A 219,964-nucleotide genomic window follows, 5' to 3' on the forward strand; every position below is an offset into this window, starting at 1 on the left:
GAATTTATGGACTATGAATATGAACGGGACAAGGAAGGTAATGTCATTAGCGGCTATCCAGATAAGAATAACCATGCGATTGATGCCGTCCGCTATGCTATGAATTCGGTTTGGAAAAAGAAAGGCCAGTAAGGCAGGTGATAGATTGTTTGGCAAATTACTAAATGCAATAAGAGGGGTGATAAGAAAGATGTTCCCAGCAAAGACGTTGAAACAGGTGATTGGTCAGGAGGTAGGGATTAGTCAACAGATGATAGAAAAAATAGAACTATGGGGCTCCATGTACCGTGGTCAGGCTCCCTGGGTAGATGACCAGATAGATTCTCTCCAGATTGAACAGGGAATATGTCGTGAGTTTTCCAATGTCTGTCTAAATGAAATGAAATCAAATGTCTCCAATGCGAAGTTAGATAAAATATACCAGACTGCCATCAGTGATCTGAATGAAAACTTGCAGGCAGGAATCGGCATGGGGTCCTTCTGTATAAAGCCCCTGGGAGGAAAAACTGTGGAATATGTGACGGCTGATCGGTTCGTGCCAATCTCCTTTGACCCCCGTGGCCGCCTAACTAGTGTGGTGTTCATTCAAGTGAAACGCGTCGGAGAAGATAATTTTTACCTACGTTTTGAATTTCACGAATGGGATCAGAGCCTGACCTTGCGTATCCAGAACAAGGCATATCATACATCAAATGTAAGCAGCATCGGCAATCCAGTAAAACTGTCAGTGGTAGCGGAATGGGCTGCACTTCCGGAAGATGTCACATACAAAGGGGTGGAGCGGCCAGATTTTGGATATTACCGAAACCCGATTAAGAATGAGATTGACGGTTCCGCCTGCGGAGTGTCTATTTATGATTCGTCTATTGCCCTAATTAGAAAGACAGATACACAATTTGGACGATTGGATTGGGAGTTTGAAAGCGGAGAGCGTGTGGTACATGTTGATATGACAGCCTTACAGGCAGCTCCAATCGTGGACGGAAAAGGTAAGACCAAATATGTGATGCCTAAGCTTAACAAAAGGCTATACAGGGGCCTGAACCTGACGAAATCAGGAGGAGAAGAGCTTTACCAGGAATATAGTCCGGAATTCCGGGATCAGAGCATGATCAATGGCTTGAATGCGTACTTACGCCGTATAGAGTTTAATACGAATCTGTCATATGGTGATTTATCCGACGTAAGTGACGTGGATAAAACCGCTACAGAAGCGAAGATAGCCAAGAAGCGTAAATACAACATGGTAAAAGCTATTCAGTCAAACCTAAAAGACTGTCTGGAAGATTTGGTCTATGCTCTGGCTTTCTATAATGCACTTACTCAATCAGGTTATGAGTTTATCTGTAACTTTAAGGATTCTATCCTGGTAGATGAGGAGACTGAACGGCAACAGGATAGATTAGATCTGGCTGCTGGAATTATGAGACCGGAAGAATATAGAGCAAAGTGGTACAATGAGACCGAAGAACAGGCGGCTAAACGACTTCCCGATCCTGTTATGACAGAGGAATAATGAATGGAGGTGAGAGAGATGAAAGAGTATTTAAAGTCATTGCAAGGCATTTCTTACCTGGAATGGGTAAAGGTAAAAATGGTTATTGATGAAACCTTTAGAAATCAGAAGAACGAACTTGAAAAAGAGCTCAAACTTGCAGATTCCGAAAAGGTTGATAAAACCACTCAGTCGCTATTTGGTTAGAAGTTAGGAGGTGAGTGCAATTGACACCAGATCAACTTGAACAGCTCCCTAAACCTACAGAGCGCATCATGACAGCTATGGAACTAGCCGTTATGTCAGAGGTTGTAGAACGCATAAAGAACGCCAGTGAAGTTACTCCACTCATTGATTGGACCCTGGGCTGTCTGGCCGCTATCGGAAAAAGCAAAGCTGAGATCAGGAAAATAATCAGCAATGCCCTGATAGACACTGATCTTCGGATAGATAAAATCTATGAGCAGGCGATCCGGTCTGATTATGTAGCAAACAAGGAACTTTATCAGGCAGTGGGAAAAGATTACCTTTCCTACTCAGAAAATAAGTGGTTGCAACAAGCGGTTGAAGCCGTGAAGGAGCAGACGAAAGACAGCCTGCGACCGATGGAAAACATCACGCAGACCACGGGATTTAATATAAAGATTGGTAAGGATAAAGTATTCACTCCCCTTTCTGAATATCTGGAACGGAGCCTGGATAAAGCCATGTTTGAGATCACAACGGGTATTAAGACTTATAGCCAGGCAATTGACGAGGTAATTGATGAAATGACCTCCAGTGGATTAAGAACCATTGATTATGCTTCCGGACGTTCTGACCGGGTAGAGGTGGCCGTTAGGCGTGCCGTCATGACTGGAGTGGCCCAGTTAACCGATAAGGTGAACGAGAAGAATGCGGCGGAGCTTAACACAGATTATTGGGAAGTGGAGTGGCACATGGGTGCCAGGAATACCGGTACCGGCTTCCTGAACCATCAGAGTTGGCAGGGGAAAGTATATAGCTCTGCTGAGATGAAAACGATCTGCGGCCTGGGTGAGATGCTTGGATTTGCTGGGATCAATTGCTATCATATCCGTTTTCCTTTCCTCGTGGGGATTTCAAGGAGAAAATATACGGATGAATGGCTGGCAGAGCAGAACCGCAAGGAAAATACAAAGAGGACTTTTAACGGAAAAGAGTATGATACTTACGGTGCTATTCAATATCAAAGGAAATTGGAGCGCACCATAAGGAAGTTAAAAGAAGATATAAAATTACTGGAAAAGGCGAAAGCTGATCCAGATGACATATCAGCCGCAAAAATCAGGCTAAGGGTTGCTTCCAAGACATACACGGATATTTCCAAAGAAATGAAAATTCCTCAACAGCTGGAAAGAATCCGTTCCCCTAAGACTGCTTCCAAGCAGTAGAAAGCTGGTGATCCAAATATCTCCCATTAAGGCGCAGGGTTAAGCGTCTCATTTTTATATCAATTTGCCCGGCATGGCATAAAACTACCACAGTATAAGAGTGCAGTGGGAAAGGAGTATCATGAAACGTAAATTTTTAGAAGACATGGGCCTGACAAAAGAACAGGTGGACAGTATCATGACAGAGAATGACTCTGATGTTGAAGCGGCCAAGGGAGATCTTGAACAGGCCAAGACTGAGTTGGAGCAGACTAAAACGCAGCTCCAGGAGGCAAATACCACGATTGATGGGTTCAAAGATTACGATCAGGTAAAGGGCCAGGTTGATGAATACAAAACCAAATATGAGCAGTCCAAGGCAGAATATGAGACAAAGATTGCTGATATGCAGTTTGGTTCTTCCCTTGAAACTGCTATCACGGCGGCAGGTGGGAGAAGCGCAAAAGCAATTAAGGCTCTGCTTGATGTAGAAGCATTGAAGACAAGTAAGGATCAGACGGCAGATATCAAGGCCGCGATTGAGGTTTGCCAGAAAGACAATGGTTATCTTTTTGGTGCGGCAGAACCTATTAACAATCCGGTAGGACCTACTGGTGGAGCCGGGGCCGGTGGAATTGATTCCAATACGGTGGCACTCCGGGCAGCTATGGGACTTCCAGCGGAAACAAAATAAGAAAGAGAGGTATTAGAATATGCCAAACAGTATCGCATTAGCAAAAAATTATACAGGCCTCCTGGACGAAGTGTACAGGGGAGCATCGGTAACAGCAGACTTGACCAGTGATTCTTCCATGATGAGGGCCGGAGCTAACGCAAACGAGATTTTGTATCCTCAGATTGAAGTGACCGGCCTTGGCGATTACAGCAGAAACAGCGGATATACAGACGGTACCGTAAGCGTTGTATGGAAGACTACAACTTTTAACTATGATCGCGGAACAAAGATCATGATTGACACCATGGACAATCAGGAAACATTCAATATTGCATTTGGAATGGCGGGTGCCACTTTACAGCGTGACAAGGTAGCACCTGAGGCAGACGCTTTTACATTTGCCACCCTTGCAGGGGTCAGTGGCATTTCTAAGGCTACTGCCGTGGCTTATGCAGGGGCTTCCGAGTTTTTAGCGGCCCTGCTTGAAGCTAAGAGCATCATGGATGAAGATGAGGTTCCGGAAGAAAATCGGCTCCTGTATGCGACTCCAACCCTGCTTAATGGTGTAATGGCCTTGGATACCACAAAATCCCGGGAAATCTTGTCCACCTTTGCGGTAAGAAAAGCCGTCCCTCAGTCCAGATTCTACACCTCTATTAATTTGCTTGATGGAAAGACCACAGGAGAGGAACTGGGACATTACAAAAAGGCCGCTGACGGCAAGGACATTAACTTTATGATTATCCATAAACCGGCAATCATTAAGTTTGATAAGCATACAGCATCAAGCATTATCTCACCGGATAACAACCCAAATGCAGATGGCTACATCTCCAAATACCGCAAGTACGGCTTGGTTGATGTTTACAAGAATAAGGTTGCAGGTATTTACCTGAGCCATAAAGAGTAGGAGGCAGCGGAATGAGAAAAGTAGGAATGGGCGTAGAACCCAAGGTGACGGAGCTTGAGGGCCTGAAGAAAGAAAACGAAGCCCTGAGGGCAGAAAATGAGTCCTTAAAAGCAGAAAACGAAGCCCTGAGGGCAGAAAAAGTTAAGAAATAGGCAAAGGAGGCCGGAGCTGATGAAAATTTATGCAGACGCAGAGTTTTACACGGGCCAGTATTGGCTTGGAAGAAAGCCGGTTATCAGCACCGGCTTTGAATATTATGCCAGGAGTGCAAGCCGGACCATGAACAATCTGACGTTTGGGCGGATTGATAAGCTGGAAGAGTTGACGGACGATATCCAAATGTGTTGCTGTGAAATGGCGGAACAATGTTTTACCAATGAAAAGGAGCGTAAGGCTGCAGGAGGGAAGACCTCTGAGAAGAATGGCACTTACTCTGTGACCTATTCCGATAAAGCCCAATCTCAGGAAGATATAAGCTTGTCCGATGCAAGCCGGATCATGAATAAGTGGCTCAGCCAAACAGGGCTTTTGTACAGGGGGATTTGATATGTTTACCAACGCAGATGCAACACTGTATTTATACAGCAAGGAAAACGGAGCCGAGAAGTACACCAGGCTCCCGATAGAGGGAGTGTATTGGGAAGAAATTTCCCAGTCAACTCTGCTACGGACGGGAGAGAAGAATTCTGCTTCCGTTCTTATGGTGATCCCCCTGGAAAGCCTGGATTCCCCTGTAGAATTCACGCCGGGGAAAGACCTGGCCGTAAAGGGAATCGTGATGGAAGAAATAGACAGCAGCTCTCAGACGGCCTTGTCAAAGTCACTGACCACTTTCAGAGCGGTTCATAAGTTTGTCACGGTAACATCGGCTGATGCAAAACTGCATGGAAGCGAAGCGGTCCAGCACTATGAGCTGGCCTGTAAATAGGAGGCGATTATATTGAAAGTTGAATTAGAAATGCTTCCGAAAGAAGCTTTGCTGAAACGCCATGGGCTACAGGAAGGCGGACCAGTACAGAAATTCATAGACAATGAAGCCATGCGGTATATGAGTGATTACATGCCCAGGAGACAGGCAGGAGAGCTGGAACACATGATGGTTGAGGGAACTGTTATAGGAACAGGAGTGATTGCAATTCCCGGTCCCTTTGCCCACTACCTTCATGACGGCATCTTATTCGTATCTCCCACAACCGGAAGTGCCTGGGCCAAGCAAGACGAAGTTAAGGTGCCTACGGATAAGGAATTGCAATACACCGGCGCTCCTATGCGTGGAAAGAAGTTCTTTAATCGCATGAAGGCGGACCATAAGGACGATATCCTGGAGGGAGCCCAGGCAGTTGCGGACAGGGGGATTCAACTATGACCATTATTGATTTTATGAGAAAGAAACTATCAGAGTATCCAAAGATGCAGGAGTTTCTTGCAGGAGAAGAATTACATATTGATTTTACTGATCCAGATGCAACTAGCTATGGCCTTTCAAGTGCCGGAGATACCCTGATAAGGGAAGATGTGCTAGGAAATCAGCAGCGCAGGCACACGTTTATGTTATATGCAGTGTGTCCGTCTTTTACTGATTATTGTCGAGTGGCAAACAGTAACTTCCTCCTGGAGCTGGCTTACTGGCTTGAACGGCTCCCGGAAGAGGACAGGATTCAGGTTGATATCGGAGATGAAATATTAACCGGAAGATTTTTAAAGGCAACTACGGCCAACGCCATGGCCATGCAACCGATGGGGGCAACTGTAAATGATGGCGTACTGTACCAGATACAGATTTATGCCTACTATGAAATAGAAATGGAGGAATTTTAAATATGGCAGTTACAGGTAAAATTAAGCGTCAGTTTATGGCACACTACATTAATGCCGCTAAGCCAGGAGATCCCGCAGAGTATCAGAGACTCGGAAAGGATCTGGAAGAGTATAAGGTGGAAATGAATGCAAACGTTGAAACCAAGAATAATATTCTTGGAGAAACATCGGTAATTCTTGACAGCTATCAGCCTCAGGCAAGTGTTGAACCTTATTACGCGGAAGTCGGGAGTGCATTGTTTGAAAGGCTTCAGGATATCATTGACGAGCGCCAAACCCTTGATGAATTAGTGACTGATGTTGTGGAAGTTCATACATGGGAAAGCCCAACAGCCGGAAATTATACAGCCTATAAAGAAGAAGCCATCATTGAGGTGAGTAGTTATGGTGGTGATACAACAGGGTACCAGATTCCTTTCAACCTTCACTATACAGGCGCAAGGACAAAAGGAACCTTTGACCCTAAAACTAAAACATTTACTGCAGATTCCGGATCCGGAGAACAGGAGTGATATAGATGAAGAGTCTTAAATTTAACGAAGGTCTTGAAAGCTTTATGGTAAATGACGATCCGGGCAGGGTGATTTATTTTAACCCTGCTGATCCAGAGATCATAAACCGTCTGTTAAAAATGCAGAGTGATTTTAAAGACTACAAGCCAGAGGAAGATATAGAGCTTAAGCCAGATGGAAGTCCGAAAAATAAGCTTGAAAAAGAAGCTGCCTATGTAGCGGAATTTACCAAGGCCATGAGGAGGGCCATAAATGATGTGTTCAATGCAGATATGTTTGATACCATCTTTAACGGGCAATCACCGCTTTGTATTGTAGGTACCAGAGGGAAAGAAAAGTACTTGTTTGAGGAAGTCATAGATGCTCTAATGGGGCTTATGGGACCTGCCATTGAGGCATATAACAGGAAGTCAGAAAAGAAGATGAATAAGTATCTGGGAGATATTTAAAAATGATCGGGGCATTACCAGCCAGCTTGAATATAGGCGGAGTGGATCATCCCGTTGAGACCGATTATAGAAATATCCTGATTGGATTAACCGCCTGCGCTGATCCGGAGTATAACGATAGAGAAAGGTTGTACATATTGATGAAGCGGCTCTTCCGGGATCATTTAAAGGAAATCCCGGAAGATTGTATTACAGAGGCGGCAGAAAAGGCCAAATGGTTTATTGACTGTGGGCAGGTGACAGAAGATAAAAAGCCTCCTTTAAAAGTTATTGACTGGGAACAGGATGAGCCTATAATTTTTCCAGCAATAAACAAATTAGCTCATAGGGAAGTCCGGTCAGTGGCATATATCCATTGGTGGACCTTTATGGGTTACTTTATGGAAATTGAAGAAGGGACCTTTTCCATGGTTCTGGGAATCCGGCAGAAGGTTGCAAAGGGAAAGAAGCTAGAAAAATGGGAAGAAGAATTTTATCATAACAACAAAGCTCTTTGCGATATTAAGACCCGGTATACGCAGGAAGAACAGGCAGAAATTAATTATTTAAACAATGTTTTTGGGTAGGCGCCGTATGGCGTCTTATTTTATGCCCGGGGAAGAGGTGACAACATGGCTTTTGATGGAAGTCTTAAATTTGATACTAAGGTGGATACGAGCGGTTTCGATGAAGGAAGTTCAACGCTTAAAAATGCGCTGGAAAAGCTTACGTCCACCATTGAAAGATTATCGGATAACATCACAAGGTCTTTCCACGGAGCGGGTAAAGCGGCGGAGGAAGTTGGTAGCAGCGCAGAAAATACCGCATCACAGGTAGAAGAGATAGCGAAAGCTGCCAAGAAGGCAAACGATGAAACTACGGCGCTTAAGGAACAAATGGCAGAAGTCTCTGTGAGTGATGGTGGGAAAAATGCAGAATCTATAGCAGAATCACGGACTTCGCACGCACCGGGAGAGTATCAGACATACGGAAATGAAGTTCGGGAATTTGTGGATAATTACGTAAAAGATATGGGGAAAGCGTCGGAATCCACCAATGAATTTAAGTCAGAAATCGTGTCTCTCTCTGGGCAATTAAAACAGATGGAATCCCAAGGATTATATTTTGGAGATGAAGATTATGATGAAGTGTACTTTAAACTTGCGAAAATAAAGCAGGCATTAGCTGACTACAAACGGGAGATTACCAGCCCTACCCCAGATGCAGTTATTCCGGTCAAACTCGACTCATCTTCCTTTGCTGGGCAGATTCAGGAACTAAAACAAGAACTTGCGGTTTTGAGCGCTAAGGGTATTACATTAGGTATGCCGGAGTACGACGAGGTGTATCTTAAGCTTCAGAAGGTGATGGCAGCCCAAAAACAATATGAGGCTTATATAAAAAATCTGGCCCAATTGTCCAATCAGACAGGGGAGGCAATCGCGGGTGAAGGTGCTGCCGCCGGCACGACAGCTTCGCACATGACCGAACTTGCCAGAGAGAAGGCCCGGGCGTCAACGGAAAATAAGAAGCTTGGAAACAAGGCAGAACAGACATCGAGCAAACTTAGAAAGGAAGGCACGGGAGCAAAATGGCTCTCATCTATGCTCGGCATGGCGGCAAAGACATTGTCTAAGGTAGGAAATAGCTTTACAAAGACAGGAAGGCAGGCCAATTCCGGCGCCAGGGGACTGGGAAACATTTTGAGTAAGATGATTCTTTTTTCCGCAATACGTAAGATCATCAGTGGGATTACATCAGCCTTTAAAGAAGGGATACAGAATTACGCCCAGTACTCCAGCAACTTCAATTCGATTATGAGTTCATTTGTCTCCACTACGGCTCAATTAAAAAACAGTGTTGCTGCAGCCTTTTCACCAATCACGTCAATAGTAGTACCTGCCTTAGATGTACTGGCTCAGAAATTGATCTATGTAATAAACCTGATCGGCCAATTTTTGGCGGCTCTGTCTGGAAAGGGAATGTTTACAAAAGCGGTAAAAGTCAATAAGGATTATGCTGATGGCCTGAAAAAGACAGGAGGAGCAGCAAAAAAGGCTGGAAATGATGTCAAGAAAGCCCTTGCTCCTTTTGACGAACTAAATCAGATCCAACAGCAGGCAAACGATTCTGGAGCCAACGGGGCCGGAGGTGTGGATCCGTCTCAGATGTTTACCGAGTCTAAGATTGACAGTGAGATCAGTGATTTTGCAGGTCGTATTGTGAAGGCTTTCAGGGCTGGAGATTTTTCGGCAATAGGTCAGATCATTGGAGAAAAGATAAACGATGAAGTTCAAAGGTTCACCGACTTTATCAGCTGGGATAATGCTGGGGCAAAGATTACGGCTTTTGTCACCGATTTTACGGATTTATTTAACAGCCTTGTTAAGACAATAGACTGGTATTCTATCGGAGTTATGATGGGTACAGGAACCAACACCCTGGTTAATACTCTATATTTGCTTATAACTCAGCTTGACTGGGGTCTTATTGGTGAAGCGTTCGCCCTGGGATTAAACGGAACAATCGATACCATTGACTGGGCAAGGATAGGACTTTTGTTTGCAGCGGGCTTGGGTAGTTTATTTACTATGGCTTCACACTTTGCCGAAACTTTTGACTGGACTGGATTCGGCAGTTCTATTGCATTAAGCCTCAGTACGTTTTTCCAAAACTTTGACTGGGCAGGAGCCGGGACAGCGGTCAGTGATATCGTAATAGGTTTATTAGATGCACTTATCACTTTTGTTATAGAAACGGACTGGTGGGCTTTTGGAGAAGGCGTTGCAACATCTCTGGAGAATATAGACTGGGCCACGGTAGCAAACAGGCTATTTTTGGCAATCGGTGCAGTCCTTGGCGGTATTGCTGCCTTTTTAGGTGGTTTAATTTCAGATGGAGTAGAAGCCGCTCAGATATACTTCCAAGAAAAGATTGAAGAGTGCGGCGGGAATGTAGCTCAGGGAATTCTAAAAGGGATTGGAGATGCACTGGTTGGAATCGGTGCCTGGGTGAAAAAGAATGTATTTGAGCCTTTCATTAATGGATTTAAAGATGCATTCGGCATTCACAGTCCATCTACCGTTATGGCTGAAATGGGTAAATATCTCTGGGACGGGTTCTGCAATGGAATAAAGAACTTCTTCTCAAATCCAGGGGCATTCATAAAATCCAATATTACAGATCCTTTTGTAAATGGGATCAAGGGGCTTCTTGGTATCCATAGCCCTTCTACAGTACTCAAGGAAATTGGTGGGTATACAGTTGATGGGTTCAATCAGGGAGTGGAGAACGGTCAAAGTAACTCACAGAGTATAGTTCAAAAATGGGCTTCCGGTATTTCAAACTGGTTTACCAGCAAGCTAGGCCTTTCAGGAAACAATTCTGATGAATCAAAGAAATGGGCTACCGGTATCATATCTGGTTACAACGGTGCTATAAGTCAGGATTATACAAAATCACAGAGTATAATGGAGACCTGGGCGGACAGCATTCGGAAATGGTTCACTGGAGACGGAGAAGGGAAAGGCGTAAACGAAGCGGCATGGAAGAAATTTGCAGATCAGATAGTCAATGCTTTTAAGGAGAAAATACAGTCAGGATTTTCCGATTCACGTGTACCTATGGAATTATGGTCAAATAATCTAAAAACATGGTTCTGGGGGGATTCCAACTACACAGGAACCGGTGGACTGTACAATGTGTTTTACATGATGGCTAAGCGTATCAATGAAGGATTCGCAAACGGTATTTCCGACTTTTCAAACCTAACAAAAGCAGCAATGACAAAGTGGGCGCAGAGTGCCATACAAGAAGCAAAAGAAGGACTTGATATCCATTCACCGTCAAGAGAATCATACTCCATTGCTGAGTATTTTATTCAAGGCTTTAACAATGGAATCTCTGACATGGCAAAGTCTTCCACAGGTGCTGTCAAGAGCTGGCTCGATGGTGTTAAAAATGTACTTGATGGAGCCGATCTGCAGCTTTCCACAGGGATTAATATTTCAAACGCTGCCTCCTATCTGCCGAAGATGGCACAGGGCGTTGTTGTGCCGCCCAGAGCGGGAGAATACCAGACGCTTAAGAATTCTGCGGAAGGCAACTCGTTTTTAGAGGGGCTTTCGGAGTTGGTTAAAGAATTAAAATCTATCAGCGGTCAGGCCAGTGGTGGGAATGATGGTGATACAAATCTAACTCTCCAGTTTGGCGTAGACATGATTTACCGAGCGGTGGTAAACAAAAATAAAGAAGTAATTGAAACTATGGGTACAAATCCATTATTGGGATAAAGGAGGGAGAATATGGCATTTCAAGGCTGGTTGGTAAGGTTCGGGAATACAGTTCTCCCGAATAGCTACCTAGAAAAATATGATGAAACACCAAACCAAAGGCTGGAACTTGATGCTTACAGAGAATCAGCCACGGCAGGGCTTAGGAGGACCACTTCTCCCTACTTTAAATCAAAGATAGAAATACCAATCCGCAAATTGTATTATGGTGAAAAGATAGTCTTAAAGGCTATTGTGGATTCTGGGATCACCAATGCAGTAGAACGGAAGGTAAATATTATATATTGGAATAGCGAGATCATGGACTATGCGAGCGGAGAATTCTATATGCCAGATATTAAGTACACGATCAGTCATATAGACAGGAACCGGTTAAACATGGTCTATGAACCGTTTACTATAACTTTGATAGAATATTAAGGAGGTGTGTAGGTGTTAAATATACCAGAAGAAATAAAATCCTTATATAGGCAGCCGAATAGCTCACTTGATACATGGCGAACATTTAAAATGAGATTTTACGATAAGGATATCGATTTTCTATATCCTGGTGAAGATGTCTGGCCATCAGATAATTTGTTCCCGGTAGACGATACCCCGATCTACACGATAGATGGCACTCAGGTACCAAATGACAATTTGACTTTAACCCAGGTACTATGTCCAACAGACACTCTAACCTTTGGCCACTGTGGTTCTGCTACACTGGAAGTAATGGTATCTGATGTACTCATGGACCTGACCGGGAAATGGTTTACCCTTTCCATGGAAGTGGGCGGCTATGAAATGATGCTGGGTATCTATAAAGTGCAAAGTTTTGAGCGTCAGGCAGACAGAAATAAGAAAAGGATCCTTGCTTATGATAGAATGCTTAATTTCGCCGTAGACGTGGCCGAATGGTATCAGGGGCTTACATTCCCTATGAGCCTGAAACAGTTCCGTACAGCCTTGTGTGAACACGCAGGGGTGCCGCAAAAAGAAGTCACCTTGCCTCTTGACGATATGCAGATAACAAAGACGATTGACCCGACCCAGATATCCGGCCGTGATGTGATGAAAGCCATCTGTGAGATAAACGGGTGTTTTGGCCAAATTGATGCAACTGGAAAGTTTAAGTATGTATTCCTGGGAGCCTCCGGGCTTTATCCGTCAGAGGAACTTTACCCGGCAGAAGATTTATTCCCTTCTGAACAGGAAGGAGAAACACTGTCACACCATAAAGAAGCCAGGTATGAAGATTTCCTTGTATACGGAATTGACCAGGTACAGATCAGGCAAGAAGAAGGGGACGTAGGAACCGTATATGGTGGTGGAAAGAATTCTTATATCGTACAAGGGAATTTCCTTGTTTATGGCAAAAGTGCGGCTGATTTATTTAATATAGCGGCTACTTTACACCACAATATAAGCGGTAAGTCCTACCGACCGTGTAAGATTGTAACAGCAGCCCTCCCATGGGTGGAACCAGGGGACGGGATTATCTGCTATACCTCTGATGATGTGATTGAGACTTATTGTCTGAAACGAACACTCAAAGGCATTCAGGCCACGATGGACACCTATGAGGCAGCCGGTACCAGGGAAAGAAAACAGAACTTTGGCATTCAGACACAGATTATTCAACTTGAAGGAAAGTCTGCTGTTATAAAGAAATCTGTGGAAGAAGTATCTGTAAGGGTAACTGACTTGAAGGCAGAAACCGAAGCACAGTTTGCAATTACCGCCAATCAGATCCTTGCGGAAGTTACCAGGGCAAAACAAGCGGAAGCATCATTGAGTATAAAGGCCGATCAGATCGCTTTGTCAGTAACGGATTTAACTAACAATACTAATTCTCGATTTGAGCAAACCGCCGCCCAGATCAGCCTTAAGGTAAGCGTCGGAGATGTAACGAATAATTTGAATTCAGAGTTGAAGATCACCGGAAATAAAATTGCACTGACTACCGGGCATTTTACGGTAGACGCAAAGAATTTAACTATTGACGAATCAGGAAACGCTAATTTCAGTGGAAGAGTGACAGCGGCTCACATTTCGGGCAGTACGTTTGAATCTGATGTATTCTATGCCAGTGATAACGCCGTGGGATTTGGGGATTATTATGTAAGTGCTGATGGTAGCAATGTTTTGCGCTCTACCGATGGAACCGTAGTTATTCAAACGGCAAGAGGAGGTCCTTTTGGTAAGTATGCAGCGATAAATTTAAGTTCCCAAGCGGGGACTACTATACTGTCTGACCATCATTTGGAAACGCCGTTTGTTAATGCGAGGCAGATCAATGGGGACTGCGAATTATTTGGCGCTAACTGGTGGAAAGGATATTCACTGTTTGAAGCACTTGATTTCCTGAATGATAAAATAAATAATCTAGGGTAGGCCGATTTGCCCAAAAGTTGCATATCGTGAATTGATGTGCTATCATAGAAAGAAAATCGGAGGTAAGAACATGAAAATAAAACGCTTGATTTTTATTATTGCAATGTTAGTCTTCTCTTTGAATATGCTTGCTTTCGCGGAGGAACGAAGACCGTTGAGAGAAGGAGAGATAAGACCTAGGTGGGTAGTGATGAATGAGGATTCTCTCCCGATGAAAAATGCTTGGCACCATGAATATGACGGGGCCTGGGTGTATCTTGATGAAACTGGATATACACTACAAAACACCTGGTTTCATGACCCTGCTGATGGAAAGTGGTATTATTTTGATGAATATTGCTATATGCTTCACGACACCACAACCCCAGATGGATATTACGTTGGAACGGACGGAGCATGGGTGCAAAATTAATAACATGGTTATGAAGAGCGGAGATTGATTGCTTAATTGATTCTTCGCTCTTTTGTTGAATAATTCTCCTTTTTGTGGTATGTTTTATTAAAATCACATATGGGAGGAAGGGGTATGGTAGCTTTGAGTGGATTTTTGATTGTCTTAAGTATTTTAGGAATAATTTTTTCTCTTTTATGGCTTGGTGTTGCGTTCTTCAAGGGAAAACGGTTAAAATTCCCTTTACTATTATCGTTAGGCTGCTTTGTTTCTTTTTTTGTATTTACGTTTATTGGAAATGCTCTTACCACAGATGAGGACAGGGCAGCCATGGCGGCGAGAGAATTTTCAATGGCAATAGAAAGGGAAGAGTCAAACAAAGCAAAGGAGCAATCTGAAAGTCAAAAAAAAGAGGAAGAATCTAAAAAGAGGAAAGATTTAGAAGAATCCATTAGAGAATCTGTAGTTGAAAGTATGAGTACAGGAAGACAAGAATATACTATCGTACAGGAAAGTGCAATCACGGAATCTGCAAGTGAAGAATTAAAAGAGAACATTGTTGATAACAATAGTTTGTCAGAAGAAGATTATAAATTGGCTTGTAAAGAAATGTGGTATGATGATATTTTCTTTTCCAAGGAAGATTTAGAAGGAAAATTTGTGAAATTGGATATCTACTTTGAAGAAGGACGTTTTTTTACAATGGATTCCGTATATGATTCAAGGGTACAGAAACTAAAAGACGAGTGGAACACATATATGAATTTCTATTTGTGCGGAGTATCTCGAGGTGAACCCAATAGTTATGTTGGCGGTCAAATTAATGTGTTCTTTTCACAGGATTATGGAATATCTCCAGACAATTATGATACAGGGCAACAGGCCATTGCTTATGGACAAATAATAGATTACTCAAGTAACACATGGTCAGGATATAATGAATGTAGCTTCATTCCTAAATACATAGAATTGAAATAAGGAGGTTCACTGATTTTATCGATTTAAAAAAAGGTGTGCACCAGACGCACACGTTGGAGATTCTTCATAATTTAGGATATTCAAAGCAGTCTATTACACAGGCAGAACATATCTACATTCTATCTGAACGAGGGTATGCCAGATTGATAAAAATCATGGATACTGACTTGGCTTGGGAAATTCACGATAAGTTAATAGATGAATATTTTGAGTTGAGAGATGGTAGCTCTGCTAAAACCCAGGCTGAAATTATTTTGGAACAGGCGCAGGCATTAGTAGCGCAAGAAAGACGAATGATGAAATTGGAAGATTCTAATAAAAAGCATGAAAAACGAATAGATGAAATTGAAGCCAAGTTGATTACTCACTCCAATGAATACTATACGATTGCTGGATATGCAAGTTTAACGAATAGGCGTATAGATATTACACAAGCAAATCTTCTCGGAAGAAAAGCTGTGAAACTCTCTAAAGAGTATGGATATGATATTGATAAAATTAATGACCCTCGTTTTGGAACTGTAAATGCCTATCATATTGATATATTGGAAATGGTATTTAGAAATAAGTAGTCTTAAATCAGCATATACGCTCGAGCGAAAATTCGCTCAAGTGATACCAACTAAAATAAAATGAGTTAAAAGAGCGTCCATAAATGGGTGTTCTTTTTCTATGCCCGAAAGGAGGGAGGATTGTATGAAAAAGGTAATTACCTATACAGAAGAACAGGTGTTGCAAATTCAGTATATGCTGAATGGTGTCACTATAACCGGGATCCAGAATGCCAAGCAGGTGGCAGCCATTGCGCAATTGCTGGAGATGGGAACGCCCGGAGAGATCAACGAAGCTGAAAAGGAAGAAGGTGAAGGATAATGCCATATCAATCATATTACAGCATAACTGACTGGAAAAACTTACCGTCACAACAAACCGCATTAAACAGGACTAATTTGATTCACGCTGAGAATGGTATCAAAGAAGCAGATAACCGAATCGTACAGTTAGATTCAAAAAAGGCAGAGCAGGCCCTTGTTAATACCATGGTAAAAGATGTGTCTGTAGATACAAATACCGGAGTACTAACAATCACCCTCCTAAACGGCACAACAAAGACTTATGATTTGGATATCGAAAAGGTGGTTGTTAATTTTGATATCACAGATGATGATAAATTAGTCCTTACCCTGGCAGATGGTACGCAGAAAATAATTGACTTGACCCGATTTGTCTATTCCGTAGATAGCACTGCTACCATATCAATGCAGATTCAGGACCGTACTATAACGGCCCGGATAGTAGACGGATCCGTTACCATGGAGAAACTTGATGCTGCCATTCAGACAGAGTTTAGACAGTATATGCTTGATGCTCAGGCCGCCCGGGACGCCGCCCTACAGTATCAGTTATGGGCCAAACGGTACACGCTGGGGGATGTATCTTTTCCTGGAAGCGAAACGGATAGCTCCAAATACTACTATGAGCAGACCAAAACTGCAGAAGAAACCACCGTCCAGAATGCTCAATCTGCCGCAGAGGACGCAGAAACCGCCACTCAGCAGGCGGGAATAGCCAAGCAGAAAGCAATTAATGCATCAGCTTCGGAAACGAATGCGGCTGCCAGCGCTCAGATAGCCACTCAAAAGGCTACAGCGGCAGCGGTCAGTGAGCAGACAGCAAAAGAAAAGGCTGATGAAACCGTGGCAGCAACAACTACGGCCACACAGAAAGCGGCGGCAGCGTCAACCAGCGAAGCAAACGCTAAAACGTACATGGATGAATCCAAAAGTAATGCAGATCATGCAAAGTCTGAGGCAGACAGGGCAGAATCTTACGCAGGACAAGCAAATCCAGGAGCATTGACGGGTACTGAGGCAACTGATACGCGAGGAATCTTAGGTGCACCAGGGGCTACAGTATGGGCGCAGGCATTAATTGATAGAATGATAGATAATAATATTTCTGATATAGAAATCGATGACCTTGATGAGCTGGTCTACATCCCGAAATTCAAAAGCAGTGATGTGCTTGTGGGAGGAGATAATAATACTCACCCTGCATTCATCGTACACGGAAAAGAAATTCCGGGGTTTTACTATTCGAAATATCAGAATGTCGTTAAGACAGTAAACGGTGTAAGCACAGCATACAGCCTATACGGTAAAGATCCAGCAGTCAATATTAATTTTGACAATGCACGGGCCATATGCGAAGCCAAGGGGAACGGGTACCATCTTAGTACTATGGCCGAATGGGCAGCTATCGCATTATGGTGTAAAAAAAATGGGTGTATGCCTTACGGAAATAATGACTATGGAAAAGACACCCATGAGAGTGGCTACATGGCCGTGCCTGTTTCGCAAGAAGATGATGGCAGAACGGCGAAAGTAGCCACCGGCACAGGACCCCTTACATGGAGCCATGATGAAACACCAAGCGGGATATGGGATCTTAACGGTAATATATGGGAATGGCAAGGAGGAGTTCGCGCTGTCTGGGGAGAGATACAGGTCCTTGAAAATAACAATGCGGCAGACCCGGCTAATTCTCAGGCGGCAACAAGCGAACATTGGAAAGCGATCAACGCTGTTGATGGTACTCTTGTGGAGCCGGAAAGCAAGACAACAGACACTGCTGCACATCTGTCAGGGAATACCCTTAAATTGGACTACGTAACTAATACATGGAGATACACAACTAACGTTACAAGCAACGTCGACCAGAACCGATCTTTTTTGTTTCACAATTTAACCACCACCTCCGAAATCAGTGAAGCGGCCCGAGTACGGCTTCGCGCTCTGGCCCTGTTGCCTGATCTTGACGCAGTTGCAGCGGATTATGAAGGAGACCGTTTCTATTTCAACAACGGGAGAAGCGAGAGTATGTTCCAATACGGAGGACGCTGGAACAATGCCACGACTGGGGGTATATTCTGCGTTCTTGGCGAGAGTTCGCGCGCAAGCGGTAGCGTACAAAGGGGGTTGCGCTGCGCTTATATTCCTGAGCTTGGCAAATTATTATAGTAGGAGGTAATAACATGGATTTTAAATACTTAAATCGTGAAGGACTAAAACACTTTTACACAAAAATATTGGCACAAGTCAGCTTTAAAGTCGATAAAACCAATGGAGATATTTCAGGAACAAAAATTCGGAGCGTAGATACTATTTCTGATAATTTTCCTGATCCTGTAGCTGGAGAAAACACAAAAACATTTCTCGGGAAAGTTAAGAAATCTTTGGCTGACTGGAAAGCGATAAAATCCACGCTGCTGACCATAAATATGCTAACGAATCAACATGACAACAGCACGAGTAAGATTCCTACGGCGGCATTGGTGTACGCTCTGAAACAGTCTCTTGATACGACAAATAGTAATTTAGCTTTGAAAGCTGACAAATCATCATACTATGTCGTAAATGGTGACTTGACCGGAGTTGTAACGCAAGTATGGAATTTACCTACTCAAAATGGAGGTAAGCCACCTTATTTATTATCAGCCCAAATCCAGCTAGATGCTGGAATATGGTCTGATCTACGTACACTACCAAAGATAGTACTAATTGCTGCTAACAGTGCTCAGCTATCATTGGTCAAAGACGCTGCAGAATCTTATGTGGGATATCAGGTACGCTTTTTATTTATGGTAGGGTAACTGATCATTTAAGCATCAATTAAATCAAACATAAGTGTGACGCGAAATGCTGACGGTATTGGAACATTAAACCGGACTTGTAGCGTGGTGTCATCGTATTTAGCGCAATATACAACCCAAAAGCCATTTCCAGTATTCCACGATATACATGCCATTGAAGCGCAGATATCTGATAACTTTTTACCAGTTATGCCCATTTGTAACAAGCTAACATTTACCCAGTCATTGCCATTAGTATTCGAAAAGCCAACTTGCTTAGCTGCAAAATACTTCGAATTAAGCAAAAACTTATTATTCAGGGTATTGCTCACCACCGTCAAATTGCTATTTAGTGGAGAAAAGAAACTTGTAAATCAGTCCCTTATGGGGCTATTTTTATTGCCTGAAATCAGGCAGAAAGGAATCTATGAATAATTTCAAAATTGAAAAAATCAAATTTGGGGATCGGGAGTTTGACCTAGTTCCTGCAGGCGTAAACCTCGGAGAGAACGGAGGGACCATCAAATTTCAGAAAGGAGCCGCCTCTTTCGATAGCATTGAAACTATCTTAAAAGCAAACGGTGTCATTACACAGATCGGATTATCTGTGGAACCAGACTGGAACCGCTCTGATTTAGTATATGCCGGGAGGCTGACAAAGCAGTCTGATTATCTAATCTACGAAGACACCACAGCAGACGTAATGATTGCAGTATTCCGCACGCCAGATCTGACTGAGCGCGTGGCAGCCCTGGAAGCTGAGAATGAATCGTTAAAAGCAACCGTTGACACGTTAGTATTATCAAGTCTGGAGGGATAATTATGTACGAAACATTGATGAGATTATATGATGGCGGAAAAGGTACACTAACTATCGCTATGCTTGCAAACGCAGTAATCAAGGGTTGGATTACCGAAGTCGAGAAACAGGAGATTCTTGCATCTAAATAAATGAAACGGAGGTGCTGCCATGACTGAAACGGAGGTTGCCGTAAAGTTGGAAGCCCATGAGCATGAAATTAAATCCCTGAAACACCGCATGGAGGATCAGGAAGAACAAAGCAAGACAATCCAGGAATTAGTCTTGGCAGTGAAAGAACTGGCTCTGAATATGCAAGCAATGATTAAGGAACAGGGGATACAGGGAAATAAAATCGCTAAATTAGAAGCAGCACCAGGAGAAGCATGGAGCAGCACAAAACGAACAGCGATTAATTCATTTGTTGGTGTCTTGGCCGGTTCGTTTGCAACCGGCTTGATTTTTATATTAGCACAGTATGTTAAATAGGAAAGAGAGGATAATAACATGGAACAGATTATGAATTATGTGAAACCAGAACTTATTGTAGTGGCAGTGGTATTGTACTTTTTGGGGCATGGAATTAAGCAGAGCCAGACAATCAAAGATAAGTACATTCCTCTGGTAAATGGAGCTGTAGGAATCGTTCTGTGCGGCGTATATGTCTTAGCTACCAGTGCCTGCCAGACAGGCCAGGAAATTGCTATGGCGGCATTTACGGCCATTACACAGGGTGTTCTGGTTGCAGGCCTAAGTACATACGTAAACCAGATTATCAAGCAGACTTTAAAAACTGAATAATCCGATGTGGGAATTCCCATATTGGTTGTAACATCACAACTTTTCGGGCCTGGGAGATCCTGGGCCTTTTTCAATTGGAGGAATGAAATATGAGAGACATTACTTTGTGTCATCCGCGGCTGCAGACGCTGGCCGGGAAACTTGTGGAAGAGTGTTCTAAGCAGGGCTTAATAATCAAGATAGGCGAGACATACCGAACCGTTGCGGAGCAGGACGCATTATATGCCCAGGGCAGAACAACTCCAGGTAATATTGTGACCAACGCTCCAGGGAGTACATACAGTTCTTATCACCAGTGGGGAACCGCTTTCGATATTTTCAGGAATGACGGGCAGGGTGCATACAATGAATCCGGGAACTTTTTTGGCAGGGTTGGTGCCATCGGAGTATGCCTTGGACTAGAATGGGGAGGCAATTGGAAATCACCGGTTGATAAACCACACTTTCAGCTCCCGGACTGGGGCAGTTCTACTTCTGGGATCAAAAAGGTATACGCAAACCCAGAAGAATTTAAGAAGACATGGTCAGCATTTCCTGCAGAATATACCCCCGGCTGGAATCATGACAAGAATGGCTGGTGGTATGCTGATTCCAAGACCACTTACTATAAGTCCTGCTGGCAGATCATCAACGGCCATAAGTACTATTTCAACCCTGACGGATACGCCGTTACCGGTTGGCAGGTGATTGGCGGCCAGGACTTTTACTTTGAACCAAGGGCCGGGCACCCGCTGGAATGTGCATTGTATGTATCAGATCATGATGGTGCACAGGGCCCGGGAGAATTTTAAGCCAGTAACGCTTACCCCGGATCAGAATGGGGCCTTGAAGTGGCCGGGACTGGCGGAGTAAATTTAATAGGCGGGTATCCGATATTCTGGACCTGCCTAATATAAAAATTATACAATATGCTTTTTTAATGTTTGAAGGATAGATTCAAAGTTTTCATTTTCTATGTGTTCTGCTAAATTAGAATCTTTAAGGCAATTGTCTTTGGTTCGTCCAAGTGTCTGGTTTCTATTTTTGAAAAAGTGATCAAAATTGTAAACACTGTCATAAACTTTGTATAAGTGTTCGACCTGTGAATCTTTTAAAAATGAACAATTGCTTATAAGGTCTTGCCATTGTGGGGAATATCGTATATCAACAGATGATCTCTCATTTTTAACGAAATACTTAATACTTTTCAAATCGTAGTATAAAACTGATGCAAAATGAGATTCCTCTTCCTTCTTATTAATACTTCTAAAATGATATTCTGTTAAAAATGTTACAAGTCCACCTACTAGGGCACCAATTAAGGCACTTACTAATTCCTTCATTATCTTAATCCTCCTTAGTATTTTCCTTAAAGTAATATTTTAAAATCCAGTCCGTTTTTTGTCCGTTGATTTTTATATACAAAAATCCAGTAGGTATTATTTCGATAACGAAAAAGCCAGAATACCTTGTATCTATAAGGAATTCCGGCTTTTAACTTTTAGCAGGGGAAGAGGGGCTCGAACCCCCATTTACGGTTTTGGAGACCGTTGCTCTACCATTGAACTATTCCCCTTTGGACCGGCGTCATGTTCCCGCCTGAGCACTTAGAGAGTATAGCATAGAAGCTTTTAAATTGCAACAGTTTTCCGGGAAAAATAAAAAAATTATTCTGCTGTTATTGCCCCCCTGTTTGTGGTAGAATAGTATGAAAAAGGAAGTCTCTGGGCAGAAGTCATGTTCCGGCGGCTTGATTTGGCGTTTTATATGAAAATTGCAAAGCAAAACTGTGAAATTGAATTAGAATGAAAAGTATAATAGATAATAATTCCCAAAATAAAACTTGTCTCATCAAAAATATGCTTATCTACAAAGCGTTCCCTCAAAAATAATTACAGGTTATGCACAAAAAAAGGCCATATAATCGGATATGAAACATAATTTGACAAATCATGTCAAACATGATATATATAATCTATAACTTTTTCTTCATTATAAAAAGGAGTTGTGATTATGAAACAGTTTAAGATTATGTTGCCGACTGTTGCTGAGGCAAAAGAGTTCGTTGCTGCTGCTGCAAAATGTGATTTTGACATAGACGTGTATTACAATAGAGTAACCATTGACGCAAAGTCTATATTAGGAGTATTGAGTTTGGATTTGACACAGGTTTTGACCGTTGAGTTCAACGGGGAAAATGCAGAGTTTGAAGCATTTCTGGCGGCGAAAGCTCCAGGAAATTGTTCAGCAGCATAAACAGATGCAACGTAGAAAGGGAATTGTATGCCGCACGGCCTGCAGTTCCCTTTTTTTATTCATAGAAAATCATGTTCTATGAACCCCAAAACGCTTCCCCATGGAATGAACTCCAGAGGAGAGTCAGGGGAGAAGGAAGAGAGAGGTTGCCCAAGTGGAAGAGGCAGAGAAAAAAGTCCTGAAAATATCCGTCAGGAATCTGGTGGAGCTTGTTCTTCGCTCCGGCGACCTGGATAACCGGCGGACTTCAGGGGCTGAAAAGACCGCCATGCAGGAAGGAAGCCGGATACACAGGAAGATCCAGCGCCGCATGGGGGCGGACTACAGGGCGGAAGTGGTACTGAAGCATGAGGTGGAAGCGGATCAGTTTCAAATATTGGTGGAGGGGCGGGCCGACGGCATCATTGAGAAGCCGGAAGGAGTGACCGTTGATGAAATCAAGGGCATTTATATGGATCTGTCCTATTTGACAGAGCCTTTTCCCGTGCATTTGGCTCAGGCCATGTGCTATGGGTATTTTTACTGCTTTGACCATCAGCAAAACCGGGCCGTCATTCAGATGACCTACTGCAACCTTGAAACAGAGGAGATCCGCCGTTTTCAGGTGGAAAAATCCTTTGAGGAGCTGGAAACCTGGTTTCAGAGCCTGATTCATGAGTACATTAAATGGGCAAGATATTTATACAACCATGGAATAAGAAGAGATGAATCCATAAGGGAGCTTTCCTTTCCCTATCCCTACCGGAAGGGGCAGAAGGAACTGGTGGTGGCCGTTTACCGGAGCATTGCCAGAAAGAGGAACCTTTTTATCCAGGCTCCCACAGGGATCGGAAAGACCCTTTCCACTGTTTATCCTGCCGTAAAGGCCATTGGGGAAGGGCTTGGAGACAAATTGTTTTATCTGACTGCAAAAACCATAACCAGGGCGGTGGCGGAAGAAGCCTTTGAAATTTTAAGGGAGCAGGGGCTGTATTTGAACTCCGTAACCATAACAGCAAAGGAAAAACTGTGCTTTCTTGAGACTCCGGAGTGCAATCCCGATGCCTGCCCCTATGCAAAGGGACATTTTGACCGGGTGGGAGATGCGGTCTATGAGATCATCCATAAGGAAACCGGGATCACCAGGGAAGTGGTGCTCCTCTACGCTAAGGAGCACCGGGTATGCCCCTTTGAATTCTGCCTGGATATCAGCAACTGGGTGGATTCCATCATCTGTGATTATAATTACGTATTTGATCCAAATATCCGCCTGAAACGGTATTTTTCCGAAGGCATTTCCGGGGAGTACCTGTTTTTGACAGACGAGGCCCATAACCTTGTGCCAAGAGCCAGGGAAATGTACAGCGCGGCTGTTTATAAGGAGGACTTTCTTCTTATTAAAAAGGTGATAAAGCCTATGAACCAGAAGCTTGTCCGGATGCTGGAGCGGTGCAACAAAGAGCTTTTAGAAATGAAACGGGAATGCGAGAGTTTTCAGATACTGGAAGATATCCGGTTTTTCATGACAGGCATCATGACTCTTTTCGGGGAATTGGAAAAGCTTTTGGAAGCCAATGAGGAATTTGAGGACAAGGATCTGGTTCTGGATTTCTACTTTAACCTTCGTGACTTTTTGAATATCTACGACCGTTTGGATGACAATTACCGGATCTATACAGAGCTTTTGCCTGATGGGCGATTTGTACTCAGGCTGTTTTGCGTAAATCCCGCAAAAAACTTAAAGGAGTGTCTGGACAAGGGAAACAGCACTGTATTTTTTTCTGCCACACTGCTTCCGATCCGGTATTACAAGGAGCTGCTAAGCGGCGACCAGGAGGAATATGCGGTATATGCCCAATCTCCCTTTGATCAGGAGAAAAGGCTTCTCATGGTAGCTTCTGATGTCAGCAGCCGTTATACAAGAAGAAACCGGCGGGAATACCAGAAGGTAGTGGATTATATGCAAAAGATCGTGTCAGCCCGCAAAGGGAACTACATGGTATTTCTGCCGTCTTACCAGTATTTGAAAGAAATAGAGGGGATTCTGGAAGAAGGGTCAGGGCTGAAACAGGAGTTTACTTACATGTCCCAGGCCGCCCACATGAGCGAGCAGGAGAGAGAGGAGTTTCTTAAGGAATTTTCAGAGGAGCGGGAGGATTCCTTTGTGGCTCTTTGTGTCATGGGCGGCGTATTTTCGGAAGGCATCGATTTAAAAGAAGACCGTCTGATCGGAGCCATCATCGTCGGCACCGGCCTTCCCATGGTCTGCACAGAACAGGAGATTTTAAAGGGGTATTTTGAAGCCAGGGAGCAGAATGGCTTTGATTACGCCTACCAGTATCCGGGGATGAACAAGGTCATGCAGGCGGCAGGAAGAGTGATCCGTACGGTCCGGGATGAAGGCGTCATTGCCCTGCTGGATGAGCGTTTTTTAAAACCGGACTACCAGGCCCTGTTTCCAAGGGAATGGGAGGGGTATTATGAAGTACAGTTAAAAAATGTGGAAGAAGTGGCCCGGAACTTTTGGACCAGGGATGCAGACCTTCCTGGGACCGGTCCCCTGGCAGCAGAAAAAAGCTGCCATCCATAAAAGGACGGCAGCGGAATATCTGTCATAGGGAGGCAAGCATGTCCATGAACTGCTTGGAAGCCTGGGAAACAGGGATGTTTTCATTATAAGCCACCACCATCTGGCGGGTAGGCAGCTTTTCTGAAAGCTTTACCTGGAATAAGTCCTTATCATTTTCGGGAATGCAGTAATCCGGGACAAATGCAATTCCCAGGCCGATGCGGGCCAGGTCGATCAGGAGGTCGTTGCTGCTTAACTCAATTTCAGGGACCAGGTCCAGTTGTTCCTTCTGGAACATGTGATGAAGGAATTCGCTGGTGGTGCTCTTTCGCTCCAGCATCAGAATGGGATAGGTTTGAAGGGTCTGGAGGCTTACGGTCTGCCCCTTTAAAGGAAAATATTCCTGGTTAGCCACGAATACATCAGAAAATTCGTTGATGACCCGGGTGTTCTGGGAGCTTAAAAGTCCTGAGTTAGGATAATTGGTAATGATAAAATCCACCTGCCCGGTTTCCAGAAGATGAGCGCATTCAATGGAGGTCTGGTTGGTGACTTTAATGTGCACATTGGGGTAGGTCTTATGAAATCTATTTAAATATGGGACCAGATAATAGCGGCAGATGGTGTCGCTGGCGCCGATGCGCAACTGGCCGCCGTTTAGGGTATTGGCTTCCAGTAACTGGTTTTCCCCCTTTTGAATCAGGTTGATGGCTGGCTCTATGTGCTTTAGGAGGATGTCTCCTTCCGGAGTGAGCTGGACCTTTTTCGTGCTTCGGACAAAAAGAGTCTGATTCAATTTTTTCTCCAGCACCTTAATGGACTGGCTCACTGCCGACTGAGAGATGAAAAGTTGTTTGGACGCTTCCGAAAAGCTTAGGGTGGCGGCAACGTGGTAAAAGACTTTATAAAGTTCATAATTTATATCCATTATTAGTCCTCCTTATAAACATATGGATATTCTATCACGGATCTGATTGGTTTGTAAAGGCGTTTGACAAATTTCCTGGGGTGCGGTATATTAACGGGCAAAGGAACAGGCTATGAAAAAGAAGGAGCAGAATAAGAGTATGCATGATGATTTTTACCAGATGTATCTGGAAGAGATGGGAAATATCCTTCCCTGTACCAGGGAAGAAGAGGAAAGGCTTTTAAAGGAAGCGGCAGAGGGCAGGAAGGATGCGAAGAAAAGGCTTGTGGAAGGAAATCTGCGGACAGCCCTGGAATATGCCGGGAAATATGACGGCAGAGGCGTGCTTATGACGGATCTGGTCCAGGAAGCCAATATGGCCCTTATGATGGCTGTGGAGGAGTACTCCGCCATGAAGGGGGAAGAGGCGTTTGAGAGCTTTACCGGCAAAAGGATCAGGCAAGCCCTTGAAGCGGCCGTGAAGGAGCAGCAGTCAGCCCATCAGACAGAGGAAGAGCTGTCTGCCCGGGTAAACGTGCTTCAGCAGGTTTCACAGGTCCTTTCCGGGGAGTTGGGACGGGAGGCCACGGTGGAAGAACTGGCGGATAAGATGAAGATGACCGTGGAGGAAATAAAAGGGATCATGAAAATGGCAATGGACGCCATGAGCATGAATGCCGAAACCATGGACTTAGAAGCTCTGGCAGGAGTGGAAGGCATTGAAATCACTGAGGATGAAGAGGCTGAAGATTACGATTACGAAGAATAAGAGACTGGGAGAGATGAGATGAAAATATATCTGATACGCCATGGACAGACCGACTGGAACATCCAGGGCAGGATCCAGGGGAGCCATGACATTCCCCTTAATGAAGCGGGACGCAGGCAGGCGGAGCTGTTGGCAAAGGGTATGGATTCCCATCCGGTTTCCAGGATCTTTTCCAGCACTTTGACCCGTGCCATGGAAACAGCCCAAAGGATCGGCAGCAGGCAGAAGGTAAAGATCTGCCCCATGCCCCAGCTTATTGAGGTGGAATTCGGAAAATGGGAAGGCATGACATGGGAAGAGATCATGGAAGCCTATCCAAAGGAGTACAGGCTATGGTCTTTAAACCCTGATGAGGTGGCTCCTCCGGGCGGGGAGACCCAGGATCAGGTCATAAGCCGCTGCGTGGAGGCCATAAAGGAGATTTTAAAGATCACCGGCGGAAGAGAGGATGTGGCAATGGTTTCCCACGGGGCCACCATTGCTTACCTGGTTTCCTATATGGTGCGTAATGATCCTGAAGTAGAAAGCATTATTGTGGAAAATGCCAGCATTACAACGGTCAATTACAGTCCCCTGACAGAAGATTTCATGCTGTTGGAAATGAATGATACATCCCATATGGTAGAAGAATGAAGAGAGTTCCTTCTTTCATAAGAGGGGGAGAACAGGAGAAGCAAGGAAGCCTTTTAAGCTGCCTTGCTTCTCTTGAACCGGTACTTAATCAAACAATGTCTCAATGAGGATTTTCACCATGGAAGGGGTGGTGCGGATATACAGCCTGTCTCTTCCGGCACAGCGCAGGGAAGTCTGCATAAGGACCTCCTTTGAAAGGGAAGCGTCAAAGATGATGACCATATTGGCGCAGGATTCCACAATAGAGTTGATCTGGCCGGCCTTTTCAATGAACTTTTCAATGTGTTCTTCGTTAAGCTGCAGGCTTATTTCCAGATGGGGACTTTGTTCCTCTGTTTTTAAGCGAGGGTTTTCAAATGAATATTTCCGGGATAAGTCCCTTAGTTGTTGATTAAGATCCATAAAATCTAGCGCTCCTTTGTAAAAAAATCTTTTATTACTATATTGCATATTTTTCAATTTTTCAAGTATTTTTATAAAATAATGACGAATTTTGTCGAAAAATGTCGAAGATGAAAGGAACCGGATGATATATGGGGCTGTTGCCGGTTTCCTTCTGGCGGTGAAATGAAATATTAACCACACTGATTAATAACATAAGATATATTAATTTTTCTAATTTATATAATCTGTGGTATGATGAATGCATGAAATTAACAGGGAGTTCCTGCCCTGATGAACTATGGGGAGCTTTTGCAAGGAGGAAATCATGAGTGTAAGAAGAGTGTATGTTGAGAAAAAACCGGCCTATGCCGTAAAGGCAAATGAATTAAGAGAGGAAATCACAGGCTATCTTGGTATCAATACGGTGACCGGCGTGAGGGTGCTGATCCGCTACGATATGGAAGCCCTGTCCGATGAAGTCTATGGGCTGGCTCTTACCTCTGTTTTCTCAGAGCCGGCCGTAGATGAGATGTATGAAGAGGATTTCCCGAAAAAGGAAGGGGATGTGGTTTTTACCGTAGAATACCTTCCGGGCCAGTTTGACCAGCGGGCCGATTCTGCAGAGCAGTGTGTGAAGCTGTTAAAGGAAGATGAGGAGCCTGTGATCAGGTCTGCCACCACTTATGTGATTTCCGGCGCTCTTACGTCAGATCAGGTGGCAGATATTAAAGCCTTCTGCATTAACCCGGTAGATTCCAGAGAGGCAGAAGAAAGAAAGCCGGAAACTCTTGCTGCAGTGTTTGAAACTCCGGCGGATGTGATCATTTTTGACGGTTTTAAGGAGCTTCCAGAAGAGTCATTAAAGGAATTATATGAAGCATTAAATCTGGCTATGACCTTTAAGGATTTCCTTCATATCCAGAATTATTATAAAAATGAGGAACAGAGGGATCCGTCCATGACGGAGATACGGGTTTTGGATACCTATTGGTCGGATCACTGCCGCCACACCACGTTCCAGACGGAATTAAAGGATGTGACATTTACAGAAGGAGACTACCGCAAGCCCATAGAGGATACCTACAGGCAGTACCTTGCGGACAGGGAAGCAGTCTTAAAGGGAAAGAGCGGCAGGTATGTATGCCTGATGGATCTGGCTCTTCTGGCAATGAAGAAGCTTCGCATGGAGGGAAAGGTGGAAGACTTAGAGGTGTCCGACGAGATCAATGCCTGCAGCATTGTGGTTCCGGTCCTGATCGATGGGGTGGAAGAGGAATGGCTGGTGAATTTCAAAAATGAGACTCACAATCATCCCACGGAAATCGAACCCTTCGGTGGTGCGGCCACCTGCCTTGGAGGAGCCATCCGGGATCCCCTTTCCGGCCGTACCTACGTATACCAGGCCATGCGGGTGACCGGAGCGGCTGATCCTGCAAGGCCTTTGAATGAGACATTAAAAGGAAAACTGCCTCAGAGAAAGATCGTGACCGGCGCAGCAAGCGGCTACAGTTCCTACGGAAACCAGATCGGTCTGGCCACCGGATATGTAAAAGAGATCTACCATCCGGATTACGTGGCAAAGAGAATGGAAATAGGGGCTGTCCTGGGTGCTGCCCCAAGAAAGAACGTCATCCGGGAGACCTCGGATCCGGGGGATATGATCATTCTCCTTGGAGGCCGTACCGGACGGGACGGCTGCGGCGGGGCCACAGGCTCCTCTAAGGTCCATACGGAAGCCTCCATTGAGACATGCGGGGCAGAGGTCCAGAAGGGAAATGCGCCCACAGAACGCAAGATACAGCGTTTGTTCCGCAGGGAAGAAGTGAGCAGGCTCATTAAGAAATGCAATGACTTTGGTGCCGGCGGCGTGGCGGTTGCCATAGGAGAGCTGGCAGACGGCCTGCGGATCGATCTGGATAAGGTACCCAAAAAGTACGCAGGACTTGACGGCACGGAAATTGCCATCTCCGAGTCCCAGGAACGTATGGCAGTTGTGGTGGATCCAAAGGATGCAGACCGGTTCCTGGCCTATGCGGCAGAGGAAAACTTAGAAGCAGTGGCAGTGGCAGTGGTAAGGTCAGAACCAAGGCTTGTAATGAGTTGGAGAGGAAAGACCATTGTGGACATCAGCCGCCCGTTCTTAGACACCAACGGGGCCCATCAGGAGGCTTCCGTAGTTGTGGAGGTTCCCGGCAGGGAAGGGGGCGCTTTTGTGGGGCAGGAGATCCCTGATGTCAGGGAAGCCTGGTTAAAGCTGCTTTCCGACTTAAATGTATGCTCCCAGAAAGGGCTTGTGGAAATGTTCGACAGTTCCATAGGGGCGGGAAGCGTGTTCATGCCCTATGGAGGCAGATACCAATTGACAGAAACTCAGGCCATGGTTGCAAAGCTTCCGGTGCTTCATGGAAGAACGGATACGGTCACCATGATGAGCTGCGGTTTTGATCCCTATTTATCAAGCTGGAGCCCGTATCACGGCGCAGTTTATGCAGTATTGTCCTCTGTTGCCAGGATTGTGGCGTCAGGCGGGGATTACAGAAAGATCCGTTTCACCTTCCAGGAGTATTTCCGCAGGATGACAGAGGACCCGGCCCGCTGGAGCCAGCCCTTTTCCGCCCTCCTTGGAGCTTACAGCGCCCAGATTGGATTCGGCCTTCCTTCCATTGGAGGAAAGGACAGCATGTCAGGTACCTTCCGCCACATTGATGTACCGCCTACCCTTGTTTCCTTTGCCGTGAATGTTGCGGACCAAAGGCATATTATTTCGCCGGAGTTTAAGAAGGCGGGCAGCAGGATCGCGGTATTCCGGGTTGCAAAGGACTCCTATGATCTTCCTGTATACAGCCAGGTCATGAAGGGATATGAAGCGCTGTTTGAGGATATCTGCGCAGGACGGATCATATCCGCCTATGCCGTAGAGGGCCATGGAATCTGCGAGGCGGTGAGCAAAATGGCCTTTGGAAACCGGAAGGGCGTAAAGATTGAACACAACGTGGACCCAAGAGATTTCTTCCAGGCCGGATGGGGAAATATCTTATGTGAGGTTCCCGAAGGAAGGCTTGGGGAACTGGCGGTTTCCTATACCGTCATCGGTGAAGTGACTGATACGGGGGTATTTGAATATGGCAGCACCTCCATAGGGATTGATGAGGCGCTTAAAGCATGGACAAAGCCTTTGGAAGACGTGTTTCCTACAGAATCAGGAACAGAAAAGGCTCCTGTGGCAGAGATGCTTTATGACACAAAGGATATATACGTCTGCAGGAACAAGGTGGCAAAACCCAATGTGTTCATTCCCGTGTTCCCTGGTACAAACTGTGAGTATGACAGTGCAAAGGCCTTTGAACGGGCAGGAGCCAATGTGGTGACTAAAGTTTTCCGGAATTTGACGGCCCAGGACATCCGGGAATCTGTGGAAGCTTACGGAAGGGAAATATCCAGAGCCCAGATCGTCATGTTTCCCGGAGGATTTTCTGCAGGGGACGAACCTGACGGCTCTGCCAAGTTCTTTGCCAACTTATTCAGGAGCCAGGTGATCAAGGAAGAGATCGGAAAGCTGTTACAGGAAAGAGATGGCCTAATGCTGGGAATCTGCAATGGCTTTCAGGCCCTGATCAAGCTGGGACTTGTGCCGGAAGGAATGATCAGGTCACAGAGGGAGGATTCTCCCACACTGGCCATGAACACCATTGGCCGCCATATTTCCAAGATGGTTTATACAAAAGTGGTCACAAATAAGTCTCCCTGGCTTTCAGGAGCGGAATTAGGCGGTGTATACTGCAATCCGGCCTCTCACGGGGAAGGGCGGTTTGTGGCAAATGAGGAATGGATCAGGAAACTGTTTGACAACGGCCAGGTGGCGACCCAATATGTGGATGACAAGGGATGCCCTACCATGGATGAATGCTGGAACCCTAACGGCTCTTACATGGCGATTGAGGGAATTACAAGCCCGGACGGGCGGATCCTTGGCAAGATGGCTCATTCCGAACGCCGGGGTGAGGCGGTTGCCATGAACATTTATGGAGAGCAGGATATGAAGATTTTTGAATCCGGCGTGAAATATTTCCAGTAAACAGGTTCAGGCTTGTAAATGAGGAAAGCCTGCATTCCTGAGTCTTACTTATTCCTCGAAGAAATACTTCAAAAAACGGAACATGACAGAACAAAAAAGCGTCTTCTCTGCAGGCAGAAATCTGCAGAGGGGGCACTTTTTCTTTTATGGCACCCAAAATTGTAACGGTTTTTAACGGCCGGAAAAGGGGATATCCACTTGACAATCCATAAATTTGAGCCTATGATGCATCAGGAATATTTTTATTGATGTTGAAACAATTGGCTATACTATAATTATGGAAAGACAGTTTATCAAGAGAGGATATTAGAAATGGGTTCAAAGAGAAAGATAAAAAATATATTGTTGGGAAATACCTTAAAGAGCAATGATCTGGAAGGAGAAAAGCTGGGACCGTTTTGGGGTGTACCCATTATGGCAAGCGATGCGGTTTCCTCAGTGGCCTATGCGATTGAAGAGATGCTGCTGGTTCTGGTTCCCGTCCTGGGACTGTCGGCGGTCAATTACCTTGGGTATGTCACCTCACCCATTATACTGCTGTTTTTAGTTCTGGCCGTTTCCTACTCCCAGATCATTGCAAACTACCCCAACGGTGGAGGTGCATATATCGTATCTGCCGAAAACATCGGAAGGGGCGCATCAATGGTAGCCGCATCTTCCCTGATCATCGGTTACGTGATGACGGTGGCAGTCAGCCTGTCGGCGGCAACGGCGGCGCTTATTTCCGCTTTTCCGGAATTTGCAGATTACCGCCTTCTGTTTGCCCTGCTTTTCCTGTGCATCGTTACGCTCCTTAATCTCAGGGGCATGAGAGAGTCCTCCAAGCTGTTCGGAGTCCCTACTTATGCATTTATCATCATCATGCTGGTTCTCATTATAACCGGCTTTGCAAAGCTGATAACCGGGAATTTGGCGCCGGTCCATTATTCGGAAAAGCTGCAGTCTGTTTCAGGAGGGGCCGGGACTGTTTCCTTGTTCCTTCTTCTCAGAGCGTTTTCTTCCGGCTGCTCGGCTCTGACAGGAGTAGAGGTAGTGAGCAATGCGGTCCCAAGCTTTCGTGAACCGTCACAGAAAAACGCAAAGCACGTGCTTTTTATTCTGGTAGGAATCATAGTGGCCATCTTCGGCGGTGCAGTGCTGCTGGTCACTTCCTTAAGGATCATTCCCTTAGAGGGGAAAACGGTGATCTCCCAGCTTGGCATGGCAATATTCGGGCAGGGCCCCATGTTTTACATTCTGCAGTTTGCCACCTCCCTTATTTTGTTATTGGCAGCAAATACGGCATATAATGGCCTGCCGACGCTTTTGGCCATTCTGGCTGCCGATGGATTTGTGCCCCGTCAGTTCATGCACAGGGGGACAAGGCTCAGCTTTTCCAATGGGATCTTATTCATCTCTTTTGTGGCGGCATTGCTGCTGATTGTTTTTAACGCGGAAACCCATTATCTGATTCCTCTTTATGCCATTGGAGTCTTTCTGTCCTTTACCTTGTCCCAGAGCGGAATGGTGGCCAGATGGATCCGGGTGAAGGGAAAAGGTTATTTGCATAAAATGTTTATAAACGGCCTGGGTGCCCTTATGACGGGTACCGGAACGGTAATCGTATTTGTAACCAGATTCGCCCAGGGCTCCTGGGCCCTGGCCATTGTCATACCGATTATTGTATATATCATGCACCGCATTGATACCCATTATCAGTTTGTGGGCCAGCAGTTGGTGGTCAACGATTTCATGTCCCATTATCACAAAAGCACCAGTCATGACACCAATCTTTGCATTGTTCTGACCGGAGGAATTAACCGTTCCGTGCTGAAAGCACTGAATTACGCAAATTTAATCACTTCCAATGTGGTTGCCCTTCACGTAGCAACGGATGAGAAGCAATGCCAGCAGCTTCAGAAAAAATGGAAGGAAACTGGCATTGATGTACCTCTTGAGGTCATCATGTCGCCTTACCGGGAGCTTATTGAGCCGGTGGAAGAGTACATCAGCAAAAAAGAGGCTGATCTGCCTCCGGGAGAAATGATCACGGTGGTTATGTCCCGTTTTATGGAAGAGAGCTGGTTTGCCAATGTTCTCCATAACCAGACCACCTACTTCATTATGCAGAGGCTCAGAAAGCACAGAAATGTTTCTACGGTTTTGGTTCCGTACCTTTACAGCACGGCGTTTAAGCCAGCTTTAAAGGAGAAAAGCGAAGATGATCATAAGGACGGCGCATAAAGGAAGGCAGTGAAGCTTTCTTTATGCATGAAGCGGCAGATACACTTCTATGTAATTGATGGGTGTATCTGCTTTTATTTCCTGGTGTTCCTTTGCAATATCCTTGAAGGCACAGCTTAATAAGTGGCCGCTGTAGGCAATGCCCATAGGAGAGTATCCTTTTTGCCTTGCCCAGTCTGCTGTGTCTAAAACGGCTTGTGACTTTAAAACAAGGCTGTCTGAGGCCACCACGGTATATACGCAGCGTTCCTGCTTTAGTAAGGGGTAGCCGTTTAATGCCTGATTCATTTTCATGATGGAGGCAGTGTCTTCTTCGATCATGAAGAATTCGTTTACCTGGTCCGCACAATGGTCCTGGATCCGGTATTCCTGGAAGGTATAACATAAATCCGAGATGCCTGTCTGATTAATGAAACGGTTGTCCGGCATCTGGTAATAGGGGGGCATGGGACGTAAGTCATAGCGGTTTAAATATTTTTCCACGTTTTTATAGTGCTTCTGTAAATGGGTCAGATGGATGAGGGACTGCCTGTGCTTTTCTACCTGATGTTTTTCCTCTGCAATTTTTTCCTGAATCATGGAACAGTAGGAAGGAAAGGAGCTTTTATACAGGATCCGGCCAATATCCTCGATGCTGAAGTTAAGTCTTCGGTAAAACATGATGCTTGAAAGCTTTTTAATATCCTCATATGTATAGGTTCGGTAGCCGTTTTTTTGCTTTTCCGGTTGTATGATTCCCTTTTTTTCATAAAAGCGAAGGGTATCCCGGCTTAAGCCTAAGCGGTTGGAAACTTCTCCAATGGTGTATTTTTTCATTATGATTCCTCTTTCAGTCCGCAGTGCAGGGAGTAAAACCGTAGGTTTTACTCCCTCACGGGCATTCGCCATGTGAAACAGAGTGTGGCAGAATTTTCTTACGTGCGGGCACGACGAAAATTCTGTCACACTCTGTTTCGCACTGCTCATTGCTTTCGTGGATATTTTACCATAAAAACACCGGTCTTCTGCTTTAAGGTTTTCTTTCTAAGCTTACGAATTATTAACGGAAAGGAGCTTGAAATCGTAAAAAACTATGTTATGATAGTATCAGAAATGAAGCTTGTACTTACAGAAAAGACGTGAGAAGGGGGTATTTTTACATGGAAAAAGGCAAGAAAAGAATGGTCAAATGCCTGGTGTGCGGCGCTGTATTTGAGGAAGGAAATGAAGTCTGTCCGGTATGCGGAGTGGGTTCGGAAAATTTTGTTCCTTATGAGGAGGAAGAAAGAAACTACCATAAAGATACAGAAGAACTATACCTTATACTGGGCAACGGTGCGGCAGGAGTCAGTGCAGCGGAGACCATCCGGGAGAGAAATTCCACCTGTTCCATTGTCATGGTGACAAAAGAAGATTGTCTGCCTTATTCAAGGCCCATGCTGACCAAATCCGTAATGGGCAAGGAGGACAGGGAAGAGCTGCTTCTTCATGATCCCGCATGGTATGAAGAAAGGCGCATCCTGAATCTTACGGGAAAACGGGCGGAAAAGATCGATACCAGGGAAAAGGAGGTCACCTTTGACGACGGGATCCGGCTGAAGTATGACAAATGCATCTATGCTCTGGGATCGGAATGCTTCATACCTCCCATACCGGGAAATGAAAAACAGGAGGTAGTTGGCATACGGCGCCTTTCCGATATTGAGAAGATCAATTCCCTTCTTTCCACATCAAAACAGGCCGTGGTCATCGGCGGCGGAGTGCTGGGGCTTGAGGCAGCCTGGGAGCTTAAAAGAGCAGGCCTTTCTGTGATGGTATTGGAGCAGGGGAACCAGCTTATGAAGCGTCAGCTTGATGAAGAAGCCGGTGAGTTTTTAAAAACCATTATTCTGGAAAAGGGGGTTGATGTGAAATTTCAGGCAGCAACCCAGGAGATAGAAGGCAGAGACAAGGTAACAGGCGTCCGCCTGGAGGATGGCACGGTCCTGCCGGCAGATCTGGTGGTCATATCCGCTGGAGTAAGGGCCAATGTATCCCTGGCAGAAGATGCCGGGGCAAAATCCGGACGGGCAGTCATGGTAAATGAACACATGGAGACAACCGTACCCAGCATTTATGCATGCGGAGATTGTGCGGAATATGAAGGAATCAATTACGCCATCTGGCCTCAGGCCGTGGAGATGGGAAAGGCAGCAGGAGCCAATGCTGCCGGAGAGAGGATTTCCTATAAAACCGTCACAGCCGCCCTCACCTTCAATGGTATGGATACCTCCCTGTTTGCAGTGGGAGACCCAGGAAAAGATCCTGGAAAAACCTATGAGATACGCAGGGAAAAGGATGAGAATAAGAAGATTTATAAGACTTATTATTATGAAGCCGGCAGGCTGGTGGGCGCCATACTCATCGGCGACACATCGGATATGGGAAGAATCCTGGAAGAGATTGAATAAAAGGTCAGGAAAGAGGTGCAAAGGTCATTTGTGGGACTTTTGCACCTCTTTGACTTTATTCTACGGAGATATGGTATTTTTCCAGCCAATAGTTGATCTGAAGGATATAAGCAAGCATCTGGGGGCCTGCCATAAGCTGGCCGTACCAGGGCTTTCCGTAATCCGAAGGGCTGGTTAAAAGTCTTTCCAGCTTCTTCCTATCCAGAAATTCCATGGCAGGAGCAAAATTGCCGTCCATCATTTCCCTTACCCGTTGGATTAAAAGCGCCTCGTAATTGGTATCATAGGTTTTGGGATAGGGGGATTTCCTGCGAAACAGGATCTCATCAGGCAGAAGTCCCCTTCCGGACTGACGGAGAAGATTTTTAACCACCCCGTCCCTTGTTTTCATATCCCAGGGAACATTCCATACGTATTCAATGATCCGGTGGTCTGCAAAGGGGACCCTGGCTTCAAGGCCGGAATACATGCTGGCACGGTCCATGCGGTTTAACAGGGTCTGCATAAACCAGCGGAGGTTCAGATAGGAAATCTCTCTTCTTCTTGCCTCTGTGGGATTATCCTGAGGAAAGACAGGCGTTTCCGCCACAGATCTTTCATAGGTTTCCATCACATATTCATCCATTTTCAGATAGTCCAGGAAGTCATCCTTTAAGACTGCCTTGCGGGTCCCCAAATCCATGGTCCAGGGGAAGGTCTGTGCCTTAAAGCATTCTTCCTTATGAAACCAGGGATATCCTCCGAATATTTCATCGGCGCACTCTCCGGTCAGAGCCACCTTATTATACCCTTTGACCATGGAACAGAAGTGGAGCAGGGAAGAGTCAATGTCCCCCATGGCCGGTAAGTCGTGGGCGAGAACGGAGTCATAAAGCCGGTCAGCCTGGGTCACGTTGTCGCACACCAGGTAATGATGGTCGGAATCCAGAAATTTCACCATCTGATCCACAAAGGGGCGGTCAAGGGAGGGCTGAAAGGTGCTGGCCTTAAAAAATTTGTCGTTGTTAACAAAATCAAAGGAAAAGGTGGTAAGCCTTTTGCCCTGCTTCTTAAGCTCTGATGCACAAACCGCCGAAACCAGGCTGGAATCCAATCCCCCTGACAAAAAGGTGCAGATGGGAACGTCGGAAACCATCTGGCGGCGGATGGAATCCTGGACCAGAAAGGAAGTCTTTTCAACGGTTTCTTCATAGCTGTCCTCGTGGGGTCTGCTTTCCAGCTTCCAGTAGCATTTCAGGCGGAAGCCGTCCCTGGAACAGAGAAGCATGTGCCCCGGGAGTATTTCCTTAATATCCTTAAAAACCCCACATCCGCAGGTGTGGGCCGGTCCCAGGGAGAAAATCTCGTTTAAGCCTTTCCGGTCTAACACAGGCTGGATGCCTTGATACGCAAAAATTCCTTTCAGTTCCGAAGAAAAGATGATCTCTCCGTCACGGATGGTGTAAAAGAGAGGCTTTACGCCGGAACGGTCCCGGCAGAGGCATAAGCGTTCCCGGAATGGATCCATGATGGCAAAGGCAAAAATGCCGTTTAGCTGCTTCGCAAAATCAGGTCCGTATTCCATATATCCGGTTAAAATCACTTCTGTGTCAGAGGTGGTGGAAAAGGAATGGCCCCGCTTCTCCAAGTCCTGGCGAAGCTCTTTTGTATTGTAAATTTCTCCGTTGTATACAATTCCAAAGGTTTTGCCTGCCTCCGTTTTTTTTATGGGCTGGCGGCCGGTGGTTAAGTCAATAATGGATAAACGGGCATGAGACATGCCCCCCTGCTTAAAGAGCCAGATTCCTGAGTCGTCAGGTCCCCGGTGTCTCTGAGTTTTTGACATTTCTTCCAGGATATTCTCGTAATAGGACTTATCTTTCAGGTAATCGCGATCCGGATTGTAAAAACCAGCAATTCCGCACATGGAAATCCCTCCTTAAAGCTGGATCATCTATAACAGAAAACAGGCGGCAATAAAAGTAGCGAGAAAACCGATCATGACCGGAGGAAGATTTTTTCTGGCAAGTTCCAGAGGATTTACGCTGCAAATGGCTGCAACGGGTATGAGTCCCCAGGGAACGATGGTTCCTCCGCCGACGAAAACCGCGGCAATCTGTCCAAGGGTAGCCAGAACAGGGACCGAGGCCCCCACTGCCGTGCCAAAGGTGTGTGCCAGAGCTCCGGTGAGAGGAAGACCGGAAAAGCCCGAGCCGTCAAGGCCCGTTAAGCCTCCGATCACCAGTTGGAAAAATGCGGCCATATATTTGTTAAGAGGCACGTTATGAGCCAGCCAGATGGCCCAGTCATTCATAATTCCTCTCTGGAACTGTTCTCCCATAATGGATGAGATCCCCTCTCCTCCTAAAAAGAAAAATGCCCCGATGATGATAACGGGAGCAAAGATCCGTATGGCAAAGAGAAAGCCTTCGGTAACGTAGGAAGTCACTTTTTCCAGAGAATGCTTTCCAAAGCCTAAAAATGCCCCAATGCACATGACCAAGACGGCTGTGCCGGAAACCATGCTGGTGGCGTCTCCTCCCTTTAAGTCAAAAGCCAGCATAAGAAGGATGTCGGCCAGGAAAAACAGAGGGGTCAAAATAGCCATTGTGATGGCGGCTGCTCCGGTATCATGGCGTTCTTCCGTATTCTGGATATGGACTTCCTGGCAGCAGGCAGCGATCTCGTTCCTGTTTAACAGATATGCGGAAACAACGGTAACAATACCCATTACCAGAAACAAAGGCCGTCCTTTAGTCAGAATGTCAGAGGCCGAGATGGAGGCCGCTGTTGCGGAAATGGCCGGAGCGCCCTGGATGACAAAGTCGTAGCTTAAAGCGATCCCATGGCCGAATAAGTTCATGGCCATGGCGGCTGCCAGAGGATCCAGACCGGTCCTGACAGCAAAGGGCAGCATAATGGCCCCAACCAAAGCCACGGATGGGGAGGGCCAGAGAAAGAGGGAAAATACCAGCATGGTGCCCCCCAGGATCCACCAGGTAAGAGAGGGGGATTTCATGACCTTTGACATGGGGATCATCATCAGATAATCGCTTCCTAAGTCTTTTAAGCATTTGGACAGGGCAGTGACAAGGGCGATGGTGGCAATGATTTCCATAAACTCCCTGGAAGCATACAGGATGGCGTTGAATACGGTCATGATGCCTCCGGTCAGGGATCCAAGGCCCACAAGGCCAAGGATGAAGAGAAAAAGGATACATACCAGGGGCGTATCCTTTCGGAGAACCATAACGGCCAGGATCACAATGACGCCGATGAGATAAATATAGTGCAGAGGTGTAAGCACCAGATAAGGATCAAACATAGGAACCACTCCTGTGAAAATAATATAATCTATACTATGACACAAAGGAAGGGACAGTGTGATTTTTTTTCAGGCAGAACTTGAAATTTTCCTGTCCGCCTTTTATACTGGGTTTTATAAAGGAGAGGCTTATGCAGATAACATCGGTACATATTAAGAATTTTAAATCCATACGGGAGATGGAAATCCAAGGTGTGGAAAATGCCCTGATACTGGTAGGGAAAAACAATACGGGAAAAACAGGGATCTTAGATGCCATCCGGGCAGCAGCGGGAGCCTATGAGGTTACGGAAGAGGATTTTAATGAGAAAAAGCAGAATATAGAGATAGCCATGACCCTGGCCATCACGCCGGAGGACTTAGCCTCCTTTCACAGGGGCGGGGTGGTGAGCCAGTACAAGCGGTTTGATGCATGGCTCCATGATTTTGAAACAAAGCTGCCTTCTTACCGTAATGGGAGCCTGACCTTCACCTATCAGATAAACTGGAACGGGGTGGTCCGGTTTAAAGATGGATACCGGAAGAACAACCGGTATATCAGGGATATTTTCCCCAGGCTTTATTACATTGATTCGGAACGGGATTTAGACCAGTTTCAGAATGATCTGCTGCTTTTCCAGGAGGATGAACAGTTGGTAAAGCTAAGGACCCATGTCTGCATGTTTGACGGTGCCAGGGAATGCAACCAGTGCTTTAAATGCATCGGGCTGATCAACCAGAAGAAGCCGGAAGAGCTGCAGATCTATGAGACCGCAAAGCTTCTGGAATATAAGATGTATCAGTTGAACTTAAATGATTTTGCCAAAAAGGTCAATGAAAACTACAGAAAAAATGGAGGATACGAGGAGATCCGGTTTTCCTTAAACTGCAATCCCTGTGAGATGTTCAAAGTTACGGCAGAGACCTATCATGTGGAACGGGGGAAGCTTAATCCCATAAACAACTTAAGCAATGGCATGAAAAGCCTTTACATGCTGTCACTTTTGGAGACATACACGGATGATGAAAAACGGATCCCCAGCGTTGTTATCGTAGAGGATCCTGAGATTTTCCTCCACCCCCAGCTTCAGAAAATATCCAGTGAGATCCTTTACCGGTTATCCAAGAAGAATCAGGTGGTATTTACCACCCATTCCCCTGGCATGCTCTTTAACTTCACCAGCCGCCAGATCCGTCAGGTGGTTCTGGACCGGGGCGGTTATTCCGTTGTCAGGGACAGAACCGATATTGATGCCATTTTGGATGATTTAGGCTATGGCGCCAACGATTTTTTAGGAGTCAGCTTTGTGTTCATTGTAGAGGGCAAACAGGATAAGAGCCGTCTGCCCCTTTTGCTGGAAAAATATTATTCGGAGATCTATGATAAAGAAGGAAACTTATCCCGGATCTCCATCATCACCACCAATAGCTGTACCAATATAAAGACCTATGCCAATTTAAAGTACATGAATCAGGTCTACTTAAGGGACCAGTTCCTGATGATCCGGGATGGGGATGGAAAAAATCCGGAGGAACTGGCAGGCCAGCTCTGCCGGTACTATGACGATCGCGGCACAGAGGACATTGATAAGCTTCCAAAGGTTACCAGAAGAAATGTGCTTATTTTAAAATACTATTCCTTTGAGAATTACTTCCTCAATCCCAAAGTCATGGCAGACCTTGGCGTGGTGGAAAATGAAGAATCATTCTACCAAACCCTGTTTGATAAATGGCAGGAATATCTTAACCGCCTAAAGAGCGGAAAGCAGTTGGTGGAGGTGATAGGCAAGGATTTGGAGTCAGCGGAAGAATTAAAGGCCCATATGGAGGAATTCAAGATTTATATGAGGGGCCATAACCTGTACGATATTTTTTACGGGCCATATAAAAAGCAGGAAGGGGAGCTGTTAAAGCAATACATTGATCTGGCTCCCCGGGAAGATTTTATAGATATTTTAGATGCCATTGACCGGTTTGTTTACTTTGAAAGCAGAAAAGCAGAGACGTGAGACTATTGGTCTAAATCGATTTCCCAGTCCTTAAAATAGTACTTCATATCCCGTTCACCGATCTCTCTTATGACCCTGCAGGGGCTTCCATAGGCTACCACATTGGCGGGGATATCCTTTGTTACCACGCTTCCGGCTCCGATTACGCTGTTTTCCCCGATGCGGACCCCTGGAAGGATGATGGCTCCGGCTCCGACCCACACGTTGTCTTCGATGGTAACGGGTACGTTAAACTGGATCTGTTTTTTGCGGATATCGGGGCGGATGGGATGGGCGGCCGTGTCCACCACAACGTTAGGGCCGAACATGACGTTGTTTCCGATGCAGATATCGGCGTCATCCACAAGGGTTAAGTTAAAGTTTGCATAAACGTCATTTCCCATGTGAACGTGCTTTCCCCAGTTGGCGTGGAGAGGGGGCTCTATGTAGCAGTTTTTTCCGATTTCTGCAAAGAGCTTTTTTAAGGTATCCTGCCGTTTTTGGCCTTCTGACGGGCGGGTCTGGTTGAAGTCATAAAGAATCTCCAGACAGGCGGTCTGCTCTGCGACCAGGCTGTCATCAACACAGTCGTAAAGCTTTCCGCTTCTCATTTTTTCTCTTAAATCCATGAAAACCTCCTCAATAAATGGGGCTGTCTGGCAGACAGCCTCTTATTTTCCTTTTATTATACCTTGTTCATCTTTAAATGTCTATGAAATCAGATGGCAGGGAGTGGGGAGTGGGGTGTCTGATTTCTGTGTCTCTTTGTCATAAGTCCGCAGTGCAGCTCGCAAAACCTGCGGTTTTACTCGCTCACGGGCATTCACCCTATGAAGCGGGCCAGGGGAAGATTTTCTTATGTGCAAGTGCAACGAAAATCTTCTCCTGGCCTGTTTCGCACTGCTCATTGCTTGCGGAACTTAAAGTGCAAGAAAGTGCTATTACTTGGACAAATAAACGCACGCTTTTTTCAGGCATGTATATTATAATCAGAATAAGAGATCTTTGGAGGAGGTATCAGAATGAATTATCTGATTGGAATTGACGTGGGGACATCGGCGACTAAGACTGTCCTGTTTGATGAAAGGGGCTGTGCGGTTGCTTCCGCATCCAGGGAATATTCCCTTTACCAGCCCCGGAACGGTTGGGCGGAGCAGAGGCCGGAAGACTGGAGGGAGGCGGTTCTTGATACTCTTTCCCAGGTGGTGGCAGAGTCCGGGGTTTTAAAGGAGGATGTGAAAGGGATCGGGATCTCAGGCCAGATGCATGGACTTGTGATGCTTGATGAAAAGAATGAGGTGATCCGTCCTTCTATCATCTGGTGCGACCAGAGGACCGCAGCAGAAGTGGAAGACATGCTTAAGGTTATGCCAAAGGAACGGTGGATCCAGATCACCGCCAATCCGCCCCTTACCGGCTGGACGGCGGCCAAGATTTTATGGGTGAGGAAAAATGAGCCTGAGAATTACGGAAGATGCAGGCACATCCTCCTTCCTAAGGATTATATCCGATACGTATTGACGGGAGTTTACGCAACCGAGGTTTCCGATGCCAGCGGAATGCAGCTTTTGGATGTGCCGGGAAGGTGCTGGTCCGAAGAAGTCTTAAATAAGCTGGATATTGACCAGAAGCTTTTAGGAAAAGTGTATGAGTCCTGCGAGGTGACGGGAACGCTTCTTCCTGAGATCGCAGAGAGAACCGGGCTTTCCATGGAAACAAAGGTCGTGGGAGGGGCCGGAGACAATGCGGCCGCCGCTGTGGGGACCGGAGTAGTAAGGGATGGAACAGCCTTTACAACCATAGGAACATCGGGAGTGGTATTTGCTCACAGCAGCCAGGTTACCATTGACCCCAAAGGAAGAGTCCATACCTGCTGCTGTGCGGTTCCGGGAGCATGGCATGTTATGGGGGTGACCCAGGGAGCAGGACTGTCCCTAAAATGGTTTAAGGACAATTTCTGCCAGGATTATGTAGAGGAAGCAAAATTACAGGAGGTTGATGTTTACGATCTCATTAACCGGGATGTAAGCCAGATAGAGGCAGGAAGCGATAAGCTTATTTACCTTCCCTATTTAATGGGGGAAAGGACCCCTCATCTGGATCCGGACTGCCGGGGAGTTTTTTTTGGGCTTTCCGCCATACATACAAGAAAGCACATGCTGCGGGCCGTAATGGAAGGCGTATCCTATTCTCTCAGCGACTGCAATGATATTCTTAAGGAAATGGGGATTCATGTGGGGGAGATGATGGCATGCGGCGGAGGCGGTAAGAGCCGGGTATGGCGCCAGATGCTTGCGGATATGTATGACTGTCATGTAAAAACCGTTGCCCAGACAGAAGGACCGGCCCTGGGAGCCGCCATTCTGGCGGGAGTGGGATGCGGGATTTTTGAAAGCGTGGAAGCAGCCTGTGATGCTCTGATCTCTGAGGATAAGGCTACGGGGCCTGAGGAGAGCCAGGCCTGCCTCTATAAAAAATACCATCACTTATACAAGCAGCTTTATGAGGATCTAAAGGACAGCTATAAAAAGCTTGCAGCTTTATAAATCATGGAAATGAGTCAGACAGGAGGAGAGAAGTATGCATTTTTTTATTGATACGGCAAATGTGGAAGAAATCAGAATAGCCAATGAAATGGGGATCATCTGGCTGTATTCGGAGAATAAGAAAAGAGAGGGAAAGCTATGGGATTATTAATTAAACCGGTGACAGATCCTGCCTTTCACGTTTACGGGAAAGTGGTTACAGGATATGATGTAGAAGAACTGCTGGAAAAAATGAAGGAGACACCCCTTCCCGATGAGGTGATTTATGTTCCTTCCGTAAAGGAATTGGAGGAACTGGCGGTTTCTAAGGAAATAGAAAAGAAGCTGTACGGCCAGCTTCCCATTCAGGTAGGCTACTGCAACGGACATAATAAGAAAATGAACGCAGTGGAATATCATAGAAATTCAGAAATCAATGTGGCCGTGACAAATCTGGTCCTGATTTTGGGACGGCAGCAGGATATTACTCCGGATTATACATACGATTCAGGAAACATGGAGGCATTCCTGGTTCCGGCAGGGACCGTGATCGAGGTTTATGCCACGACCCTTCATTATGCGCCCTGCCATGTGGAGGAGGGCTTCCGCTGTGTGGTGATCCTGCCAAAGGATACCAATACGGATTTAGAGCCTGCCGGGAAAGAGGTGAATGAAGAGGACAGACTGCTGTTTGCCAAAAACAAATGGCTCATTGGACATAAAGAGGGCGGACTGCCGGACCATGCCTACATCGGTATATCAGGAGAAAACTTATCTATCTGACAAGTATTTAACAATAAATCAGCAGGCATATCATTTAAAAAGGGATGCCTGAAGAATAACAGGAGGAGTTATAAAATGAATAATATCCCGGAATTAAAGGTAGGAATCGTAGCGGTAAGCAGGGACTGTTTTCCGGAATCTTTATCCGTAAACAGAAGAAAAGCCCTGGTGGAGGCATACAGTGCAAAGTATGATGCCGGAAATATCTACGAAAGTCCTGTCTGTATCGTGGAAAGCGAGATCCATATGGTCCAGGCATTGGAGGATGTAAAGAAAGCCGGCTGCAATGCCCTGGTAGTATATCTTGGCAACTTTGGGCCGGAGATTTCAGAAACCCTTCTTGCAAAGCATTTTGACGGACCGGTCATGTTCATCGCTGCGGCAGAGGAAAGCGGGGACAGCTTGACCCAGGGCCGTGGAGATGCTTACTGCGGAATGTTAAATGCAAGCTATAATTTAAAGCTTAGAAATGTCAAAGCGTACATACCGGAATATCCGGTGGGAACGGCTGAGGAATGTGCCGACATGATTGAAGAATTCCTTCCCATTGCCAGGACCCTGGTAGGACTTCCCCAGTTAAAAATCATAAGCTTTGGCCCCCGCCCCTTAAACTTCCTGGCGTGCAATGCCCCTATTAAACAGCTTTATAACCTGGGTGTGGAGATCGAAGAAAACTCTGAGCTGGATTTATTTGAAGCCTATAATAAACATGCAGATGATCCAAGGATCCCGGATGTAGTAAAGGATATGGAAAAGGAACTGGGAGAAGGGAACCAAAAGCCGGAGATCCTTCCAAAGCTTGCCCAGTATGAACTCACCCTTCTGGATTGGGTGGAGGCTCACAAGGGATACCGGAAATATGTTGCCATTGCAGGAAAATGCTGGCCGGCATTCCAGACCCAGTTCGGCTTTGTTCCTTGCTACGTGAACAGCCGTCTTACAGGAATGGGAATCCCGGTTTCCTGTGAAGTGGACATTTACGGAGCTCTCAGCGAGTTCATCGGAACCTGCATCAGTATGGATGCCGTGACCCTGCTTGACATTAACAATACGGTTCCAGCCGATATGTATGACGGGGATATTAAGGGCAAACATGACTATACCCACCAGGATACCTTTATGGGCTTCCACTGCGGAAATACATGCTCCAGAAAGCTTTCCGCCTGCTCTATGAAGTATCAGATGATCATGGCAAGAGCCCTTCCTGAGGAAGTGACCCAGGGAACCCTTGAGGGAGATATCGCACCCGGTGATATTACGTTTTTCCGCCTCCAGAGCACTGCGGACAATTTGCTCCGGGCATACGTGGCCCAGGGAGAAGTGCTTCCCGTAGCCACCCGTTCCTTTGGCTCCATTGGTGTGTTTGCCATTCCGGAAATGGGAAGGTTTTACCGCCATGTGCTCATTGAGAAGAATTTCCCTCACCACGGAGCCGTTGCTTTCGGACATTATGGAAAGGCCATATTTGAGGTGTTTAAGTACCTTGGGGTAGAAGAAATCGGATTTAACCAGCCAAAGGGAATGCTTTATAAGACAGAAAATCCATTTGGTTAAAAGCACACCGGATTTTTTATCAGGCAATGGTGTTAAAAGAAATAACAGAAAAGAAATAACAAAAAAATAACTATAAGGGGCTGTTGCAAAAGCAGATAAGTAATCTGCCGGAGTAACAGCTCCGTTTTTATGTCTAAAAACAGAAAAGCAGATTCCGAAGAACCTGCCATCCGTATGTCTATGTGGACGGCATCTACCTTCGCCGCAACTGGGGTGGAGAATATGAGAATGTGGCTATCCTCGTAGCTGCCCTTATCAATTAGGTCAGCTATTTAGTAAGTAGACATGATTTCGTATTTTTAACAGCGGGGGAGACTGGTCAAGTACCTTTCGGGTTTAAGGATCGACGTCTCTTGGACCGTTTCTGTGGCTATGTTTTATCAGGTCTATTTATGATTCTGACTTGATTCAGTATGTGTTCTTTGATGTACTCATCAACGGTCTGTCCCTCTACAATAACGCAATTAAAACAAGTGGCTTGTCGCAGATAGCAAGCCAAAATTCTATTGTAATTTTTTGAAAGATGATGTAGTATTAACTTACGACCAATTGGACGTAAAGGGAAGGACGATTTGAAAATGGGAGAAAAAAAGCAAAGCGGTGAATCGGAAAAACCGATGTTTTCTATCCTTAAAACACAACGGGAAAGTTTAAATTTAACCCAGCAGCAGGTAGCGGATATAGCTTCCATAAATATTCGCTTATATCAACGCCTTGAGTCCGGGGAACGATGTTTGAGCAGAACGTCATTTCGTATCGGTGTGGCTGTAGCTGATGCACTGGAATTGGACGTACATATGTTGGTACATACTCCGTCTGTGGAAGAGTACCTAAAAAACAAACAGCAATTTAAATCCATTCGTGGTTAAAATAAAGTATAGGCTATGAGATTCTTGAAGGCTTATTATTGCTATTTTGGAGCGGCAGTAATTGCGATATTGGTCTATGGTTCGACCCAAAAGGATATGATTTGGGTCGGCACGACATTTAATCAGGTTTTTCTATAACGATTGGTTTATATATACATGTGAGTAAAGCAAATCCCATAACCTATTTTATAGAAGCTTAGAAGTAATCTGTCGTAGATAGCAAGCTGGTGTCGTGAATAGCACGTTATATTTATTTGTAATTTATTCTGTAGGTCGTATAATTAACATGGACAGTGGTGTGATTACACCTACAGGTGGGGGGTGTAAGTATGAAAATTGTCATTTGTGAAGATGAGCAATATTGGACTGAGACATTAAAAGCATCAATTGCGAAATGGGCTGCTACACGAAAAGTTTCTTTTCATTGTGATAGCTTTACATTGCCTCAGGAATTGATCAACCATCTTACGGAAAATTTGGATACAGATGTTCTGTTTTTGGATATTTCGCTCGGAGAGCAAGTGGTAGATGGTATGACTTTGGCTAAGCACCTGCGTAAGATGGGCAATACCATACCAATAATTTTTGTTACTGTTGATTCCCTACGGGCCGCTGATGGATATTTAGTGGAGGCAATGGGCTTCTTATCGAAACCCATTGATGAGGGTAGGTTGTCACTATTTCTGGATAGGATTATTAAACGTCAGAAGAATCAAAGAATTATCAAGATAGTGGCTGAAAACCGGTTAAACAATATATATCAAAAAGATATAGTGTATGCAGAAATAATTGATCACACCGTTATTTATCATACGATGAAAGGCAGTTTGACCCTCAGAGGAACACTCGGTGAAGTATTGGCATTATTAGGTGATGAATATTTTGTGCAAATTCATAGGTCGTATGTTATTGCTCTGGATAAGATAGACAACATAAAAACAACATATCCCTATTCTGTCAGTCTCCATGAAAATAATGGATTGGTTGATCTGCCGGTAAGCCGAAAATATATAAATAAATTATTGGAAGTATTTTCAGATGATGTATTGGAGAAGATGATATGAATATTTCGCTATTTATTGTAGAGCGGTTTGCTGAAATTTCCACTATTGCCCTACATATTTATTTTTTATATCGTACACTGGATGCAAAAGTAGGAAGAAAAAAACAGATAATAGCAGGAGCCATTTTTATAGGAATCAGAATGGCTTACTATATTTTGGGTTTCCCTTATCGTCGGTACTTCTCAGTAGCCGCTGGAATAATTTATGCCAGTTTTGTGTTTAAAGGCAAATTCAGGTCATATGGGATTTGGACAATTATTCCGGTTGTATTAGATGGAATTGTTGAAACGGCTATCATAAGCCTTTACCTCTTATTACCCAATACATTTTCTGAACAAGTGGATTCCTTTGGTTTGGTTCGTATAGCAATGATATTTACAGCCAGAATCACTTTATTTATAGTTTATTATTTTATAACACGAAGGGTTGATAAGAGCCATACGATGAATTGGCGTGACTGCTTTCCGTTACTCATCGTTTCTACGGGTTGTTGGGTTTTGCTTGAACTCATTTTCCAGTTTAACAAAGCATTAATAAGTACGTCACCTTTATTGGCATCAGGGAATATTATTTTGCTCCTGGTGATGGCAAGTGTTATTTCGTTATACAATTGGCTCACGGTAAACGGAAAAGAATTAGCGCAATCCAAATTGCAGCTTCGTACAGCTGAAATGACACAAGATCATATCAGCCAGATCCAAGATATATACTTAAAGCTATCTGCAGTCCGTCATGATCTCAACGGCCATTTTTCCGCCATATCAGGATATCTTAATGCAAAGGACTATAATGCATTGGAGCAATATATAGGAAACCTAACTGGATTTGATATCGGAACACAGGAATATGCCAAACATCCTGTGTTAAACGCACTCATTAATTCAAAGGCAAAAATAGCCCAGAATCTCAATATGAATTTTACAGCCCACATTGAGATGCCTGATAATCTTCCGATTTCAGACGTTGAGCTTTGTATTTTGGTAAGCAATGTTTTGGATAACGCCTTTGAAGCCAACAAAAAGGCTGTTGAACCACACTTTATCGATTTGTGTACTCGTGTAGTAAATTCATATTGGGTAATTGCCTGTCGTAACGCAACTTATAAGAAGGGCCGGTTCAGAGCTGCTGGATCTTTAAAATCGACTAAGGAAGACACTGGGATTCATGGTATTGGAACAAAGCAAATTCAGAATATAGCCGAAGAAAGTGGCGGATTTGTGACCTATCGGCACGAAAATTATGAGTTCACGACGCTTGTAATGATTAAGCTATCTAAATAAAGAACTTGGGTGTTTTTCGAAAAATATTTATATAAGGGGTGCCGGGTTTGATAGAAAAAATGACAAAAATAAGTACAGATTACTTAATCCGTAATCGTGTTATAGATGAGGAAGATAGAGATATTTATGAGTATGGCTTTCATTCGTTGTACAACAACATTATTGACATTGCTTCTATACTAATTATTTCCGTTTGGCTTCAACAGGTGGTGCAAACCATACTGTACCATATCTCTTTTGTTGCTCTTAGAAATACTGCTGGGGGATTCCACGCGCAAACGCATTTTCGTTGTTTTATTATGTCAACATCAATATGGTTACTTTCTTTATGGGGGATTTCGCATATTGCATCTACGGAAGTGTGTATTGCGCTTGCAGGATTGTCAGTTTTTTTTGTATGGTTAAAAGCTCCGATAGAACATAAAAATAATCCTTTAAGCACGAAGAAACAAAAGCGCATGAAAATATTTAGCCGAATTATAGTAATAATTTTTTTTGTAATAATTTTATCAACATCTGTTTTGTTGCCCGATAAGTATAATTGGATAACTGCATCACTGGCATATGGCATGGTTACACATATGCTGCTAATCTTGGTAACATTTATTACAAAAGGATAAACAAGAAATTGTTCATATATGGAGACATAGAAGTTTACAGAATATATCGGGTATACTCCTATGTCTATTTTTTTTATCCCCATCATGCTATTTACGATACCAGCTTGCTATTCACGACAAACCTATTGCAATAAATCAAATTTAGTTGATAAATATAGTTATCACTTATCAGAGGCATATTCTGGTAAAATAATTTATGAGGTGAATGCTATGAAACAGAAAATGGCTAAAGTTATCTCATCTTTGTCCATGTTAGGAACAGTACAAAATATTGAAAGGGGATTTAAATTATGTTAAATTTCAAGGGCACGAAGCAATTGAGCAAATCTATATTGGCGACTCTGTTAGTAATGGTTTTTACTTTCGTCATGGCAACTGCGGCTTTTGCAAGCGAGGCACCCGACAATGCAAATGGGAATATCATTTCCCATAGCGAAACATGGGTCACTCCGTACAAGCACGTCGAGGTTACGGTATATGATTTGGGCGATGGGTTTACTTCTACGGAAACAATAACTGATGAATATGGGGCCGGCCTACAAAGGGCATCTGGAACAAAAACTCAGAAATCGACAGTGGAGATAAAAAATGGTTCCGCTGTTGCTGCCACAATCACAGTATCCGGAACATTCTCCTATAATGGCAGTTCAGCAAAAGTTACAAACTATAGTCACTCCAAATCTGTTAAGTCTGGCTATACTGAGGATTCTTGGAGTACAAACAAGCGCGACTCGAGTGCTTTGTATGGTGATGCGATTGTGAACGCATCGCTTATCGTCAAAAACAACAGTAGCGGAAAAACTTACGTTGGCAACGCACAAGTGACCTGCGGCAAGAATGGTTGAGGCTGGATTTTAATTCGACTGATATCATACCAAAAGCACAAAACACCTGTTGACCTACATATAAAGTTAGTAGGAGTTTTGTTGTCCATTGACTATGGGACATTTTGTCCTCTTATGGATATATCCCTATATAGCGAGGCCAACTTGTTTTAACAGGCCACCAGTATAACATGGAGGGAAGGTTTATGCTACGTCTCAAAAACATGAAGTCATCAATTAAAATTTTGTTGGGTGTTTTGCTGGTGACGATTTTTCTCTTTGGCATAGGGACGGCGGTTTATGAGAGTGATATTATCGTTGGTCGAAACGCAAATATTATTTCTCATGATGAGGAGTGGCTCACGCCGTTTGAATCTATTGCAACTACAGTTTACGATTTAGGTGATGGATTTACCTCTACAGTAACGACAACGACAGTTACAAAAATTAACAGTGTAAAGCATACAGATGAAGGGCTGTTTTCGGCAGAACAATGGAATGAAATTCTTAGCGGAATAGCGAGCGGTAGTATTGTTTGGGAAGATTAGGGTTTCCTCATTCCAAATTAGTTTTATCATTCAACCAAGTTTGAGCATGGTAAATTTGCCAAGAGAGATTTCGTTACGTTAGGAACAATACAAAATATTGAAAGGGGATTAAAATTATGTTAAATTTCAAGGGCACGAAGCAATTGAGCAAATCCATATTGGCGATTCTGTTAGTAATGGTTTTTACTTTCGTCATGGCAACTGCAGCTTTTGCAAGCGAGGCACTCGACAATGCAAATGGGAATATCATTTCCCATAGCGAAACATGGGTCACTCCGTACAAGCACGTCGAGGTTACGGTATATGATTTGGGCGATGGGTTTACTTCTACGGAAATAATAACTGATGAATATGGGACGGGCCTACAAAGGGCATCTGGAACAAAAACTCAGAAATCGACAGTGGAGATAAAAAATGGCTCCGCTGTTGCTGCCACAATCACAGTATCCGGAACATTCTCCTATGATGGCAGTTCAGCAAAAGTTACAGACTATAGTCACTCCAAATCTGTTAAGTCTGGCTATACTGAGACCTCTTGGAGTACAAACAAGGGCGGCTCAGGTTTATTGTCGGATGCGTATGTGGGCGCATCGCTTACTATTAAACAAACAAGCACCTCAAAAACATATTCTGGCTCTGCGAAGGTGACTTGTGGTAAAAATGGTTGATCTGGCCTATATTATACTCTGAACAACAAAATGCCCGTTTGCTTATCATTAAGCGAGCGGGTGTTTTGCTGTTCATCGGCTTCGGGACATTTTGTCCTCTTGCTGACGAGCATTACCGTCACAGCCCCTATTGACTTCGGGTCAAGTTCGAGGCGTTGATATATACCCATAGTTCCTCTTCTTGCGTCATGATAAAGATATGATGCCTGCTGCTGTGCGTGCTCAAGCGAATAAAGCTGGTTTTTAAACGTGTTTGGAAATTATGTAAAAAAACCGTCTTGATAGGAGTTTAATCCTATAAGGCAGTTTTTTCTTGTTGTAAAGCCATTTTCACTATATACCGTTATCTCTGTACCTGAATAGGTGATCACTTTAATGTATTCGCCAAACATTATCTATTCATGACACTCGCTTGCTATTTACGACACCAACTTGCTATTCACGACAAACCAATTGCAATAAATCAAATTTAGTTGATAATATATAGTTATCACTTATTAGAGGAATATTCTGGTAAAATAATTTACGAGGTGAATACTATGAAACAGAAAATGGCTAAGGTTATCTCATCAGCGGTTTTGTCAATTGCTAAGAAGTCATCTAGCACTGTTTGTGATTGGAGGCTATATCAGCCCAAAGTCCCGCAGAAACTCCGCAACGAAAAATAGGCATCTTTTATGGCCTCCAAATAAAGGGCATGTTTGGTTGATTAATCACTCAAACATGCCCTGATTTGTAAAGGAGATGTATTTATGAATACAACACCAATGGGATTTAGACTCCATATTGCCATATTCGGAAAGCGCAACGTTGGAAAGTCAACTCTTATAAATGCGATTACCAATCAACCTATTGCCATTGTTTCTGATGTGGCAGGAACTACTACCGACCCTGTTTTCAAAACAATGGAATTACTTCCTATTGGCCCGATTGTTATGATTGACACAGCAGGCCTTGATGATGTTGGCAACCTTGGTGCATTGCGAAAACAAAAAACCTATGAGGTCATGGATAAAACCAATTTTGCTATAATTGTAATAAGTGCCGTTGACGGTCTTTCGGAATTTGAAGTTGATTTGGCAAAGGACCTGCACAAGAGAAAAATTCCGTCCATCGGAGTTATAAATAAGAGCGATCTAAGCAACCTATCCAATGAAACAGTGGAACAATTTCGGAATATACTGGATATGCCAATCGCAAAAGTCAGTTCTAAAAGCCGTGAAGACATTGAGGAATTAAAAGAGTTCATTATGCAGGCTACTACAGCTGTATTCGGAAGCACAATTGTCACAGGCTCTGCTGTTAATATGATTTTGATAATTTCGGTGATGATAGCGGGGCTATCGTCTGGCTTGACTGTGGCGGTTATTTCCCCTATATTTGCAAAGTTTCTGGGGATAGGGCCTCTTTGGTTGCTTATTCCCTTTATTGTGGCAGGTAATATAGTCCTTGTTCTGATTTGGCACTTTCTTGGCAACCGCCGCTTTGGAAAGTCAGTTACTGTCTACATTCTTACTCTTACTGTTGCGGCAGTTAGTAAATTCTTGATGCTGTACATCGGTATAGTCGCAATTGCAATTCCTCATTTGATGAATTTGCCGGAAAAACAAGCAACAACAATATCTGGCATGTTTTCAATTCCGCAATTGCTTACGGCCTTGATTGGCGGAGTAATTGCAACTATTATAATTCCTTTACTAAAAAATGCCGTTAAATCAAGACAGTTATAGGAACTGGTGTAAGCGGATTGAAAGGAGAAATGGTTTAGCTAAATGGATTCTTTATTCACATACATACTTTATGGTATAACTGTATTTTTGCTAGTAGTATCATTTATAAAAAACAGGCGCAAAACTTTAACTGCATTGAAAAGAGCATGGAAAATGTTTCTTTCCATGCTCCCTCAGTTTCTAGCTATACTGTTTCTTGTTGGGACTTTGCTCGCGGCTATCAAGCCTGAAACTATACAAAAAATTATAGGTGCAGAATCAGGCATATTGGGGATGCTTTTGTCAGCCGTTACTGGAGCAATAGCCCTTATTCCTGTTCTGATCGCCTTTCCCGTTGCTTCACAATTGTTGCAAAACGGTGCGGGTATAATGCAGATAGCTGTTTTTATCTGCACATTGACTACGGTTGGAATTATTACAATACCACTCGAAAGTAAATATCTCGGGAAAAAGATTGCAATACTTCGCAATCTGCTTTTTTTCGTCTTTGCATTCGCCGTAGCTTTTATTATCGGGTTGGTGATGAGATGAAGAAAATTATTAAGCAATATTGGTTTTTGCTTGTTGTTTTAACAACGAATATTCTAGCCCTGCTTTTCTATCCCGCAATAGGAATAAATTCGTTGCTTTTCACTTGCAAGAACTTTTTGAACTTTCTTTTTATGCTGACTCCAGTCTTTGTCTGTATTGGTCTTTTAGACGTGTGGGTAGAACGTGAAGGCATGATCCGCATAATGGGAGAGAAGTCAGGTATTAAAGGTATCCTTGTGGCCTTTGGATTGGGAATAGTAACTGCTGTGCCCTTGTATGCGTTACTGCCTGTCGCCGGTATGATGTTGAAGAAAGGTAGTAAGATAAGTAATGTATTGATATTTATATGTTCCTGCGCAAGCATCCGTATCCCACTCTTGCTTTTTGAAGTATCCTCGATGGGATGGCTGTTTACGCTTGTAAGGCTGGTTGCAAATATATTTGTCGTTCTGGCGATTGCTTCTATCATTGAAAAAACGCTAAATGATGAGGAGAAAAAATCCATCTACGAAAATGCCGATAAACTTTGACATATGAGACAATAAGAATGTATATTCAGCGGTGCGACTATCTGATAAAACTGTTTGCTTTCTTTATCCTTGCAATCCATTGGTTTAATCCTTGGGTAAGTTATTATTTTATGTCAAAGGATATAGAAATGTCTTGTGACGAAGCCGTTCTAAATAGTATTCTTGCCAATCCTCAACCTGCCAATCCGGATATGCTTTTTAGGTACAAGGGGAAAGGCCGACCGAAAAATCTTCCAATCGGCCTTTGTTGAAAAACTACAGCATTTCAGGATAGTTTTGTCCGTCATATACTACATCGACGATATACACGATTTGAGTTTCTTCATCTATAGTTGCTTAAAGTCCTTGTATATACCTCTTGTAGTTGTTCTCCCGGTTTTCCCGTTCAATCCGTTCAAGATCCTCATGGAGTCGGTGTTGCATGGCATCAAACTGTTCCAAGGTTTCCAGGAATTCTTCTGCACAGCTGTTGGCTGATCGTTCCAGCATCTCAGTCACCCGGTCTCTGTATAGCAGTCTTTATAAGGCATACTCCCAGGAAGGGAGAAATCCTGCAGTTGAACCCAAGCTGATGTTCAAGATTCTGGTATACGCCTACTCACAGGGGATCTATTCCAGCAGAAAAATAGAAAAAGCATGCACAAGGGATATCAACTTTCTCTGGCTTCTAGCTGGAACCAAAGCTCCAGACCATAGCACGATAGCCAGATTCCGCACCACATTCTTAAAAGAAATCTGTGAAGAACTGTTTGGACAACCGGCTCACCTTCTCTTAAAATCAGGAGAAGCCAGCGGAAAGAACCTATTCGTGGCTGGGACTAAGATTGAATCCAAAGCGAATAAGTACACCTTTGTCTGGAAAAAAGCAGTCGGAAAGCATGAGGCAAGGATGCAGGGACAGATAAAACAGCGAATACCAGAAATCAATCATGAGTATCTGGAATCCTTCTGCTTTCACAGCGAAACAGCTGCCAAAGATCTGGGAAAAATCGTGGAACAGCTGACAGAGAAGATTCAGGAACTGGGCGTTGTTCTGGTACATGGGCGTGGCCACCGCAAGAGTCAGATTCAGAAAGACAAAGAGTATTTAGAGTCCTGCCTGGAACGGCAAAACAGGTACGGTATCCACAAAAAAAAATCCATGGGCACAACAGTTATTCCAAGACAGATCCGGATGCGACTTTTATGCACATGAAAGGTGACCAAATGCGGAATGCGCAGTTGAAACCCGGATATAGCCTCCAGATTGGAGTTGACAGCGAATACATCATGGGAGTGGGGGTATTTTCCGACCGAGACGATACCAATACCCTGATTCCGTTCCTTCAGGAAACCGAATCAAACTTAAAGCACAGCTATCAAAGTATCACAGCAGATGCCGGATATGAAAATGAAGAGAATTATCTATGGCTAGAAAAAGAACAGAAGATTCCATACATCAAGCCCCAGACCTATGAGAAGTGGAAAAAACGCAGCTTCAAAAAAGAAATCGGGCACAGGGAAAACATGGCCTATATAGAAGAAGGGTATTGCTTTGTCTGCCATTATGGCAGAATTTTATGGAATGTTGGGAAGAAAAAGAAAATCAGCGCAACTGGTTATGAGTCAAAGCAGGACATTTATTGTTGTGAAGACTATAGCAGCTGCCCACATTTCGAAGGAAAATGTACCAATTCGCGAAGAGGAAAGCAGATGTATGTTTCAAAGGTACTGATAGAAAAAAGGAATGTATCACTAAAAAATATCTTAAGCAAAGAGGGGATCCGGTACCGGATGAACCGTTCGATCCAGGTAGAAGGAGCCTTTGGAGTATTAAAACAGGATTATGGATTCAGGAGATTTTTGACAAGCGGAAAAAACAATGTAAAAATCGAGTTTCTTTTACTGAGCATGGGGTCTAACATCAACAAACTGCACTCAAAAATCCAAAGGGAGAAGCTTCAGAGCCATCTGTATGAATTAAAAACAGCATAAAAAAGAGGATCATGAAACAGATCGGTTAAAGTACGCCAAAAATCCGGTCGGAGTGTCTAAAATGATGATTCAGCTGGATTTTAAGTTGAAAAAATGGGAGCGCCGCTCCTGACATGAAGTCAAAATGATTTCATGTCATTGTGCGACACTCCCTTGCTGTTTCGTTGATTATATGATTCCCTTCATAACCAGGACAGCTAAAATACAGGTTATTAAAATGACCGCTGCAGTAAGGGTGGTGCCAAGATTGAATCTCTGCTTTTGGGAAGCGTCTACAGAAGCCATTGAAGCGGGAATCATAAGATTGGATCTTCTTAAGGCGGTTACCAAAGGCTTATAGATGAGAAGGGTCAGGGCTGTATTGATTCCACCCTTTAAAAGGTTAAAGGGAACAAATGCCGGGAGAAGGAGTTTGACCACGGCTTCCCGGGGATAGCCCATGTAAATGGGAGTGATCAGGTAATTCCACAAAACCATGACAAGGGTCATGAGAAGGGTGCCTGCCACCATGCCAAAGAATGCTCCCCACAGGGAATGACGCTTCTTATAGAAATAAGCTGCCGGGCAGACAAATGCTACCGTTGAAAGGATGTTCATGATCAGTCCGATAATTCCGGTGCTGCTGATGGTAAACATCTCCACAAAGGACACGATAACAGAGATCAGTGCCGCAGACATTGGGCCGAATAGGAAGCCTCCGGTAAGGATGATAACATCCTTAGGCTCATATTCCAGGAATGGCAGTATGGGGATCAGAGGGATCCGGATCGCCACAACAGCTACAAAGGCCAGAGCGCAAAGCATGGCCATAAGGGTGAGTTTGTTTGTTTTCTTTGTCATATTCATAATTAAGTCCTCCTGAAAATAAGTAACACCTGAAAGTATGCCTTTCAGGTGTTAAAAATAGACAGGTGTATTATCACTATTTAACACATCTTCTTTCATCCAGACTATACTGTCGGTATTGGAATCAAACCAATTCTGCGCAGTTTGCGCTCGCGGACTTTACCGCCGGTCGGGAATTACACCCTGCCCTGAAGACTACTATATTCAAATGTTCTTGAATTATTATAACATTTTAAAAAATAAATGCAATATGTTGTTGCAATTTTTTTAATGCTTTGCTATAATAGCGGTCATGGGGGTATAGCTCAGCTGGGAGAGCGCTTGAATGGCATTCAAGAGGTCATGGGTTCGAATCCCACTATCTCCATTAAAATAGTAAGCCGCAGGCATGAATGCTTGCGGCTTAAATTATAACTTGTAAAGATGGGCGCTTGATAGAAATCAAGGACAAATAATGAAAGGTATATCTTCAACTACGAGGATGTCCCTTTTTATTTATGTTATAGTTTGATTTTCTCTTATTTGCTTATTATTTATGTTTATGTATGTTAATATGTTCATTCAAACAAGGCACGTTGAGACAGTTGTGTTGCTGGAGAAGAAAGCCCAGTAAATCAAAGGGTTTCGGGGATTTGAGGCGAATATGTAAGTGTGTTTTCGTGAGTGATTGGGGTGAAATATGTTTCCGGTTACCGTGGTGGGGTAAGAAAAATGAACGTTTTGGCAAAAGATATTTGATATAGGACAGTAAAAGTTAATAGATTAATGAATTAGCCATTATATTAACAGGAAGGGGGGGAATAGTGTCACAAAATCTATTTTTTCCAATATATCAACAATTGGAAAGGGAACTTGTAGAGTTGAGTTATTATATTACATTTAATCGAAGGCAGTTAAATGTATATTCTACGAAGATTGCTGATATGCTCTTAAGGACAGTATCTGAAATAGAAAATATATCTAAAGAGCTTTGCAAGAAAGAGAATATTAAATTTTACGATAATAAGAGGCATATTAGGAAAATTGTATATTTTAATGACTATTATACAAGATTAGAAGAAAAATACGGACTTAGTAATAAATTGGTGGATTTTACTCTGGATAACTGCACAACTAACATATTTGACATTAAACTATCACCATTTAAGAAAGACATTTCAATTAAAATCGGTGGTAAAGAAAGAAAATCCTGGGGCTGGTATAATGCCTATAATAAGATTAAACATGATCGCGTAAAAAATTTCAGTAAAGCAAATCTTGGTAACTTGATTTATAGTTTATCTGCTTTGTTTTTACTAAATATCTATTATATGGATAATGTTTTTATTGAAGTTGGTACATATAATCATGCAAAAATTATTGATCAGATAGAAGGGTTTTCAAAGGTCTTTAGGCTTGATTACACTTTGGATACAACTAATTCTGAGATATCAAAAAACGATTTTGAGAAATACTCATTTTTTAATCCTGTTAGTTATTTCGAGATTGGACGGCATTATGCAACCTACATTATTTATAAAGATATTTTATTTAAAACGCCATCTGATGAAGTAGCGGATAAAATGCAGCTATTAGATTCAAAGATGCTAGTATATGACAAGGATGGTCAAACATTGAAGAAAGTATATGATAATTATGATTTTGAAGATCATTATACAAAATGCAAACTTGTGGCCAAACTAAATAAGAATGATTGAACTCAGTTATGATAAAAGCTTTACTTTAGCTCTCTTTTATTGAATGATCACTACAGAAAGAATATCAAAAAGATATAATTTTCTTAAAAGACTGTGGAACAAAATCATGAAATTCTTGCGAGGCACAGAGGAAGGCATATTTTCAAATAAGAATAGTGAATAACATGCATATAGTACATGGGGGTAAATATAGCTACCCCTTCATATAGAAATGACAAGTAATATTGCTATGTTATATAAAACTTCCGTCTATGGGAACGTTGAAATCGTCTGTTTCCTCTCAAAGAAACCTTGATTTTATGCGGATTTGAGGCAGTTATTGTATAAAAATAGTTCTGTGTTGTTTGGAAATCTATAAACAGATATCAAAATCTACAGGGGGATGGGGTAACGCCAAAACGTATGATACAGGAGTTTTGCCAAAACATGTAGGGTTTCGCTAAAGTGTTTAATCACATTAGCGAAGCTGTTGTAGTCCAAAATAGATTCTGTTAAAAGATATGTAAATCTCTGATACATTCATTACTGGGAAATCTCCCAATATTTCCAAATTCATGTTACAATAAAAAATAACCGATACGAAAGGGGCACTTAAAGTATGGCATATAGCTTTTTAACTTTAGCAAAAGATGTACTGGAAAAAGAAAACATCCCATTATCTATTGAACAAATGTGGGATACCGCAAAGAATCTGGGACTTCTGGAGAAGCTATCATCTTCAGGAAAAACACCAATCCGCACCCTGTCCGCCAGAATATATGTTGATATAAAAAATAATCCAGACACTGTATTTGAACAGGTAAGCAAACGTCCGGCGAAATTCTTTTTAAAAGGAAAAACAGCAGGACTTAAAGAATATGAAGATAAACAGAAGCAGGAGAAGTTATCCCAGAAACATAAATTCGGAGAAAGAGCCTTACATATTCTGCTGTCCAGCTTCGTAAATGCTGATGAGCATTTCAAATGTTCCACAAAAACCATTTACCATGAGACATCCAAGCGTGAAAAGAGCGGCAAGAATAAATGGTTGCACCCGGATATTGTCGGCGTACATTTCCCCTTTGAATCTTATACCGAAAATACACTCAAACTATTTGATATCCTGAAAGTGAACCCATATAAGCTGTATTCTTTTGAGATGAAGATTGATATCAATCTATCCAACCTCCGGGAGTATTACTTCCAGGCCGTATCCAATTCAAGCTGGGCGCATGAAGGCTATCTCGTAGCATTACATATTGCAGACGATCCGGAACTGATAGACGAAATGCGCCGCTTGAACAACGCCTTCGGAATTGGAGTTATCCGGTTGGATGCCGAACATTTCATGCAAAGTGAGATTCTATTTTCAGCAAAAGAAAAAGAATCACTCGACTGGGATACCATTAACCGCCTGGTAGACAGTAACCCTGATTTCAAGAAATTCCTTGATAATTTAATGGAGGATATCAAAATAGGAAAAATAAAAAGCCGGTATGATGAGGTTTGCCTGGAAGAAGAGCAGATGTACCAGTATGCCCAGAAAAACGGCATATTGTCCTGACCACCAGTCTCAAAAGATCTTAATTATCAAGTAAATTATCATATCCCCACCGCTGATCATCTGTCATGCGGCTGGGGATATTTCTATCCAATCTCAAACAAAAATCCAAAAATAACATGTAAATCAGTTAGTTGACGAATAAGTGTTCTGTTTTCTGGTAATCCTCTCCATATAAAATATTTCAGAGGAGATGAACCATGAATACAGATCAGAGGCTTAGATTTGGAAATTACGTGGAAACATTGCGAAAAAGCAGAGGAAAATCCCTGCGTGAAACGGCCAAGGCCATAAAAGTATCACCACAGTATTACAGTGAAGTTGAAAAAGGAAGAAGCAGCACATTTACTGCGGAAAGGCTGAAGTTGCTGACTCGCTACCTGTTGCTAAATGAGGAGGAATCCCATACCCTTTATGATGTGGCCGCCCAGTCAAGGACATCCAATGATGTGGTAACCCCACAGGATTGTGCAGATTATATGCTCAGCAATTCATATGTGATAGACGCCCTGCGCTTGTCAATGGAAACAGGGGCGGGCGAAAAAGAATGGCGGGTATTACTGGATGAGTTAAAAGCAAGAAAGGGGTGATCGGGTATGTACCAGCCCAAGCTGAAAAAGAAAAGAAATGGTATCCCTATCATGAGCAACAGAGAGATTGACGTTTATGCGGAGGAATCCCTAAAAGATTATAATCCTTCGGTATTAAAAATTCCCCAGCCAATCGATATGGATGAGTTTGCAGAGTTTTATCTCAAGTTGACGCTGGATTATGTATACCTTTCCCATTGCGGTTTCATTTTAGGGCGGATGGTATTTCAAGAAGTAGAAAGAGTTCCGGTATATATGCCGAAAGAGAAATGTGCAGATTATCTGTATGTAAGCAGAGGAACCCTGCTTATTGATAATACGCTACTAAATGATTGGAAGGAATACAGGCTGCGATCTACGATAGGGCATGAATGTGGACACTGGCTGTTTCATTCCGATTATTATACAAATGTTGATAGGAGAAGCTACTATGCCTATACATCTGAGTCAGATCTAACAGGCTGCCAAAAGACTGATTTTGACGGCGATGAAGAACAGGCAGGGAGGAGAAGGCTGATCACGGGTCATGACTGGCTTGAACATCATGCAAAATATTTCAGTGCGGCAATACTAATGCCGAAAACACCATTTATCACAGCAGTATCAGATTTGATAGAAGACAGTTTGCAAGACACGACCTCTTTATCGGAATCACTTTCAGAGATATTTCAGGTATCCCCTAGTTCTGCAAATATCCGTTTAGCTCAGTTAGGGTTGAATGAATATGTGGCCTGAATTGAAAGAAAACAGGAAGAAAAAACAATACAGCTATTTTCACAGATACCAGGCACTCTGTGAACAACAGAGTGCTAATTTTGAAAATATAGTGTCAATCACTTAGATGACACGACTAAAATACACTTTATTTTTTACCTACAGTGTCAACCAGTCAATTGATAGGAAAGGAATTATATGCAAATGAAAGAAAAAATAAATTGTCCAGTTTGTAGAAAACGGGCATTTGATATCTATGCATCCCCAAAAGGAGAGATCTGGATTGAGCTGAAATGCCCTCATTGCAGAAATATTATCCAAATCTGCCATAGGGGTGTCGACCCTTCTGAAAAATATAAAGAGATTTCAATGTAATAACAAAAACTACTGAGCAACGGATCCGCATAAGCGAGATACCAAATAGCCGGAGTAAAGCGAGTAATCAGCTTTCTCCGGCTATTTTTTTGTCCATTTTTAGGTTGCTGTCACCGCTTTACTCACCGGTAAAGAAAGGAACAGCAATGAAAATTAAGTATGAATTTGTAACAGGTGAGAAGCTGGAAATCGAAGTGGAGGACAGCATTGGGGAAGTTGTGGTTGAAATGGAGATAATGCAGTCCCGGAGGAACCGGACTGAAACAAGAAGGCATAATTCCCTGGAGTCGATGCAGGAGCAGCGGCCAGGGCGTAATCCGCGGCAGTTTATCGATAAGAAAGCTGATATTGAACAGCATATTGTGGATTCGGATGAACGGGAGCGGCTGCACCTGGCAATTGGAAGATTAGAAGAAAGGGACGCTCTGATTGTCTATAAATACTATTTTGAGAATATGACGATGACTGAAATCAGCAATGAACTGGGGATTTCGGTTATGGCAATCTCAAAAAGACTGAAAAAAATTCCTGATAAAATAAAAAAATTCATGATTTAGTTTAAAAACCATTTTTCCCGTGGCTATAAAGTAGAAACAAAAATTTGAAAAGGAAAGGAGTTTCTAAATGATGGAGAAAATCCGGATTGTTTTAAAAGCCAAAGAGAATCCCTCAAAAGCCATGTTAAAGCGGGAGGAGAAGGAAGGGACAGTGGCAGTAATTCGTAAAGAAAACACTGCCGATTCCACAGAGCAGGAGGTGCGGGCAGTATGAAGAAAGTATTTATCTGCAGTCCCTTCCAGAGAGATATAAAAGGAAATACAGAGAAAGCCCGCAGATATTGCCGCAGGGTATATGAAGCCAGTTGCATTCCGGTTGCTCCCCATCTCCTGTTTCCGCAGTTTCTGGATGAAATGAACGAAACGGAGCGGGCAGCAGGAATCGCTATGGGACTGGCATTGTTGCTGGATTGTGATGAGATATGGGTATATGGCGAGGCAACAGCAGGTATGGAACAGGAAATCCGGTTTGCGGTAGAGCATGGCAGACATGTCTGCTTTAAAAATGAACAGGAAGGAGATGGAGTAAATGAAGCAGGTAATGATTATAACTAAACTAACCGGAAATGAAGAAAGTGACCGGGCCAGGGCTTCTGAATACTGCCGTTTTGCAGCCCACAGGGGAGTGCTTCCGATTAGCCCATATCTTAACTTCCACAACCTGTTTGCAGAAAATCAGGGCGGCACTGTAGAGCATTGGCTGATGACCAGGCTGGCAGAGCAGTCGGATGAAATATGGGTGTTTGGCAATGACGGTGAAGAACAAAAGCAGCAGCGGTTAAGGGAAGCCTGCCAGGAGTACGACAGTAAAGCGAAGTATTTTGAAGCGAGGGAAATTGGCGAAGAGCTTTTATTATGCACCATGTTCCCGGAGAAATTGGTTAGAAAGCTGGAAGAATTGGAGGCGTGTTCTGATGAGTGATGGATTGTCAAAAATTGCTGATGGATTTTCCCTGGTAGCAGAAGGCATTCGGGTATTGACTGAAATGGATATTGAAGTTGATGCAGAATTGACAAAAGTTAAACCAGAGCAGACGAATAAGACAGAAAAGGCAGACGGAAAAACAAAGGAAGATAAAACGGAATTGAAAATTGAAGATATCCGGGCTGTACTTGCAGAAAAATCCCAGAATGGCAAAACCAAAGAAATCCGGGACCTGTTGCAGCAATTTGGAGTAGCGAAACTGTCAGCAGTGGCAGAGGAAGATTATCTGGAGCTGATGAAGAAAGCAAAGGTGCTGTGATGGGAAAGCACGCCTTATTGTCGGCATCTTCCTCCCTGCGGTGGCTCAACTGTACCCCTTCGGCAAGGCTGGAAACACAGTTTACTGATACCGGAAGTATCTATGCAGCAGAGGGCACCGCGGCCCATACCCTGGCAGAACATAAGCTGAAGCGGGCATTAAAGCGGCGTTCCCGGCGTCCGGTATCAGATTATGACTGTGATGAGATGGAGGAATGCACCGATGATTATGTGCCGTTTGTTATGGAACTGGTGGAGGATGCCAGAAGAAAATGCACTGATCCGGTAGTGCTGATTGAGCAGCATCTGGATTATTCCCGTTATGTGGAAGGCGGTTTTGGTACTGGTGATTGCATCATAGTGTCGGATGGGGTTTTGTCGGTGATAGATTTTAAATACGGAAAAGGCGTGGCAGTTGAGGCGGAGAGAAACCCGCAGATGATGCTATACGCCTTGGGAGCTCTGGAGCTGTTTGACGCTCTTTATGAAATAGAAAAGATACGGATGACAATATTCCAGCCCAGGTTGGAATCGGTCAGTACCTGGGAACTTCCGCTGCCTGAACTAATGGATTGGGTTCAGTCGGAATTGGTTCCCAGGGCTGTATTGGCAGCAAAGGGTGATGGCGAGTTTATCCCAGGCAGATGGTGCCGGTTTTGTAAAGCCAGGAACCAGTGCCGGGCCAGAGCGGAGGAATTTCTGAAGCTGGCTCAGATGGAATTTAGACCACCTGCATTGTTGACAGAAGAAGAGATAGCCAAGGTTCTTTCCACGGCAGATGAACTGGCAAAATGGTCGGCCGATATCTATGCTTATGCTGCCAACCAGGCAATTACCCATGGGAAGCAATGGACCGGATTTAAGCTGGTGGAAGGCCGGAGCAACCGGAAATATTCCAGTGAAGAAGAGGTGGCAAAGGCTGCCGGGGCAGCAGGATACAAAGATATTTACAAGCAGAGCCTCATTGGTATTACCGAAATGGAAAAGCTGATGGGAAAGAAAAAGTTCAGTGAAATATTAGGAAATCTGGTCTACAAGCCAATAGGAAAGATTACACTGGTGCCCGAATCTGACAGGCGGCTGCCAGTGGAGAATGCAACTGCTGAAACAGATTTCAGTAAAGAATGAAGGAGAGATTATGACGATGAATAATGAGAGTATAAATTTAACAAAAGTAATTGTATCATGCAGATTCTCTTATCTGCACTGCTGGGAGCCGAATGCGGTTAACGGTAGTGATCCGAAATATTCAGTATCAGCTATTGTACCGAAATCAGACACAGAAACCATTGAGAAGATTAAGAAAGCAGTGGAACAGGCAAAGCAGGAGGCGGTATCAAAATGGGGCGGTAAAGTGCCTGCCAACTTAAAACTGCCATTACGGGACGGTGATATTGACCGGCCAGAGGATGAGGCTTATGCGGACAGCTACTTCTTTAACGCTAACAGCAGGCAGGCACCGCAGGTGGTAGATAAGAATGTCCAGCCAATCCTGGACCAGACCGAGGTGTATTCCGGCTGTTATGGAAGAATCAGCGTAAATTTCTACGGTTATAACTCCAATGGCAACCGGGGCATTGCTGCCGGACTTGGGAATATCCAGAAGCTCCGTGAAGGAGAACCACTGGGCGGAAAAAGTGAAGCAAAGGATGATTTTGAGCCAATTGGAGACGGAGATGATTTTCTGGGTTAAACACAGAGCGGCGGCGGGAAACTGCTGCCGGGATGTTTCAGCGGGGAAAGAAGGGATAAACCTATGGGCCGGATATTAGCATTCGATATAGAAACGTTCTCTGATGTGGATTTATTAAAGTGCGGGGTTTACGCATATGCAGACAGCCCCGCTTTTGAGGTGCTGCTGTTTGCCTGGGCTTTTGATGATGAGGAAATACAGATAGCAGACTTGGTACAGGGGGGCGCAATTCCGGCTGAGGTGGTGGAAGCCATATTCGATACAGATATCATTAAGACAGCATTTAATGCCAATTTTGAACGGATTTGTCTGAGTAGACATTTGGGAACCTATCTGCCGCCTGTGTCCTGGCATTGCAGCGCCGTTCAGGCCGCATTGCTTGCCCTGCCCAGGTCTTTAGAGGATGTGGGTGCGGTTCTCGGACTGGATAAACAGAAAATTAAAGAAGGAAAAGAGCTGATCCGCTATTTTTGCCTGCCCTGTAAACCTTCTAAAAGCAATCAGGAGAGGCAACGGAACCTCCCCTGTCATGCTCCGGAGAAGTGGAAATTGTTTAAGAACTATTGTATCCGGGATGTTGAGGTAGAGAAGGCAGTGCGGATGAAATTGCAGCGTTTTCCCATTCCAGAAAAAGAACAGGTGCTGTACTGGCTGGATCAGGAAATTAATGACCGGGGAATCGAGGTTGACCGGGAACTGGTAGATCAGGCGATTGCCTGTGATTGGCTTCATAATGATATTGTGACACAAAGAGCCTATGAACTGACCGGACTGGAAAATCCTAATTCAGTTGCACAGATAAAATCGTGGCTGGGGAAGAACGGTGTGGAGGTAACCAGTCTGTCTAAAAAGGCAGTAGCTGATTTGATTGTGGAAACGGAAGGGGATGTGAAGGAGGCATTACGGCTCCGGCTTTTACTGGCTAAAACATCAGTAAAGAAATATGAAGCAATACAACGGTCGCTCTGCCGGGATGGCAGGGTTCACGGACTTTTGCAGTTTTATGGGGCAAACCGCACCGGACGGTGGGCCGGGAGACTGGTACAGGTACAAAACCTGCCCCAGAATCATATGAAAGACCTGGAACTGGCAAGATGCCTGGTGAAAAAAGGGCGGTATGAAGATATGGAACTGTTTTATGATTCTATTCCCAATGTATTATCTGAACTGATTAGAACGGCCTTTGTACCGAAAGCCGGGTGCCGCTTTATTGTGGCTGATTTCTCTGCGATTGAAGCCCGTGTACTGGCCTGGCTTGCCGGGGAAGAATGGCGTCTGGAGGTATTCCGTACCCACGGGAAAATCTATGAAGCCTCTGCTTCCACTATGTTTCATGTCCCTGTTGATGAAGTGACAAAAGGTTCAGCCCTGCGCCAGAAAGGGAAAATATCAGAGCTTGCCCTGGGATACGGTGGTGCGGCCGGAGCGCTTATTTCTATGGGAGCATTGGAAATGGGCATTCAGGAAGAGGAATTGCCGGAACTTGTTTCTACCTGGCGGTTGGCAAATTCCCATATTACACAGTTTTGGTGGGATGTGGATGCGGCGGCTGTCCAGACGGTACAAGAAAAGAAGCCGAAACGGATCGGCCGGATACTGTTTGAGTACCAGAGCGGAATTTTGTTCGTAACGTTGCCGTCCGGCAGAAAACTCTCCTATGTAAAACCCAGACTGGGATTAAATAAATTTGGCAGGATAGGACTTGTTTATGAAGGGATTGGCGAGAGCGGGAAATGGAGCTGCCTGGAGACCTACGGGCCGAAGCTGGTAGAAAATATTGTCCAGGGAACAGCCAGGGATTTGCTGGCAGAAGCAATGCTCCGCTTAAGGCAGGCCGGATTTGATATCGTGATGCATGTCCATGATGAAGCGGTGCTGGAGGTTCCGTTTGGAACTGCCTCTGCCCCAGAAGTATGTACCATTATGGCAGAGCCGCCGGAGTGGGTGGAGGGACTGCCGCTGCAGGCAGACGGTTACGAATGTGAATTTTACAAAAAAGATTAGGAAGGAGGGAAGGTATGAGGCTGTTTATAGCAACAGGTAATTCAAGAAAAGAAAAGCACTGGAATAATACAGAAATAGATTTAGAAGAATTAAGCGAGAGGCTTTCCAATACCGTCCGGACTTCAGAAACAGTGGAGCAGTACCGGAAACTATCCAAAGCCAAACAGGATGAGATTAAGGATGTAGGCGGGTTTGTGCTGGGGAAATTGAAGGGTGGCAGAAGGAAAAAGGATTGTGTGGAGTTCCGGTCCGGGCTGACGCTGGATATGGATTATGCAATAGACAGTATAGCTGAACAGATAGAAATGTTCTTTGACTTCAATTGCCTGATTTATTCCACCCATAAGCATACCCCGGAGCAGCCGAGACTGCGGCTGGTGATTCCGTTATCCAGAAATGTGACTGCCGATGAGTATCAGGCACTTGGCAGGAAGGTGGCTGAAGATATTGGCATGGAATTATTTGATGATACCACATATGAACCTTCCAGACTGATGTACTGGCCCAGTACATCAGCAAATGGAGAGTTCTTTTTCAGGGATATAACAGGAGAACTATTGGATCCTGACCAGGTGCTAAAAAGGTATCAGAACTGGCGGGATTCGGCACTGTGGCCGGTCAGCAGCAGGCAGCAGGCGGTGGTCCGGCGGGAGATAAAAAAACAGGCGGATCCGCTCACGAAAGAAGGCGCTATTGGTGCATTTTGCCGGGCTTATGATATTGAGCAGGCGGTTGCTGATTTTTTGCCAGAGGTATACCAGCCAAGCCAGATGCCAGGCCGCTATGATTATATTCCAGCCGATTCTCAGGCTGGGGTGGTGGTTTATGAAGAGAAGTTCGCTTATTCCCATCATGCGACAGATCCGGCCTGTGGGATGCTCATGAATGCATTTGATATGGTACGCATCCATAAATTCGGTGACCTGGACCATCATGTAGGTGAAACTACCGAAACGGCGAAATTGCCTTCTTTTAGAGCGATGAGTGAGTTTGTTGTGTCGCAGGACCGGGTAAAGGCGGAACTGGCCAGGGAGCGGGGCGAAGCAGCTAAAAATGAGTTTGCGGTGCCGGAGGACTGGCAGACAGCGCTGGAGCTGGACCGTCAGGGGAGAGTGAAGGACACGCTGGATAACCTGGTATTGACTATCAGAAATGATGAAAATCTGCACTCCATTGCCTTTAACCTCCACCGGGATGGGATTGATGCAGGCCGGGGACTGCCCTGGAAACAGATTAAGCCAGGATGGAATGATTCGGACTTTGCGTCATTGAAGGTATATCTGGATAAGGGATATGGTGTTTATGCTCCGGCAAAAACCAAGGATGCCCTGATAGCTGTTGCTTCTGAACGGGCATACCATCCGGTGAAGGAGTATCTGGAAAACTTACCGCCATGGGATGAAAGCAGGCGGATTGATACACTGCTTACCGTTTATCTGGGGGCGGAAGATTCTGCTTATACCAGAGCAGTTATCCGGAAAACCCTGACGGCGGCGGTAGCCCGGATTTACCAGCCGGGGGCAAAGTTTGACAGTGTGCTTATTTTAAACGGTCCGCAGGGAATTGGGAAATCCACTTTTTTTGCCCGGCTGGCCGGGGCCTGGTTCTCTGACAGCCTGACGCTTACAGATATGCGGGATAAATCCGGACCAGAGAAGCTGCAGGGGTATTGGATTCTGGAGCTTGGCGAATTGGCCGGAATGAAAAAGACCGATGTGGAGACAGTGAAATCCTTTTTATCCCGTGTGGATGATAAATATCGTGCCAGCTACGGTTTAAATGTGGAAAGCCATCCGAGGCAGTGCGTCATTGTTGGAAGTACCAATACAGAAAGCGGCTTCCTGCGGGATATCACAGGGAACCGCCGCTTTTGGCCAGTCAGAGTTAAAGCGGGCAGTGACAGAAAGCCATGGCAGATTACAAATGAAGAAGTCCTGCAGATATGGGCAGAAGCAAAGGCGGCTTATCAAGATGGGGAGAATCTGTTTCTGGAAGGTGAAATTGCAGTCATGGCAGTATCTGCACAGGCAGAGGCGATGGAGACCGATGACCGGGAGGGGCTGGTACGAAATTATCTGGACACCCTGCTGCCGGAAGGCTGGAATGAAATGAGCCTTTATGACCGCCGTAATTTCTTAAATGGCGGTGAATTTGGTAGTTTCGGACGGACCGGGACGGTAAAGCGGAGACTGGTCTGCAATATGGAAATCTGGTGTGAGTGCTTTGGGCGGGAATCCCCGGCATTGAAAAAGATAGACTCCTATGAGATCAGTGGTATTATGCGAAAGATTGAAGGATGGGGAAAATATACGGCAACAAAAAATGGCATGTACAATTTCCCTGTCTATGGGAAACAGCGGGCATATGCCAAGGAACAAGAAATAGAATAAGCGGATGATACCGCAGGCATAGGATGACTGGCAGCCGGTGTTAGCCGGAACAAAGAGAATCTGTACTGGCTTGTTTCCAGTATGGTTCTGACTTTGAGAGTCTGACAGGTTAAGGGACAGAGGAATTTCAGGAACAAGAGAACAGGATTTCCAATTAAATCATTGAAAAATAATAATAAGAAGCAGGTTGTATCTAACATACACGCATATAGGAGATATGTAAGTTGTGGTTCTGGCTGTTCCCGGCGGAAAGGAGTAGTTATTATGCAGGAGAGTGTGATAGAAAAGAAGTTGCGGACAGAAGCAAAAAAACGTAATGGGATAGCGGCAAAGTTCATTTCACCCGGATTGGCCGGGGTGCCGGACCGTTTATTGCTTCTGCCGGGCGGGAAGTGTGCGTTTGTTGAACTGAAGGCTCCGGGAAAAAGGCTTCGGCCATTGCAGGCAAAACGGAAAAAGCAGTTGGAAGGTTTGGGCTTTCAGGTTTACTGTATAGATGATATTGGACGGATTGGAGGTGTGCTGGATGCGGTATTGTCCACATAAATACCAGGAAAATGCCAAGGCGTTTATTATAAATAACCCGGTTTCGGCATTATTCCTGGACTGTGGTCTTGGAAAAACGGTGATTACGCTGACGGCAGTATGGGAATTGCTGCTGGATTACTTTCAAATCCGCCGGGTATTGGTGATAGCACCACTGCGGGTAGCCAGGGATACCTGGACCGGGGAGTGTAGCAAGTGGGACCATCTTGATGGAATTGTTATCAGCCGGATTCTGGGAAATGAAAGGGAACGGCGGGCGGCACTTCGTAAACCAGCCAATGTATATGTGATAAACCGGGAAAATATAGAGTGGCTGGTAGAAAAATGCCAGTGGGATTTCGATATGGTGGTGATTGATGAGCTGTCTTCATTTAAATCCCACCGGGCCAAACGTTTCAAGGCGTTGCGGAGAGTACGACCCAAAGCAGGACGGGTAATTGGACTGACCGGAACCCCGGCACCAAATGGTCTGATTGATTTATGGGCTGAGATCGGGATTTTGGACATGGGAGAGAGATTAGGGAGGTTTATCGGGGCTTACCGGGAACAGTTTTTCCGGCCGGATAAGCGGAGCCGGGAGATGGTGTACTCTTATAAGCCGAGGGAGGGAGCAGAACAGAAGATTTATGAATTGATATCTGATATTACAATCAGTATGCAGGCGGCTGACTTTTTGAAGATGCCGGAGTGTGTCAATAACCGGGTTTTAGTACCATTGGATGAAAAAGAGCAGGAGTTATACCGGAGACTGGAAGTGGATCTGCTGCTGCCGTTTGCTGATGGGGATGTGGATGCGGGAAATGCCGCAGGGCTATCCAATAAGCTGCTGCAGATGGCAAACGGTGCAGTTTACGATGAGAACCGGAAAGTAAAGTATATCCATGACCGGAAACTGGATGCGCTAGAAGATTTACTGGAAGCGGCCAATGGCAAACCAGTGTTGGTGGCATATTGGTATAAGCATGATAAACTGCGGATACAGAAACGGTTTCCGGCGGTGGAACTGGATATGGAGGAGAGCTTCCGGGACTGGAATGCGGGTAAAATCCCATTGGCATTGATTCATCCAGCATCGGCGGGACACGGTTTGAACTTGCAGGACGGCGGTTCCATGCTGGTGTGGTTTGGACTGACCTGGTCGTTGGAGCTGTACCAGCAGACAAATGCCCGGCTGTGGCGGCAGGGACAGAAGGAAGTGGTGGTTATCCATCATCTGATTGCCGAAAACACACTGGATGAAAAGGTAATGAGATCATTGGAATCGAAGGATTGCAGCCAGACGGCGCTGGTAAAAGCAGTCAAAGCAAGAATTGGAGGTGTCCGGTATGGAGAAGGAAAACCTGTTTAAAGAATATAGCCAGTGGAAAAAGAACCGTATGATGCTGGCACATGAGCTGGTGCGGTTTGAGGGGATTTCAGATGATGAGGTCATAGAGTCCATGTGTTTTGCTAAACCGGAGGGAGAACGGATCCAGAAAAGCGGAATCACTGATACAACCGGAAAAACAGCCATCTATTACCGGAAAGTGGCGGAGACACTAAATGATGACTGGTATGATTTCTTATTCCGCCAGTACCAGGAAGTAAGGGAAGAGATTGATTTCTTTGAAGGGGCGGTCAGCCAGTTGAGCGGCAGGCTTCCACAGGTAGTCTATGATATGGTGGTATTGGAGATGCCGTGGAAAGAGCTGGCGGGCAAATATCAGGTAACCGAAGCGATGCTGACCAAATACCGGAAGAAAGCATTAACCGAGCTTGAGGGCATATACCAGCTTCGGGATAAGCACATGGAACAGTTTCTTCTGAGCTGACCAATTGTCCGGGGTTAAGCAGCGGTTAAGAAAGATTACGGTTGTGGTTTCTTGATTTGCCTAAATGTCTGTGTTATTCTTAGGCTGTAAAGAACTGTAACGGGCTTTGTGGAGAAAATCCATGAAGCTTTTTCTTTTGGAAATAACGAAGCGGAAAACCGGAAGGAGTGATTGGATGCCGAAGAAACCGGGGAAGCCCTGCCGCCATCCGGGGTGCCCGGAATTGACGGAAGGGAAATATTGTCTTGTACATGCAAAGCTGCATATTCAAGACAGGGAATCATCTTCCGACCGGGGATATGACAGCAGATGGCGGAAAGCCAGAAGACATTACCTGAAACTGCATCCGTTATGTGTGAAGTGTAAAGCACAGGGAAGACTGACCAAAGCTGTGGTGGTAGATCATATCATCCCACACCGGGGTGACAGGCAGTTATTCTGGGATGAGTCTAACTGGCAGTCTTTGTGTAAAAGCTGTCATGACCATAAGACAATGACGGCGGACCGCTTTCAGGAATATAAATACTGATGGAATTGGGTTTTGAATGATTTACCGGATGTATGGATGAGCAGTGTGTGTGGAGTTGTTGTTGTGGTCACAGCGGCTGTTATCTATTTATACTTCGGGCACCATTTTGGTAGTTTTTGATCGGTTCACATACCATGGCAGCTTGTGGAACCGGAGAGATGCGGATAATGTTTTCCTCGTAAGATACTTCAATGGCATCACCGATATGAAAACCCAGTGTTTCCAGCCATTTACCTTCCATGGAAATTTTAGGCGTGGTGGTATAGGTGCTTCCGCTAATGTAAGCACTTGAGCGGGATTTGGATGAGTATAGGACTTTCATTTTCTTTTTCTGCATATGTAATTGCCTCCTTTTTGTTTGGTAGTGCCATGTTAGATCAGAGTGCTGAAATTATCCAGTCAATCCGAAGGCATAATTTTAACAAAGATTTCTTTGGGTAATTGTGCAGGTTGTGGTGAGCCTGTAATTATGTGTGGTGGGAGGGGGAGGCCGCATCTCCAGAACCTGCTCCCCTGGAAACCGCCGCCCCCTCTTTCGTGAATTTTCGCAGAAATAAACAGGGGGGATAGGAAAACGGAGCTGTTATTTTACATAAACACAGTGATTTCCATAGGATACAGGCAGAAGCTTTTGCCAAAAAGTATGGGAATTGCTGTGTTTTGAGGCTGGAAAACGATCTGAAAATGATGGTTTTCCGGCCTTTTCTTTTTAAGGAGTAAAAAGGTATGACAGATGGGCAGGCGGTTCAGATAAAAGAGCTGCGGATGAATGGAGCTGGTTACCGGGCAATTGCATCCATGCTCGGTCTTTCCCGTGATACGGTCAGAAATTATTGTAAGGCGAATGGAATGGATGGATTTGCCCAGGCGACGGTGCAAAACTTGAGGGAAAGGCTGGCGGAAGGGAAAGTCTGTCTCTGCTGTGGCAAGGAAATCTGTCAATCGGGAAGTGGCAGGCCCAGACGTTTTTGCTCTGACAAATGCCGCAGACAGTGGTGGAAAACACACCCTGAGGCCGGGAAACGGATGGCGGTCTATACGAAGACCTGTATCCGGTGCGGAAAAGTGTTTGAAGCCTATGGAGATAGCCGCAGAAAGTATTGCAATCATGATTGTTATATTAAAGACAGATTTTGGAGGAATGAAGATGGATTTCAGGAAAATTAGAATAGCCGATTTGGTTCCGGCTTCTTATAACCCCAGAAAGAAACTGAAACCGGGAGATAAGGAGTATGAGAAAATCAAGAATTCCATTACTGAGTTTGGGTATGTGGAGCCTGTTATCGTCAATTCGGATTTGACGATTATCGGCGGTCATCAGCGTGTGACCGTTTTAACCGATTTGGGATATGAAAAAATTGATTGTATCGTAGTTGATGTAGATAAGGCGAAGGAAAAGGCACTTAATATCGCCCTGAATAAAATCACAGGTGAATGGAATAAGGAACTGTTGGCTGATTTGATTCAGGAATTGCAGGAAGCCGATTTTGATGTAGCCTTTACTGGGTTTGAGCCACCGGAAATTGAGCAGCTTTTTAATTCCGTCCATGATAAGAAAATTACTGAGGATGATTTTGATATCGAAGGCGAATTAGAGAAGCCAGCAGTTGCAAAGCAGGAAGATGTGTGGCTGTTGGGCAGGCATCGCCTTGTGGTGGGAGATTCCACCTTGCCGGAAACTTATGACATTCTGATGGCGGGTCAAAGGGCAAATCTGGTGGTGACGGATCCGCCCTATAATGTCAATTATGAAGGGACGGCCGGAAAAATCCAGAATGACCATATGGAGGACGAGCAATTCTATCAGTTCTTGTTTGCAACATTTGTAAATATGGAACACCATATGGAGCCGGATGCATCTATCTATGTGTTTCATGCAGATACGGAAGGGTTGAATTTCCGCCGGGCCTTTAAGGCAGCAGGATTTTATCTTTCCGGTACCTGTATCTGGAAGAAACAGAGCCTTGTATTAGGAAGAAGTCCATACCAGTGGCAGCATGAACCGATACTGTTCGGCTGGAAGAAGGGCGGAAAGCATAATTGGTATTCCGACCGGAAGCAGACGACAATCTGGGAGTTTGACCGTCCGAGAAAATCGGAGAATCATCCAACCAGCAAGCCTGTGGGACTGATTGCATATCCGGTGCAGAATTCCTGTATGAGCAATTGTATTGTGCTTGATCCATTCGGCGGTTCCGGTTCTACACTTATGGCGTGTGAGCAGACAAACCGAATTTGCTATATGGCAGAATTAGATGAGAAATATGCGGATGTGATTGTGAACCGTTATGTGGAGCAAAATGGTTCGGATAAGGATGTTTCAGTTATCAGGAATGGTACAAAAATAGAATATTGTGATTTGAAAAAGGAAGGTGATGCTAGTGAAGCAGTTGACCTTCCTTGATTTATGGAGAAGAAAAAGGATTAGCTGAAAATGCAAGCATTTCCTTGACTTCACAGCCCTTTAGAGTGATTAATGTAGTACCAAAAAATGAGGAGGTACCACATTGAAAATTAGAACGAATGCAGAAAACAGAAAAGACATCGTCAAAGCGGTCATCGAGATAACCGGATACCCATCCAAATATTTGGGTGTACCCTCCTGTAGATATCAGGTGGGAAACTGCTTTATTGAAAAGAATGGAGAGGTTGTGACAGCAGATGAAAAGACCGGAGCAATTGTAGAAGCCGGTCTTCTGGCCAGAGGTTTGGTGAATGAACCGGAAACCGACAGTAACCGAATGTTGGTTCAGTTTCCCCTGGCGGATATGACAGCGCTGAATTTGAAGAACTTGATATTCCTCATTCACAGCAGACAGTATTTGATTAACAAATCAGCAGGGGAAACATTTCTTTCTGTCAGTAATACTTTGATTGAAGAACTCCAGGGGAATGAATTTGAAAATCTGGAAGGCGTGATCCTCGCCTTGCGGGCCTATGAGGATGAAAACAGAGGATTCCGTGTGGACGAGGGGAAGCTTGAATTCCGGTTCCCATGTACGGATAGCCCGGTACGAGAGAACGCTTACCGGAATCTGGCAACGGCGGTTGTCAGGCAGGCCACGGAGCAGAAACGGATTGATCCGGAAGATCGGGTTGAAGAAAATGAAAAGTATTATATGAGAATCTGGCTGCTCCGTATCGGCTTTGGCGGAAAAGAAATGAAAGATAGCCGAAACGTCCTGATGGAGAATCTCAAAGGACACTCGGCATTCCGCACGCAAGAGGATATTGAGCGGGCAAAAATCCGAAACAGACAGCGGAAGCAGGAGCAGCAGACAGTGGCCGAAACATCCGTAGCGTCAGAGAGTACAATGACAGCAGCTATTCCTGATAAAACAAACGGCTGATGAGGAGGAATTCCCGGAATTATTGTGCAGATTATGAATGCGAAATGACTGGATAAAATGTGCTTTTAGAGTGATTAATAGATCATGCATATTGAGCTTGCTCAATATGATACCACAAAAAGCACATCAGGAGGTCAAGACGTATGAAAACACAGAGATTCGGGATTGAAATAGAGCTTACGGGAATTACCAGGGAAGAAGCGGCACAGGTAATTGCAGATTATTATGGAACAGAAAGCTACTTCATTGGAACTTGTTATCAGACTTATGGGGCAAAGGACTGGAAAGACCGGGAGTGGAAAGCTACTTACGATTCCAGCATAAAAGCCCAGAAAAAGAGCAGGGGCGGCATCCAGGCAGCAGATGACTGTTATAAAGCAGAGATTGTCAGCCCCATTCTCACCTATGAGGATATTCCCGATTTGCAGGAAATCATCCGGAAGCTCCGGCACAAAAAGGCGCTGGTCAATGAAAAATGCGGAATACACATTCATGTGGATGCCGGGAGGTTTACACCCCAGACCCTGCGGAATATTGTAAATATTATGGCGAGTAAGGAAAACATTCTATACAAAGCGCTACAGATCAACCCCAATAGGCTGGGATACTGCAAAAAGGTGAATGAAGAGCTGATCCGGACGATTAACCGGAAACGGCCGGGAACCTTGGAGGAGCTGAAGGACTTATGGTATGCGGAAGACCCTTTGAGTGACCGGAACAGACATTATAACAGCACCCGCTATCATGGTTTGAATTTACATGCTACGTTCACCAAGGGGACGGTGGAATTCCGCATCTTCAACAGCACGCTCCATGCCGGGGAGGTGAAGGCATACATCCAGTTTTGCCTGGCAGTTACCCATCAGGCATTGGTGCAAAAGAAAGCATCTTCCAGACGGACGGAAACGGAAAATGAAAAATATGCATTCCGTTGCTGGATGCTCCGGCTGGGGCTTATCGGAGCGGAGTTTAAAACCTGCCGCCTGCATTTCCTGAAACATCTGGAGGGGAATTCGGCATGGCGTCATGGGGCATAAAAGTACATACCTTTCCACACCGGGCGGATTAACCGCCCTTGAGGTGGTAGGAGGGAAACATCACTACGTTTAAGAAAGGGTGAAACATATGAGAAAATTGTATATCGCTTATGGCAGTAATATGGATGAGGGGCAGATGAAACACCGCTGTCCAGCCGCCAAGTTAATCGGGACATCAGCAGTGAAGGACTATCAGCTTTTGTTTAAGGGCTGTAAGACAGGTGCGTATGCAACGATAGAGCCTAAAGCCGGGAGCCGGGTTTTGGTACTGGTCTGGGAAATTGGAGAACAGGATGAGCAGAGCCTTGACCGATATGAAGGCTATCCGGCCTTTTATTATAAGCGGGAGTTGGAGGTTTTGATTGAAGACAGGAACGAATGGGCGATGGTTTATATCATGCGTGAGGAGAATCAGATAGGGCTGCCCAGCCAGAGGTATTATACGGTTGTCGGGACTGCATACCGGAAATTTGGATTTGACCATACTGTATTGGAACGGGCGTTGTTTGTTAGTTCGGGGAAAAGGGTGACGGAGGAGGAGCGTAAGATACTGGTGCAAAGGCTTCAGCAGGAGTATCCGTCTGGCTGTCGGGTTGAACTGGTTCGGATGCTGGATCTGCAGGCTCCGCCGCCGGGAACGGTGGGAACAGTCACGGGTGTGGATGATACTGGGAGCCTTTTGGTAAAGTGGGACTCTGGCGGAAGTCTGAACCTGGTGTATGGTGTTGATTTGTGCCGGAAGAAAGATAGCTGAATAGTGCACAGTTTGCCGGAGGAATGATTGTGTAGTTTATGAGCCCTATTTAACTGGATAATAAGTGCATTCAGAGGTAACATGTCACTACCAAAACAAAAGGAGGATTTTTCAGATGAAAAACACACAGGAAATCACTACAATGGAACAGGTACAGGGAGCGTTGACAGTCGGAGCAGTTTTGCAATACGGCCCGCTGGTATTTGCCACAGATATTTTAGAGACAGGAGGATTTCAGGCGAAAATCTTTGAGCTTGATGAATTCCCCGAAGAAACAGGGACGAATGTGGAGCAATGCCGGATTTCCTTCCAGGAGAAGTCGCAGCACAGCTTTTCGGACGGAGGAAGGGCCATACAATGGTGTCTGGACCGGGCGAAAGAATATTACCTTAATACTTAGCAAAGATGGAAAAGGGCTTCTTCGGAAGTCTTTTTCTTTGCCATAAAACCAGGTATGCCGGAAGGAGGTGGGGCCAGTGGCACAAAGCGGCAGAAAACCGAAACCGACAGCGGTAAAGCTGTTGGAGGGGAATCCGGGAAAACGGAGCCTAAATACACAGGAACCTCAGCCCAGGAAGAAGGCTCCCCGTTGTCCGGTCTGGCTGGAGGAAGAAGCGAAGAAAGAATGGAAACGGATGGCGAAGCAGATGGAACATCTGGGGATTTTGACAGAGGTTGATATGGCTGCTTTTGCCGGATACTGCCAGGCATATGCCCGCTGGAAGGAAGCGGAGGAATTCATTACCCAGCATGGCAGTATTGTCAAAACACCTTCTGGTTATTGGCAGCAGGTACCACAGGTATCCATTGCCCAGACTTATTTAAAGATTATGAATAAATTTTGTGAGCAGTTTGGACTGACCCCTGTTGCCCGGAGCCGGATTGTGGCTGATACCAGGGAGGATAAAGAAAATGATGCAATGGAGCTGCTTCTGTTCAGAGGCGGGAATAAGTGATGTTTGATACTGGTAAGGCGAAACATGCTGTCAATTTTATTAATTGCCTGAAACACACAAAAGGAAGGTGGCGGGGTGTTCCTTTTGACCTTCTCCCGTGGCAGGACACAATTATCCGGGACATTTTTGGAACGGTAAAGGAAAATGGATACCGTCAGTATAATACGGCTTATGTTGAGATTCCGAAAAAGAATGGTAAATCTGAACTGGCAGCCGGAATTGCTTTATATATGACCTGTGGCGATGGCGAGTGGGGAGCGGAAGTATATGGTTGTGCTTCAGATCGGCAGCAGGCATCAATTGTATTTGATGTAGCAGTGGATATGGTTGACCAATGTCCGGCTCTGAAAAAAAGAATTAAACCTGTTATGTCCGTAAAGCGGCTGGTCTATAAACCAACAAACAGTTTTTATCAGGTTCTTTCAGCCGAAGCATATACCAAGCATGGTTTAAATGTGCATGCAGTTATTTTCGATGAGCTTCATGCACAGCCCAATCGGGATTTATTCGATGTTATGACAAAAGGTTCCGGTGATGCAAGAACACAGCCTTTATTCTTTCTGATTACAACTGCCGGAACCGACAGGCATTCAGTGTGTTTTGAACAGCATCAGAAAGCTGAGGATATTATCCTTGGGAGAAAGGTTGACCCGACTTTCTATCCGGTTATCTATGGGGTACCTGAAGATGCGGACTGGTCTTCGGAGCAGATTTGGCATCAGGCGAATCCATCTCTTGGACATACGATTGATGTTGAAAAGGTGAGGAATGCCTGGTTAAGTGCAAAAGATAATCCGGCAGAAGAGAACCTGTTCCGGCAGCTCCGGCTAAACCAGTGGGTGAAGCAGTCCACCCGGTGGATGCCGATGGATAAATGGGATCTGTGTAACGGTCCGGTAGATATGGAAGCGCTGAAAGGAAGGGAATGTTATGGTGGTTTGGATTTATCAAGTTCTATTGATATTACAGCATTTGTCCTGGTTTTTCCGCCCAGGAATAAGGAGGAGAATTATGTCGTTCTGCCATTCTTCTGGATACCGGAAGAAAATATGAGGATTCGGGTGCGGCGTGACCATGTGCCCTATGATGTGTGGGTGCAGCAAGAGTTTCTGGAGACAACGGAAGGAAATGTGATTCATTATGGGTTTATTGAAAAGTACATTGATGACCTTGGGAAGCAGTTTCATATTAAGGAGATTGCATTTGACCGTTGGGGAGCGGTGCAGATGGTACAAAATCTGGAAGGGCTGGGATTTACGGTGGCTCCATTCGGTCAGGGATTCAAGGATATGTCACCACCGTCCAAGCGTTTGATGGAACTGGTGTTGGAAAAGCGGGTTTCCCACGGCGGGCATCCGGTGCTTCGGTGGATGATGGATAATATATTTATCCGGCAGGATCCTGCGGGGAATATTAAGCCGGATAAGGAAAAGTCTTCGGAGAAGATTGACGGGGCGGTGGCGGCAGTGATGGCATTGGATCGGGCGATTAGGAATGAGAAAGATAGCGGTGCGAGTGTGTATGATGACAGAGGGATTTTGGTGTTTTAATATATTGGAATGTTTGGTATACTTGGATAACAGAAATGTATTTTTAATGAATAAGTGATAGTGAAAGTAGTGGTATTCATATGTCTATAATAACGATAAGAGAAGATGGTTCATCATATGGAATGATTCGGTATTTTGAGTCGGATAGGTGCTTTAATGATCAGGCCATACGAAAGTTTAATAAAGAAAAGATTTTGGCAGATGAATTAGTTACTTTTGACTGCGGACTAATGGAAATGAAAGAAATTGTAAAAGATGAAATGCTGGAGCCTGACAAAGAGACACAAATACTTGCAGTGATTATTCGGCCTGCAATCGAGTTGAATTTTAACTTAGAGAACGAAGGTTACTTTGAATTCTGTGGGTATGATTTAGTGGAACTTCCATGTTGTATCAGTGCAATAACTAATTGTGGGGCCAGTTTTGAAAAAGCGATTATGTATGAAAGACTGAATAAATATGGCTTGATTTCATCTTACAAGGAAGCAGTATTAACACAGTTAAACTTAAATGAGAAATATCCAGATGAAAGCCATGCTTATTGCGAGCTTATAGAGATTTGGCGTCATATAGCAGAGTAAATATTGATGTATTAGGGGGAATGTATGGAATATAGATCCTTACCTGAATTTGATATTGCAGAAATTAATAAGATAATTGAATCCGGTACGATTGATGAGTTAATCATACTTCCTCTTTCAGTAGGAGAATATTATACGGATTGGAAAGTGGCTCAAGATATTTGCGTGCAACTTGCAAATCATAATGATGATAGAGTTAGGGCTAATGCTGCGTTAGGGCTTGCATATATAGCCAGAACAAAGGGGAGACTTGAGAAACATATAGTCAAGCCCATACTATTTAAATTACTGCGGGAATGTATGGAACAAAAATGGCGTATAATTGATTCTATTGAGGATATCAATCTATACTTGAAGTGGCATATAGCTGAAAAGAATAATAGTAAATTAGAATAGTTAAGCTAAAATTAGTTTTTGGTTTATTGCTATAAATGACATATAATTAACAGCATCTCTCCGGAGGTGCTTTTACTATTTTTTAAGGAGTAAGCAGATGGGAATCAGGGGGTTGTTAGGATTAAGAAGTGCAAGGGATAAACCAATGAACAGCTACGGCAGTTCGGCCTATTCCTTTTTGTTTGGGCGGACAACAAGCGGAAAGCCAGTCAATGAGCGTACTGCCCTGCAGACAACAGCAGTTTATTCGTGTGTGCGGATACTGGCAGAGGCTGTGGCATCTTTGCCATTGCATATTTATCATTATACAGATAGTGGAAAAGAACGGGTTGTCAACCATCCTCTATACCATGTTCTTCATGATGAACCGAATACAGAGATGACTTCTTTTGTATTCAGGGAAACGCTAATGAGCCATCTGTTGATTTGGGGCAACGCTTTTGCACAGATTATCCGGGACGGAGCTGGCAGAGTGATAGCACTGTATCCTTTGCTGCCAAACAAGATGGAGGTAGACCGGACAGAAAAAGGGCAATTGATATATTATTACTCCCGCAATTCAGAGGAAAACCCTAATTTTAAAGAAATGGGCAGAATCACATTGAAACAGGAGGATGTGCTGCATGTTCCGGGGCTTGGGTTTGATGGGCTGGTGGGATATTCCCCTATAGCATTGGCTAAAAATGCAGTTGGTATGACCTTAGCCTGTGAAGAATATGGAGCCAGTTTTTTTGCTAATGGGGCGAATCCTGGTGGTGTCTTAGAACATCCGGGAATATTAAAAGATCCTAAGAAGGTGCGGGATTCATGGAATGAAGTATACCGGGGAACCAACAATGCCCATAAGGTGGCGGTGCTGGAAGAGGGGATGAAGTATCAACAGATTGGCATTCCCCCAGAAGAGGCACAGTTTTTGGAGACGAGAAAATTCCAGCTCAATGAAATTGCCCGGATGTACCGGATCCCGCCGCATATGATTGGAGATTTGGATAAATCCAGCTTTTCAAATATCGAGCAGCAGTCTCTGGAGTTTGTCAAATATACGTTGGATCCCTGGGTAATCCGGTGGGAGCAGTCTTTACAAAAAGCGTTGTTACTGCCACAGGAGAAAAAGGATTACTTTATCAAACTAAATGTGGATGGCCTGCTACGTGGGGATTATCAGAGCCGGATGACAGGCTATGCCACCGCCAGGCAGAATGGCTGGATGTCGGCAAACGATATCAGGGAGCTTGAGGATCTGAATCCAATTTCCGAAGAGGAAGGTGGAAATCTTTATCTTATTAATGGCAATATGACAAAATTAAAAGATGCTGGTTTATTTGCCAGAGAGCGTACCGGGCAGGAACCGCCCTGACAGTAAGAATAGCTGGCAGGAAGGTTCCTTTTTGATTGCAGAAAGTGAGGAATATAGGTGAAACGTAAGTTTTGGAACTGGACCGGAAATGAAAATGAAGAAGCCAGAACATTATATCTGAACGGTGAAATTTCAGATGAGACCTGGTATGGGGATGAGGTGACGCCGGAATTATTCCGTAATGAATTAGAATCCGGAAGCGGAGATATTACAGTTTGGATTAACTCTCCTGGGGGAGATGTGTTTGCGGCGGCACAGATATACAATATGCTGATGGATTATAAAGGAAGTGTCACAGTAAAGGTGGATGCACTTGCAGCCTCAGCGGCTTCGGTCGTTGCCATGGCAGGAACAACAGTGCAGATGTCCCCGGTGGCAATGATGATGATTCACAATCCGATGACCATCGCCATTGGCGATTCAGAAGAAATGAAAAGAGCAGGAACTATGTTAGATGAGGTAAAGGAAAGTATTATGAATGCCTATGAGATTAAAACTGGGTTGAACCGCAGCAAACTTTCCCACCTGATGAATGCTGAAAGCTGGTTCAATGCCAGAAAGGCAGTAGAGCTTGGCTTTGCAGATGAAATAATGTCTGACAAACACATGGCAAGGGAGGAGAGAGACGGTTTGGCAACGGGAATGATATTTTCCAGAGCCGCCGTTACCAATTCCCTGTTAAACAAGCTGGTGCCGGAACCAAATGAAAAAAGGACACCAGTGGAGCAGCTAGAGAAACGGTTAGAACTAATAGCACACTAAGCAGGAGGGCGATTTGATGAGTAGAGTATTGGAATTAAGGGAAAAACGTGCGAAAGCATGGGAGGCAGCCAAGGCGTTTCTGGACAGTAAAAGAGGAAATGACGGCCTTTTGTCAGGTGAGGATACGGCAACTTATGAAAAGATGGAAAAGGATGTTGTGGATTTAGGTAAGGAAATTGAACGTTTGGAACGGGCAGCGGCAATTGATGCAGAGCTTTCCAGTCCCACCTCAAAGCCGATTGCTAATAAGCCGAACAACCATCCGCAAGGGGAAGAGAAAACTGGAAGAGCAACGGATGAATACCGCAGGGTATTCTGGAATGCCATGCGTCAGAAGAATTTCTACGATGTGGGAAATGCCCTGCAGGTGGGAACGGATTCAGAAGGTGGCTACCTGGTGCCGGATGAGTTTGAACAGACTTTGGTTGAGGCTTTGGAGGAAGAGAACTTCTTCCGTAATATCGCCACGGTGATCCAGACGTCCAGCGGTGACCGGAAGATTCCGGTGGTTGCAAGCAAAGGCGAAGCGGCTTGGATTGATGAAGAGGGTGTATTTACGGAATCTGATGATACTTTCGGGCAGGTATCCATAGGCGCTTATAAAGTCGGCACTATGATTAAAGTGTCGGATGAATTATTGAATGACAGTGCATTTAATCTGGAGGCTTATATCTCCAAGGAGTTTAGCAGAAGAATCGGCTCCAAGGAAGAGGAAGCCTTTTTTGTTGGAAACGGAACAGGCAAACCGACTGGTATTTTCAATGCCCCAAGTGGGGCTGCCGATGGGACGACAACTTCTACGGCGGCTATTTCCTTTGATGATGTGATGGATTTATTCTATTCAGTGAAATCTCCATACCGCAAAAAGGCCGTATGGGTGCTGAATGATACTACTGTGAAGGCATTGCGGAAGTTGAAAGATAATAACGGCAATTATATCTGGCAGCCATCGGTACAGGCCGGACAGCCGGATATGATTCTGAACCGTCCGTACCACACTTCTTCTTATGTGCCGGAAATCGCAGCAGGCAAGAAGGTTATGGCATTTGGTGATTTCTCTTATTACTGGATTGCGGACAGACAGGGCAGGAGCTTTAAGCGTCTGAATGAACTGTATGCAGCAAATGGTCAGGTGGGATTTCTGGCAAGCCAGCGGGTGGACGGTAAGCTGATTCTTGCGGAAGCGGTGAAGACGATGACGATGAAATCCGGTACCTAAACCGGGTTCGGGCCTGAAAGAGGAATACGAGGAGACAGGAATGGCAGTTGTGACATTGGAGGAAGCGAAGCAGTATCTCCGGGTGGACAGCGGGGATGAGGATATATTTATTTCCGGGCTGCTGGAAACCGGGGAAAAGATGTGCCGGGATGTGGCACGGCTGGAAGAACAGGAGTTGGAGCAGCATTTTGCGATGGCGCGGATTGCTATCCTGTATGTTACAGCGTATTTGTTTGAACACCGGGAGCAGGCAGACTATGATGGTCTGGTGCAGACACTGCGTTCCCTGCTGTTTGGTATCCGGCGGGAGGTATTCTGATGGTAGCAGGGGATTGGGGCAGCAGGAATCAGGTTCTAAGGAGTGTGCTTGGGGAATGGAAAGAGCGGATTACAATCCAGAAAAGCAAGCTGGAAACCGATAAAGCTGGAAATCATGTTCTTTCTTGGGCGGATTATTATACTTGTGCTGCCTATGTGAACAATCTTTCCGGGAAGGAATACTGGGAGGCAGCGCAGGTCAATGCCCAAAAGGAGATTTACTTCCTGGTCCGGTACTGTTCAGAGACAGCTTGTATGGATACGGAGCATTACCGGATTCTGTTCCGGGGGCAGGTTTACAATATTACGTTTCTGGATAATGTGAAGTACCAGAATAAGATATTGAAGCTGCGGGTTTCTCTGGAAAAGAGGTGAGCTGGATGGCGGGTCAGAGAGTAACGGTGGATCAGATGGCAGATGTTATCATGGATGGGCTTTTGGAGTATGCCGGGCTTGCTACTGATACGATGAAAGATTGTGTCAGGAAGGCTGGAAATACAGTAAAGAAAGAGACGCAGGCAAATGCTCCGGTTAAATCGGGAAGGTACAAGAAAAGCTGGGCGGTGAAACGGCAGAAGGAAACCAGCACCACATTGGAGATGGTGGTTCACAGCCGGAACCGGTATCAGCTTACTCACTTACTGGAGAAGGGACACGCCAAGCGGGGAGGCGGCAGGGTAAAAGCCATCCCGCATATCGGTCCGGCAGAAGAGAAGGGCATCCGGATGTTGGAAGACAGTATAAAGAGGGGGCTTTCTAAATGAGTCATGAGGATGTGTTGGGAATGATGGAGGAGATGGGCTTCCCCTTTGCTTACGACCATTTCGTGGAAGGGGAAGCACCGGAACCTCCGTTTCTTGCGTTTTTATATCCGAAGGCTGTTAATTTTGCGGCAGACGGGATTGCTTATTTTAAGGTGAACCAGCTTGACATTGAGCTTTATACCGATTTGAAGGAGCCGGAGATGGAGGAGAAGGTGGAAACAGTGTTGTTAAGACATGGCATCTTTTATGCCAAGAGTGAGGTCTGGATTGAATCGGAAAAGCTATATGAAGTGCTGTATGAGATGGAGGTATAAATTGTATGAATAATAAAGTGAAGTTTAATATCTGTAACTGCCATTATGCGTTGCAGAAATTATCAGAGGACGGGAAGCTGTCCTTTGACAACCCGGTACCGATGCCTGGGGCGGTTTCTTTGGCACTGGATCCGAATGGAGAGCCAGAATCCTTTTATGCAGATGGGATTGAGTATTATATCATTGCTAACAACATGGGCTATGATGGGGATTTGGAGCTGGCGTTGATTCCAGAGAGCTTCCGAACGGATGTGCTGAAAGAGGAAGCAGATACCAATGAGGTTTTGGTGGAGAATGCGAATTCAGAGACAGGAGCCTTTGCCCTGCTGTTTGAGTTTGACGGGGATATCAGGAAAATCCGCCATGTGCTTTATAATTGTTCTGCCAGCCGTCCGAAGATTGAGGGCAAGACCAATGAAGAGAACCGGGAGGTACAGACGGAATCACTGACTATCAAAGCAAGACCGATGGCTGATGGGTACGTAAAGGCGAAGACTGGGAACCAGACGGCGAAGGTAACATATGATGGCTGGTATTCGGAGGTTTATCTGCCGGTACCAAAAGCTGAAGAGGAAAATGAAGAGGGCCAGGGCTAAAGGAGGTTGAAAGGAAATGAGTATTTGTAAGAGGATTGAGATTGATGGAGAGGATGTCTTGTTTAAGGCATCCGCAGCCATTCCCCGAATTTACCGTTTGAAGTTTCAGCGGGATATTTATAAAGACCTCCAGGTGCTGGAGCAGAGCATTGGAGAAGGAAATGAAGAACGGTCTAATCTGGATTTATTTTCACTGGAGATGTTTGAGAATATCGCCTATACTATGGCGAAACATGCAGAGCCACAGCTTCCCGATGATGTGGAGGAGTGGCTGGATGGTTTTAATACCTTTTCCATTTACCAGGTGCTGCCGCAGTTGATTGAGCTGTGGGGGCTGAATGTGAAAACGGATGTGGAGGCTAAAAAAAACTTCGTTCGACAGAGCGTGAAATGACAACACCGTTGTTCCTGCTCCGATGTGTACAGTTGGGGATTTCTATGGGGGATATGGAATTGCTTTCGATAGGGCTAATCAACGACATGTATGCAGAGAGCAGGAATGATGAGTGCAAGTATGCGGAGATGGCTACGCAGGAGGATATGAACAGATTTTGATTTTCGTTGATATGCCAGCCGGGTCTTGCTATAATTGATGGAAAAGAACGGCTGGAAATTCCAGCTTCTAATTGAAATTCAGGAGGATCATATTGTGAAAATGAATAAAGCTTTTTTGGTAAACTTCTTGGATCGTTATAACGAATGTTTTTACAACAAGGATATAGAAGGTTTAAGGGATTTTTATGATACCGAAGGCAATGTATTAATATATTTTGATAATCACGAAGGTAATGATACTTATAATTTAGAAGAGCATTTAGAACTGATTTCGGAATTCTTTGCAAAGGGTAAAGTCACAGAATCAGGAGGTGTAGAACCACTTATAATAGAAAAACTGAATATTTTTCATAAAGAAAGCACTGCATGTTTGTGTTTTATCTCTAAATATAAAAGTTTCCCTATTCCCGCAGTAAGAAGCACTTTGTATTTGGAAAAATCGAATGACATATGGAAGATTGTCCATGCTCACTTTTCTTTTGAACCGGTAAAATAGGCTTAAGTTAGAAATATTTAAGTAAATTTCAATATAAACAGGAGATACAATATGGGAATAACTAAAAATATTAGTTTGGCAAAACAAGGATTTGAAAGTAGTTTTTTAGATTTGGACTTTTATAACAAACAAACTGCTGATGATGTTCATATGGATTTATTAATTAATATGGTATCTCCTAAAGATAATGATGTAGTTCTGGATCTGGGTACAGGGAATGGTTATCTTGCATTTCCTTTGGCAGAGAGATATGGTGCTGCAAAAGTAATTGGTCTTGACATTGTAGACGATACCTTGAAAAGAAATAGGAAGAAGGTTTATGATATTGGATTGGATAATTTGGAGTTCGCAGCTTATGATGGTACAGTATTCCCATTTGAAAATAATAGTGTAGATCTTATTATTACAAGATATGCCTTACATCATTTTCCAGATCTTATGCATAGTTTTAGGGAAATGTATCGGATACTAAAATTGGGAGGAAAAATTATAATTTCTGACCCTACCCCTAATAAAGATGACAGTTGCCGTTTTGTAGATAAGTTTATGCAAATGAAGCCGGATGGACATATCCGTTTTTATTATCTGCATGAATATAAAGAGATGATGATGCAAGCAGGCTTTCATTATGTTTCAAATACAATGACGGAAATAAAGTTCCCTCGTAAAGAGGCTGATAAATATTCAGATATTCTGGAGGCAACGGATAATGCTATTTTGTCAGGATATGACATACAGATAATTGATACAGAAATATGGATTACAGAAAAGGTATTAAATATGATATTTGTCAAAACATAAAACAAAATTCTAATTTTATTTATTAATATAGTTTTTGAAATGATAAAAGAATTTCATTAATAAGAGAACAATTTTTACATAGGCACTTGTCAGAAATGGCAGGTGCTTTTTTAATCCATTCAGGGAGCCAACAATGGTTCTTTTTTTAGTGCCAGAAAGGCGGTGGGGAGTATGGCATCCCGTATTCAGGGTATTACAATTGAAATAGGTGGGGATACTACAAAACTTTCCACCGCTCTGTCAAAAGTGAATAAGGAAATCAGGGATACCCAGTCACAGTTAAAGGATGTAGATAAGCTCTTAAAGCTGGATCCCGGCAACACTGAACTGATGGTACAGAAGCAGAGACTTCTGACCCAGGCTATCAGTGAAACGAAAGAAAAGCTGGACTCTTTAAAGCTGGCAAGCCAGCAGGCCAATGATGCCTTGGCGAGAGGAGAAATTAGCCAGAGCCAGTACGATGCTCTGCAGCGGGAAATCGTTGAAACAGAGAATGCCCTGGCAGAGCTGGAGCGGCAGGCTGACCAGTCGGCCGTGGCTTTACAAAAGATTGGTGCTACAGGAGAAAAGCTGAAAAGTGCTGGAGCTTCGATAGAGGGTGTGGGCAGGAAGTTGATGCCGATAACGGCTTTAGTGGGTGGTCTTGGCACTGCGGCTGTGAAGTCAGCAGTGGATTTTGAATCTGCTTTTGCCGGGGTAACAAAGACTGTTGATGGAACGGAAACACAGTTGGAGAGCATCCGGCAGGGGATTCTTAAGCTGTCACAATCTACGGCATCCTCGGCAAATGATATTGCTGCTGTTGCAGAAGCGGCAGGCCAGCTTGGTGTTAAGACGGATGATATCCTGCAGTTTACTGAAACGATGGTGCGGCTTGGTGATTCTACGAATATCAGTGCAGAGGAAGCGGCAACTGCCATTGCAAAGCTGTTTAATATCACTGGTACGAGTATGGATCAAGTGGGGAATTTTGGTGCCACTTTAGTTGCACTTGGAAATAATGCAGCAACAACAGAAAATGATATTATGAACATGGCAACCAGGATTGCATCCAGTGCCACCCAGGTTGGGATGACAGAGCAGCAGATGCTTGCTTTGGCAACCTCACTGTCATCGGTTGGTTTGGAGGCGGAGGCTGGCGGTACCGCAATTAGTACGGTGATAACAAACATCGATAAAGCTGTGTCCACAAATTCAGAATCCCTTGGAATTTGGGCGAAGACAGCAGGTATGAGTGCCGAAGAATTTAAAGGTTCCTGGGAAAGGGATGCTTATGGAGCTTTGCAGTTGGTGGTATCAGGAATGGGGGATGCCAGTGCAAATGGTGAGAACCTTAATATCTTGCTGGATGAGTTGGGAGTTACCGGAATCAGGACAAGTGACACCATGAAACGGTTATCAAATGCCTCCGAAATGATGAGTGAAATGACCGGCATTGCCAATCAGGCGTGGGCAGAGAATACGGCACTGACCGATGAATCTAATAAAAGATATGAAACTACGGCAGCAAAGTTATCGCAGCTAAAAGCAACACTGACCGAAGTGGGGATTACATTTGGAGAACTGCTGCTGCCCTATGTACAGAAGGTTGTTGATTTTTTAAAAGGACTTTTTACGTGGCTGAATTCTTTGGACGAAGGAACAAAAAAGATTATTATTACGATTGCCCTGGTTGCCGCAGCCATTGGTCCGGTGTTGATTTTCGTAGGAAAGATTGTTGGGGCTATCGGTATGCTGCTGACCGTAGTTCCACAGATTGCGGCGGCCATTTCTGGTGTGATTGCGTTTGTATCCGGGACTGTAATACCGGCTCTTGGTGCAGTGGTGGCGGCGATTGGTTGGATTCCCCTGGCGATTGCAGCAGTGATTGCCATCATTGTACTGTTATGGAATAATTGTGACTGGTTCCGGGAAGCAGTCATTGCGGTATGGGAGGCAATTAAGTCAGCAACAATCACAGCATGGAATGCAGTAAAAGAGTTTCTAATAAATCTCTGGAATGGAATTGTAGAGACAGGGAAGGTGGTCTGGAATGGGCTGTCTTCCTTTTTTACATCCTGCTGGGAGGGGATTCAGACGATGTTTACCACGGTTCTGACTGCCATTTCCACGTTTGTTAGTTCGGTATGGACAGGGATCCAAAACGTGGTTATTACGATTAGTACTGTAATCCAGACATTTTTAACTACGGCATGGATTGCCATTCAGACGGTCATTACAACCATATTGACGGTGATCCAGATGGTATTTACTACAGTGGTGGGAGCAATACAGTCTTTTATTACTGCTGCGTGGAATGGTATTAAGTTAGTAGTACAGACGGTGATGAATACCATCCAGACAGTGGTGTCTGGTGTATGGAACAGCGTGAAGTCAGTGACTTCGACCGTATTGGATGCGGTGAAGTCGGCAGTCAGCAATGTGTTCAACAACGTGGTTTCCAGTATCCGTACTGCAATGGGAAATGTTTACAGCACGGTTGAATCCGGGTTTAATAAAGCGGTGGGATTTATCAAAGGTCTGGCTTCCAGTGCATTCACCTGGGGAGCGGACATGATTAACGGTATTGTGAATGGCATTAAGAGCTGTATTGGGAAAGTCATAGATGCAGTATCAGATGTTGCCAATGCCATCCGGTCTTACCTTCATTTTTCAGTGCCGGATGTTGGGCCGTTGACCGACTATGAATCATGGATGCCGGATTTCATGTCCGAGCTGGCAAAAGGAATTGAACGAAGCAAAGGGATGGTGCAGAAAGCTGTGGGGGGTGTAGCTGCGGATATGGTCATCAGCCCGAAACTGACAGCAATAGAACATTCACAGCGGCAGACCGATTCGGTGGATTCCGTCCGGCAGATGCTTGGAGGTATTCAGGAGATGTTTGCAGGAATGCGGAATGTGGGTAATTCGGAAACCATCTGCATTCCCGTATATGTTGGTGGGACGCTGCTGGACGAAGTAGTGGTGAATGCACAGGCAAGACAGAACCTGCGGTCAGGAGGGAGATAGGATATGGCATTTATTCAGTATCTGGTTTTTGATAAGGTGCTGCTCCCCCTTCCTGATGCATATGAAGTGGAGCTTCGGGATGTGGAAGCGGATTCCGGTGGAGAGACGGAGGCCGGAACGACACAGCGGGATGTGATCCGTATCGGTGTTGCCAGCATTTCTGTGTCTTTTTCAGTCACCCCCAAATGGCTGAAACTGCTGACGGAGTTTAAGCAGCGGGAGAAAATCAGCGTGGACTATTTTGATACGGAAACGCTGGAAGTGAAGCGGGCGGAGATGTTTATAAAGGGATATAAGGCAGGGCTGGTAAAGGATACTTCTTATAAGGGATTATGGAAGGTCTCATTTATCCTGCGGGAATTTTAGCAGAAAGGGGTGGTTTTCATGTATCCGGTAAGTGAAGCGTTTCTGGCAGCGGTGCAGGAAAACACCCGGAAATTCTATTGGACCGGAAGAATTACAACAAAGGCCGGGGCAGTTTATGAGTTTGGCAATAAGGATATTGTGAAAGGCTCCGGTTATATTTCCAGCCAGTGCTGTGGCAGTTCGGAGATTGAGATTGGTACTGTCTATGCAGGGGAAATGGGGATTACGCTGTATTCCGGGATTGACCGTTATACCTTAGAGGATGCAAAGATAGAGCTATTTTACCATCTGCGAGTGGCAGGTGAAACATTTGAACAAGTCCCGATGGGGATTTTTGAAGTAAGTGAGGCGAACCGCACGCTATATTGCCTGGAAATCAAAGCCTATGATTATCTGCTGCGGTTTGAAAAGAATTTCAATGGTTTTGAAACCGTGGGGAATGCTTATGCTTTTCTGGCGTTATGTTGCAAAGCCTGTGATGTGGTGCTTGCACATACCCAGACGGAGATTGAAGCGATGCCAAATGGTTTGGAGCTTCTGTCTGTTTATACGGAGAATGATATTGAGACGTACCGGGATGTGCTGTACTATGTGGGACAGGTGCTGGGCGGGTTCTTCTGTATGAACCGGGAAGGAAAACTGGAACTTCGAAAGTATGGGAATAAACCGGTGGTAACAGTTTCCAGAAAGCAGAGATTTTCCAGCAGCTTTTCAGATTTTATCACCAGGTATACGGCCATCAGTTCCACCAATATCAGGACACAGATTGCCGAGTATTATGCGTTGGAGCAGGATGACGGCCTAACCATGAACCTGGGTGTAAACCCGTTGCTGCAGTTTGGTTTGGAGGAGACCAGGAAAACACTGCTGAAACATATTCTTGCAGATTTGGCTGTGATCCGGTATGTGCCTTTTGATTCGGATACCATCGGGAATCCGGCATTGGACTTGGGGGATGTGCTGGTATTTTCTGGTGGTCATGCGGATGAAACCCAACTGGCCTGTGTGACAGCATTCCAGATAAAGATTAATGGCAGGCATTCCCTAAAGTGTGTTGGAAAGAATCCCAGACTGGCACAGGCGAAATCCAAAAATGACAAGAACATTTCTGGTCTGCTAAACCAGATTGAAGCAGGGAAGATTGGCATCCATACCTTTACCAATGCATCAGCTTATTCAGTGAGCAGTATGGATACGAAGATCATCAGTATTGAGTTTGCGGCTGCGGAGGAAACCCATGTGCAGTTCTTTGCCATTGTGCTTGTTAATGTGGCTGCTGATGGGATTGTCGAGATTGGGAAAGCGGCAGGAACAGTTGTTGTTCCGGTTCCGTCTGTTGCAGGGGATGGTACAGAAACGGTGACGGATGTCAGCCTAGAGGTGGAACTGCCAGTTACGGTTTCGACTGATGGCAGGGCTGTGGCTTATGTAAAATATGAGCTGAATGACGAAGAGATTCTGCTTCACTACCCAGTGGAAACCTGGGGAAGTGGAAAGCATGTGCTGCCGCTGTATTATCCGATTGAAAAGCTGATTCCCAATTTCACCAACACCTTCAATGTATATCTGCGTATGGAGAACGGTACCGGGCAGATTGAGACGGGTAGCTGTATTGCTTCCATCAGCGGGCAGGGTATGGCGGCAGCGGCTGGATGGGATGGAAAGATTGAGCTGCAAGAGGCGGTAAGACAATTACGGTTAGAAACTGGACTGACGGTCAAAGGGTTTGTGGAAACCATTGGAATGGAAACCATGGAGCTGGTGCAGAAGCAGATAGCAGACAGTATGGGCAGGGTATCTATTGGAGCATTTGGTACAGTGGTGGATACCAGTTAAGGAGGAGTTATGAGACTGACAGGAAATATGAGAATGGAACTGACTGATGTAAATACCGGGGAAATGGAGACAGTAGCAGAGGAAAACATGGTTACCAATGCGGTGAATCATATTTTAGGGCTGAACCCGATGGGAGTGTTTTATGAAGCCGGGGACAGCATTGACGGGATTGAATGGCATGGCAGCCTGCTTCCCATCTGCCCCAACATGATTGGAGGAATCCTGCTGTTTTCCCAAGCGTTGCCGGAAGAGGCTGATTATATTTATAGTACATCTAACAAACTTCCGGTCGCCTATGCTTCCAATAATGTCAATTCCACGGCAAATCTGGCAAGGGGGAGCATGAACCTGACGGAGAGCAAAGCACTGGAAAACGGATATAAATTTGTATGGGAATTTACACCCAGTCAGGGGAATGGAACGATTGCGGCGGCAGCTTTGACCAGTGCCCAGGGAGGGGCAAATGGCTATGGTAGTCTGGTGAATGACAGCAGTACCTTTTTACAGTTGAAAAGCATCCGACTGGATGACCTGTCACAGGCAAAGCAGATGGTATTGTTTGAGACGGTGGAAGTGGATTTTGAGAAAAACCTGTTGTATTCCATCACGTTTCAGGATACCGGGGTCCGCATCCGAAAGGTGCAGATTCCTATTTTCAGTCTGGGACTGAATGAGAAGCTGGATGATACGACTTATACAGTGCTGGATGACCGGGTGATCCAGACCAGTACGTTTCGATTCCTGGGCAGTTATACATTGTATGGAGAGTTTCTGGATGGTGGCGATGGGTATTGGTATGGGTTTTCTAATGAGGGGAATTCTTCTGGCAGTGCAGAAATGATGTGGGTGAAGATTAAGAAAGAGGATTATTCCATGACCGAAGGGCTGTGGACGCTTTCCAATGCCAAGCTGATGGATGTGGGAAACCGGGATGGAAATGGTTCGTTCCCGGAGCGGTTTTTGAAATGTTGTATGCGAAATGGCTATCTGTATGTGATGGCTTATGATAAGAAGGGCATCTATAAAATCAACATATCCAATTCTTCTGATGTGACGGTGATTCCGCTTGGTTTCACCTCCAAATGGAAACCGCTGTGTGAGACCGGAACCTGTGAGGTATATATGACGCTCATCGGGGATTTGATTGTGGGTGGGGATTTTCAGGTGGCAGCAAATGATACCATTATCCGCACCCAGGGGAGTTTCCGGCTGAATGATGCGGCAACACCTCTGTTTCAGTATAAGAATTTTCTTTTGCGCTGGGGTGGCAGTTATGGTACGGAGTACAGGACGATGTACCTTTTAACACCTTATTTGGTATCCATCAACAACCTGTCTTCGGCAGTGGTGAAAACGGTGGATAAGACGATGAAAATCACCTACACACTGACTCAGGAATGAAGCAGTTTATTAAGATTAGCATACAGACAGTCTCCGGACTGTTATTTTTATGCAGAAATTTATAAGGAGGGCAGCAGAATGAAGGATGTTGCAAACATGATGCAGTTTATTTTTGCCGCTATGGGCGGTGCGATTGGGGCGGTAATGGGAGGATTTGACGGGTTTTTGTATGCACTGATTGTTTTTGTCGGGGTGGACTATGTTACCGGGGTGATGGCCGGGATCTTGAATAAGGAGCTTTCCAGCCGAATTGGGTTCCGGGGGATATTCAAAAAGATTGTTATCTTCTGCCTGGTGGCGGTGGCCCATATCATTGACAACCATGTGATTGGAAATGGGAGTGTGCTGCGGACAGCGGTGATTTTCTTTTACCTGTCTAATGAGGGGATTTCGATTCTGGAGAATGCAGCCCATGTTGGATTGCCGATTCCGGGGAAACTGAAAGCGGTGTTGGAGCAGATTAAGGAGGATGGCAATGAAGGTGAATAAGAAGTATGGGTCTGATAAGAACACTTATGCGGGTAATGCACCCCAGTATATCGTGGTGCATAATACGGATAATTTTGCAGCGGGGGCAGATGCTCTGGCTCATGCCAAGGCACAATATAGTGGGAATTTAAGCACTTCTGTCCATTATTACACAGATGACAAGAAGACGGTTTATCAGACAGCACCACATAACAAAGGATGCTGGCATGTTGGCGTGAACTATGGCGGCCGGCTGTTTGGTACGGTGAATAACAAGAACAGTATTGGTGTGGAGATGTGTGTGCAGGCTGGATATGATTTCAACAAAGCCTTTGCGAATACGGTAGAGTTTGTCCGGCAGTTGATGGTGGAAACAGGGATTCCGGCGGACCGGGTGGTGCAGCATTATGACGTCTGCGCTAAAAATTGTCCGTCCCAGATCAGGAAAAAGGGGCTGTGGGAGGAGTTTAAAAAGCAGATTGGAAGCCCAGAAAATAGCAGCAGTGCTACGCTTGGCGGAGCAGGACAGACAATTAAGCCATTATCAGGATATGTAAAAATATTTTATAAAGGGAAAGATGGATTGAATATACGGAAGGCCCCTTGTATGGGTGATAATGTGGAACAGAATGTCTTTGAAGGAACCTATACAGTTGTTGGAATCAGTGAGGATGACCAGTGGTATCAGCTTAAATCAGGATTATTCATTACCGCTGGCAGGGAATTTGTACAGTTTTTTGAAACGGTGTCTCCTGCCAACTATATGGTCAGAATTACTATTTCCAATCTTCGGATCCGCAAAGGGCCGGGAACGAATTATGGAGTCCAACCAGGCTTTACTGGAAAAGGTGTATTTACAGTGGTAGAAGAAGCGAATGGACCGGGATCGGCGGGATGGGGACTGCTAAAGGCATATCAGAAGGACCGTGATGGGTGGATTTCCTTGGATTATGCCACCCGCGTTTAGCTTCCAGCAGCTTCCCGTAAAAGAGGAATAAAGACGCTGGAAACCGCTGAATTGCTTGACTTTGTAAGGCTTTAGAGTGATTAATAGACTACCAAAAAACCGAAAGGAGTTTTGATATTTATGGTAGTTGCAGGAAGGATTAGACGGGTGGCATTCTACTGCCGGATGAACCACAGTGACCGGGATTATACACAATTTTTCCCGGAAGTTGAGCTGGCTTTAAATGAGCGGTTCGGTAAAGGAAATTGGCAGATGCAGATGTTTTTTGAAGTTGCTTCTGGTATGAATCCCGACAGAAAAGAATTCAACCGTCTAAAGCTGGAAATTGAGAAAGAGAATTTGGATACAGTGGTTATTACCACAGCATCTAAACTTTCACGGGATTGGAAACAATTTATGGATTTTATGAAGCTGTGTCAGGAAAAACGGATTAAAGTGATAACAACCCGTGAGCCGGAGAATGCACAACTAATTTATGACAGGATTACGCAGTTCCAAAAGGATTATTTTGGGGAGTGGGAACAGCTATGAGAATCCGAATTTTAGAGCCAATAGTAGAATTGAAACAGAAGAAAAAGAAGGTCTGTGCTTATGCCAGGGTTTCAACGGACAGCCTGAAGCAGGAGGACTCTCTTGAAAACCAGCAGGAAACCTACGAGCAGCTAATCCGCTCTAATCCGGAGTATGATTTTGCTGGTGTGTATTCCGATCAGGGCATCTCTGGATTTAGTGAAAGCCGGCCGGGGTTTCAGGAAATGATACGGAAAGCGAAAGAGGGAGAAATTGATTTAATTATTACAAAATCCATATCGAGATTTGCCAGGAATACCGTTACCGTTCTAAAGGTTGCACGAGAGCTGAAGGAACTGGGAATCGGTATTTTTTTTGAAGAACAGAATATAAACACTCTTTCAGGGGACGGTGAGATGATGCTTGCCGTCCTCTCTTCTTTCGCCCAGGAAGAGAGCAGGAGTATGAGTGAGAATAACAAATGGACAATCCGGAAGAAGTTTGAACAGGGCGAAATTATGATTAACACAGAGAGGTTCCTGGGATATGACAAAGATGAATATGGGGGACTTTCGATAAATAAGAAGGAGGCTTTAATTGTAGCCTTCCTGTATGACATGACATTATTTGGGCTGGGGAGTTCCCGGTTAAAGAACCTTATGAATTACCTTGGGGTTAGAAGTATTACCGGAGGAACGTGGCATGAAGGAACGATAACGGGAGTATTAGGCAATGAAAAATATAAAGGGGATTATCATCTGCAGAAAACCTTTACACCAGAAGATAAACGCAATCATTCCCGCTTGAATCGTGGTGAAGTCCAGAGCTATTACATCAAAGATAATCATCCTGCCATAGTCAGTGAAGATTTATGGAATCAGGTACAGGAAGAACGGGAACGCAGGAAAAGAGAGCGGAATATAGCTTCTGACGGAATTGAAAAATACCGTAACCGTTATCCGTTAAGCGGAATGCTGGTTTGTCCTTATTGCGGGAAGAGTCTCCGGCGCAGGCAGGTGTATAAGAAGAAAATCCAGTGGCTATGCAGCACATATATTGATGAGGGAAAACAAGCCTGTAAAGGAATACGGATAGATGATGCAGAGGTACAGAAACAAGGTATTACAGAACCTACAGTAATTGAGGAGGTGGAGCAGAATGGCAAGAAGCATTACCGTTATACCTGCAAAGAAAAATATGACAGTGGATACCGGAAACAGCCAGAATGTGAGGCAGTTGCGGATGGCAGCATACTGCCGGGTATCAAGCGACAAAAAAGAACAGTTATTAAGCTATGAGAATCAGCTGAATTATTACACTGGGTATATTAACAACAATCCGCTTTACCAGTTTGCCGGGGTTTATGCAGATGAGGGAATTACCGGCACCAATACCAAGAAACGGGATGAATTTAATAAGATGATTATAGATTGCCGGGCTGGAAAGATTGATATGATTATTACAAAATCAATTTCACGGTTCGCAAGAAATACATTGGATTGTCTGAACTATGTAAGGGAATTAAAAGAATTGGGTATTGGTATTATTTTTGAAAAAGAGAATATCAATACTCTGGATGCGAAGGGGGAAGTGCTGCTAACGATTCTTTCTTCATTGGCACAGGATGAGAGCCGGTCTATTTCTGAAAACTCCACATGGGGAATCCGCAGGCGGTTTGAAAAAGGGCAGCATAAGATGAGTACCAAGCGGTTTTTAGGTTTTGATACCGATGAAGGTGGAAAGCTGGTGATTAACCGGAAGCAGGCACCAATTGTGAAACGGTTGTACTATGAGTTTCTTAGTGGCAAGACGGTGGATTATATTAAACGCATATTTGAGCGGGAGGGTGTTGTTAACTGGGATGGCAGCACTAAATGGCAGGTGACAACTCTGCAAAGTATGCTGGAAAATGACTGAGTTATAATAGACAGTAATCAGAGAAACCCAGTAAACAAGCGGGTTTTCACCGATTACGTCTATTTTTTTATTACCCTTTTTACCCTACCCAAATTATTTTTTACCCAAGAAAGGAGTTTGCCGATGGCAAAAGTAATTGCAATCATGAACGAGAAGGGCGGCGTGGGAAAAACGGCCACGGCCACCACGCTTGCCTATCTCTTGTCCCAGCGGGGACACAGAACTGCCCTTATCGACTTTGACGGTCAGGGGCATTCAAGCATTATCTTTGGTGTGAAGAACACCAACAAACTAGAGGTAACTATTAATACCATTATTCGCAAGCTGATTGAGGACGAGCCTTTGCCTGATCCCGATAGTTATATTATAAAAACCAACTGCGGTGTGGATGTTATCCCTTCCAATTCTCAGCTTTTTACACTGGAACGAAATCTGTGCAATGTGGATTTCCGTGAGCGTATGCTGTCGCAGTATGTGGATACTATCAAGGACAGATACGAGTACATTATCATCGACTGTATGCCCCAAATGGGTACGCCGATGATTAACGTGATGATGTGTGCCGACAGCATTATTGTGCCAACACAGGCAGAGCTTTTATCTACGCAGGGGTTGGCTGAGCTGTTGAAGCATTATCAGGTTATCAGCAAAAACAGCAACCATCGCCTGCGTATTGATGGTATCCTTATCACCATGGATTCACCTAACACCATTTTGTCCGCGCAGGTTAATAAAATGATTCAACAGGGCTTTGCTGGAAAGGTACCGATTTTCAAGGCCTGCATCCCTCGTTCTATCAAGGTCGCAGAAGCAGTGCTGTATCATCAAACTATCTGCGAGTTTCTGCCGGAAAATCCGGCGGCGATTGCTTACAGTCAGTTTGCAGATGAACTTCTTTCCTGTGAAGAAGCAGACGGAAAGGAGCTGATCGGAGTTGGCTAAGCCAAAAGTTATTATTGAAGATTTTGCAGATATGCTCAATTTTGAGCCAGAACAAGACACCACCCCTGCTCCTGTGCAGGGAGGTATCACGGAAATGGACTTCTCTATAATGGAGCCGTTTCCGAACCACAGGTTCAAGCTATATGAAGGACAGCAGCTTGCTGATATGGTGGATAGTGTTCGCCAGTTTGGTATTCTGCTTCCCATTATCCTCTGGTATACGGAGGATGGAAGGTATCTGATACTTAGTGGTCATAACCGTCGAAATGCCGGTCAGCTAGCAGGTCTTACCAAAGGTCCTGTTATCATTAGGGAAAATCTGACTCATGATGAAGCTGTGCTGATTGTTACAGAAACCAATCTGCGGCAGCGTTCCTTTTCTGATATGAGCCATTCGGAACGTGCCTATTGCCTTGCCCAACACTATGAAGCGCTCAAATCACAGGGTAAGCGAAATGACATTTTAGAAGAGATAGAAAGACTCTTGAACCCGCATGATTCCGAGGGAAATCCAACTTCGTCTGAGGTTCAGACGAAGTTGAGAACAGACGAAAAAATCGGACAAAACTATGGGCTTTCACGGGATAAGGTAGCAAAATATATTCGCATTTCAAACCTTATTGAACCGCTTATTGCAAAGGTTGATACCGATGAAATTGCGTTCCTTGCAGCCTATGACCTCTCCTTTGTAGAGGACATCAATCAGCAACAGCGGATTTTCGACCTAATGGAGTCTGACAACTACAAGGTGGATATGAAAAAAGCGGGATTACTCCGCAGTTACTATGAAACAGGGAAGCTGACCGATACCTCAATGGTACAAATCCTTTCCGGTGAGAAAACCCGCAAACCAAAGAGCAATAAGCCTCAGCCCTTTAAGGTAAAGCCTACGGTGATTTCCAAGTATTTCACCAACGAGCAGAGCCAAAAAGAGATTGAGGATACCATTGATAAGGCACTTGCCATGTACTTTGAAAATCTGAATACGGAGGTGGTAGATTGAGCAAAGCAACCCTACTTGCCGACCTTTATAAGCAGTCGGTGCAGGAGTATACAAAAACTCCTGCTGAGTGGATGGGGCTGTTATCCTGTGTTGCACGGTTCTATAAGCGTTCCTTTGACAATTCCGTGCTGATTTATGCACAGCGCCCCGATGGCACACAGCTTGCTACTTTTGATGAATGGCACGATAAACGGATTAACCGCAGTATCAACAAGGGCGCAAAGGGTATTGTCGTAATTGATATGGCAAACCCCAATGCCAGTATAAAGTATCTGTTTGATTTCATGGACACCAACGGCACACCACAGAGCTTCCGCACTGTCATGGGTTTTCTGTGGGAACTAGAGGAGCAATATCAGCCAAGTCTTTTGCTAAAGCTCCATGAGAAATACAATACGCCTACTTCCAGTATCGAACAGTGTCTGTATAAATTAGCACAGCGTATGGTGCGGGAACATATGCCAAAGTATTTGGAGAATTTTCGGGTTCATGATGAAAGCAGTATGCTCTATGGTATGCCTATCGAAGCGGTCAAGGCGGAGCTTACCGAGCTTGTCACGGACAGCGTAGCCTATACAGTGTTCAGAAAATGTGGAATTGATACTGCCCCTATTGAGGATGGCGCTTTTGTGAATATCAGCCATTTTAACAGCTTAGAGTTATTTATGACCATTGGTAGCTGTACCGCTTCACTGGCGCGTCCCATTCTCAGGGAAATTAATCAGGAAATCAAAGCAATCAAAATTGAAAGGAGCCAAATCTATGAGAACAGAGCCATTGATGAATCTCAGCTATCGTCAGGCCGAGAACGGGATGATGTATCCCGAAATACAGATTTCGCAGGAAGCGCAGATCGACAAAATGCCGGTAGGCAAATTCGGCAGAGCGTGGAAAGCCTATATGATGGAACACCACTCCCACCGCCTGTCGGAGCTGATAGCACAGGGCGAAATCAACAAAATGATTCTTCAAGTGGACGAGGAAGCGGAGAAGCGCAAGGAAGCTCTGATACAGGAGCTTCTCACGGTGCAGCCGATGCCGGACACCGAAGACACACTGGAGAGAGCCAGTCACATGAACATGATCACCCTCACAGCGGAGGAACTGATTATGAAAGAAGTGGCACTCAAGGTCAGATAACACAACCCACACAACAGACAGAACCGCCCACAGATGGTAAAGAACCGTCTGTGGGCGGTTTTTTCGTTGTTCCGCCAAGAAAAACACAGGAAGCTCCTGCTGAAGCCGTGACAAAAACAGCGCTAGAAACACACGTTGCCGAACCGGTTTCTCTGTTGGACGAGGAGGAAATCTCTGATCTTGTAGATGTGGTGTTGTGTGCCGATGATATTACCCCAGATACACGGGAATGGCAGTCAGAGCTATATCGCTTTTGGGGCGGCGGTCATAAGCAGAGTACCAAAGCCAATGCCCTGAAAGCCTTTTATGGAAAGCTGGATACCGATTACACCACTAAGACCGGTGAGTATCTGTACCTTTTGTCCGGCAAGGATGATATTACTTTTGAAACCGAGGGACAGCAGTTTGCCTTTACCTACCGGGAGCTGGCAGAAAAAATTGACCAGCTTATTTTAATGGGAGCCTATCCCTTTAGCTCTGCGGACAGTATGTTAGATGATTACTCCATACCTGATGAAGCGGAAGAAATGAAAGGCGCTGCGGATGAAGATAGTTATGAACCAGATGAAGAACCGATCATTTTCAAAGATGACATCATCAATCAAATTCTGTCCAGTCACATTTCATTTCAAGGCGGTAAGCAAAGAATTTATAATGCAATGCTCACGCTGCCTGCCAGAAAAGACCGCATGGCCGTGCTGAAAAATGAGTATGGGATTGGTGGTGTCAGCGGTAGTCTGAAAAACGGTGGTCATAGAAGAATCAATTATAATGGCAGTGGCTTTGATATTGAGTACAAAAGCGATGGCGTTGATTTCCACGAGCATCTAACTTGGGAAAAGGTTGAAGCACGAATTCTCCAGCTCATTCAGCAAGACAGCTATCTGACCACCGAAGAAAAATCAGAATTAGAAACTGCGGGGCAACTGGTTTCCCTAGATGCACCGTCTGTTCTTATGGAGCCGTCTGCCCAGCTCAATCTCTTTGAAGTATTTTCCCAGCCACAGGATACCTATGAGACCAATGACGGTGAGGATAACGATGCCTTGCTAAATGAGAGCAGCACCGAGTCGGAACCGCTTCCCTTTCAGGAAGGTGACCGTATTTCTTATCATGACAAGGTATTTGAAATCCTTAAGGTCATGCACGATGGGCGCATGGTGGAAATCGGGGATATTTCGCAGCTTCAGAACCTTACCAAATTTGCCATTCGGGAAAGAGTACCAATTTCTGAAATTGCAGACTGCAAATTACTGAAAGACCATTACACCGATGGGGAGATTGCTTCCATGGTGGTGGATGCCATACAAAGCGGTGATAACAGCGAAGAAACAAAGGCGGAAATAAACGCTGCAACTCTTGTCAATCAAGCCAACGAGAATGATAACCGAGCTGTCATGGAGGATTTTCATAAACGCACCATGGATGGCTTTCATTATCGTTATTCTCCTGATCATCATCTTTACGAGGGCGGTCAGAAAACCAAGTGCCGTAATAATATTGAAGCCATTCGTCTGTTAAAGGATTTACAGTCGCAGGGACGCATGGCCACTGCCGCAGAACAGATTACCCTTGCTAGATTTGTCGGCTGGGGTGGTCTTGCAAATGCCCTGACACCGGGAAAATCCGGCTGGGAAACGGAATACGAGGAAATCAAGGGGTTGCTCACTGAGGAAGAATTTGAATCTGCACAGCAAAGCACGCTGACCTCCTACTATACGGAGCAGAGTGTGATCCGGCACATCTATCATGCGCTGGAGCGTTTCGGTTTTCATGGAGGAAATATCTTAGACCCTGCTATGGGAACCGGCAACTTTTATTCCGTACTGCCGGAAAGCATGAGCAGCTCTAAGCTCTACGGAGCAGAAATTGATACCATTCCCGGAAACATTGCAAAGCACCTGTATCCCCATGCAGATATTCAGGTCATGGGATTTGAAAAAACAAAGTTCCCTGACCATTTCTTTGATGTGGTAGTTGGCAATGTACCATTTAACTCCATCCGTGTGGACGACTCACGCTATAACCGGCATAATTTCCGCATCCATGATTATTTTCTGGCGAAATCCTTAGACCAGGTCCGCCCCGGTGGAATCGTGTCGGTAATCACTTCAAAGTATACGCTGGATAAATCTAATCCCACCATCCGAAAATACCTTGCACAGAGAGCGGAGCTTTTGGGAGCAATCCGTTTGCCCAACAATGCGTTTAAGCAGGTGGCAGGAACTGAAGCTACCACGGATATTCTCTTTTTGCAAAAACGGGAAAGAGAAACTGTGCCGGATGAAGAAAACAGTCCGTGGCTTTCCGTGGAGGAAAATGCAGACGGTATTCCGCTCAACAGCTATTTTGTGGATCACCCTGAAATGGTGCTGGGCGAGATGGTTTTTGATGAGTCCATGTTCGGTAACGAAAAAACGACCGCCTGTCACCCAATCCCCGGCGATGATTTGGATGAGCGGCTGGAACGAGCCGTTTCCTATCTGGAAGGTACTTATACGGAGGCTATATCAGAATATGCGGAAGAAAAAACCGTTTTAAGAGATTCCCTGCCTGCTGACCCTGCGGTACGCAATTTTAGTTACACTGCCGTGGACGACGTGCTGTATTATCAGGAAAATTCCCGTATGTACAGGCAGGACATTACCGGTAAAAAAGCAGAGCGTATCCGTGGCATGATTGAAATCACCGCCGCTGTCCGCAGTCTGATTGACTTTCAAAACAGTGCCTATGCAGACGGTCATAATCTGCCTACTGCTGAATATGAAAAGCAGCTACAGGAGCATATTGGATATTTGAACCAAGTATACGATGACTTTGTGAAGCAATACGGATATCTCAATTCCTATGGAAATGTCATCGCATTTTCAAGGGACAGCAATGCACCCTTGCTTCGTTCCATTGAGCAGGAGAGCAAAACAGAAAAAGGCGTATATGAAAAAACGCCCATGTTCTACAAAGCTACGATTAAGCCCAAGGTAATGCCCAGCGTAGTATTTTCCGCAGAGGATGCCTTAAAGGTATCCCTTAATGTAAAGGGTAGAGTAGACCTTTCCTATATGTCGTGGCTGTATCAGTTGCCGGAACACCGCAAGGCGACACCGGATGAAATCATTGCGGAGTTGGGTGAACGCATTTATCAAGACCCGGCACAGTACACGGGCAATCCCCACACCGGTTGGCAGACCGCTGGGGAATATTTGAGTGGCTATGTAAAGGATAAGCTGACCGAAGTCATTTTGAAAGCGGAAGAAGAACCGGAGCGGTTTGCCCGAAATGTGGAAGCCCTGAAATCTGTACAGCCTACGCCGCTGACTCCGCAGGAAATCAGCTTCACCCTTGGCTCCACATGGATACCCGCTGATGTGTACCAGCAGTTCATGTATGACACCTTCAAGACGATGGCATATAACCAGAGCGGGCGGTATGCCATCGGCGTGGAATTTTCCAATTACAGCGGCGCCTACTTTATCGCCAATAAAAATGCAGAAAAGGCCTCCATTGCCGTTAATCAAACCTACGGTACCGACCGCATGAATGCCTACGAGATATTGGAAAGTACCCTGAATCTGCGTTCTGTGGAGGTAAAAGACCGTGTGGACTATGTTGACCCGGATACCGGTGAGGATAAGGTTAAATACGTTCTGAATAAGCGTGATACCATTCTCGCCCGTGAGAAGCAGGCCCAAATCAAGCTAGCATTTGAAAGCTGGCTGTTTGCAGACCCCGAGCGTGGTGCAAGGCTGACCAAGCTCTACAATGAGAAATTCAATAACGTCCGTCCGCGCAAATATGACGGGTCAGACTTGGCTTTGCCGGGTATGGCAGATGATATTACCCTCAGACAGCACCAGCTTGATGTAATTGCACATGGTCTGTACGGTGACGGAAATCTACTGATTGCTCATGAAGTAGGGGCTGGAAAGACCTTCAGTTCCATTGCCCTGGCCTATGAGCTGAAACGGCTGGGCAAAATCCACAAGCCGCTCATTGCGGTTCCTAACCATTTGGTGGGACAGTGGGCAAACGAGTATATGCGCCTGTATCCCAATGCAAATATTCTGGTGGCAGAGAAAAAGGATTTTGAGCGAAAGAACCGCCGCCGCTTTGTCAGCCGTATTGCCACAGGCGATTACGATGCCGTGATTATGGCACATTCCAGCTTTGAGCTGATTGGTCTATCCAGAGAACGGCAGCTTGCAGCTATGCAAGCGGAGATTGACGCAATCTCGGATGCCATCGAGGAGCAAAAGCTCCGTGATGGCAAGGATTGGTCTTTAAAGCAGATGCAAATTTTTCGTTCTAACCTCCAGTTTCGCTATGACAGACTGTTTAAATCGGAGAAAAAAGATGATGTTATCTATTTTGAGGAGCTTGGCGTAGATGCCTTGGTGGTAGATGAAGCGCACGCATACAAAAATAACTTTTCCTACACCAAAATGCGCAATGTTGCCGGTGTCAGCGGAGCCAGCAGCCAACGTGCCATGGATATGCACATGAAGTGTCAGTATATCAATGAAATTGGAAATGGCAAGGGTGTTATTTATCTCACCGGCACCCCTGTATCCAATTCCATGGCAGAACTGTACGTTCTCCAAAAGACCTTGCAGCCCAAGGAATTGGAACGTCGTGGACTGCTGATGTTCGATAGTTGGGCAAGCACCTTTGGCAAAGTAGAATCCTCTTTAGAAATTAAGCCGGAGGGCAATGGATACCAGATGAAGAACCGTTTTGCACGGTTTCACAATCTGCCGGAGCTGATGAGTATGTTTCAGATGATTGCGGACATCAAAACCGCAGATATGCTGGACTTGCCGGTGCCGGAATTGAAAACCGGTGCGATACAAGTCATTAAAACTGCCATTACTCCAGAACAAAAGCGGATTGTCATGGAGCTGGGCGAACGTGCGGAGCTGATCCGTAACGGTGAGGTGGACAGCACCGAGGATAATTTTCTCAAACTGACCCATGAAGCAAGGCTGCTGTCGGTAGACCCAAGAGCCGTTGACCCGACAATTCCCGATGATCCAAACACCAAGCTCAATATTTGTGCTGGAAAAGTGGCTGAGATTTACCATGAAACTGCTGGTGAAAAGCTGGCACAGCTTATTTTCTGTGACCAAGGCACACCAAAGTATGACGGCAGCTTCAATTTTTATGAGGCTACCAAAACAGCTTTGATCACACAGGGGGTAAAACCGGAGGAAATCGCTTTTATACACGATGCAAAAACCGACGTGCAGCGAGAACAGCTCTTTGATAAGGTGCGTAGCGGTGAAATCCGTGTTTTGATGGGCAGCACCGAAAAAATGGGCACAGGCATGAATGTGCAGCAAAAGTTAGTTGCTCTCCATCATTTGGATGTGCCTTGGCGCCCCTCAGACCTAACCCAGCGCAACGGCAGAATCCTTCGTCAAGGCAATGAAAACAAGGAAATTTCTATTTTTAATTACATCACCGAAAATACATTCGACAGCTATTTGTGGCAGATTTTAGAGCAGAAGCAGCGCTATATCAGCCAGATTATGACTGGTCGCTCTGCACTTAGAAGCTGTGAGGACATTGACGATACTGTTTTGCAGTATGCAGAGTTTAAGGCACTTGCCACCTCTGACCCAAGAATCAAGCAGAAGATGGAAACTGATAACGAAATCAGCCGCCTTACGGTGCTGAAATCCTCATGGCAGAGCCAAAGGAACGAAATGCAGTACCGTATCAGCCAGTATTATCCCAAAGAGATTGCCACAGCTACCCGGAAAATCGAGGGTATGACCGCTGATATTGTCGCCTATGCTCAACGTGCACCAGCTGACTTTCAGATGGTGATTGACGGTAGGCTCCATGAGGAACGTACCAAAGCAGCGGAGCATTTCATGGTTTTTGCCCGCAAGCTGGGGCGTGAAACCGGTGCAACTCTTGAGTTGGGAACCTACGCAGGCTTCCCCATCCGCTTGGTTCGTCAATGGGGCGATGGTGTTTCCATCCAGCTATGCGGCAAATGCACCTATTCTACCGATATGGGTGAGGCTGCGTTAGGTAATATCACTCGTTTGGAACATCTGGCAGAACGCATGGAAAAGGCGAAAACAGAGGAGGAAAACAGCCTGCTCAGCCTGAACCAGCAGCTTACAGACGCAAAGGAGGAAATGGAAAAGCCGTTCCCTGACGAAGAGCGGTTGTTGGAGCTGCAAAAGAAAAAGGTGGAGCTTGACATTGCACTGGAGTTTAAGGACGATGGCGAGGATATGATGACGGCAGACGAGGAAGAAAGCGCTTCTGACCGCCCGTCTGTAAGCACAACTATGACCTTGGAACAACGGCTTTATCAAAAGCTGATGCTGTTTGCAGCTCCAGTTCTAAATAGCGAAGCCTATTATATGAAGCTGCAATCGGAAGGCTTTGAGGATTTGGCGATAGAAGCCATCGGCGGTGGTGAGTACAGCATTGCTCACTATTATAACTGCAACGGAGACGCCATGCGTGACCCGGAAATCACTTTTACCGTGGACAAGGATAACAGGTCTATCGACCCCACTTCGTACCTACAAGACGATATGGGGATTTTTTATGCAACAGATACCGCATCCCCTGCCAAGGTAAAAGATTTGAAACAGTTTATGTCACAGTGGTTTACCAACATCAAAAATCAGGGTTTTGAGCCGGTGAAGGTCAAAACCTACGAGCAGGAAGAGAATTTTGAAGAAATGGAACGATAGGAGGTTAGAGCGTGAAACATAAAGTAACACCAGAATTTTTATCTGCTTTTACAAGGCGGATTGCCGGAATGGGATTTACAACAAAACAGGAAGCCGGTGAGAATACGTTGCTATCTGTTTTCAAAGGTGGGCAGGAGGTCTGCAAAATTGACCATGACGGCAATATGCGTTTTCTTCCGGAGGTTTCGCCGGAGCAAGAGAGAAACAAGATATACCGTACCCTTACTGCCATGAAGCAGACCCATGACCTGTATGCGGACGCACCGCAATTACAGGCTGAGGGAGTCAGCGATTTTCGGCTGATTTCCAACTTTGGAGATTACATTCTGGCGGCGAAGATGACAAAGGACAATGAAGTGCGTTTTACCACATGGCAGTATGATTACGACCGCACAGGTGTGATGTGGGGACATTATTTTGAAACCAACTATGAAGGAGCAAAACAGGATTTTGCAGTACGGGCAGGATTGATTGAGGAGCAGAAGCTCTTTTCCGAGGAGGAGCTGGTGGTGCTGCATGACGCCTGCGTATTTCGTGGCCGTAACGATGACAGCATCAGCTATGAGGATGAAAAAATGCTGCATTCGGTAATGGAAAAGGTGGAAAGCAATATCCCCAATCTTATTTTTGAGCATGAGCAAATTCCCATGCCAGAACAGGAGGATGAATATGGAATATAGCCAAATCAACGCCGTTACCAAGTTTGGCTCTGATGATTACTCTCTGTGGACACTGACCATGCCCCGGGACAAAATCCATGAGATCAGGCAACACCCGGCAGTGGTTGACGGCGATATGGGCAGTGTGTTCGGAGAAATTCCCACCGCCCATCATGACCAGTCAGAATCACTGATAAACTTTGTTTTACCACATAGTGCCGGTCTGAAGCTCCATACCGTGGATATGGGCGGGGACTTTGTGAACAGGAACCGCCATAACGGCTCCTCTGTCCGTGGCTCCAAAGCGGAAATCATGGCAGAGCTGCGGGAAGCAGTAAAGGCGCAGGGGTATTCTTTGCATAACAACGCTTCTTTTTTAGAAGTGGATGTACTTGCCACGTTGAAAAAAATCATGGAGCATAACACCGATTTTTACCAAACGGATTTTCAGTACGATGTAAAGCAGATCAGAGAGGCTGCCGAGGATCGGGGCGGTTACCGAAACTTTTTCTGGCTGAGCAGAAAAAACGGAACATGGTGCTTCCCAGAACGTGATGTCTATCTCCGAAATACCAATGCCCACAACACATGGGAGTATTACGGAGCCAGCAAAAGTGAAAATGTCAAAACTTTTTGGGTTGAGATATTACGCATGAATGAGGACAAAACCATCATCGGCAATGTGCTGGAGATGGATTATCAAAAGCATTTGGACTATCTTTGCACCCACTCCATTGATCCTGTGGCGGTGGAGGTGGTGTTCAAAAGCCCTAACGATGTACGCACCTTTTCCTATCAGGAATATAACCAGAACTGGCAGTCCATCGCACAGCGTTACGGCACAGTGGAACGCCATAAATTTTTGCCGGAGGATCAGCATGAACTTGCTCGAATTGCAATTTCAGCACGGGGACAGTTTTGGGAAGCCACGGAGCCGATGAAGGTTGCGGATTTTGTGCAGCGTTTAGACCATGACCGATTACACGATTATGGCTACACAGCAGATGACTTACTGCTGACCGGTCCCATAGATGCAGAAAAAGCCTTTCAAAATCATTTGTGCTGCTACGCTTTGCAAAAAGACGGAACAAAAGAACTGATTGCCGACAGAGATGCCTATCAGAAGCATCTTTTCAGCGGTGGACTGTATGGCATGACAGCGGCGGAAAAACAGCTTTTGCAGTATTTTAAACAGGACGTTGTTCCGCTGTTTTCCGGTGAGGAAATGCAAGAGCTGTGCACATTGGCAGTTCAGGAAGGAATGAATAATGACCCTGCCAAGGCGAAGCTTTTAGATAGTATCATTCACAAGCTGGAGTGTGCCATGCCACAGTCGGCACAACCGGAAGTTCAAGAACAGGAGGACGAATATAGCCGTGAAGAATAAAGATTTTTTCAAACTCAACATGAATAAGGAAACTAAACGGGCGGTGATGGTGCTTTCTATCATCGCCCTGCTTATTTTAATTATAGGATTGGTGAGCTGTTCCATGCAACTTAGTCAGAAAGATAATACGCCGCCCGTCGTGGTAGAAACGGACAATGTTACACCAATTCCTTCAGACAATCCCATTGTGACGGAAATTGAGCAAGGTGATACGGACGTCGGGGACGATACAGATAATGCGACCGCTGATAAGGAAAGTGACCATTCGAATAACGGTTCTTCTACGGATACGCAGGATAAAAAGCCTACCAAACCAACGGAAGAACCGACTCAGAATCCAACATCTACACCAATGCCTACAGCAGTCCCAAGTCCAACACCAACGCCAAAACCGACAGACCCTCCAACAAATCCCACAGAACCGGTAAAACCCGCTGACCCGACAACACCGCCTATTAAGCCGGAACAGCCCGATAAACCTGACAAGCCAAGTGGCGATAGTTCCAGTGGAGGTGGCGGAAGCGTGAGTTATCCAGCCGCAGTGGTGGAAATCGTTGCGCCTGAATACGGTCATACCGATACAGAATTTGAAGTAAAAACGGTGCTTCGCTCCGTAAAATCACTGGATTGGAGCGTTATTGAGGATGGCAAAGATACACCGCAAATTGATTTTCTCAAAGGCACATTGGATAAGAACGGTGGCAAAATCACCATTACCCAGCCGGGTAGCTATCTTCTTACCGCTACGGCTCTAAATTACGGCAATCACACCTATATTTTTTCTAAAAAGATTATCATTCACCCCACCTTTAAAATCAGTGTAGAAGCGAATAAAACTGCTCACACAGATAAAACCTTTACTGTCAAAACAACGCTTTCCGATAACGTCACACAGCAGCTTAACTGGCATATTTTTAAAGACGGCAAGGAAATAAAGTGGCAGGACACGGTAACCGGTACGCTCACCAATGCAGGCGGTTCCATTCAAATTAAGGAAAAGGGTAGCTACACCATCAAAGCAACTGCTTTTGATGAAACCAGCCGTGAGTTTTCGGGTAAAGCAGATATTACGGTATATCCTGTCATTGAGATCGAGGTACAGGCTCCTAAAACTGCCCATACCGATACGCCAATTACCGTGGCGGTGAATACCAAGGAGTTAGGCGACTTGCCACTCGTTTGGACAGTTACAAAGGAAGGAAAAGAGATCATGCTTTCTGATTGTTTTGTTGGAACGCTTTCCAATGCAGGCGGCTCTATCCGTTTTTTAGAAAAAGGTAGCTACAAACTGACTGCCACAGCCACCGATAAGGCAGGCAGAAGTTTTACTGCAAAAGCGGAAATTACGGTTTATCCAGTTGCTGCCTTCGATTTTACTCTGCCAGCAACCACACATACCGATAAAACGATTGGTATTCTGGTAAAGTCCTCTGAATTGCAGGATATGATTGCCGAATGGACGGTCATCAAGGACGGCAAAATCGTGAAGCCTAACGCAGTGATAGAGGGAACGCTGAATAATGATGGTGGTTCCATTCGCTTTACGCAGAAAGGTATTTATACCCTCAAAGCAACGCTTACCGATGCAACAGGCAGAATGTACAGCCATGAAGCATCCACGGTGGTGTATCCTGTAGCAGAAGCAGGTTTTTATCTGCCGAATATGACTCACACCGATACCACAGTAGAGGTCAAAACCTCGTTTAAGGAAACACAGGACTTGCACGCTGTATGGAGCTTGACCAAGGACGGCAAGGCAATTTCGCTGGCAGATGGTTTTGAGGGAATACTCACCGATGACGGCGGTAATATCCAGTTTCGTACCGTTGGCAACTACGAGCTAGAAGCTACAGTTACCGATAATACAGGACGAAGCTTTACCTATAACGCATCAACCAAGGTTTATCCAGTGATTACGGTTTCGTTGGAGTTACCAAAGCAAACCCACACGGATCGACCTGTAACAGTAGAAACAAAGCTAACCGATGCAGGAACGTTGCAGGTTGTCTGGAGCATAACAAAAAATGATGTGATTGTCACTCCCGAAAACGGTTTGACGAATGCCGGTGGTAAAATCAGCTTCACTGAAAAGGGTGATTACACGGTAACAGCAGCTGTTACCGATGAAGCAGGCAGAACTTTCTCCGTAAGCAAATCCATCAAGGTTTATCCTATTCCTAACATTGCTTTTTCTATTCCAACAGCCGTCCATACTGACGATCAAGTGTTGGTAGATACAGTTCTCACCGATATGGAAAATCTGACAGCAGTCTGGTATGTAGACAACACCTACGGCTTTCAAGATTGGGATACCTACATTGACGGTAAGCTGAGCAATAACGGCGGATCTATCCGCTTTACCCGTGCCGGAGTCTATGATTTGCAGGCAAGAATCACCGATGCCACAGGACGAGTATTTCGCTTTAACAGTGGAAAAATCGAGGTGTTGCCGGTGCTTCAGCTTTCCTTTGTACTGCCAGAAACGGGCTATACCGATATGCAGATAGATGTACGTACAAGGGGAAATATCGGTGTTCTTCCTATTGAATGGACGCTGATGAAAAACGGTACAGCCATTCCTTTGGAGCAGGCTGTCAGCGGCACGCTCAATGCACAGGGCGGTAAAATCCGTTTTACCGAAAGTGGCGAATATCGCTTGACTGCCACCATGTTTGATGCCCTTGGCAGAGTATTCACTCACACAGAAAAAATCAGCATTTATCCGCTGTATAACTGCAACTTTACCATGCCGCAGGCGGTTCGCACCGGTCAGAGCTTTGTTGTAAATATGAGCAACACAGTTAATCTAAACGGTAACAACATTGTATGGACGGCCACCAAAGACGGTCAGAGTATTGCTGTTTCCGAGTATTTTAAGAAAACACTGGGCAACAGCGGCGGTACGGTTCATGTGGATGTGTCTGGCAATTATACGCTGACAGCCACCATCACTGATCAGCTGGGCAGAGTATTTAACGCTACGCAGAGCATTTCTGTGGTGAATACGGCACCCATGAAGCCTACCATTACGACGAATGTGACAAGAACAGCAAAAGGCGGTAAGTTCCTTGTCAATCTTACGGTAAACAGCACCGACCCCGATGGCGATGTGGTTAGCTATGAGTATGAGGGCAAGGCAAGCGATAATTACTATGCCATTGGCACACATACGGTTAGAGTAAGAGCGAAGGACAATTACGGTGGTATCTCCGACTGGTCACAGGCTACTTTTACTGTGGCAAATTCAGCGCCATCAAGACCGATTATCACAAGAGCACCGAATGGTAACAGCGTTGCACCAGGTACACCAGTTACCATCACCGCAAGCAGTACCGACCCCGATGGTGACGCCATTACCTATGTTTGGGAGGGACGCCCGACCGAAACAGCCGTGTATGCTTTGGGTAAGCATACGGTACGAGTAAAGGCGGTAGACAGCACTGGTGCAGAATCCCCATGGGCAGCGATTGTATTCTTTGTCATGGACTCCAACGGGTCTGGCGGCATGATGCTTACCGGCCCTGATTCTACTATTATGGAAAACGGTATTGATGGTGCGACTATTACCAAGTACACCTTTACCGTGCCTCCTGTTTCCGGTCACAGTGGGCAGGATTACGGCAGAGTGCGCGGTTACAATATCAAGACAGGTGCGTGGGATCAGCTGGATTACGGAACAACCAATAACGGTATTTCCTTTACCAGAACACTGACCGCAGGTACATATTCCAAGCTGGAAATGTACTATTATACCAACCATTCATGCATGTACAACAAATCAAACATCACCTACACAGTAGAATATTACTTTGAGTAAGGAGGCACTATGGAAGGATTTCTAAAGCCCTATCAGGTAGAACAGATTAAGAAAAAGTATCCTGTCGGTACCAAAATTCAACTTGACCATATGGACGGTGAGAGAGATATGCCGGACGGTCTGTCGGGCGAAATAAAATTCGTGGACGATCAGGGGCAGCTTCATATGAAATGGCAGAATGGAAAAAATTTGGCGCTTGTACCTAATGTGGACAGCTTTCATATTCTGAGGGAAGCCGAGAATGAAAATAACAAATGCCCGGATGGCTACATTCGGGTACTCATGGTGGAGCCGCATAAGAATCCTTATGTTTCCACAGTCAGAAATGATTACAGGGCAATGCAGGAGCTGGTAGGTGGCTGCATAGAGTTTGTACCGTTGTCAGAGCTTAACTGCCACCTCTACTGCAATGACGAAGGCAAACTGAATGGACTAACCGGAAACCGAAGAATGGATAATGGTGACATTATCTGCGGCACATTTTTCATCTGTACTGACGATGGAGAGGGTAACGATACTTCCCTTTCCAATGAGCAGATTACTTATTTCAGCAACCGCTTTCATGAGCCGGAGTTTTATTTTAATACAGAAGCCCACAGCTTTGCCATGGAAGTTGGATATGCAGATAGTAAAGAAGAATTTCTGCGAATGCTGGGGATTGTGCCGGAAGCTGACGAAAATGATTTTGAACGATAAGGAGTGAGTATGGAACACGATAAAACCAGTATTTATGTGGAACACTTAAATCAAAAGGTGCTTCCCACCATTGACTATGACCGTTTGCAGGCATCCTATGGTACACAAGACAAAGACTATGCCAAAGCAGTATTGCATCTGCTATATAAGGCAATGGTACAGTGCTATGGCACGGACTGCTTGACGGAGGGCGTAACCGATTATGTTATGGTCCCCGGCGTGGTGCAGTCAAAAGAAAAAGGAAATCTTTGCATTGCCCTTTTGGAGCTTGATCTGACTTCTTCAGGGGAACATTATGAAACCAATTTCCTGACAGGGTATGGCATCCTATCCCAAAGTGATCCTGAATTGCCGGATCATATTCGTGCCTATATTCAGGATACCTTCATTCCCTATGATTACGGCTATACAGCAGCTATTCCCTGTGATATTCATGTGGAGAAAAGCAGTCTGCCAGAAGCCGTCAGGGAGATGCTTTCCACCTTTTGGAAGCATACATCTACATTGGAAAGTATGCCGGAAATGTCAGAACCGGAAGAATTAGAGCGATAATCGTCCTATAAAATTCATAATTACTACGTTGAAAAGAACGACGTTATTTGGTATAATTTTAAGTTAAGAACAGGAGATGATGAAATGGCAGATGGCATGAAACGATATATACTGATGCACAAAAATATTTCGGTAGCCGATATAGAGCTGGATGAAGCGTCCAGCGCGATTTCTGCTATCGGCCATATCTATGAAGCACCCCATGTGCCGCTGGGTATTCCAGTGAAAAAAGGTGTGATAGACCGTAGCGCACTAAACGAATGGTGGCGTGGACGAGCAATCCCTGCAAGCCGTGCCGGAATCAAAAATGCACTGACAGAACTGAATCTGCCTACAACACAAAAATTGTTGGAAAAATGCCTTGGTTTGAGTCTTTCCGATCAGTATTGGATATGTCCGGCTGATTCTGGCATTCAGTGGTCACAGGTCAACTTCTTTGATAATCCTTTTTCGGAGGATGTGGGAAATATCCTGTTTGGACAGGGTTCCTCTAATGATCATATGAGCCTGATGTCCCCGGATAATACTTCGGACGGCTGGCTCAAGAAAAAGTGGAAGATTATAGATGGAAAACGCTGCCTGATCAAGGGCGGAAGCGGTGCGACCCAGCAAGAACCATATAACGAGGTGATGGCTGGAAAAATCATGGAACGGCTTGGAATTCCCCATGTTCCCTATACCCTGCTTACGGAGGATGAGTATCCTTATAGCGTATGCGAGGACTTCATTACACCGCAGACAGAACTAATCTCGGCATGGTATGTGATGCAGACGGAGAAAAAGCCGAACCATGTGTCGATTTATCAGCATTACCTTGATTGTTGCGAAAAGCTCGGTATCCCCGGTATGAAGGAAGCTCTCGACCGAATGATGGTGCTTGATTACCTGATTGTTAATGAAGACCGGCACCAGAATAACTTTGGTGTAGTTCGAAATGCGGAAACCCTTGCATATCTTGGAGAAGCCCCTATATTTGACAGTGGAACCTCTCTTTGGTTTGATAAGCCCATTTCTATGATTGGCTCGAAAGCTAAGCTGTCCTGCAAGCCTTTTAAGAACAACCATGAGGAGCAGATCAAGCTGGTAAGCTCTTTTGAGTGGCTGAATCTAAACTCCCTTTATGATATTGACGAGGAGTTAAGGGAGCTGATGCGGGGGTCCGTGTTTATAGATTCTGCGCGGTGCGATGCACTGTGCTTTGCACTTCGGGAGAGAGTGGAACTGCTTTCGGAAGTAGTAAATACCCGCAGAACATGGATTCCGGTAGACGACCACCGCAGCGATGTGACTGAGGATACTGCCTACAGCGGTAAAGATGATTTAGAACGATAACAAAATACCAGATAACAAAAGTGCCCCCTGAAAGCGGATTGAAACTGCTTTCAGGGGGTACTTTTGCGTGGAATGGAGGTGACAACCCATGCGTACATCGTCAAATCCTATGCCCTTTACGGAAGAGCAGATGAAGCAGGTCTTTGACACCAATATCATTGACTTCGCCGTGCAAAATGGTTTTCAGATTGAAAAAGGCGATAACTACACCGTTCATGTGAAGAACAGCGGCGGACTGTATCTGTTTAACCATGGGCGCGGCTACTACTGTTTTTCTACACAGACCAAGGGTAATATCGTGGATTTTGCAAAGGAATATTTGGGTGCATCGGATTTCAAAAGTGCGGCAGAACTGATTTTGGGCTGCCGTGCCTATGAGGGAACGACTTCCTTGGTGCCACCTGTTGAAAAAGGTCCCAAGGGCGAACTGGTACTGCCGCCCAAGGACAAGAGTTTTGACCGTACTATCGCCTACTTGACCCATACTCGTGGCATTGATAAGGAAATTGTCTACGCTATGATTGAGGCTGGGAAAGTGTATGGAGCAAGGACTGAGAAAAACGGTTATACATTCCATAACTGTGCCTTTGTAGGTTATGACGAAACAGCTAAGCCCCGGTACTGTGCACTCAGAGCGCCAAGCTCAGACAGTAAGTTTCGTCAGGATGTAGAAAACTCTGATAAGACATATGGTTTCTGCATGGAGGGGCGTTCCAACCGTGTATATGAATTTGAAGCCCCCATTGATGCTATGAGCCACGCCAGTCTCTGCAAGCTCCACGGCATTGATTGGCGGGAGGATCATCGGGTTGCCGAGGGATGTCTGTCAGATAAGGCTCTTTACCGCTATTTGCAGCACCACCCAGAGATAGACGAGATTGTGTTTTGCTACGATAACGATGTGGACGGCAAAGATACCAAGGGTCAGCCCCATAACCACGGACAGATTCAAGCGGAAATCTCCGCTGAAACCTTTGCGGATTTGGGGTACAAGACCTTTATCCAGACCCCGAACACCAAGGATTTTAATCAGGATTTGACTGTATTCCGTGGGCTGTCGGAGCCAAAACAGCCGGTGGTACAGGAGGAAGAAAGGGGGCGATAGCACATGAGGTCCGTATATATTTGTCAGCTTTCACAGGAAAAGCAGAATGAAATCAGAAAAATGCTGACAGGACTATTGCTTCATGGGAGTGGCGGCAATTCAAATGCAGTAAAGCATTTTTATGGTGTGAGCCTAGATGAAGCAGTACAGAATGGTATGGATTCAAAAATTGTAGATTTAGATTATTTGATGACCTATTATGCCGATGAGTTCCAAACGGAACAGGCCGACAAGGAATTTCGAATGGCTGATGCTACAGTGATTTCCGGCATTTTGAAAGAAGCGAGACAAAATGATCAGGTTCCCGATTTCTACTATCCAGAAGGACGATGTGAAGATTATCTGTCCCAACAGGAGGAGGAATGGGAACGATAGCACTGTAGAAACGGAGAATTTCTCATGAAAGCATTTTTGATTGGTACAGCGGTGATATTAAGCCGTGGAGCAGCCTTTTGTTTTCGCTCTTTTAGGAGCGAAGCGACCATTCCCCTGCCACTTGTCGGCAGGGGCTACTTAATGCCAAAATCTCAGATTTTGGAGTTAAGGCAGGAATAGGGTTGTTAAACAACCCGCCAAAACACCGTACAGGCAAAGCCTGTACCCTTGTTAAAGAGCAACTGACGTTGTTAAGTTTTAACTAATGCCGAAGGGAGGATATCATGGCGAAAAAAAGCGACCGAATTATTACGTCGGTCTATCTTACCAAAGAAATGTGCAATGAAATTGATAAGCTGGCAGCCCGTGAGAATGTGTCCAGAAATGAGCAGATCCGTCGCTTTATCGAAAAGGGACTGGACATTGAGGGCTACACCCAAAATGTAGATTTTATCTCCAGTATTATCAGACAGGAATTTACTGCGGTCTATCACATCGAGGACATCAAAGCGGTTGCAGAGCAACAGACCAATCGTCTTGCCAAAATGCTGATGAAGTCAGGCAAGATACACGCTGCAGGGTTCTTTTTACTGATTAAGGTTTTGATGAACCTTGCTCACGATGGAACAGAGGATCAGTTTGACCAAATGTTAAATGAAGCGGTCACGCTGGGGGTGGACTATATGCAGAAAAAAGATTTTCAAATCAACAGCTTTTTGCAGGACACTGACAATCTGCGTGGTCTTGCAGAAAAGTTATAAGGAGGGACAAAATGGATTATCAAGAGTTTTTATCAACAATTAAGGAACGGATTTTAGAGTTTTTTCCAAAAGAGTATGAACAGGCACGGGTATTGATCCATCAGGTGATGAAAAACAACGATACCGCACTGGATGCCCTGATTATTCGTAACGCACAGGATACTGTTACGCCACAAATCTATTTGGTAGATTTGTTTGCCAAGTATCAGATAGGTATGAGCATGGATGAGGTGCTTAAAACAATTGCAGATACTTACATGGAGCATCATAATCCCCCGATTTTTAATACCGCTGAACAGATTCAAAATTATGAGAATATGAAAGAATTGCTTCGTGTGCAGCTAATCAATAAAGAAAGTAATGGGGAACGACTGTCACATACGCCTCATTGGGATATGGAGAATACTGATCTGACGGCGGTGCTGCGAATTTATCTGCCATCGCCGCAAACAGATATGGCAACCATTCTGGTCACAGACAAACTGTTGTCCACATGGGGACAGGATGCAGATGCACTATATCAGCAGGCGCTTGCAAATACCATAGAGCAGAATCCACCTAAAATAGACAGTCTGCTAAATATTATTTGTTCTCTGCAAGAAGAAAGCAATGTGTGGCAGGAGATTCCAAATTTTACGATGGAGCCATACGAGCAGTATGTTGTCAGCAATAGCTCTAATCACTTTGGAGCAAGTGTTCTGCTTTATCCGGATGTGCTGAACCAGCTTTCTCAAAATGCCGATTCCAACCTGTTTATCCTGCCGAGCAGTATTCATGAGCTGATTCTTATGCGGGATAATGGGGATATGAACGCTACGGAATTGCAGGCTATGGTAGCTTCTGTCAATAAAACGGAGCTTGTCACGGAGGATATTCTATCCAACGAAGTATATTATTACGACAAGAATGAACAGACTCTGACTATGGCAACCAATAGAGAACAGACGGCTACACTGAAAAACCAGATGAATCAGGTAGTGGGGATGGAAGATACACATGACATGGATATGGAAAGGGAGGTTTAATTTTGTTACAGGCTAAACGATATAATACGTTGACCGCATTGACCGGAAGGAACCAACTGGATTCTTCCTATCATGCGGCTTTTTATTTATTGTCCTATGATACAGAGCTTTACGAAGTTGCCTGCCAATATGTGAATCGTGACGGCATTGATTTTTCCGGTATCAAACGCGCCACCCGTGGGTGTGACGAGTGTAGTCGGCAGGTCATTGACATTGCCCATAACCTGTTTTCGTGGAATAGCAAATGCAATGCAACCTCATTTGATGTATCAAGGCTTGGCTACCCTTATATGGAGTTGGTTTGCAATGCGCTTTATATTGCAGCTGATGAAATTAAGGTAGTTATTGAGCCGGATCAGAACCATAAGGAGCAGATGACATTGGACACAGAGCCTTATGAGAAAACAAAACGCATTCACAGCCGATTGGAGCAAATGCAGGCGGCATTGACAGTCGAAACAGAAGCTGCCGAGGGCTATGAAATGGAATGCTAAAGGAGGCGTTTATGATTACAGGAGTCTGCAAATAAAAAGTCAAGCCCCAAAATGAAAAATCTCTCACAAAATCTGTGAGAGAAAAAGGGAACAACAGAACAAGCCGGAGAAGAAATCTTTTTCGCCGACCTATGCAGACAGATGAAAGAAGTTGGTTAATCCTGGGGCGTCTCAGTGTCGTCCAGTGCGGCCAAACACTCCTTTACCCGTGCGTAGTAGATGCGCAGGAACTTGTTGGCCCCGGCAGTCATGTACACGAAGTAGGGCTTGCCCTCGGAACGTTTCTTGTCAATAAATTGGTATACCGGCTCGTCCGGTGGAGATTTCTTCAGATGAGTGCAGACGATTTGGTACAGCGTTTTCCGCAGATGAGGTGAGCCACGCTTGGTAGTTGGGTTGCTTTGCGCCTCGTGCTTTCCGGACTGGTTCACAGCGGGGTCTACGCCTGCAAAGGCCACCAGAGAGCTGCGGCGAGGGTAACGGCGCACATCGCCAATCTCCGCCATAAGCTGCGTAGCCGTAATCTCACCCACGCCGTACATGGCCAGAACGGTATCATATTCCGGCAGCATCTTCGCCAGACGGAGCATTTCGTTTTTCATGGCAACAAGAGTAGTTTTCGCAGCAAGAAGTTGTTGTGCCGCTGTGGTAATGAGCAACTTGGTCATGTCATTCTTCGGCAGTGTCGTAATGTGTCCACAGCTATCAGCGTAAAGACGAAGTGCCTTGCCCTCACTGAAGTTATAGTCTTTGCGCTTGCACCACTTGTGGTAACGCTCCGTAAATGCCCTCTCGCTGACCCCACAAACACACTCACAGTGCCAAAAGCACAGGACAAAGTCCACCCATTTCTGGTGGCCGTCAGCACGCTCCGGGCTGGTAAACAGCTCGTTCACCCCCGGAAAGGTCTTGTCGGTCAGAGAAATGAGATTGTTTTGCAACGCCACAATGGTTTTCATGTACAAATTGTACTGGCGGCTGCACAGCTTCAGTTGTTGCCTTATTGCTTCCATAGGAGTATATTCCCGCAGATCAACCCAGTTGTCAAGCCCGTACTTGGCGATTTTCATGGCATCGGCTTTGTCGGTCTTGACCTTGCGGATGGAGCCGCCACCGCTGCGTTGTATGAATAGTGGATTCAAAACAGTGACGTAGATTCCATACTCATGTAGGGTTTGCGCTACCGGCTCATGGTAGCGTCCGGTGGCTTCCATGATGACTCTGGTGTCTTTGCCAAGGGCAATGTGGTGTAGGCCATCTGCTCAAGACCGACCTCAGAGTGCGGATATTCTTTTGGTAGCAACGCAACCTCTCCCATTGGCCGCAGAGCAGCCACCATGCTTTTCCCTTTGGAAATATCAATTCCAACAGCGTTCATAAAGTCTCTCCTGTCTGATTGGATATGGCATCCCGCTTTTACTCATTGCTTGTTCAATCTCCTCAAGTGACACGAACGCACCGAAGACTCGGCGGTACAATCTGCGTAAATCGAATGCTGCGAATGAGAGAGGCGGCTGACGGACTCCTGTGCGGGCGTGTTAGCCCTTGGTTGAATGCGTCAGGCCATCTTCTCTCCCATTCTAACAGCTTCAGCTTTGAGATGGAAAAAGACACGGCTGGCTACCGTGCCTTTTTCCGTAACTTTATTGTAGGAGTATTGAAATATCAGCAAGGCATCCTGATTGTCACTTTGCCGTGCAGTGCCTATGACCTGTCCGCACATCTTGGCAGTATTGGAATTTTGAAACCGGCATCAGAAATTCCAGCCCAAGGGACAGAGCAAATTAAGGTACAGTTAGCAGGAGAGGAAACCATAGGAGAGTTGGTGCTGTCCAAACTCCATGAGGGCGATACTCTATCGGGGGTCAATCTGGCTTGTCAGGAAATAAACCGTGTCTGCCCTTATGGGTATCAGGAGTTTGTGGATATGCTGCACCCAAAGTCAGACAAAATTATGGACAGATACCATTTTTATAAGCAGTATGAAACCCAGCAGCCAAGCACTGCCACTGGCATGAAATTCATTTTGGAGGAAACCCAGCGTTATCGTTCCACAATGGAAAATTATACTCGAGCGTGTCAGGCTGCCGAGGACGAGGAATACGAATCGCCGGAGGACGATTGGGAGCGGTAGCGGACGGAACGGAGGTGAAGGGCAATTTCTATTTTAGTCTATAAGCAGCGTTTTAAAAATCCCAATTACAAAAGCACTGCCAGCAAAAACTACGCCCATGTCCGTTATATTGCCACACGCCCAAGGGTAGCTAAAAACGAGGGCATGAACCACGGACTATTCGGTAAGCTGACGCCGGGAGCGGTTACCGAATTTAAGGACTGGCGGGATATTGCGAGGTTGGCCTATCAAAACTCTAAAAAGCATATCACCATGTACCGCAGTATCATTTCCTTTGATGAAGAGGTGGCTGCGGAGCTTTTGTTGACCGATCAGAAAGCATGGCAGCGTTACATTGAAAACCATATTCTCACCATTGCAGAAAAGAATCACATACGTCCCCAGCATTTGCAGTGGGCTTGCGCACTCCACAAGGAAAAAGGACACCCTCATATTCATGTGGTGTTTTGGGATATCTCTACGGAAGCCACCAGGATCAAAAATCCTTTTACTCCACCAGCAATTCCCAACGCCATTCGCATTCAGATGATAAAGGATACCTTTCCAGATAAAATACGAGCATTTGGGGAGCAGAAAAATATAGCATCGGCAGAGCTTCGCCAATTTGGCAATGCTCTGGTAGAGGATTTTGAGCGTCATATTCGGCAGCTTGAAAAGAAAAAGTATCGGCGGCTGCGGCAGGAGTATGAGGAAGAAGCCGAGCTTTCCGATACCTTTGATTTTGAAGATGAGCTACTAAATGAAGTTGCCGACCGGGTATTTCGTATCAAAGCTGCCCTACCGCCAAAAGGCAGGATTACCTACCAGCTCTTGCCCCCTGCGGTAAAAAAACAGGTGGACGGGCTGGTAGAGTATCTATTGAAAAATAGTCCCTCTCTGCTGGAGCTAAAAGAAAATTACATCAAAAGCAAGCTAAATATGACCTTGCTCTACGGCGGCGGTGATGAACATCTGAAATCCTCCCAAGTACGGTTTTCTGAGGAAGCCGATAAAATTATCGCCAATCGCATCTTGGGCATGATAAAGAGCCTAAACCGACTGGACAGCGAGTACCGTTCCGCAGAATATCTGCACAGCCGCCGTATGTTCTATGCAGAGCAAATATTGATTGAGTCGCTGGATATGCTTTCTTCCCTAACGGATTATCATGACCGCCAATTTGAGGATATGTGCCGTAAACAGGGTGGCGATTTATCGAAGGAAGCCAAAAAGGAATTGTACCTGAAATATCAAGACAAAGGATATGAACATTGACGAGGAGGAATGTCTATGAGAACAAGAAATGAGTTTATGATGGATTTTTTTGACCGTCTGACTGACACCGGCTTTCGTGTGGAGGCGGTGCCAGAAGGTGGTGACCTAGCCGCCGAGGTCTATACCGGAAACACACTGTTTTGTGTGATTACATGGGACGGCGAGATTATTTTTGAAGCCTTTGACAGTGAGAAAGCTAGGGATTTGGAACAGATGGCTGAGGAAAGCCGCAAAGATTTGCATTGTCATACCACAGCACCTTTTGCAGATATGGAACGAATGGAACCGGTGACGCTGACGGGAGGCTCCTATGTTAAGGTGTTTGAAAGTGCCGCAATAGTGCTGCTCTGCCGCAGGTCAGGTCTGTTTGGCTATGAGTTTGTGACCTGTCAAAAGGCTTTGCCAAAGCATAACAGCAGACAATTTTACCGGGAGCAGTATTTCTATGATGCTACAGCAGCCCAGCAGGATTTTTTGAAACGAAGCGGCCTTATGCTGCAGGAGACACTCCATTTTTCACATGAGGAGCTGCACATTTTGGTTTCCTGCTGTGCAAGGTGCGTCATGTTGGATAATGAGTTGGACGCCGGTATACAGAAACGCATCAATGACCTGATGAAAAAGATCGAGGAAAGCCAGCCGCCACAGCAGGAGATTTCCCCACGGCACTGTTATGAGAATGAAATTGGATAAAGGAGACTGAATCTATGAAAAGCAAGACCGAGTTTTATAAAGCCTATTTTGAAACACTGGAGAAAAAGGGCTTCTCCATCCAGCCACCGTCCTCCCCGGACTATGTGGCGGACATTTACCACCGTGACAGGCAGATCGCTTTTTATGCAAAGCATGATGCCATCATTAAAAACCCCTTTGTGGAGGTTGATGAAAAGCTGATTGATAAGCTTCAAAGCCTTGCCAAAACCACGGCAATCGGCTGCGGTATTTGTTCGGATAAGCCGTATGACGAGGCCATCGCTGCCAAGGAGCAGAATGGAGTGGTGAGGATTAATGAACATAACGGTGTGGTTCTGGCTTGTAAACATCACCCGATTTTCGATTATGTCCTGTCCACCTACCGAAAGGACACTGAGAACAGCAATGCCGCCATTCAGCGTCAGTATTTTTACACAAAGGAGACGGCTTTTGAAAATTTTGCCCTGCGAAGCGGTCTGGTAGATGAAAAGAAGCTGTTTTCAGAAACGGATTTGAAAATCCTCCATGCGGGACTCATTAAAATGAGAACCATTGATAAGGATTTGGATCAGGAGGATTTGAACTCCGTAGCTACCCTGATTGATAAGATTGAGGATATTGTGCCAGAGCTTGGGAAAAAGGAACGTGTTTTTGACTTCACTAAGCTGTTCACCCAGTTTGAAAATGCACTGGAACGATAAAAATCCTGCCACAAACGGCAGGATTTTTATCTATTCATCTTCTTTGATTGGTTTGATTTCACCAGATTCATTTTCAACCTCGGTAATGTGCTTGAGCAGTACATATTCAATATAGTTGGTCAGGGAGCGATGCTCCTGTGTTGCCAGCAATCCAATCTTATCAAATACTTCATCTTCCAATCGCAAAGTGAATACTCGCTTGTTCGTTGCCATGTTAATACCTCCATTCAACAGCCTATAGTTATATTTTAGTGCTATAAGAGATATTTATATACATTCTATTGACAGGTAAGTGACATCAATTTAAAATAAAACTAAAAAGGAGAGTGATTTTATGCACCATCAACCAAGCGGCGAGTCCATATGGGGAAACATCAATACCTGTATGGAGATTGCCCTCGATATTTATATGATTATTGCCAAAGATGAAAACGGCATCGAGCATCATGGGGTCATGGCTAGAAAAAGCACCGCAGAAAAGAACCTTTCACCAAAAGCTGTTTCTATGGCCGAGCAGGACGGAGAGTGGCTCTGTTATGACGAAAACACCAAGGATATTCCCATGTATGAAGTGCTTCAGCGCAGAGTTGCCGCCTGCAAGAAGATTGAATCCGCAGCCCTAAAGGAAATGGCTGAAATCAAGCGCGACGGAAAACTGTCCCTGACCGATTATTTCGGGGAGTGTCTCCCGCCTACTCAAACACAGCACGGTCCTGTTGCAGATATGCTGTATATCCGCAATGGTATTTACTTCACGCAGGATGGTAATGAAATGCAGTTTGCTGTCCATGAAGCAGTCGCGGATAACTATATGTCGGCTATGGCGGCAGAGTTTGGCCGCCGTCAGGGGGACTATCTCTTTTATGACATGGCAACCTGTGCCGTTGCTTTGAATGAACTGAAAAATGTTTTTGATGAGGCTGATGCCCTGATCGTTTCTGAAGACAGTCTCTATGCCACTCTGCATAAGCACTTTCCGGCTTATACCGGTGTCTACAATGAAATGATGCAGGAGGAATATCAAGTGCCCGATGTGGACGGTCCTACGGAGCTATTTTTGCAGGTGCAGTTGGAAGCTGTAAAGTCCGAAGCCGAAGAATCCCAACCTGCCCATGAGGCGGAACACTCTGAGTCAGATTTTAATGAAGAAGTCGGGTATGAAATTTAGTCCTGATAACAAAGCTGTCGTATGTTCCAAAAAGTAAATAAAACAAAATCTAAAAGTCGTACATCTTTCGTAGGTGTACGGCTTTTTTTATGGAGGTGAAACTTTGAAGCAGGTCTATATTGCAAGTCCCCTGCGTGGGGACTATAACACCAATATCCAAAATGCGGTAGCGTATTGTCGCTTGGCAAGCGAAGCCGGGGTGCTGCCTTTGGCGCCACATATCATCTTTAGCCAATGGTGTAACGATACCATACCGGAGCAAAGAGATCAGGGCTTAAAGCTGGGTCTGTCCCTTTTGGAAAAGTCAGATGAGCTTTGGGTTATGGGAACGCAGATCAGTCAAGGAATGCAGGGGGAGATTGCCTTTGCCGAGGAGCATCGTATCCCAACCTACTATATAGAGAAGCCCCTTTATCCAGACACCTACCCAATCAGCATCGATGCCTATGATCTGCTCTGCGCACAAGACTGCGTGGAATCAGCCGATGCAGACTTCACCGGTAAGCTGGTCGTGCTTTGCCATGACCAGTTGGTGCAGGAGTACCGATCTTCCAGCAATCAGCTTTGGATAGCCACGCATGGTCCCGGTTGCCTGCCCGGTTCTTTTACAGGAACTATTCATCTGTGCCACCCGGTTGACGGCGACCGAATGACTGTGGCGCGGCATGAGCTTTGCGGGCTTGCAAATGAACAGGTTGTTGATAAGCTCAAAGCACAGTATCCGGCTTTTGAACAGGCTCTGCACACAAACATGCAGGACGAGGAGCTATGCCTATGAAGAAAAAAGAAAAGTTGATTTTGAGCAGTATCATTATCGGTATCGGCTCTTTATTTAACCTGTTTTTTACGGCAGCTCTGCATGGGCTTTTGACAAGGCAGTATGCAACGCTAACCCTTGTACCCTTATGGAAATGCGTAGCAGGGCTGTTTACCCACCGACAACAGGGGTTGCTATTTTTATCCTTTGAGGGCTTTATTCTTCTTTGCTGTGTCCTCTTTTGGGTGCAGAATAACCGCCCTTATCAAAGCGAGCTGGTTAAGGTCGCCGGAGATATTTATACACCGGCACCGGTGGGACAGTTTCAGCACGGTTCCTCCCGCTGGCTCTATGATCGTGAAAAGGACACCGTGTTTAAAACCCAGCTCATTGACCCCGAAAACAAAGTCATAAAAATGCTGCTGGATACCGGATACGATAACCTTCCATTCTTGAAAAAGGAAGAAGTAAACGCAGAAACCGGGCAGGAGGACGCCGCACAGGACAAAGCGGCTGTTTCCCTGCCTGTTTCTATAAATGAAAAGAATAATAAGGAGGACGATGATTTTGAAACTGTGGATTACGTTGTCAAGGCTTCTGATGTAACACTGCCTGAATCGGAGGAAGCTCCTACGCCGCAGAAAAAGGAGGAGAAAAAGAAAACTGATCCCTACAAGCTCTTTCCCAGCGGTGGCATTGTGGTGGGGATGGAGAAACGCGAGAACATGGAAAAGCTTTATTACATCGGGGATGATACCCACACCCTGACCATCGGTGCTACCCGTTCAGGAAAAACACGCTGTCTGGTTATTCAGTCCATCTGTTCAATCGGGCTGTCAGGAGAAAGCCTTGTCATCAGCGACCCCAAAGCAGAGCTGTTTCATTACACTTCGGAATATCTGAAAAAGCTGGGATATGAGGTTATTTGTCTGGATTTTAAAAGCCCTGAGAAAAGCAGCCGTTACAATCTGCTCCAGCCGGTCATTGACGCGGTAAAGGAAAAGGATATGGAACGCGCCGAGATGTATGCATGGGACATTACCAATATTCTTGTCGGCGATAACACATCTAACGAAAAGATTTGGGAAAATGGTGAGAAATCCACCATTGCCGCCGCAATCCTATGCGTGGTGGTAGATAACATCAAGCGGCCGGAATATCAAAATCTGACCAATGTATACTGGTTTATCGCTGAAATGAGCAAATCGGTGGGTGGGAAAACACCCATGAGCGAGTACATGAAGAAGCTGGACAGCAGCCACCCGGCAAGGGCGCTCATGTCCATTGCGGAGGTTGCACCAAGCCGTACCAAAGGCAGTTTTGATACCTCGGCACTAACTACCCTGCGACTGTTTACCAGCCGTTCCGTTTACTCCATCACCCATAAGAGCGATTATGACATTGCAGATATTGGCAGAAAGAAGCAGGCATTGTTTCTGATTCTCCCGGACGAAAAGACCACCTATTATCCCATTGCCAGTCTGATGGTGTCCCAGCTTTATGAGCTGCTGGTGCGACAGTCCGATCTTCGTGGCGGCAGACTAAAAAACCGGGTCAACTTCGTTCTGGACGAGTTCGGAAACTTTACTAAGCTCAGTGATTTCACCAATAAGCTGACGGTAGCCGGTGGGCGTGGGATACGGTTTAATCTGTTCCTGCAATCCTTTGAACAGCTTGCACAAAAGTATGATAAGGAAACCTCATCCATCGTCAAGTCCAACTGCCAGACATGGGTGTATTTACAGGCGGACGATAAGGAAACCTTGCAGGATGTATGCGATAAGCTGGGCAAGTACACTACCAGCGCCTATCAGCTTTCCAGCCAGCATGGACGGTATGTAAATCCCTCCAGCTCCCACAGTATCAGCCTAGTGGCGAGGGAGCTTTTGACCACCGATGAGATACGGCGTATTTCAAGACCGGATCAAATCGTAATCAGCCGTGCCCACCCAGCATTGATGCACGCCCCTGACTTGTCACAGTGGTATTTTAACCGGATGTGCGGGCTTGGTGACCCGGAGCATAACCGTCAGGTGCGGGAAGTGCGGGAAAAAGCAAGACCGGTGCTGTCGGCAAAGACGATGGATATTCCTCTTTGGAATATCTGGGTCTACTACACCAAGGACTTACAGTTAAAAGAAGCACAGCAAAAATCACAGGCCATGGCTTCCCAAGCGGGAGCCATGTTTTCGTCTGTAAAAGGCTATAAAAAAGGAGGCCAAGACAAGAGTGAAAATGACGATTAACAATATGAAAGCAAAATGCAGGGCGGTGGGTGCAGTTACACTCACTGCTTTTATGATGCTGCAAAACAGTACGGTAGCCTATGCTGCAGGCGGCATTCAGAGCAGTCAGATTGCCAAGGGTACGGAAAAGCTCATTCAGGACGCAACCACATGGCTGATGATTCTGGCACCTGTTGTGGCAGGACTGCTTATTATCTATTTCTGTATTCGCCGTTCCGCTGCGGATGAGATGGATCAGAAAAAATGGAACAATCGTATTGTGGTTGCCATTGTATCCTGCATCGGTGCGGTGCTGGGTAGCGCGACCCTGAATATTATTATTGGTTACTACAAGTAAGCCATATTCCATTCGTTTGAAGCCGCAGGAAAGCCCTGCGGTTTTCATATTTAAATTCAAATCAAAAAGGAGAAAAAACACTATGAAAAATTTTATGAACAAAGTCACTACTAAGGTGCAGTGCATCAAGGATAAGGCAAAGGGGCTGATCGCTCAGGGTTATTGGAAGCTCCAGCAAATGAAGCTGAGAACCGCTACCGTTCTCAGCAAACAGTCCGGCGAGGGCTTCGTGGATACGGCACTGAAAATCCTCATTTCTGTTGTGGTAGGGGCTTTGCTGCTTGCCGGTCTTTACATGCTCTTTAACGATACCATCCTCCCGACGCTTACCCAACGTATCAAAGACTTATTCGATTATAAGGGCTAAGTTTGATTTGCCCCGTCCTGTAAAAATACAGAACGGCCATTTATGAAAGGAGATTTTTCTACATGAAAGTAACTGCAAAGATTGTGGAGCGTTATGAGGATAAGGGCAGGCTGAAAGCCATTTCCACGGTGTGCTTGGATGACAAGTTCCTGATTACGGGTGTGCGAGTGACAGACTGCGAAAAGGGACTAATGGTATTTATGCCCAGCCGCAAAACAGGAAACGGCGATTATAAGGATATTTGCTTTCCTATCACCTCCGGGCTGCACAAACAGATTAAGGATACGGTGCTGGCGGTCTACGAGCAATCAGGAGAGCAGCCGGAAACCAACTAACGGGCTTAATATCTGCCCTGTGGAAGCAACCCTTTCACAGGGTATGGAGGTGATTTTATTTGGAAGTAATTCTTGTACTGCTGATAGTGGCGGTACTCAATGGAGCGGTGGCGTTCATCGACAACATGCTGACCGATCTGGTTCCCATGACGCTTCATGCCGATGAATATATGATTGCGGCCAGCGGCGGCAGTATGGTGCAGATTCTATTTGACATTTTGCTGGGCTTCGGTGTATCGCTGATTATCCTGAAATTTCTGAAAAAAGGGTTCGAGTGTTATGTAATGTGGACAGACGGTGACCCAGACAGTGAGCCGACCTATTTGATTATCCGCTTTATTCAAGCAATAGCAGTGGCGGTATGCTTCCCTGTCATGTACGGCTGGCTTGCAGACATTACGCAGAACCTGACAGACCAGCTTTTGACGGCCATCGGAGCATCCACCAATTATAGCTGGCAGGCATGGGTGGACGGCATTTCCACGCTGGGACTTGTAACAGCAATTTTCGGACTTGTGTTTGTTATTTGCTACTTTATCCTGTTCTTTCAATTTCTAATGAGAGGACTGGAAATCATGATTTTGCGGATTGGCCTGCCACTTGCCTGTGTGGGGTTACTGGATAACGACAAGGGCGTGTTTAAGAACTATCTCAATAAGTTTTTTCAGTCCACATTTTCTGTAGTGGTGCAGATATGCCTTTGTAAGCTGGGTGTGGGTATGATGATGAATGTTGGAATCAATATGAACATCTTTTGGGGTATCGCCTGTCTGGTGCTTGCTATCAAGACACCGAGGTTCCTTGCTGACTTCATGGTGCCGACCGGTGGCGGTGGAAGCGGTGTTATCAATAATGTGTATCATTCCGTGCGGCTTGTTGGCATGGCAAAAAATATCATGAAGTAAAGGCGGTGACGGCAAATTGATAACGATTGACGATATTTCCATGGCTGTAATTGCTGTCATTCGCTTGGGTGCGGTATTTCGCTTTATTTACTGCATGGTTCGCCTGCAAGGAGCGGAGGAAGAACAGACGCAGTTTAAGAAACGAGCAAAAAATACGGTGCTGTTCTATGTGATTGCCGAGTGTATCTGGCAGATCAAGGAACTGATTTTCTATTATTACGGGGCATAGGAGGGTCTAAGTGATGAATGAAATCAATCTCTACATCCCCACCGGTGTAAAAGCCGAAAACGAGCTGTTCAATGGCTTTGGCAAACGTGAAATGCTGCAAAGCATTATCGGCTCTCTGTTCGGCGGTGCGGTGGCAGCTCTTTTATGGCTGCTTGCCGGAAATGTAGCGCTGACCGTTGTTGCCGTGCTTTCCGGTATTTTCGGCAGTGTGATGATGTGTACCAAAGACCAGAACAACCAGAGTGTGGTAGACCAGATTAGAAACATGATACGGTTTGTGCGCAGTCAGCAAATTTACCCCTATCGCATGATGGATGAATGGGGCATGAATTAGAAGGAGGATATTTACTTGACATTTCTTGACCTTTTTGCAGGAATCGGCGGATTCCGACGAGGTCTCGAAAGAAGCGGACATACCTGTATAGGCCATGTCGAAATTGATAAATACGCAAATAAAAGCTATATGGCAATGTATGAGCTGGAGAACTGCCCCTATGGGATGGACTCTGGCTCTAATTTTTGTAAAATGTGCAGCCCGGAGGTGAAGAAAAGTTGTGATGGAAAAACATGTAAAGGCGAATGGTACGCCAAGGACATCAAACAAATCAGAGCAGGAGAAATTCCAAGAGCTGAAATCTGGACTTTTGGATTTCCTTGTACCGATTATGCCGAGAAAATAGTTATCCCGAAGTTTAAGCCGTTGCCCTTGTAAATAAAAGGGTTGTGGTCAAAAACTTCGGGATAACAATATTGGATATTTCATTAGATTAAGCCAGATAATTTGAGAATCATGTCCTCATCGTCAGCCCAGACCGGCACGGGTGGCGGAGCGTTACCTCGAACAATATCAGCTTTGTTAATCGCCGCGCGCTTCATTTCGGTATCTGCGTAAGCATATACTTTGGTTGTTTCCTCACTGGCATGACCGAGATATTCAGAAAGCAGCATCATCGGCATTCCTTGGTGGTACAGGTGCATTGCTCTGGTATGCCTGAGCATATGCGCATGGATATGCGGCGGGACCTCCGGGCAGGCACGGTAAGCTAAATTACCGTATTTTTTGAGAAACAATGCAACCGTATCTGCAGACATTGCCTGCTGTATTCCATGAATAACGGTGTAAAATAAAGGTTTTTCGCTGTTTGTTGCTTCATCCGAGTGGAATGTGCGCAAATATCGCTCACAATGCTGAACTGTTCCGGCAAGCAAAGGTACCGTGCGGGTCTTGCTGCCTTTGCCGTGCAAATAGGCAATGGGATGCTGAACCTTAATGCACAGATCACGAACCTTCATGTCCAAAAGTTCACCGCAACGCGCGGCTGTATCATACATCAGTACCATAAAAAACAGGTTGCGCAACCCGGTTCGTTTTGTCGGATCTGGCTGTTTCAGTAAAACCTCCAACGCTGTTTCCGACAGATACTCTACCACCTTGCTTTGCGGCGTTTTAATCGGAATATTCTGGACGGTTACGCTTAATGCAATCTGCGTGCAGTCGAGCTCCCCGGCGTAATCAAAAAATGAGCGCAATACCATAAGCCGTTGGTTGCGGGTATTGACGCCGCAGTGCCGGTCATTTTCCAGCCAATCAAGAAAATTCAAAATCATTTCTCTGTTCATGGCATCAAATCGTATTTGCTTAATGGATAACCTTTGTTCCGTTCGCAAATACAGAATGAGAAGATTCAGTGCCTGGCGGTAGGATCGAATCGTGTTTTCGCTAAAGCATCTTTGGTTGGGCAGATACTCCAACAGAAAACTTCTGATGGTATTAAAAAAATCATTCATCGCACTCCACCTCCGGCAAAAGATGTTCTGACGCTGAATAATCGAACCCCGTCATTTTTTCAAACAGGCCCGGAACCAAGTGGATATAGTAATATGTGTCGCTTAACTGCGCGTGGCCCATATACGCGCTTAGATACGGCAGCATGGCGGTTACGTCCTTGCCATCACGCATCCACTGGTACAGACGGTGCGTTGCGAATGTGTGCCGGAAGTCATAAAGTCTGGGGGAATGCTCACCGGATGCTCCGATTCCTGCTTTGGCTTTAGCAATGCGAAATGTCTTTTCCAGCCACTCTTTGGTATACAGATTTCCATCGGAATTGGGAAAGAACAGCTCACGTCCCGGCATAAGCCGTGAAACAATTTCATCATATCGCCTGCATATTTCAACAACATCATCCGCCATCATCACAATGCGGCTTTTGTGACCCTTACTCTCCATAATCTCCAAGCGTCCCTTTTCCAAATCCACATCGGCAGTCCGAAGTTTTCGAGCCTCGCAGGGGCGCAGGCCACAGCAATACAATAGCCGGACAAGCGTTGGAAGAACAAAATGGCGGATAGGATAGCCCTTGCGCGGCCGCAGATGGTCTAAAACATCCCATAGTTCAGCGATTTCTTCCTCGCTGTAAATGTGTGGGATGTGCCGCTGACCTTTCTTTGCGAAATTGGGATGGAGCACAAAGGCCAGTTCCCCGCAACGGTTTAGGTAACGAGCAAATTCCCTGACCGGCATTAAGCGATTGCGAAAGGTGTTGTTGCCCTCCGTATCCTTTCGGACAGCCCAAGCCAAGCATATCTCTTTAGTCAAAGCGGTTTCAGAGGGAAACCGGTCAAGGCAGAACCGGTCGAAATCGCGCAGCAGTCGTAACGATTCGTTATACGGAAATCCGACGGCATTCTTTTGCTGTACAAACCCGCACAGACGCTTGTCAAAAAGGCTTTCAAACGTGTATGTCATGCCAAATCACCAACCTTCTCGCAAGGCACAAGCTCCAGAGCGCAGGTTTTCAGGCCTTGCTCATCTACGGAGAGATACGGTTTCACCGAATCAATCTTTGAATGCCCCAAAAGTTGTCGAAGCAATTCAAGCGGTATCTCGCTTTGCAGCAACCGGGTTCCAAACGCCCGTCGGAAGCTGTGGAACCCCCGGTGGGGAATATCTGAAGCAATTTTTGCGCGGTGCAGGTACTTTGTCACAAGGGCGCTGGCGCTGCGGTTGTTAATGGGGCGCAGAGCGCCGGTGTGACACAGGAAAATATACGGCAAATCACTTTCCGGGCGGGCATGGAGCAGATAGTCTGCAATTGCGTTGCCGCTTTCAGGTTCAAGAGGCAGGCTCAGAGGCTTTCTCGTTTTCTGCTGAACAATGCGAATCTCCCGGGCCCGCCAGTCAATGTCCTCCCGTTTGAGATTTACAACATCACAGGCACGCAGACCGGTTTGGGCGGACAAAAGCATCATAGCGTAATCACGCTTACCGACAGCCGTTGCTAAATCTGGTTCATCCAGCAGGCACGCTGTTTCGTCGCCGGTAAAACCCTCTCGGAATACAGTTCTGCGTGCGACCATCTCAGGAACCGCAAGGCTGAGGTTCTCCGGTGTGAAATTGTTTTCATACAAATGCAGGAGAAATATCCGCACGGAAAAGATGGCCGAGTGCAGACCGCCAGTATATCGGGTTGCCATATGGGTTATGGTGTCGCTGACCTCTGCCAAAGTGATGCCGTCAAAGGATATCCTGCCACGCGCTTCCAGTTCAAAGAAAAAGGTGCGTATGGCGCTTCGAGCCGTCTTGACCGTGCTGCCCGCAAGTATGCCGGTACGGTTAGCATTGTCACAGAAATGGAGAAGCAAGGCTGAAAATTCGGGAGTCGGTTCGCGCTGCCCCCAATCTGGAATCTTGCAGAAAGTAATGCCCCCGGTTCGGTACATTTCAGCCAGAAGGTAACTCGCTTTGCGCAGGTTCTGGTATGAAACCCGTGAGGTAAGACCTTGCTCATATTTGCTTCGTATTTCCGCCACTATGTCGGATGACAGTGATTCAGAATAGTGTGCCAGTCCTTGCTCTGTGTGCCTGCGCAAGATGACTGTCATTCCTTCGACCGTATAATGCCGCACTGTCCGTTTCGTCAGCCCCGCTTTGAGAAGCTCTTGCCTTACTCGCCAACTCAGTGCGAAAAGATCGTCGGGGTCGGCCAGTTGTTCAGGTGTTGGCATGTCCAGTTCAACACTTTGGCGCGGTTTTCTCAAAATAGGATTCCAGGGGCGGAGCCCGGTCAACTCCGCTGTACCGGTCTGTGCAAAGTGTTTGAGTAATTCACTCCCACGTCGGACCAGCCGCCATTTCCATTCGGAAAACTCACCCTGTTCAAAATGTTCGCGCTGCTCCAGCACAAAAGTGTCGAGCATTTCGGCGTTCACATCCATAACACCCTGTCGGGTGAAATGGCGAATAATTGCACCAAAACCTGTAACTCGATACCCTTTAACTGTTTTTGCGCTTGCGCCGCTCCTCTCCAGTAGCCTTAGAGACTGCTCGGCGGCCACTTTCAAATTAAATGTGTCCATTTGTTTTACCTCGCATTTTCAGATAGTCAGATGAAACCTGCCTTTTCTATTATGCAATTAAACAATGGACACAATTCTATTATCCCGAAGTTTTTGACCACAACCCCTTTATTTACAAGGGCAACGGCTTAAACTTCGGGATAACTATTTTCTCGGCATAATCCTGATTATCCCGAATTCGGAATAATCAGGACGTTAGTATCTCAGGCCGAATGGCAGGAATTCATGGAGAGCGAAGTGGACTCTTTTTTACGGTTGCTGGTCTGCTCAAAAGCACGCCTGCCGAAGATAAGCCCCGATACCTTATCGTTGAGAATGTTAAACATCTTGTGTCAAGCGAAAGAGGCACAGCTTTTACCACCGTTCTATTTGAACTATGGGAAGCTGGGTACGACTGTCAATGGGAGATTGTCAATTCCAAGGAGCACGGCGTTCCCCAGCACAGGGAGCGTGTGTACCTTGTTGGACATCTTAGAGGAGAACGTGGACGAGAAATATTTCCTCTCGGCCGAACAAACGCTGCGCCTGTTAAGCAACTCGTAGACGGCTCACAGGGCAACCGCATTTATGACCCCAGCGGTGCTTCGGTCACGCTGGTTTCACAGGCAGGTGGGTTTGGCGGAAAAACCGGGTTGTATGCCGTATCAGTAAACCGTATAGAAGGCATTACCGCAGAACTTCAGCAGGCGCGCACCCTGACCGCCAGTGACGCAAGAGGATTAAACCGCAATCAGGATCAGAATGCAGTGCTGGCACAAATCCCACCCTGTGCCGCTTTTATTGATATGAATGCGGATGGGCAGCTTACCGAAGAGTCCCGTTGCCTGAAGGCACGGTATTATTCTGGTATCAGTAACCACAAGGGAGAAACCTCTGGTATTTTTATCTGTCAGGGGCATCCCGATTGTGTTAGAGCCGTCATTACTCCCGACCGCCTGAAAAAGCGGCAGAACGGCAGACGATTTAAGGAGCCTGGAGAACCCAGCTTCACGCTGACAACCCAGGATCAGCACGGCATTCTGATCTGCTGCTATGACCATGGGCTGCCCATTCGAGAGGCAAAAAAGGACGGGTATACCGTGGCACACCATGGGGACGGCATCAATCTGTCCTATCCAAACAGCACGGTCAGCCGCGGGCGTGTGGGAAAGCAATGTGCGCAGACCTTACTTACCGGCGGTACCATGGGGGTACTCCTGTGCTGCCGTATCCGCAGATTGACACCGAGGGAAACGTGGCGGCTCCAAGCCTTTGAGGATTTCCTGTTTGACCGTGCGAGGGCGGCGGGGATTAGTGACGCCCAGCTCTATAAGCAGGCCGGCAATGCCGTGACCGTCAATATTCCTTACAAAATCGGGCTGCGGCTTGCTGGAGGTGGGCATGAAATTTGAGGTAATCTATGCCGACCCTCCGTGGGCATATCAGGTCTACTCTAAGAAAGGGCAAGGTAGGAGCGCAGAGAACCATTACCACACCATGAGCAAGGAGGACATTTTTAACCTTGATGTGGAGGGAATCGCCGCCGATGACTGTGTACTGTTTTTATGGGTCACTTTTCCCTGTCTTTTGGAAGGGTTAGAAACCATCAAGCGCTGGGGGTTCCAATATAAAACCCTTGGCTTTTGCTGGGTAAAGCGAAACAAAAAGCAGACGGATAAATGGTTTTGGGGCTTGGGCTTCTGGACAAGAGCCAACCCGGAGCTATGTATCCTTGCCACCAAGGGTAAGCCAAAGCGAGTATCAAAGGCAGTGCATTGTATTGTGGACACTCCAATTGAGCAGCACAGCAAAAAGCCAGAGGAGGTGCGCCGCCGAATTGAGCAGCTTTTGGGAGATGAGGTATCTCGTGTGGAGCTGTTTGCACGGCAGAAATATCACGGCTGGGTGTGTCTTGGAGATGAAATTGATGGGTTGGATATTCGGGACGCAATTCAAATGGTCAAAGAAATGGAGGAATCACAGGAATGATTTGGAACGCTGATGGAATCAGCAGCTTTTTAACTGGTGTCTTTCTGGCACTTTTCATCGGCTGCCTTTGTGACATGGCGTTACCGTGGTGCATCAAGGTGGAAAAGATACCGAAAACCGCTCATATCAGTATGGTGGTCACAGCAGTGTTTCTAGCACTGTACGGTTTTAGTCCGCAGGCACTGCGCTGTATCTTGCTGTGTCAGGTTCTCATTTTGGCAGGTGCGTATGATGCAGTGACCCGTGAGATACCCGACTGTCTGCATCTGTTTCTTGCCATGGCGGGACTGATTTGCTTTCAGCCTCTACCGGCATTGCTTGGCTTTCTGCTGGTACCACTGCCTTTCCTTATTACCGCCCTGAAAACGGACAAAATCGGTGGCGGTGATGTGAAGCTGATGGCAGCCAGCGGCTTTGCCCTTGGCGTGACGGGCGGCATCTGGATGATGATTTTTGGGCTTGCAATGGCTTTGCTGTGGAACGCTACATTTGGCAAGGGGCAAAAGAGCCTGCCCCTTGCTCCTTTTTTAGCCTTTGGTGGCTTTATGGCTCTATTGCCAATCTCATAAAAATGGAGGAACGAACTGAATATGAAAAATCTTTTGAAAAACCGAATTGTTGTAGGGCTGATCTGTATTATTACAGCCCTCATTATCTGCTTTGGGCTGACGCCCATGTTTAACGACGCACTAAAATCCAAGGTGGAGATTGTGCGTGTCAGCACTGAAATCAAAAAGGGCGATGAAATCACACCCAAAATGGTCACAACTGTGGAGGTGGGCGGCTACAATCTGCCCTCCAATGTGGTCTATAAGGCTGAGGATGTCATCGGTAAGTATGCCAACACCGACCTTTACAAAGGCGATTATGTGCTGGAAAGCAAGCTCTCGGATACTCCTATGCTGAAAAATGAGTATTTGACCAAGCTGGACGGCACGAACCGCGCCATTTCTGTCACCATTAAATCCTTTGCGGCAGGGCTATCCGGAAAGCTGGAAAAGGGTGATATTGTTTCCTTGATTGCCAGTGATGTGGGAGAGCAGCGAAAAACATTGATTCCTACAGAGCTACAGTATATGGAGATTATTGCAACCACCGCCAGCACCGGCACTGATAACAATGTGCAGGAAGAACCGGAAAACGGAGAAGATGCGGAGCTGGCTTCTACCATTACTGTGCTTGCTACGCCTGAACAGGCAAGGCTGCTTGCGGAGTTGGAACAGACCGGTAAGCTCCACGCCGCCCTTGTTTATCGTGGCGGCAGTGAGAATGCGCAGAAATTCCTTGATGAACAGGCAAAGGTGTTGACAGAACTGTATCCTGCCGAAACTGCGGAAAGTGAGGTTCCTGCCGATAAAAGCGAAAATACGGATCACCCACAGGCATCGGCTTCCGATGAAGCAGCCGACGCCACTTCGGGCAGTGCAGCACAGGAATAAGCAAAGGAGGAAATCACCATGGAACAAGACAATGTATTGGCGGTGATGGGAAGCCCCGGCAGTGGAAAAACCACCACGGCTGTAAAATTAGCGCTTTCCCTGGCCGCACAGAAAAAGAACGTGATTTTAGTGTTCTGCGATCCGTTCACACCGGTCATTCCGGCAATCCTACCGGCTGATACGGTGCATGATACCTCCATCGGCAGCCTGCTCACAGCACCGGGGCTGACACAGACACAAATCCTAAATGCCTGCGTACCCATCAAAGAAAGTGAGTATATCAGCCTTTTGGGTTATTGCGGCGGAGAAAGTCTGACTCACTATCCCAAAATCACGAGGGATAAGGTCGTGGAATTTTTTGTGATGCTTCGACATTTGGCAGATTACATCATTATTGACTGCGCCAGCGTGTTTGAAGCCGACCCTACCTCTATTATAGCGATTGAAATGTCAGATGCGGTTCTGAAAATGGGAACAGCCAATCTCAAGGGGATTTCCTACTTCCAGACGCACAGCCCTATGCTGGCAGACAGCCGTTTTCGCAAGGAAACCCATAAAACAGCTATCGGAAACCTAAAGGTAGGACAGGATTGGGAGGCGGTATCTGGACAGTACGGCGGTGTGGAATACATCCTCCCCTATGTGGCGGAGCTGGAACAGCAGGACAATGAATTGAGTCTGTTTTGTTCTTTGATTCAGCCGGAAAGCGATGCCTACCGTAAGGCAATCAGTAGCATTTTGCAGGAGATTTTCGGTGTACAGGCTACTTCTGTGCCAGTTGTGCCCACAATTCAGACCGAAAGAAAAGCAAAGACAAAATCTGGCTTCAAGCTGCCCTTTGCCAAAAGTAAGGGTGAGTTTTGATGCTGACCATTCGCCACGCAGAATGAAAGGAAGCCAATACTTATGTTGTTGCCCACCATTGCCATCAAAAGGCGGTGTGTGGGCATTGGTTTTCTTTAGGCTTCTACGAGAATGGTTTATAGGAAATTATCAGGAACCGAAGGGAGGAACTTAAGTTGCAACAGGTAATCAATATTCATAACAACATGGGGCTGATGGGCGGCGAGGTTCGCCTAAAGCCCTTTCCCGAAGTATTAAAAGAGGTGCAGGAGCATATCACCAAACACTATGCTTCCACCTTAAAGGATGACCCGGAGGAAAGCCGGGAGCTAGTGAAATCTTACATTCAGAAATATCTTGAAAGCCGTCAGATTGGTGTAGCCGATACCGAGCAGGAGGAGCTCTGCGATTTGATCTACGGCGAAATGACAGGTTTTTCTTTCCTGTCCAAGTACCTCTACCGTACAGACGTAGAGGAGATCAACATCAACCAGTGGCGGGATGTGAAAATCACCTATGCAAACGGCGATATTCTGCCCAGCCGTGAGCATTTCAACTCACCCCAGCACGCCATTGATGTGATTCGCCGTATGCTGCACAAGTCTGGCATGATTTTTGACTCAGCGCAGACCATTGTAGTGGGACACCTCTCCAATAAAATCCGTATTACGGTCATGGGCGATGGGGTTATCGACAAGGATAAGGGGCTTTCCGCTTCCATCCGTATTGTCAATCCCCGTAAGCTCACCAAGGAACAGTTTGTAGGATACGGCACGGCCACGGCTGAAATGCTGGAGCTGCTTTCTGCCTGCTATTGCCACGGCGTTTCCATGTGCATTACAGGCGCTACATCCTCCGGTAAGACCACACTGATGAGCTGGATTTTAAGCCAGGTCCCTTATGCTAAGCGTATTGTTACCTTGGAGCAGGGCTGCCGTGAGTTTGATTTGACCGTAACGGACGAAAACGGCAATGTCCTCAATAACGTGGTGCATCTGGTCACCCGTTTTTCCGATGATCCCAAGCAGAATATCACACTGGTAAAGTTATTAGAAACCACGCTGACCATCAACCCGGACTGTGTGGCGGTGGCGGAAATGAAGGGGGCGGAGAGTATGCAAGCCATCAACGCTGCCAATACCGGCCACTCGGTCATTACCACCATTCATGCCAACTCCTGCGCCGATACCTATTACCGTATGGTGACCCTGTGCAAGCAGAGCTATGACATGGACGATTCTACTTTGATGGGGCTTGCGACCAAAGCCTTTCCTATTGTTGCTTTTGCAAAAAAGTTAGAGGATAACAGCCGCCGTATCATGGAGATTTCCGAATGTGAGTATCTGTCGGATGCTGGGAACTCCGGTGGCAGCAACCGTAAAATGCGTACCCTGTACCGCTTTAACATTACGGATAATCGCATTGTGGACGGTAAGGCAAAGATCATCGGTCACTATGAAAAGGTGGATACCCCATCAGAAAGCCTGCTGAAACGGCTCCGTGAAAACGGCATGTCCTTTAAGACCCAGCAACAGCTTTTTTGTGTGTAAAGGAGGTTCGTATTATGAGCATGGTCGCTTATCAAGCACCGTACCTGTTACAGGTCATGTGTGATGATGATCCACTGAATCCACGTGAGGACTATGATAATTTCGGTCACATGGTATGTTGGCACAGCCGCTATAATTTGGGCGATTCCCACGATTATGAGGATACCAACGCATTGTTTCAGCATTTGGTTCGGGAGAGCGTTCCTGTGGATACATTGTTGGAATACATGAAGTCCGGCAAGGCAGAGAGTGTAATGTTGGAATATGACCGTTCACAGGGCGGCTGGGAAATCAAAAGCTATGACTCCTATTTTAAGAAATGGTACAGCGAGGCCTTTTTTGAGGGCAGCGTGGAAAACAACAAGCAAGAGATTTTTGAGAGCCTTGTAGAGACACTGTTGAATAAAGACCTTTATGCACTGGCTGCGGAGAAAAATCTCATTCTTCCACTGAACCTTTACGACCACGGAGGTATTACCATGTCGGTCAGCTCCTTCCTTGGGCGTGCCCAGCACGCAGAATGGGATTCCGGGCAGGTGGGCTGGATATTTGCCACACCCCAGGACATTCAAAAGGAGTATGGCGATCTGTCCAAAGAAAGCTATGAAAAGGCGGAAAATCTACTTAAAAGTGAAGTAGAAACCTACGATTACTACCTGACCGGTCAGTGCTATGGGTTTCGCTTGTACGAAAATGGAGAGGAAACCGATAGTTGCTGGGGCTTTTTAGGGAGCTTTTCTGATGTGGCAAAAGCGATTGCCGGGGAAGCACTGCCGGAAAGCCACAGGAATATGATTAATGAATTTCACGAGGTGTCGGATACGGTCACACGATATAAGGAGTATGACGATCTGATGGAAGATTTAGAAGAAATGGAGGCGTAAATAACATTGACATTACTTGTAACGATTGCATTTTTACTGGCGGTGACAGGCAGTTTTATACTGCTTTCGCTATCGCCCTTTGCTTTTTTAGAGGGTCTTGCGGCATATGTGAAGCCGAAGAATACCTCGCTTAAAAGCAGGATTGAGAAAAGCCGCAAAAACAAACAGCCAAAGGGCTTAAAGCTTCTATTTATCGAAACCAAGGAGGTTTTGTGTGTCACGGGCAAAAGTGGTATGTTTACCGTGCTGTGTATCCTTTCCATGATCTTGTTTGTGGTGGGGGCGCTGATTGCCTTGACCATGAAAAATACCTATCTTGTGCCGGTACTGGCGGTGGGGCTTGCATTGCTGCCGTTTTACTATGTGAAGTTTACCGCAGGACGGCATAAAAAGCAGATCAGCACAGAGCTGGAAACAGCGCTTTCTATCGTTACCACCAGCTATCTGCGAGGAAAAAACACCATTATCCGCGCCATTGAGGAGAACCAGCCCTATCTAAACCAGCCTGTTGCAGAGGTGTTCCGAAGCTTTCTCCTACAGGTAAAGCTCATCAACTCCAACACCAAGGAAGCGCTGGAGGGACTCAAAGCCGGTGTGGATAATGCCGTGTTCCATGAGTGGGTGGACGCTGTAATTGCGTGTCAGGATGACTATAACTTAAAATCCACGCTGCCGCCTATTGTTTCCAAGCTGTCGGATATGAGGGTGGTGTCGGCTGAATTGGATCTTCTGCTGTTTGAGCCGGTAAAGGAATACATCACCATGATTTTGCTGGTGCTTGGCAGTGTCCCACTCATGTATTTTCTGAACAAGGCATGGTATCAGACGCTAATGTACACCGAGTTTGGGAAAGTGCTGCTTGCCATCTGCGGAGCGGTGATTTTTGTTTCTATCGCCGCTGTAGCCAAGCACACTAGGCCCATTGAATATAAGAGATAAGGAGGTAGCCAAAATTTGCAAAACTTAATTTTAATTCTATTTGCCCTGTTTCTAACAGCAGGGCTTTATCTGATTCTGGCAGAGCTTTTTAAGGTTCCGACCTATAAAGCAACCAAAGCGATTTTAGGTACGGTCAAGAAGAATAAGAAAAAGGCACGAAATTCAGATGCCGTTCTTATGGAGCTGGCGGCGAAGCTCTCCAAGGTTTTACCCATGGACGAGTATAAAAAGCGTAAGCTGGATGCCACCTTAAAATCAGCAGAAATCCCCATGACCGCAGAGCTTTATATATCACAGGCGATTGTTAAGGCGGCACTGGTACTGGCTTGTGCCATTCCTTGCCTGCTGGTGGTGCCCATCTTGTCACCGGCATTTATAATCATCGGGGTGGCAATATATTTTAGCAAAAGCACCAAGGCAGACAAGTTGATTACCGCAAGACGACAGGAAATTGAATACGAACTGCCCCGTTTCGTTGCTACGCTGACGCAGGAGCTTCAGGCCAGCCGGGATGTGCTTTCCATGCTGGAAACCTATCAGAAAAATGCAGGGGTAGCCCTGAAAAATGAGCTTGCCATTACTACCTCGGATATGCGTACCGGCAACTTTGAAGGTGCTTTGACCCGTTTTGAAGCCAGAGTATCCAGTGCCATGCTTTCTGATGTGGTGCGTGGTCTGGTTGGTGTGCTTCGAGGGGATGACGGTGTGACCTTTTTCCGTATGCTTAGTCACGATATGAAGCAGCTTGAAATCCAGCGGCTGAAAAAGTTAGCACTGGAACGACCACCCAAAATCCGCAAATACTCCTTCATGCTCCTTGCCTGTATGCTACTTCTCTATATGGGTGTGATGGGCTATCAAATCCTCGGCACGATGTCGGGGATATTTTAGGGGGTGCTGATGTGACTAAAAGAATTCTCAAATCCAAGCGCGGAGAGGGATATATAGATGTTGCAATTGGTATTCTTTGTTTGATGCTGGTGGTTGCCTTTGCTGTCAGCTTTCTGCCGGTGTTTACCGCAAAGCAGCAGCTTGACATTTTCGCCACCGAGATTGTGCGGGAAGCTGAAATCAGGGGAAGTACCAGTGTGAGCAGCCGCATCAGCGACTTAAAAGAGCAGACTGGACGAAACCCCTCGATCCACTGGGACTGTGATTATTACACCGGAACCAAGGTACAGATGAACGAGGATATTGAATTGACGCTGACCGATACCGTAGACATTGGATTTTTCATCTTTGGCTCCTGGCCTATTGAGATACAGGCCAAGGCAACGGGAAAATCCGAAGTCTACTACAAATGATGGAGGTGGAGTCGATGAAAATGAAAAAACTCCTGCGAAATCAGGCAGGAAACTCCACCCCCATGACCATTGCACTGATTTTGAGTCTGCTTCTTCTCATCTGCGCTATGGCTGAATTTTTTCGTTTGGGGCTAATCGTACAGGGTGTGCGTGACGGACTCCAGCAGTCCATTATTACAGTCGCAACCACCAATTATGATGAAACCTACAATGGTCTGAGAGAGGGGTATTCCGGTGGGTTTGTTTTATCTGGCGATCTCTGGCAGGAAAATCTGGATTATGATGATGTGTATTATCGTCTGGACAATCTGCTGGGAACCACCTCGCAGGGCGGCTACCATGTAAAGGCATTGGAAAATGGCTTTGAATACCGCTTATCAGACCTTCGTGTCAGTATCCTTAATACCCCTTTGACGCCGGGAAACGCCAATCAAAACTTTGAAGCGGACGTAAGGGTTACTATTGAAATTCCTTTGTCCTTTGGCTGGGATGCCGTGCCGCCGCTTACCATGGAAATCCGTACACGAGCCGCCTATATGCCTAAGTTCTAAATTTGTCTGGACGCGCAGACAGATTCCCATTATAATGAAATTGGGTAAAATAGCACTTAGGGTAAATAGGGCTTAACAATCATACACTTAATGAAAGTGAGGTCCACACTATGAATAAGGAATATAACGAAAAGAAAAAGATAACGATTATCGCTCTTTCGCTGGCAGCAATCTGCTTTGCGGGAGGTCTGTTCTACTACATGGGGACGCTTGACAATGCTGAACCACCTGTATCGCAGACGGAGAGCCAGCCTGACACAAAGGCTGAGGTTATTGTGCCGGAAATCAAGCCGGAGAGTACAACCTCTGCTAATAGCATAACTGACAGCTCCGATACAACAGAAGCTACCGATGGTACACCCTCTGTAACCGGTGATGTGCAGGAAAAACCGTCCGCAAATAAGCCGAAATCTCCATCTGAGGCCACGCCGCCTACCGAAGCACCTACGGAAACCGACAAGGCTCCCGTGGAAAATCCTGATACCAGTGGTACTTGCCAGCCGGAGCATACGACCCAGTCTGACACCAATCAGCCGCAGAGCGGAGATAAGCAGGATGGGAAAATCTATGTGCCGGGATTTGGCTGGATTGAAGATGAGGGCGGCGGTTCTAATGTACATGAAGCACCTAACGCTGGAACTGGCGAAGCTGTTGGCGATATGTAAAAAAATACTAATATTTTATGGGATGCAGTTTAATGGCTGTATCCCATTTCTATTTTTGGAGGTGCAAATGAAACGACTTATTTCTCTTATATTGGCTGTCGTTTTAACGGTAAGCCTTGCAATTCCTGCATTTGCCGCTGATTCTAATATTGATGGCGGCGGCGGTGGTATGGGGCAAGGAACCAGCCAAAACAAATGGACACCGGGGCGTGATGGTGTAAGAGCGACCATTATTCGTGACAGCGACAACACGCCGGTATCCAACCCTATTGATTTTTCTAACGGAACCAATGGCGATATAACAGTACATTTCGGTAAGGTAAGTAAGTTATCCTATCGTAATGGCAGCGCCTTAACGCCCAATACATCAAAGTATGATTGCTATAAGCCATCTAATGCGATGCCTCGAGTCGTCAGCTCCAGCGGCGGCAATAACATTGCGGCGATCCGTAGCTATTTCTGCCGTGAGGGGACTATCCGCGATATTGCTTCCGCCACTGGATTTAGCTATGATGATTTAATCAGCGGCAACTATAAGATTTTGCTGGAACCCATTGCGTACTTTACCTACGGCGGTGTGGTGTATGCCATGACTGCCACCGAAGCGGCAATGTTCAATCAAAAGGTTAATAATGATTTGCGGCGTAAAATGGTTTCTCTTACCAGTCAGAATCTGCCCCTTGCTATGTTTTTGGAAACTGCTGACTTGGGCTTTCCTGCTTGGGGTGGAAGTACCACCACCAAACAATCCGATCAGGACATTATTTCTTCCCTTGGTGTTGGCATCATCCGCTTTTCCAAGCCAGACCCTGCGCCTGCACCAGAAAGCAATGTAATCTATCGCTGCGATACCGAGGTGATTACCGCTTTTACGCTTTCCACAGGCTCACAGAAAACGCCCGACAATCCTGCCTATGCACGGTTTTCGATTAACGGCAGAACCTACTCCCACACGGATATTTATATCCCCGAAGATAGCAGCCAGCTTGCGTGGGTCAAATGGCGTACTCCAACAGAACCGGGATATGTGACTATTACCATTACCAGCAACTGCACCGTCAGTACCAGCCAAATCGTGGCGCAGATTGTTGACCTTGATAAGAACCCGCCGCCTGATCCGCAGGCCAATGACAGAAACGATGGATACTCCATTCCGGCAGCTCCGAATAATCCCAATACCACGAGCCTTACTTGGGGAGAGTGGGATTGCTGGTGGCATGAGCATTGGGTATGGCACAGTGGTGACGAGGACGAGGATGGTTACTGGTGTGACCATGGGTGGTGGATGTACGCTTGGCTCTCATACTCTGCAAGCCTGACCGCTACCCTGCAAACAAAGCCGGATGAGAAATCGCCTACGGCATCCGGAAAGACCATGAAGAGCGGATATGGACTCAATGCCAATGTGTCGGCACAGGTTCGTTCCTCTGCACCCAGCAGTCATCTCACCGGAGTGCAGAATGTAGTGGCTTATTTCCCTGAATTTAATTACACCACCTATTGGAGGTTGCTAAAACGGCTCAACACCGGCTATTCCAGCACCTTTGAATTCCAGAAAAACAAGTACAGTACCTATGGCAGATCAGTTCATTTTTCTCCTGTGTGGTTCCCGGACGGACGATATACCACCTATACGGAATGTCTGGACGCATGGACTCCGGCCGGGATGCTGCAAATCAACCTAACGGATGATTTGACCATTCGAGAATCGTTGTTTTCAGATTGGCATATTCGCCCCGTTCGATAGAGGTAACATTTGTTGATTTTCACAGTAAAATGAAGAAAAACAGAAATGAAACGGCCTGTCGGTAGTGAAATATAAGCAGGTCTATTTTTTTACGGCTGGAAGTGAACATATATGGGAAACCGTGCAATCTATACTCTTATTGAAAGAGGAGAAAGCAACTATTTCTACTCCCACATGGGTGCAAATGCTCTGTCACCGCTTTTACGGCTGACACAGGCAAAGGAGTTGCAAACAAAGTTATCCGAATCGCACTCCCTTGCCTACATTTTTGAGCATTTGGACTACGATGGCCAATATCAGAATCCACGGCTTATGGATGCTGATATGTTTTGTGAAAGGATTGAACCTATCTCCATTCCCGAATATGAGCAAAGTTATGCGCAGCGTGGAGAACTGGAAATGAAAATCACGATTGACCTCGACGAAAACGATTGTCTGCTGGAATATAACCCTAACTGTCCGTGGTATTGCACCATGGGCAGTTTTTCTATCGACCTTGATGCAGGAGTAGAAAATGTGCGCAGGCTATTAGCTCATGCAGAAGACACTGTATCACTGATTTTGGCAGGCTTCTTACCATCTACCACCGCAGTACAGGGCTTGAAGAAAAGCTGGAGTCAGCCCGTGGCCATATGCGGCTCGAGGAATATCGCCGCCGCTATAGGGAGATCGTAGACCGTCAGGCAGAACCAGACGAAGAAGAAATGGAGGAACAATAAAATATGGAGGGACTTATTTTCCCGATTATTATGCTTGCCGTTACCCTTGTGGGTGGCGGCATTTTGCTTTTGGTCCTGAAGAATACAAAGCCAAAGCACACCGCAAATGAAGAAAGCCTTGCCATGGAAACGGCACAGCAGTTTATCAATGTCAAAGATGTGAGAGATAAATACCTCTATACCAAGGACGGATTGGTACTGACCTTTCTGCGTATACACTCGATTAGTATTGATTTATACAGCAAGGCAGAGAAAAACAGCCTGATTAAGCAGCTCACCGCTGAGCTATCCGATATCCAATATCCCTTTAAGTTTATGGCGGTTTCCCGGCCGGTAGATATTTCACCCCTGATTGTGGATATGCAAAATATGCTGAAAACCGCTGGTGATAAGCGAAAGGAACTGCTCCGACAGGAGATTTTGCAGATGAGCAGCTTTGCCCTCTCCGGTGAGATTGTAGAACGACAATTCTACATTTCCATTTGGGAGAAGAGTGAAGATGGCACAGAAAAGGATTTGCTGAAACGTGCATCCCTGCTTGCTGAGAAATTTACCACCAATGGTGTTGGCTGCGATGTGCTGGGTGAAAAAGAAATCATACGGCTTTTAAACCTCGTCAACAATCCGTCCTACACTCATTTGCAGGACACCGAGTTTGAGGCCACTATTCCCACGCTGAAGGAGGACATCTATGCGTAAAAAATCAGATTATCCGGAACAGAAACTTCCAAATAATGCCTTGCTTAATGTCATCACCCCTGTGGGGCTTGAATTTACCAAGAACAGCCTTTCAGTGGGTGAAAATCTAGGCAAGGTATATGGGTTGATCCGTTATCCCCAAAAGGTGGAGGTGGAGTGGCTTTCCAAGATTACGAACATTCCTGCCACTATTGTATCGATTGGCTTTAAACCAGTGGATAACGCAACCCTCATCAATGCCATTTCCCGAAGTGTGGTACAGCAGCGTGGCATGGCAGAGGGAGCAAAAGATCCGCTATCCCGACAGAGGGCTGAAAAAGCGGCAGAGGATGGTGAGAAAATCATCATGCAGATTGACCGTGAGGGCGAAACGGTGGGATTGATGAGCGTATCCGTCATGCCCATCGCCAAGGACGAAAAAACCTTCAAAAAGGTGTGCCGCCGTGCAGAGAGCATTGTCAGCGTAATGAAATGCAAAATGCGTACCATTCCAAATCTGCAAAAGGAGAGCTTTCAGCACATTTCGCCGTCCTTTCCTACCAACGGCAAGATAGAAAGTATTCTACAAAAAATTGTGCCGCTTTCTACCTTTGTGGGTGGCTTTCCCTTTGCCAGCAGCGGCTTTAATGATGGGGAGGGCTATTATTTTGCACAGGACGCAAGCGGTGGTCTTGTCATAGTAGATGTATGGAAGCGTGGCGGTGACCGCACCAATTCCAACTTTGTTATCATGGGTAATTCCGGTGTTGGCAAGTCCACCGCTATCAAGCATATTTTAATGAGCGAATACATGAAAGGCACAAAAATTATTGTGGCAGATCCCGAATCCGAGTACAAAGACCTCTGTTTTAACCTCGGCGGCGACTGGATTAACGCTGTAGGTGGCTCCACGGGTATGATTAACCCTTTGCAGGTTCGTCCATCCCCTCGTGATGATGAGCAGGAAAAGGACAGTGAGCGACTGTACCGTGACGAGGGCTATGGTATGAATGACCTTGCCCTGCACATGAAAAACCTTGAAATCTTCTTTAATCTCTACATTCCATCTATCACCGATATGCAAAGAGCAGTGTTAAAAAAATGCCTTGTAGAGCTTTATCGTCAGTTTCATATCACATGGGACACTGATGTAAGTAAGCTGACGGCAAAGGATTTCCCCATCTTTTCCGACCTGTACAAATTGGTGGAGGATAGGGCGTCAACCGGTGCGGGAAACCCAAACGAGTTTGGGCAACAGGTCTATGCAGACCTTGCGTTGTTGCTCAATGACCTTGCAAACGGTGCCGATAGCTTTATCTGGAACGGTCACAGCACCATCACCAGCGACAGCCAGTTTATCGTACTGGATACCAATGCCTTGCAGGAAACCAGCGACAGTATCAAGAGAACGCAGTATTTTAATATCCTTACCTATTGCTGGGAACAGATGAGCCGCAACCGTGAGGAACGTGTGCTACTAATCTGTGACGAAGCGTATCTGATGATTGACCAAAAAGTACCCCAGTCCCTTGTTTATTTGCGCAACGTCATGAAAAGAGCTAGAAAGTACGAGGGTGCATTGGGTATCATTTCTCACAGTGTAATTGACTTCCTTTCAGAAAGCATCAAGCAGTATGGGCAGGCACTTCTTGATATTCCGTGCTATAAACTGCTCATGGGAACAGACGGTCCCAACCTAAAGGAAACTGCCAAGCTCTATGATTTGACAGAAGCCGAGCAGGAATTGTTGCTGGCACGAAAGCGTGGACACGCCTTGTTTATGGTAGGAGCAAAGCGATTGCATATTAACTTTGAAATTCCCGATTACAAGATGCTGTATATGGGGAAAGCTGGCGGCAGATAAAAAATAAGGTGGTAGGATTTTTGCGCCTGCCACCTTGTTAAAATAACTCATCATCCGTATCAAATTCGTTGGGGAAAGAGCCATAAGGCTCCATGCCCATTTCCTCCCATGTTGTACCATAAGGTGCACCACCGGGAGTATACCCTACAATAAAGAAAAAATGGTCATCAGAATCAGGGTATCGGTCATTAAATTCCTGTTCTAGTTTCTTTTGCTTTTCAGCCGCCCGTTGCTTTAAACGTAATTCTTCGTTACGCTTTAATGCATCTAAATATTCCTGTGTGAATTCACAGCCTAATAATTGCAGTTCACAAACAGCACAATTGGTATCTACACTGAATTTTTTACGGTAACCTCTAACGATATGCTTTGGACTGCCCGTATAGGTAGTTAGCCATTGTTTTGCTTTTTGTAAACGCTGTTGTCGTTTTTCAGCTTTTGTTTTTTTCTTATTTTTTCCCATTTATCCACCTACTCTATGTTTTTATAATATCATGTCAGCCTAAACATAGAAATTAAAATTTGCAAATTTTGAAAGGAGAGCCTATGGCAATAGACCCAATTACCGCCAAAATATTGGCACATATAGCGGCACAGGCCGCAACCGATGAGCAGGCGCGAAAACGCCTGCTCATTACTATTTTAGCACCTGTTATCACGGTTGTTTTGTTAATTGCCTTTATCCTGTACCTTATCACAAGCCCGCTGTCTCTGTTTGCATCATGGGCATTTGGCAACGAGGAGTTAGCAGCGATTGAGTCCTTTCAAAAGGATTACGGCTATAACCAGAACATCGGCATCTATGAACAGGATTACATAGAAAGCAGCGGACAGAGCTATGAGGGAATCACCTTTACAGATGGCGGCATGGAGGTTACTTATTACAATCAGTTGGACGAGCGATGGGCGAATGTAATGTACGGCACTTCCGGCACTATTGGAGAAGCTGGCTGCGGTCCCACTGCCATGTCTATCGTAATCTCTACACTGACTGGCGAAGCTCATGACCCTGTAGAGCTGTCAAATTGGTCGGTCGCCAATGGATACCGCTGTGAGGGCAACGGTTCTTACCACAGTCTAATACCGGGAGCTGCATCTGCATGGGGCTTATCCTGCGAAGGCAATTTATCAGCACAGGAGGTTGTAGATGCGCTTTCCTCCGGTAAACTGGTCGTGGTAATTATGGGCAAGGGACATTTTACCTCCAGCGGACATTTTATTGTTCTGCGTGGTGTTACAAGCGAGGGTAAAATCCTTGTGGCTGACCCAGCCAGCTATAAGCGGAGCGGACAAGAGTGGGATTTGTCCCTGATTATGGACGAAGCACGGAAGGGCGCTGCCGCAGGAGGCCCTTTTTGGGCGATTGGTAAGTAAGAAATGGAGGTTTCATTATGATTTTATATCTTTCCTCAACCCAGCATACCAACCTTTTGGATTTTACTGGTTGGCATGACTCGGAGAGTGAAACGCCCATCAAGAAGCTGGTGGGCAGTTATATGTTAAAGCAGTTTGTCATTTATGATATGCGTAATTTCAGTCACTTTACCGATGTAGTGCTGGATCGCCTGGCCTTTGGGGATAGTGACAAAGAGTTTGCTCAGGCCATTGAAGAATTTCTGACCATGTATAACGCGCGGGTTACAGTAATTTGTGAGGGACTGTCACAGTCTGATCCTCTGTTTACAGCTCTGCTGGACAGTGGTGTTGGCAATATTGTTTGTGATACGGAAATCAGAGCCATTCAACAGGAGATCACTGAATGTCTGAGCGAACATGGAATGAGCCGTTATAATCCCAAGGAGCGAAAGAAAAAAGCGGAAGGGATTAAGCAATATTGCTTTGACTGTCAGAACGTGCATATCGCTTTTGTCGGTTCTCAGCCGAGAATAGGAACCACCACGGCAGCGATTGGCTTTTGTACATGGTTAAAGAGTGTGGGCGCTACTGTTTGTTATGTGGAAGCCAACACTAGCGGGCACCTTGCCATCCTTGCAAGAAGCTATGAAATGGAGCGGACGCAGTCTGGCTGGCAGTTTGAAGGTGTGCAGTATCGTAGACAGCCCCCGGAGGAAACTGTGAATTTCATTGTTTCTGATATGGGAAGCATGTTGCAGCAAGAGCTTTTGAGTCAAGCGGATCTGCCAGTGCTGGTGTGCGGTACAAAACCTTATGAGCTGGGTGCTACCATCCGTCTGCAAAAAAGGATAGAAGCTACCCATGCCTATTTACTTTGTCCCTTTGTACAGGAGGCCAGCCGTGATGATTTGGCACAGGCGTTGCAAAATGATTACCACAAGGTGCTGTTTCTTGAATATCAGCCGGAGCCGACCAATGGCTCGGTCAATGCAAAACAGTATAAAATTATGATAGCAGACTATATCGCCGGAGCGTAATGCTCCGGTACAAGGAGAATTTATAATGATGACAAAGCAAGCTGAATTAAAACAACAGGCATATGCCAGCAATTTGAAAAGCCGTGCGCTTTCCGTACTGATTTATCTGATTGACCGTTCCAATGCGGATTTAACCTGTTTTCCTGCCATTCCAACCATGGCAGTACAGCTACATATCTCTGTATCTACCGTGAAACGTGCCTTAAAAGAGCTTGTGGACGCAGGCTTTCTACAAAAGGACAGTCGTTTCCGTGAAAATAACCGTGGGCAGACTTCAAACCTCTATACGCTAATATTTAGGGAGGAAGTACCCACACCTGATAATGACAATAACCCCAAGCATGGGGATTTTATAGAGCCTGCTAAACAGAGCACACCCAAAGGCGAATGCAAGGCAGAGCATATCACATTTTCTATTATTGCTTCTAAACAGAATCAGTGTAATTATGAGCCACAGGAAACAGCAGATCAACAACCACCACAGCATGAGCTAAAACCTTGTATTCCCCACATATATACCCCTATTCACCTTGTATTTATCCATGGGCTGAAACTTCCACAAATCCTCTCTACGGGCAAAGAAAACGCAGAGCAATTTCTACCCTGCGTTGCTAATCTTTTTATATGGATGGGGGCGGGGGTCAATTTGCAGCCCCCTTGAACTATCCAGTCTAATTGTTTATAAAAGCGAAAAATTAAGTAATAGAATTCGGTTATACCGGTGAAAGTATTCTTTTTTCTACCCCTATCGGCAGGGACACCTCTGCATGGAAGCCCTTTTCATCAGCGTACAGATTGATTACGCCGTTATATCGCTCCACAGTTTCCAAAACAGAGGAAACGCCAAGACCGAAGCCACTTCGCTTAGAGGATAAATATTTTCCACCTCTGGTTTTCAATTCTCCGTCAAAGCTGTTGTCCACAACAAATTCAAGCTGCCCATCCTGTACCCGTCCGGCAATAAAAATTGTCTTATCGCCAGTTTGTTGACGCTGGCAGGCTTCCACTGCATTTTCCAGCAGGTTTCCAAGAAGACCGCAAAGATCGACAATCGGAAAATCAAGCACTGCGGGAAGCGAAAGCCTTGCGCGGAACTGGATACCAGCGGACTGCGCAAGATTGCTGTAATACTGCACCAGTGCGTCCAGTTCAATGTTATCTGTCAGACGGCCAAGCCGGGTTCCCTCGTTGATCTCCGTGATACCGCGGATATAGTTTTCCAATTCCTCACAGCGTTCTTCTCCGGCAAGTGTCATTAGAGTGCGCAAGTGATGTCTAAAGTCATGGCGCAGCTTAGCACTTTCCTCCACCTTCTGGTTCATCTGCCGCAGATGCTCTACCTGCATGGTGAGCTGGCGTTTCATCTGCCGCTGTTCCTCCGCATAGACAAGGCTGTACCGGTATCCAATGGCTACATCGTACAACAGAACCACTCCAGTTGCGATGACAAGGCTTAAGCTGCCCCATTCCTGAAACCAGCCGCTAAGGATTGGCTCGTAGTTCGGCAGGAGGCGATCCCAGACAAAGGCGCAGGCATAGATAATATCCGCATAGAGCAGTATGGTTGCCTTTTCTATATTTCGGCGTACCGCCATAGCGGCGGTAAACAGAAGATAAACAGCAGTAAGTAGCTTAAAACCAAAAACCAGATTGGAAAAGGCAAGCATGACCGGCAGTGTAAGATGCGCAGCAAACAATCCGTAAAGAAATGCCAGTACACAGACCACCCCTGCAACGGCGCCGCTGATTACCTGCATGGCTTTCTTTGTATCGCAAATGCGATTGTGAAGAATTATCACGAGTAGCGTTACCAAATACCCGCTGACCAGTTCAATGGAATACCATGGCTGGATTGGTAGCGGCAGGATACCATGCACCACACAGTAGGAAGTAAACACTGCGGTCGAAAGGCATAAAAGGAAAAAGAGCCAGATATTGTTCCCCCTTCGGGTACGGATGGCAAGATAAAAGCTAAAAATGGCAAGCATCAGTGTTACCGTGACCAGAATCAGGCAAATCCCGAACCGCAATCCCCGGATTGTGTAAACATTCAGGGGTTCACCGAAGGAAGGCGGATAAGCCATACCGCTGTATATCCAAGAGTAGTCACTGACCGCAAGCAGAAGTGTCACCTTGCCTGAGCCTTCGAAGGTGATGACACGGCATTGGGTCTGATCCTGATAATTGTCTGCGTCCGGTTCACCCATTTGCAGCTTCAGTTTATCATCCATGTATAACCGGTAGGCGGAATAGATTTCCGGCAGCTCCATGGCATAGGTATGCTCCTCCTCCGGCAGATACAGCGTTAAGGCGTAGCTAGCGCTTCCGTGAGGGGAGCGGCGGGAGTCGCCCATGGAAAAATTGGACTGCTCTCCGATGGACAGGTACTGATAATTGTCACCCTGCTGCTTTAAGGTTTCCGGTGTCAGCAGACGATCCGCATAGAAACGCCAGCCGTCCCGCAGATAGCGGATGGGCGTGTTCGTCCAGTCTGCTTCTGAAACATACAGTGCGCCGTTAATGGCTTGGGGCGCGGCTTTTGTGTACTTGTTGTCAAAGTGGTATAGGGCGAGAAACAGAACGGAGGAAATGGCAACCATCAGAAGTAGCGCCAAAGACCGTCGTATTACAAAAGGTTTTTTATCCATGGCGTTTCCTCCTGAAAAATGTAATCCCTCCCGCAGCTAAAAGTAATCCGCCTGATACGGGAAGCAACGGCAACATATCTTTCTGTGCCTCCTGTGTATTTGATCGTTGCAGAATTGTGTAAGTTCCTGCCTCATTTGCCGCAAAGCGTAGAAGCTCCCCGTCATAGGAAACATCTGTAATCTGTTCGCCAGCATCGTTTTGAATGGTTATATCAGTATTTTTCGACTGCGGCATATATCGAAGCCGCAATACCGTTCCCGAAAGCTGCGTAACCGATTTGCCAGAAGCCTCTACTGAAAGCACAATCTGATTGTTTTTCGGCTGGGTCAGCGTAACAGTCAGAGTATCCGTATCCGACAGGTTCAGTGCTAAAAGCAGATTGCTCGGAATACTGACGGTTAAATCTCCAGAACCAAACACGACGCTTTCCTCCTCTTTGCAGAGATCCTTTAGACGCATACCGGAAATGACCGTTTGGGTCGGAGAATAGGATTCTGTAACAGCAGCGGATTCTTGATCAGCTGAACTTTTGTCCGATTGTGCATTGTTATCGTCCGGTGCAGGATTCATCACTGCTTGGGCGCTGTCCTTCGGCTTGGGTACTGCATCGTTTTCCTGCTCAGAAGAAGCGCTCTCTGCTTCCTGTGAAAAGAAAGCATCGGAAAACGCTGGTACCGCTGATTCGGTTGGGGCGGCAGGAGTCACGGCTGCCGGTTTCTCTGTCACTGGCACCTGAATCTGTGAATTACTATCGCTGTTATGATTTCCGTTATTTTGAGAGTCACTTGGTAATTGGGACGTAGTTGGAGTCGGTTGGGTTCCGCCTATTGAGGAATCCTGTTCCTCCTGTGGCTTCTGTTGTTCTCCCGATGTGGAGCCTGAATCCAGTGGTGTGCCATCTGCTTCGGAGGAAGTACCGCCCGGAGCAGGCATATCATTACCGCCGTCCTGATTGTCAGCCCCATTTGAATTATCTGTTGGTAGGGTCGGGGTTGGCGCTGGTTGTGTGCCGGTTCCCGAACCTCCGCCGTTTACGTCACCGCCATCCCTGTCACCGCCGGAATAATCGAGGATACTAAGCTCTCCGTCATATTGAAAGGTCAGAACACCGGTCTGACCGCCGGGATAGGTCACCTTAAGCTCATAAGTGCTTCCATAGGTAAGAACTTGTTGGGAAAGCTGGAGACCATCGGAGACAAACAGGAAGCCATCACTTAAGCTTGTCCATTCTCCGCCATCCTGCCGCATCCATAGGTGAAACTCATCCAGCTGTTCCTCCTGCGCGGCAGAAAGCACCCACGGAAAGTGCAGAAAGCCACGCCCGGCTACGCAGCAGTTAATATCCGGCTCGCCGGGAACCTGAATGGAAATCGCGCAAAGCTGCCGGGGCAGAGAAACACCATCTGTCAGCGTATATTCTGTTCCAAGGTCGGGTGACGTAAAAACATAGTACACGCCAGCCGCGACAGTATCTACGGCATCCAACGACCATGCACCCGATATTAAGTCATAGGGATTACCATCTTCGTCATAGCCGGTGAAACCCATAGTAATCTGAGAAAACCACTGGGAAAGCTCCTCTTTTGTGGTTCCTACGGGGAATGCCACGGCATCTGTCCGGTCGGGTTCATCGAAGTGAGTTAGAATGATTGCCGCAGACGTTACGGTAAGCACCTGAGAAATTACCTGTACGGAAATGGAGACAGAATTCTCTATATCGTCCGCAAACGTCGTTCCCTCTGGAATGGAAATGCTCCCAATCACAGTGTAGCTGCCGGGTGTCTCTGCATCCATTGTGCTGAAATCCCATGTAACAGACAATGTAAGCGGATAGGAAGAACCATCCTTATCCGCTGTGCCGGAAATGTTGATGGAATCCAGTTCATTATGTAACTGGGTAAAGCTAGTATCGCCGCAAGCCGTATTGAACGTACCTGTGAAAGCTTCCGGGGTAGTATAGGAAATGATGCTGCCGGTATAGTCAAAGCTGTCAGGAACAGCATTGTCTTCAGTTCCGTCCGTTACGACAGTGCTGTCATCTGTACCGCTGGTTTCATTACCATCCGTGACCATATCTGCATCAGAAGGAGTCGCAGTGTCTATACTGTCATCCGAAACAGAGCCGCTACCGGAATCGGTAACAGTTTCCGTGGTTTCGGCAGGTATAACCGGCTCCTCCGCGGCCAGCACAGACGGTGCAAGCGCTGTGCAAAGCAGAAGGGCTGTTAAAATCAGTGCAAGTATCTGCTTCATATGCCCTCCCCCCGTAGCGAACCAGCGGAGAGACTCAAACGCTGCTGCTGTACCTGCCGTTGCAGGCGCCTGCTGACCGGCAGCTGCTCCCCATTTTTCAGGATGAGATAATCGCTGCCAAGCTCCCGCACTTCCTTTAGGTTGATTACAATACCCTTAAAGCAGGACATAAACTGCGGATAGGAGCAAAGCTTATCGGTAAGCTCCGAGAAGCTGCCGGATACCGGAACGAGACAGTCCTTTAAATGGATACAAGCACAGCGGTTCTGATAATCCGCATAGAGAATCCTGTCCAGCGTGATTTCCAACAGCTGATTTCTTGTGGTAACCGTGATGGAGGGAACGCTCTGCGGCTCTTGGGTCTTGCAGTAATGAAGAGCCCTCGATAGCTTGTCCAATGTGGCTGGCTTTACGATGTAATCCGCAGCACGGACATCGTAGCTTTTTACACCAAATTCTGAGCTGGTGGTAAGGAAAATAAGATTCAGATTCTCGTCCAGCTGCCGAAGTTTCAGTGCGCAGTCAACGCCGTTTTCGTTGTTCAGAAAGATATCCATAAAGACAACATCATAGGTACCCGGTATGTAATCATTAAGCAGTTCGCTGCCACTATGAAATTCTGTAATTTGCATCGTCTGCTGCTGATTGGTTTCATATTGTTTCAAAAGGCTGCGGAGTATTTCACACTCAGTAGCCATATCGTCTACGATTGCCGCATTCATTTGAAATTCCTCCTTTGCATATAATTATCCAGTTAACATTATACCATATTTTTGTAGAAAAAAATAACCGCTTGTGCAGATTTTCGACCGCTTGATCATAACCTATTGAAAAACACTTGACAAAATGCTACCTTAATAAAAACTATCAAACTTCTGTGAAAGAGGCTTGGTAGTTGATTTTTTAGTTTTATAAGGAAGGAGGAGGTCGCGTGAATGTCGCATTGTGTGCAGCGTTCTTGGAAGAGGACATCTGGGAAAACCGTCTGGTAACGGCGGCTCTCCCACAAAGGATTGAAATTACGGAGTGTAATAGTGTAAAAGCACTTCTAAAGATACTGGAATTAAAGCCGTTTTCACTGCTAATTGTCGTGTTAAACGGTGTGGCTGGACTGGAAGCGGTGCGACAACTTCAGGAAAAAGCACCGAGCATCCCGATTCTGTGGATTTCCGATGAGGATTACAGCTTGTTTGGCTATCAGTACCGTGTAAGCAGATTTCTGTGCAAACCAGTATCCGATGTTCAGCTGCGGGAAGCAGTGGCAGGCTGTCTGACGCTTTCGGAAAAAGGAGAGGAGGAAACAGCAAAATGACAAAAAACATTGCGTTGTGCGGGATAGAGGAAGAAATTATCAGTACACTGGAACGTTGCGGCGAATACCGTGTTCTTCGCTTTTTTGACGAACCGGAGCGACGCGGAGACGTAAAGCTTGCATATTTTCTGCGGGACGGGCCACCTGTGGCACTTGCCGTTGTGGGTTATCCCGGTGCCGAGGGGCTTGCCGCCTGTGACTATCTTCGAACGCAGAATTGTGAGCTGCCCATCCTTTGGCTGTGCGACCGCAGTGAATTTGAGCCGGAGGCAAAACGGATTGGTGTGACCTTTTACGGTACCGGTCCACCTGGCACGGAGCTACTTGCCACGAGGTTGCTCAGTGCCATTTCACAGGCGGATGCAGGAACAGTTGCTTGTCGCAGTGGATAAGTGAAAGAATATCAGTAAGACAAATAATAAGGCAATGCCGCTTTAAAAAGAAAGGCATTGAGCAATGGAGGAGCATATGAAAATAAAACAAATGACAGAACGCCTAAATAGCGTTCCTGTCAGAAAAAAAGCAAAGAGGCTATTGGCGATAACGCTGGCTGTGCTGATGGTGAACCCTGTCACAGGCTATGCCGTTACTGCCCATGCACAGGAAATGGGAACAATTACCGCTTTTGGGAACTTGTCCAGTGAGATTGCCACTCAGCAGCTTGCAGTGGGCGCCGAGGAATCGGACATTAACCTGCCGGATACACTTAGCGTAACACTCAGTGTTTATGGGGTGGACACAGCAGAAAACGTTGTGGAAGATTCGCAGACCGAGGAAATTCCTACCGAGGAAGTAAAACCTGATGAGAGTAATTTGGAAGAACCAGCGGCTGACGAATCTCCAGCTGATGATTCTAGCGTTTCTGGGAATGATGCGGAAGAACCACAGGAAGATGGAAATAGTGCAGAGGATAACACCGCTACGGACAGCCAGGCTACCGTGGTCTTGGATAGCGGCGACGTACCTTTAGCCGCAACCACCACTGGCTCCGCAATCAGCGCAGACCTAGACGATGCAGATGACGAGCAGACAGAAACCGAAAAAATCACTTCGGAAGAGCGGACGCTGACGGGCATTACATGGCAAATCAACGCGGTGCGTAGCGGTTCGGATACCTTTGATTCTGCTAATGCAGGTGCGGTATTTTTCTATGAGCCGGTTCTGCCGGAAGGCTATACCCTTGCGGATGGCGTGAGCCTGCCGCAGATTCAGGTACAGATTGAGGAAAGCGTCCGATGGGTGTTCAGCCAAAGCACCACCATAGACGGCGTTGAAATTACTGTTAAGGCGGAAAAGGACGTGTTCCCGGAGGGGGCTGTCCTTCATGCTGAGAAAGTAACCAATGCAGAGGACAAAGAAAAAATCCAAAGTGCTATCAGTGAAGAAGTACAATCAGTAGATACGGCAAAAAATGTAACGAAGCTGGTTTCCTTTGACATTACCATTACAGATGCGGAGGGCAACGAGCTTCAACCGGATACCTGCAAGGGCGAGGTAAAGGTTTTCTTCGCGCAGCTGCCTATGGTGACAGAAGACACTGCTCCTACACAGGAGCTGAAGATCTTTCACATGGATGACTCTTTGAACAATGCACAGGGGCTGGATACCACTGTGAATCAGGAAGCTGGAACGCTGGAAGCGCCTGCGGAGCATTTTACGGTGTATACGGCAGCGTTGCTGACCGCCACGGCGGAGGACGGCAAAGCCAGTGTGACCGATTCAGAGGGCGCGGTAACTTATTATGACACCATAGAGGAAGCCTTTGCCGCGGCACAGGGCATGAGCGGCAGCACGCTGAAGCTGCTGGCGAACGTCAGCGCAGGTGACCTCTCCGTCTCGTCGAATCCAATGGTATTGGATCTAAACAGCTTCACCCTCACCTGCGGCAAAATCGATGTCGGAAACGCCTTCACTCTGATTGATACTGGGAGCGGCGGCAAAGTGCTCGGCAATAACGTCAATGGAGCCATTTGGCTAAATAATGCGCAAATCACAATCAGCGGAGGCCGCATCGAGGCGACTGGAGCGTATGCCAGCGCCCTTAGAATCTTCTCCGGAAGTGCCATCATCGAGGGCGGAAGCTTTCACTCCCAAAATGGATATGGTGTGATGCAACAAGCAGGCAGCGTCAGCATTAGCGATGGCGAATTCAGTACAGGTTCGCCTGCTGCCCGCACCGGCTTTAGCACTAACGGCGGTACTGCCCAAATCAGCGGCGGTCGCTTTATCAATGGCATGGGTGTGAGTGGGCGCACGCTGAACGATATCATCTCCTCCGGACATGCCCTGAAAAAACAGGATGACAGCTATATTCTGGATTTGAGTCAGAGCACCATCAAGGATGATGTATCCGTCGTCGAGGCGAGCATTGCCATCACCGGCCAGCCAACGGGTGCGGAGCTGCTCGAGGGCTATGAAGCGGGCGCTCATACGCTTACCGTGCCAGCCACGGCAAAGCCCGGCGTTACCATCTCCTATACATGGTATCGGAATGACACAGAGATCTCTGATGCGAATGAAGCCACTTATGCGCTTCCCGCAGGACTTAGTGCTGGAGCTTACGTTTACTATTGTAAATTATCCGAATCCGGCGGTTATTATGTCCTGTCCAATAAAGTGACTGTTAAGGTCTACAGTTCGGCGGTGGAAATCACCCAGCAGCCCACAGCCGATCAAAGCACGGTTGTGACAGGGTACACAAATCCACCAACCCTTACCATCGGGGCCAGACTTCCGGCAGGGCTTTCGGGCGAGTTCAGCTACCAGTGGTACCAAAAGTCGACAACAGGCGCTGAGGATGCGAAGGTGGGAGAAAACCAGTCATCCTATCAGCTGCCCATTGGTCTGCCTCAGGGCAGCTATACCTACTACTGCAAGCTCAGCTACGCGGCCTCCGTCGTCACCAGCGATCCGGTGACCATTTCCGTTGCTGACGCCGTGGCCAGCATGCAAAAGGCAGGCGAGACAGATATAACCTATTTTACGGACTTGCAAGATGCCTTCAGCTCCGCCCCAAATAACGGCAGCGCCACAATAAGACTTCTGAAAGACTGCACCAGAGATAGTGATTTGGTAGTGTATCAGAATCGAGTAATTATCTTTGACCTGGGCGGACACACGCTGACATTTTCAAATAACAATGGAGAAGGGATAAAAAATTATGGATATGAATCCGGTCAACTAACGCTAGAAAACGGCAATCTTGTGGGGAATGGTTTTAGTGTCATCCTATGGGGAGGAAAATCCCTAACCGTCCGTAATACGACAATAAAGAACCAAAATGTCGACGTTCATGCCCTTATATTCAATGCAGGAGAAAGCTTAGGATACAGTGGCAGAAGCCTATGGCTTGAAGAGGGTACAGTGCTTGAGGCTCAAAATAAAAGTGTCACAGGAGGAAATGTAGGTGTCCTCAATATTATGAATGGAGGCGACGTTCATATTAATGGCGGCACCATCCGCAACACTGGCAGCGGCGTTGTGGTCTATGCCTCAGTGAGTCAAAATATTCACTTGAGTAAGGCCGGAGTGATTCAGGGCGGCAATGGACAAGTCGTCGGGAATGTCTATTTCGATGAGGACGATACTGACGTTACCGTATACGGCGGTATGGAATACCATCTTCTGAACGAAATGGTGGAGGACGGAAAGGCAACAGTGGCCTATGCAGACAGCAGCAAAACCGCAATGTACAATAAGTCTTACGGTGAGAGCGGGGCAACCGTCAGCGTCACCATAAGCCCCAGTGCAGGAAATGCCATCGGTGGACTGCCTGAAATCAGCTACGATGGGTCACAGACAGTCTCAGACGTCACAAAAGCCAGCACAGAAGGCTATGGTATAGCAGATCAGGCGCTGACCTTTACCTTTACCATGCCAAAGGGCACCCCCGTGTTCCGTGTGCCGGTCAAACAGCCCAATGCCATTAGCGCGGTGGAGGGAAAAAATTCCAAGGTCTATGACGGCAACGGTTTTAATGTAAGCACAATCAAGGGAGAGTTTGCTACTTGGAACGGCAACGGAGTCGCTACCGTAGAGGGGTACTATACCAAGAACCAGGCAGGGGACTATATCCAGACTACTGTCAATGGAAGCGGGGCGACTATGACTGGTGGAACGCCTGTCAATGCTGGCAGCTATTATGTCAAACTGGCGGTGGGCGAAGGCAGTGAGCATTTGTCAGCTGTAACCTATCTTCCAATCACTATTACACAGGCAGAGCTTGAGATCACCGGCCTTGCTGCCACCAATCGTCCCTATGACGGCACGAATACTGTCGCTCTGACAGGCGGCACCTTGAGTGGCATTTGTGGAACGGATGATGTGACCGCCGCCGTGCCTACTATCGGCACGGTAACGGACGGCAATGTGGGCAATGACAAGGCAGTAACGGTTGCAAAGCCATCCCTTTCCGGCACGGCGGCGGGTAACTATAAACTGGCGGATATCAGCAATATTACGGTGAATATTACACCTGCTGTGCCGGTACTTTCGTGGCCACAGGCAGCACAAACCGTCACTTATACCAGCAGTGCTGTTTCCGTAACCTCTCCTGTGGTTACTCTGGTAAACAATGAGACATTCAGCGGCAACATCACCTATTCCTACAAAACGGCTGATGCCACAAGCGACACAGACGGCTTGCCTACCGATGCAGGCACCTATTTGGTAAAGGCTCATATCAAAGCGGCAGGCAACTATGTGGCTGCTGACAGTCAAGATATGACATTAACAATCGAAAAGGCTACGCCGACCATTACCATCAACACCATGGATGGCAAGATTTATGACGGCACAGCTATTGCAAGCCCGCCAAATGGCAATATGACCATCACCGGTGCGGCTTATGGTGATGTGAAATTCGTCTACAGCAAAAACAGCGATATGGGCAGCTCCCTTTCTGCACCGCCCCAAAATGCGGGCAGCTACTATGTGCAGGCAAGGATATCCGAAACGAACAATACCCATGCAGTGCAGTCTGCTGCTGTGGGCTTTACGATTACTAAGGCGTCAGCACCTGCTGTGGCTGATCCCGACAAGTTCTCTATGATGATAGGACTGGAAAAGGGATACGAGTTTGACCTGACAACTCTTACAATGCCGACAGATGCCGGGACGAAGACCTACTCCGTGGCAGAACCAAGTGATACAAGTTTATTTAAATTAGTACCGACGATCAACGGCAATACCTTGCGCTTCACCTCCGCAAATGCTGCAGCAGCGGGAAAAACGGCAACGGCGCTTGTGACCATATTGAGTGACAACTACGCAGATGTGACAGTTACATTCAATTTTGAGATTATCGATAAGGCTCCCGTTGTGATCAGCGGTGTCAGAGTTGCCTCCAAGGCTTATGATGGCGCCGTAGCGGCTTATACGGGAACACCCATGGCCAAAGCCGGCGGCAGCACGGTCGCAGTTTCAGGCTATGACTATAAATGGAGCAAGGTGGATGGAACACCGCTGACTGAAGCACCCAAGAACGCTGGAGACTATAAGCTGATGGTATCCGTCAAGGCAGACGACCCGAAATATATGGGCAGTGCAGATGTGACCTTTACCATCAGCAAAGCGACTGCCACAATCAAGGCGGATGACAAAAATATTCTCATCGGTGCTACAAAACCGAGCTACACCGCAACCGCAACAGGACTTGTCAACGGTGATACCATCAGTGGAATTACCTTTACAGACAATGCCGTCAATACCAACACCAAGGGGAGCTTTACCATTACTCCGGTTGGTGGCACGATTAGCGGCGGCAATGACAACTACAACATAACCTATGAAACAGGCACGCTGACCATCAATATTGATGTGTCCTCCATTGATACCGCAATCGCAGCGGCAAATACCGCAAAGAACGGTATCTCAGTAGACGACAGAGCGGCAAGTCAAGTATCAAGCGGTACGAAATTTGTCACCACAGCGGAGATGAGTGCACTGATATCTTCGATTAGCACAGCTACCGCATCAAAAAGCACTGTATCGACCATAGAGGAAGCGAAAGCGGCTGCAATGGCTCTTAACGATGCAGTGACTATATTCAAGGCAGCAATCAAAACCGGAACTTATATAGCACCTAGTGGCGGTGGCTCTTCTGGCGGGGGTACATCCTCAGGAGGAAGCACGACTACAACTCCTGCTCCTGTCGCAACACCGGAAAAGATGCCAAACCAGCCAGTTACGGCAATGGCTCCTGTCATAGCAACAGCAGTGACGAACGGTGCGGCAAGTGCATCTATCCCGGATAAAGCGATAACCGATGCCATTGCAAAAGCACAAGCTGACGCAAAAGCACAGGGCAAGACTGCAAATGGAATTTCAGTGGAGCTGGACGTTACTATGCCAAAGGGCACAGCTTCCTTGACAGCAACCCTTACCCGTAACTCTTTGGACAGTCTTGTGAGCGCTGGGGTCAGTAGCCTTGAAATCAACGGCTCCCTTGTACAGGTAAGCTTTGATAAAAAGGCGTTGACTGAAATCCAGAAGCAGAGCAGTGGTAATATCAGCATTGCCATTGCACCAAAAACGAACCTTTCCGATGCGGCAAAAAAATTAATTGGTACAAGACCGGTATATGACATCACTGTAGGCTATGGCAACGGTAAGAGCGTATCCAGCTTTGGCGGTGGAGTTGCAACAGTATCTATTCCATATACGCTGGGCAAGAATGAAGCAGTCGGCGGTCTGTATGCGGTCTATGTAGACGCAAAGGGCAACGCAAACCGCATTGCAGGCTCTGCCTATGATATAAATAGCGGCTGTGTTATTTTCACAACTACCCACTTCTCGCAGTATGGTATCGGTTATACCGCACCGACAGCGAAGTTTACAGATATCAGCACCCATTGGGCAAAGGAATCTGTCGATTATGTGGTAGGAAGAGGGCTTCTTTCAGGAACCTCGGACACAGCATTTTCACCTAATTCCGATATGACGCGGGGAATGTTGGTAACAGCTCTTGGCAGACTGGCAGGAGTGGACACAAAAGCGTATACGGGGAACAGCTTCACAGATGTCAATGCGGACAGTGCATATCGTCCGTATATTGAGTGGGCGTACAGCAAGGGCATTATTCAAGGCATCGGAGGCGGCCAGTTTGCCCCAGACAGGGCGATTACCCGTGAGGAAATTGCAGCAATCTTTGCAAACTATGCAAAGGCAACCGGCTATACGTTGCCAATCACTCGTGAAGCCACAACTTACGCTGATGCGTCTAGTATCGGCAGTGCTTATAAAGATGCCGTAAAGGCAATGCAACAGGCAGGTATTATGATGGGCGGCAGTGACAATAAGTTTAATCCGAAAGGAAATGCCACCCGTGCGGAGGTTTCCTCCATGCTTAACCGTTACATTAAACTTACCATTAACCCTGACACAGCGCAGGGCTGGACGCTGAATGACGCCGGACAGTATCTGTACTACAAGGATGGCAAAGCCCTCACCGGCACACAGACCATCGACGGTGTGAAATATTTCTTCAACACCGACGGTACGCTGAAAACCGGCTGGGTCAAGGACGGCGATAACTGGCGTTTTTATTCAGGTAAGACAATGTTAGTCGGCTTTTGGGATCTCGGTGCAAACGGAAACAACAAGACCTATTACTTTACCAAGGACGGTCTGATGGTATCCGGTAAGTGGCTTGAGATTGACGGTAAATGGTATTACTTTAACACCGACGGTTCTCTTGCCCGAAGCACCAAAATCGACGGCTATGAAGTCGATGAAAAAGGTGTAAGAAAAGCAAAGTAACCGGCAACCATAATAAACAGAATTGAATTAAGGGCAAACCCATCTAAAGATGGGGACGCAAAGCCGAGGGTCTAAGGCGCACATTGTGCTATGATAGTCTGGCTGCAAAAAAACTGCAAAGAGCCTGCTCTCTATTCTAAGGGCAGGCTCTTGTCATAAGCAGTTTTAGCTAAATTATATGAAGTACAATCCCCTTTCGCTATGCGCCATAGCGAAAGGGGTACCCATATGAGCATTCCAAACTTCCATCCTTTTCGGGGGTGGAAATAAAGACGGCGCACTACAAATTCATATCAACAAATACAAAAAGACAGCATTTTGCTTTTACAGGCAAAGTGCTGTCTTTTTGTATTTGACAAAGTTCCTATTGATACGACAATTTTCGGCTATCTATTGCCGTGGCCCTCCCTCCGATTTGTTTCGCATTTTAGCAAAACAGATCGGAGGAAAGGAACATGAAGAATTATAAAGATAGCGATTATGCAAGGAATAAATTCAGTGAGGGCATTGTCTACCGCTTTGCAGACCGTATCGTGGAAATTACGCTTAAGGATTACCTTGCGGAGAATCCAGAGAAAACGGTAGAGGATTTTATGGAGTTGAAAGCCCTGTCGGATGAAATTTATCATCAGCAGGTTATAAACGATAATCGGACAAGCCGTTTGGATGTGAGCATCAACGGACTGGAGGATACCGGGCAGCTTGCCACAGTACCCTTGGATACGGAATGGATACATAAAAGTGATAGTAGAAATGCCATGGAGGCGGCAAAGCAGCTTATGGACAGTGGGAATTTGACAGAGGTACAGCGGCGGCGGTTTATTTTGCATTTCTTTCAAGGGTTATCCTATCGGCAAATTGCAAGTCGTGAAGGAGTGCATTTTACTTCTGTTCATGAAAGTATAGGGGCAGCTACGGCAAAACTGCAAAAGTTTTTTGAAAAAAATTAATTTCGTACCCCTACATCCCCTGTTTTTTTGACATTGGGTAACCTAAACGGTAAACAGTGAATAATTGCCGTCTGCTGATACATACTGCCCACTTCACCACGGTTTAGAAAATGTCCTTATGATACTGTGGAGAAAGCCGAGGGTTTAAGGTGCCTTAGGACGCTATGATAGCCTGACTACAAAAACCGCATAGAGCCTGCTCTCAGAATAAAGGGCAGGCTCTTGCCGTATTTTACAAATATCTGTGGTGTCAGGCAGAGCGTTCACTATGAGCGATGGCAAAAAAGCACAATATGAGGAATTAATAGATAAAACAATCTCCTATGCAGTGGCCTGAAATATAAACCAGCCGTCCTTGACTGAAAACTGGAATACACCGCCATGCTTTTCCACGATATGTACCATGCTCTTTGTGCCGAAGCCATGTCCCTGTTCTTTTGATACTGGAAGTCCTTGTTGAAATATCGGCTCTGCCTGATAGCTGTTGCGAATGTCAATGCACAGCTTAGTATTCTTAGAGTACACACGCAGCTGGATGATTCGTTTGTTGCTGTCAGGGATCTGTTCACAGGCATGAATGGCGTTTTCCAAGGCGTTTGACAATAGAGAGCAAAGCTCAGTATCGCTAAAGGGAAGCGAATCAGGCAGTTTCGCATCCACCGTCAGCAGGATTGACCCTTGTTTCGCTTTCGTAGCGAAAGCGGATAAAATCAGGTTGACGGTTTCATTTTCGCAAAAGCGCAGGGGCGTGATGGCATCCATGTCGGACTGGGCAGTTCGTAGGTACTCTTTAATCCCCTCTATGTGTTCCTTTGAGGCCAGTCCCTGTAAAAGAGCAAAATGGTGGCGCATATCGTGCCGATAGGCTGCGGCATTCTGCTGTAGCTGCCGCAGAGAAGCAAACTCTGTCTGCGCCAACCGAAACTGTGCATCCAACATATCCTTTTCTCTTTGAAGGCTTGCCTGTTTTTGTGTCTCAGCGTAGTAAAGGATAACAAACACAAAATAGAAAACGGATATTGTTGAGGGCATGAACTGTACCGCCCATTCGGTGCCACTGTAAAGCACATCGGTGTAGATGGCGGTTATGTAGTCAAATAGATAGTAAAAAAGCGGGACTCCGCCTAAAAACAAGCAGGATTTAGTGGACTTTTCCATCAACTGCCGGACAGAGCCGGCCACATATCTTTTCAAGAAGTAATAGGCCAAAAAAACGGATGCTATATAAAAAATATGGTCTGCAAGCCTGCTGTCCAAAACGGCTCCTGCAAGGAAACCAAACCAGCGTGGCGCTTGACAGCAAAGATAACCGGAAAGCACGCTGACAGTGGATATGAGCCACGGCCGCTTATAGTAGAAAGAGAATATTACGATTAGCGGCAGATGGATAATCAGCGGATACAGCTTTGATGTCAAATCCAAGCCCAAAAGCCACCAACTGGCGGTTTGAACGAAAAGGAAAATGACACAGAGCAAGCCCGTGACGAGCCTGTTTTTCTTTGTGAGTTCTATCCCCGCAAAGAGAACGGACACCGTGATGCCAAAGACCAGAGAAAATCCAAATCGTAAGAGTCCTATCACCGTTACTGCCATTTTAAAGCACCTCCCTCCATTTTCTTATTCCCCTTCCATTTGATAATTCAGATATTGCTGCTTCATCTCCTTTGCCTTGCCCTGTGCGATAGGAACAGAGGAAAGAGTCTGTAAAGTTATCTGATGGTTTTCAATGGTATCCACATACTGCATATTCACAAGATAAGAGCGGTGAGGTTTGATAAAGCACCCATAGTTCAGAAGATTGTCGCAGACAGCGGAAAAAGACTCCGTACATTCGATGACCTTGCCGGAGCGCAGGTGATATAGCACGTTTCTGCCGATGACCTCGACAAAGACCAAATTGGAGATCAGTATTTTTTGAATCCCCTCATTACTTTTTACAATCACCGCATCCTCTTCTTCTTTCGCTTTGATCTGCTCCAGCAGCTCGTCAAAGGTGAAGAACAGCTTCTCCTTTGAAATTGGCTTGAGTACATAGTTGATAGCTTTCACTGAATAGCTTTCCAAAGCAAATTCGGGCGATGAGGTAAAGAATAAAATCGGCGCGGTTTTGTCAAAACCGCGGATCGCCTTCGCCACCTCAATACCCGTAAAGCCCGGCATAATGATGTCCAAACAGTATATATCAAGCCGCTTTCCTTTTTCCAAGGCCGAAATCAATTCAAATCCGTTTGGAAAGACGGCGTGTTCGCAGCTTAGCTGTCTTGATGTTCGGTACAGGTCGATGAGATGTACCATATTGGATAGCTCTTCAATATTATCGTCACAGACTGCAATTTGCAGCATAAGAGTTCCTCCTCTCTATGATTCTATTTCTCCAAGCTGATTTTACCATAAAAACCGACAATCTGAAACTATGATTCATGTCGAAAAAATCATGTTTCATGCAGCGGACGGTTTTTAGGGCAGATTTTTGATAGATTGAACGTGGAACAATAAACGGTATTTCGTTCATTTAAAAAGGAGGAACAACATTATGAAAAAACGATTTATGAGCATACTGCTCACACTGTGCATGGTGCTTACCCTGCTGCCGACAACGGCGTTTGCATCAGGCTGGGCAGCAGAAAACACGATTACCAAAGGTTGGTACCATCTCCGCTGTATGAACAATTACCTCAATTTGACTGCCGACGGAGCCGCAGAGCTACGCAAGCTTTCTGAAAATGAAGCCTTTTATGTGGAAAGCAAGGGCGGCAGCCAATATACCTTGAAAATGAAAAACGGCAGATATTTGGGGCTTGAGGGTACGAGAAAAGACGGTGTGAGAGTAAAAGCGGTAGATAGCCCTTATACTTGGCTTATCCATTGGGAAGCGACTAACTTTAACAAAGAAAAGTCGGACATTTTCAGTTTGCGTCCGCCCGAAGCTTCAAAAATGGTCGTTAATGCATCCGGTGAGAAAAATGCGGACGGAACTTCCATTATTATATGGAAACATGAGAAGTTAGACGCCCCTAATCATGCTGAATTTCGGTTTATTCCTGCAACCACAACAGCAGATCCTACCGGTGAGAGATGGACAACTTATAAAGAAAATGGGTTGATGGGCTACAAAGACCAGAGCGGCAAAGTGGTGATTAAGGCGCAGTTTGATGACGCGGAAAAGTTTTCTCAAGGGATAGCCAGGGTTTATGATAAGTCCAAAGGTGCGGCCGCTTATATCGACACCACAGGCAAGCTCATCACGCCGTTCAAATATTACTCTGCTGCGAGTAGTCATATCGTTTATGACGGTTTGATGCTGGTAGGTATCTATGGGGATGACGTAGTCAAGGCCATTATGAATGGGGACGGCGTAGCGTACACCGAGTCGGTAGGGAGCGATACTGTAGTCGTGATGAAAAGCGGCAAGAAACTTAAATATGACCTCAAATACGGCTTTATCGACACAAAAGGAAAAGAAGTAATACCGCTGCAATTTGATGAAGCATCCTCATTTCAAGAAGGTATGGCAACGGTGTTCAAGTCCCAAGGCTGGTATGAAGGCTTTGCTATTAACAAGATTGGTTATATTGACACAACGGGGAAGATGGTCATCCCGTATCAGTATGGCGGCGACAACCTTTATGACGGGAACGTTTTCAACTACAAAGAAGGATTGACCTGCTTCTTCAAGTACCTCGGGAAGGATGGCTTGTCTGCTGACGGGTGGGTTTCATATGCTCCGGGAGGCATAATGGATAAGACAGGTAAGGTTATCGTCCCGCCCAACCCTGATAGATATTATCATTCAGATCAGTTTGGTCTCCAATGGAAAGATGGCGTTATTGTGAACAACTACTCCACGGAAGTGAATGCGAAAGGTATACCCACAAAAGGCGGGGGAAAAGAGTGGTCTTTCACGGAGTTATACAACTATTCGGGTAAGTTAATTAAAAAACTCGATGAATACACCGATGCTATGCCTATAGGCGGCGGATTTACGCTGGCCCTTCACCAAGTACCCTATGGTAAAACGGTAAAATATCTGGATACCGAAGCCTATGAGGGTTATTGGACTGTCTTTGACCGCAACGGCAAGATTGTGGTTGATAATGTGCAAAAGAATAACTTCTACCTTCTTAACAGTGCTTATGGCTATGCGAACGGCTACGTCTATTTCAGCGGCGAAGGCTATAAGGTCTCTGAGACGCCTGCCATGGTCACACCAACCCCCAGAACCGAAGTGACCGCCACACCAAGCAAGACGAGCTTTGTTATGAGCAGCAAGCCCGTATCTGTTACAGCGGCATATAGCATAAACAGCACCAACTACCTTCAACTGCGCGAGTTTGCACAAAAACTCTCCGGCACAGCATCGCAGTTCAACGTGTATTGGGACGGTGCAGCAGGTCAGGCAGTTATTCAGCCCGGCGTGGCCTATACGGGGTCAGCATCATAGTGATAATCCGAAAGGTGTGAACCCTTTTCATATCCAAAATCATGTTTCATGTCGAAAAAATCATGTTTCATGCAGCGGACGGTTTTCTGTGGCAGGTTTTTGATAGAGTGAACGCAGGAAATCTCCCCTATACAACCCAACAGAAAACGGAGGATTTAGAAATGAAAAGGTTACTGGTACTTATAATGGCACTTGCCATGACGCTAAGCCTTGCAGCCTGCGGAGGAAGCGATTCTGCTCCCGCAACGTCTCCTTCCACACCCGCACAAGTCGAGAAAATGGAATTTACAGCAGAACAGCAAGCCCTTGCACAGGATTTTATGAGCATGGCAGAAGAATTTGATGCAATTGCTGACAAGGTAAATGCAAGCCCTGAGCTTTTGGAAAATGAAGAGCTTGTCACTGCTATGAATGACCTTTCCAATGAAATTATCAAGGCGGACGAATACTTTGCCAGTCCTGAAACGCTCACACCTGAGATTATGGGGGCCCTGACAGTAGCCATTGATGTAGGCCGTACATTCATCGCTGAAGCCAGTGCCGCTTTAGAAGAAATCGGCCATTGATATTCCCTGCACACCACAAAAGCAAAAGAAAATGGAGGAATTTATAATGAAAAAATTACTGGTACTTATGATGGCACTTGCCATGACGCTGAGCCTTGCAGCCTGCGGAGGAAACAATTCCGCGCCCGCTTCCACGCCTGAGACATCGGCGCCTGTCGCTTCGGATGTCACACTTGTCAACAAGGTAGCAAATTACACCGCGCTGCTCATTCCCAGCGATTTTGGCGAATTTAGTGACAAAGACGGCTACGCTGTGGCTGAAGGTCCCAATGCCAGCATTGTCGTAACACCTACATTCCCATCGGATACATGGATTGAGGATGTTACCGAGGACTATATGCTTGAATCACTGGGGGATACCTATTCCAACATCAAGGTGCTTGCTTTTGATAATCCTGCTAACCTTGCGGGAGTGGATTCCTTATCCTTCCTCTGCACAGGCGACAGCAATACCAGCGGCAAGAACGTAACCACTTGTCAAATTATTTTATATTTCGCAATCGATGGTCAGAATTGCGAGCAGCATATTGCTTTTACTTACAGCACAGGGGCAAATTCCTCCCTTGAGGCGAATCTGGCCGATATACTTCCGAGTATCACATTGGAGTAATCACGCATACAGGCAACAAAATAGGCAGACGGACAAAACTGTGGTCTGTCTGCCCATCAAAAAATTAAAAAAGGAGACTTTATTATGCTGCCAACTTTCATCACAATCGCCGTAATTATTGCGGTCATTGTTCTATGGATCATCTCCACCCAGCGCAGACTGGTGGTGCTGGATGAGAATATCAGCAATGCCATGAGCCAGATCGGGGTGCAGCTTTCCAGCCGTTTTGATGCTCTGACGGCCCTTTTGGATTTGACAAAGGGCTATGCCAAGCACGAAAGCGAAACATTAATTCAGACAATTAAATCAAGAAGAAGTGTCATCACGGCAAAATCCACGCCGGATGATGTGATGCGTCAGGAAGGGGTTATTGCCGAAGCCTTGGGCAGGATTGCCATGGTAACGGAGCAATACCCCGACCTAAAAGCAAACCAAAACTATATCAAAACCATGGATGCGGTGCAGACCTTTGAAAACATGGTGCGCACCAGCCGCCTGATCTACAACGACAGCGTGACCAAGCTCAACCGTGAAATCCGAATGTTCCCAGTCTCTGCCATTGCCGGGATGCTGGGTTTTCAGCAAAGAGAGTATCTTGTGGAGCAGGCGGATAAAGCAGATATGCCAAGCATGAAATGAGGTGCCCGATGCGAAAAAAAGTAAGCGGCCTGATTCTATGCTTTGCCTTATTATTTGCCCTCCCTCTCCCAGCTTTTGCGGCAAATCAGGTAAATACCATGGATATTCAGGCTGTCATTTACGAGGATGGCTCCATGTACGTTACACAGGTATGGGAGGGAGATTTTGACGAGGGAACCGAAAGCTACATTCCCATGAACGCACCCGAAACCCTGACCATCAGCCAGCTTACAGTCTCCGACCAAAACGGGAGCTATGAAATGGTGTCGGATTGGAATATTGATTGGAGCTTTGAAGAAAAGACAAGAAAATGCGGCATCCATGATACGGACAGCGGGTATGAAATTTGCTTTGGCATCAGCCAGTATGGGCAAAACCACTATGCCATTGAATATAAGCTGGACAATGCGGTGGGCGGTTACAGCGACAGGGATGGAGTCAATTTCCGATTCGTAAACGATGGGATGAACACCACCCCCACCGATGTGAAGGTGGAAATCCGGCTGGCGGACGGTACGCCCATCACCGATGAAACCGCCGATGTATGGGGCTTTGGCTATGACGGACAGGTGGAATTTTCAAACGGCGCCATTCTCGCCTACACGGAAAGCCCAATCTATCCCGAAAACCATGTGACGGTACTTTTTTCTCTGGATAAGGGAATTTTATCCCCCTCACGGCAAGAAACGGGCAGCTTTGAAGAAGTAAGGGAAAAAGCCTTTGAGGGCAGCGATTACGATGATACCGAATCCACCGGCGAGGAGACATCTACATTTGCAGCCCTTACCTTGACAGTGCTGTCCATCGGACTTCCCATCGGGCTGATTATCTGGATTAGCAGGATGAAAAAGAAACACGCGGAGAAAAAACGGCAACGGTTTACAGAGGGGTTCGGGTATTTCAGGGACATTCCAAATGACGGCAATCTGAGCGCAACCTATGCGCTGGGACGGCTGTTTGATGTGTGTGAGGACGGTGCGATCCTCTCCACAGGAATACTGCGGCTGATTCAGCTTGGCTGCCTGTCCCCTGTGGAAACGCAGCAGGTCGGCTTGATGGGCAAAACCAAAGAAACTGTGAGCCTGCGGCTGGTGGGCAGCAATCATAGCAGTATGAACGAGTATGACGAGTACCTCTATACGGTATTGGAGGGCGCGGCCGGTTCGGATGCCGTCTTGCAACCAAAGGAGCTGGAACGCTTTGCAAGTCAAAACGACAAGCTGCTGCGTACCTACATACAAAAATGCGACAGCGCGGGCAGAGCCTATTTGAACCAAAAGCACTGCCTGAAACGGTGGGATATGCCGGTAAGGCTCACTCACCTGACGCCAGCCGGTGTACAGGAGCTGGGCGAGCTGATGGGGCTGAAACGGTATCTGACGGATTTTTCATTGATTGCTGAACGAGGTGTCAAGGAAATGCTGATTTGGCGGGAGCTGCTGACCTATGCCATGCTGTTCGGCATCGCCGATCAGGTGGCGGAGCAAATGAAAGCACTATACCCGCAAATTTCTGCCGAGCTGACCGATTATAGCGGGAGCATGGCGACCGCCTATTCCTACCACTATTTGCTTTACAGCAATATGAAGAAAGCCGAGGAACAGCGCAGCGGCGGAGGCGGTGGATTTGCTTCCCTTGGTGGAGGCGGCGGCTCTATCGGTGGCGGTTCGGGCGGCGGAACAAGATAATGAGAACAAATGGAGGAAATGATGATGGATCTATTTTCTAAAAAACCCCCTTGTCCCATCTGCGGCGGCAAGATTCCACTGCTTCTGCCATCGAAAATTGAGGGCGAATATATTTGTAACGACTGTTATAACAAGATTGATATGGATGCCGACAAGGAAAGCAATCTGACAATGCAGGGCTTTCGGGAATATCTGGCATTCTACCATCAAAACCAAATACTGAAAGACCAGTTCGTGGTTTCTGAGCGGATTGATCTCGGCCTTTGGGATACCAAAATCATCTTTGATTACCAGAACAAGCTGTTCTGTATGAGCAAAAACCCGGATAAAACCGTGTTTGAAGGCAAACAGCTAAAATCCTTTACCATTAAAGAGGACAACACCCCTCTGTTTGAGGGATCGGTATCGGGTATACGCCGTTATGCCAGCACCGTGACCGAGCGTGTTATGGCGATGGCACCGCAAATCGCACAGGTGGCAGCGAGCAAGCGGACGGCACGAACCCTTGACCGGCTGGACGACGGCAAGGTAAACAACTCCGCTTCGGTACCGTATTTTGATATTCTTGAACCCTTTCAGGCGTTTAACGTGGAGCTGCATTTCGACCACCCCTACTGGATGGTGCTCAAATGTGATATGGACGGTCCCCGGTTTAATAACACCCTCCCGGATGTGAACAACTATCTCCGGGACTATCAGCGCAGCGTGGAGGAACTTGAAAAATTGGCGGCGGCACTCCGAACGGTGGCCTTTCCCGGCGCAGCCGAGCAGTCTATTGGCCCCGGTATGGTGGGAATGGGGGCCTTACATACCAACATGGCTCCGCCTGCCGACGTCATCGAGGAAATCAAAAAATACAAGGCGCTCATGGAGGACGGCGTACTTTCCCAGCAGGAGTTTGAGGCCAAGAAAAAGCAGCTCCTTGGGATTTGAAGAACATCAACCCGTCTATGCGGAAGGGGGTATGACATGACTTACGCCTGCGAGGACTGCGGCTTTTTATTCTGCCGCGTGGGAGCGGTAAAGGAATGCCCTTCCTGCGAGAAAGCTCATATTCGCCCTGCCACCGAGGAAGAAGCCGATAGGCTGCAGAAACTTTTGGAACAAGGAAACACAAATTTACAAATCAAGGAGGAACAGACCATATGAACAAACGACTATTAAGTATGTTTCTTGCGCTGTGCATGATTGTGACCATGCTGCCGGTATCGGCAATGGCGGAGGAAATCCATACGACCATTGGCGGGAGCGGAGAAATCACCAACTTTGCACCGCTGACAGAAACGGAAAAAACAAGAGCCCTTGGCACATCCATTCAGGATTTGGAATTGCCCGAAACACTGACCGCCACGGTGCGGACAGCCGTGCCTGCCGACGAAAATCCTGTGCAGGATTCCGGCAACCCGGGAACGGCAACTCCCGCAACGACAACGGAACCTCAATGGGAAGAAACCACCGTGGAGATTCCAGTAACATGGGTTTCGCCCGGCTATGACAGGAATACCGAGGGCGAATATTTTTTTACACCGGTGGTTGAGAGCTACACGGTAAGCGCCCCGCTGCCGGAGATTGTTGTGACTGTGGGTGAAATGCCGCCAATCGCGGCGCGCGGGTTGGTTACTCCCATGTTTACCACAACCTACGACATATGGGTGGGCGGCGTGCAAGTGACCAGTGAGAACAAAGAGGATGTGCTTGGCGATACAGATGGTGATGGCGCAACCGTCACCTATAACAGTGACACAAATACCCTCACACTGAACGATGCGGCAATTACCACTGGGTACACATTGTCAGCAGCTAACTACGGTATTTATGCCCCGAACGGTCTTAAGCTCAAATTGGTGGGCGCAAATTCTATTGCTCTTCCGAATTCTCTAAACACTATATATGGAATTTGTACTCAAGATAGTGACCTCCAAATCAGTGCGGAAAATAACGGCTCGCTCACTGTAACCGGCAGTACTAACTTTGGAATTTATAGCGAAAATCTAACTATCAACAGCGGTGCAATTACCACTGTGGGTTCGGTGATTTTTGTGGGGGAATCCGTATCTATCAGCGGAGGAACCGTGACAAGCACCGGAGGCACTCAAGGAATTGTAGGGGGAACAATAACCGTTAGCGGCGGAACGATAACTGCAAGCGGTAGTGTTAAGGCATTGACCAACTCTGTCGGGTCTCCTGATTTCACAGGTATGCAGGTGACGGCAAGCGCCAATATGAACGGAACCCCCGCTGTTTCATATAATGCGGCGAATCTTTCAACCTATAAATACATCAAGGTGGAGCCGGGCGCAGCGGGCACCACAGCCCCCACAGTTACTTCGGTAACGGTGCCGGGGAACGGAACGTATTCTGCCGGAAACAATTTGGATTTCACAGTAACTTTTGACGAGAATGTGACTGTAAACACCTCCAGCGGCACACCGTATCTCTCGCTGATCATCGGTAGCACGTCACGGCAGGCCACTTATGTAAGCGGCAGTGGCGCAAGTAATCTGGTCTTTCGTTATACGGTGCAGGCGGGCGACAGCGACAGTAACGGCATCAGCATCGGCTCGCTAATCCTAAACGGTGGCACCATCCAAGATGGCGCAGGAAATAATGCGAATCTGACGCTGAACAGCGTAGGCAACATGACCGGCGTACTGGTGGATACCTCAGTGGCTCCTTCCATCACAGGCCAGCCATACCCTCAAACGGTGAACGAAGGGCAGTCGGTTAATTTCTTGGTTACGGCGACCGGAACGGGTTTAACCTATCAGTGGCAGGTTAACACTGGCAGCAGCTTTGCGAACATCTCGAGCGGTGGAGTATACAGCGGAGCCAGTACGTCGACGCTGACTATCACCGGGGTAACCGCAGGGATGAACGGCTATCAATACCGTGCCATCGTCAGTGGTACGGTAGCGCCTGTTGCTACCTCAAATTCAGCCACGCTAACGGTAACCGCTGCGCCCAGCTACACCATTACAGCCAATCCGACCGCCAAGGACTTCGGTTCGCTGACGGTGGGCTACACTGCCCCAGCAGCGCAGACCGTTACCATCACAAACACTGGAAACTCCAGCGTGGCACTGACTCAGCCGACCAGCACCAGCTATACCATCGGCGCACTCAGTACCACTACACTGGCGGCAGGCGGTACGGCTACCTTTACCGTTGCACCGAAGGTCGGTCTTGCGGTGGGGAATTACAATGAAACGCTGACAGTAAGCACCAACCACAGCACCAATGCTACGGTGAATTTAAGTTTCTCTGTGACGGCGGTTCCTACCTACACCATCACAGCCAATCCCACCAGCAAGGATTTTGGATCGCTGGAAGTGGGCTACAGCGCCCCGACAGCGCAGACCGTCACCATTACAAACACTGGAAACTCCAGTTTGACGCTGACCCAGCCGACCAGCACCAACTACACCATCGGCACACTCAGTACCACTACGCTAGCGGCAGGCGATATAGCCACCTTTACCATTACACCGAAAGCCGGTCTTGCAGTGGGCAATTACAATGAAACCCTGAACGTAAGCACCAACCACAGCACCAACGCTACGGTAGGACTGAGCGTCTCTGTGACGGCGGTTTCCACCTACACCATCAGCGGTACCATCAAGGGCAGCGATACAGGCAGCGGCATTAACGGCGCTTCTGTGTGGTTAAAGAACGGAAGTGGCCCTGTAGGTACTCCGGTACTCACAGATGCAAACGGAGCCTACACCATTTCCAATGTTTCGGCAGGTAGCTACAGCATTGATGCAGGCGCTCCCGGCTACTACCTCGGCACCATCAGTAGCGTTACGGTATCCGCAAATGTAACCGGCAAAGACTTGACATTGACCAGCATCATGATATTCACTCCTGTAACGGATATCACCATGACCAATGCCGCTTCTGTGCAGGCGGGCAGTGGTTTAACCTTGACAGGAATCGTTTCTCCCGCCAATGCCACCAATCAAAGCATTGTCTGGAGCGTGGAAAACGCAAACGGCACGGGCGCAACCATTGCAGGCAGCACCTTTAGTGCAACGTCGGCAGGTACAGCCACGGTGAAAGCAACCGTTGCAAACGGCTCGACCGCAAGCAGTGATTACACAAAAACCTTCGATATTACTGTAACGACGATACCGGTTGTAACCCACACCATCACAGCAACAGCAGGCACTGGGGGTAGTATTTCCCCCAGCGGCAGTGTGACGGTGGACAGCGGCACAAGCAAAGCCTTTACCATCACACCCAGCAGCAATTATTCTATCGCGGATGTGAAGGTGGATGACGTAAGCCAAGGAAAGATTACAAGCTACACTTTTTCTGGCGTAAGCGCCAATCACACCATTGCGGCAACATTTAGCTACAATGGCAGCTCCGGCGGTGATGGCGGCGGCAGCTCCTCGGACAACAGCAGCCCTGTCATCGTCACCCCGCCCGCACCGGATAAGCCCAATTCACCTACACAGGGGGAAATCAAGGTTCCCGGCACAGCAGACGGCAAGGGCAATGTCATAGTGAACATCACTGGCAAAACTGTGACTGACGCCTTTGACAAGGCATTGGCTGAGGCCAAGAAAAACGGCACGGAGCAAAATGGCATTACAGTAGTTCTCCGTGTGGACACCGGCAATAAGACAGGCTCTAATGTTACGGTCAATCTGCCTAAGACCGTGCAGGACACTATCATTGAAAAGAAAATTGTCAACACCATTGTGGTGGTAGATAACCCCGACATCCGAATCGGCATGGATTTGGCTACCGTGCAGGAAATCAACAAACAGGCAAAATCGGATGTCAACATCACCGCCACCCGTGGGGACAGCAGCAAGCTGACCGGTGATGCGAAAAAAGCCATCGGCAGCCGCCCGGTATTCGACCTCAATGTGAACTACGGCAACGGCAAGGCAGTCAGCAGCTTCGGCGCAGGCAGCGTATCGGTAACTATTCCCTACACCCTCGGCGCAAATGAAAACGCAGGAAATGTGCAGGCGGTCTATGTGGATGCCAAGGGCAAGGTACACTGGCTCACAAACTCGGTCTATGACAGTGTGGAACAGGTACTGCGTTTCAGCACCGACCATTTTTCCACCTACGGCATCGGCTACAAGCAGACCAATACCGCATTTACAGACATTGCGGCTCATTGGGCAAAGGAAGATATTGAGTTTGTGGTAAGCCGAGGATTGTTTAGCGGCACTTCTGAAACCAAGTTCAGTCCGAATGCCGCTATGACGAGAGGAATGTTTGTCACCGTCCTCGGACGGCTGGCAAGCGCCGATGTAAGCGGCTACGCAAAGAGCAGCTTCAGCGATGTGAAAAGCGACGCCTACTACATGGGCTACATTGAGTGGGCAAGCAAAAACAACATTGTAAACGGGGTTGGCAATGGAAGGTTTGCCCCGGATCAGTCCATCACCCGTGAGCAGATGGCGGTCATTATGAGCAACTATGCCAAGACCATCGGTTATACTCTGCCGAAAGTTCATGTGGAAAATACCTTTGCTGATAATGGAAAGATCAGTGCCTATGCCAAGGAAGCCGTGAAGCAGATGCAGATGGCAGGGGTTATCAGCGGCAAAAACGGCAATCTCTTTGACCCGCAGGGTACAGCCACAAGAGCCGAGGTGTCTGCTGTGCTTCGCCGCTTTGTGGAGCTGGCAATTTCCAACGACACGGCGCAGGGCTGGACCATGAACGATTCCGGCAAATGGATGTACTTCAAGGATGGCAAGCCCCTCACCGGCAAGCAGGACATTGATGGTGGGGCCTATACCTTTGACCAGTACGGCGTGACGGCGGATGTGCCCAAAAATCTCCGCTATACAACCTACATCGTACAAAAGGGCGACAGCTTCTGGCTCATTGCACACAAGCTGGGATGCACAATGTCCGAGTTGGAACGGCTGAATAACAAGAGCCGGTTTTCTATCATTTACCCCGGCGATGTACTCCGAGTGCCGGAAAAATAAAGCACAGACAACAAAATGAATAATGCCAAGGGCAAACCCGGTTAAAGCCGGGGACGCAAAGCTGAGGATCTAAGGCGCAAATGCGCTATGATAGTCTGGCTGCAAAACCGCGCAGAGCCTGCCCTATATTCTGAGGGTGGGCTCTTGCCATATTTTACGGGTATTTGTGGTATCGGGCAGGGCTTTCGTTCTACGCCACGGCTCGTACATACCACCTCTCAAATATACAATTTAATAGCCATATTCTAAAAAAGTCAGTATTTTGCCAAGGGCAGCGTACTGACTTTTTTTGTTCGACAAAAAAACCGTTTATATTCCTTTTTATTCCAAACAAGGACCTTGACGGCTGTCTGATTGTCGAACCGCGCTGCCGCTCTCCACCCCCCGATCTGTTTTCGCATTCCAGCAAAACAGATCGGAGGAAAGGAACATGAAGAATTATAAAGATAGCGATTATGCAAGGAATAAATTCAGCGATGGCATTGTCTACCGCTTTGCAGACCGTATCGTGGAAATTACGCTTAAGGATTACCTCGCGGAAAATCCAGACAAAACGGTAGAGGATTTTATGGATCTGAAAGCCCTGTCAGATGAAATTTATCATCAGCAGGTTATAAACGATAATCGGACAAGCCGTTTGGATGTGAGCATCAACGGACTGGAGGATACCGGGCAGCTTGCCACAGCCCCTTTGGATACGGAATGGATACATAAAAGTGATAGTAGAAACGCCATGGAAGCAGCAAAGCAGCTTATGGACAGCGGAGATTTGACAGAGGTACAGCGGCGGCGGTTTATTTTGCATTTCTTTCAAGGGTTATCCTATCGGCAAATTGCAAGCCGTGAAGGAGTGCATTTTACTTCTGTTCACGAAAGCATCGAAGCAGCTACGGCAAAACTGCAAAAGTTTTTTGAAAAAATTTAATTTTATACCCCTACACCCCCCTGTTTTTTTGACATTGGTTGAAAGGAAAATTTCTGAGCTTCCTTTCACCTGAACATTGAAAACAGAATACGGGTGTGATGGTTACATTACCGGCAAGAGAAGCGACATGACGGGACACGCGAAGACGAGGGCAGCGCCCTCCGAGCGAGAATGTCTGCGGTTGTTACGCTCTGTGGTGGAGCGGATTGCGATGATCCTTGCCGGTGATTATGATACTTCTGTTTTGAACGCTTCACCGCATTGAACAGCCCGGCAGGATGACCGGGAAAATGCATCACCCTCATTTGAGAGAGAATGAGGGGCGGCTTTTATGGATTCCGTGTAACCGCGCGGAACGCTCATCACACCTTCTTTTTTATAAAACCTCTATCGGAGCGATAGAAACCATGCGGCGGAGCCGGCTATTTTGTCAAAAGACAACCAAACCGTTTCCGACACCGCCGCATTCTTGTGTCGCTCCTTTAGGATTCAAAGGAGGCATAAAAGCTATGAATGAGAAAAAAGTCTGCATGGCAGACATTCAAAATAAGATTTATGAAGCCGGTTTGTTCCGACCGGACGAAAAGGTGGTACTGACCACCAAGAATTGCGTCCTGCTTGAGCTTTACACCGGCAAAACATACAGCTACCGTATGGTAGACCTGACAACATTAAAAGCGAAGAGACTGTTTTCGCGCCAGAAGTCCTTGTCGTTTTCCGGCTACCAGAAAGCCATTGAAAAAATGCTGGCACAGGTATCTGAGGTGGAAGAACCGGAACACGCAGATAAGCATAGCCGTGCGAGAGAGCTTCTGATCTATATTTTTACTGATATTCTGCCAAAGCATGGTATGACCTTTCGGGAAAACCAGTTGTCCCTTGCTCTGTCAATGCTGGATGCTATGGAAGAAACCAAAGTGGCACTGTGCGAGGCAGAAGTGGGCACGGGCAAGACCCATGCCTACATATTGGCGGCAACAATCTACCGCCTGTTCCATGGAAGTAGTCAACCGGCGATCATTTCCACTTCCACCATTGCCCTGCAAAAAGCATTGACCGAAGAATATATTCCGCAGATTTCCAATGTCTTAATGGAACATCGTATTATTGAAACCCCTTTATCCTTTGTGGTGCGTAAGGGGAAATCTCACTATGCCTGTGATGATCGGGTGCGAAATTACCGTTCTTCCACTGTAAATAATGGGCGTGAGGGAGATAAAGAACTGATTGAAACGCTGGATTGTTTATATACCGGCGCCTGCTCCATTGATTTAGACAGCCTGCCCCTGACCGATTATGTCAAAGGGCGTATCTGCGTGGAACGTTGCCATCTGCATTGTGATCTCGCCTCTATTTGCCGCTATCGCAATTTTATCCTTAGATCGCAGACCAATGCATTTGACTTTCAAATTGCAAACCATAACTTGGTATTAGCGGATGTGCTAAGTCAAAAAGGTGGAAGGAACCGACTGTTTCCAGATTGTGGTCTGTTGATTTTTGACGAGGCTCATAAGTTGCTAGATGCAGCAAGACAGATGTACGGAATGACCCTTGAAAGTGTGGAACTGGAACGGCTTACCTCTAGCATCTACCGCTCCATCGGCAGCCAGAATACGGATAAGGGTGAGATTTTAAGGCTTTGCGAAGAAATGCTGCGCCAGAATACAGCATTGTTTGAAAATCTGAAAAACTCCGCAGGCGTGAGCTATGACAAAACCTGTTCGGCGGTAGAAATTCGCTTTGACAGTATACAGAATCTGAAAGCACTGACAGAGATATTACGCAGACTGTCAGTGCTTTTCTTTACTAAGGATTATAGGAAAGCCGCAGCCTATGGGCGATTGGTCAGCCGAATGGAGCAAAAGCTCTCCAAGCTGATGATTTTGCTGGACTACTCTCAATCAATATGCTGGCTGGAGCATACCGGCACCACCGCCTGTCAGGTCTGCTCCCTGCCAAAACAACTGGATTTTTTACTGTTTGAAGATATTTGGGATAAGGCAATGCCTTATGTATTGACATCAGGAACACTGTCAGTTGGCGGCGATTTCAGCCATTTCAAACATCAGACAGGGATTGATTTTCTGGATATCAAAAGACTGATAGAAACCAGCAAAGCATCACCATTTAACTACCGGGAACACGCATTGTTATATCTTCCAAAGGATATGCCATTTCCTGATGTGAAGAACGATGAATACATGGAAGCCGTGATTACCCAGCTCACAGAGCTGATCCGGCAGACCCACGGACATACATTAGTGCTGTTCACTTCCTACCGTATGATGGAGATTATCTACACTGGGCTTTCCGACAGAATTACGAATTACCCATTGTTTCTGATGGGCAAGGGTCGGCTAAACGCCATCGAATCCTTTCGGAATAGCAGAAACGGCGTGCTGCTTGCCAGTGACAGTGCTGGTGAGGGTATTGACCTGCCCGGAGATATTCTATCATCATTGATTGTGGTCAAGCTGCCATTCCCTATACCTGATCCGGTTGGAGAATATGAAAAATCTCTCCATGACAATTTTTACAGCTATCTGTCTGATGTAATTGTCCCCAGCATGATTATCAAGCTGCGCCAGTGGATCGGTCGTGGAATTCGCAGGGAAACCGATACCTGCGTGTTTTCCATCTTGGACAGCCGTGCCAGTGGACGCTACATTAATGATATTTTGGCTGCTCTGCCCGATATGCCGGTAACTGACCGGATGGAGGATGTGGGGCGGTTTATTGTGTCCCATAAGGATCAAAGTTACTTTGCATAGGACAATCACGATTTTTCATACAGTGTAAGAGAAGCGGTAAAGGAGGTCATGCCATGCAGCCACAAATAATTACGCTCAATTCATCCTGTAAGGATGTAGATATAAGAACGGTAGATCGGAATACGCTGGTCGATATCAATGACGTGAATATAGATAAAAAGCTCCCAAGGGAACAGCGGCTGGAAGATTATGTCCGCCAGATTGGAAATCCGTATTGCTACAAATGCGGTGAAGCCATTGTGAAAATCAGTTTTTCCGAAACAACAGCGACCCTTGAGGATCGCATTGAAAATTACTTAAAAACATTTTAGGAGCGGAAAATGGATCAGACATACTGTAGCGGATTTTTCTTTTTGTCTGGACGCGAAATTGTTTCTATGCTACAATGAGTCGCAAATAGACGTAACGGTGGAAGCCTGTTGTTGAAAAGTCCTGCTGATTGGAAATTCAACGATTAGGAGGTTCCACTATGGAAAAGTTAATAAAAACGAAATGTTATCGTGCGGCTATCTATGTGCGTCTTTCCAAGGAAGATGGCGATAAGGTAGAGAGCGACAGCATTGTGAACCAAAAGGAATTAATCAGGCAGTATCTTACGGATAAGCCTGATATTGAAGTGCACTCTGTCCGTGTTGATGATGGATACAGTGGTGCCAATTTTGACCGCCCGGCCTTTCAGCAGTTGCTAAAGGACATCCGAAGCGGTCAGATTGATTGTGTCATCGTAAAGGATTTGTCCCGTTTTGCAAGAAATTTCGTAGAAGCGGGGCGTTTCCTGGATCAGGAGTTTCCGCTGTATGGAGTCCGTTTCATTGCCATTAACGATGGCTATGATTCTATCCAGAGAAAAGGCGGAGCAGATGATATTGTACTTCCCTTCAAAAATTTGGTGAATGATGCTTACTGTCGTGACATTTCTGTAAAAATCAGGAGCCAGCTTGAAGTCAAACGAAAAAAGGGAGACTTCATTGGCTCCTTTGCCGTATACGGGTATCTGAAAGACCCTGATGACAGGCATAAGCTGGTCATAGACGAGTATGCCGCCGATGTGGTACGGGATATATTCAAATGGAAGCTGGAGGGACTCAGCCAGCAGCGTATTGCAGAACGCTTGGATGACCAAGGTATCCTATCCCCTATGGAGTATAAGCGTTACTGCGGTATGAAGTATAAGAGCGGTTTTCAAATCAACCCACAAGCAAGATGGACGGCTGTTGCTATAGGCCGTATCCTGAAAAACGAATTTTATGTTGGTACCTTGGTGCAGGGTAAGCGAAGTACCCCAAACCATAAAATCAAAAAGCTCATGCAAAAACCCGAAAACGAATGGGTTCGCATTGAACATAACCATGAGCCAATCATTGAAAGAGAAATCTTTGATACGGTAAACCGCCTTCTTATGAAAGATACCCGGATTGCACCACAGGAGCAAACGGTATATCTGTTCAGTGGACTGTTATTCTGCGGGGATTGTAGACGCAGCATGGTGCGAAACAACAATAACCGTGGCGGTAAAATCTATACCTACTATATGTGCGGCAATAACCGAAACACGAAGATTTGCTCCAGCCACAGAGTCAAAGATACCCTGCTGGAGCAAACGGTTCTTGCCAGTATCAGAAGTCAAATTGATGCCATCCTTGATGTTGAGAAAATGCTGAAACGCATTGATGATATGCCCTACCGTAAGAGTATATCCAGTCGGACAGGGATTCAGGCAGAGCAGAAAAAAGAGGAAATTGAGCGGTATAAACGCTTGAAAAAGGCTTTGTTTGAATCTAAAGTGGAAAAGCTCATTTCTGAAACAGAATACTTTGAAATGAAGCTTCAATACGATGAACAGCAGAAATCAGCCGAAGATGATTTGCACAGGCTGGAAAAGGAGCTTCATACCGCCACCTTTAGCCTAAAAGAAAATAATAACTGGATAGAGATATTCCGGCAGTACCAAAATATTACGGAGCTTACAAGGCCCATTGTGGTTACTCTGATTGACCATATCAATATCTATGAAGGAAACCGCATTGAAATCGTATTTCAGTATCAATACGATTTTGAGCAGGCACTGAAAGTCATTTCCTGTGCAGAAACTGCCGATGCCACCTCACCGGAAGAAGCGGAGGTGGTCTAAATGGCGAGAAAGAGCAGACAAAACGCTATTGCCGCTTCTCTAAGCGGAGTAGCGACAGAAAGCGTTGCTTTACCGGAGCGAATTTATAATACGGCTATTTATGTGAGACTTTCCGTAGAAGATAACAATTATGGCGCAGAAAGCGAGAGCATTCAAAACCAGCAACTCATGCTGGAACGCTTCGTCAGTGAGCAATCAGATATGCGGCTGTGCCAGATATTCTGCGATAATGGATTTTCAGGCACAGACTTTGAGCGTCCCGATTTTGAAAAGATGATGGATGAAGCCATGGCAGGGCGGATCGACTGCATTGTAGTCAAGGATCTCTCCCGCTTTGGCAGAAACTATGTAGAAGCCGGATATTACATCGAAAAGACCTTCCCTACTATGGGAGTACGCTTTATAGCGATGCATGATGGTTATGACAGTCTCACAGATGATGGAAGCAATTCCATGATTATTTCGTTGAAAAATCTAATCAACGATTTTTATGCCAAGGATATTTCTCGAAAAATCAATACTTCCTTGGAAACAAAGCAGCGAAAGGGCGAGTTTATCGGTGCTTTTGCCCCCTATGGTTACAAGAAATCACCGGAGGATAAGAATCAGCTCATTCTTGACGAGGATACAGCTCCTACGGTATATCAGATTTTTCAGTGGAAGGCACAAGGGATTGGAAATACCACCATTGCCCGAAAGCTCAACGTAGCAAATATTGTTTCGCCCTCCCTTTATTTATACCAAAAGGGTGAAATCAAAAAGAAACCGCAAAACGAGTTTTGGCAGGGACAGATGATAAAAGTCATTACGGATAATCTCATCTATACAGGCTGTATGGCACAGGGTAAGACGAAGAAGGCTCTTTGTGATGGACTTCCTACCACAAAGGTTCCCCGTTCCGAATGGATTGTAGTTCCCCATACCCACGAAGCCATCATAGACGAGGAAACCTTTGAGAAAATTCAGCGACAAAAGGAACAGATCCGACAGCAGGCTGTAGCGTTAAGAGGAAAGTATGATAAGCATGGAAAAAAGGAGAATATTTTCGCAGGGCTGTTGTATTGCGGAGATTGCCACACCAAGCTGGTACGCTATAAGGATGCAACGGCTACTTCTGTCCGCTATTATCAGCAGTGCAGAGTTTATAATGAGAACCTATCCCATGGGTGCATAAAAAAATCCACCCGTGAGGAAGTGCTTGAAGCTGCTATATTTTCCGTGATCCGCAGTCAGATTGATTTGGCTGTGGATATGAAAAAACTGCTGATAAGGTTTAATGAGTCCTCTGCCTATCAAAAGCATATCCGTTATTTGCAACGGAACATACAGACCCTACAGCAGAAAATCAAACGGATTACTACATTGAAGAACACGCTATTTGAATCGTTTGATAACGGCACCATTTCCGAAGAAGATTTCCTCTATATGAAGGAACGCTACAACGGAGAAAATGCCGGGATTAAGGAAGAACTACAACAGCTCACGCAGGAGCTTACAAAATATACAGAGGAACTGACTGCTAAAAATAAATGGATTACTTCTTTTGAACGCTATGCAAAGGAACAAATACCGACAAGAGAAATGATGCTGGAGCTGTTCAGCCGTGTATGGGTTTGGGCAGATAACCGGTTTGAGGTTGTCTTAAATTTCAAAGATGAGTTTCAGCTCATTATCAGCAATGTAAAGGGGGCGGAGGCTGTATGCCAAAAACACTCGCTCTCTATATGAGGTTATCGTCTGAGGATGAAAATATCGGTGAAAGTGACAGTATTAAAAATCAAAGGGAGCTTCTCCATGGATTTGTCTCAGAAAAGCGTGAGTTTAAGGATTGGGAGATTTTAGAGTTCCAAGACGATGGGTACTCCGGCACCAACTTCAACCGTCCGCAAATCAAACGCCTGCTTATGCTGGTCAGACAAAAGCGGATTGAATGCATTATCGTAAAAGATTTTTCAAGGTTTGGACGTAATTATATTGATGTATGCGATTACTTGGAGCAGGTATTCCCTCTTTATGGGGTACGCTTTATTGCAGTTAACGATAGGTATGACAGCAACCAGACCAAGGGAAGCTCTGTCGGAATGGATGTTGCATTAAAGAGCATGGTAAGTGAGCTTTATAGCCGTGACATCTCAACGAAAATCCGTAGTTCTAATAAAGTCCGGTGGTCTAAGGGCAAATATCTTGGAACGATAGCATTTTATGGCTATCAGCTATCGGAAACGCAAAAAAACAAGCTGGTGATTGACGAACAGGCAGCGGTGGTGGTAAGACGTATTTTTCAACTGGCCGCGGATGGCGTGAATCCCAATGAGATAGCGGTTCTTTTGAATAAAGAAAAGATACCTTCACCACTGGCTTATCGCAAGCAGAACGGTACAGACCTCGACCGTGGCTGGAAAGTGGCTGATGATCGTCTATTATGGACACGATTTGCTATCAAGCGGATTCTTCGTGACGAACGGTATACCGGGAAATTGGTCAGCTATAGACGGACAAAAGCGGATGTATCAACAAAGCGGACAAAGGCGAATCCAAAATCAGAATGGATTATTGCTTCGGATACGCATGAGCCGATTGTAACACAGGAGCTATTTGAGAAAGCTGGTATTTGGTTTCCGAAAAAGGATAATTCGCGAAAACCTGTTCCGTCCAGAGGGTATCCGCTGACCGGAATTTTGAAGTGTGGATATTGTCATCACAATCTGACCCGTGCCAGTGTAAAGCAACCCTATTATCATTGTTACATGGCAAAGTATGAAGAAAGCACTCCATGCAGTACAATCAAAGTAATGGAAACGGCATTTAGCGATATTCTGCTTGCTATCATCAATAAGCAGGTTAGCTTTGTACTTCGTGATGGCAGAAACCCTTCGGAGTTCACCTTGACCAACCATGAACGGATACAAAGTCTGCAAAAGGAAATCCAGCTCAGACAGCAGGAAATTGAAAAGCTTCGTGTAGCTAGGAAAAATGCCTTTGAAGAATATTGTTTTGAACACATTTCTAAAGAACAGTATGCAGCAATGCTTGAAGCTAACACCCGGCAGATGAACCTGATTTCAGAAAAACTCAAGGAACTGCAAATAGAATGTTCTTTGATCACAGAAGATAAGCAGGAAACAGAGTATCAGCAAGTTCACCAAAAATATGAGTTTGCTGATCAGCTTACCAAGGATATGGTGCTGGCCTTTGTGAAAGAGATTTCTGTATTTGAAGATGAACGATTTGAAATTGTGTGGAATTACGAGGACTATTATAAAGTGACAGGATTGTTGTAAAACCAGACAGGAATGGGTTAATTGTGAGCCAGCATCAGCAGTTTTTTGCTGATGCTGGCTTGTTTCGTTTGTTTTCGGGAAGAAATATTCCTTTTTTGTTGTAGTTCTTGGCACAAACTTTAATGGAGTTTTCTTTTAGAGCAAAAAGAGAGTAGATAGAGAAGTTTAGAAGTGAGCCATTCCTAGATTATATATTAGGGAAAATTGCGATGTAAATTGCTAAAAATAAGCTGTCAATAATAAAACATAGAAATATTAAAAAGGTATTATAACGGTATTATAACAATCTATGTATTATCCCACAAACAATAGGGACTATATTGACATTATAAACTTTTGGGTTTATAATTAAATTGGTTAATTTTATAGGTAGGGTGATACGTAAAGATGACATTAGCAGAGCAGATTAAAATTTTATGTGTTCGTTCCAATATTAGTGTGGCAGAGTTAGCTAGAAGGGTTGGCACCTCTCCGCAAAATTTTAATGCAAAACTAAAAAGAGAAAGCTTTACAGTGGGCGATTTAGAACAAATCGCTTACGCTGTTTCATGTAAATTTGAAAGAAAATTCGTCATGGATAATGGCGACGAAATTTAAGGAGGAGCAAATTATAATGGAATATGAGAGATACTCCTCTAATCGGGATGTAATTTCCCTGTTTTCTGGTGCGATGGGACTTGATATCGGTCTTACTCAAGCGGGATTAACTGTAAAAATTGGACAGGATTTTGAGAAGTCTTGTGTTGAAACAATGCAAGCAAATGGACACAATGTTGTGCCAGGAAATATACAAGAAATTGAACCGCAACAGTTGTTGGAAATGGCAGGACTTTCGGTCGGTGAACCTTTTCTTATTTGTGGTGGACCGCCATGCCAACCGTTTTCTACCGCTGGCAAGCGTTTAGGAATAAATGACCCTCGTGGTAGTTTATTTATGGATTTTATTCGAATGATTAGATATATTCGACCACGTTTCTTTGTTATGGAAAATGTAAAAGGCATTATGTCAGCACCGTTAATGCATACTCCTATTGCGGAGAGAATAAAGGATAACATTGAATATGAAAATCAATTGGGTACGGTTCTTGACGTAGTACTTAGCGAATTTCAAAAACTTGGATACTCAACGGTTTATGGTGTTTTAGACGCTGTAAATTATGGTGTTCCTCAGTTTAGAGAAAGATTCGTGTTGATTGGAAGCCGTGATCATGAGGATGTATATTTACCGATGCCATCGCATTTTCAGATGCATCAAAGTAAAGATTTACGTTGGAATACGCTTTATGATGCAATCTATGATATGGAAAATGACTATGGTGAATGTACTTCATTTAGTGAAGAACGTATGAAGTACCTAAAACTTGTACCACAAGGTGGCAACTGGCGTAGCTTACCAGAAGATGTAATAAAATCCGCAATGGGCGGAGCGTATGAATCAGGAGGCGGAAAGGTTGGCTTTTATCGCCGACTTGACTATAAACAGCCATCCCCCACACTGGTTACCTCCCCAGTACAAAAAGCATCTATGCTTTGTCATCCAACACAAGATCGCCCATTAAGTGTAAAGGAATATGCTCGTATTCAACAATTTCCGGATGAGTGGATATTTAAAGGTACAACAGCTGCGAAGTATAGGCAGATAGGAAATGCTGTACCAGTAGGGCTTGCCCGTGCTTTAGGGCTAACACTATTATCTGTCGCAAATGGTGATTCAACCATTAGAACAAAAAGAGTGCGTGGCACGGATGTCCATAACAGAATAAAAAATGCTATAGAAATGGGGTACAATTATGGCAATAAATGAAACATATAACGAAGAAGAGATTGTTAAGGCTATTGCAGAAGCTTTAGATAATTTTTATACAAGTCTTATTTCAAAGGTAGATGCTCTTAATATAAAGAAGGTTTTTAAGAGAAAAAATCCATACCTTTTTCGCGCAAAAGCAATGAACGGCGCCTCTCAAATTGTTGAAGCTATTTTGGCGGCATTTGTTTCCTCTTCTGAGGAAACAATATTTGGAAATGTGTTTTTTGAGCCAATCGCAACGGCAGCTGCTCAGGGACAAAAAGCATTAGCGGAAGGTGTAGATATCATGGTTGAACGTGATAATACCATATATGCTATTGCGGTGAAGTCAGGTACCAGTGTTTTCAATGCAGATAGCCGTAAAAAGCAAGAACAAAACTTTATGGCAGCAAGCAAACTGGCTCAACAAGCAAAAAAACGCTTTGTGCCTATTATTGGTTATGGTTATGGAAAGAAAAAAACTTCTAATCGTGGTTTGCCTAAATTCTATGAAGAATTAGCTGGTAAGAATTTCTGGACTGAACTTACAGGTGATGAAGAATTCTACATAAAGCTAATTCGATTTATGGAAGAGCTTCCAGAACAATATGTTACTGATTTTGATGAGTCTTATCAAAAGGCTGCAAACCGGTTAGTAAAGGAATTTACAAATGAGTTTTGCAATGAGGATGGAAGTATTGATTGGGAGAAACTTGTAGAGTTTAACTCTGGAAATTAATTTACATTAAAGGTGAAAAGGTATGAGAGATGCACTAAAGCAAGCAGTTAAAAATGCTATTTGTATTGAATGTAGACTACCGCACGCTGAAAGTGGGGTTGATAAGTCATGCCTTTCCACAATTAAAGATATTTGCTTTAAAAATGAGAAATCTGATGATTTAGCCAAGGTAATTTATAATGGGATTGTGGAGTTTGCCGTAAATGAGTACGAAATTAATTATGATAATTTAGCGCTTGAGCAACGAAAAGTAATTTTAAGACGGATGAGATACAATCTTTCTGCCAGTAAGACTACCAAGATACGATATGGTTTTTATGGAGAGGTTCTTCTTGATTTGATATTGAGGTGCTTTTTAAACACCAATGTTATCCTTGCAAGAGGATATCTCTATTCACCTATTGAAAACAGCGAGGTTAAAGGGTTTGATGCATTTCATTTAATTGAAAATAAGGATAAGGTAGACTTATGGTTAGGAGAGGCTAAATTTTATGTTGACTTTAAAAAGCCGATAACAGATGTTCTGGAAAAGCTGAAAACTTCTTTGTCTGACGACTACGTACATAAGAATCTCCTCGCTCTTATCGACTGGCAGGATCGATTCACAACATCAAGCTCTAGGCTTAAAGATATTCTTGATATGTGGGAAGAGGATCCAGAGATAAATTTGGCACAGCAAATGACTGATCATAAAATCAGGCTTACGTATCCGATATTGATCGCTTATCAAAAAACACAGTCGAATGAATTTCATTCAAGTATACAAAAATGTATTGAACATATTACCACTGAGTTTAACAGGTTAAGTATAAAAATACCGGCAAATTTTGAGTATCGTTTGTTTTTTATTTTTCTTCCTTTATCAGAGGTTAAGAAGATTAAGGAGAGTGTTGTTGAATGGATAGACTCGCAAGAACCGCTGATATAGTAAAATCATATTACAAATATAAAAGAACAAACGATGCTGCCACATTCATAAAAGAAGTATGCCGCTTTTTTGACTATGTAAAAGATGAACAACTGTCCGAAGGTGACTTGAATTTTCTTTTGTTTTTAGCTAACGAATCGGGTATTCCTCAGTACTATGACTTATTAAAAGGAAAATATACTGATTTAGACATTTCTGATGAAAATATAAATTTACTTTCATTAAGTGCTTTATTTCATGATGCGAGTCTTGTTCAAGGTGATAATAAATTACATAGGTATCAGAAGCAGGTGTTGGATAGTTTTGTATCTAATAAACGGAATCGTTTTGTTCTTACTGCGCCAACTTCGTTTGGAAAAACTTTTTTGGTATACGAGATAGTACGAAAAATGGAATATAAAAATGTGTTGTTGGTTTTCCCATCCATCAGTTTACTATCAGAAAACTATTCTAAACTTAGAAAATCATCAGTTTTTAATGATTATAAAATTCATTCGCTTAGTGAAGAAGAATATGATTCTAAAGAAAAAAATGTGTTTATATTTACTCCCGAGAGATATCTTTCCTTTATGGACAAGAATTCTAGTTTAAAGTTTGATTTTTCTTTTATTGACGAAGTCTATAAAATTGATAATACTTTTATCATGGATCAAGAAACTACTGGAGAAAATGAACGAGATACCGCATATAGATTGGCTTTAGAATTTATTTGTGGTGTATCTGAAGATATGCTTTTAGCAGGACCATATATGTCCTTGCCGGATCAAACTGTTAATAATACAGCATCTTTTATTAATTTTGCAAGCGAGAATGGTTATGAATTCTTAAAATACAATCAATTTGAGATAGTAGAAAAAACTTATCAGAATATCAAGGGTAAGAGTAAGTATATTATTGGAAATATCATAGTACCAATAGGAGCTATTAAGAAACCGCAAAAAATATCCAGGATAATTGAGTCGATAAGTTCATCAACAGAAAATACCATTATTTATTGTGGCCGAAAAACTAAAACAGAAGAATATGCAAAATTATTATTTCAAAACCAAGAATTAGTATCAAAGTTTCAGCAAAAATGTGAGGCAACTACTCCCGTCATATTTGATGTTTTTCTTGAACATTTAGAAAACACTTTTGGTTCTGATTGGGTCGTATTTAAGGCTTTAAAATCACGAATAGGTATTCACCACAGCTTGATACCTAAGTACATTCAAAAGGAAATTATTAATTTATTCAATAATGGTGCGTTAATATGTCTTTTTTCTACTACTACCATAACAGAGGGTGTAAATACTACAGCAAAGAACATAATTATTACATCGAACAAAAAGGGAATAAAGCAACTAAAACAATTTGATGCTAAAAATATTGCAGGAAGAGCTGGCAGATTCGGTCAACATTATCTAGGCAGAGTAATTGATTTAGATAATGATTTTCAAGAGATTGTAAATGGAAATCAGGAGAATATTGAGCATAAGAATTATGATGTAAATTCGCTTAAAACAGACGTTGATTATCAAATAACAAAAGAAAAGTATTTATCCGAACATGATAAATTACAGAAGGAGTTTATACAAAATGAAATTGATAAATTACAAATTCCGCCTCATGTATTTAACTCTTTTAGAATCGTTGGTCCAAATGATAAGTTGGTGCTATATTCCCAAATTATGAGCATTAGTGCATCTCAGCTTAGTACAATTAGAAATATTCCTATAACATTGGCAAGTAGTAATGTAAGCAGATTAGATTGGGATGCATTCCAACTAATAATGGATATCATTTTACCTATAGTTAAAGAAGATAAGCTGAAAAACCTAATTGATTACAAAACTGGTGATAATCAAGTCTATTCATTGATTACCGTATTGTTACATTCGTATTTACAAGGTGGTTTTCTATCAATGGTAGATTATTATACAGGAAGAAATAATTCACGAAAAACTAAGGATGAGGCTATCCGCACCGTTGCTGACTATGTATATAATGTTTTTAAGTATCACTTGGTAAAATACTTAGGAATTTTCGATGTTTTCTATCGATATAGAATTTCCGTATTGCAAGATGCGGACATGGATGATATTCCAGGTTTAGGGTTGTTGTTACAAAAGCTTGAATATAATGCGCTCAATCCTAAAGCAAGAAGATTAAGTGATTTTGGCGTTCCTTTTAATGTTGTAAGGTATTATGACGGCGAAGGAAAGGAAAGAAAGAATTTTGATAAATATGAGGCATACATAGACGAAAGTGTACAGTCATTATTGGATTAAAATGTGTAAACTGATAGGTCGGTGTGAAATTGTTAAAGAAAATATCGAATTGCTATTTTGCATTCAGAATAGTAGAACAAAGGTGGTGTATTTTTAGTGGAAAAGAGAAACAATGCGGGTGCAGTTGCATCAAATGCAGGTGATGATTTTCATCTGGTCTGGGCATGTAGGAAGCTTTTAGAAATACTTAAACCGCATAGTAAACTGACAGCTATATCAGTTGAAGGGCCTACATGGGAAGACTCTATTCAAATTGAGGATGAAAAAAAATTATACTCTATTGATTTAGCAGAGTATTATGGTGGGAATAGCTTTGAAAAAGCTCAGCAAATTGTTTTCTCGCAGTTAAAATACAGTGCCTATCAAATGGAAAAGCCATGGACGGCATCTAATTTATGCTCTAGCACTAATAATAGTAATTCGATTATTCGGCGATTGGCGGACACTTATAACGGATTTTGTGAGAAATATGACAATGTCAATTCGAAACTCATCCTGAAATTGGTCAGCAACCGTAGTTTACAAACAGATTTTTCAGCCAACATAGATGAATGCATAACCATACTAAAGGAAAAAAAGTATAGACGTACGAGCGATTTAATAAAAAAATTGACTCCTAAATGCAAAGAAGATATTAATAAAATATATAAAACTTCAAAATTGAGTTCTACAAGTTTTATTAATTTTTTGTTGATACTGAATTTTGATGATTGTGGTACTGATATTCGAAGTATCCATAGAGCAGAAATAATAAAGCAATTAGGCAATTGGAATACAAGCGATATACGTAGCAGATACAATTCTTTAATTATGCACTTGAGAGAAAGGATGCTTCCTGAAAATACACTTGGTTTTCCGATGAATCAAGAATATGTTTTGGCAGCGCTTGATACCAACGTTAATGAGGTGTTTCCAGCACCAATAAAAATCCAATGGGATTTAGATACCTATATTGAACGTGATATCAAAAATGATATTGCTAAATGCATTCAGGAAAACAAAAAAAAGGTTATCTGTCTGCAAGCAACTGCAGGTGCAGGTAAGACTACTTTTGTAAGTCATTTACATAATGTTTTACCTAAAGAATCAGTAATGGTATTATATGATTGTTATGGTGGAGGCTCATTTCTGCAACCCGGTGAGCGAAGGCATTTAACAGAAATAGCAATCCCACAAATTTGTAACACATTAGCAATAGAATGTGGAACAGATTGGATAGTTGGCCGGCTTTCTAAAGAATATGAATACTGGCGTATGATGAACGACCGATTGGAAAAAGCAGTATCTTATGTAAAAAAGCAAAATCCATCAGCGGCAGTAGTAATTATCATAGATGCAGCAGATAACAGTATGGTGGCTGCTAATGTGTTTAAGGAAGAATGCTTTTTGCAGGGATTATTAAAACAAACTCTTCCTGATGGCGTGTGGATAATTGTTACTACAAGAATAGAAAGACAACAGCTTATTCCCTTTGGAGATGAAGCGGAAGTTATTAATCTTCCTCCATTTGAATTGTCTGAAAGCTCCCACCATATCCTTTCTATATTTCCGGACGCAACTGATGTGCAGTGTGAAGAATTTCATTTGCTTACAGATAGGAATCCTCGCTTACAATCGTACATGTTATCTGAAGCTAGTTCGATTGATGAAATGCTATTACAGATAAAACCAAAAGGAAAGACTATGGACTCTTTATTTAAAGAGTTTATTAATGCTACTAAAAAACAATATGAAAGCCTAGTGGATATAGAAATTCTATTTTCTGCGCTAATAAATTTGCCAAGACCAATTCCAGCTACTATGTTATGTGAACTTTGTTCTATAACGTTTGATACCTTGTTGAGCATGAGTGTGGAATGTCGTCGTGGCTTTTATATAGCTGATTCTTTTATATTTCTTAAGGATGAGGATTTTGAAACATATTTAAGAACTTGCTATGAAGGCAATAAAATTGCAATCAAGCGTATTGCTGATTATATGTATCAAAATAGAGTAATAAATTCATACTGTGCTAGATATTTACACATTTTTATGGATAAGGCAGATTATTTTGATGGCTTAGTTCAGATTGCACTAAATGAAAAAATAGATGCTTCTGCTATTGGAATCGCAGAAGCAAATCAAATAATGAAACAACGAATACAATATGTTCTGAAGAGACGTGAGATGCATATTCCCCAGAATCGTTTGCTAGCATGTAAATTGGTGTATAGGCTAATTGATTATAATGCTAAAGAGGAAGCACTAAAGGAATTACTTTTGAGTGCACCCGATGAAACTGTTATGTATTGTGATGAATTGTCGGTATATAATACTTTTTATACGGATTCAAATGATTTTGATAGTTTAGGAAAGGCAGCACTAGTTTTTTCACGTTTGCCAATCCATCAAACCCTATCCCAGCAATACATAAAAAGCTATATAGCAGCAATTAGAGTTTACTATAATAAAAATGAAGATGATAGAGGTTATCATTCGCGACCTAGAACAGAAGATATCATTAATATTGCAGAAGCAATGTTGAGATTAGGAGAAAATGAAAAGGCGGTTGACTGGATATGTGGTTGGAATCCTAGAAAGGCTGCAACTAAATTTGTATATAAACTTTTTCAAAAGCTTTTAAAATATGATTATTGCGAACTTTGTGAAGTTCTATTATTACAGAAATGGTCAAGCCCCAATAAGTTAGCTATCGCTTGTGCATATATTTCATTAGGAAAAACACCACCGCAATTATATACTGATAACCTGTTAAAATTATTTAATCGGATGACTGCAATTCCGGAAAGCCGTTTCAGTAGAAAACAATTACTGATGTTTGTCGAGTATATATTGTATATGGAAGATGCTAAGGGTATCGTGTCAGATATTATAAATAAATTTTCTATAGAATTTCAGTTTTCAAGTGTACCTTCTCTTTATAGGGAGGATGAGCAAGAAGAATTATCTGATGCGTTACGATATTATGCATTATGTCATGTGAGTAAAGGATTATCTACTAACTCAGAGGATTTCTGGAAAATTAATACGAATTCAGAACAACCTCAATCAAAAGATAAAAAAAAATCCATAACACAAATGGTAGATTTTTTATTACCACTTTATGTATTTCGGTTAATTTGTATTCAAAAAAGTGAAAGCGGTAATTCTCTAGCTATATGCAAAGAGACACTTTCAAAGCTCGATCGTTCTTCATGGAGTTTTCGTTCCTATGATAAGCATAAATTATTTGAAATAGGATTGCTGGTGTTCGCTGAGTCGATTTGCTCCGAACAGAGTTTGAATCAAAGAGAAATTAAAGAACTAATAGATAAAACCTTGAATATAGGAAATACATCGCCCCAATTTAAGCTGGAACTTTTAAAAAAATTGATATGCAATGAACGTGCTTACCAGGCAGGGGTAGCCGTATTGGAGGAAATTAATGCTACCTATGAAAAATACCCAGCTTCAGCCAAAGAAATGGCTGAGGTTTATTTAAGTTGTGCCCAAATGGGGCGAAGAATTAATAAAGGACTTGGGGCAAAATATTTTGCCAAGGCAATTGAATGTACAAAGGGACTGGAATACGAGTCTTATCGAAAAATTTACCTATATAAAACACTTGCTGAAAAAATTTACAAAGATGATACGGATAATCCCGTACTGGCCTATAGAATTATTCGCTTAAGTGAAGACTTTTGCAGAAAAATAGGGGATACAAAAAACTTTCCATATTATGAGTCATTTTCAGCTGCCTCACTGCTCTCCCCCGTAAGTATTTGGGGAGCACTCTGTCGTATGGATGATAGAGATAATTATGATGGATTTTCACTGCAAGATACTGTACCGATTGTATTAGGTACATTAATAGAAACAAATCAGATTTCGATTGAGAATGCAGTAGCCTTAATGGGCCTACTGCTTCCTGACTTATCATCACAGTACAATGATCTGGTAGACGTGATTTTGAAGAGAATTTCACAATTTACGCCTGGGCAACAGAAGCCAGTACTTGAAATTTTAATACATGACGTTCTTTTTAATATTCCTATGGACGAAAAGAAATATAGAAGTCAGTGCATTGTGAAATATTTAGATTCGAACATGTCTTCTCCAGAGCTAAATACTGATAAGATCAGAGCGATGGGCAGTTTTTTTAAAACATTGGAAACGCAAAACCGAAACTATGATAATAACCGTTCAGATGCACACAGTGAAGTGAATATAAACAAGTATGTAGATGAAAGTAATATAGTATCGCAACAGGCGTTGGAAAAGAGACTGATAAAACTAAATACTACAGATAGAGAAAAATTTGTTAAGGAATGGCTGGAAAAACTTTTACCTAATGGATATACAGAAGCTTTAACATGGCTGTTTGAGCTTATTTCACATGATTATTATCGATTAGGAGGTACCAAAATATTGCGCATCATTGCAGATTTTGTAGATAGCGTAAAAGCGTGGCCACAAATTGATGAATGGCGCAATGATATTCAGAAACAAAAGCATTATTTACAAGCGTTTTCGAGAGAGCTTTTACATTTATATAACGGATATGATGATGAGTTTAGGACAATACTCCACGTGTTCCCTGCTGATGCTGCGACGCAGTATAATGCCTTTTTAGAATATGTATCGAATCATATTGAGCTTTATGACGAACAACTTGTAAAGGCGATTTGTAGAATGTCGGTTGCCCTTTCTGTGGACGAAGCGGAAGAACTGCTAAAATGGACATCAGAGATTGAAATGGGTAAAATACATCCTGCTTCTGGAGATAATGAAAGCTATAAACCGGAGACAGAGGAAAATGAAAATTTTAATAGTAGCGTAGCATGCTTTATATGGCGTTTGCTGGGGCACAAGGACAAGGGGGTGCGATGTAAAGCAGCTCATGTCCTATTGCGTTCTTATCTGCTTAACGATGCAAGAATAGTAATACAAATTTCTGAACTATACTTTCAGCCACTGTCCTTAAAGTATTTGAATAAAAATAATTACTTTTTTGTGGAGTCAGCAAGACTTTGGTATTTAGCAACCTGTCTCAGGATAGGAAAGGCAAATGCAAAGTTACTTATTTCGTTATATGCTTTTTTCAAATCTATTGCATGTGATGAAGGAGTAGTGCATGCCTTACATCGCAGAATAGCCAGAGATATTTGCCTGCAAGTAGCTCCCTATTGTGAGCCTCATGATCTAGAGAAGTTATCTATTTGTGATCAGTGCAAAAGCAGTGATAGCCATATGAAAAAAATGTCTTATTATCAACTTGAATGTAAAGATCGTACTCAAAATTGGAAGTTTGATTTTGATACGATGGATACATTACCTTATTGGTATGATGATTTAGCAGGGATGTTTTCATGTACTGAAGAGAAAATAGCAACTGAATGTGATTATTTTGTTGCACAGTTTAAGATTACAAGTCAGAATGCAAGAGAATGGAGTAAACAACACTTACATCAAGATGACTACTCAAAAACCTATAATGATCATGGTGCTATTCCTACCGTAGAAACACTGGAAAAGTATGCAGAATGGCATTCTATGTTTTATGTAGCAGATAAGTATCGTCAAAACAAGGAACAGATCCAAGATGAAGATTCATCATATGAAGATTGGTTAAATAAATATTTGCCGGGGAAGTCCGGATTCTGGTGCTTTGAATTTCGTAACCATATTCCTCTGATTCCTTTTCTTTGGGATTTTACGAAAACGGTAGAAAATAAACCGGAGCGACAGTATTTTATTCCAAGTGACTTAGCGTTCTCAATAATTGACCATGCCTTGGGAATTTCCCTCAATATGGAATATTTTATAAGCTTTCAACAAAGCAACAGGCATATTCGTATAGAAAGTGCCTTTGTTGAGAAGAAAAATATTGATAGTCTAGTAGCAGAAATGGAAAAACATTATACCGCACTTTCTCACTTTTATTTTGAGGAAGATGAATATGAGGACGAAGAACAACCCGACCCTGTTATTTATCCATCATGTGATGTAATCACTACTTTTCCAGATTATGCACTTGATAAAAAAGACCTGTTATTAAAAGATTATCTTACTACGTCGAACTACTTAGTGGGGGTATCTCATGATCTCGCTAAGCAATTGTCTGTAACGTTGGAAGAACAAATTTTACATTCGAGAATATATAATGTTGATGACTTCCCTGTTCAAGCGTATCATTGGAGCGAGCCGGAAGATGAAAGTGGATATGAAAAACATACTACATATGGAAACATGGTTATTATGAAAAAAGAGTGCTTGCTGGATACATTAGAAAAAAGAAATCAAGTTATTATATTTGAGGTGTCCATTTCATTTGAGGATGACAGCTATAAATTCTATGGAACTCCAAGTAAGCCAGCTAAAGAAAAGAAGTTATTTTCTTTAGAAATAGACAATAAGAGTAGTGAGGTAACTTGGAGACAGTTATCATTTCGGGACGAAGAAGATTAGTCAATATATATAAGATTTACTAATCCAAGACAACTGTTAGTTAAAGATTCTAATTTGGATAATATATAGATCAATAAGCTGAGGAGGTCAGATAATGGGAATAATTCTAACCAATATTCGTGTTAAGAATTTTCGTTCTATAGAGAATATAGATTTAAACTTGGGAAAGACAAATATATTAATAGGTCAGAATAATAGTGGTAAGTCTAATTTGCTTAAAGCAGTTGATCTTGCCTTGGGAGGTTATAGAGAAATTTCTGAATCTGATGTTTTTATATCGGCAGATGAAAGACTAGCTCACGATAAAATTGCAATTATCGATATTCTTTTAAAACCATTAAACTCTGAAGGAATTATTCAAAAAACATTTTCAGACTTTTGGACAAGTGTGTTTACAGATGCGTGGATTACTACAGATGAAACTAATGGGGATTTTGTTGGTATAAGGACTACCATACAGTTTGATTTAAGAAAAAATGATTATACTATTCTAAAGAAGCCCGTTCTTGAATGGAATGACTGCATTGATAAAGCAGTGGTAGGAAACAAAAAGAACTTTGGGAATGATATGGTTGACTCAATAACCTCTTTTTATATGGATGCCCATCGTGACGCCGTGGAAGACATAAGAAATAAAAAATCATATTTTGGGAGAGCTACATCGCAAAGCGACTTATCGGATGAACTGGTAACTGAGTTAGAAGGACAATTAAATGGAATTAACACTGAAATAGTAAAAAATATTCCAGCATTACAACAAACAAATCAAAGAATGTCTTCTATTGGAAAAACAATGGGAGCATCAGCAAGCGTTGTCGAAATAGAACCTCTTGCTCGCAAAATATCAGACCTTCACAAAGGAATGGATATTGTATATAAAGATGGGACATCAGCAAAGTTTTCTATTTCCCAACATGGAATGGGAACACGTAGTTGGATATCTTTTTTAACTTTGGGCGCTTATGTTGATTGGCATATAGAAAAAATCAAAATAGACGATGAAGAGGCTGAGAATTATGTCATGTTAACAATGGAAGAACCAGAAGCACATCTACATCCTCAAGCCCAACGCCAGCTTTATTCACAAATAATAGGGTTCAACGGGCAGAAAATAATTAGTACTCATTCTCCGAGTGTTGTTGCGCAAGCTGAAATTGGTGACATTATCCATATTGAAAAAGCAAATGGGAAAACTCAGGCTACTCATTTTAATATAACGAAATATACTCCAGAGGAATTAAACAGAATACAAAGAGAAGTAATAAATACTCGAGGAGAATTATTGTTCTCTAATGCAATAATATTATGTGAAGGAATAACTGAGGAACAAGCATTGCCATTATATTTTAAAGAATACTTTGGTGTAGAAGCGATTTGTGGCGGTATCAACATAATTGGAATAGGCGGACAAAACTATATAACTTTCTTAAACTTAATTAAAGATTTAAAAATACCATGGTTTATTTTTAGCGATGGTGAATCTAGCGCAATTAAGACCGTTAAGAAGGCTGTTAAGGCAATTACTGATGAATTAATTGAGACATTGCCTAATGTGGTTATTCTTGATCATGGAGAAGATTATGAACGCCATCTATTGGCTAGTGGCTATGAAGAAATAATAATATCTGCGATTAATGAATGCGAAGAAAACGAAGAATTTTTTGATAATTATGTAAAAACAAACAATCATCAATCTTGTGGACGTAAACCTTCTGGTAAACCAAGATGTGAAACTTGCAAACAGGATATTTATGAAGATGTATTGCGAGATTATGATGGAGATGGAGGTAAAAAACGCGCAGTTTATGATTGCTGTACTGGTAAAAGAGCAAAGGCAAAATATGCTTCTTTTGTTGCACAAAAGATTATTTCTCAAGCAGAGATTAGCAGAAAAATACCGCCCAAAGTAAAAGTACTTTTTGAAGAAGTTTCTAAAGTGCTAGATATAGTGAAAAAGGAGGAGTATAGAAATGATGAAGTTATCAGCTAAGCAGGAAGAGATAGTGAATCATGTTGATGGAGCAATTCTTGTTAAAGCTGGTCCTGGTAGTGGAAAAACGAGAGTTCTCATTGAAAGAATTAAACACTTACTTTTATCAAAAAAACGTTGTAAAATTCTTGCTTTAACTTTTAGTAATTTAGCAGCAGAAGAAATGCGCAACAGACTTCAAGAGGATAATTCCATTAGCGAATTAATTGATAATGTAACGGTAGGAACTATACACTCTTTTTGCCTTGACCTAGTCCAAACAAGAGGTAATTTAATTGGATTAGGCAGGGATATGGTTATTTTTGAAAATAGTTCTGATCAACAAGCAGTATTACGAGATGTTTTTTCAAGTGAACCGCAACTTTTAGAAATACTTAAAGAGAAAGAAAAGCCCAATGTTTTTTTACAAAAATGCTTATCGTTAATTTCAGAACAAAAGAAGAAGTTTGCATCGCCAGAAATGAGTGAGATGTTGGAACCGTTTCCTACGATCTATCGGGAATATAATCGATTACTTTTAAAACAAAATGCTTTAGATTTTGATGATATATTATTTTACGCATACCAAATTTTGACTGAAAACCCATCTGTAGTTAAGCTTTATAATTCGTTATATAAATTCATCTGTGTTGACGAAGCTCAAGATCTAAATTTTGCTCAATATGAAGTGATAAAGGCGCTTTGTGGAAACGAGTGCCGAAATATAATGCTGGTTGGAGATGAGAATCAATCTATATACGGATTTAATGGATCTGATAGTACATTGATGTCTGAGCGGTTTGTAAGTGAATTTAAACCCACAATATATATCTTAAACGAGAATTATAGATCAGCTAAAGCAATAGTGAATTTTGCCAACCAGTTAGAAAATTATGAAAGCGTAGCAAATTATGTATTTGAAGGAGAGTTAGCTGCATTTGCTTTTGAAGATGAGAAACGAGAAGCGGAATTTATTTTATATAAGATGAAAGAGCTACTAAAAACAGGGCATACGGATATAGAAAATCCGTTGGATTATAACTCGTTTGCTATAATTTCACGAAACAAGTATATACTTAATACTGTAGAAGGTTTATTATCTGAACAAGGAATTCCGTATTTTTATAAAAAGAGCTCTACTGGAGTAGAAAATGAATCGGAATATATGAGGGTTTTTGAGTTGGGGATTCGCCTTTTATTAAATGCCAAAGATTTGATTCATTTAAGAGAATTGTGTAAGATAGCAAATTCAGATATAGGTAAAATATCAATTTCGAATGATGGTTATGACGTTTTGAATCAGGCACTTCAAAATACCATATACAGTAGTTTATTAGACTCATTTGTTTTATTGAATACAGGAGATTTTAATTTTGCCAAGGTAATCTCCAAAATAAAAACTGACCTTCCGACCGTTTTGGAAGATGATGCAAGGTATTTAATTATAAATGATATCAATCAGTGGGAGATACATTGGAAAAAATATGTAAGTCAAGTGCAGCGCGAAAATAGATCTTTACTTTCTTTTAGAAATTATATGTCGCTTGGAAAAACTCAAGATGTAACCTCAAATAAAGGTGTTACATTACTCACTGCACATATGTCGAAGGGTCTACAATACGAAGTTGTTTTTGTAATTGGCCTGTCAGAAGGAACATTTCCAGATTATCGTGCGGTCAATTCTGGTGGTCCGGAGATGGAGCAGGAAAGAAATAATATGTATGTTGCAGTTACACGCGCAAAACGCTTATGTTATCTGACTTATACAAGATACAAGATGATGCCTTGGGGAGATATAAAGAGACAAACTCATTCGCGTTTCCTACAAAATCTTAATATTACGGAGTTATAACTACTTTGAAACAGTAATACTCACTTTCAGTTTTGCAATCGAAAGTGAGTATTTTTTTGTTGTACGTCTTGACACAAGCTAATGAGAAGTATAAGGGTGATGCAATTTTGCAGAAGAGTTATACAACGGATTTTCTGACAAAGAAGCGGGTGATGAATCAAGGGGAGATTCAGATGTATTATATTGAAGAAGATCATGAGGCGATTATTGAGCCATGGATTTGGGAGTGTGTGCAGCTGGAAATTGCAAGAAGAAAGTGTTATCTGAAGGAACATGGGGCTAAGTCTTATTCTAATAATACAGAGAGGAATCCGTTTGCGTCAAAGATTATCTGCGGGGAATGTAATAAGGTTTTTACCCGTAAGGGATGGCAGAGCAGTACAGGGGAGATTCGGAGGGTATGGCAATGCAGCGAGCGGTATAAAGTGAAAGGGGTTATGGGGTGTACGAATCGGCATGTTGAGGAAAGTACGTTGGAGAAGGCGTTTGTTATGGCCTGGAATGGGATTTTAGAAAATAGAGAACATTTTATAAAGAAATGGGGACTTCAGAAAAAAAAGTGAAAATCCGCTTATAAGATATCGGGCGATGGTATTCATAGAATTAGTAACAGAAGCAGATTTAATACAGAAGTTGAATACGGACCTGGTGTTGAAAACACTTGATTATATTAAGATAATTGAGGACGGTGCGCTGAGGGTGGTATTTTTGGATGGAACAGAGATTGAGTGTAGAAGTGAAGATGTGTAAGATAAGATGCCGATTGGGGGAAATGCGACCGGATCGGCTTTTTTCTTGCCCTTTTTCAGATGGTAAAAGCAAGGGTGATGTGGTAAAATATTATAGGGAAACTAAAGGGGAGGTGATTGTTTGGACAACTATTTTGATATAACAAATCCAGATATTTCATATGAATGGCTACATACTGTTTTGGATATAAAAAAAGGAGGCCTTGTATCAGATTATATATTAGAATGTAATAATGACTTTGATACCTTTTTTGAAAAGCACTTATTTGAAATTAAAAATATGGATATTAAGCAATTAGAATTGGTAGTTATTCACGTAACAACTAACAATGATGGCTGTGCAGAGATAAGGAAAAATGGACTAAGAGATTTGAAAAAGGTGTTACAAGAGAAAAATGGATTAAATATTTTTTTGTCTGAACATGGAATTCAATTTGATATTACTGATAAAAGAATGTATGTCAATGGTATGGATTACGATATTGATTACGAAAAATATAGAGATTTGGATAGAGTAGCAAAGAGAGAAAATGTGCTGCATAAAATAGGACGTAAAATTTATTATGACTTTCAAGTAAATGGATTTTTCTTTTGTCAAGACATTTATGATTATGGAACGATACATAGAGCACCTGAATTCTTGCTTACATTATCAGAATTTAATAAAGAAACAAAGGGAATTGATGATGAATGGGAAAAAGCCAGCAAGCCGTATGTGGTTAAATTTAAGGCAAAAATAGTAGACTTTGAATACTACACATTTTATGAAAGCGAAGCGGATTATTTACAAGATTACCATAATAATTGGATAGGATTGAAAAGATGGCTTTTTTCCAGAGCTGTGAGTAGTACTTTTTCAGATTCCGCATCTCAAATATTTGCATATATGAAACCAGGAAGAATTATAGAACCAGATAGAATTTTAAAGTGTATGCCTGCTGATGAATGGAGGAATGATGTTTTTAGATACTATAAGTAATGAACGAATATATAATTCCCTTGCGAGTATTCTAACTACTGATGTTAATGTAATTAAAGAGTATATTACTGAGAGAGCAGTAGAAATTGTAAGCAATAATTATAATGAGCATGTTATAAAAGATATGGAAATAGATAGTTTGAAAAATATTTGTAGATGCGAAAATCCGTATCCCATAGAACATTTAATTGTACACCATATTGCCCCACGGGAATTTATAGAAAATGTTTTTCAAGAAGGCATTTGCACATTACCCCATGCCTTAGTAAATAAAACCGTACTTTCATTATATTTAGCTGGATTGGGTTTTCAATTTAAATTTGAAGATAATCATTTGTTGATGAAAAAGGACGGAAAAGAAATAGATGTGAAAAAACTCAATTTTTCAAATTTACTTATGCGTTTGGGTGGGAAAGGAACAACTAACGATTTTAATGTAAATGGATATTTATTTGCAGTGGATTTTAGACTAGAACATTGTCGAGGGTGGTTAGGTTCTCCTGAAATCTTAAAGAGTTTATCAAATGCGTTTGGAGATCGTAGTATTGCTGACAATTATACGGAAAGGTGTAGCAACTATTTGATTTCTTTTCAAGTACCAATTAATAAAATTGATATTGAAAATTTCAATGCAGATATTGATAATGAAATGAAAACAGAGCTGTTAATAAAATATAGTGTTAATTTACTTGCATTCGGAGAAGTAAAAAAAGCTATGGCTTGTGATATGTATAATCCAATAATTTTTCTAAAAAGAGATTTTGATGTTCCCGCAGAATGCATTAAAAAAATATGGAAATTAAAGTGCAAAAACGGGATATTGACTCCGGTTGATTTATTATCATAAGAAAGATAAGAGGGGGAATTTTAACATTACTAAAATAGCGGAGAAACTATTTGATAGAAAGTGATGGTTATGTTTATTATGGTTTACTTTAAGACAGGAGAAAATGCATATGATGGTTAATATTGATTTTAAAAATATTAAAGCGTATGATGGCAGTCAACAAAATGGTTTTGAAGAACTCGTATGTCAACTTGCAAGATTGGCTCCACCAAGAAATGCAAAATCCTTTATTAGAAAAGAGGGGGCTGGTGGAGATGCAGGGGTAGAGTGCTTTTGGCTATGCTCTGATGGAACGGAGTGGGCATGGCAGGCCAAATATTTTATTGAAGCATTAGATTCGAGTCAGTGGAGCCAAATTGATGAATCTGTGCAAAGTGCGATAGAAAAGCACCCCAATATAACAAAATATTATATATGTGTGCCAAGGGATAGAACAGATAGCAGAAGAAAAAATAAAAAGGGAGAGCCAGTGGTAACAGCTCTGGATACATGGAATTCATATAAAGTAAAGTGGGAAAAGATAGCTTTTGAAAAGGGGTCTAAAATTGACTTTATATATTGGGGGAAGAGCGAATTAATTGACCTTCTTCAAAAAGATGATCCAGTTTATACTGGCAAGATACTTTATTGGTTTAATGCGGCAGTTGTCACAAGTGAAAAACTGAAAAACATTGCCAAGAATGCCAAAACCTGTTTAGGAGAGCGCTTCACTCCTGAAAATCATGTAGAACTTCCGGTTGTGAAGATGCTTACATGCATTGATAGGGCAGCGGAATGGAGAAGCGAAATTAGAAACATTGTTTCTGAAGTTTATGGGTGTAGAAAAGATGTTAAGTCTATTACTAAGTGCAATTTTTTTATACCTGAAAAGGAGCAAGTTCTAATAGAATTCATAGAAAAATATGATATATTTGTTGCTGATGTAATTAAATTTAAAGAAGAAGATGTTTTGTTTTCTCAACTTTCTGATTATTGTGACCAAATTAAGGTTTTGATTGATAGCCTAAATGACTTAAGTGACTTTCTTTATAATGTGAATGTTAAGGAGCCGGAGAAACGAAATGATAGGGCAGATGTCAATCGCCAAATAAATGATGTTAGCAGAGTTCTTGATAAATATGGTGAGTTACTTAAAAACGAGAAAATTCAGGCTGGGAAGTTGAGAAGGTTATTAATTACCGGAGAAGCTGGAAGTGGGAAATCACATTTGTTGTGTGATTTTGTATTGAAGAGAATAGATGATGGATTACCTACCGTTTTTTTGTTAGGGGAGCATTATTCTGGTGGAGATCCAATTCGTTTTCTGGCTGAAACATTAGATTTAACAAACCATAGCAATTCAAGCATTCTAGGTGCATTAGAAACGTTAGGGGTGACATATAAAACCAATACTCTCATTGTAATTGATGCAATTAATGAAGGAAATTATAGAAGAGATTGGTATTCATACATAAATAAATTTATCTTGGAACTGCAGCCATTTGAGCACATTGCGGTTATTTTCAGTTGCCGTAATACCTACACCGACTTCATTATCCCGGATATAGTACTAAAGAATATTCCGAAAATAGAACATAGAGGTTTTGAAGGATTCGAAAAAAGAGCTGCTTTAAAATACCTGAGTAAGCAGGATATAAGCATACCCGCAGTTCCCTTTCTAGCTCCAGAATTTAGCAACCCACTATTTCTTAAAATAACATGTAAAGCGCTGAAAGAAAGTGGATTAAAAGAATTTCCAAAAGGTCTGAGAGGATATAATAATCTGTTTGGATTTTATCTTGATAGTATTCAAGATGTGGTAAGAAGGGTTAAGGGAACATATAGAACGGACACAGTGCGCAGTGCAGTATCTGAAATGGTAAAAAAACTATATCCAGATCGTCTTTGGGGTATTCCGGTTAATGAGGCGGAGAGAATAATCAATCAATATGACAGCGGAGGTAATGGGGCGGGGACTCTATTTGATATTTTAATTAGTGAGGGACTTTTCTCACTTGATATTGGTGTAAATCGAGATGGAATAAAAAACGAAATACTACGATTTACATATGAGCGATTTAGTGATTTTGCGATTGCAAATGCTATTGTTGCAACGTGTCAGAATGAGGATGAATTTCAAAAACTGATTGATGAGGATTCAGACTTAAAGGCAATAATTGATGGTTATGAATATTGGGGAATTGTAAAAGCTCTTGGTATTGCTGTCCCGGAAAAGTTTCATAAGGAGCTGCTTGATTTTCTGAAATTTGATGAAGATAATGATTGGCGATATGAGCAATACTTAGAAGATACATTTCTTGAAGGAATATTACTACGTTCGAAAGATTCAATTAATGATAGCACCTTAAGTTATTTAAATAAAATACGTTCTGCTTTTTTTGATAACATGGCATTGGATACATTATTATCACTATCGACAGAGCCAGATCATCCTTGGAATGCAGATTTTTTGGATAAAAACTTATTAAAGTTATTATTGGGAGAGCGGGATCGTTTTTGGACTACATATATATCTACACATGATCATGCGGAGAGTAATGGTGAGAAAGAGTCGCCAATCAGGACGATTATTAACTGGGTTAATCATGAAAATTTGGAGAATGTGGAGCATGAGCGGCTGCGTTTGGTTGCTATTGTACTACTTTGGACAAGCTCATCTTCGAAGCGAATGTTGAGGCAGTCAGCAATAAAAGCACTGGCAAAAGTTTTTTCACGTGTACCATATGAGATTTCTGGTTTTCTAAGGAAATATTCCAGGCTAGATGATTCATATGTAGTAAATGGTCTATATGCAGCAGCATATGGAGCAGTAGTAAATTTGCCGGACGAGGTTAGTGTTGATGAAATTGTTAAAAGAGTAATTGAAAATCAATTCACTGAGAACGTTGAAAATCCACATATGTTAACTCGGGATTATGCCAGAGGCATTATTGAATACGCTTACCATAAAAAGAAGTATGTAATTGAAAATATTAATGAATTTCGTCCGCCATATAAAAGCACCTGGCCATTGGAGAACCCATTACCTTCTGAAATTGATGCACTTGAGGGAGGAAATTCATCGATTAAAAGCTCGGTTCAAGGGTTTTTAAATGACTTTGGAAAGTATACCATGAAAGATGTTACGGATTGGACAGCAACCAATCTGTCAGAACCTAGACCAAAGACGTGTTATGAATTTAATGTTGAATTTGCTGAAAGTCTGCCAGTAGAATTGAAAAACAGGTATATGGAAATTTTGAATAAAAGAGTATCAGAAGAAGATGCAAGGAGGATAAATGCAAAAGAATGGATAAATAGCCTAATCCGGTATAAAGGGGATTTTGTAAGTGCAATCCAAGATGATGAAGACGAATTTGATAACCAAGAGTTAGGTTTTGAATATCAAGAGGATTTTGATGATGATATTTCTGAAGAGAATATTCAAGAAAAAAGCAAAGAAGAATTAAAATTTGACATATTATCCAAGAAGCTTGACGAAACAAAGCAGGTGTATTTAAAATGGCTACGCCATGAAGGTGTTTCGAACCGTAATGCTAAAGTTGATTTAGAATGGGCTAAACGATGGGTAATTAAGAGCGCCTATTTATTAGGATGGACCTCAAAATTGTTTGAAGAATTTGAAAGAGTTTATTGTGGGGATTCATATAGGAGAAATGGAGGACTAATAGAAAGAATAGGAAAGAAGTATCAATGGATTGCTTACTATGAATTGCTAGAACACCTATCTGGTAATTTGTACTTTAATGATAGAGGTTACGAAGATGTCGATGATAGTAAGTTTTGGGGACCATGGCAAATTGATGTCAGAGAAATGGATCCTACTTATTGGTTTGAGGCTAAAAAGGATATAAGTTACGATGACATAGTATATCGTTGGTGGCGGCCATACCATTTTAAATTTGATTCTGAGGATTTAGCGGAGCAAAAAAAATGGTTATGGGATGAAACGACATTGCCAGACTTTCAGAAGATTATTTGTACAAACGAACCGGAAACAGGGGTTCAATGGTTAACCTTGCGTTCCTTCTGTGATTGGAAAATAAAAGCTGTAATTGATGATGATAAACACGGAGAACCTGAACTATGGTACAGGATCAATACCTGTATAATCAATCGACGAGATTTTGAGGCATATGAGACTTATTTTTCTGGCAGACGGTTAGGGAGCCCTGACTTAATTTATATACCGAATACAGGTAATCAGCGGTTTTGGGGAGAGTATCCCTGGCATCCATGCTATGATAATATAGCAGATTGGTCTGTAAAAGAAGTGTATGATAAAGGTCCGGAATGTGAATATCATGTTCCTCTATACGAGTATGAGTTTTCAACAAACAGCTTTGATCACATGGAGGATGAAAGCTCATCATTTTATATGCCTTCTAAAAAGATAATTGAAGAAATGGAGTTGACAAACAATAAAGAAAAACCTGGAGAATGGATGAAGGACAAGGCCGTCGTTTTCAGAGATCCAGGTTTGGATATTAATACCCAGTCATGTGCCTTGTTTGAAAAGAAAGTTTTTTGCGAATGGCTGAAGGATAATGATTATGTATTAATATGGTTAATTGGCGGAGAAAAACAGTTGTTCACTTCGCATGTTACACACTTCTTCGGTCGATTAAACTATAACTGTTTATATTATATGGATGGCGAAGGAATGATTAAAGGTGAAACATGGACCGAACAGGAGCAACCGTGAGGAGATCAATAGGGTAGTTTCTATTAAATTAACTAAAGAAAGATAAAAAATGAGGATTAATGAACATAGAGAGAGGGCATATGGATTGTAGAGGAAAAGAAAAAAGAGAACAAATAGTTAAAGAATATGATATTGTACCAATAATTCATGCAAAACTACTCAATGGTCAAACGAAGTATAGTGATGCTGCTTCTCCGATTACTGATCAATATTATATTTTTGAATGTATCCATAAAGTAACTGGCAAAAAGGAAATGATTCAATGTGGCATGGGAGCGGCAAAACATTTACTTGAATTGACTAATAATAATTCGCTTCCAATATTCAACTTGCTAAAAACGGATGGATCAACAAGAGGAAGCATTGGAGGAACAGGTATTTCAAAAACTAAATGGGATGAGATGGCAAAACAATTATACAATGCTATTATGATACTGATAGTTGATTGGAATGCGAAACCTGACACACCGTTATTTGGCCTAAAGAAGGAAGCGGAAAAGTATAAGTACTGTGCTCCAAAGTTGTGGAGGATAGAAAAGGTAAATAATGTAATTGCAAAGGATTTTAGGAAGAGGAAACTGAGTGAAATTTTAGATGATTTGAAAAAAGATAATGATATTAAAGAATATAAATTTGACTTGCTTGATGCGGAATTGAAGACAAACGGAATCCTATCAAATTTTTAGTATGATTTGGGACAAATTAAAAGATAAAAAGTAATAAAGTACTCACGAGTACTACATGGCGAAACAAATATTTTCGCCATGTAGTATCAAACTTCCGTCCCACCGCACGTTGAGACAGTTTGTTTGCTGTCGAGAAAAGCCCAATAAATCAAAGGATTTTAGCATTTTGCAAATAAAATGGATGTGTGTTTTGTTTCCGTTGTGTGATAATATGAGAAGCGATTTACCCCAGGGGATAGGTTTGTCGGAATGGGTGACGAACATTTTGGCGAAAGGGTTCTTTTACACAAAAGCTTTTTCACATTATAAGGGATCATGTAAGAGGACGCAGGAAGATGAATAATGATTTTGAAAATTTAAACGAATATAAGATAGTACTTGAAGTAGCGAAGAAGCAGGAAGAACTACATAAAAGTGTTATAAAAACATATGAGGCAATGTCTCCAGAAACATTGGCTGAATTCCAAGAAATCATCACTCGAGTAAACAAGCTGCGAGATATCAGCAACATGCCGGGGCTTCTTAAGATGGCAGAAATGCTCAAAAACTATGAGCATGAGATTAGAGATAATGAAGGATTAACAGAACTTGAATTTGAAGAAAAATATAGGGAAGAGATTGAACGGAGTGAAAAACTTGGGAGAAATGGTTGGGTCATTTCAGAACACTCTAATCCAGCAGATATTAAGAATTGGGAGCAATTGCTATGTGACGGTGAATCGAAGGTAGCTGAGTTTTTTGACGGAGATGGTATAGCAATTCTTGAGGTAATTGTGCAAGGATTAAAAGAGAAATATATTACAGATGTAAATCAGCTATATTTTAATAAAGGAATAGAGGTTTTTGAAGATAAAGATTATATGACAGCCGCCATGTATTTGTTTGCGTTGCTTGATTATAGAGTAAACCAATTAGTCGATTTTCCTAATAAGTGCCTGAAAAACAAAGACAAATATTCAAATAAGGGATTTGTTAATCAAAAGACTAAGGATTTTAAAAAACTCACTGAAAGACGAGGTTTAATATCAAAGAAAATATATTTTTTGGATAAGTATCCATCATTAATAGAATATTTGAATCGAATATTTTATGATGAACCATATCCTTTTCACAAAGGTATAGAACCGCCATATTTGAATAGGAATTGGCTTATGCATGGTAGGATGACAAGAAGAATTGAAAAATATGAATGTATACAGATTTTGAATGCTTTGAGCGTCATAGAATTTATGTTTTGAAAGAAATATGAGCGGTTTTTATCGGAGTAGAATTATTTCTTTAGGAGGAGTTTAAAATGAAGGTACATATGTCGATGCTAAATCTTCTGATGAATAATGCAAACTTTGCAGCGGAGGGAAAGTTTGCATCACTCTGGTTCGATCAACTATTGTTGTCGGCAGATGATGAGCTTATTGAATCAGTAATTCACGATGTGGCAGATAGAGAGCATTGGAATCAAGACACTATAAAGGAAATATTGAAAATTCATGTATCATCTACTAAGGTAATTCCAAATGTAAAGTTTATTGATGATGATATTATAGAAGATAGTAATTATAAGATGACAACCCAAATATTAAAAGAACATTATGCTACTGAGTTAGCATCTCCTGATTTTTATGCAGGTGCAATGCATGAAGTTATAATGGGTGGTGCGGGTATTACAAGTTCAGTAAAATATTGGATGTTGTTAAATGCAAAAGAGAATTGTACCTTTTTGCCGATGGACCTTGAACGTAAAATGTTACAACATATGTTTTATGATGAAAAAAATATTGGCTACAGTAATTTTTCAAATATTATTTCTGGTGTTATACCGGATATTTCAGAGTATTCATGGGACGAAATTATAGAACTAAGGAATCATCCTTATTGGGAGCAATTCAGAAATAAAATTTCAGAATTAAGTGATGAATATTTGGATAAGGACACGGCATGTGAAATTTTTAATGAAATCATATGTAAAGACTTGATAGAAATGGCGAAAAACTTAAGACCGCAGATAGGAAAAAGTCTTGTGAAAGGAATGATATGCAATATTCCATTACCAATTCCGATTAATCCGGTTTCAGTAATTTGCACAGGGCATGATATAGCAAAGGAAATTGATTTTAAGAAAAAATATGGATGGCTATATTTTTACTTAGACAACAAGAAATGAAGAAAATGAAGGGTAATGTGCTGGCGGGGGTAAATCCTTACCCCACCCTTAATATGCAAGGCATAGTTTCGCTATGTAGTATAATATATAAGTTCAGTGGAACGTAGAAACCGTTTGTCTGCTGTCGAGAAAACCTTGATTTCATGCGGTGTTGTAAAGCTTTGCCGGATAAATGATACTGTGTTTTTTGATAAATCTGTTTGGCGAGATTGATTTTTAAATGGGGATGGGGTAACGCCAAAAAGTTAAAAGTTGGAGTTTCGCCGTAAGGTACTTAATAATATGAGGGTGGGATATGCATTTAGAAAATGATAAATATATCGTAAATATAGCAGTAGACACAACATATACGGTTGACTCGGCGGATAACAAACCATATGATTTAGTATTTAATCCTGCTAATATGAAGCATAATGATTATTCAAAAACATTCTGTATTGAAGTGGTAATGCAAGAACAAACGAAAATTATGGCTCTGATAGGTGGACATTACTGTTATGACAGTGACTGTGCTATACTGGAAGGAGATATCTTGACGGTTCTTCAAAATAATATGATAACTCAAATTGATTTATCATCCAATCGCTTA

201 protein-coding genes, 2 tRNA genes, 2 pseudogenes and 3 riboswitches (1 of these 208 running past the window's edge) are annotated in these 219,964 nt (G+C 44.6%); of the genes and pseudogenes, 184 read left to right on the top strand and 21 right to left on the bottom strand.

All coding sequences use genetic code 11. The annotated features are described in order from the left end of the window. The 28 genes from ACYVD3_RS06810 to ACYVD3_RS06945 form a co-directional block, all read left to right on the top strand. Nucleotides 1–132, top strand: partial view of a PBSX family phage terminase large subunit gene (locus ACYVD3_RS06810; RefSeq protein WP_460641758.1) — the 3' end only. The gene continues 1,506 nt to the left of window position 1, outside the view; only the last 132 of its 1,638 coding nucleotides appear in the window; the start codon falls outside the window, past its left edge; it ends in the stop codon at nt 130–132. A 58-nt stretch (nt 133–190) separates the two neighbouring features. Continuing rightward, nucleotides 191–1,516, top strand: coding sequence for a phage capsid protein (locus ACYVD3_RS06815; RefSeq protein WP_460641759.1), 1,326 nt, complete (start codon nt 191–193; stop codon nt 1,514–1,516). An 18-nt stretch (nt 1,517–1,534) separates the two neighbouring features. Beyond that, nucleotides 1,535–1,702: a hypothetical protein gene (locus ACYVD3_RS06820; protein WP_460641760.1), complete on the top strand. Its 168-nt coding sequence runs from the start codon at nt 1,535–1,537 to the stop codon at nt 1,700–1,702. A gap of 20 nt (nt 1,703–1,722) precedes the next feature. Next, nucleotides 1,723–2,907, top strand: a complete 1,185-nt coding sequence (locus tag ACYVD3_RS06825) for a phage minor capsid protein (protein ID WP_460641761.1) — start codon at nt 1,723–1,725, stop codon at nt 2,905–2,907. Between the two features lie 121 nt (nt 2,908–3,028). After that, on the top strand, nt 3,029–3,580 hold the full coding sequence (locus ACYVD3_RS06830) for a phage scaffolding protein (protein ID WP_460641762.1): 552 nt from the start codon (nt 3,029–3,031) through the stop codon (nt 3,578–3,580). Nucleotides 3,581–3,599: 19 nt separating this feature from the next. After that, the gene (locus ACYVD3_RS06835) at nt 3,600–4,472 is read left to right on the top strand and encodes a hypothetical protein (RefSeq protein ID WP_460641763.1); all 873 of its coding nucleotides are present in this window, start codon (nt 3,600–3,602) and stop codon (nt 4,470–4,472) included. Between the two features lie 11 nt (nt 4,473–4,483). Beyond that, nucleotides 4,484–4,624 (top strand): hypothetical protein, encoded by a 141-nt coding sequence (locus ACYVD3_RS06840; RefSeq protein ID WP_460641764.1) that lies wholly within the window; start codon nt 4,484–4,486, stop codon nt 4,622–4,624. A 19-nt stretch (nt 4,625–4,643) separates the two neighbouring features. Continuing rightward, nucleotides 4,644–5,018 (top strand): hypothetical protein, encoded by a 375-nt coding sequence (locus ACYVD3_RS06845; protein WP_460641765.1) that lies wholly within the window; start codon nt 4,644–4,646, stop codon nt 5,016–5,018. Nucleotide 5,019: 1 nt separating this feature from the next. Further along, entirely contained in the window at nt 5,020–5,400 is a 381-nt protein-coding gene (locus tag ACYVD3_RS06850) for a DUF6751 family protein (protein ID WP_460641766.1), read from the top strand. 12 nt (nt 5,401–5,412) lie between these two features. Continuing rightward, nucleotides 5,413–5,838, top strand: coding sequence for a minor capsid protein (locus tag ACYVD3_RS06855; RefSeq protein WP_460641767.1), 426 nt, complete (start codon nt 5,413–5,415; stop codon nt 5,836–5,838). Beyond that, entirely contained in the window at nt 5,835–6,290 is a 456-nt protein-coding gene (locus ACYVD3_RS06860) for a hypothetical protein (RefSeq protein ID WP_460641768.1), read from the top strand. The genes ACYVD3_RS06855 and ACYVD3_RS06860 overlap by 4 nt, the downstream gene beginning before the upstream one ends. A 2-nt stretch (nt 6,291–6,292) precedes the next feature. Further along, entirely contained in the window at nt 6,293–6,802 is a 510-nt protein-coding gene (locus ACYVD3_RS06865; protein WP_460641769.1) for a hypothetical protein, read from the top strand. A gap of 5 nt (nt 6,803–6,807) precedes the next feature. Continuing rightward, the gene (locus ACYVD3_RS06870; RefSeq protein ID WP_460641770.1) at nt 6,808–7,251 is read left to right on the top strand and encodes a hypothetical protein; all 444 of its coding nucleotides are present in this window, start codon (nt 6,808–6,810) and stop codon (nt 7,249–7,251) included. Nucleotides 7,252–7,253: 2 nt separating this feature from the next. Next, nucleotides 7,254–7,817 carry a Gp15 family bacteriophage protein gene (locus tag ACYVD3_RS06875; protein WP_460641771.1) on the top strand — a complete coding sequence of 188 codons (564 nt, stop codon included), beginning with the start codon at nt 7,254–7,256 and terminating at the stop codon, nt 7,815–7,817. A 45-nt stretch (nt 7,818–7,862) separates the two neighbouring features. Further along, nucleotides 7,863–11,522, top strand: a complete 3,660-nt coding sequence (locus tag ACYVD3_RS06880; protein WP_460641772.1) for a phage tail protein — start codon at nt 7,863–7,865, stop codon at nt 11,520–11,522. 12 nt (nt 11,523–11,534) lie between these two features. Then, nucleotides 11,535–11,942 (top strand): DUF6711 family protein, encoded by a 408-nt coding sequence (locus tag ACYVD3_RS06885; RefSeq protein WP_460641773.1) that lies wholly within the window; start codon nt 11,535–11,537, stop codon nt 11,940–11,942. A 90-nt stretch (nt 11,943–12,032) separates the two neighbouring features. Continuing rightward, nucleotides 12,033–13,898 (top strand): tail fiber domain-containing protein, encoded by a 1,866-nt coding sequence (locus ACYVD3_RS06890; RefSeq protein ID WP_460641774.1) that lies wholly within the window; start codon nt 12,033–12,035, stop codon nt 13,896–13,898. A 70-nt stretch (nt 13,899–13,968) separates the two neighbouring features. Then, entirely contained in the window at nt 13,969–14,310 is a 342-nt protein-coding gene (locus ACYVD3_RS06895; RefSeq protein WP_460641775.1) for a hypothetical protein, read from the top strand. A 114-nt stretch (nt 14,311–14,424) separates the two neighbouring features. Beyond that, nucleotides 14,425–15,267, top strand: a complete 843-nt coding sequence (locus ACYVD3_RS06900) for a hypothetical protein (protein WP_460641776.1) — start codon at nt 14,425–14,427, stop codon at nt 15,265–15,267. 143 nt (nt 15,268–15,410) lie between these two features. Further along, nucleotides 15,411–15,839: a hypothetical protein gene (locus ACYVD3_RS06905; RefSeq protein WP_460641777.1), complete on the top strand. Its 429-nt coding sequence runs from the start codon at nt 15,411–15,413 to the stop codon at nt 15,837–15,839. A gap of 124 nt (nt 15,840–15,963) precedes the next feature. Next, nucleotides 15,964–16,140: a hypothetical protein gene (locus ACYVD3_RS06910; RefSeq protein ID WP_460641778.1), complete on the top strand. Its 177-nt coding sequence runs from the start codon at nt 15,964–15,966 to the stop codon at nt 16,138–16,140. Then, nucleotides 16,140–18,287: an SUMF1/EgtB/PvdO family nonheme iron enzyme gene (locus ACYVD3_RS06915; RefSeq protein WP_460641779.1), complete on the top strand. Its 2,148-nt coding sequence runs from the start codon at nt 16,140–16,142 to the stop codon at nt 18,285–18,287. The genes ACYVD3_RS06910 and ACYVD3_RS06915 overlap by 1 nt, the downstream gene beginning before the upstream one ends. Before the next feature lie 14 nt (nt 18,288–18,301). After that, nucleotides 18,302–18,919 carry a hypothetical protein gene (locus tag ACYVD3_RS06920; RefSeq protein WP_460641780.1) on the top strand — a complete coding sequence of 206 codons (618 nt, stop codon included), beginning with the start codon at nt 18,302–18,304 and terminating at the stop codon, nt 18,917–18,919. Between the two features lie 406 nt (nt 18,920–19,325). Next, nucleotides 19,326–19,718: a hypothetical protein gene (locus ACYVD3_RS06925; protein WP_460641781.1), complete on the top strand. Its 393-nt coding sequence runs from the start codon at nt 19,326–19,328 to the stop codon at nt 19,716–19,718. A gap of 2 nt (nt 19,719–19,720) precedes the next feature. Further along, nucleotides 19,721–19,849 (top strand): XkdX family protein, encoded by a 129-nt coding sequence (locus ACYVD3_RS06930; protein WP_460641782.1) that lies wholly within the window; start codon nt 19,721–19,723, stop codon nt 19,847–19,849. A 19-nt stretch (nt 19,850–19,868) separates the two neighbouring features. Next, a complete protein-coding gene (locus tag ACYVD3_RS06935) occupies nt 19,869–20,186 on the top strand; it encodes a hypothetical protein (protein WP_460641783.1) in 318 nt (105 codons plus the stop codon). An 18-nt stretch (nt 20,187–20,204) separates the two neighbouring features. Then, a complete protein-coding gene (locus ACYVD3_RS06940; protein WP_460641784.1) occupies nt 20,205–20,498 on the top strand; it encodes a phage holin family protein in 294 nt (97 codons plus the stop codon). Between the two features lie 89 nt (nt 20,499–20,587). After that, nucleotides 20,588–21,289 (top strand): M15 family metallopeptidase, encoded by a 702-nt coding sequence (locus ACYVD3_RS06945; RefSeq protein ID WP_460641785.1) that lies wholly within the window; start codon nt 20,588–20,590, stop codon nt 21,287–21,289. Between the two features lie 108 nt (nt 21,290–21,397). Here ACYVD3_RS06945 and ACYVD3_RS06950 read toward each other — a convergent pair whose 3' ends face one another. Both ACYVD3_RS06950 and ACYVD3_RS06955 read right to left on the bottom strand, forming a co-directional pair. After that, nucleotides 21,398–21,820 (bottom strand): hypothetical protein, encoded by a 423-nt coding sequence (locus ACYVD3_RS06950; RefSeq protein WP_460641786.1) that lies wholly within the window; start codon nt 21,818–21,820, stop codon nt 21,398–21,400. Nucleotides 21,821–21,982: 162 nt separating this feature from the next. After that, a tRNA-Trp gene (locus ACYVD3_RS06955) sits at nt 21,983–22,053 on the bottom strand. 437 nt (nt 22,054–22,490) lie between these two features. On the opposite strand from ACYVD3_RS06955, the gene ACYVD3_RS06960 reads away from it, so the two are divergent. Together ACYVD3_RS06960 and ACYVD3_RS06965 are read left to right on the top strand one after the other, a co-directional pair. After that, on the top strand, nt 22,491–22,733 hold the full coding sequence (locus ACYVD3_RS06960) for an HPr family phosphocarrier protein (RefSeq protein WP_460641787.1): 243 nt from the start codon (nt 22,491–22,493) through the stop codon (nt 22,731–22,733). 154 nt (nt 22,734–22,887) lie between these two features. Beyond that, nucleotides 22,888–25,302: an ATP-dependent DNA helicase gene (locus ACYVD3_RS06965; protein WP_460641788.1), complete on the top strand. Its 2,415-nt coding sequence runs from the start codon at nt 22,888–22,890 to the stop codon at nt 25,300–25,302. A gap of 22 nt (nt 25,303–25,324) precedes the next feature. On the opposite strand, the gene ACYVD3_RS06970 is transcribed toward ACYVD3_RS06965, so the two are convergent. Next, nucleotides 25,325–26,209 carry a LysR family transcriptional regulator gene (locus tag ACYVD3_RS06970; RefSeq protein WP_460641789.1) on the bottom strand — a complete coding sequence of 295 codons (885 nt, stop codon included), beginning with the start codon at nt 26,207–26,209 and terminating at the stop codon, nt 25,325–25,327. Between the two features lie 112 nt (nt 26,210–26,321). Between ACYVD3_RS06970 and ACYVD3_RS06975 the strand changes: the two genes are divergently transcribed. Together ACYVD3_RS06975 and ACYVD3_RS06980 are read left to right on the top strand one after the other, a co-directional pair. Continuing rightward, nucleotides 26,322–26,957 (top strand): sigma-70 domain-containing protein, encoded by a 636-nt coding sequence (locus ACYVD3_RS06975; protein WP_460641790.1) that lies wholly within the window; start codon nt 26,322–26,324, stop codon nt 26,955–26,957. Nucleotides 26,958–26,975: 18 nt separating this feature from the next. Further along, nucleotides 26,976–27,590, top strand: a complete 615-nt coding sequence (locus tag ACYVD3_RS06980; RefSeq protein ID WP_460641791.1) for a histidine phosphatase family protein — start codon at nt 26,976–26,978, stop codon at nt 27,588–27,590. An 84-nt stretch (nt 27,591–27,674) separates the two neighbouring features. On the opposite strand, the gene ACYVD3_RS06985 is transcribed toward ACYVD3_RS06980, so the two are convergent. After that, nucleotides 27,675–27,992 (bottom strand): hypothetical protein, encoded by a 318-nt coding sequence (locus tag ACYVD3_RS06985; protein WP_460641792.1) that lies wholly within the window; start codon nt 27,990–27,992, stop codon nt 27,675–27,677. 307 nt (nt 27,993–28,299) lie between these two features. Here ACYVD3_RS06985 and ACYVD3_RS06990 point away from each other — a divergent pair, with 307 nt between their 5' ends. After that, nucleotides 28,300–32,049: a phosphoribosylformylglycinamidine synthase gene (locus ACYVD3_RS06990; RefSeq protein WP_460641793.1), complete on the top strand. Its 3,750-nt coding sequence runs from the start codon at nt 28,300–28,302 to the stop codon at nt 32,047–32,049. A gap of 312 nt (nt 32,050–32,361) precedes the next feature. Further along, nucleotides 32,362–34,272, top strand: a complete 1,911-nt coding sequence (locus tag ACYVD3_RS06995; RefSeq protein WP_460641794.1) for an APC family permease — start codon at nt 32,362–32,364, stop codon at nt 34,270–34,272. Between the two features lie 21 nt (nt 34,273–34,293). On the opposite strand, the gene ACYVD3_RS07000 is transcribed toward ACYVD3_RS06995, so the two are convergent. Then, the gene (locus ACYVD3_RS07000; RefSeq protein WP_460641795.1) at nt 34,294–35,088 is read right to left on the bottom strand and encodes a MerR family transcriptional regulator; all 795 of its coding nucleotides are present in this window, start codon (nt 35,086–35,088) and stop codon (nt 34,294–34,296) included. A 323-nt stretch (nt 35,089–35,411) separates the two neighbouring features. On the opposite strand from ACYVD3_RS07000, the gene ACYVD3_RS07005 reads away from it, so the two are divergent. Beyond that, the gene (locus tag ACYVD3_RS07005) at nt 35,412–36,701 is read left to right on the top strand and encodes an FAD-dependent oxidoreductase (protein WP_460641796.1); all 1,290 of its coding nucleotides are present in this window, start codon (nt 35,412–35,414) and stop codon (nt 36,699–36,701) included. Nucleotides 36,702–36,756: 55 nt separating this feature from the next. Here ACYVD3_RS07005 and asnB read toward each other — a convergent pair whose 3' ends face one another. Together asnB and ACYVD3_RS07015 are read right to left on the bottom strand one after the other, a co-directional pair. Further along, the gene (gene asnB / locus ACYVD3_RS07010) at nt 36,757–38,607 is read right to left on the bottom strand and encodes an asparagine synthase (glutamine-hydrolyzing) (protein WP_460641797.1); all 1,851 of its coding nucleotides are present in this window, start codon (nt 38,605–38,607) and stop codon (nt 36,757–36,759) included. A gap of 27 nt (nt 38,608–38,634) precedes the next feature. After that, nucleotides 38,635–40,005 (bottom strand): citrate transporter, encoded by a 1,371-nt coding sequence (locus tag ACYVD3_RS07015; protein WP_460641798.1) that lies wholly within the window; start codon nt 40,003–40,005, stop codon nt 38,635–38,637. 131 nt (nt 40,006–40,136) lie between these two features. Here ACYVD3_RS07015 and ACYVD3_RS07020 point away from each other — a divergent pair, with 131 nt between their 5' ends. Continuing rightward, complete coding sequence (locus ACYVD3_RS07020; protein WP_460641799.1) at nt 40,137–41,993, top strand: ATP-dependent nuclease; 1,857 nt, start codon at nt 40,137–40,139, stop codon at nt 41,991–41,993. A 2-nt stretch (nt 41,994–41,995) separates the two neighbouring features. On the opposite strand, the gene ACYVD3_RS07025 is transcribed toward ACYVD3_RS07020, so the two are convergent. Continuing rightward, a complete protein-coding gene (locus ACYVD3_RS07025; protein WP_460641800.1) occupies nt 41,996–42,601 on the bottom strand; it encodes a sugar O-acetyltransferase in 606 nt (201 codons plus the stop codon). A gap of 393 nt (nt 42,602–42,994) precedes the next feature. On the opposite strand from ACYVD3_RS07025, the gene xylB reads away from it, so the two are divergent. The 17 genes from xylB (at nt 42,995) to ACYVD3_RS07110 (ending at nt 57,472) form a co-directional block, all read left to right on the top strand. Then, a complete protein-coding gene (gene xylB, locus ACYVD3_RS07030) occupies nt 42,995–44,518 on the top strand; it encodes a xylulokinase (RefSeq protein ID WP_460641801.1) in 1,524 nt (507 codons plus the stop codon). A gap of 138 nt (nt 44,519–44,656) precedes the next feature. Beyond that, nucleotides 44,657–45,280: a DUF4867 family protein gene (locus ACYVD3_RS07035; protein ID WP_460641802.1), complete on the top strand. Its 624-nt coding sequence runs from the start codon at nt 44,657–44,659 to the stop codon at nt 45,278–45,280. 75 nt (nt 45,281–45,355) lie between these two features. Then, nucleotides 45,356–46,834, top strand: a complete 1,479-nt coding sequence (locus ACYVD3_RS07040; protein ID WP_460641803.1) for an L-fucose/L-arabinose isomerase family protein — start codon at nt 45,356–45,358, stop codon at nt 46,832–46,834. 578 nt (nt 46,835–47,412) lie between these two features. Continuing rightward, entirely contained in the window at nt 47,413–47,703 is a 291-nt protein-coding gene (locus tag ACYVD3_RS07045; protein ID WP_460641804.1) for a helix-turn-helix domain-containing protein, read from the top strand. Between the two features lie 329 nt (nt 47,704–48,032). Beyond that, on the top strand, nt 48,033–48,767 hold the full coding sequence (locus ACYVD3_RS07050; RefSeq protein ID WP_460641805.1) for a LytR/AlgR family response regulator transcription factor: 735 nt from the start codon (nt 48,033–48,035) through the stop codon (nt 48,765–48,767). After that, nucleotides 48,764–50,047, top strand: a complete 1,284-nt coding sequence (locus ACYVD3_RS07055) for a GHKL domain-containing protein (RefSeq protein ID WP_460641806.1) — start codon at nt 48,764–48,766, stop codon at nt 50,045–50,047. Before ACYVD3_RS07050 ends, ACYVD3_RS07055 begins: the two co-directional genes overlap by 4 nt. Before the next feature lie 47 nt (nt 50,048–50,094). After that, nucleotides 50,095–50,667, top strand: a complete 573-nt coding sequence (locus tag ACYVD3_RS07060; protein ID WP_460641807.1) for an accessory gene regulator ArgB-like protein — start codon at nt 50,095–50,097, stop codon at nt 50,665–50,667. Nucleotides 50,668–50,957: 290 nt separating this feature from the next. Next, nucleotides 50,958–51,512, top strand: a complete 555-nt coding sequence (locus ACYVD3_RS07065) for a hypothetical protein (RefSeq protein WP_460641808.1) — start codon at nt 50,958–50,960, stop codon at nt 51,510–51,512. A gap of 185 nt (nt 51,513–51,697) precedes the next feature. Then, nucleotides 51,698–52,039, top strand: a complete 342-nt coding sequence (locus ACYVD3_RS07070) for a hypothetical protein (protein ID WP_460641809.1) — start codon at nt 51,698–51,700, stop codon at nt 52,037–52,039. 116 nt (nt 52,040–52,155) lie between these two features. Next, nucleotides 52,156–52,707, top strand: coding sequence for a hypothetical protein (locus ACYVD3_RS07075; RefSeq protein ID WP_460641810.1), 552 nt, complete (start codon nt 52,156–52,158; stop codon nt 52,705–52,707). A 551-nt stretch (nt 52,708–53,258) separates the two neighbouring features. After that, entirely contained in the window at nt 53,259–53,375 is a 117-nt protein-coding gene (locus tag ACYVD3_RS07080; RefSeq protein WP_460641953.1) for a cyclic lactone autoinducer peptide, read from the top strand. Between the two features lie 84 nt (nt 53,376–53,459). Next, a complete protein-coding gene (locus ACYVD3_RS07085) occupies nt 53,460–54,437 on the top strand; it encodes a GTPase (protein WP_460641811.1) in 978 nt (325 codons plus the stop codon). Between the two features lie 42 nt (nt 54,438–54,479). Further along, nucleotides 54,480–54,968 (top strand): hypothetical protein, encoded by a 489-nt coding sequence (locus tag ACYVD3_RS07090; protein ID WP_460641812.1) that lies wholly within the window; start codon nt 54,480–54,482, stop codon nt 54,966–54,968. After that, nucleotides 54,965–55,498 (top strand): permease, encoded by a 534-nt coding sequence (locus tag ACYVD3_RS07095; RefSeq protein ID WP_460641813.1) that lies wholly within the window; start codon nt 54,965–54,967, stop codon nt 55,496–55,498. The genes ACYVD3_RS07090 and ACYVD3_RS07095 overlap by 4 nt, the downstream gene beginning before the upstream one ends. A gap of 17 nt (nt 55,499–55,515) precedes the next feature. Then, nucleotides 55,516–55,749 (top strand): M56 family metallopeptidase, encoded by a 234-nt coding sequence (locus ACYVD3_RS07100; RefSeq protein WP_460641814.1) that lies wholly within the window; start codon nt 55,516–55,518, stop codon nt 55,747–55,749. Nucleotides 55,750–55,919: 170 nt separating this feature from the next. Continuing rightward, nucleotides 55,920–56,693, top strand: coding sequence for a transposase (locus ACYVD3_RS07105; protein ID WP_460641815.1), 774 nt, complete (start codon nt 55,920–55,922; stop codon nt 56,691–56,693). Next, entirely contained in the window at nt 56,684–57,472 is a 789-nt protein-coding gene (locus ACYVD3_RS07110; protein ID WP_460641816.1) for a transposase, read from the top strand. The genes ACYVD3_RS07105 and ACYVD3_RS07110 overlap by 10 nt, the downstream gene beginning before the upstream one ends. A 168-nt stretch (nt 57,473–57,640) precedes the next feature. On the opposite strand, the gene ACYVD3_RS07115 is transcribed toward ACYVD3_RS07110, so the two are convergent. Further along, entirely contained in the window at nt 57,641–58,318 is a 678-nt protein-coding gene (locus tag ACYVD3_RS07115; protein ID WP_460641817.1) for an ECF transporter S component, read from the bottom strand. 83 nt (nt 58,319–58,401) lie between these two features. Beyond that, a riboswitch (FMN riboswitch) is annotated at nt 58,402–58,518 on the bottom strand. 94 nt (nt 58,519–58,612) lie between these two features. On the opposite strand from ACYVD3_RS07115, the gene ACYVD3_RS07120 reads away from it, so the two are divergent. From ACYVD3_RS07120 to ACYVD3_RS07210, 19 genes are all read left to right on the top strand, one after another. Beyond that, nucleotides 58,613–58,685: transfer RNA gene (locus ACYVD3_RS07120), tRNA-Ala, on the top strand. Between the two features lie 436 nt (nt 58,686–59,121). Next, entirely contained in the window at nt 59,122–60,015 is an 894-nt protein-coding gene (locus ACYVD3_RS07125) for a hypothetical protein (RefSeq protein ID WP_460641818.1), read from the top strand. Between the two features lie 598 nt (nt 60,016–60,613). Further along, complete coding sequence (locus tag ACYVD3_RS07130; protein ID WP_460641819.1) at nt 60,614–61,558, top strand: COG2958 family protein; 945 nt, start codon at nt 60,614–60,616, stop codon at nt 61,556–61,558. Nucleotides 61,559–61,755: 197 nt separating this feature from the next. Then, the gene (locus tag ACYVD3_RS07135) at nt 61,756–62,145 is read left to right on the top strand and encodes a helix-turn-helix domain-containing protein (RefSeq protein WP_460641820.1); all 390 of its coding nucleotides are present in this window, start codon (nt 61,756–61,758) and stop codon (nt 62,143–62,145) included. Nucleotides 62,146–62,151: 6 nt separating this feature from the next. Next, complete coding sequence (locus ACYVD3_RS07140) at nt 62,152–62,880, top strand: ImmA/IrrE family metallo-endopeptidase (protein ID WP_460641821.1); 729 nt, start codon at nt 62,152–62,154, stop codon at nt 62,878–62,880. A 177-nt stretch (nt 62,881–63,057) separates the two neighbouring features. Continuing rightward, nucleotides 63,058–63,234 (top strand): hypothetical protein, encoded by a 177-nt coding sequence (locus ACYVD3_RS07145; protein WP_460641822.1) that lies wholly within the window; start codon nt 63,058–63,060, stop codon nt 63,232–63,234. Nucleotides 63,235–63,380: 146 nt separating this feature from the next. Continuing rightward, on the top strand, nt 63,381–63,791 hold the full coding sequence (locus ACYVD3_RS07150; RefSeq protein ID WP_460641823.1) for a sigma-70 family RNA polymerase sigma factor: 411 nt from the start codon (nt 63,381–63,383) through the stop codon (nt 63,789–63,791). Between the two features lie 67 nt (nt 63,792–63,858). After that, nucleotides 63,859–64,005: a hypothetical protein gene (locus tag ACYVD3_RS07155; protein ID WP_460641824.1), complete on the top strand. Its 147-nt coding sequence runs from the start codon at nt 63,859–63,861 to the stop codon at nt 64,003–64,005. Then, a complete protein-coding gene (locus ACYVD3_RS07160; protein WP_460641825.1) occupies nt 64,002–64,346 on the top strand; it encodes a DUF7768 domain-containing protein in 345 nt (114 codons plus the stop codon). Before ACYVD3_RS07155 ends, ACYVD3_RS07160 begins: the two co-directional genes overlap by 4 nt. Then, the gene (locus ACYVD3_RS07165; RefSeq protein ID WP_460641826.1) at nt 64,321–64,713 is read left to right on the top strand and encodes a DUF7768 domain-containing protein; all 393 of its coding nucleotides are present in this window, start codon (nt 64,321–64,323) and stop codon (nt 64,711–64,713) included. The genes ACYVD3_RS07160 and ACYVD3_RS07165 overlap by 26 nt, the downstream gene beginning before the upstream one ends. Beyond that, nucleotides 64,706–65,035 carry a hypothetical protein gene (locus ACYVD3_RS07170; RefSeq protein WP_460641827.1) on the top strand — a complete coding sequence of 110 codons (330 nt, stop codon included), beginning with the start codon at nt 64,706–64,708 and terminating at the stop codon, nt 65,033–65,035. Before ACYVD3_RS07165 ends, ACYVD3_RS07170 begins: the two co-directional genes overlap by 8 nt. Next, nucleotides 65,035–66,162: a DUF2800 domain-containing protein gene (locus tag ACYVD3_RS07175; RefSeq protein WP_460641828.1), complete on the top strand. Its 1,128-nt coding sequence runs from the start codon at nt 65,035–65,037 to the stop codon at nt 66,160–66,162. The genes ACYVD3_RS07170 and ACYVD3_RS07175 overlap by 1 nt, the downstream gene beginning before the upstream one ends. A gap of 16 nt (nt 66,163–66,178) precedes the next feature. Beyond that, nucleotides 66,179–66,727 carry a DUF2815 family protein gene (locus ACYVD3_RS07180; RefSeq protein ID WP_460641829.1) on the top strand — a complete coding sequence of 183 codons (549 nt, stop codon included), beginning with the start codon at nt 66,179–66,181 and terminating at the stop codon, nt 66,725–66,727. 63 nt (nt 66,728–66,790) lie between these two features. Continuing rightward, the gene (locus ACYVD3_RS07185; protein WP_460641830.1) at nt 66,791–68,731 is read left to right on the top strand and encodes a DNA polymerase; all 1,941 of its coding nucleotides are present in this window, start codon (nt 66,791–66,793) and stop codon (nt 68,729–68,731) included. 14 nt (nt 68,732–68,745) lie between these two features. After that, complete coding sequence (locus tag ACYVD3_RS07190) at nt 68,746–71,121, top strand: virulence-associated E family protein (protein ID WP_460641831.1); 2,376 nt, start codon at nt 68,746–68,748, stop codon at nt 71,119–71,121. A gap of 264 nt (nt 71,122–71,385) precedes the next feature. Further along, nucleotides 71,386–71,667: a VRR-NUC domain-containing protein gene (locus tag ACYVD3_RS07195; protein WP_460641832.1), complete on the top strand. Its 282-nt coding sequence runs from the start codon at nt 71,386–71,388 to the stop codon at nt 71,665–71,667. Beyond that, nucleotides 71,648–73,015, top strand: coding sequence for an SNF2-related protein (locus ACYVD3_RS07200; protein WP_460641833.1), 1,368 nt, complete (start codon nt 71,648–71,650; stop codon nt 73,013–73,015). The genes ACYVD3_RS07195 and ACYVD3_RS07200 overlap by 20 nt, the downstream gene beginning before the upstream one ends. Further along, the gene (locus tag ACYVD3_RS07205; RefSeq protein WP_460641834.1) at nt 72,993–73,478 is read left to right on the top strand and encodes a hypothetical protein; all 486 of its coding nucleotides are present in this window, start codon (nt 72,993–72,995) and stop codon (nt 73,476–73,478) included. The genes ACYVD3_RS07200 and ACYVD3_RS07205 overlap by 23 nt, the downstream gene beginning before the upstream one ends. A gap of 175 nt (nt 73,479–73,653) precedes the next feature. Continuing rightward, complete coding sequence (locus tag ACYVD3_RS07210) at nt 73,654–74,007, top strand: HNH endonuclease (RefSeq protein WP_460641835.1); 354 nt, start codon at nt 73,654–73,656, stop codon at nt 74,005–74,007. Between the two features lie 79 nt (nt 74,008–74,086). On the opposite strand, the gene ACYVD3_RS07215 is transcribed toward ACYVD3_RS07210, so the two are convergent. Next, on the bottom strand, nt 74,087–74,344 hold the full coding sequence (locus ACYVD3_RS07215; protein ID WP_460641836.1) for a SymE family type I addiction module toxin: 258 nt from the start codon (nt 74,342–74,344) through the stop codon (nt 74,087–74,089). A 389-nt stretch (nt 74,345–74,733) separates the two neighbouring features. Here ACYVD3_RS07215 and ACYVD3_RS07220 point away from each other — a divergent pair, with 389 nt between their 5' ends. From ACYVD3_RS07220 to ACYVD3_RS07440, 45 genes are all read left to right on the top strand, one after another. Next, complete coding sequence (locus ACYVD3_RS07220; protein ID WP_460641837.1) at nt 74,734–75,174, top strand: RNA polymerase subunit sigma-70; 441 nt, start codon at nt 74,734–74,736, stop codon at nt 75,172–75,174. Next, nucleotides 75,155–76,411 (top strand): site-specific DNA-methyltransferase, encoded by a 1,257-nt coding sequence (locus ACYVD3_RS07225; protein ID WP_460641838.1) that lies wholly within the window; start codon nt 75,155–75,157, stop codon nt 76,409–76,411. Before ACYVD3_RS07220 ends, ACYVD3_RS07225 begins: the two co-directional genes overlap by 20 nt. Before the next feature lie 103 nt (nt 76,412–76,514). Continuing rightward, nucleotides 76,515–77,357, top strand: coding sequence for a hypothetical protein (locus ACYVD3_RS07230; RefSeq protein ID WP_460641839.1), 843 nt, complete (start codon nt 76,515–76,517; stop codon nt 77,355–77,357). A gap of 143 nt (nt 77,358–77,500) precedes the next feature. Then, nucleotides 77,501–78,394 (top strand): amidoligase family protein, encoded by an 894-nt coding sequence (locus ACYVD3_RS07235; RefSeq protein ID WP_460641840.1) that lies wholly within the window; start codon nt 77,501–77,503, stop codon nt 78,392–78,394. 88 nt (nt 78,395–78,482) lie between these two features. Next, nucleotides 78,483–79,148, top strand: coding sequence for a DUF4314 domain-containing protein (locus ACYVD3_RS07240; protein ID WP_460641841.1), 666 nt, complete (start codon nt 78,483–78,485; stop codon nt 79,146–79,148). 115 nt (nt 79,149–79,263) lie between these two features. Beyond that, nucleotides 79,264–79,548 carry an Nmad4 family putative nucleotide modification protein gene (locus tag ACYVD3_RS07245; RefSeq protein ID WP_460641842.1) on the top strand — a complete coding sequence of 95 codons (285 nt, stop codon included), beginning with the start codon at nt 79,264–79,266 and terminating at the stop codon, nt 79,546–79,548. Nucleotides 79,549–79,624: 76 nt separating this feature from the next. Next, nucleotides 79,625–80,104, top strand: a complete 480-nt coding sequence (locus tag ACYVD3_RS07250; protein ID WP_460641843.1) for a phage terminase small subunit P27 family — start codon at nt 79,625–79,627, stop codon at nt 80,102–80,104. Then, on the top strand, nt 80,104–81,654 hold the full coding sequence (locus tag ACYVD3_RS07255) for a terminase large subunit (protein WP_460641844.1): 1,551 nt from the start codon (nt 80,104–80,106) through the stop codon (nt 81,652–81,654). Before ACYVD3_RS07250 ends, ACYVD3_RS07255 begins: the two co-directional genes overlap by 1 nt. An 80-nt stretch (nt 81,655–81,734) precedes the next feature. Next, on the top strand, nt 81,735–82,235 hold the full coding sequence (locus ACYVD3_RS07260) for a hypothetical protein (protein WP_460641845.1): 501 nt from the start codon (nt 81,735–81,737) through the stop codon (nt 82,233–82,235). A gap of 24 nt (nt 82,236–82,259) precedes the next feature. After that, nucleotides 82,260–82,631 (top strand): hypothetical protein, encoded by a 372-nt coding sequence (locus tag ACYVD3_RS07265; protein ID WP_460641846.1) that lies wholly within the window; start codon nt 82,260–82,262, stop codon nt 82,629–82,631. A 97-nt stretch (nt 82,632–82,728) separates the two neighbouring features. Continuing rightward, complete coding sequence (locus ACYVD3_RS07270; protein ID WP_460641847.1) at nt 82,729–83,988, top strand: phage portal protein; 1,260 nt, start codon at nt 82,729–82,731, stop codon at nt 83,986–83,988. Between the two features lie 57 nt (nt 83,989–84,045). Beyond that, on the top strand, nt 84,046–84,750 hold the full coding sequence (locus ACYVD3_RS07275; RefSeq protein WP_460641848.1) for a head maturation protease, ClpP-related: 705 nt from the start codon (nt 84,046–84,048) through the stop codon (nt 84,748–84,750). 16 nt (nt 84,751–84,766) lie between these two features. Beyond that, nucleotides 84,767–85,969 (top strand): phage major capsid protein, encoded by a 1,203-nt coding sequence (locus ACYVD3_RS07280; RefSeq protein WP_460641849.1) that lies wholly within the window; start codon nt 84,767–84,769, stop codon nt 85,967–85,969. A 40-nt stretch (nt 85,970–86,009) separates the two neighbouring features. Next, on the top strand, nt 86,010–86,288 hold the full coding sequence (locus ACYVD3_RS07285; protein WP_460641850.1) for a head-tail connector protein: 279 nt from the start codon (nt 86,010–86,012) through the stop codon (nt 86,286–86,288). Further along, the gene (locus tag ACYVD3_RS07290) at nt 86,288–86,662 is read left to right on the top strand and encodes a phage head closure protein (RefSeq protein WP_460641851.1); all 375 of its coding nucleotides are present in this window, start codon (nt 86,288–86,290) and stop codon (nt 86,660–86,662) included. The genes ACYVD3_RS07285 and ACYVD3_RS07290 overlap by 1 nt, the downstream gene beginning before the upstream one ends. Before the next feature lie 5 nt (nt 86,663–86,667). After that, nucleotides 86,668–87,051, top strand: a complete 384-nt coding sequence (locus ACYVD3_RS07295; RefSeq protein WP_460641852.1) for an HK97 gp10 family phage protein — start codon at nt 86,668–86,670, stop codon at nt 87,049–87,051. After that, nucleotides 87,048–87,365, top strand: coding sequence for a hypothetical protein (locus tag ACYVD3_RS07300; protein WP_460641853.1), 318 nt, complete (start codon nt 87,048–87,050; stop codon nt 87,363–87,365). The genes ACYVD3_RS07295 and ACYVD3_RS07300 overlap by 4 nt, the downstream gene beginning before the upstream one ends. Before the next feature lie 5 nt (nt 87,366–87,370). Continuing rightward, nucleotides 87,371–87,961, top strand: a complete 591-nt coding sequence (locus ACYVD3_RS07305) for a major tail protein (RefSeq protein ID WP_460641854.1) — start codon at nt 87,371–87,373, stop codon at nt 87,959–87,961. 16 nt (nt 87,962–87,977) lie between these two features. Next, nucleotides 87,978–88,355, top strand: a complete 378-nt coding sequence (locus ACYVD3_RS07310) for a hypothetical protein (protein WP_460641855.1) — start codon at nt 87,978–87,980, stop codon at nt 88,353–88,355. A gap of 261 nt (nt 88,356–88,616) precedes the next feature. Continuing rightward, on the top strand, nt 88,617–89,012 hold the full coding sequence (locus ACYVD3_RS07315; RefSeq protein ID WP_460641954.1) for a nuclear transport factor 2 family protein: 396 nt from the start codon (nt 88,617–88,619) through the stop codon (nt 89,010–89,012). Between the two features lie 51 nt (nt 89,013–89,063). Beyond that, complete coding sequence (locus tag ACYVD3_RS07320; protein WP_460641856.1) at nt 89,064–89,813, top strand: class I SAM-dependent methyltransferase; 750 nt, start codon at nt 89,064–89,066, stop codon at nt 89,811–89,813. 171 nt (nt 89,814–89,984) lie between these two features. Beyond that, nucleotides 89,985–92,822, top strand: a complete 2,838-nt coding sequence (locus tag ACYVD3_RS07325) for a phage tail tape measure protein (RefSeq protein ID WP_460641857.1) — start codon at nt 89,985–89,987, stop codon at nt 92,820–92,822. A 3-nt stretch (nt 92,823–92,825) separates the two neighbouring features. Next, the gene (locus ACYVD3_RS07330) at nt 92,826–93,188 is read left to right on the top strand and encodes a hypothetical protein (RefSeq protein WP_460641858.1); all 363 of its coding nucleotides are present in this window, start codon (nt 92,826–92,828) and stop codon (nt 93,186–93,188) included. 18 nt (nt 93,189–93,206) lie between these two features. Then, nucleotides 93,207–95,024: a hypothetical protein gene (locus ACYVD3_RS07335; protein WP_460641859.1), complete on the top strand. Its 1,818-nt coding sequence runs from the start codon at nt 93,207–93,209 to the stop codon at nt 95,022–95,024. A 9-nt stretch (nt 95,025–95,033) separates the two neighbouring features. Next, complete coding sequence (locus tag ACYVD3_RS07340; RefSeq protein ID WP_460641860.1) at nt 95,034–96,425, top strand: hypothetical protein; 1,392 nt, start codon at nt 95,034–95,036, stop codon at nt 96,423–96,425. Between the two features lie 78 nt (nt 96,426–96,503). Then, a complete protein-coding gene (locus ACYVD3_RS07345; protein ID WP_460641861.1) occupies nt 96,504–96,914 on the top strand; it encodes a phage holin family protein in 411 nt (136 codons plus the stop codon). Next, nucleotides 96,901–97,860: an N-acetylmuramoyl-L-alanine amidase gene (locus tag ACYVD3_RS07350; RefSeq protein ID WP_460641862.1), complete on the top strand. Its 960-nt coding sequence runs from the start codon at nt 96,901–96,903 to the stop codon at nt 97,858–97,860. The genes ACYVD3_RS07345 and ACYVD3_RS07350 overlap by 14 nt, the downstream gene beginning before the upstream one ends. A gap of 120 nt (nt 97,861–97,980) precedes the next feature. Further along, complete coding sequence (locus tag ACYVD3_RS07355; RefSeq protein WP_460641863.1) at nt 97,981–98,391, top strand: recombinase family protein; 411 nt, start codon at nt 97,981–97,983, stop codon at nt 98,389–98,391. After that, nucleotides 98,388–99,668 carry a recombinase family protein gene (locus ACYVD3_RS07360; RefSeq protein ID WP_460641864.1) on the top strand — a complete coding sequence of 427 codons (1,281 nt, stop codon included), beginning with the start codon at nt 98,388–98,390 and terminating at the stop codon, nt 99,666–99,668. The genes ACYVD3_RS07355 and ACYVD3_RS07360 overlap by 4 nt, the downstream gene beginning before the upstream one ends. Further along, the gene (locus ACYVD3_RS07365) at nt 99,613–100,287 is read left to right on the top strand and encodes a recombinase family protein (protein ID WP_460641865.1); all 675 of its coding nucleotides are present in this window, start codon (nt 99,613–99,615) and stop codon (nt 100,285–100,287) included. Before ACYVD3_RS07360 ends, ACYVD3_RS07365 begins: the two co-directional genes overlap by 56 nt. Before the next feature lie 123 nt (nt 100,288–100,410). Continuing rightward, nucleotides 100,411–101,229, top strand: a complete 819-nt coding sequence (locus ACYVD3_RS07370; protein ID WP_460641866.1) for a ParA family protein — start codon at nt 100,411–100,413, stop codon at nt 101,227–101,229. After that, entirely contained in the window at nt 101,222–102,232 is a 1,011-nt protein-coding gene (locus ACYVD3_RS07375; RefSeq protein ID WP_460641867.1) for a ParB N-terminal domain-containing protein, read from the top strand. The genes ACYVD3_RS07370 and ACYVD3_RS07375 overlap by 8 nt, the downstream gene beginning before the upstream one ends. Before the next feature lie 861 nt (nt 102,233–103,093). Beyond that, nucleotides 103,094–103,372 carry a TnpV protein gene (locus tag ACYVD3_RS07380; RefSeq protein ID WP_460641955.1) on the top strand — a complete coding sequence of 93 codons (279 nt, stop codon included), beginning with the start codon at nt 103,094–103,096 and terminating at the stop codon, nt 103,370–103,372. 1,544 nt (nt 103,373–104,916) lie between these two features. Then, the gene (locus ACYVD3_RS07385; protein ID WP_460641956.1) at nt 104,917–110,088 is read left to right on the top strand and encodes a DUF6908 domain-containing protein; all 5,172 of its coding nucleotides are present in this window, start codon (nt 104,917–104,919) and stop codon (nt 110,086–110,088) included. Between the two features lie 11 nt (nt 110,089–110,099). Then, on the top strand, nt 110,100–110,768 hold the full coding sequence (locus ACYVD3_RS07390; protein ID WP_460641868.1) for a hypothetical protein: 669 nt from the start codon (nt 110,100–110,102) through the stop codon (nt 110,766–110,768). Next, complete coding sequence (locus ACYVD3_RS07395) at nt 110,758–112,134, top strand: hypothetical protein (protein WP_460641869.1); 1,377 nt, start codon at nt 110,758–110,760, stop codon at nt 112,132–112,134. The genes ACYVD3_RS07390 and ACYVD3_RS07395 overlap by 11 nt, the downstream gene beginning before the upstream one ends. After that, entirely contained in the window at nt 112,124–115,951 is a 3,828-nt protein-coding gene (locus tag ACYVD3_RS07400) for a hypothetical protein (RefSeq protein ID WP_460641870.1), read from the top strand. The genes ACYVD3_RS07395 and ACYVD3_RS07400 overlap by 11 nt, the downstream gene beginning before the upstream one ends. Nucleotides 115,952–115,960: 9 nt before the next feature. Beyond that, nucleotides 115,961–116,647 carry a DUF3846 domain-containing protein gene (locus ACYVD3_RS07405; protein ID WP_460641871.1) on the top strand — a complete coding sequence of 229 codons (687 nt, stop codon included), beginning with the start codon at nt 115,961–115,963 and terminating at the stop codon, nt 116,645–116,647. 9 nt (nt 116,648–116,656) lie between these two features. Further along, entirely contained in the window at nt 116,657–117,199 is a 543-nt protein-coding gene (locus tag ACYVD3_RS07410) for a hypothetical protein (protein ID WP_460641872.1), read from the top strand. Nucleotides 117,200–117,283: 84 nt separating this feature from the next. After that, nucleotides 117,284–118,531 (top strand): HipA domain-containing protein, encoded by a 1,248-nt coding sequence (locus tag ACYVD3_RS07415; RefSeq protein ID WP_460641873.1) that lies wholly within the window; start codon nt 117,284–117,286, stop codon nt 118,529–118,531. 88 nt (nt 118,532–118,619) lie between these two features. Further along, nucleotides 118,620–119,636: a DUF3991 domain-containing protein gene (locus tag ACYVD3_RS07420; RefSeq protein WP_460641874.1), complete on the top strand. Its 1,017-nt coding sequence runs from the start codon at nt 118,620–118,622 to the stop codon at nt 119,634–119,636. 3 nt (nt 119,637–119,639) lie between these two features. Next, nucleotides 119,640–120,011 carry a hypothetical protein gene (locus tag ACYVD3_RS07425; protein ID WP_460641875.1) on the top strand — a complete coding sequence of 124 codons (372 nt, stop codon included), beginning with the start codon at nt 119,640–119,642 and terminating at the stop codon, nt 120,009–120,011. A 284-nt stretch (nt 120,012–120,295) separates the two neighbouring features. Continuing rightward, the gene (locus ACYVD3_RS07430) at nt 120,296–120,772 is read left to right on the top strand and encodes a ribbon-helix-helix domain-containing protein (protein WP_460641876.1); all 477 of its coding nucleotides are present in this window, start codon (nt 120,296–120,298) and stop codon (nt 120,770–120,772) included. An 11-nt stretch (nt 120,773–120,783) separates the two neighbouring features. After that, a complete protein-coding gene (locus ACYVD3_RS07435) occupies nt 120,784–121,797 on the top strand; it encodes a DUF5688 family protein (RefSeq protein ID WP_460641877.1) in 1,014 nt (337 codons plus the stop codon). Between the two features lie 2 nt (nt 121,798–121,799). Continuing rightward, on the top strand, nt 121,800–122,291 hold the full coding sequence (locus ACYVD3_RS07440) for a hypothetical protein (protein WP_460641878.1): 492 nt from the start codon (nt 121,800–121,802) through the stop codon (nt 122,289–122,291). Nucleotides 122,292–122,446: 155 nt separating this feature from the next. Here the strand turns inward: ACYVD3_RS07440 and ACYVD3_RS07445 are convergent. Continuing rightward, a pseudogene (locus ACYVD3_RS07445) lies at nt 122,447–123,669 on the bottom strand (IS110 family RNA-guided transposase). A gap of 123 nt (nt 123,670–123,792) precedes the next feature. Between ACYVD3_RS07445 and ACYVD3_RS07450 the strand changes: the two are divergent. Genes ACYVD3_RS07450 through ACYVD3_RS07465 form a run of 4 tightly spaced genes read left to right on the top strand, consistent with a single transcriptional unit; the run spans nt 123,793 to nt 127,073 of the window. Continuing rightward, nucleotides 123,793–124,425 carry a hypothetical protein gene (locus ACYVD3_RS07450; protein ID WP_460641879.1) on the top strand — a complete coding sequence of 211 codons (633 nt, stop codon included), beginning with the start codon at nt 123,793–123,795 and terminating at the stop codon, nt 124,423–124,425. A gap of 30 nt (nt 124,426–124,455) precedes the next feature. After that, nucleotides 124,456–125,679 (top strand): MobP3 family relaxase, encoded by a 1,224-nt coding sequence (gene mobP3 / locus ACYVD3_RS07455; protein ID WP_460641957.1) that lies wholly within the window; start codon nt 124,456–124,458, stop codon nt 125,677–125,679. 15 nt (nt 125,680–125,694) lie between these two features. Further along, entirely contained in the window at nt 125,695–126,372 is a 678-nt protein-coding gene (locus ACYVD3_RS07460; protein WP_460641880.1) for a hypothetical protein, read from the top strand. A 14-nt stretch (nt 126,373–126,386) separates the two neighbouring features. After that, on the top strand, nt 126,387–127,073 hold the full coding sequence (locus ACYVD3_RS07465) for a hypothetical protein (protein ID WP_460641881.1): 687 nt from the start codon (nt 126,387–126,389) through the stop codon (nt 127,071–127,073). A 30-nt stretch (nt 127,074–127,103) separates the two neighbouring features. On the opposite strand, the gene ACYVD3_RS07470 is transcribed toward ACYVD3_RS07465, so the two are convergent. Beyond that, nucleotides 127,104–127,286: a hypothetical protein gene (locus ACYVD3_RS07470; protein ID WP_460641882.1), complete on the bottom strand. Its 183-nt coding sequence runs from the start codon at nt 127,284–127,286 to the stop codon at nt 127,104–127,106. A 121-nt stretch (nt 127,287–127,407) separates the two neighbouring features. On the opposite strand from ACYVD3_RS07470, the gene ACYVD3_RS07475 reads away from it, so the two are divergent. The 10 genes from ACYVD3_RS07475 (at nt 127,408) to ACYVD3_RS07520 (ending at nt 134,129) form a co-directional block, all read left to right on the top strand. Further along, nucleotides 127,408–128,241: a hypothetical protein gene (locus ACYVD3_RS07475; RefSeq protein WP_460641883.1), complete on the top strand. Its 834-nt coding sequence runs from the start codon at nt 127,408–127,410 to the stop codon at nt 128,239–128,241. 103 nt (nt 128,242–128,344) lie between these two features. After that, complete coding sequence (locus tag ACYVD3_RS07480) at nt 128,345–129,019, top strand: DUF7768 domain-containing protein (protein WP_460641884.1); 675 nt, start codon at nt 128,345–128,347, stop codon at nt 129,017–129,019. Beyond that, nucleotides 129,016–131,244: a VirD4-like conjugal transfer protein, CD1115 family gene (locus ACYVD3_RS07485; RefSeq protein ID WP_460641885.1), complete on the top strand. Its 2,229-nt coding sequence runs from the start codon at nt 129,016–129,018 to the stop codon at nt 131,242–131,244. Before ACYVD3_RS07480 ends, ACYVD3_RS07485 begins: the two co-directional genes overlap by 4 nt. Continuing rightward, entirely contained in the window at nt 131,234–131,581 is a 348-nt protein-coding gene (locus tag ACYVD3_RS07490) for an Mbov_0395 family pilin-like conjugal transfer protein (RefSeq protein WP_460641958.1), read from the top strand. Before ACYVD3_RS07485 ends, ACYVD3_RS07490 begins: the two co-directional genes overlap by 11 nt. Nucleotides 131,582–131,759: 178 nt before the next feature. Then, complete coding sequence (locus ACYVD3_RS07495) at nt 131,760–131,948, top strand: DUF6133 family protein (protein WP_460641959.1); 189 nt, start codon at nt 131,760–131,762, stop codon at nt 131,946–131,948. A 62-nt stretch (nt 131,949–132,010) separates the two neighbouring features. Then, on the top strand, nt 132,011–132,283 hold the full coding sequence (locus tag ACYVD3_RS07500; protein ID WP_460641886.1) for a SpoVG family protein: 273 nt from the start codon (nt 132,011–132,013) through the stop codon (nt 132,281–132,283). Nucleotides 132,284–132,342: 59 nt separating this feature from the next. Next, nucleotides 132,343–133,188 carry a conjugal transfer protein TrbL family protein gene (locus ACYVD3_RS07505; RefSeq protein WP_460641887.1) on the top strand — a complete coding sequence of 282 codons (846 nt, stop codon included), beginning with the start codon at nt 132,343–132,345 and terminating at the stop codon, nt 133,186–133,188. Nucleotides 133,189–133,204: 16 nt separating this feature from the next. Then, nucleotides 133,205–133,417, top strand: a complete 213-nt coding sequence (locus ACYVD3_RS07510) for a mercury transporter (RefSeq protein WP_460641888.1) — start codon at nt 133,205–133,207, stop codon at nt 133,415–133,417. Nucleotides 133,418–133,430: 13 nt separating this feature from the next. Beyond that, nucleotides 133,431–133,751, top strand: coding sequence for a hypothetical protein (locus ACYVD3_RS07515; protein ID WP_460641889.1), 321 nt, complete (start codon nt 133,431–133,433; stop codon nt 133,749–133,751). A gap of 15 nt (nt 133,752–133,766) precedes the next feature. Next, on the top strand, nt 133,767–134,129 hold the full coding sequence (locus tag ACYVD3_RS07520) for a DNA cytosine methyltransferase (protein WP_460641890.1): 363 nt from the start codon (nt 133,767–133,769) through the stop codon (nt 134,127–134,129). A gap of 50 nt (nt 134,130–134,179) precedes the next feature. Here ACYVD3_RS07520 and ACYVD3_RS07525 read toward each other — a convergent pair whose 3' ends face one another. The 3 genes from ACYVD3_RS07525 to ACYVD3_RS07535 are packed head-to-tail and all read right to left on the bottom strand — an operon-like array spanning nt 134,180 to nt 137,776. After that, nucleotides 134,180–135,205, bottom strand: a complete 1,026-nt coding sequence (locus ACYVD3_RS07525) for a tyrosine-type recombinase/integrase (RefSeq protein ID WP_117415755.1) — start codon at nt 135,203–135,205, stop codon at nt 134,180–134,182. Next, a complete protein-coding gene (locus ACYVD3_RS07530) occupies nt 135,198–136,166 on the bottom strand; it encodes a tyrosine-type recombinase/integrase (RefSeq protein ID WP_117415754.1) in 969 nt (322 codons plus the stop codon). The genes ACYVD3_RS07525 and ACYVD3_RS07530 overlap by 8 nt, the downstream gene beginning before the upstream one ends. Then, nucleotides 136,163–137,776, bottom strand: a complete 1,614-nt coding sequence (locus ACYVD3_RS07535; protein WP_460641891.1) for a tyrosine-type recombinase/integrase — start codon at nt 137,774–137,776, stop codon at nt 136,163–136,165. The genes ACYVD3_RS07530 and ACYVD3_RS07535 overlap by 4 nt, the downstream gene beginning before the upstream one ends. Before the next feature lie 200 nt (nt 137,777–137,976). Here ACYVD3_RS07535 and ACYVD3_RS07540 point away from each other — a divergent pair, with 200 nt between their 5' ends. The 16 genes from ACYVD3_RS07540 (at nt 137,977) to ACYVD3_RS07615 (ending at nt 152,927) form a co-directional block, all read left to right on the top strand. Continuing rightward, on the top strand, nt 137,977–139,167 hold the full coding sequence (locus tag ACYVD3_RS07540; RefSeq protein ID WP_460641960.1) for a DNA cytosine methyltransferase: 1,191 nt from the start codon (nt 137,977–137,979) through the stop codon (nt 139,165–139,167). Next, complete coding sequence (locus tag ACYVD3_RS07545; RefSeq protein ID WP_460641892.1) at nt 139,157–139,744, top strand: MT-A70 family methyltransferase; 588 nt, start codon at nt 139,157–139,159, stop codon at nt 139,742–139,744. The genes ACYVD3_RS07540 and ACYVD3_RS07545 overlap by 11 nt, the downstream gene beginning before the upstream one ends. Further along, nucleotides 139,741–140,313, top strand: coding sequence for a prepilin peptidase (locus ACYVD3_RS07550; RefSeq protein ID WP_460641893.1), 573 nt, complete (start codon nt 139,741–139,743; stop codon nt 140,311–140,313). The genes ACYVD3_RS07545 and ACYVD3_RS07550 overlap by 4 nt, the downstream gene beginning before the upstream one ends. A 21-nt stretch (nt 140,314–140,334) precedes the next feature. Beyond that, nucleotides 140,335–141,183 carry a Flp pilus assembly protein CpaB gene (gene cpaB / locus ACYVD3_RS07555; protein WP_460641894.1) on the top strand — a complete coding sequence of 283 codons (849 nt, stop codon included), beginning with the start codon at nt 140,335–140,337 and terminating at the stop codon, nt 141,181–141,183. A gap of 18 nt (nt 141,184–141,201) precedes the next feature. Beyond that, a complete protein-coding gene (locus tag ACYVD3_RS07560) occupies nt 141,202–142,047 on the top strand; it encodes a zeta toxin family protein (RefSeq protein ID WP_460641895.1) in 846 nt (281 codons plus the stop codon). Nucleotides 142,048–142,202: 155 nt separating this feature from the next. After that, on the top strand, nt 142,203–143,576 hold the full coding sequence (locus tag ACYVD3_RS07565) for an ATPase, T2SS/T4P/T4SS family (RefSeq protein ID WP_460641896.1): 1,374 nt from the start codon (nt 142,203–142,205) through the stop codon (nt 143,574–143,576). A 14-nt stretch (nt 143,577–143,590) separates the two neighbouring features. After that, nucleotides 143,591–144,460 (top strand): hypothetical protein, encoded by an 870-nt coding sequence (locus tag ACYVD3_RS07570; RefSeq protein WP_460641897.1) that lies wholly within the window; start codon nt 143,591–143,593, stop codon nt 144,458–144,460. Nucleotides 144,461–144,466: 6 nt separating this feature from the next. Continuing rightward, nucleotides 144,467–145,399 carry a type II secretion system F family protein gene (locus tag ACYVD3_RS07575; protein WP_460641898.1) on the top strand — a complete coding sequence of 311 codons (933 nt, stop codon included), beginning with the start codon at nt 144,467–144,469 and terminating at the stop codon, nt 145,397–145,399. Nucleotides 145,400–145,414: 15 nt separating this feature from the next. After that, nucleotides 145,415–146,290 (top strand): secretion protein F, encoded by an 876-nt coding sequence (locus ACYVD3_RS07580; protein WP_460641899.1) that lies wholly within the window; start codon nt 145,415–145,417, stop codon nt 146,288–146,290. Nucleotides 146,291–146,301: 11 nt separating this feature from the next. Further along, nucleotides 146,302–146,703 (top strand): DUF4320 family protein, encoded by a 402-nt coding sequence (locus ACYVD3_RS07585; RefSeq protein ID WP_460641900.1) that lies wholly within the window; start codon nt 146,302–146,304, stop codon nt 146,701–146,703. Between the two features lie 14 nt (nt 146,704–146,717). Continuing rightward, nucleotides 146,718–147,254, top strand: coding sequence for a hypothetical protein (locus ACYVD3_RS07590; protein WP_460641901.1), 537 nt, complete (start codon nt 146,718–146,720; stop codon nt 147,252–147,254). 110 nt (nt 147,255–147,364) lie between these two features. Further along, nucleotides 147,365–147,919, top strand: a complete 555-nt coding sequence (locus ACYVD3_RS07595) for a DUF6550 family protein (protein ID WP_460641902.1) — start codon at nt 147,365–147,367, stop codon at nt 147,917–147,919. 67 nt (nt 147,920–147,986) lie between these two features. Further along, nucleotides 147,987–149,666 (top strand): hypothetical protein, encoded by a 1,680-nt coding sequence (locus ACYVD3_RS07600; RefSeq protein WP_460641903.1) that lies wholly within the window; start codon nt 147,987–147,989, stop codon nt 149,664–149,666. Nucleotides 149,667–149,777: 111 nt separating this feature from the next. Next, the gene (locus ACYVD3_RS07605) at nt 149,778–150,341 is read left to right on the top strand and encodes a hypothetical protein (RefSeq protein ID WP_460641904.1); all 564 of its coding nucleotides are present in this window, start codon (nt 149,778–149,780) and stop codon (nt 150,339–150,341) included. A 47-nt stretch (nt 150,342–150,388) separates the two neighbouring features. After that, nucleotides 150,389–151,084, top strand: coding sequence for a hypothetical protein (locus ACYVD3_RS07610; protein WP_460641905.1), 696 nt, complete (start codon nt 150,389–150,391; stop codon nt 151,082–151,084). Continuing rightward, on the top strand, nt 151,077–152,927 hold the full coding sequence (locus ACYVD3_RS07615; protein ID WP_460641906.1) for a VirB4 family type IV secretion system protein: 1,851 nt from the start codon (nt 151,077–151,079) through the stop codon (nt 152,925–152,927). The genes ACYVD3_RS07610 and ACYVD3_RS07615 overlap by 8 nt, the downstream gene beginning before the upstream one ends. 37 nt (nt 152,928–152,964) lie before the next feature. Here ACYVD3_RS07615 and ACYVD3_RS07620 read toward each other — a convergent pair whose 3' ends face one another. Then, nucleotides 152,965–153,390, bottom strand: a complete 426-nt coding sequence (locus tag ACYVD3_RS07620) for a hypothetical protein (protein WP_460641907.1) — start codon at nt 153,388–153,390, stop codon at nt 152,965–152,967. A gap of 83 nt (nt 153,391–153,473) precedes the next feature. Here ACYVD3_RS07620 and ACYVD3_RS07625 point away from each other — a divergent pair, with 83 nt between their 5' ends. The 3 genes from ACYVD3_RS07625 to ACYVD3_RS07635 are packed head-to-tail and all read left to right on the top strand — an operon-like array spanning nt 153,474 to nt 155,981. Further along, nucleotides 153,474–154,301, top strand: a complete 828-nt coding sequence (locus ACYVD3_RS07625) for a C39 family peptidase (protein WP_460641908.1) — start codon at nt 153,474–153,476, stop codon at nt 154,299–154,301. A 17-nt stretch (nt 154,302–154,318) separates the two neighbouring features. Beyond that, nucleotides 154,319–155,320, top strand: a complete 1,002-nt coding sequence (locus ACYVD3_RS07630) for a hypothetical protein (RefSeq protein ID WP_460641909.1) — start codon at nt 154,319–154,321, stop codon at nt 155,318–155,320. Between the two features lie 25 nt (nt 155,321–155,345). Further along, nucleotides 155,346–155,981 carry a helix-turn-helix domain-containing protein gene (locus ACYVD3_RS07635; RefSeq protein WP_460641910.1) on the top strand — a complete coding sequence of 212 codons (636 nt, stop codon included), beginning with the start codon at nt 155,346–155,348 and terminating at the stop codon, nt 155,979–155,981. Nucleotides 155,982–156,033: 52 nt separating this feature from the next. Here ACYVD3_RS07635 and ACYVD3_RS07640 read toward each other — a convergent pair whose 3' ends face one another. From ACYVD3_RS07640 to ACYVD3_RS07650, 3 genes are read right to left on the bottom strand one after another with little or no spacing between them, the layout of a single operon-like run. After that, nucleotides 156,034–157,968: a GHKL domain-containing protein gene (locus ACYVD3_RS07640; protein WP_460641911.1), complete on the bottom strand. Its 1,935-nt coding sequence runs from the start codon at nt 157,966–157,968 to the stop codon at nt 156,034–156,036. Further along, nucleotides 157,961–160,222, bottom strand: coding sequence for an LPXTG cell wall anchor domain-containing protein (locus ACYVD3_RS07645; RefSeq protein WP_460641912.1), 2,262 nt, complete (start codon nt 160,220–160,222; stop codon nt 157,961–157,963). The genes ACYVD3_RS07640 and ACYVD3_RS07645 overlap by 8 nt, the downstream gene beginning before the upstream one ends. Then, nucleotides 160,219–160,944 (bottom strand): LytR/AlgR family response regulator transcription factor, encoded by a 726-nt coding sequence (locus ACYVD3_RS07650; protein ID WP_460641913.1) that lies wholly within the window; start codon nt 160,942–160,944, stop codon nt 160,219–160,221. The genes ACYVD3_RS07645 and ACYVD3_RS07650 overlap by 4 nt, the downstream gene beginning before the upstream one ends. A gap of 209 nt (nt 160,945–161,153) precedes the next feature. Between ACYVD3_RS07650 and ACYVD3_RS07655 the strand changes: the two genes are divergently transcribed. The 4 genes from ACYVD3_RS07655 (at nt 161,154) to ACYVD3_RS07670 (ending at nt 170,242) form a co-directional block, all read left to right on the top strand. Further along, nucleotides 161,154–161,534, top strand: coding sequence for a response regulator (locus tag ACYVD3_RS07655; RefSeq protein WP_460641914.1), 381 nt, complete (start codon nt 161,154–161,156; stop codon nt 161,532–161,534). Beyond that, complete coding sequence (locus ACYVD3_RS07660; protein WP_460641915.1) at nt 161,531–161,926, top strand: response regulator; 396 nt, start codon at nt 161,531–161,533, stop codon at nt 161,924–161,926. The genes ACYVD3_RS07655 and ACYVD3_RS07660 overlap by 4 nt, the downstream gene beginning before the upstream one ends. A 76-nt stretch (nt 161,927–162,002) precedes the next feature. Further along, nucleotides 162,003–169,292 carry an S-layer homology domain-containing protein gene (locus ACYVD3_RS07665; protein WP_460641916.1) on the top strand — a complete coding sequence of 2,430 codons (7,290 nt, stop codon included), beginning with the start codon at nt 162,003–162,005 and terminating at the stop codon, nt 169,290–169,292. A gap of 22 nt (nt 169,293–169,314) precedes the next feature. Continuing rightward, nucleotides 169,315–169,402, top strand: a riboswitch (cyclic di-GMP riboswitch). A 345-nt stretch (nt 169,403–169,747) separates the two neighbouring features. Beyond that, nucleotides 169,748–170,242, top strand: a complete 495-nt coding sequence (locus tag ACYVD3_RS07670; RefSeq protein ID WP_460641917.1) for a sigma factor-like helix-turn-helix DNA-binding protein — start codon at nt 169,748–169,750, stop codon at nt 170,240–170,242. 321 nt (nt 170,243–170,563) lie between these two features. On the opposite strand, the gene ACYVD3_RS07675 is transcribed toward ACYVD3_RS07670, so the two are convergent. Both ACYVD3_RS07675 and ACYVD3_RS07680 read right to left on the bottom strand, forming a co-directional pair. Then, on the bottom strand, nt 170,564–171,835 hold the full coding sequence (locus ACYVD3_RS07675; RefSeq protein WP_460641918.1) for a sensor histidine kinase: 1,272 nt from the start codon (nt 171,833–171,835) through the stop codon (nt 170,564–170,566). A 24-nt stretch (nt 171,836–171,859) separates the two neighbouring features. Beyond that, on the bottom strand, nt 171,860–172,585 hold the full coding sequence (locus ACYVD3_RS07680; protein WP_460641919.1) for a LytR/AlgR family response regulator transcription factor: 726 nt from the start codon (nt 172,583–172,585) through the stop codon (nt 171,860–171,862). Nucleotides 172,586–172,775: 190 nt separating this feature from the next. Between ACYVD3_RS07680 and ACYVD3_RS07685 the strand changes: the two genes are divergently transcribed. The 30 genes and pseudogenes from ACYVD3_RS07685 to ACYVD3_RS07830 form a co-directional block, all read left to right on the top strand. Then, nucleotides 172,776–174,683: a WG repeat-containing protein gene (locus ACYVD3_RS07685; RefSeq protein ID WP_460641920.1), complete on the top strand. Its 1,908-nt coding sequence runs from the start codon at nt 172,776–172,778 to the stop codon at nt 174,681–174,683. Nucleotides 174,684–174,844: 161 nt separating this feature from the next. Next, nucleotides 174,845–175,249 carry a hypothetical protein gene (locus tag ACYVD3_RS07690; RefSeq protein WP_460641921.1) on the top strand — a complete coding sequence of 135 codons (405 nt, stop codon included), beginning with the start codon at nt 174,845–174,847 and terminating at the stop codon, nt 175,247–175,249. A gap of 31 nt (nt 175,250–175,280) precedes the next feature. After that, nucleotides 175,281–175,859 (top strand): DcrB/PsbP domain-containing protein, encoded by a 579-nt coding sequence (locus ACYVD3_RS07695; RefSeq protein WP_460641922.1) that lies wholly within the window; start codon nt 175,281–175,283, stop codon nt 175,857–175,859. Nucleotides 175,860–175,943: 84 nt separating this feature from the next. Continuing rightward, nucleotides 175,944–176,498: a LemA family protein gene (locus ACYVD3_RS07700; RefSeq protein ID WP_460641923.1), complete on the top strand. Its 555-nt coding sequence runs from the start codon at nt 175,944–175,946 to the stop codon at nt 176,496–176,498. An 8-nt stretch (nt 176,499–176,506) separates the two neighbouring features. After that, nucleotides 176,507–178,186, top strand: a complete 1,680-nt coding sequence (locus ACYVD3_RS07705) for a DUF2207 family protein (RefSeq protein WP_460641924.1) — start codon at nt 176,507–176,509, stop codon at nt 178,184–178,186. 9 nt (nt 178,187–178,195) lie between these two features. Next, nucleotides 178,196–179,119 (top strand): DUF4428 domain-containing protein, encoded by a 924-nt coding sequence (locus tag ACYVD3_RS07710; protein WP_460641925.1) that lies wholly within the window; start codon nt 178,196–178,198, stop codon nt 179,117–179,119. A gap of 36 nt (nt 179,120–179,155) precedes the next feature. Then, on the top strand, nt 179,156–179,335 hold the full coding sequence (locus tag ACYVD3_RS07715; RefSeq protein WP_460641926.1) for a hypothetical protein: 180 nt from the start codon (nt 179,156–179,158) through the stop codon (nt 179,333–179,335). Between the two features lie 1,925 nt (nt 179,336–181,260). Further along, on the top strand, nt 181,261–184,149 hold the full coding sequence (locus ACYVD3_RS07720; protein ID WP_460641927.1) for an S-layer homology domain-containing protein: 2,889 nt from the start codon (nt 181,261–181,263) through the stop codon (nt 184,147–184,149). Nucleotides 184,150–184,169: 20 nt separating this feature from the next. Then, nucleotides 184,170–184,256: riboswitch (cyclic di-GMP riboswitch) on the top strand. A gap of 323 nt (nt 184,257–184,579) precedes the next feature. Beyond that, nucleotides 184,580–185,074, top strand: a complete 495-nt coding sequence (locus ACYVD3_RS07725) for a sigma factor-like helix-turn-helix DNA-binding protein (protein ID WP_460641928.1) — start codon at nt 184,580–184,582, stop codon at nt 185,072–185,074. 509 nt (nt 185,075–185,583) lie between these two features. Then, nucleotides 185,584–187,845, top strand: coding sequence for an ATP-dependent DNA helicase (locus ACYVD3_RS07730; RefSeq protein WP_460641929.1), 2,262 nt, complete (start codon nt 185,584–185,586; stop codon nt 187,843–187,845). Between the two features lie 53 nt (nt 187,846–187,898). Then, nucleotides 187,899–188,156, top strand: coding sequence for a DUF6870 family protein (locus tag ACYVD3_RS07735; RefSeq protein ID WP_460641930.1), 258 nt, complete (start codon nt 187,899–187,901; stop codon nt 188,154–188,156). A gap of 158 nt (nt 188,157–188,314) precedes the next feature. Beyond that, the gene (locus tag ACYVD3_RS07740) at nt 188,315–189,976 is read left to right on the top strand and encodes a recombinase family protein (protein ID WP_460641931.1); all 1,662 of its coding nucleotides are present in this window, start codon (nt 188,315–188,317) and stop codon (nt 189,974–189,976) included. Then, complete coding sequence (locus tag ACYVD3_RS07745; RefSeq protein WP_460641932.1) at nt 189,977–191,704, top strand: recombinase family protein; 1,728 nt, start codon at nt 189,977–189,979, stop codon at nt 191,702–191,704. Next, the gene (locus ACYVD3_RS07750) at nt 191,677–193,257 is read left to right on the top strand and encodes a recombinase family protein (RefSeq protein ID WP_460641933.1); all 1,581 of its coding nucleotides are present in this window, start codon (nt 191,677–191,679) and stop codon (nt 193,255–193,257) included. Before ACYVD3_RS07745 ends, ACYVD3_RS07750 begins: the two co-directional genes overlap by 28 nt. Nucleotides 193,258–193,644: 387 nt before the next feature. Next, on the top strand, nt 193,645–193,854 hold the full coding sequence (locus tag ACYVD3_RS07755) for a helix-turn-helix domain-containing protein (protein ID WP_460641934.1): 210 nt from the start codon (nt 193,645–193,647) through the stop codon (nt 193,852–193,854). Nucleotides 193,855–193,870: 16 nt separating this feature from the next. Beyond that, nucleotides 193,871–195,061 carry a DNA cytosine methyltransferase gene (locus tag ACYVD3_RS07760; protein ID WP_460641935.1) on the top strand — a complete coding sequence of 397 codons (1,191 nt, stop codon included), beginning with the start codon at nt 193,871–193,873 and terminating at the stop codon, nt 195,059–195,061. Continuing rightward, complete coding sequence (locus ACYVD3_RS07765; RefSeq protein WP_460641936.1) at nt 195,048–195,782, top strand: PmeII family type II restriction endonuclease; 735 nt, start codon at nt 195,048–195,050, stop codon at nt 195,780–195,782. Before ACYVD3_RS07760 ends, ACYVD3_RS07765 begins: the two co-directional genes overlap by 14 nt. A 22-nt stretch (nt 195,783–195,804) precedes the next feature. Next, a complete protein-coding gene (locus tag ACYVD3_RS07770) occupies nt 195,805–196,710 on the top strand; it encodes a HamA C-terminal domain-containing protein (protein ID WP_460641937.1) in 906 nt (301 codons plus the stop codon). Beyond that, nucleotides 196,680–198,980 (top strand): DEAD/DEAH box helicase family protein, encoded by a 2,301-nt coding sequence (locus ACYVD3_RS07775; protein ID WP_460641938.1) that lies wholly within the window; start codon nt 196,680–196,682, stop codon nt 198,978–198,980. Before ACYVD3_RS07770 ends, ACYVD3_RS07775 begins: the two co-directional genes overlap by 31 nt. A 96-nt stretch (nt 198,981–199,076) precedes the next feature. Then, nucleotides 199,077–205,427 carry a hypothetical protein gene (locus tag ACYVD3_RS07780; protein WP_460641939.1) on the top strand — a complete coding sequence of 2,117 codons (6,351 nt, stop codon included), beginning with the start codon at nt 199,077–199,079 and terminating at the stop codon, nt 205,425–205,427. A gap of 94 nt (nt 205,428–205,521) precedes the next feature. Beyond that, entirely contained in the window at nt 205,522–207,417 is a 1,896-nt protein-coding gene (locus tag ACYVD3_RS07785) for an ATP-dependent nuclease (RefSeq protein ID WP_460641940.1), read from the top strand. Beyond that, nucleotides 207,398–209,248, top strand: a complete 1,851-nt coding sequence (locus ACYVD3_RS07790; RefSeq protein ID WP_460641941.1) for an ATP-dependent helicase — start codon at nt 207,398–207,400, stop codon at nt 209,246–209,248. The genes ACYVD3_RS07785 and ACYVD3_RS07790 overlap by 20 nt, the downstream gene beginning before the upstream one ends. A gap of 107 nt (nt 209,249–209,355) precedes the next feature. Beyond that, the gene (locus ACYVD3_RS07795; protein ID WP_460641942.1) at nt 209,356–209,811 is read left to right on the top strand and encodes a recombinase zinc ribbon domain-containing protein; all 456 of its coding nucleotides are present in this window, start codon (nt 209,356–209,358) and stop codon (nt 209,809–209,811) included. Nucleotides 209,812–210,118: 307 nt separating this feature from the next. Beyond that, the gene (locus ACYVD3_RS07800; RefSeq protein WP_460641943.1) at nt 210,119–210,976 is read left to right on the top strand and encodes a hypothetical protein; all 858 of its coding nucleotides are present in this window, start codon (nt 210,119–210,121) and stop codon (nt 210,974–210,976) included. After that, nucleotides 210,951–211,823 (top strand): hypothetical protein, encoded by an 873-nt coding sequence (locus ACYVD3_RS07805; RefSeq protein ID WP_460641944.1) that lies wholly within the window; start codon nt 210,951–210,953, stop codon nt 211,821–211,823. The genes ACYVD3_RS07800 and ACYVD3_RS07805 overlap by 26 nt, the downstream gene beginning before the upstream one ends. Nucleotides 211,824–211,932: 109 nt before the next feature. After that, complete coding sequence (locus ACYVD3_RS07810; RefSeq protein ID WP_460641945.1) at nt 211,933–216,528, top strand: NACHT domain-containing protein; 4,596 nt, start codon at nt 211,933–211,935, stop codon at nt 216,526–216,528. 59 nt (nt 216,529–216,587) lie between these two features. Then, nucleotides 216,588–217,214, top strand: a complete 627-nt coding sequence (locus ACYVD3_RS07815; protein WP_460641946.1) for a hypothetical protein — start codon at nt 216,588–216,590, stop codon at nt 217,212–217,214. Between the two features lie 335 nt (nt 217,215–217,549). Beyond that, complete coding sequence (locus ACYVD3_RS07820) at nt 217,550–218,452, top strand: hypothetical protein (protein ID WP_460641947.1); 903 nt, start codon at nt 217,550–217,552, stop codon at nt 218,450–218,452. A 56-nt stretch (nt 218,453–218,508) separates the two neighbouring features. After that, a complete protein-coding gene (locus ACYVD3_RS07825; RefSeq protein ID WP_460641948.1) occupies nt 218,509–219,375 on the top strand; it encodes a hypothetical protein in 867 nt (288 codons plus the stop codon). A gap of 295 nt (nt 219,376–219,670) precedes the next feature. Beyond that, a pseudogene (locus tag ACYVD3_RS07830) lies at nt 219,671–219,964 on the top strand (hypothetical protein); the annotation flags it as partial.

Source organism: Lacrimispora brassicae, from assembly GCF_054772055.1.

Coding starts and splice junctions, on each gene's coding strand:
- ACYVD3_RS07090 (WP_460641812.1), top strand. CDS start 54,480: ATGGATTCTTTATTCACATACATACTTTATGGTATAACTGTATTTTTG.
- ACYVD3_RS06925 (WP_460641781.1), top strand. CDS start 19,326: ATGAATAATTTCAAAATTGAAAAAATCAAATTTGGGGATCGGGAGTTT.
- cpaB (WP_460641894.1), top strand. CDS start 140,335: ATGAAAAATCTTTTGAAAAACCGAATTGTTGTAGGGCTGATCTGTATT.
- ACYVD3_RS07730 (WP_460641929.1), top strand. CDS start 185,584: ATGAATGAGAAAAAAGTCTGCATGGCAGACATTCAAAATAAGATTTAT.
- ACYVD3_RS07105 (WP_460641815.1), top strand. CDS start 55,920: ATGGCATCAAACTGTTCCAAGGTTTCCAGGAATTCTTCTGCACAGCTG.
- ACYVD3_RS07495 (WP_460641959.1), top strand. CDS start 131,760: ATGAAGCTGAGAACCGCTACCGTTCTCAGCAAACAGTCCGGCGAGGGC.
- ACYVD3_RS07000 (WP_460641795.1), bottom strand. CDS start 35,088: ATGAAAAAATACACCATTGGAGAAGTTTCCAACCGCTTAGGCTTAAGC.
- ACYVD3_RS06995 (WP_460641794.1), top strand. CDS start 32,362: ATGGGTTCAAAGAGAAAGATAAAAAATATATTGTTGGGAAATACCTTA.
- ACYVD3_RS07595 (WP_460641902.1), top strand. CDS start 147,365: ATGAATAAGGAATATAACGAAAAGAAAAAGATAACGATTATCGCTCTT.
- ACYVD3_RS06980 (WP_460641791.1), top strand. CDS start 26,976: ATGAAAATATATCTGATACGCCATGGACAGACCGACTGGAACATCCAG.
- ACYVD3_RS07775 (WP_460641938.1), top strand. CDS start 196,680: ATGGATAGACTCGCAAGAACCGCTGATATAGTAAAATCATATTACAAA.
- ACYVD3_RS07765 (WP_460641936.1), top strand. CDS start 195,048: ATGGCAATAAATGAAACATATAACGAAGAAGAGATTGTTAAGGCTATT.
- ACYVD3_RS06890 (WP_460641774.1), top strand. CDS start 12,033: ATGAGATTTTACGATAAGGATATCGATTTTCTATATCCTGGTGAAGAT.
- ACYVD3_RS07170 (WP_460641827.1), top strand. CDS start 64,706: ATGAGTGATGGATTGTCAAAAATTGCTGATGGATTTTCCCTGGTAGCA.
- ACYVD3_RS07345 (WP_460641861.1), top strand. CDS start 96,504: ATGAAGGATGTTGCAAACATGATGCAGTTTATTTTTGCCGCTATGGGC.
- ACYVD3_RS06985 (WP_460641792.1), bottom strand. CDS start 27,992: ATGGATCTTAATCAACAACTAAGGGACTTATCCCGGAAATATTCATTT.
- ACYVD3_RS07645 (WP_460641912.1), bottom strand. CDS start 160,222: ATGAAGCAGATACTTGCACTGATTTTAACAGCCCTTCTGCTTTGCACA.
- ACYVD3_RS07100 (WP_460641814.1), top strand. CDS start 55,516: ATGTATATTCAGCGGTGCGACTATCTGATAAAACTGTTTGCTTTCTTT.
- ACYVD3_RS06895 (WP_460641775.1), top strand. CDS start 13,969: ATGAAAATAAAACGCTTGATTTTTATTATTGCAATGTTAGTCTTCTCT.
- ACYVD3_RS07640 (WP_460641911.1), bottom strand. CDS start 157,968: ATGGATAAAAAACCTTTTGTAATACGACGGTCTTTGGCGCTACTTCTG.
- ACYVD3_RS07265 (WP_460641846.1), top strand. CDS start 82,260: ATGGAATATAGATCCTTACCTGAATTTGATATTGCAGAAATTAATAAG.
- ACYVD3_RS07490 (WP_460641958.1), top strand. CDS start 131,234: ATGACGATTAACAATATGAAAGCAAAATGCAGGGCGGTGGGTGCAGTT.
- ACYVD3_RS06960 (WP_460641787.1), top strand. CDS start 22,491: ATGAAACAGTTTAAGATTATGTTGCCGACTGTTGCTGAGGCAAAAGAG.
- ACYVD3_RS07370 (WP_460641866.1), top strand. CDS start 100,411: ATGGCAAAAGTAATTGCAATCATGAACGAGAAGGGCGGCGTGGGAAAA.
- ACYVD3_RS06870 (WP_460641770.1), top strand. CDS start 6,808: ATGAAGAGTCTTAAATTTAACGAAGGTCTTGAAAGCTTTATGGTAAAT.
- ACYVD3_RS06845 (WP_460641765.1), top strand. CDS start 4,644: ATGAAAATTTATGCAGACGCAGAGTTTTACACGGGCCAGTATTGGCTT.
- ACYVD3_RS07785 (WP_460641940.1), top strand. CDS start 205,522: ATGGGAATAATTCTAACCAATATTCGTGTTAAGAATTTTCGTTCTATA.
- ACYVD3_RS07180 (WP_460641829.1), top strand. CDS start 66,179: ATGAATAATGAGAGTATAAATTTAACAAAAGTAATTGTATCATGCAGA.
- ACYVD3_RS07515 (WP_460641889.1), top strand. CDS start 133,431: ATGAATGAAATCAATCTCTACATCCCCACCGGTGTAAAAGCCGAAAAC.
- ACYVD3_RS07740 (WP_460641931.1), top strand. CDS start 188,315: ATGGAAAAGTTAATAAAAACGAAATGTTATCGTGCGGCTATCTATGTG.
- ACYVD3_RS07650 (WP_460641913.1), bottom strand. CDS start 160,944: ATGAATGCGGCAATCGTAGACGATATGGCTACTGAGTGTGAAATACTC.
- ACYVD3_RS07225 (WP_460641838.1), top strand. CDS start 75,155: ATGGATTTCAGGAAAATTAGAATAGCCGATTTGGTTCCGGCTTCTTAT.
- ACYVD3_RS06920 (WP_460641780.1), top strand. CDS start 18,302: ATGGATTTTAAATACTTAAATCGTGAAGGACTAAAACACTTTTACACA.
- ACYVD3_RS06865 (WP_460641769.1), top strand. CDS start 6,293: ATGGCAGTTACAGGTAAAATTAAGCGTCAGTTTATGGCACACTACATT.
- ACYVD3_RS07420 (WP_460641874.1), top strand. CDS start 118,620: ATGCGTACATCGTCAAATCCTATGCCCTTTACGGAAGAGCAGATGAAG.
- ACYVD3_RS07235 (WP_460641840.1), top strand. CDS start 77,501: ATGAAAACACAGAGATTCGGGATTGAAATAGAGCTTACGGGAATTACC.
- ACYVD3_RS07590 (WP_460641901.1), top strand. CDS start 146,718: ATGAAAATGAAAAAACTCCTGCGAAATCAGGCAGGAAACTCCACCCCC.
- ACYVD3_RS07550 (WP_460641893.1), top strand. CDS start 139,741: ATGATTTGGAACGCTGATGGAATCAGCAGCTTTTTAACTGGTGTCTTT.
- ACYVD3_RS07290 (WP_460641851.1), top strand. CDS start 86,288: ATGGTAGCAGGGGATTGGGGCAGCAGGAATCAGGTTCTAAGGAGTGTG.
- ACYVD3_RS07485 (WP_460641885.1), top strand. CDS start 129,016: ATGAAGAAAAAAGAAAAGTTGATTTTGAGCAGTATCATTATCGGTATC.
- ACYVD3_RS07220 (WP_460641837.1), top strand. CDS start 74,734: ATGACAGATGGGCAGGCGGTTCAGATAAAAGAGCTGCGGATGAATGGA.
- ACYVD3_RS06840 (WP_460641764.1), top strand. CDS start 4,484: ATGAGAAAAGTAGGAATGGGCGTAGAACCCAAGGTGACGGAGCTTGAG.
- ACYVD3_RS07085 (WP_460641811.1), top strand. CDS start 53,460: ATGAATACAACACCAATGGGATTTAGACTCCATATTGCCATATTCGGA.
- ACYVD3_RS07460 (WP_460641880.1), top strand. CDS start 125,695: ATGAGAACAAGAAATGAGTTTATGATGGATTTTTTTGACCGTCTGACT.
- ACYVD3_RS06950 (WP_460641786.1), bottom strand. CDS start 21,820: ATGAAGGAATTAGTAAGTGCCTTAATTGGTGCCCTAGTAGGTGGACTT.
- ACYVD3_RS07735 (WP_460641930.1), top strand. CDS start 187,899: ATGCAGCCACAAATAATTACGCTCAATTCATCCTGTAAGGATGTAGAT.
- ACYVD3_RS07705 (WP_460641924.1), top strand. CDS start 176,507: ATGCGAAAAAAAGTAAGCGGCCTGATTCTATGCTTTGCCTTATTATTT.
- ACYVD3_RS06815 (WP_460641759.1), top strand. CDS start 191: ATGTTCCCAGCAAAGACGTTGAAACAGGTGATTGGTCAGGAGGTAGGG.
- ACYVD3_RS07245 (WP_460641842.1), top strand. CDS start 79,264: ATGAAAAACACACAGGAAATCACTACAATGGAACAGGTACAGGGAGCG.
- ACYVD3_RS07145 (WP_460641822.1), top strand. CDS start 63,058: ATGCAAATGAAAGAAAAAATAAATTGTCCAGTTTGTAGAAAACGGGCA.
- ACYVD3_RS06930 (WP_460641782.1), top strand. CDS start 19,721: ATGTACGAAACATTGATGAGATTATATGATGGCGGAAAAGGTACACTA.
- ACYVD3_RS07185 (WP_460641830.1), top strand. CDS start 66,791: ATGGGCCGGATATTAGCATTCGATATAGAAACGTTCTCTGATGTGGAT.
- ACYVD3_RS07820 (WP_460641947.1), top strand. CDS start 217,550: ATGAATAATGATTTTGAAAATTTAAACGAATATAAGATAGTACTTGAA.
- ACYVD3_RS07560 (WP_460641895.1), top strand. CDS start 141,202: ATGGAACAAGACAATGTATTGGCGGTGATGGGAAGCCCCGGCAGTGGA.
- ACYVD3_RS07500 (WP_460641886.1), top strand. CDS start 132,011: ATGAAAGTAACTGCAAAGATTGTGGAGCGTTATGAGGATAAGGGCAGG.
- ACYVD3_RS07675 (WP_460641918.1), bottom strand. CDS start 171,835: ATGGCAGTAACGGTGATAGGACTCTTACGATTTGGATTTTCTCTGGTC.
- ACYVD3_RS07130 (WP_460641819.1), top strand. CDS start 60,614: ATGGCATATAGCTTTTTAACTTTAGCAAAAGATGTACTGGAAAAAGAA.
- ACYVD3_RS07570 (WP_460641897.1), top strand. CDS start 143,591: ATGAGCATGGTCGCTTATCAAGCACCGTACCTGTTACAGGTCATGTGT.
- ACYVD3_RS07035 (WP_460641802.1), top strand. CDS start 44,657: ATGGGATTATTAATTAAACCGGTGACAGATCCTGCCTTTCACGTTTAC.
- ACYVD3_RS07755 (WP_460641934.1), top strand. CDS start 193,645: ATGACATTAGCAGAGCAGATTAAAATTTTATGTGTTCGTTCCAATATT.
- ACYVD3_RS07680 (WP_460641919.1), bottom strand. CDS start 172,585: ATGCTGCAAATTGCAGTCTGTGACGATAATATTGAAGAGCTATCCAAT.
- ACYVD3_RS07410 (WP_460641872.1), top strand. CDS start 116,657: ATGGAACACGATAAAACCAGTATTTATGTGGAACACTTAAATCAAAAG.
- ACYVD3_RS07200 (WP_460641833.1), top strand. CDS start 71,648: ATGCGGTATTGTCCACATAAATACCAGGAAAATGCCAAGGCGTTTATT.
- ACYVD3_RS07295 (WP_460641852.1), top strand. CDS start 86,668: ATGGCGGGTCAGAGAGTAACGGTGGATCAGATGGCAGATGTTATCATG.
- ACYVD3_RS07330 (WP_460641858.1), top strand. CDS start 92,826: ATGGCATTTATTCAGTATCTGGTTTTTGATAAGGTGCTGCTCCCCCTT.
- ACYVD3_RS07790 (WP_460641941.1), top strand. CDS start 207,398: ATGATGAAGTTATCAGCTAAGCAGGAAGAGATAGTGAATCATGTTGAT.
- ACYVD3_RS07325 (WP_460641857.1), top strand. CDS start 89,985: ATGGCATCCCGTATTCAGGGTATTACAATTGAAATAGGTGGGGATACT.
- ACYVD3_RS07155 (WP_460641824.1), top strand. CDS start 63,859: ATGATGGAGAAAATCCGGATTGTTTTAAAAGCCAAAGAGAATCCCTCA.
- ACYVD3_RS07020 (WP_460641799.1), top strand. CDS start 40,137: ATGCAGATAACATCGGTACATATTAAGAATTTTAAATCCATACGGGAG.
- ACYVD3_RS07715 (WP_460641926.1), top strand. CDS start 179,156: ATGACTTACGCCTGCGAGGACTGCGGCTTTTTATTCTGCCGCGTGGGA.
- ACYVD3_RS07620 (WP_460641907.1), bottom strand. CDS start 153,390: ATGGGAAAAAATAAGAAAAAAACAAAAGCTGAAAAACGACAACAGCGT.
- ACYVD3_RS07605 (WP_460641904.1), top strand. CDS start 149,778: ATGGGAAACCGTGCAATCTATACTCTTATTGAAAGAGGAGAAAGCAAC.
- ACYVD3_RS07205 (WP_460641834.1), top strand. CDS start 72,993: ATGGAGAAGGAAAACCTGTTTAAAGAATATAGCCAGTGGAAAAAGAAC.
- ACYVD3_RS07760 (WP_460641935.1), top strand. CDS start 193,871: ATGGAATATGAGAGATACTCCTCTAATCGGGATGTAATTTCCCTGTTT.
- ACYVD3_RS07545 (WP_460641892.1), top strand. CDS start 139,157: ATGAAATTTGAGGTAATCTATGCCGACCCTCCGTGGGCATATCAGGTC.
- ACYVD3_RS07670 (WP_460641917.1), top strand. CDS start 169,748: ATGAAGAATTATAAAGATAGCGATTATGCAAGGAATAAATTCAGTGAG.
- ACYVD3_RS07135 (WP_460641820.1), top strand. CDS start 61,756: ATGAATACAGATCAGAGGCTTAGATTTGGAAATTACGTGGAAACATTG.
- ACYVD3_RS07005 (WP_460641796.1), top strand. CDS start 35,412: ATGGAAAAAGGCAAGAAAAGAATGGTCAAATGCCTGGTGTGCGGCGCT.
- ACYVD3_RS07015 (WP_460641798.1), bottom strand. CDS start 40,005: ATGTTTGATCCTTATCTGGTGCTTACACCTCTGCACTATATTTATCTC.
- ACYVD3_RS06935 (WP_460641783.1), top strand. CDS start 19,869: ATGACTGAAACGGAGGTTGCCGTAAAGTTGGAAGCCCATGAGCATGAA.
- ACYVD3_RS07685 (WP_460641920.1), top strand. CDS start 172,776: ATGAAAAAACGATTTATGAGCATACTGCTCACACTGTGCATGGTGCTT.
- ACYVD3_RS07315 (WP_460641954.1), top strand. CDS start 88,617: ATGAATAAAGCTTTTTTGGTAAACTTCTTGGATCGTTATAACGAATGT.
- ACYVD3_RS07050 (WP_460641805.1), top strand. CDS start 48,033: ATGAAAATTGTCATTTGTGAAGATGAGCAATATTGGACTGAGACATTA.
- ACYVD3_RS06880 (WP_460641772.1), top strand. CDS start 7,863: ATGGCTTTTGATGGAAGTCTTAAATTTGATACTAAGGTGGATACGAGC.
- ACYVD3_RS07355 (WP_460641863.1), top strand. CDS start 97,981: ATGGTAGTTGCAGGAAGGATTAGACGGGTGGCATTCTACTGCCGGATG.
- ACYVD3_RS07610 (WP_460641905.1), top strand. CDS start 150,389: ATGGAGGGACTTATTTTCCCGATTATTATGCTTGCCGTTACCCTTGTG.
- ACYVD3_RS07075 (WP_460641810.1), top strand. CDS start 52,156: ATGTTAAATTTCAAGGGCACGAAGCAATTGAGCAAATCCATATTGGCG.
- ACYVD3_RS07095 (WP_460641813.1), top strand. CDS start 54,965: ATGAAGAAAATTATTAAGCAATATTGGTTTTTGCTTGTTGTTTTAACA.
- ACYVD3_RS07300 (WP_460641853.1), top strand. CDS start 87,048: ATGAGTCATGAGGATGTGTTGGGAATGATGGAGGAGATGGGCTTCCCC.
- ACYVD3_RS07365 (WP_460641865.1), top strand. CDS start 99,613: ATGGCAGCATACTGCCGGGTATCAAGCGACAAAAAAGAACAGTTATTA.
- ACYVD3_RS07360 (WP_460641864.1), top strand. CDS start 98,388: ATGAGAATCCGAATTTTAGAGCCAATAGTAGAATTGAAACAGAAGAAA.
- ACYVD3_RS07040 (WP_460641803.1), top strand. CDS start 45,356: ATGAATAATATCCCGGAATTAAAGGTAGGAATCGTAGCGGTAAGCAGG.
- ACYVD3_RS07430 (WP_460641876.1), top strand. CDS start 120,296: ATGGCGAAAAAAAGCGACCGAATTATTACGTCGGTCTATCTTACCAAA.
- ACYVD3_RS07380 (WP_460641955.1), top strand. CDS start 103,094: ATGCCGGTAGGCAAATTCGGCAGAGCGTGGAAAGCCTATATGATGGAA.
- ACYVD3_RS07465 (WP_460641881.1), top strand. CDS start 126,387: ATGAAAAGCAAGACCGAGTTTTATAAAGCCTATTTTGAAACACTGGAG.
- ACYVD3_RS06835 (WP_460641763.1), top strand. CDS start 3,600: ATGCCAAACAGTATCGCATTAGCAAAAAATTATACAGGCCTCCTGGAC.
- ACYVD3_RS07110 (WP_460641816.1), top strand. CDS start 56,684: ATGCACATGAAAGGTGACCAAATGCGGAATGCGCAGTTGAAACCCGGA.
- ACYVD3_RS07825 (WP_460641948.1), top strand. CDS start 218,509: ATGAAGGTACATATGTCGATGCTAAATCTTCTGATGAATAATGCAAAC.
- ACYVD3_RS07745 (WP_460641932.1), top strand. CDS start 189,977: ATGGCGAGAAAGAGCAGACAAAACGCTATTGCCGCTTCTCTAAGCGGA.
- ACYVD3_RS07305 (WP_460641854.1), top strand. CDS start 87,371: ATGAATAATAAAGTGAAGTTTAATATCTGTAACTGCCATTATGCGTTG.
- ACYVD3_RS07260 (WP_460641845.1), top strand. CDS start 81,735: ATGTCTATAATAACGATAAGAGAAGATGGTTCATCATATGGAATGATT.
- ACYVD3_RS07285 (WP_460641850.1), top strand. CDS start 86,010: ATGGCAGTTGTGACATTGGAGGAAGCGAAGCAGTATCTCCGGGTGGAC.
- xylB (WP_460641801.1), top strand. CDS start 42,995: ATGAATTATCTGATTGGAATTGACGTGGGGACATCGGCGACTAAGACT.
- ACYVD3_RS07150 (WP_460641823.1), top strand. CDS start 63,381: ATGAAAATTAAGTATGAATTTGTAACAGGTGAGAAGCTGGAAATCGAA.
- ACYVD3_RS07815 (WP_460641946.1), top strand. CDS start 216,588: ATGAACATAGAGAGAGGGCATATGGATTGTAGAGGAAAAGAAAAAAGA.
- ACYVD3_RS07725 (WP_460641928.1), top strand. CDS start 184,580: ATGAAGAATTATAAAGATAGCGATTATGCAAGGAATAAATTCAGCGAT.
- ACYVD3_RS07210 (WP_460641835.1), top strand. CDS start 73,654: ATGCCGAAGAAACCGGGGAAGCCCTGCCGCCATCCGGGGTGCCCGGAA.
- ACYVD3_RS06900 (WP_460641776.1), top strand. CDS start 14,425: ATGGTAGCTTTGAGTGGATTTTTGATTGTCTTAAGTATTTTAGGAATA.
- ACYVD3_RS06830 (WP_460641762.1), top strand. CDS start 3,029: ATGAAACGTAAATTTTTAGAAGACATGGGCCTGACAAAAGAACAGGTG.
- ACYVD3_RS07280 (WP_460641849.1), top strand. CDS start 84,767: ATGAGTAGAGTATTGGAATTAAGGGAAAAACGTGCGAAAGCATGGGAG.
- ACYVD3_RS07710 (WP_460641925.1), top strand. CDS start 178,196: ATGGAGGAAATGATGATGGATCTATTTTCTAAAAAACCCCCTTGTCCC.
- ACYVD3_RS07175 (WP_460641828.1), top strand. CDS start 65,035: ATGGGAAAGCACGCCTTATTGTCGGCATCTTCCTCCCTGCGGTGGCTC.
- ACYVD3_RS06850 (WP_460641766.1), top strand. CDS start 5,020: ATGTTTACCAACGCAGATGCAACACTGTATTTATACAGCAAGGAAAAC.
- ACYVD3_RS07615 (WP_460641906.1), top strand. CDS start 151,077: ATGCGTAAAAAATCAGATTATCCGGAACAGAAACTTCCAAATAATGCC.
- ACYVD3_RS07625 (WP_460641908.1), top strand. CDS start 153,474: ATGGCAATAGACCCAATTACCGCCAAAATATTGGCACATATAGCGGCA.
- ACYVD3_RS07350 (WP_460641862.1), top strand. CDS start 96,901: ATGAAGGTGAATAAGAAGTATGGGTCTGATAAGAACACTTATGCGGGT.
- ACYVD3_RS07080 (WP_460641953.1), top strand. CDS start 53,259: ATGGCTAAGGTTATCTCATCAGCGGTTTTGTCAATTGCTAAGAAGTCA.
- ACYVD3_RS07190 (WP_460641831.1), top strand. CDS start 68,746: ATGAGGCTGTTTATAGCAACAGGTAATTCAAGAAAAGAAAAGCACTGG.
- ACYVD3_RS07470 (WP_460641882.1), bottom strand. CDS start 127,286: ATGGCAACGAACAAGCGAGTATTCACTTTGCGATTGGAAGATGAAGTA.
- ACYVD3_RS07450 (WP_460641879.1), top strand. CDS start 123,793: ATGAGAGAGGCGGCTGACGGACTCCTGTGCGGGCGTGTTAGCCCTTGG.
- ACYVD3_RS07475 (WP_460641883.1), top strand. CDS start 127,408: ATGCACCATCAACCAAGCGGCGAGTCCATATGGGGAAACATCAATACC.
- ACYVD3_RS07525 (WP_117415755.1), bottom strand. CDS start 135,205: ATGAATGATTTTTTTAATACCATCAGAAGTTTTCTGTTGGAGTATCTG.
- ACYVD3_RS07770 (WP_460641937.1), top strand. CDS start 195,805: ATGAGAGATGCACTAAAGCAAGCAGTTAAAAATGCTATTTGTATTGAA.
- ACYVD3_RS07600 (WP_460641903.1), top strand. CDS start 147,987: ATGAAACGACTTATTTCTCTTATATTGGCTGTCGTTTTAACGGTAAGC.
- ACYVD3_RS07425 (WP_460641875.1), top strand. CDS start 119,640: ATGAGGTCCGTATATATTTGTCAGCTTTCACAGGAAAAGCAGAATGAA.
- ACYVD3_RS07535 (WP_460641891.1), bottom strand. CDS start 137,776: ATGGACACATTTAATTTGAAAGTGGCCGCCGAGCAGTCTCTAAGGCTA.
- ACYVD3_RS07055 (WP_460641806.1), top strand. CDS start 48,764: ATGAATATTTCGCTATTTATTGTAGAGCGGTTTGCTGAAATTTCCACT.
- ACYVD3_RS07405 (WP_460641871.1), top strand. CDS start 115,961: ATGGAAGGATTTCTAAAGCCCTATCAGGTAGAACAGATTAAGAAAAAG.
- ACYVD3_RS07320 (WP_460641856.1), top strand. CDS start 89,064: ATGGGAATAACTAAAAATATTAGTTTGGCAAAACAAGGATTTGAAAGT.
- ACYVD3_RS07700 (WP_460641923.1), top strand. CDS start 175,944: ATGCTGCCAACTTTCATCACAATCGCCGTAATTATTGCGGTCATTGTT.
- ACYVD3_RS06915 (WP_460641779.1), top strand. CDS start 16,140: ATGCCATATCAATCATATTACAGCATAACTGACTGGAAAAACTTACCG.
- ACYVD3_RS07750 (WP_460641933.1), top strand. CDS start 191,677: ATGCCAAAAACACTCGCTCTCTATATGAGGTTATCGTCTGAGGATGAA.
- ACYVD3_RS07115 (WP_460641817.1), bottom strand. CDS start 58,318: ATGAATATGACAAAGAAAACAAACAAACTCACCCTTATGGCCATGCTT.
- ACYVD3_RS07335 (WP_460641859.1), top strand. CDS start 93,207: ATGTATCCGGTAAGTGAAGCGTTTCTGGCAGCGGTGCAGGAAAACACC.
- ACYVD3_RS06990 (WP_460641793.1), top strand. CDS start 28,300: ATGAGTGTAAGAAGAGTGTATGTTGAGAAAAAACCGGCCTATGCCGTA.
- ACYVD3_RS07270 (WP_460641847.1), top strand. CDS start 82,729: ATGGGAATCAGGGGGTTGTTAGGATTAAGAAGTGCAAGGGATAAACCA.
- ACYVD3_RS07140 (WP_460641821.1), top strand. CDS start 62,152: ATGTACCAGCCCAAGCTGAAAAAGAAAAGAAATGGTATCCCTATCATG.
- ACYVD3_RS07255 (WP_460641844.1), top strand. CDS start 80,104: ATGTTTGATACTGGTAAGGCGAAACATGCTGTCAATTTTATTAATTGC.
- ACYVD3_RS07805 (WP_460641944.1), top strand. CDS start 210,951: ATGATGTTTTTAGATACTATAAGTAATGAACGAATATATAATTCCCTT.
- ACYVD3_RS07215 (WP_460641836.1), bottom strand. CDS start 74,344: ATGCAGAAAAAGAAAATGAAAGTCCTATACTCATCCAAATCCCGCTCA.
- ACYVD3_RS07240 (WP_460641841.1), top strand. CDS start 78,483: ATGAGAAAATTGTATATCGCTTATGGCAGTAATATGGATGAGGGGCAG.
- ACYVD3_RS06885 (WP_460641773.1), top strand. CDS start 11,535: ATGGCATTTCAAGGCTGGTTGGTAAGGTTCGGGAATACAGTTCTCCCG.
- ACYVD3_RS07045 (WP_460641804.1), top strand. CDS start 47,413: ATGGGAGAAAAAAAGCAAAGCGGTGAATCGGAAAAACCGATGTTTTCT.
- ACYVD3_RS07395 (WP_460641869.1), top strand. CDS start 110,758: ATGGAATATAGCCAAATCAACGCCGTTACCAAGTTTGGCTCTGATGAT.
- ACYVD3_RS06940 (WP_460641784.1), top strand. CDS start 20,205: ATGGAACAGATTATGAATTATGTGAAACCAGAACTTATTGTAGTGGCA.
- ACYVD3_RS07160 (WP_460641825.1), top strand. CDS start 64,002: ATGAAGAAAGTATTTATCTGCAGTCCCTTCCAGAGAGATATAAAAGGA.
- ACYVD3_RS07065 (WP_460641808.1), top strand. CDS start 50,958: ATGTTAAATTTCAAGGGCACGAAGCAATTGAGCAAATCTATATTGGCG.
- ACYVD3_RS07385 (WP_460641956.1), top strand. CDS start 104,917: ATGGCCACTGCCGCAGAACAGATTACCCTTGCTAGATTTGTCGGCTGG.
- ACYVD3_RS06970 (WP_460641789.1), bottom strand. CDS start 26,209: ATGGATATAAATTATGAACTTTATAAAGTCTTTTACCACGTTGCCGCC.
- ACYVD3_RS07165 (WP_460641826.1), top strand. CDS start 64,321: ATGAAGCAGGTAATGATTATAACTAAACTAACCGGAAATGAAGAAAGT.
- ACYVD3_RS07310 (WP_460641855.1), top strand. CDS start 87,978: ATGAGTATTTGTAAGAGGATTGAGATTGATGGAGAGGATGTCTTGTTT.
- ACYVD3_RS07695 (WP_460641922.1), top strand. CDS start 175,281: ATGGAGGAATTTATAATGAAAAAATTACTGGTACTTATGATGGCACTT.
- ACYVD3_RS06975 (WP_460641790.1), top strand. CDS start 26,322: ATGAAAAAGAAGGAGCAGAATAAGAGTATGCATGATGATTTTTACCAG.
- asnB (WP_460641797.1), bottom strand. CDS start 38,607: ATGTGCGGAATTGCTGGTTTTTACAATCCGGATCGCGATTACCTGAAA.
- ACYVD3_RS07630 (WP_460641909.1), top strand. CDS start 154,319: ATGATTTTATATCTTTCCTCAACCCAGCATACCAACCTTTTGGATTTT.
- ACYVD3_RS07025 (WP_460641800.1), bottom strand. CDS start 42,601: ATGGATTTAAGAGAAAAAATGAGAAGCGGAAAGCTTTACGACTGTGTT.
- ACYVD3_RS07690 (WP_460641921.1), top strand. CDS start 174,845: ATGAAAAGGTTACTGGTACTTATAATGGCACTTGCCATGACGCTAAGC.
- ACYVD3_RS07810 (WP_460641945.1), top strand. CDS start 211,933: ATGATGGTTAATATTGATTTTAAAAATATTAAAGCGTATGATGGCAGT.
- ACYVD3_RS06860 (WP_460641768.1), top strand. CDS start 5,835: ATGACCATTATTGATTTTATGAGAAAGAAACTATCAGAGTATCCAAAG.
- ACYVD3_RS07435 (WP_460641877.1), top strand. CDS start 120,784: ATGGATTATCAAGAGTTTTTATCAACAATTAAGGAACGGATTTTAGAG.
- ACYVD3_RS07665 (WP_460641916.1), top strand. CDS start 162,003: ATGAAAATAAAACAAATGACAGAACGCCTAAATAGCGTTCCTGTCAGA.
- ACYVD3_RS07660 (WP_460641915.1), top strand. CDS start 161,531: ATGACAAAAAACATTGCGTTGTGCGGGATAGAGGAAGAAATTATCAGT.
- ACYVD3_RS06875 (WP_460641771.1), top strand. CDS start 7,254: ATGATCGGGGCATTACCAGCCAGCTTGAATATAGGCGGAGTGGATCAT.
- ACYVD3_RS07070 (WP_460641809.1), top strand. CDS start 51,698: ATGCTACGTCTCAAAAACATGAAGTCATCAATTAAAATTTTGTTGGGT.
- ACYVD3_RS07530 (WP_117415754.1), bottom strand. CDS start 136,166: ATGACATACACGTTTGAAAGCCTTTTTGACAAGCGTCTGTGCGGGTTT.
- ACYVD3_RS07415 (WP_460641873.1), top strand. CDS start 117,284: ATGGCAGATGGCATGAAACGATATATACTGATGCACAAAAATATTTCG.
- ACYVD3_RS06945 (WP_460641785.1), top strand. CDS start 20,588: ATGAGAGACATTACTTTGTGTCATCCGCGGCTGCAGACGCTGGCCGGG.
- ACYVD3_RS07195 (WP_460641832.1), top strand. CDS start 71,386: ATGCAGGAGAGTGTGATAGAAAAGAAGTTGCGGACAGAAGCAAAAAAA.
- ACYVD3_RS07635 (WP_460641910.1), top strand. CDS start 155,346: ATGATGACAAAGCAAGCTGAATTAAAACAACAGGCATATGCCAGCAAT.
- ACYVD3_RS06910 (WP_460641778.1), top strand. CDS start 15,964: ATGAAAAAGGTAATTACCTATACAGAAGAACAGGTGTTGCAAATTCAG.
- ACYVD3_RS06820 (WP_460641760.1), top strand. CDS start 1,535: ATGAAAGAGTATTTAAAGTCATTGCAAGGCATTTCTTACCTGGAATGG.
- ACYVD3_RS07340 (WP_460641860.1), top strand. CDS start 95,034: ATGAGACTGACAGGAAATATGAGAATGGAACTGACTGATGTAAATACC.